Raw genomic sequence first — 230,686 nt, 5'->3', positions numbered from 1 at the left:
GCGCCAGCTCGACCGCGGCGCCGAGCCGCTTGGCGGCTTCGGTGAGCGACGCGCGATCGGGCACGGCGGCCTCGTCGGCCAGCACCACGTCCAGGGCGAGTTTAGGGGCGTGTCGTCCCAAAACCTCCAAATGACGCTGCGGGGAGAAGCCATCGGTTTCTCCGGGCTGCGGCGCGAGGTTCAGGGAGAGTACCCGGCGCGCCTTCGTCTCGGTGAGCGCGTCCAGCAGTTCCGGCACCAGCAGGTGCGGGATGACCGACGAGAACCAGGAGCCGGGACCGAGCACCACCCAGTCCGCGTCGAGCACGGCGGCGACCGCCTCGGGCACGGCCGGCGGGTCGTGCGGCACGACGTGCACGGACATCACCTCACCGGGCGTGAGCGCCACGGTCGCCTGCCCCCGCACGGTGTCGACATCGTCGGGCCGCGCCGGGTCGTGCCCCTTGACCAGTGCCTGGAGCTCCAGCGGTACGGCGGACATGGGCAGCACGCGCCCGTGCGCGCCGAGCAGCTTGCCGACCAGGTCGAGGGCCTGGACGTGGTCGCCGAGCTGCTCCCACAGGGCGACGATCAGCAGATTGCCGACCGCGTGCTCGTGCAGGTCGCCCTTGGACTGGAAGCGGTGCTGGATGACGCGGGCCCAGGTCTGGCCCCAGTCGTCGTCGCCGCACAGCGCGGCCAGCGCCTTGCGCAGGTCGCCCGGAGGCAGCACGCCCAGTTCGTCGCGCAGGCGTCCGCTGGAGCCGCCGTCGTCGGCCACGGTGACGACGGCGGTGAGATCGCCGGTGATCCGGCGCAGTGCGGTGAGCGAGGCGGACAGGCCCATGCCACCGCCGAGGGCAACCACCTTGGGCTGGGTGCCGCGCCGGCGCGGCTTGCCGCCGCGGGCCTCCACGGGCCTGGTCGTACGTCCCTCGGGTACCACTCGGCGCAGTCGGCCGAGCCGTGGGCTACGTCCCGTCATTCCCGTCCCATGTCCCGGTGTACGACCACCGTCTCGACGCCCTCGGCCACGAGCCGCGCGGCGAGCTTCTCCGCCGTGGCGACCGAGCGGTGCTTGCCGCCGGTGCAGCCGATCGCGATCGTCACGTACCGCTTGCCCTCACGGCGGTAGCCGGCCGCGATGAGGCGCAGCAGCTCGGCGTACCGGTCGAGGAACTCCTTGGCGCCGGGCTGGTTGAAGACGTACGCCGAGACCTCCTCGTTGAGGCCGTTGAAGGGGCGCAGTTCCGGGATCCAGTGCGGGTTGGGCAGGAAGCGCATGTCGGCGACGAGGTCGGCGTCGACCGGGAGGCCGTACTTGAAGCCGAACGACATGACGGTGGCCCGCAGTTCGGGCTCCTCCTCGCCGGCGAACTGGGCGTCCATCTTGGCGCGGAGTTCGTGGACGTTGAGGCTGGAGGTGTCGATGACGAGGTCGGCGTCCCCGCGCAGTTCGCGCAGGAGTTCCCGCTCGGCGTCGATGCCGTCGACGATGCGGCCGTCGCCCTGGAGGGGGTGCGGTCGGCGCACGGACTCGAAGCGGCGCACCAGGGCGTCGTCGGAGGACTCCAGGAAGACGATCCGCCGGGTGACGTTCTTGGACTCCAGGTCGGCGAGGGACTCGCGGAGGTTGTCGAAGAAGCGCCGTCCGCGTACGTCGACCACGACCGCGATCCGTGCCACGTTGCCCTGGGAGCGGGCGCCGAGCTCCACCATGGTGGGGATCAGGGCGGGCGGGAGGTTGTCGACGACGAACCAGCCGAGGTCCTCCAGACACTTGGCGGCGGTGGACCGCCCGGCCCCGGACATGCCGGAGATGATCACCAGCTCGGGGATGGCCGCCTCGGGCACCCCGCCGGCTGTCGTGCTGTCCGTACTCACTTCTGCTCCGTTGTCCTGGGTGCCTTCCGGTGGAGCCTGATCCTCGCCCGTCTCCTTGTGGGTCTGATCTCGGTCCGCTGTGGGCCGCTTCTCTTGCTCGCTCATGTCTCCTGCCCCCGTCGCTCGTCCGGGGCGCCCGCGGGTACGGGCTCCCCCGGGGCACCCGCCGTCGTCTCGGGTGTCCCGTCTTCCATGTCATCCATGATCTCTCCAGTCGCCGTGTTCACGGCGGGTGCGGCCGGGGCCGCCTGGGCGAGGGCCACCACGATGGTCTCGGCGGTCTTGCGACCTATGCCCGGAACCTCGCAGATCTGATCGATTGTCGCGGATCGCAGCTTCTTCACCGAACCGAAGTGCTTGATGAGCGCCTGCTTGCGGGTCTCGCCGAGTCCGGGCACGTCGTCCAGGGGGCTCGCCCGGAACCGCTTGGCGCGCTTGGCGCGCTGGTAGGTGATCGCGAAGCGGTGGGCCTCGTCGCGGACGCGCTGGAGGAGGTAGAGGCCCTCGCTGGTGCGGGGCAGGACCACCGGGTCGTCCTCGTCGGGCAGCCAGACCTCCTCCAGGCGCTTGGCGAGACCGCACACGGCGATGTCGTCGATTCCCAGTTCGTCGAGGGCCTTCTTGGCGGCGGCGACCTGCGGCTGCCCGCCGTCGACCACGACGAGCTGCGGCGGATAGGCGAACCGCTTGGGGCGGCCCTCGTCGTCCTTCAGGTCACTCAGCTCGTCGCCGTCCACCCACTCCCCCGTCTTCTCCTTCTCGGCGAGATAGCGCCGGAAGCGGCGGGTGATCACCTCGTGCATCGAGCGGACGTCGTCCTGGCCCTCGAAGCCCTTGATCTGGAAGCGGCGGTACTCGCTCTTGCGCGACAGCCCGTCCTCGAAGACGACCATGGACGCCACGACGTCGTCGCCCTGGAGGTGCGAGATGTCGTAGCACTCGATCCTCAGGGGGGCGCTGTCCAGGTCGAGGGCCTCGGAGATCTCCTCCAGGGCGCGTGAGCGGGTGGTGAGGTCGGAGGCGCGCTTGGTCTTGTGGAGGATCAGCGACTGCTGGGCGTTGCGCGCGACGGTCTCCATGAGGGACTTCTTGTCGCCGCGCTGCGGGATGCGCAGCGACACGTTCGACCCGCGGCGGTCCGTCAGCCACTGCTGGACCGGCTCCACCGGGTCGGGCAGGGCCGGGACGAGGACCTCCTTGGGGACGGAGTCCCCGGTCTCCTCGCCGTAGAGCTGCTGGAGTGCGTGCTCGACGAGGGCCGCGGTGGTGACGTCCTCGACCTTGTCGGTGACCCAGCCGCGCTGGCCGCGCACGCGTCCGCCGCGGACGTGGAAGATCTGGACGGCCGCCTCCAACTCGTCCTCGGCGACGGCGATCAGGTCGGCGTCGGTCGCGTCGGCGAGGACGACCGCGCTCTTCTCCATGGCCTTGCGCAGGGCCTCGATGTCGTCGCGCAGCCGGGCCGCCCGCTCGTACTCCATCTCCTCGGCGGCCTCCGTCATCCGCTGCTCCAGGCGGCGGATGTACGTGCCGGTGCGGCCGGCCATGAAGTCGCTGAACTCCTCGGCCAGTTCGCGGTGCTCCTCCTCGGAGACGCGGCCGACGCAGGGCGCGGAGCACTTGCCGATGTAGCCGAGCAGACAGGGGCGGCCGGTGCGCGCGGCGTTCTTGAAGACGCCGGCCGAGCAGGTGCGGACGGGGAACACGCGCAGCAGGAGGTCCACGGTGTCGCGGATCGCCCACGCGTGTCCGTACGGCCCGAAGTAGCGGACGCCCTTCTTCTTGTGACCGCGCATCACCTGGACGCGCGGGTACTCCTCGTTCATCGTCACCGCGAGGTACGGGTAGCTCTTGTCGTCGCGGTACTTGACGTTGAAGCGGGGGTCGTACTCCTTGATCCAGGAGTACTCCAGCTGAAGTGCCTCGACCTCCGTGGACACGACCGTCCACTCCACCGACGCGGCCGTGGTGACCATCGTGCGCGTGCGCGGGTGGAGTCCGGCCAGGTCCTGGAAGTAGTTCGCCAGGCGCTGGCGCAGGCTCTTCGCCTTTCCGACGTAGATCACCCGGCGGTGCTCGTCGCGGAACTTGTAGACCCCGGGCGAGTCCGGGATCTCTCCCGGCCTGGGGCGGTAGCTGGAGGGATCGGCCATGTTTCACACCCTACTGGCGCGGAGTGACAGCGCGGCGGGGCTGTGGACAACGCCGGGCATGCCCGGCGGAACTCCGAACGGAACTCCTACCGCGACTCCAGAAAGGTGAGAACCGCCAGGACACGGCGGTGGTCGTCGGCGGCCTCCGGAAGGCGGAGTTTGCCCAGGATGCTGCGGACGTGCTTCTCGACGGTGCCCTCGGTGACCCACAGCCTGCGGCCGATGCCGGCGTTGGAACGGCCCTCCGCCATGAGCGCCAGGACCTCGCGCTCGCGGTTGCTGAGGACGGACAGCGGGTCGTCACGGCGCTGCGCCGAGAACAGCTCGTGCACCAGGGAGGGGTCGACGACCGAGCCGCCCTTGTGGATGCGGTCGAGGGCCTCGATGAAGTCGTCGACGACCGTGACCCGGCTCTTGAGGAGATACCCGATCCGGTGCCCGCCGGCCAGCAGCTCCAGGGCCTCTTCGACCTCGACGTACGCCGAGAGGACGAGGATGCCGGTGCCGGGGTGGCGCTCCCGGATCGTACGGGCCGCCTTGAGGCCCTCGGTGGAGTGGTCCGGGGGCATCCTGATGTCGACGATCGCGAGGTCGGGCCGCTCGGTGTCGACCAGTTCCAGGAGCCGTTCGGCGTCACCGGCCTGGCCCGCCACCTCGTAGCCCAGGCGTTCGCACAGACTCGCCAGGCCCTCTCTGAGCAGGACGTCGTCGTCCGCGAGAACGACCCGTCCCCGCGCGGTCTGCTGCGATGCGTCCATCGTCTCGGCTCCCCTTGCCCGACCGGTGCCGTGCGCCACGCACAGCCTGCCGGACCCGGTCGGGTACGGCTAGCGGGTAAGGGAATTGGGGGGTGACCGTGACGACAAGGGGCCGGGTCCGGGCGATTCTCGAAGCAGTGCGGACGCGAGCGGACCGGCAGCCCGGGGTGAGGGGTGACGGGCCGCGGGTCGGAAGGGCTGCGGGAGATGCGGCGGACACGGGCGGAGAGACGACGGCCGTCGGTCCGTGTACGCCGATATGAGGACGACGTCCGGTCCCCGAAGGACTTCCTGGACCCCCGGGACCCGGACACAGTGCGCGCCGAGCAGCTGCGCGCGAGTCCCTCGCGGCAGCCCTGGAGCCGGACGGTCGCCTCTCCGTCCGAGAAGACCGCCCGAGGCGTACGCAACGTCACCGAGTCCACGCTCCCCCGGCCTGGACCCCAGCGCGTACGCCTCGGGCGGTCACCCCTCCGTCCGGGGCAGCGGCAGCCGTACGGTGAGTGTCGTGCCCTCTCCCGGTGGGCTGTCGACGCGCAGCTTGCCGCCGATCGCCTCCACCCGGTCGACGAGTCCGATGAGCCCGGAGCCGTGCCCGGGGTCGGCGCCGCCCACTCCGTCGTCGGCGATCGTCACCTCCAGGACGTCGTCCTCGGCCCGCGCGGTCACCTGCACGAAGCTCGCGCGCGCGTGCTTCGCGGCGTTGGTGAAGGACTCGGACGTCACGTAGTAGACGGCGACCTCCGTCTGTTCCGGGAGGCGGCCCGGGGGCAGCCGCAGGTCGAGTTCCACCGGGACGGCCGAGCGGCGGGCGAGCGCGCGCAGGGCGGGGCCCAGGCCGCCCTTGGAGAGGATCGCGGGGTGGATGCCGCGCGCGACCTGCAGCAGGTCGGTGAAGGCGTCGTCCAGGCCCTTGGCGATGTGGTCCAGTTGCTCGGCGAGTTCCTCCGGCTGTTCGTCCAGCATCGACTGGGCCGTTCTGAGGTCGAGTTGGAGCGAGACGATCCGCTGCTGGACTCCGTCGTGCAGATCGCGTTCGATACGGCGCCTGGAGGCGTCCCCGGCGGCCACCACGCGCGCGCGTGACGCCGTGAGCTGGTCGCGGCTGTCGGCGTTGGCGAGGGCGGTGGCGACGAGTTCGGTGAAGTCGGCGAGCCGGGACTCGGTGCCCGGGGGCAGCGGTTCGGGTCCGGCGGCGGTCGCGACGACGGCACCCCACAGCCGGTCGTCCACGACGATGGGGGCGCCCACCGAGCGGCCCACGCGCGCGGGGCGGGCGGTGCGGGCCACCTCCGCCGCAGCCGCCGTCGCGGCCGTGTCGGCCTCGGCGTCGGGTCCGTGGGCGGAACCGAGGACGGTGGCCGTTCCGTCGGCGCCGTAGCGCAGGACGGCGGCCGAGCCGCTGCTCAGGACCTTTCCCACCTGGTCGGCGACTTCGGAGAACACCTCGCGCGGTGGCACCCCGCGGGCGACGAGGGTCGCGACCCGGCGCAGGGCGGCCTGTTCGCGGGCGGCGCGGCGGCTCTCGGTGACATCGCGTGCGGCGGCGTAGATCAGGCCCTCTCCGGCGACCGGGCGGGCGCTCCACTGGAGCCAGCGTTCAGTGCCGTCGTCCCGGAGGAAGCGGTTCTCGAACTCGCCCAGTTCGACGCCGCCCGCCAGCCGGTCGAGGACGGCACGTGTGCGTGGCCGGTCCTCCGGGTGCACGAACTCCAGCCACGGTCTGCCGAGCAGGGCTTCGGCGGAGTGGCCGAGGGTCCGCTCGAAGGCGGGGTTCACCCGCTTGAAGTAGCCGTCGAGTCCCGCGATGCACAACAGGTCGAGGGAGAGGTGGAAGATGCTCGCCAGTTCCTGTTCGGCCTTGTCGCGTCGCCCGTGGGCGGCGGCGAAGGACGCCATGGTGCCGTTCATGCCGCCCAGCAGCTGTGCCCAGGTCCCCTCGAAGGCGACGACGTCCGCGCGGTGGCCGAGCCGGTTGTCGTCGATCGCCGCGCTCATGGTGTTGATCTCGGCGGCGAGCCGTCCGGTGGTGACCCGCAGTTCGCGGAACGTGTCGGCGACGGCGCCGAGTTCGTCCCGGCCCGCGTACCGGATGTCGTACGACAGGTCTCCCTCGGAGAGCGCCCGGGCGCCCGCGGAGACCTCGCTGAGCGGACGGGTGATCGACAGCCGCAGGGCCAGGGCGAGGACGGTGACGGCGGCCAGGACTGCCAGCGACACGGTGAGGTCGCGGGCCTCACGCGCGCGTGCGGCGTCCAGGTCGCGTGTGGCGTCACGGCCCAGTTCCGCGGCGGCCCGGTGCTGGATGACGCGCAGCGTCTCGATGCGCCGAGTGGAGGCGGTCAGCCAACCGGCGTACGTGGGCCAGGCGTTGCGCTGGGCGTGCGGGTCGGCGAGGGTCTCGCGGGTCTTGCGGACCACGAGGCCGGGGTGCTGGAGGAGGACGACGTACAGCCTGCCCTTGAGGCCGGCGGGCGCGGTCTGGTCGAAGTCGTCCAGGAGCGCCTTCTCCAGGGCGGACCAGCGGTCCGTGGCGGTGGGGTGCGCGGCGTCGGGGGCGGCGAACAGGACGGCCAGCTCGGTGCGTTCGCGTTCGGCGGCCTCGATGGCGTTCAGGAGCGCAATGTGGGCGTCGGCGGCCTGGCCCGACGCGCGGGTGGGGCGGCCGGACTCCAGGGTGGCGGCCAACTCCAGGAGGTCGTTCTCGATCGTGTCGTACTGGTCGGCGAGTTGGGGCGCGGTGAGGGAGCCGGTCCCGGTCTGGAGCCGCAGGGCGCGGAGTTGACGGCCGCGGGCGTCGAGGCGGCCCGGCACGTCGGGCGGTCCGGTCCAGCCGGCGGTGTCGAGGAGGGCCGCGTGCAGGGCCCCGTCGGTGGCGTGCTGGGCCCCGGTGCGTTCCTTCAGCGTGGCCGGTCCGGGGCGCAGCCGGGCCTTCACGGCGGCGATGCGTTCCCTAGCGAGCGCGTCGGTGAGCGCGGTGGTCCGGAACGACAGCTCGGTCGCCGTACGGAAGTCCCGGAGGGTCTGCGCGTCGTGCCACTGCGAGACGGCGCCGAACGCGGTGAACGCCATCATGCCGGTCACCGGGAGCAGCACCAGGAGCATCAGCTTGCGCCCGACGCGCAGCCGGGCGAGGAAGGGGATGCGGAGGGCGGCGGGGGGCCGGGGGCGGCGCATGGCGGGATCTCAGCAGCGGCCGGCGGGTGGGGAGTGCGGGTGGTGGTCGGTCACGTGCTCAGCCTGCCCCGAACCAGCCATGATCGTCAGGGTCTTGGAGAGGACGGGTACCACGAAGGCGGGCACACGCGCGTGGCGCTCGGGGCGGGCACGCACGCGTGGCGCCCGTTTTCACGATGGGTTCATCGGATACCCGTCGTGTGCCGCGAGGTCCTTGTCGATCGCCTTGGCGGCCTCGTCCAGGGTGGCCCGGACCGGCGCCCGATCGAAGATGATCTTCGCGAAGGCGCGGGAGAACGCGTCGGTGATCGCCGGGTAGGCCGGCGTCTGCGGCCGGGGGCGGGCCACACCGTCCCGGAGCTGCTCGATGAACAGGTGCTCGGGTCCGCCGGGGGCGTACTGCGGCGAGAGTTCGATCGCGCTCTCGGTGGCCGGGATCGCCCCGTTGGCCACGGTCATCCGGTGCACCTGGGCGGGCTGGAGCAGGAAGGACAGGAAGCGCCATACGGCGTCGCCGTCGGCGTCGCCCGCCGGAACCCCCCACTGGAAGGAGCCCATGCCGGTGACCGTGCCCTGGCCGAAGTCGGGCAGCGGGACGATCGTGACGTCCCCGGGGAAGGCCTTGTTGAATTCCGGATAGGTCCAGTGGCCGCACCAGGAGATCGCACTGCGGCCACTGACGAACGCCTTGTCGTCCTTGACCATGTCGATGAGCCCCGCCTTGGCCCAGTTCTGCAGGGTGGTGAGCGCCTCGACCGAGCCGGGGCCGTTCACATAGCCGTCGGCGGTGCGGTGGTTCGCGGGCTCGATGAGGTCGCCGCCCGCCGACCACACGGCGGGCGCGAAGCCGTAGGTGTTCCACTCCTGGCCCGGCTGCGAGTAGACGAGCCGCAGGTCGAGCGGCGCCTTGTAGCCCTGGGTGCGGAGCTTGCGGAGGATGCCGGTCAGTTCGGTGGCCGTCCAGGCGTCCTTGGGGCCGGTCGGGATACGTATTCCGGCCTTCTTCATGACGGACTTGCGCACATACAGGCCCATGCCCGAGTCGAAGGTGCCGATGCCCCACAACCTGCCCGCGTAGGTGCCCTGTTGACGGATCGTCGGCAGCAGGTCGGCGCGGACGCCCGCCGGCACGCAGGAGTCGATCGGCCGGAGCTTGCCCGACCAGGCGTAGCTGTAGAGGTTGGGCCCGTCGAAGTCGAGGAGGTCGGGCAGGTCCCCGCTGGCGGCGGCGGAGAGCACCAGGTCGTTGTAGACCCGGTCCTTCGGGAGGGTGACCAGCTCGACCCGCACCTGCTTCTGCCGCTTGTTGAACTCCTTCACCTGGCTCTGCAGCGTGGTGGACTCACCGCTCGGGCCCGCGTGGAACCACACGGTGATGTGCGCGGTGCCGTCGATCTTCCCGTCGCAGGTGGTGTCCTTCGGGGACGCGCTCGCCCCTTTGGCGTCGCTCCCGCCGCCGTCGCACGCGGCCAGCAGCAGGGCCGCGCACAGCGCCCAGGGCACCAGCGTGCCCCGTACCCGGCGAACCGCGGGCCACGCGCGCGTGGCGCTCGTACCGCTCATGGCACACCCCCACTCGACCGGACGACCAGGCCTCCCCAGGGCGCCGACATGCTACCGCCCGTCGTATCGCCATCGCCCTGTGTGCACGAGAACCTTCGTTCACGGCACGGGACTTCAGCACTTTCCGGCTAGCTGGAAAGCGCGACCGACCACTGGTTGGCAAGCTGTGGACATGTCGCTGCGCTGTCTCCTCGTCGATGACAGCGCCCGGTTCCTGGAGGCGGCCCGCGCCCTGCTGGAACGTGGCGGAGTCGAGGTCGTCGGCATCGCCTCGACGGGCGCGGACGCCGTCTCCCGGGCCCGGGAGACGGCCCCCGACGTCGTTCTGGTCGATCTCGACCTCGACGGCGAGAACGGCTTCGACGTCGCGCGCCGCCTGGTGGGTGACGTACCGGCCGTGATCCTCATCTCGACCCACTCCAGGGAGGACTTCCAGGAACTGATCGCCGCCAGCCCCGCGCACGGATTCCTGCACAAGTCGTCCCTGTCCGCGCGGGCGATCAGGGACGTCCTGAACGACGACGGGCCGACCGCACCGCCCTGAGCCCACCCACCACGACTCGGCCAGGTCACACCCGGCTGTTGGGCGACAGGTGTTGTCGGGACTTGGTCAACACGCTTCAATGCGGGGGAACTCGGGGCGTGAACGACGGCGTACGGATGTGAAGACCCTTCTCCGGCGCCGACGGGGGCCCCGAAGCAACCCGCGTGAACGGCCTGACCAGCCGTTGTGAACATTCACAGAAAGGGCCCCTGCATGCCGCACGCCACACAGCAGGCGGATGTCGCCACCGCGGAACTCGACTCTGCCCTGCGCGGCGGCCCCTTCCACGTCGCACTGCGCGCCGCCATCGCCGCCCGCGGACTGCCACTGCAGCGCGTCCAGCACCATCTGACGCGCTACGGGGTCAAGGTCGGCGTCACCAGCCTGAGTTACTGGCAGCAGGGCGCCCGCCGCCCGCAGCGCCCCGAGTCGCTGCGGGCCGTACGGGCGCTGGAGGAGATACTCCAGCTCCCGGAGGAGTCCCTGATCCGGCTGCTCGCCGAGGCCGAGGAACGCTCCGTCGCCGCCCGCCCCGCGGCCCGCTCCTACCGCTCCTTCGTCGAGGCCTCGGGCGTCCTGGAACAGCTGCTCGCCGAGCTGGAGTCCACGCCCGACAGCGGGCTGCACACCTTCGGGCACCACGAGCGGGTGCGCGTCGGCCCGCGCCGCGAGCTGGCGAGCCGCGAGTCGCACCACATCGTCCGCGCCCACCGGGACGGCATCGACCGCTTCATCGCCGTCCACTACGGCGACCCGGGCTGCACCCCGGAGCAGATGACCGTGCACGCCCTGGAGAACTGCCGCACGGGCCGCGTCCGCCGCCACCACGACACCGGCATGCTGGTCGCCGAGTTCCTCTTCGGCACCCGGTTGCGCTCGGGAGATACGTTCCTCTTCCGCTACGGCGTCGAGGACGGCACCGCCGGCGTCTCCCGCGAGTACGTCCGGGACTTCGGTTCCGCGGGCGGCCAGTACGCGCTTCAGGTGAGCTTCGACGAGAACGCGCTGCCGACGCGCTGCCACCGTTTCACCCAGCACTCGGCGGCGGCCCCGCGCAGCGGCCGTCAGGAGCTGCGCCTGACCGGACACCACTCGGTGCACCTCGTGGAGCCGCGGATGCGGTCGGGGATCGTGGGCATCGGCTGGGACTGGGAGTGAGCCGCCGCGGCCTCGGCTCCCCAGGGGTCGGGCGCCCGGCTCCGCGACGATCCTGCCGTTCTCGGCGCGGCTGACGACGTTGTGATCCCGGTGGAGCTCGGCACCGCCCTTGGTGACCTCGCCCTCCGCGCCGAGCTTCACGGGCCCGGTCGGCGTCACGGAGGCCCCTGAGCCGCCGCTCGAACAGGCGGCGAGCCCTGACCCGGCGACGATACCCACGGTGTTCCACCCGTTTCGCGATGGGCTCACCGGAGAGGCGCTCACGGTACGTAAACGTTTGCGCAAGCGTTTACGTCGAGCAGCGGATGGGATACGGTCCCGGCCGGAAGACCCGCCGCAATTCAGGGACTCGGGGAGGGGACCTGCGATGGCCACCATGGCCGATGTCGCCCGCAGCGCCGGTGTGTCCGTAGCGACCGTCTCGCACGTCCTGAACGACACCCGCCCGGTGCTGCCCGGCACCCGGCAGGCCGTGCTGAGCGCGATCGAGGAACTGGGCTACATCCCCAACACCCTGGCCCGCTCCCTGGTGACGTCCCGCACCCGCTCCATCGGCCTCGCGGTGTCGGCGATCAGCAACCCGTACTTCACGGAGATCCTCCAGGGTGTCGAGGCCGGCGCCCTGGAACACGGCTACAGCCTGCTCATCGCCGACCCGCACGACGACCCGGAGCACGAGCTCAAGGTCGTCCAACTCCTGCACGAGCGCCGGGTGGACGGCATGATCGTCGCGCCCTCGGCGAACCCCGACGCCCTCGTCGCCCACCTCGGGCGGCACTCCGTACCGACGGTGTTCCTGGACCGGCTGGTCGAGGCGCCCTCGGACGACCCGTACCCCTCCGGCCAGACGGGCGCCTCCGACCGAGCGGGCGCCTTCGACCAGGTGTGCGCCGAGAACATCGAACCGACGGCACAGCTGGTCACCCACCTCGCCGGACTCGGCCACCGCCGTATCGGCCTCGTCGCGGGCCTGCCCGGGCTCAGCACCACCGACGAGCGGATCGCCGGATACCGGTACGGCCTCGCCGCCGCCGGACTCCCTTACGACGAGCGGCTGTTGGCGCACGGCGACTCCGAGTCGGCCGCCGCCGAGCGGGCCACCGCGGCCCTGCTGTCCCTCGCCGCCCCGCCCACGGCCCTGGTCGCCGCCAACAACGCGATGACGATCGGCGCCCTGCGTGCCCTGCGCGAGCGCGGTCTGGCCGTCCCCGGCGACCTGGCGCTGTGCTGCTTCGACGACTTCGCCTGGGCCGACCTGTTCGAGCCCCGGCTCACCGCGATCGCCCAGCCCAGCAAGGAGATCGGCGCCGAGGCCGTACGGCTGCTGCTGGACCGGCTCGCCGCGCCGGACCGGCCCGCCCGTGTGCTGCGGCTCCCCTGCGCGTTCGTCCACCGCACCTCGTGCGGCTGCCCCGACCAGCCCGAGAAGTCCACGAAGGGAAACGTCTCGTGATCGTCGTCGCCGGTGAGGCCCTGATCGATCTGGTACCGCAGGGCCCGGGCGCCCTCGCGGTCCTCAAGCCGGCGCTCGGCGGCGGCCCCTACAACACCGCCGTCGCCCTCGGCCGCCTCGGCTCCGCCACCGCCTTCTGCTCGCGCGTCTCCCACGACGCGTTCGGCGAGGCCCTGCTCGCCGGGCTGCGACAGGCCGACGTGGACGTCCTGGACGTGCAGCGCGGCCCGGAGCCGACCACGCTCGCGGCGGCCACACTCGACGCGAACGGCTCGGCCACCTACTCCTTCTACGTCGACGGCACCGCCGACCGGCTCTTCGCGATGCCCTACACGCTCCCCGCCGAGACCGAGGCGGTGTCCTTCGGCACCTGTTCGCTCGTCCTGGAACCGGGCGCGAGCGCCTACGAGGAGCTGATGCGGACCACTGCCGCGCAGGGCGTGTTCACCGCGCTCGACCCGAACATCCGGACCGGTCTGATCCCCGACGCGGACGCCTACCGCGCACGCTTCAGAAGTTGGCTGCCGCACGTGTCGCTGCTGAAGCTCTCCGAGGAGGACGCGCTGTGGCTCGGGGGCAATCCCGTCGAGTGGCTGGCCGCCGGTCCCTCGGCCGTGGTGATCACCCAGGGCGGTGACGGTCTCACCGCGTTCACCCGGGACGGCAAGGTGTATCCGGTGCCGGGCGAGAAGGTCGACGTCGTGGACACGATCGGGGCCGGCGACACCGTCAACGCGGCGCTGCTGCACGGTCTGTCCGCCCGGGACGCGCTGTCCCCGGAGGGGCTGGCCGGCCTCGGCCACGACGGCTGGACCAAGTTGCTGCGGTACGCGGCACGGGCGGCGGCGATCACGTGCTCGCGGGCGGGGGCGGAACCGCCGTACGCTTCCGAACTGGGCGATCTGTAGCGGGCGTTGAGCGGATGCGGCGCCTCGCGGGGATTGCCCACGAGGCGCCGCATCGGTGCCCTTGCTCCGGTCAGGCCTTGCGGGCCCGCGTCGTCTTCTTCGCGGGCGTGGCCTTCTTGGCAGGTGCCGCGGTCTTCTTCGCGACCGCCGCCGTCTTCTTGGCAGCCACCTTGCGCGGGGCCTTCACAGGGGCTCCGTCGCTGATCCGGTCGGCATCGAGGATCTCGCGCAGGAACTTGCCGGTGTGGCTGGCCCCTACCGCGGCGACCTGCTCCGGTGTGCCCTCGGCGATGACGAGTCCGCCGCCCGCGCCGCCCTCGGGGCCCATGTCGACGACCCAGTCGGCCACCTTGATCACGTCGAGGTTGTGCTCGATGACGATGACCGTGTTGCCCTTGTCGACCAGTCCGCCGAGCACGGTGAGGAGCTTGCTGATGTCCTCGAAGTGCAGGCCGGTGGTGGGCTCGTCCAGGACGTAGACCGTACGGCCGGTGGAGCGGCGCTGGAGCTCGCTTGCGAGCTTGACGCGCTGAGCCTCACCGCCGGACAGGGTGGTCGCGGACTGGCCGAGCCGGACGTAGCCGAGGCCGACGTCCTTGAGGGTGTTGAGGTGGCGGGCGATCCCGGGGACCGCCTCGAAGAACTCCGTGGCCTCCTCGATCGGCATGTTCAGGACGTCGGCGATGGACTTGCCCTTGTAGTGGACGTCCAGCGTCTCCCGGTTGTAGCGGGCGCCGTGGCACACCTCGCACGGGACGTAGACGTCCGGCAGGAAGTTCATCTCGATCTTGATGGTGCCGTCGCCCGCGCAGTTCTCGCAGCGACCGCCCTTGACGTTGAAGGAGAAGCGGCCGGGCAGATAGCCCCGCACCTTCGCCTCGGTCGTCTCCGCGAACAGCTTGCGGACGTGGTCGAAGACTCCGGTGTACGTCGCCGGGTTGGACCGGGGGGTACGGCCGATCGGCGACTGGTCGACGTGCACGACCTTGTCGACGAGGTCGTCGCCGTCCACGCGCGTGTGCCGACCCGGCACGCTCCTCGCGCCGTTCAACTCACGGGCCAGGTGCGTGTACAGGATGTCGTTGACCAGGGTCGACTTGCCGGAGCCGGAGACGCCGGTGACCGCGGTGAACACACCCAGGGGGAACGAGACGTCGATGTCCTGGAGGTTGTTCTCCCGGGCGCCGTGCACCGTGAGCCGGCGCGAGGGGTCGAGCGGGCGCCGGATCTCGGGCAGCGGGATGGCCTTCTTGCCGGACAGGTACTGCCCGGTCATCGACTCCTCGTTGGCGAGCAGCTCCTTCAGGGAGCCGCTGTGCACGACCTTGCCGCCGTGCTCGCCCGCGCCGGGGCCGATGTCGACGATCCAGTCGGCGACCTTGATGGTGTCCTCGTCGTGCTCCACGACGATGAGCGTGTTGCCCATGTCGCGCAGCCGGACCAGGGTCTCGATCAGCCGGTGGTTGTCGCGCTGGTGCAGGCCGATGGACGGCTCGTCGAGGACGTACAGGACGCCGACGAGACCGGAGCCGATCTGGGTGGCCAGGCGGATGCGCTGGGCCTCGCCGCCGGAGAGGGTGCCGGCCGCGCGGTTCAGCGAGAGGTAGTCGAGGCCGACGTCGACCAGGAAGCGCAGCCTCTCGTTGCACTCCTTCAGCACGCGCTCGGCGATCTTCTTGTCGCGGGCGTCGAGCTTCATCCCGCCCAGGAACTCCGCGCAGTCGCTGATCGACATGCTGGAGATCTCGGCGATCGACTTGTCCATGATCGTGACCGCGAGGACGACGGGCTTCAGGCGGGTGCCGTGACAGGTGGGGCAGGGCACCTCGCGCATATAGCCCTCGAAGCGCTCCCTGCTGGCGTCGCTCTCCGCCTCGCCGTGCCGGCGCTTGACGAAGGGGACGGCGCCTTCGAAGGGCGTCGTGTAGACACGCTCACGGCCGTACCTGTTGCGGTACCGGACCTCGATCTGCGTCTTGTGGCCGTAGAGCAGGGCCTTCTTGGCGCGCTGCGGGAGGCCCGCGAAGGGGATGTCGGTCCGGAAGCCCAGCGCGTCCGCGAGGGCGCCGATGAGACGGCCGAAGTAGTCCTTGGTGTGGCCGTGCGACCACGGGTGGATGGCGCCCTCGTCCAGGGACTTGTCCTCGTCCGGGACGATCAGCTCGGCGTCGACCTCCATGCGTGTGCCGATGCCGGAGCACTCGGGGCAGGCGCCGAAGGGCGAGTTGAAGGAGAAGGAGCGGGGCTCCAGCTCCTCGAAGGACAGGTCGTCGTACGGGCAGTACAGGTGCTCCGAGAACATGCGCTCGCGCTCGGGGTCGTCCTCGGGGAGGTCGACGAAGTCGAGCACGACCATGCCGCCGGACAGGCCGAGGGCGGTCTCCACGGAGTCGGTGAGGCGGCGCTTGGCGGAGTCCTTCACCGTGAGGCGGTCGATGACCACCTCGATCGTGTGCTTCTCCTGCTTCTTCAGGACGGGCGGTTCGGAGAGCTGGATGGTCTCGCCGTCCACGCGCGCGCGGCTGTAGCCCTTGGTCTGGAGGTCCGCGAACAGGTCGACGAACTCGCCCTTGCGCTCGCGCACCAGCGGCGACAGGACCTGGAAGCGGCTCCCCTCCGGCAGCGCCAGGACCTTGTCGACGACGGCCTGCGGCGACTGGCGCGTGATCGGCCGGCCGCACTCCGGGCAGTGCGGCTTGCCGATGCGCGCGAAGAGCAGACGCAGATAGTCGTAGACCTCGGTGATGGTGCCGACCGTCGAGCGCGGGTTGCGCGAGGTCGACTTCTGGTCGATGGAGACCGCCGGGGAGAGACCTTCGATGAAGTCGACGTCCGGCTTGTCCATCTGGCCGAGGAACTGGCGGGCGTACGAGGAGAGCGACTCCACGTAGCGCCGCTGGCCCTCGGCGAAGATCGTGTCGAAGGCCAGGGAGGACTTGCCCGACCCGGACAGGCCCGTGAAAACGATGAGCGAGTCGCGTGGAAGGTCGAGCGAGACATTCTTCAGATTGTGCTCGCGCGCGCCACGGACGATGAGACGGTCGGCCACGCCGGTCCGCACCTTTCTTGAGAGAAGTGACAGGGGCGGGGCCCCCGTCGTTCTCAGACTAGGGGGAGCCACTGACAACGCCGGTCGGAATCCCGGCCGAGGCATAACAACCTCCGGCCTTCCAGCATGCCCGACGCCGCACCCGACGATATAGCACGCGCATTCGATTTATGGCACTGCTTCACCACCTTCACCCAAAGGTGTGGCGGGGCTAGGGTCAGCAGCATGATTGATCACGCTCATGACCTGGCGTCTGTACACGACGCGACCGAGCGGGTGCTCACCGCAGCCGCCGCACTGGACAACGCCTCGGCCGCCGAGCCGTCACGGCTCCCCGGCTGGAGCCGCAATCACGTCCTCGCCCACCTCGCCCGCAATGCGGACGCCCTCGTGAACGTCCTCGAAGGGCGCCCCATGTACGCGACGGCGAGCGTCCGTGACGCCGACATCGAGCGCGACGCCCCGCGCCCGCTCGACGTCCAGCTCGCCGATGTGCGCGAGAGCGCGGCCGGCTTCCAGGCGGTGGGCGCGGCTCCGGCGGACTGGTCGCGCCAGGTGGAACTGCGCAACGGGGTCGTCGACACCGCTTCCCGGATCCCGTTCCGGCGCTGGGTCGAGGTCGAGCTGCACCACGTGGACCTGGGGATCGGGTACGAACTGGAGGACCTGCCCGAGGAGTTCACCCGGCGGGAGATCGACTTCCTCGCCGAGCGGTTCACCGGACACCCCGAAGTGCCGTCGACACACCTTTCGGACGGCACGCACGCGTGGAGCACGGGCCGGCCCGCCGAGAAGCCCGAAGTCACCGTCACCGGCAGCCCGGCGGATCTGCTCGGCTGGCTCTGCGGGCGCCGCGACGGGTCCGGTCTGACGGTCGACGGCGGCTCCTTGCCGGCGCTTCCCCCGCTATAGGGTGACCGCCATGACGTACAGCGGAGAGGTGACGGTCGGCGGTCCGGCGGACGTGCATGAGCTCACGGACCTGATGATCACCAAGATCGCGGTCGGGCCCATGAACAACAACGCCTATCTGCTGCGCTGCCGAGCCACGGACGAGCAGTTGCTGATCGACGCGGCCAACGACGCGGAGACCCTGCTCGGCACGATCGGCGACGACGGCATCGCGTCCGTCGTCACCACCCACCAGCACGGCGACCACTGGCAGGCGCTCGCCGAGGTCGTGACGGCCACGCGCGCGCGTACCCACGCGGGCCGCGAGGACGCCGACGGCATCCCCGTGCCGACCGACGTCCTGATCGACGACGGCGACACGATCCGGGTGGGACAGGTGGAGCTCACCGCGCGTCACCTCGTGGGCCACACCCCGGGCTCGATCGCGCTCGTCTACAACGACCCGCACGGGCATCCCCATGTGTTCACCGGGGACTGCCTGTTCCCCGGGGGTGTGGGCAACACCTGGAAGAACCCCGAGGCGTTCGCCAGCCTGATCCACGACGTCGAGACGAAGATCTTCGACGCGCTCCCGGACGAGACGTGGGTCTACCCGGGACACGGCAACGACACGACGCTGGGCGCGGAGCGTCCGCATCTGCCGGAGTGGCACGCGCGCGGGTGGTGAACCACCGGGTGTGAAGCGGTTCACGCGCGCCCCGTGTGAATCCTTCGCACGCGCCGGTGCCGTACGCGCGCTCCCGGCGCACATGGTTGCGCGGTCAACTGGAAGCAGCCCCGCTCAGGACGACGGCTCCTGCGCGGATGGGCCGCCGGTCCATCGATCCCCGCCCTCGACCGGCGGCCCCGGCAAACGCGTCGCGGGCGGGATCGCACAGGAACTGTTCACAAGAACGCAACGCCCGTTCCCAATATGCGGACATTCAGCGCTGTGACCTCGACAAACAGGACGTTTGGCTGTCACTCTCCCGCCATGCACCTTGCCCCTCGCGTACCGAGTCGCGCGATAGCCGCCGTCACCATAGCCCTCCTCGCCACCGCCGTCGGCTGTGCTCCGCAACCGGAGGACAAGGCCTCGGACCAGGCGTCCACGTCGACCGGGACCACCTGCGCCAAGGGCAAGCTGGCCACCCAGACCTCCGGCAAGCTGACGATCGCGACGGACGAACCGGCGTACGAGCCCTGGTTCGAGGACGACAAGCCGGCCAACGGCAAGGGCTTCGAGTCGGCGGTCGCCTACGCCGTGGCGAAGCAGCTCGGCTACGACAAGAGCGCCGTCGTCTGGCAGAGCGTCCCCTTCAACAAGGCCTTCGCGCCCGGTGTGAAGACCTTCGACTTCGACATCAACCAGGTGTCGATCAGCGCCGAGCGCAAGAAGGCCGTCGACTTCTCGTCCGGCTACTACGACGTGCGCCAGGCCGTCATCGCGCTCAAGAGCAGCAAGGCCGCCAAGGCGACGAGCATCGCGGGCCTCAAGGGCCTCAAGCTGGGCGCCCAGGTGGGCACCACGAGCCTGAACTACATCAGCGACGTGGTGAAGCCGACGCAGCAGGAGGCCGCGTTCTCCAAGAACGACCAGGCCGTCTCCGCGCTCAAGAACGGCCAGGTCGACGCGATCGTCGTCGACCTGCCGACCGCCTTCTACATCACTTCGGCCGAGGTGACCAACGCCAAGATCGTCGGCCAGTTCGAGAACCAGGGCGGTACTCCGGAGCAGTTCGGGCTCGTCCTCGACAAGGGCAGCGACCTCACGTCGTGCGTGACGTCGGCCGTGGACGCCCTGCGCAAGGACGGCACCCTGGCGGCGCTGGAGAAGCAGTGGCTGTCCGACGCCGTCGACGCCCCGGTCCTCAAGTGACCGTGGTGAAGGACGAGTCGGGCCAGGAGGGCTCGGACGACAAGGGTGACATGCCCGGCGGGGGCGACGCGTACGTCCCCTCGCAGCGCCGTCTGGACCGCGAGCGGCACAAACGCGCGCGTGCCCGTCGCGCGACCGCGATCGCCGCGGTGTCGACCCTTGTCACCGCCGTCGTCCTCTACGTGGTCGTGGTCAGCGCGCCGGGCTGGGAACGCACCAAGGAGACCTTCTTCGACGGGCACTACGCGCGCGAGGCGTTCCCCAAGGTCCTCGAAGGGCTGTGGCTGAACATCCGGCTGTTGCTGATCTGCGGTGTCCTGGTGCTCGTCCTGGGGATGCTGATCGCCGTCGCGCGCACCCTGCGCGGTCCGGTGTTCTTCCCCCTGCGGGTGCTGGCGGCGGCGTACACGGACTTCTTCCGCGGGCTGCCGCTCATCATCAACCTGATGATCGTGGTCTTCGGAGTGCCCGCGCTGCGCCTCCAGGGCGTGACGGTCGACCCCGTGTGGCTGGGCGGTGCGGCGCTGACGCTGACGTACTCGGCGTATGTCGCCGAGGTGTTCCGCGCGGGCATCGAGTCCATCCACCCCTCGCAGCGCGCCGCGGCCCGCTCGCTGGGCCTGACCAACCGGCAGGCGCTGCGGCACGTGGTGCTCCCCCAGGCCGTACGCCGACAGGTACCGCCCTTGTTGAACGATCTGGTGTCCCTCCAGAAGGACACCGGGCTCGTGTCGATCGGCGGCGCGATCGACGCCGTACGGGCGTCCGACATCATTGCGCAGCGCGCCCTGAACTACACGCCGTACATCGTCGCGGGGCTCGTGTTCGTGGCGCTGACCATCCCGATGACCCGCTTCACGGACTGGGTGACGGCCAGGATGGATCGGCAGCGCGCCCAGGGAGGCACGACATGAGCACCGACGACCACTCCGCCGCCTCCCCCGTGCTGCGCATGGAGTCCGTCCGCAAGACCTTCGGTACGTCCGTCGTCCTGCGGGACGTCGACCTGGAGGTCCCGCAGCACACCGTGACCGCGCTGATCGGCGCCTCCGGCTCCGGCAAGTCCACGCTGCTGCGGTGCGCGAACCTCCTGGAGGACATCGACGACGGCGCGATCTGGCTGGACGGCGAGGAGATCACCGATCCGCGCGTCGACCAGGACGCGATACGGCGCCGTATCGGCGTGGTGTTCCAGGCGTACAACCTGTTCCCGCACATGACGGTCCTGGAGAACATCACCCTCGCCCCGCGCCGGGTGCACGGCGCGTCCCGCGCGGAGGCCGAGGCACACGCGCGTGAGCTGCTGGAGCGGCTCGGACTCGGGGACAAGGCGGGCGCCTACCCGGACCGGCTGAGCGGCGGTCAGCAGCAGCGGGTCGCGATCGTGCGCGCCCTGGCCGTACGGCCCCGGCTGCTGCTCTTCGACGAGATCACCGCCGCGCTCGACCCCGAGCTGGTGGGTGAAGTGCTCGCCGTGGTCCGGGACTTGAAGGACGAGGGCATGACCATGGTGCTGGCCACGCACGAGATGGGCTTCGCCCGGGACGTCGCCGACCAGGTGTGCTTCCTGGACGGAGGCGTCGTCCTGGAGCGCGGCACCGCCCAGCAGATCTTCGGCGACCCGCAGCAGGAGCGCACCCGGCGCTTCCTGCGACGGATCGTGGAGGCGGGCCGACTGTAAGAGGCGTGCGCCAGGAGGCCGGTCCTTACGCGTCGGCCCTCCCCGCCCCCGCCAGCGCGGCGACCCGCTCCACACCGAACACGTACCCCTGCACACCGCACCCGGCGATGACGCCGTCGGCGCGCAGCGAGACGTAGGAGTGGTGCCGGAACGACTCGCGCTGGTGGATGTTGGAGATGTGGACCTCCAACACCGGTAGCCCGTCACAGGTGTTGAGGGCATCCAGGATCGCGATGGAGGTGTGCGAGTACGCCCCCGGGTTGATCACGATGCCGCAGTGGTTGAGCCGCGCCTCGTGGATCCAGTCGACCAGCTCGCCCTCGTGGTTGGACTGCCGGAAGTCCACCGTGCCGCCGTGCCCGGCCGCCGCCTTGACGCACAGCGCCTCGACGTCGGCGAGCGTGTCGGAGCCGTAGATCTCCGGCTGGCGCTGGCCGAGGAGGTTCAGGTTGGGGCCGTTGAGGATCATGATCGGGGCGTTGGCCAGGGTGCGGGGCACGGTTCCTCCGGTCCGTTCGGACATGTCGTTCGAGGTGGGCCGCCGATTGACGGCCACTGCTCGGACCCGGTCTATCACGCCGCCTCCGCACCACCGTGCGCCCCCGTAACCGTTGTTCACTGCGGGTAGTTGACGCGGCATGCACGACGTACGCACCGTGAGGTCCCCTTCCATGCTGCGGCTCGCCGCCGCCTCGCTCGCCGGCACCGCGATCGAGTTCTACGACTTCTTCGTCTACGGCACGGCGGCGGCCCTGGTCCTCGGACCGCTGTTCTTCCCGACGTTCTCGCCCGTGGCGGGGACGCTGGCCGCCTTCGGGACGTTCGGTGTGGGCTTTGTGGCGCGACCGCTGGGCTCGATCCTGTTCGGGCATTTCGGGGACCGGCGCGGGCGGCGGCCGGTGCTCGTCGCCTCGCTGCTGCTGACCGGCGCCTCGACGGTCGCGGTCGGCTGCGTACCGTCGTACGGCTCGATCGGCGTGGCCGCTCCCGTGCTCCTTCTGGTGCTGCGTTTTCTGCAGGGCCTGGGGCTGGGCGGGGAGTGGGGCGGGGCTGTGCTGCTGACCGCCGAGCACGCGCCCGCCGGGCGGCGCGGGCTGTGGTCGAGTTTTCCGCAGGCCGGGCCCGCGGTGGGATTCCTGCTCGCCAACGGTGTGATGCTGGCACTGTCGGCGACCCTGACCGACGCTCAGTTCGCGCAGTGGGGCTGGCGGGGGCCGTTCTGGTTCGCCGGAGTGCTGGCACTGGCGGGGCTGTGGCTGCGTTCATCGCTTGCCGAGAGCCCCCGGTTCCTCGAAATCGACGACCACGCGCGCGTGCCGCTCGTCGAAGTCGTGCGCGAACACTGGCGGTTGGTGCTGCTGACCGCCGGGGCACTGTCCGTGGGCTACGCCATCTTCTACGCGGTGACGACCTGGTCCCTCGCCTACGGCACCGAGCGGCTCGGGGTCGGCCGTACCGAGATGCTGGCCTGCATCATGGCCGCCGTGGTGGTGAAGGGCTCGCTCACCCCGGTGATGGCGCTGCTGAGCGACCGCTACGGGCGGCGGACGCTGTGTCTGCTGGGGTGCACGGCCGCCGCGCTGTGGATGTTCCCGATGGTCGCGCTGCTCGCCACGGGGGCGCCGCTGCTGATGTTCCTCGGATTCCTCGGGGCGCTGCTCGCGTTCGTGGCGATGTTCGCCGTGCTCGGCGCGTATCTGCCGGAGCTGTACGAGCCGCGGGTGCGCTGCACGGGCGCCGCCGTGGGCTACAACCTCGGCGGGGTTCTCGGCGGTGCGCTCACCCCGATCGTGGCGACGGCGCTCGCCGAGCACAGCGGGCGCGTTCCCTGGAGTGTGGGCGCCTATCTGACGGGGGTCGCGCTGTTCAGCCTGGGCTGCTTCGCGCTGCTGCCGGAGACGCGGCCGGTGCGGGTGGCGGTCCCCGAGCCGGCCACCGGGTGACACGGCTACGGGTTGATCGCCAGCTCCAAGTACGCCGCGAACAGCACCAGATGGACCCCGCCCTGGAGCGGTGTCGCCCGTCCCGGCACCACTGTCAGGGAGCTGACCACCACGGTCAGGGCGAGCAGCACCATGTGGGTCGAGCCGAGGCCGAGGACGAGCGGTCCGGAGAGCCAGATGGACGCCAGGGCGACGGCGGGGATGGTGAGGCCGATGCTGGCCATCGCCGAGCCGAGCGCGAGGTTGAGGCTGGTCTGTACGCGGTCGCGGCGGGCGGAGCGCAGTGCGGCGATGGTCTCGGGGAGCAGTACGAGCAGCGCGATGATCACGCCGACGACGGCGTGGTGCAGCCCGGCGGCCTCGACTCCGGACTCGATGGTCGGCGAGACGCCCTTGGCCAGTCCTACGACACCAATCAGGGCGAGGCCCAGCAGGCCCAGGCTGATCAGGGCGGTGCGGGCGGTCGGCGCGTCCGCGTGGTGGTCCTTGGTGATCACCTCGCCCTGCCGGGAGATCGGCAGGAAGTAGTCGCGGTGCCGCACGGTCTGCGTGGCCACGAAGAGGCCGTACAGGGCGAGTGAGGACAGTGCGGCGAAGGTGAGCTGGGCGCCGGAGAACTCCGGGCCCGGCTTGCTGGTGGTGAAGGTCGGCAGAACCAGGCTGAGCGTGGCCAGGGTCGCCACGGTGGCGAGGGCGGCGCCGGTGCCCTCCGGGTTGAAGACGGCCGTGCCGTGGCGCAGGGAGGCGACGATGAGGACCAGGCCGACGATGCCGTTGCAGGTGATCATGACGGCCGCGAAGACGGTGTCTCTGGCGAGGGTCGAGCTCTTGTCGCCGCCGTCGGCCATCAGGGTGACGATCAGGGCGACCTCGATGATCGTGACGGCGACGGCCAGGACCAGGGAGCCGAAGGGTTCGCCGACGCGGTGGGCGATGACCTCGGCGTGATGCACCGCGGCCAGGACGGCCCCGGCGAGGACCAGGGTGACCAGGGCGACGACCACACCGGGCAGGTCCTTGCGTCCCCAGGTGAAGACCAGCAGGACGACTGCGAGCACCGGTACGAGGGTCGTCCACCGGGTGGTGAGCGACCTGAGCCGAGTGATCATGCAGCGATCCTCGCAGAGGCGTACGGGCCCCGCATTCCGGCGTCGCGGGGCCCGCCGCGCGCTACTTGAACTCGGTCATGTCCAGTACGTCGCAGTCGGTGAAGGACGGCGGCCTGGTACACAACGCGGCCATCTGCTGGGCCATTTTGCCGGTCTCGGGGTCCTGGCTGTTGCGCATGGCGTCCTCGTACGAGTCGAACTCGACCACGACGAGGACATGGCCGGGATTGCTCCGGTCCCGCAGGACGAGGCGGTGCGTCGGTCCGCCGGCCCGGCCCGCGAAGCGCTTGTCCGCCTCCTCCGCCACCGCCCGCATCTCGTCGAAGCGGTCGGTCTCGAAGTCGACGATCTGCACGAATTTCATCGCTGCGTCCATGGATGCCTCCACCCGGCCGTGACACCCCCGGGCCGGGGGCGCTCGGTATCCAACGAAGCACCGGGAGCGGTGGTCGGCAATTCATCGTGCGGTGCTCCCGGTGCTTGTTGTTCCTACGTCGGGCGTGGTCAGGCGTCGATGCTGTCCTTCGGGGCGCCTTCGGTCCCCGACTGCGCCGCCTCGGCCGCCGCCGTCTTCTTGTTGGCCATCAGGCTGGTGATCGTGGTGACGATCAGGACCCCGCAGATCACGCCCAGCGAGACCGGGATGGAGATCTCCGGGACATGGACCCCGGACTCGTGCAGCGCGTGCAGCACCAGCTTGACGCCGATGAAGCCGAGGATGACGGACAGGCCGTAGCTGAGGTGGACCAGCTTCCTGAGCAGGCCGCCGATGAGGAAGTACAGCTGCCTCAGGCCCATCAGGGCGAACGCGTTGGCCGTGAAGACGATGTACGGGTCCTGCGTCAGGCCGAAGATCGCGGGGATGGAGTCGAGGGCGAACAGCACGTCGGTCGTACCGATGGCGAGCATCACGACCAGCATCGGGGTCATGACCCGCTTGCCGTTCTCCCGGATCCACAGCTTGGTGCCGTGGTACCGGTCGGCCACGCCGAAGCGGCGCTCGGCGGCCTTGAGCAGCTTGTTCTCCTCGAACTCCTCGTCCTCCTCGTCGGCCCGGGCCTCCTGGATGAGCTTCCAGGCGGTCCAGATGAGGAAGGCGCCGAAGATGTAGAAGACCCACGCGAAGTTGGCGAGGACGGCCGCGCCCGCCGCGATGAAGATGGCCCGCAGGACCAGGGCTATGAGGACGCCGACGAGCAGCACCCGCTGCTGGTACTGCGAGGGCACGGCGAACTTCGCCATGATCAGGACGAAGACGAAGAGGTTGTCGACGCTCAGCGACTTCTCGGTGATGAAGCCGGCGAAGAACTCGCCGCCGGCCTGGCCGCCTCCGAAGAGGAGCAGGCCGAGTCCGAAGAGTCCGGCGAGGGCGATCCAGACGACGGTCCAGATTCCGGCTTCCTTGATCGACACGTCATGCGGCTTGCGGCCGATGAAGAAATCGACGGCGATGAGGGCGGCCAGCCCCACGATGGTCAGGACCCACAGGGTCACGGAAACATCCACTACTGCTCCTCCGGCGGTATTAACGGCAAATGGTCAGCGTCGTCGCTACCGGAGGTCTCTTCCACCTTGGACGGGCGTCCAGGGCCGACGCCCCGGGATCTGGCCTGATCCGTATTGACGGGTACGCCGCAGCAGATAGGGAGTACTCCCCTCCGTACGGAAGAGCTTACCCCAATCACCAAGGAAAGGTAAAGGGATGGGCAAAAGAAAGACAAAATAGCAGGTGAGAGCCCTTTACCTGTACTTGGTACGCGCTGTCGCGACCTCGGTCAGCACCCGCTGGAGCACCTGACTGCCGGGCGGCACGGACGAGGGCTCGTACGTCCAGGCATGACCGACCCACGGGTCGGCGAGATGGTCGTCGGGCAGCGGGGTGAGTCGCATCAGCGAACGCCAGAGCGGGTCGAGCAACGGGCCGTAGGCCGCCGCGTCCTCACGGTCCGCGACCATCATCAGATGGACGCCGACGGCCGGGCCCTCGTCCGCGAGATAGCGCAGCTGGGTCACGGCACGGTCGTCGAAGCCGTGCGGGAAGTCGTTGACGATCAGCAGCTGTTCGGCCGTGTCGAGGCCGGGCGGCAGCGAGTCGGCGGCTCCGCCGCGCACCGCCATCTGCACCAGATCGACCCGCTGGGTGAGCCTGGCCAGCACGTCCGCGACCCCGGCGGCCCCCACGGCGGGCGGCGCCGCGAGCACACCGGTGTGCACCAGGGGAACCAGCGCCTGCGCCGCCGAACCGGCCGGGTCGATGACGTGCACGGCGAACTCGCCCACCGGATAGACGGCCAGCAGCCGCGCCGCGTGCGCCACGGCCGTGTCGAGCGCGAGGCGCCGGAGTTCGTGGGAGTCGGCGAACGAGCCGTCCAGGGACTCCCCGCCACCGCTGTCGATCCACAGACCGCGCTCCAACGGCAGCCGCACCAGCATCGGGATGCGCAGGTCGGGGCTCTCCGGGAGATGGAGGTCGCCCAGGCGCAGCGCCATGGGGATCTCCATCGGAACGCGGTAGCCGTGCCAGACGGGGTTGTCCCAGCCGGCGAAGGCCAGCGGGAGCGCGGGTTCGACCACCTCGGACTCGGCGGCCAGCTGGGCGAGATCCCGGTCGAGGGCCGCCCGCGCCTGGTCGACGAGTTGGGCGTGCTTGGCCTGGGCCGCCTCGCGGGCCGCGTCGCCCTGGCCGCCGATCCGGCTGCGCGGGTCGGACAAAGCCTGGTCGAGCTCCTTCTCCATGCGCGAGTCGGCGAAGTCGACCGCGCTGCGGTACGCGGCCATGGTGCGGGCCAGGTCCTCGAACATGCCCCACACCTGGTTGTAGAGCCGCTCCTCCATCGACCACCCCGTCGCGTCACCGGCGACGGGCTGCGCGGCCTGTCCGGGCGGAGCCGGGGGCGCGGTCGGCGCGGGCGAAGGAGGCGCCCCCGTCTGCCGACGCGGGTGGCTGTAGTCGATCGGCCCACCGGCGGCGGTCCCGGCGGCCTGGGCGGCGGGATCCGCGGGCGCGGCGGCACCGGGATATCCGGACTGCGGCGCCACGGCACCCGGGGTGCCCTGCGGACCGTACGGAGACGTGGGTTGCGGCGCTACGGCGCTGGGGGTGCCCTGCGCGTCGTACGGCGACGTCGGTTGCGGTGCGACAGCGCCGGGTGCGCCCTGCGTCGTGGCGCCGCTCCCCTCGGGGCCGATTCCCGGTGTGGCCGTCTGTCGGGTGCGGTCGCCGTCCGCGGTGCGCGGCGGGGGTGCGGCCACGGAGCGGGCGAGTCCCCGGGCCACCGCTTCGTTGATGCTGCCCGCGAGGTGGGCTGCCTGGGGCAGGCCCTGGTCGGTGAGGAGTTCGGCCAGGCCGCCCGCGTAGCCCTGGCCGACGGCGCGCACTTTCCAGGCGCCCTGTCTGCGGTACAACTCCAGGGCCACGACGGCCGATTCGGCGTCCAGGCCGGTGATCGTGTAGCTGGCGACCTCGGTGCCGTCGAGGCCGGTGACCGCGACGAAGGGTGCGGCGACGGCCCCGAAGCGGGTGGGGCCCTCGGCGCCGAGGGGCAGCGCGAGCAGCACGCTGACGCGGTGCACGGCCTCCGGCACGGCGCCGAGATCCACCGCGAGGCGGTGGTCGGCGGCGGCCTGCTTGGAGACCTCAAGGCCGGGCAGGGTGGGTGTGCCCGGGTGGGCCACCCACTCCACGCCGTGGATCCTGCCGTGCTCGTCGCCGAGCGTGGCGGCGGCCACGACCGGCTTGCCGGCCGCGACCCGGATCTCCAGACGCATCTGGGAGAGCGGGTGGTTCTGCCCTCGCACCAGCTCGGCCGCCATCGCGCTCGTCCCCCTGCTCAGCCGTGTCGTCTTGTGTGCGCCGGACCGCCCTAGAGATGCGGCAGGATCGCCGGCATCAGGTCCTGGAAGGTGCGGCCGTTGGTCGGTGTGCCGAGGGCCGTCAGTGTCCAGCCGGAGCCGGAGCGGTGCACCTTCGCCATGATCTGGGCCGTGTACTGGCCGCCGCCCGCGAGTGTGTAACGGGCCAGCTCCTGGCCGTTGGTCTCGTCGACCAGGCGGCAGAACGCGTTCTGCACTTCCTGGAAGGTCTGGCCCGTGAAGGAGTTCACGGTGAAGACGATCTGGTCGATGTGAACCGGCACGCGCGCGAGGTCGACGAGGATGGCCTCGTCGTCCCCGCCCTGGCCGACACCGCCGACGAGGTTGTCGCCGGTGTGACGGACGGATCCGTCGTCACTCACCAGGTGGCGGAAGAACACCACGTCGACCGGCTGCTTGTCGGCGAACAGCACGGCGGACGCGTCGAGGTCGATCTCCCGGGTGCGCGAGCCGAACAGGCCGCGCCGGGGAGCCGCCTGCCAGCCGAGACCCATGCGCACCGCGGTCAGGCCGGATCCGTCGTTCTTCTGCAGACTGATGGCCTGACCCTTGGTCATATTGACCGTCACGGCTGTTCCCCTCTCGAACTGTCCCCTGTTGTCGCGGAATCCGCGGCTGCCCAGAACCCTACGCAGCGGCACTGACAGTGCCGAACCCCGGTTCCTTCTTTGTGTCGGTCTTGCAACACAGAGCGCATACCCCGAGGTCCGGCAGTCCCCCCCGCCGATCAGGCCAGGCCGCCCTCCTTCATCTGCCGCAGCTCCTTCTTCATCTCGTGGACCTCGTCGCGCAGCCGGGCCGCGACCTCGAACTGCAGGTCCGCGGCGGCGGCACGCATGCGTGCCGTCATCTCCTCGATCTGCTCGGCGAGTTCGGCCGCGGGGCGGTCGGTCGGCACGCCGTCCTTGGCCTTCCCCTGGGCGGACTTGGACGCCCTCGCGGCCTTGCCGCCGAGTGAGGGCACCGGGGCCTTGGCGCCCTTGCCGTCCTTGGCCTTGCGGTAGCCCGAGCCGAGCAGTTGCTCCGTGTCGACGTCCTCGCGGGCGATCTGCGCGACGATGTCGTTGATCTTCTTGCGGAGCGGCTGGGGGTCGATGCCGCGCTCCGTGTTGTACGCGACCTGCTTCTCCCGGCGGCGGTTGGTCTCCTCGATGGCCTTCTCCATCGCCGGGGTGATCCTGTCGGCGTACATGTGGACCTGACCGGAGACGTTGCGCGCCGCGCGGCCGATGGTCTGGATCAGGGAGGTGCCGGAGCGCAGGAAGCCCTCCTTGTCGGCGTCCAGGATGGCCACCAGAGACACCTCGGGCAGGTCGAGGCCCTCTCGAAGCAGGTTGATGCCGACCAGGACGTCGAACTCGCCGGAGCGCAGCTCGCGCAGCAGCTCGATGCGGCGCAGGGTGTCGACGTCGCTGTGCAAGTAGCGGACCTGGATGCCGAGTTCGAGGAAGTAGTCGGTGAGGTCCTCGGCCATCTTCTTGGTGAGGGTGGTGACCAGGACCCGCTCGTCCTTCTCGGTGCGCTTGCGGATCTCGTGCACCAGGTCGTCGATCTGGCCCTCGGTGGGCTTCACGACCACCTCGGGGTCGATGAGGCCGGTGGGACGGATGATCTGCTCCACGGCGCCGTCGGCGCGCGAGAGTTCGTACTTGCCGGGGGTCGCCGACAGGTAGACAGTCTGTCCGATGCGCTTCTGGAACTCCTCCCACTTCAGGGGGCGGTTGTCCAGGGCGGAGGGCAGTCGGAAGCCGTGGTCGACGAGGGTGCGCTTGCGCGAGGCGTCGCCCTCGTACATCGCGCCGATCTGCGGGACCGTGTTGTGCGACTCGTCGATGACGAGCAGGAAGTCCTCGGGGAAGTAGTCGATCAGGGTGTTCGGCGCGGAGCCGGGCTCGCGGCCGTCGAAGTGCATCGAGTAGTTCTCGACGCCGGAGCAGGAGCCGATCTGGCGGAGCATCTCCAGGTCGTACGTGGTGCGCATCCGCAGGCGCTGGGCCTCCAGGAGCTTGCCCTGCTTCTCCATCTCGGCCAGCCGCTCGCCGAGTTCCTTCTCGATGTCGTTGACGGCCCGCTCCATGCGCTCGGGGCCCGCGATGTAGTGGGAGGCCGGGAAGACGTAGAGGTGCTCGTCCTCGCTGATGATCTCGCCGGTCAGCGGGTGGAGGGTGGAGAGGGCCTCGATCTCGTCGCCGAACATCTCGATGCGGACGGCCAGTTCCTCGTAGACCGGGAAGATCTCGATGGTGTCGCCGCGGACGCGGAAGGTGCCCCGGCTGAAGGCCACGTCGTTGCGCGTGTACTGGATGTCCACGAAGCGGCGCAGCAGCTGGTCGCGGTCGATCTCGTCGCCGACCTTGAGGGGGACCATGCGGTCCACGTACTCCTGCGGAGTACCGAGGCCGTAGATGCAGGAGACCGAGGCGACCACGATGACGTCGCGGCGGGTGAGCAGCGAGTTGGTCGCGGAGTGGCGCAGGCGCTCGACCTCCTCGTTGACCGAGGAGTCCTTCTCGATGTAGGTGTCCGACTGCGGGACGTAGGCCTCGGGCTGGTAGTAGTCGTAGTACGAGACGAAGTACTCGACCGCGTTGTTCGGCAGGAGTTCGCGGAACTCGTTGGCCAGCTGGGCGGCCAGGGTCTTGTTCGGCGCCATCACGAGGGTGGGGCGCTGGAGCTTCTCGATCATCCACGCGGTGGTGGCGGACTTGCCGGTGCCGGTCGCGCCGAGCAGCACGACGTCCTTCTCACCTGCCTCGACGCGCCGGGCCAGCTCGGCGATGGCCGCCGGCTGGTCGCCGCTGGGCTGGTAGGAACTGACGACCTCGAAAGGCGCCACCGTGCGTTCGATGTGGGAAACGGGCCGCATGGAACCAACCGTACGACCCGCCACTGACAACGGGGTCGGATCAGCGGTTCTGCGGGGTGCGGGAGCCGCGGTGTCCGAGGTCGCGATCGGCGCGGACCGGGGTGCGCCGGGGGTGCGGGACGACGGCGCCGGCCGGGACGCCGGGCTTGTGCTCGACGGGGAGCCGGGCGGGCTTCCCCATGACCATCAGCGGGTCGAACATCACGACGACGCCGGCCAGGAGGAGGAAGGCGAGGGGGCCGATCATCATGGGCGCGAGCAGTGACGCGGCGGAGACTCCGTCGGTGGTCGCGGCCGTGCCGTGGACGTGGACGGTGAGGGCGGCCATGCCGGTGTAGTGCATGCCGGTGACGGCGAGCCCCATGACGAGGCTCGCGCCCACGCTCCACAGGAACCCGCGGACCTGTCCGGCCGCCCACAGGGCGCTGATCGCGGCGACGACCGCTATGACGACGGAGGCGGCGACGGTGAAGGTGTTGTATTCGAGCTTTCCGTTGAGGCGCATGCCGGCCATGCCCAGGTAGTGCATCGAGGCGATGCCCAGGCCGGTGAGGGTGCCGCCGGTGAACAGGGCCGTCCCCCTGGCTCCCCGGTAGCCGACGATGAAGATCCCGACGCCCACCATGACGATGGCGACGGCGAGGCTCGCGAAGGTCATCGGTTTGTCGTAGTGGACCGGTGTCTGGCGGACCGAGAAACCCATCATCGCGATGAAGTGCATCGTCCATATGCCGGAACCGATCGCCGCCGATCCGAGGGCGAGCCAGCCGGGGCGCCAGGACTGGGCCACGAGCATCGATCTGGTGGTGCAGCGCAGGCCGAGCGCACCGCCGAGGCAGGCCATGAGATAGGCCACCAGCGGTGTGACGAGTCCGTAGCTGAATCCGTCGACCGTGCCCCGCATGCGCAGTAACCCTTCCGCCCTGTTCCGTCCCGGAATCCCTGAAACCCGCCCAGCCCCAGGACCGCAGGAACGGTCAGGGTCGACGCAGAGAGTATGACCCCCACCGGAATGGTCGAACGATTTTCCGGCAAAGAAACACGGCCCTGCCCCACATGTGCGGCACCGGTGAGCGGACTTGGGCAACTCCATTCATTCTGTGTCCATCCCGTACCCGGCGGGTAGTGACGTTCCGCTGTCATCCTTGAGCTGTATGTGATCGCTCGACGCGAGGAGTACGCATGCACCTGCGCGCAGTTGCCGCCTCGACCACCGCGCTCCTGGGGGCCGCCGCCCTCCTGCTCCCCTCCCCCCAGGCCAGGGCCGGTGACGACGCCGAGTGGCCCACCGTGGTCGCCCATCGCGGCGCGTCCGCCTACGCCCCCGAGAACACCCTGGCCTCCATCGACAAGGCGGCCCGGCTCGGTTTCCAGTGGGTGGAGAACGACGTCCAGCGCACCAAGGACGGCGAACTCGTCGTCATCCACGACGACAGCCTGAAGCGCACCACCGACGTCGCGAAGGTGTTCCCGGACCGGGCCCCCTGGAAGGTGAAGGACTTCACCGCCGCCGAGATCGCCCGCCTCGACGCGGGCAGCTGGTTCGGCCCCGCGTACACCGGCACGCGCGTGCCCACGCTCACGCAGTACATGCGCGAGGTGGAACACAACCACCAGAGCCTGCTCCTGGAGATCAAGAACCCGGAGCTGTACCCCGGCATCGAGCAGCAGACCCTCAAGGTCCTGGGCAACGAAGGATGGCTGGACCCCTCCCACGTCGACGGCCGGCTGATCGTGCAGAGCTTCAGCGCGGCCAGCATCCGGATCGTGCACGACCTCGCCCCGGGCATCAGGACCGGCTTCCTCGGCACACCTTCCGTGTCCGCCCTGCACGAGTACGCCGTCTTCACCGACCTGATCAACCCGTCGTACGGCTCGATCTCCACGAGCTACGTCTCCGCCGTGCACGGGTTCACCGGCCCGCACGGCACTCCGATGGAGGTGTACGCCTGGACCGTCGACGACGCGCCCACGGCGTGGAAGGTCGCCGGGTACGGCGTGGACGGCCTCATCACCAACAGACCGGACGTGGTGCGGTCCGCGCTGAACGGGTTCTGAGACCGCTCGCGGGGCGTTGTCAGTGCCGGGTCGTACGGTGGGCGCATGGACAGCCATGGGCAGAACGAGCAGCGGGTCGTGTGGACCGTCGTCGGCACCGACATCGGTCCGCTGCTGCTTGCCGCGACACCGGACGGCCTGGTCAACGTCGTGTTCCACGCCACGGACGCGGTGCGCGAGAGGACACTCGACCGGCTGGCGTCCCGGCTGGGCACCGAACCGGTCGAGGCGCCCGACTCCCCCTTGCTGGCCGAGGCGATACGTCAGTTCGAGGCCTACTTCGCCGGAACGCGGCGCGACTTCGACCTGCCCCTCGACTGGTCCCTGATCTCCGGCTTCAACCGACAGGTACTGCGCGAGCTGGCGTCCGGCGTCCCGTACGGCTCGGTCGTCGGCTACGGCGACCTGGCCGGGCGGGTCGGCCAGCCGCGCGCGGCCCAGGCGGTGGGGGTGGCGATGGGTTCCAACCCGCTGCCGGTCGTCGTGCCCTGCCATCGGGTCGTCGAGAGCGACGGCGGCATCGGCGGGTTCGGGGGCGGCCTGGAGACGAAGAGAAAGCTGCTGGCACTGGAGGGGGTGCTGCCCGAGCCGTTGTTCTGAGCGCTCGGGCAGGTGGCTGGGCCGGGCGATGGCCGGCCGGGTGGTCGCGGAGGCGAGCTACGGCTGGCTGAATCTGATCGCCGCCTGCCTGCTGATCCCCCTGGCCGCACCGGCGCTGTTCGCCCACTCCCGGAGAACCACGGTTTCCAATGGCCCGCGAAGGGTGGCCGGGAGGCCGAGCCGGTAGCAGACTCCGCCATGCGCGCGCACAGCCACTGGCATCCGGGGGATCGGAGCCGAAGGGACGGCGATCACGCATGAGTGGAAGCGGAAACAGGGCAGTCGCGTATCTCAAGCCGGGAGCGGTGGAAGTCAGGACCATCGACTACCCGACGCTTGAACTGCAGGACGGGCCGGGAGTCGCCCCCGCCAACGTCGGCCGCAAGGTCCGGCACGGGGTCATCCTGAAGGTGCTCGCCAGCAACATCTGTGGCAGCGACCAGCACATGGTGCGCGGTCGGACGACCGCGCCCGAGGGACTGGTCCTCGGACACGAGATCACCGGAGAGGTCGTCGAACGGGGTCCGGACGTCGAGTTCATCGACGTGGGCGACATCGTCTCCGTACCGTTCAACATCGCCTGCGGGCGGTGCCGCAACTGCAAGGAACGCAAGACCGGCATCTGCCTGAACGTCAACCCGGCCCGTCCGGGGGCGGCCTACGGCTATGTCGACATGGGCGGCTGGGTCGGCGGTCAGGCCGAGTACGCCCTGGTCCCGTACGCGGACTTCAACCTGCTGAGGTTCCCCGACCGGGACGAGGCACGCGAGAAGCTGCTCGATCTCACCATGCTCTCCGACATCTTCCCGACCGGTTTCCACGGCGCCGTCACCGCGGGCGCCGGGGTCGGGTCCACGGTGTACGTAGCCGGGGCGGGTCCGGTCGGTCTCGCGGCGGCGGCGTCGGCGCAGCTCCTGGGCGCCGCGGTGGTCATCGTCGGCGACCTGAACCCCGAACGCCTGGGCCAGGCAAGGAGTTTCGGCTGCGAGACCGTCGATGTCTCGCGCGGCGACATCGGGGAGCAGATCGCCGAGATCGTCGGTGAGCCGGAGGTGGACGCGGCGGTCGACGCGGTCGGCTTCGAGGCACGGGCGCACGGCCCGAACGCCCCGGAGGCGCCGGCGACCGTCCTCAACTCGCTGATGGGCGTCACGCGCGCGGGCGGTGCCCTGGGCATCCCCGGGCTGTATGTCACCGCCGACCCCGGTGGGGTCGACGAGGACGCGAAGAGCGGCACCCTGAAGGTGCGGCTCGGCCTCGGCTGGGCCAAGAGCCACCGGTTCACGACCGGTCAGTGCCCGGTGATGACGTACCACCGGAGTCTGATGATGGCGATCCTGCACGGGCGTGTGCACATCGCGAAGGCGGTCAACGCGACCCCGATCTCGCTGGAGGACGCACCGCGCGGCTACGCCGAGTTCGACCAGGGCGCCAGCCGCAAGTACGTGCTCGATCCGCACGGGACGCTGGCGGGCGTGAGCCCGGTCTGACGCACGGGAACGCGGGGGCCACGCACGCGTGGCCCCCGTTTTCCGTGTCCTTCCGTGTCCTTCCGTGTCCTTCCATGTCGGATGCTGGTGGTGTCCCCCACAGCCCGCGAGGGTTTGACCGGGCACTGAGCCCGCCAGGGATGAGGAAAGACCGAACGACAGGAGGCGCGTGGTGCTGGTGGTGTCCGAGGAAGTACGCGAGGCGATCGACGCGCGTCGACCCGTGGTGGCCCTGGAGTCGACGATCATCGCGCACGGGTTGCCGCGCCCGCGCAATCTGCAGGTGGCGCTGGAACTGGAGGCGGCGGTACGGCAGGAGGGGGCCGTCCCTGCGACGATCGCCGTGCTGGACGGGCGGCCCCATGTCGGCCTGGACAAGGACCAGTTGGAGCGGGTCGCCAACGAGGACGGAATCCGCAAGCTGGGCCACCGCGACCTGCCACTCGCGGTGGCGGCGGGAGCGAGCGGGGCTACCACGGTGTCGGCGACGGCGCTGCTGGCGGCGCGGGCCGGCATCCGGGTGTTCGCGACCGGAGGGCTCGGCGGGGTGCACCGGGAGTGGACGGTGACGCAGGACGAGTCCGCCGACCTGGGGCTGCTGGCGTCCACCCGGATCACGGTGGTGTGCGCGGGCGTGAAGTCGATCCTGGACGTGCCGGCGACCTTGCAGCGACTGGAGACGCTGGGCGTGGCGGTCGCCGGGTACGGCACGGACCGTTTCCCCGGCTTCTACCTCTCCGACTCCGGGTACCCGGTGGAGTGGACGCTGGAGACCCCGGAGCAGGTGGCGGCCGTGATGCGGGCGCAGGACGCGCTCGACGCCCCGGAGTCGACGCTGATCGTCGCCAACCCCGTGCCCGAGGACGAGCAGTTGGATCCCGAGCTGCATGCCCGCGTGCTCGCCGACGCGCTGCACGCGTGCGAGGCGGAGGGCGTCACCGGGCAGGCGGTCACCCCGTTCCTCCTCGGCTACCTCGTGGAGCACACCGACGGTGCCTCGCTGAGCGCCAACCTGGCGGCCGTGCGCGGCAACGTACGACTGGCGGGGCGGATCGCGGCGGCCTGGGCCGAGGAGGCGTGACGACCGGGCCGAAGGGCGCGCTCCTGGTCGTCGGGGACGTCGTCACGGACGTCGTCGCCCGGCACCGGGGACCGCTCGCGCCGGGCACCGACACCGCCGCCGTGATCCGGACCGTGCCGGGCGGCGCGGGCGCCAACGTGGCGTGCTGGGCGGCCCATTGGGGCTGCGCGGACGTACGGCTGCTCGGTCGCGTGGGTGCGGACGCGGCGGCATGGCACGAACGGGAGCTGGTCGCCTCCGGGGTGCGGCCCCGGCTCGTGGTCGATCCGGAGGCGGCGACCGGGACGGTGATCTGTCTGGTCGACACGGGGGCTTCTGCCGAGCGGACGTTTCTCACCGACAGTGGCGCGGCCCTTCGGCTCGGTCCCGAGGACTGGTCGGACTCGCTGCTGGACGGTGTCGTACGGCTGCATCTGTCGGGCTATCTGCTGTTCGCCGAGCCGAGCCGGGCGTTGGTGGCAGCGGCGATGGAGTCGGCACGCGCGCGTGGGGTGCCGGTGAGTCTGGATCCGGCGTCTGCGGGGTTCCTGGTGGAGCTGGGCGTGGACCGTTTCCTAGGGCTCGTGGAGGGGGTGGACGTGCTGCTGCCCAGCCGTGACGAGGCGTGTCTGCTCACCGGGTTGCCCGATCCGGCGGACGCGGCGGCCAAGTTGAGCCGCCATGTCCCCCTGGTGGTCACCAAGCAGGGCGCCGAGGGGGCCTTGGTGGCCCGCTCCGGCACGGTCCACGCACGCGTACCGGCCGAGCCCGCCACGCCCCGGGACACCACGGGCGCGGGCGACGCGTTCACGGGGGCGTTCCTCGCGACGCTTCTGACGGGCGCCGATCCGGAGGAGGCGGCACGGGAGGGGTGCCGGGCGGGGGCGCGAGCGGTGGAACGGGTGGGAGGGCGACCGCCCGGGCGGGGGTGACGGCGATCGACCCCTGCGGCGAGGGCGTTCCCACGACGTCCCGGCGTCGAAGGCACCGCCGGCCGGGCCAACACCCCTGAAGCCCCCCTCCCCCACCCAACCGGCGCCAACTCCCGCCCCCGCCTACGCCTTCCGCCCCCAGGCCGAGATCATCGGTGCCGTCGCCAGGTCCATCGTGCCGGAGGCGACGTTGGCCAGATGGCGGTCGATGTCCTCGTCCGTGGCGAGGCCCGCGGTGACGAGCTGGTCGCGGATCTGGCGGACCGTGGCGGATTCCAGGGCGGCGCAGGCCGGTGAGGTGACCGGGAAGTACGCGTCGGCCTCCACCCGGCGCAGACCGGCCTCGCGGAGCAGTCGCGGGAGTTTGCGGCCGTAGGAGAGGTCGGCTCCGCGGTCGGCGAGGAGGGCGCGGAAGCCGTTGCGGAGACGGTTCGCCAGTTGCTGCTCGGGGCCGTGTTCGTCGGGGCAGAGCAAGGGCTGCAGGGCGGGGTCGGCGTCCTCGATCAGGAGGCGTCCGCCGGGGCGCAGGGACTTGATCATCGAGCGCAACGCCCGTTCCCGGTCCGGGACATGGACCAGGACGAGCCGCGCGTGCACGAGGTCGAAGCCCTCCCCCGGCGGCTCCTCGGCGCCCACGTCATGGACGCGCACCTCGATCGGCGGGCGGGCCACCGAGGCGACCTGGGAGGTGTCGATGTCGGTCGCGACGACCTTCCCGGTCGGGCCGACCTTCTTGGCCAGCCAGGACACCACCGAGGTGCCGCCGACACCGACCTCCCAGACCCGCCAGCCGGGTCCGACGCCGAACCCCTCCAGATGCCGGAACGTCGTGGGGTCGAAGAGCGTGGCGAAGGCGTCGAAGCGCTGCCCCGCCTCGGACTGCCGGTTGTCGAGGAGATACCCGTCGGATCGCGTCATGCCGCGATCATCCCAGTTGCCCCGCTTGTCGGGAGGGGTCGACGCTCCGGTTCGGAACGCCCTTGCCACGGCCGTGCGCCCGCTCCCGCACGGTTGCGTCCACAGCGGGGAACAAGGCGTACGCACGGCTTCGTCCACAGGCGGGAACAAAGCGGAGGATTCCGTTCCCACGGGCTTACCCACCGCTCACGTCGGCCTGGCAAACTGGCACGCCAGGCGCAGAAATGCGATGCGAGGGGATCCACGCAAGGAGATCCGGATGTCCATGGCAGGGAATCTTCGGAAGGTCACGGGCCTGGGCAGGGTCGGCGGCCTCCGCAAGGTGGCGCGGCTGGCGCGACGGCGCCCGCGCGTCGACCTGAGCCACCACGCCCGGTCACCCCTGGGCTCCTCGGTGGTGAAGTGCGTCACGTATCAGGACGGTGTCCGGGTCCCGGTCGGCGGCGATCTGGTGGACGCCGTCGAGCGGGTGCGCAAGAAGGACGACGGGTTCGTCTGGCTCGGTCTGCACGAGCCGACGAACGAGGAGTTCGCGGGCATCGCCGAGCTGTTCAACCTGCACCCGCTGGCGGTCGAGGACGCGATCGAGGCCCATCAGCGCCCGAAGGTGGAGCGCTACGGCGAGACGCTTTTCGCGGTGTTCAAGACGGTCTGCTACGTCGAGCACGAGAAGCTGACGGCGACGAGCGAGGTCGTGGACACCGGCGAGATCATGGTGTTCGTCGGCGCCGAGTTCGTCATCACCGTGCGGCACGGACGGCACGGATCGCTGGGGCCGCTGCGCGAGGAGTTGGAGTCGAACCCCCGGCAGCTCGCCAAGGGACCGGCCGCGGTGCTGCACGCGATAGCGGACCACGTGGTCGACGACTACCTGAGCGTCACGGACTCGGTGCAGGCGGACATCGACCAGGTGGAGACGGACGTGTTCGCGCAGAACGGCGCGCGGGCGGACCCGGGCCGTATCTACCAACTCAAGCGAGAACTGCTGGAGTTGAAGCGGGCGGTGGTCCCCCTCAGCGGCCCGCTGGAGGCGTTGTCCACCCGGCCGATGCGGGTGGTCGGACCGGAGATACAGGCCTACTTCCGCGATGTCTCCGACCACCTGCTGCGGGCGAAGGAACAGATCGCGTCCTTCGACGAACTGCTCAACTCGATTCTGCAGGCACACCTCGCCCAGGTGACGGTCGCGCAGAACGAGGACATGCGGAAGATCACGGCCTGGGCAGCGGTGATCGCCGTACCGACGATGGTGTGCGGTGTGTACGGCATGAACTTCGACAACATGCCGGAACTGCACTGGCGGTACGGCTATCCCCTGATCCTCGGCGTGATATCCGTGGCCTGCCTGGCGCTGTACCGGGGCTTCCGGCGCAACGGCTGGCTCTGAACCACCCGGCGACCCAGAGCACAAGCACCCTGAGGCTCAGAGCACAACCGTCCAACGGCCCAGGCACGACCGGTCGGAGCTTCAGCGCATGGCGCTTCGGGCGTAGACGTTCTCGACCCAGGTGGCGAGCTGGTCCTCCGTCAGATGCTGGGCGAGGTCAGCCTCGCTGATCATGCCGACTAGGCGTTTGTTCTCGATCACGGGAAGCCGGCGGATCTGGTGTCCCTGCATCTCCTGGAGCACCTCGCCGACATCGGCACCGGCGTCGATCCAGCGGGGCGTGCCCTGGGCCATCTCGCCCGCGGTGACCTTCGCCGGATCGTGGCCCATGGCCACACAGCCGACGACGATGTCCCGGTCGGTGAGGATGCCGCAGAGCCGTTCGTTCTCGTCGCTGATGGGCAGGGCTCCGACGCCCAGTTCGCGCATCAGCTGGGCGGCGCGGTCCAGGGTTTCATGGGCGGGGATCCACTGGGCGCCCCGGTGCATGATGTCTCCGGCGGTGGTCATGAAGTACCTCCCGGTGCCGGACGGCCGGCGCGGTACAGAACGTTCCGCTAGTCCCGGCGCCCTACATTCTCGCCGCGCGGCGGGACGAACGCACCCGGACGGTCGGGACTTCCGGTGCGCCGACCGGAATCCGGGACGGCACTCGGACGGCGGTCAGACCTGGAAGCCCACGATCTTCTGCGGCACGACGCGGACGATGACCCGCACCTGGTCGTCCCGCTCGGCGGGCGGGTCGATGCCGAGGTACTTGTGCGAGAGCTCGTGCGGGAGCCGCTTGTCGGGGTCGGGGAGGATCTCGGCGGTGCCGCGGATCTCGACCGAGACATAGGGGTTGGCGAGGTCGAACACCGACAGGCTGACGCGGGGGTCGTGACGGAGGTTGCGCACCTTCTGCCGGTCCTGGAGGGGGGAGAAGAGGACGGTGTCGTCCTCGCGTTTGATCCAGACCACGGAGGTCTGCGGGGCGCCGTCGGGGCGGACGGTGGCGACGGCGGCGAAGTTCTTGCCGTCGAGGAGAGCACGGACGGAGTCGTCGAAGATCGGCATGGCGACACCCTAACTAAATGCACACGCATACAAAAGCCCTTGGGTCGGGTTTCTCAGCCATTGGGCAGCCCGCCCCAGGCCGGGTGCCGTGGATCGTCGGCGCGCACCAGGACGTCCGCTGTGCCGGCCGGGTCGGTCTCGTCCTCGTAGCGTCCGAAGACGGGCAGGGTCCAGTGCTCGGTCTCGGGGGTACGGCGGCGCAGGGCGCCCGGTGAGAGGAGGACGTGGAGGGTCAGGTCGAAGGGGAACCAGTGCCGCAGGAGGAGGGGGCCGTGCAGCAACAGGAGGGCACCGGGCGGGAGTTGAACGTAGGGGCTGCGGGTGGCGCGGTCGGCGGCCGGGTCCCACAGGTCGGGCAGGACGCGGCCGTCGCCGTTCGGTTCGAGCGGGCCGAACACCTCGCGCCACAGGGCCCGGGTGTCGAACCAGCCGTCGTAGTAGGCGTCGGCGTCCTGGTGCCCGTACTCCAGGCGCAGCGAGGCGGGGCGCAGGAAGCCCTCCGTGCCGACGACGAGCGAGGAACGGCCGCGGACGCGCAGCGCCTCCGCGACCCGCTCGGCGAGGTCGCCCGGGCGGGCCGCCGGGGCTCCGTCGAAGGCGATGCGCGGCCAGGGGCTGCCGTCGGCCGGCTTCAGGTCGAGCAGATGCTCGGCGAGGAGGTCGCCGAGCCGGTCCCAGGTGATCGCTTCCAGTCGCACAGGGCCATGATGCGTCAGGCCTCGGTCAGGGGTCGGCAGAGGAGACAGGAGAGAGGTGCGCGATGGCAGGGAATGGATCTCGTATGGCATCGCTCTCGACTCCCCCGATCCGCAACGGACTTGTGGCCGTCGGCGGACTCGTGGTCGTCCAGCCGCTCAGGAAACGGCACTGTGCGGGGTGTCGGCGTGGGCCGTTGGCGCTGCTGGTCGTCGAGGGCGGGGTGCCGCGCTGTCTCGACTGTGCCGACCTCGGGCATCTGGTGTTCCTGCCGCGCGGCGACACGGCGCTGACGCGCAGGGCGCGGGAGGAGAGCGCGCTGTCGGCGGTGGTGGTGCGGTTCAACCGGCGCCGGAGCCGGTACGAGCGACAGGGTGTCCTCGTCGAGGAGGCGGGGCTCGCCCAGGCCGAGGAACGGTGCCTCGCGGACGCTGAGGCACGGCGGCGGCGCCGGGTGCGGGACGCGGGGCGGCGGGCCGTGGAGGACGTGCGGTTCGCGGAGGCGTTCGCGGCGGAGATACGACGGCTGTTCCCCGGCTGCCCCAAGGAGCGGGCCCGGACGATCGCCGCGCACGCCTCGCTGCGGGGCAGCGGGCGGGTGGGGCGGAGTGCGGCGGGACGGGCGTTGTCCGAGGGCGCGGTGGTCTCGGCGGTGGCGGCGTCCGTACGGCACGGGGACACGCCGTACGACCAGTTGCTGATGAGCGGGGTACCGAGGCACGAGGCACGACGGCGGATCACGGCGGAGGTGGAACGGGTGCTGCGGGACTGGCGGGACGTCCCGGCATGACGTCCGTCAGCATCGGCGAGCGGTGCCGTGGACGCTCGCGTATGGTCCGGCGATTCTCGGCCATGGTTGCGCGGGCGGGGATGGGTTCGACTTGTCGTGATGGTTGGTGGTGGGCAGGATCTCGGCTCTACGGGCGGGAGTTGGTATCGGCATGATCGGTGAACCGTATTTCGCGCTGACGGTTCTGGGGGTGCTCGTGACCGGGGTGATGGCCGGTGTGTTCTGCGCCTTCTCCGTGCTGGTCATGCGGGGGCTGGCCGAGCTGCCGCCCGCGCAGGGTGTCGCCGCGATGAACGCGATCAACAGGGCGGCGATGACTCCCGCGTTCATGCTGCTGTTCGCCGGTTCGGCGTTGGTGTGCGCGGTGATCGCGGTGGTGACGTTCGTGCTGTGGCCGGATCAGGGGACCGCGGAGTTGCTGTTGGGCAGCGCGCTGTATTTGTTCGGGGCGTTCGGGCTGACCCTCGTCGCGAACGTGCCCCGCAACGACGCCCTGCTGAAGCTGGACCCGGGGACCCCGGAGGCCGCCGCGTACTGGCCGTCGTACGTGCGCGAGTGGACGATGTGGAATCACGTGCGCGCGATGGCCTCGGCCGCCGCCGCGCTGGTCTACATACTTGCCCTCGCCTGAGCGAAGTCCCAAGATCAACTGGGCGCGGGCTGAGAAGCCACCGGGCAGGGGCGGCACAAGCCTGCGGAAACCCCCTTGAGAAAGAGGTCTCGCCCACTCTGCGCGCTCGGCCGGAGGGCCTTATCGTGGCTGAAAGAGTGCCGCTCGATGACGCACGGCCTGTCGCATGCGGACGCGAGGAAGACCGCCATGGCCGATCCCAAGGGTTTTATGACCACTCCGCGCGAGGAGTGGCCCCGCAGGCCCGTCGACGAGCGGGTACGGGACTGGGACGAGGTGTATGTCCCGGGCGCGCTGCTGCCGATCGTGAGCAGACAGGCCGACCGGTGCATGGACTGCGGCGTCCCGTTCTGCCACGACGCCTGTCCGCTCGGCAACCTGATCCCCGAGTGGAACGATCTGGTCAGCCGGGACGGCTGGCGGGCGGCGGCCGACCGGCTGCACGCCACCAACAACTTCCCCGAATTCACCGGGCGGTTGTGTCCGGCGCCGTGCGAAGCGGGCTGCGTGCTCGCCATCAACCAGCCCGCGGTCACCATCAAGAACGTCGAGGTGGCCATCGCCGACCGCGCGTGGGCCGACGGTTTCACGCCACCGAGGCCGCCGGACCGGTTGTCCGGGCGGACCGTCGCGGTGGTCGGCTCCGGGCCCACCGGCCTTGCCGCGGCACAGCAGTTGACGCGCGCCGGGCACACGGTCGCCGTGTACGAGCGGGACGACCGGCTCGGCGGGCTGATGCGGTACGGCATCCCCGAGTTCAAGATGGAGAAGCGGCATCTGGAACGGCGGCTGGAGCAGATGCGGGCCGAGGGCACCAAGTTCCGTACGTCCACGACGGTCGGGCGGGATGTCGGAGCGGCCGAACTGCGGGCGCGCTACGACGCGGTGGTGATCGCCACGGGAGCGACGGCGTGGCGTGAACTCACCGTACCGGGGCGGGAGTTGACCGGCATCCAGCAGGCGATGGAGTATCTGCCGCTGGCCAACCGGGTGTGCGAGGGGGACCTGGCCGAGTCCCCGATGTCCGCCGCCGGGAAGCATGTCGTCATCGTCGGCGGCGGCGACACGGGGGCCGACTGTCTCGGCACGGCGGTACGTGAAGGGGCCGCGTCCGTCACGCAGTTGGACATCTACGCCCAGCCGGACGCCGAGCGCGACGAGGACGCGGAGCCCTGGCCGACGTATCCGAAGATCTATCGGCTGTCGGCCGCGCACGAGGAGGCGCGGGACCTGGAGACGGCGCCCGCGGCGGACGCGGACGCCCGGCTGTTCGCGGCGTCCACGCTCCGCTTCGAGGGGGACACAGACGGACGGGTGCGGTCCTTGCACCTGGTCGAAGTGGACGCGGAGCGGCGCCCGTTGGACGGTTCCGGGCGCAGCCTGCCCGCCGATCTGGTGCTGCTCGCCCTCGGGTTCTCCGGGCCCGACCGCGAGGACGGGCTCATCGACCAGCTGAGGCTGGCGATGGCGCCGCGCGGCACGATCACCCGGGACGCGGACTTCGCGACGAGCGCGCGGGGCGTGTTCGTCGCGGGGGACGCGGCGCGGGGCCAGTCGCTGATCGTGTGGGCTATCGCGGAGGGGCGGGCGGTGGCGGCGGCCGTCGACCGCTATCTGACGGGGAGTTCGCAGTTGCCGGCGCCGATCGGGCCGTACGACCGGCCGATGACGGTGTGACGGCCCGCGTCAGCGTCGCTGGTCCGTGCCCGCCACCTTCGCGGTCGACAGGGCCACCCGGTTCCAGGTGTTGATCGTGAGGATCAGGGACAGGACGTGGGCCAGTTCCTCCTCGTCGAACTGGTCGGCCGCCTGCGCGTAGACCTCGTCCGGGACACCGCCGTCGGCCACCAGGGTCACCGACTCCGTGAGGGCGAGGGCCGCCTGCTCGCGCTCGGTGAAGAAGTGCCGGGCCTCGCGCCAGACGGCGACCATGTGCAGCCGGTCCTCGCTCTCGCCGGCCTTGCGGGCGTCGTTCGTGTGCATGTGGAGGCAGTAGGCGCAGCGGTTGAGGTGCGAGGCACGGATCTGGATCAGCTCGACCAGCGCCGGGTCGAGGCCCTCGCGGGCGGCGGCGTCGAAGCCGATGAGAGCGCGGAAGACCTTCGGGGCGGAGCGGGCGAGGTCGAGGCGGGTCGCCGGGACGGTGACCTGGGCGTTCGTGTCCGTGTTCGCGTTCGTGTTCGCGTTCGTGTTCGCGTTCGTGTTCGTCGTCATGCGACAAATCTACGAGCCGGAAAGACCCCCTGTAGGGTGCATTTTCATGGCGAAAGCATGGGTCAATTCGGCGGAGCGGATCGGGGCCGATCTGCATCTGGAGCTGTCCGGAACCGGCGGCCGGCGGGCCGCCCTCATCGACGCGCTGCGCGAGGCTGTGCGCGGCGGGCGGCTCGCCCCCGGCACCCGGCTGCCGCCGTACCGCTCGCTCGCCGCGGACCTCGGGGTCGCCCGGAACACGGTCGCGGACGCTTACGCGGAACTCGTCGCGGAGGGCTGGCTGACCGCGCGCCAGGGCTCGGGCACCCGGGTCGCCGACAGAACCCGACCCCTACGGGCACAGCCGACGCGACACGCCGGGAACGGCCCGGTTACGGCACCTCCACGCGCGCGTGCGCCCCGGCACGACCTGCGGCAGGGCACGCCCGACGCGTCGGCGTTCCCGCGCACGGCCTGGCTCGCGTCGTACCGGCGGGCGCTCCAGCAGGCGCCGGACGAGGTGTTCGGGCCCGGTGACCCGGCCGGCCGGGTCGAGCTGCGGGAGGCGCTCACCGAATACCTGGCACGCGCGCGTGGCGTACGCACCGCACCCGACCGGATCGTGATCTGCTCCGGCTTCGCGCACGGACTGCGGCTGCTGTTCGGCCAGGGCGGCGGCGGGGTGCTGCGCGGACCGCTGGCCGTGGAGGCGTACGGACTCGGCTTCCACCGGGAGCTGCTGCGCGCGGCCGGCGTGCGGACCGTACCGCTGCCGGTCGACGAACACGGCGCGCGCGTCGAGGAGTTGGCGAAGGAGCGGGCCGTACTGCTCACGCCCGCGCACCAGTTCCCCACCGGCGGCCCGCTGCACGCCGAGCGCAGGGCCGCCGTGATCGACTGGGCACGCGCGCGTGGCGGGGTGGTCCTGGAGGACGACTACGACGGCGAGTTCCGCTACGACCGCAAGCCAGTCGGCGCCGTCCAGGGCCTCGACCCCGAGCAGGTGATCCTCCTCGGCTCGGTCAGCAAGAGCCTGTCCCCCGCGTTGCGCCTGGGCTGGATGGCCCTGCCGGAGCGGTACGTCGAGGGCGTACTCGCGGCCAAGGGCGAACGTGAGGCCTGGGCGAGCGTCCTCGACCAACTGAGCCTGGCCGACTTCATCACCTCGGGGTCCTACGACCGTCATGTGCGGCGGATGCGGCAGCGGTACCGGAGCCGCCGTGACCGCCTCGTCGCGGCGCTCGCCGCGCGGGCCCCGCACATCGAGGTCACCGGAGTCGCCGCCGGCCTGCACGCGGTGCTGCGGCTGCCGCCCGGCACGGAGCGCTCCGCGCTGAAGGCCGCCGCGTGGCAGGGCGTCGCGCTGGACGGACTGGCCGCGTTCCGGCATCCGGAGGCGGCGACCACGGGGCCGGCGGCGGGAGTTCAGGACGGTCTCGTCGTGGGGTACGCGACGCCCTCGGAAGCCGCGTTCGGTGCCGCGCTGGCGGCGCTGTGCGAGGTGCTCCCGCCCGGCGGGCCGACGGGTCCCTCCGCTGCCCCGGCTCACGAAATCCACCGGCGGTGGGCCGCGGGGTGATGTTCGGCGCCGACCCGGTGGAGGGACGCGCCGACCGGATGCTGGTGGCCCGGCTCGCCGAACCGCGCGGAGCTGGGCCGACCGTCGTACGACTGCCCATTCGTGACGGGCGGACGCCGACGAGGGCGGCCCGGCGGAATATCGCCGTCGGACCGCCCTCGATCGAGCAGATCTATTACGCGCTGAGCCTCGGCCCCGGCCGGCCGGAGCAGCCGCCGTTGCCGGTGTGGCTCTGAGATGCGGCATCCCGGGATGCCGGTGCGATCAAGTCAGTACCAAAATGAGCAGGTTCATTAAGGAAAAAGCATTCAGCACAGCTGGGTCACAAGCCGGGTCATGAGAGCAGGAAATCCGCCTCGCCCGCTTTCGCCCCCTCGATGAAGGCCGTCATCTCGTCGGTGGTGTAGATCAGTGCCGGCCCGTCCGGGTCGGTGGACTGGCGGACGGCGATCCGGCCGTCGGCGAGCTTCATCGCCTCCAGGCAGTTGCCGCCGTTGCCGCCGCTCCACGGCTTGTGCCAGCCTTCGCTTCCCAAGTCCCGCGCGGGCATACCGTTGTAGACGCTCATACGCGGCTTGATGCGATCCATTCACAGCTCCTTGCGGAGATCCTTGAGGATCTCCTTCGTGCGATGTGCCGTAGCGGCCTGCGCCGCCATGCGGTCCATGACCTCAAGGTGGGTCGCCACCTCTTCGCGCGCGTCCAGATAGACGGCGCCGGTCAGGTACTCGCTGTAGACCATGTCCGGCAGTTCCGGCATGGCAAATCGGAACAGCACGAAGGGCCCGTACGTGCCCGGGTGCGGCCCCGAGGAGAACGGGGCGACCTGCAGGGTCACGTTGGGCAGCTTCGTGGCGTCGAGCAGTTTGTCGATCTGGGCACGCATCACCTCCGGGCCGCCGACCGGGCGGCGCAGGACGGTCTCGTCCATGACGGCCCAGAAGCGGGGCGCGCCGGAACGTGTCAGCAGGTCCTGGCGCTGCATGCGCAGCGCGACATGGCGCTCGATCTCGTCGGGCTCGGTCTGGCCGATGGCACCCGACAGCAGCACACCGCGCGCGTACTCCTCGGTCTGCAGCAGCCCGGGCACGAAGTGCGGTTCGTACGACCGGATGAGCGCGGCGGCACCCTCCAGGCTGACGTACATCGAGAACCAGCCGGGCAGGATGTCGTGGAAACGCTGCCACCAGCCGGGTCTGTTGGCCTCCTCGGCCAGCTGCACGAAGGCGGCGGCCTCCTCGGCGGAGACGCCGTAGGACTTCAGGAGGAGCTGGAGGTACGGGATCTTGAGGGAGACCTCGGCCATCTCCATACGGCGGACCGTGGCGGGCGCGACACGCAGGACCTTGGCGGCCTCCTCGCGCTTGAGCCCCGCACGTTCCCGCAGGTCCAGCAGGCGCCGGCCGAGGACGACCTGGCCGACCGTCGGTGCGGACCGCGGCTCGCTCACGCTCCACCTCCCCCAATGAGTCCTGTACGGCGAATGAGCCCTGGCGGCCCGGCGAAGGAGCCCCTGACAGCCCGGCGGTCGATTCCTGACAGCCCTGCGGCGCCATTCGAAGACTCATTCGAAGATCGGGACAGACCTCCGGAGATTCCAACTGGCGCCGCGCGACGTTCTGTTGCGAGCAGTGTGCCACGACCGTCCAGAGCGTCATACGGCACTCTGCATTTTTCATAGTGACACTTGCCAAGTGTTCACGGCGGGGCGATAGTGGCAAGCGTGATTCCGTCCGCGCCCTTAGGAACAGACGCCGCCGCAGGCCGCCTCGGTCTCGGTGCCGCCACGGAAGCCGTCCCAGGTGGGATCGCTGCCGAGCGCCGGTTCCGGTTCGAGCTGGCCGCCCATCCGGGTTCCCCTGCCCAGGCGAGACGCCTGACGCGGGCCCGGCTGTCCGGCTGGTCCGTGTGCGAGGACACCTGCGACACGGCGGTTCTGGTCGTCTCCGAGCTGGTCACCAACGCCATCGTGCACACCGCGAGCAGCCACATAGTCTGCGAGCTGCACGACGGCGACGACCTGGTGCGGATAGCCGTCCGTGACGAGGGCTGTGCTCCTGGCGAGCCGCATCCGTCCCCGCAGCGGCCCGATGAGGAGCACGGGAGGGGATTGCTTCTCATCGACGCGCTGTGCCGGGCCTGGGGTGCACAGGAACACGGCCCCGGTCTGCTCGTCTGGGCCGACCTGCCCCGGCAGGCGGACCCGACCCACGGCCACCACCCGGCCCCCGGCCACGACAGTTCCGTACCGCGCAACGACCTGGGCTGGGGCGCACGACCCAAACCGGTGCCGTCGGGCGGTTCGGGCGACGAGGACGAGGCGACGGCACACTTCGGGGCCTTCGAGAATCTGGGCGTATTTCCGGGACGGGGGCATGGGGATGCCTCCCGCGGGCATGGGGGTGCCGGCGAGTTCGGAGGCCTGGATCTCGGCGGCTTCGGGGGCCGGGAACACGGAAACGGGATCGGTTCCGGCAACGGGACCGGCACCGTTCACCGGAGCCGGGAGGCCGCCGGACACTTCGGGGAGCCGGGCCAGGAGGACACAGGAACCTCCAGAGGCCGGGGCCACCTGGACGCCGGCGACCTCCCGGACTCCGCGGACACGGCGGGTACCGGGGATTCCGGCGGATTCGGAGACTTCGGGTCGGGGGTCGAATGGGTCTGAGCGGCGCTTCCGGTCCCGGCCAGGTACTCAGTCTCGACACACTGGTCCGTCTGGGGCGCGCGCTGCACGGACCGGGCACGCCCCGGCGACTGCCCGTCCCCGAGGGCATGACGGCTCCGCTCGGCTGTGACGCGGTGGCGGTGCCCGCCCGTTTCGGACCGCTGGTCCTGCCCCGTCTACCGCGCGTCGGCTGTGTCTACGCCGACGAGACGCACTGGTGGTGGATCGTGCCGTCCGACTCCGACTACGCGCTGGACTGGCCGGCGCCGGCGCGGTACACCACCGGCGCGCTGGTGCCGGACGCGCCACGCGCACCCGGCCTCATTCACCGGCCTGACGGCAAGCTGCCGTATACGCCACCGATTCCGCTGTATCTGGCTGTGTGCCGGGTGACGGGTGCTACGCCTTCTTGGTCTCGGCCCATCAGCGCGTAGCGCTCCGCGGGGTGGGCGGTATTTGGCTGCGGGCCGGTGGGGGCTGGTCGCGCAGTTCCCCGCGCCCCTTTCGGGCGCATCCCTCGCCGCCGGTCGAAACGTACGGCGCGCCCCTCCCGGCGTACGCCCGCGCGCCCGCAACCCCTTTCCCACGCGCTCTCCCCCACACCGCCCCACCCCGCGATAGTGGCCGTTCGTCCGCTATCGGGGGAGGTCGACGGTGGGAAGCAAGGGTGACTCGGGACAGGTGGGGCCGTCCGCGTCGGAGCAGCTGCTCTTCGGTGGGCCCTTGCGCTACGACATGGGGTGGAACCAGCACACCGACGCGTTCCTGGAGCTGAGTTTCCGGGCCATGGTGACGCGGTTGCCGGCGATGCTGGGGTCGAGTTTCCGGCTGGCCTGGCAGGCCGATCGTCGGGCCGCGCGGATCGTGCTGGCCGCCGAGGCGGGCCGGGGCGCCACCCAGGCGGTGAGTCTGCTCGCGGTCAACAGCGTGCTGGGGCGGCTGATCACCGGCGGCGCGATCGCGGACCGGCTGCACGGCGCCGTACCGGCCCTGGTCACGATGGCCGCCGTACTGCTGGTGGGCGCGCTGCTGCGGGCCGCGTCGACGTATGCGACCGGCCGGCTGGAGCCGAAGGTGGAGCGGGTCGCCACCGAGCTGTATCTGCAGCGGGCGGCGGCCGTGGAGCTGGCCGCGATCGAGGACCACGCGTTCCACAAGCTGCTGGACACCGCGCAGTACGGTGCCTCCTCGGCCCGCCGCATGATCTCGCTGGCGACGCGGGTGATGAACGCGGTGATCTCGCTGATCGCGGCGGCGGGTGTGCTGACCGTGCTGCATCCGGCGCTGCTCCCGCTGCTGGTGACGATGACGCTGCCGAGCGCGTGGGGCGCCCTGACGAACGCGCGCCGCCGCTACGAGTCGTTCCACATCTGGGTGCAGCACGCCCGCGCCGGCCATCTCATCAGCGGTCTCCTCACCGAACCGGAGGCGGCCCCGGAGATCCGCGTCCACGGGGTCGGCCCGTTCCTGCTGCGCCACTTCCACGCGATGTCGGAGAGCGCGGAGGCGGAGCAGGCCCGGCTGGCCCGGCTCGCGGCCCGCACCGGTCTGATCGCGGCGACCTGGACGGGCCTCGCGACGGCGGCGACGTACGCGACGCTGGGCGGGCTGCTCCTGTCCGGTGCGATGGCGCTGTCGGTGGCGGGTACGGCGGTGATCGCGATCCGCACCGGTTCCGGGAGCCTCGACACGCTCGTGCTGGCGGTGAACCAGCTGCACGAGGAAGCCCTCTTCGTGGGCGATCTGCAGAAGCTGTACACGGAGGCGGCCGAGCGGGCGATCCCGGTCGGCGGGGCGGCTCTGCCCGAGGAGCCTCGGGAGATCCGCTTCGAGAACGTCACGTTCAGTTATCCGGGCGAGTCCACCCACCCCGCGCTCGACGATGTCACGCTCAGGCTGCCGCTCGGCCGGATCATCGCGCTGGTCGGCGAGAACGGCTCCGGCAAGACGACCCTGGTCAAGCTGCTGGCCGGACTGTACCGGCCGGACCGGGGCCGGATCCTGTGGGACGGCGTCGACGCGGCGACGGCGGACCGGCACCAACTGGCCGACCGCATCGCGATGGTGGCGCAGAACTTCAAGCGCTGGCCGTTCACGGCCCGGGTCAACGTGGCCATCGGGCGGTCCGCCGCGCCACTCACCGAGGAGCGGGTGGCGGGCGCGCTCGCCGAGGCAGGCGCCGAGGACGTGGTCGCGGATCTGCCGCGCGGCCTGGACACGCTGCTGGCCCGCAACTTCAGCGGCGGGCACGAGCTGTCGGGCGGCCAGTGGCAGCGGCTCGGTATCGCCCGGGCCGCCTACCGCAAGGGCCGCATCCTGATCGTGGACGAGCCGACCGCGGCCCTCGACGCCCGTGCCGAGCTGGAGGTCTTCGAGAAGATCCGCGCGCTGGCCGGCACCGGCCAGACGGTGGTCCTGATCACCCACCGGCTGGCGTCCGTACGCCACGCGGATCTGGTGCACGTCCTGGACCAGGGGCGGCTGGTGGAGTCCGGGACGCCCGACGAACTCCTGCTCAGCGGCGGTGTCTACGCGGAGCTGTACGCGCTCCAGGCGGACCAGTTCACGGCGAAGGTGCCCGCCCCGAAGGCGGGCTGACGGGTCAGGCGGCCACGTCCACGATGTCGGCGCTGCGCACGATCACCAGGAACATGTCGGTCGCGATGTCCATGACGACCTCGGCGGGCAGCCCTTCCAGACGGCGTGCCTGCGCGAACTCCTCCGCCGGCCACGAACCACGCGGCCCGCCGGCGGGAAAGCGCTGAAGCACCATTCGCCCGTTCACCCTGTACCTCCCTGTCGTGCTGAACTCGGAGAGCTTCGTGAAGCCTCGTAGAGTTAAACGCCGACAGTACGGTGAACGGCTCGCGAAGTGACGGTACTGAGACATAGTCGACACCTGGCCACACATCTTCCGCACAGGTTCCCGTATCGGTCCGCGTCTCAGTCCTCGTACTCGTCGTGATAGCGGATGCGCTCGCTGCCCGCGGGCGCCCCGAGCGCCGACGCGCGCCCCTTCGGCTCCTCCCACTCCTCCTGCCGCCCCAGCGCGGTCAGGTCCAGGAAGGAGGTGGTCGAACCGAGCCCGTCGAGCCCGCGCTCGTAGGTCGAGTAGGTGTGGAACACCCGGTCGCGGTCCCGCAGGAAGCAGCTGACCCCGGGCCGCTCGACCGGCTCCCCGTCCCCGACGAGCGTCACGTCGAAGTCCCAGTTGAACTCCCCGCCGAAGGACGAGTACCAGGGCACCGTCCACCCCATCCGCGCCTTGAACGGCAGGATCTTGGTGTACGGCGCCCTCGACACGGCGGCGAACGTGGTGCCGCGCGCCTGCAGATGGGCGAGATGCCCGATCTGGTCGAGGAACGCCGAGCAGCTGCGGCAGCCCGCCTCCCAGTCGGGCGCGAACATGAAGTGGTAGACGACGAGTTGGCCGCGCCCCTCGAAGAGGTCGAGCAGGGTGGCCTTCCCGTCGCCGCCCTCGAAGAGGTACTCCTTGTCGATCTCCACCATGGGCAGCCCGCGCCGCTCGGCGTTGAGCGCGTCCCGCGCGCGCGTGGCCGCCTTCTCCCTGACCAGCAGTTCCTCGCGCGCCGCGCGCCACTGCGCACGCGAGACGATCTCCGGAAGCGACATGGGCCCTCCTGTGACAACGGTCCGTTGAGGGGTGGACCGGAGCGGGAACCGGAACTCATCGCTGCCCCGAAAGAAACTTCAGCCAGAACCGGCCGAAGTCCTCCCGTACGACACCGGGAGCGTGAGCAGCCCCCGCGCGCGCAGCGAGGGCCGCCACCGCACCTCGCCCTTCCCCGACTCCAGCCGGGGGAAGCGTTCCAGCAGGGCGGCGAGCGCGATCTCGGTCTCGGCGCGGGCGAGCGGTGCGCCCAGGCAGTAGTGGATGCCGTGGCCGAGCGCGAGATGCCCGGTGGTGTCGCGGGCGAGGTCGAGCCGGTCCGGGTCGGGGAAGCGGTCCGGATCGCGGTTGGCGGCGGACGCGGACACCCAGACCGTCTCACCGGCGGGGACGGTGACCCCGCCCATGGTGATCTCCTCGACGGGGAAGCGCCGGATGGCGAGCAGCGCGGGCCCCTCGAAGCGCAGGAACTCCTCGACGGCGGCGGGGAGTTGACCGGGGCCCTTGCGCAACGCGGCCAGCTGCTCGGGGTGTTGCAGCAGCGCGAGCACGGCATTGCCGATGAGCTGGACGGTGTTCTCGTACCCGGCGAAGAGGATGAGGAAGGCCAGCGACATCAGCTCGTCCTCGCTGAGCCGGTCGCCCTCGTCGCGTACGGCGATCAGGTCGGAGAGCAGGTCGTCGCCGGGCTCCTCCCTTTTCTCGGCGAGGAGTTGGGTGAAGAAGCCGAGCATCGCGACGACCGCGTGCTTGCCGGCCTCGGGCGGTGTCCCGGGGGCGGGCGCGACAAGGGTGTCGGTCCACACCCGGAAGTCCCGCCGGTGCCGGTCGGGCACGCCGAGCAGGTCGCAGATGACGGTGATGGGGAGCGGTGCCGCGTAGGAGGCGATGAGGTCGGTGTCGCCCTCCGTGCCGAGCGCGTCGAGGAGTTGATCGGCGGTGCGCCGAATCGGCGTACGGAGCTGCTCGGTTCGGCGCGGGGTGAAGGCCCGGCCGACCAGGCGGCGGATGCGGGTGTGGTCGGGCGGGTCCATGTTGAGGAGGTTCGCGTCGAGCGCGGGCGGCAGCGCGAACCCCTTGTAGGTCCCGGCCGTGGCATGCCTCTTGTCCAGCGAGAGCCGCGGGTCGGCCAGCGCCGCCCGGACGTCCTCGTACCGGGTGACGAGCCAGGCGGGGGTGCCGTCGGGGCCGGCGATGCGGTGCACGGGGGCGCTGTCGCGCAGGCGCCGGTACACGTCGTACGGGTGGTCGAGAAGGCCGTCCGCGAGATCCATGGAGGACAGCCTAGAGGCGACCGGGGCACGGCTCAGGTGTCGTATTCCTGAATGCGCCGCCCGTGACTCCGGTCGACGAGGGCGGGCAGTCGGTCCCCCAACTCCCTTACGACGGCGGGCACATCGAGGGTCAGCAGCTCGCGGTCGCGCATCAGGACGCGGCCGTCGACGATCGTGGTGCGGACGTCCGCGGAGCGGGCGCTGTGCACGAGGGTGGCGGCGAGGTCGTGGACGGGCTGGGTGTGCGGCCCGGTGAGATCGACGAGGACGATGTCGGCCCGCCGGCCCGGCGCGATGGACCCGATCGAGTCACCGAGTCCGACCGCCCGCGCACTCTGGAGGGTGGCGTGGTGCAGCGCCTGACGGGACGTCAGCCAACGCGGGTCTCCCTCGGTCGACTTCTGCACCAAGGACGTGAGGGCCATCGACTCCCACACGTCGAGGGAGTTGTTGGACGCGGCGCCGTCCGTGGCGAGTCCGACCGGGATGCCGATGGCGCGCAGGGCGCGGATCGGAGTGGTGTCGGGCCAGCCGAACTTGAGGTAGCCGCGGGGTGCGGTGGCTACCGCGACGCGACCGCTCGCGCGCTCCAGGACGGGCAGGTCGCGGTCGATGATGCCGGTGCCGTGGGCGATGAGCAGGTCGGTGGCCAACAGGCCGGTGCGGTCGAGGACTTCGATCGGGGTGAGGCCGTGGCGGGCGAGGCTGGTGTCGGTCTGGTCGCGGTTCTCGGCGGCGTGGAGGTGGACGGGGAGGCCGTGTTCCAGGGCGAGTTCGGCGGTGGCGGCGAGGTCGGCGTCGGTCACGGTGTACGGGGCGTGCGGGGCGAGGGCGGTGGTGATGCGACCGCCGGCCGCGTCCCGGTGCCGTAGCGCGAACTCCACCGATTTCTCCCGGCCTTGAGGTCCCTGGGAGGAGAAGTAGGCCTCGCCGAGGTGGGCGCGGATCCCGCACTCGGCGACCACGGCGGCGACCGTGTCCATCGAGAAGTAGTGGTCGGCGAAGCAGGTGACCCCGGCGCGGATCATCTCGGCGCAGGCGAGTCGCGCCCCCAACTCCACGTCTTTTTCGGTGAGGTTGGACTCGACGGGCCAGACGACGTCGTTGAACCACTCCTCGGTGGGCAGGTCCTCGGCGAGCCCGCGCAGCGCGACCATCGGCGCGTGGGTGTGGCAGTTGATGAGCCCCGGCAGGGCGACCTGGCCGCGCGCGTCGATGCGTTCGACGGCCGCGAGGCCGGCCGCGTCCGCCGCGCGCGTCACCGACTCGACGAGCCCGCCTCGTACGACGATCGCAGCATCCTGCTCGAAGCCGATGTGCTCCTCCTCGTCGTGCACGAGGACGGCGCAGCCGGTGATCAGCAGATCTGCGGGAGAGTCACTCACTCTCTCAACGTACGACGCCGTCCTCGCCCCGTGTGAGCCGAACCGCGCATCCCGGCGTGCCGCTGTCGCGAGCCGTCCCGGACCAGCACGCTTGCCTCATAAGACTTCTGGACCAAGGCTTCTGGAAGGAGCCCCGCATGCTCCTCGGCACCTGGAATCTGGAGAACCTGTACCGCCCCGGCGGCCCGTTCGGCCCCAAGGACAAGGCCGCCTACGAGGCGAAGCTCGCCTCCCTCGCCGCCGTGATCACGGAGCTGGACCCGACCCTGCTGGGCGTACAGGAGGTGGGCGAACCCGAGGCACTGCAGGATCTGGCCGGGATGCTCGCCGGTGAGTGGCACATCGCCCTGTCCGCGCATCCGGACGTCCGGGGCATCCGGGTCGGGTTCCTCAGCCGTACCGAACCGCGTGTCGTCGCCGACACGAACGCGTTCCCCGCTCACCTGCGCCCGGTGCAGTCCGACGACTCGGGCGCCGAGGAGCCGACCACGGGCCGTGGCCTGCTGGCGGTGGAGATCACGACGGCGACCGGGCCGCTGACGGCGGCGGTCGCCCATCTGAAGTCCAAGCTGCTGACCTACCCGGGGGACCGTTTCTTCCCCCACGACGAGGGCGAACGGGCCCGGTACGGCGCCTACGCCCTCTACCGGCGGGCCGCCGAGGCGGCGACCCTGCGGGCACTGGCCGACGACCTGCTGGCCGGTGACGGCCGTACCCGGGACGTGGCCGTGCTCGGCGACATGAACGACGAGGTGCAGGCGGCCACCACACAGATCCTGCTCGGTCCGCCCGGCTCGGAGATCGGCACACCCGGCTACGACCGCCCGGACCAGGGCGACGCGGCCCGGCTGTGGGACGTGGCCCCGCTCATCCCCGCCGACCAGCGCTACTCCCGGATCAACTCCGGGCGCCGCGAGCTGATCGACCACATTCTGGCCAGCCATCATCTGGTGCATCGGGTGACGGCGGCGGGGACGGGACTGCCCGGTGCGGAAGCGCCCCAACTGCCGTCCGTGGGCCCGGATCCGGCGGCGCGGCGCGAGGCACCGGGGTCGGACCACGCACCGGTGTGGGTACGGGTGGAGTGACCGGGTCGGCCCAAGGGCCTATACGGCGACCGGCAGTTCGATGGCACGCAGCCCCACGCGCCCCCGCCCCCGCTCGAACTCCTCCAACAACTCGGTGAGTTGCTGGATGTGCCGGGGCGTGAGCCGTCCCGTGTCGTCGAGGTGGACGGCGCAGGCGGTGGTGGTGTCGACGAGCCGTTCGAGGACCGCGGCGACCTCGTCCGTGCCCTCCGTGTGCCGGGCGAGAGCGGGGAGCTCGGCGGCGGAGACGGCGATGGCGCCACGGGCCTCGGCGAGCGTGCGGTAGGCCTCGCGGCGCAGGGTCCAGCGCTCGGCGCGGTCCCCGGACTCGCTCAGCACGTGGACGAGGTAGGCGTGCGCCGCATCGCCCGCCGCTGCGAGCCGGGCGCGCACTCCCCCACCCCGCTTCCCCGGCATCGGCAGATGTCCGACGATCAGCACGATCGCGCAGGCCAGCAGCGTCTCCCCGATCCGGCCGGCGGAGGCCTGCGGTTCGCCGCCGACCATCACGAGCGAGAGCACGAGGACGGTGACGACGGCGGTCTGCGCGGCGAAGTGCCGGGTGGCGACGGGAATGAGCGCCCCGCTGAGCGCCACGAGCGCGATCAGCCCCTCGGGCCGGGGCAGCACGGCGGCGAACCCGGCGAAGAGGAGCGCCCCCAGCACGGTCCCCGCCGCCCGGCTCAGCGCCCGCGAGGCGAGCGGCCCGAGGTCGGGCTTGACGAGGAAGACGGCGGTGGCGGGCAGCCAGTACCAGTGCTCGTGCTGCCCGTACCAGCGGGCCTGGTGCAGGGCCTGCGCGACAGCGACACTGGCCCCGAAGCAGAGGGCGACCCGGAACCCGTACTCACGCCCCCCTGCCCCAAATGCCTTACGGAACAGATCGGTTGCCGTCCGCCGCCGCGTGTGCAGGTCACTCCCCTCCGCCTGGTCGAAGGCGTCGGCGGCGTGCAGCAGGGCGTCGTCGAGGGCGCGCAGCGCGGGCGCGGAACGGTTGGGCGCGGGCAACGGCCCGGTGTGCGCGTTGTCGCGCACGGCGGCGGCGAGCCGACGCGGCCCTTCACCCACCCGGGCGGACACGGCCTCCCCACCCCACGCGAGCGCGGTCGCGGCCTCGGCGAGCGGCAGTGCGGCGGCGTACTGCCCGTGCAGCCGCCGCTCGGCCGCGGAACTGGCGTACCGCCGCAGCCGGGGCCCCGCAAGGGCGTCCTGCGCGTGATCGAGGGCTGCGGTGAGCGCGGCGCGCCGCGCCGTCGCCTCCGACCCACCGGTGGCGTCGAGCAGCGCGGCGATCGCGTCGTACACGGCGGCTACGGCGTCCCGCTCGCCGTCGAAGCGGTAGTCACCGGCGATGGCGCCGGGCGTGGGCAGCGCCAGCCGCAGCCCGACCAGCCAGGCGGCCCCGGCGAGAAACGCGAGGGCCCGCTGCCAGCCCGGTTCGGGCAGGGGCATCCCGGCGCCGATGGCGGAGGCGACGAGCAGTTGCGTACCGGCACCGGACGCGACCGGCCCGACGGCGCTGAAACTGCCGGCGACCAGCCCGATCCCGGTGAGGAGAAGCGTCAGCACGGCAGCCCCGACATGCTGCCCGGCGTACGTCCCGACCAACAGCCCGACACCACCGGCCAACGCGGGCCCGCCGAGCCGCTTGACGGAGGCGCGCCGGCTGCCGGGCCGGTCGTTGATCCCGGCGAGCATGGCCCCGAGCGCGGCCAGCACCCCGAGGGACGTACGCCCGACGAGCACGGCGGCGAGGAGCAGCGGCCCGGCGGACAGCGCCCCTCGCGTGACCGCGCTCCAGGGCACCGGCCCCCGCTGGGCCCGCAGCGTGTGGGCGAGCCAGGGCGGAAGCGAGAACGCGACGGTACGACGGGACACAGGGCTCCTGTCCTACGAGGGCGGGGTGTGCCTTCGGGCGACGGTGGCCGGGGCGGAGACTGAGGCTGTGTGTCCACGGTAGTTCGCGCACTTGTGCGGAACGGGCCGGTCGTATTTCGAGGGTGTGAAGGTTGGCCGCGGGGGCGCTTTCTTTATGAACGCAACGCCCGGAACACAGCTTCCGCGTCGGAAACCGCGTGCGTGAGCGCATCCGGTTCCGGGCGCAGCCCCGCCACGATGTCGTCGACGCGCCGCAGCCCGGCCCGCTCCAGCAGCCGCTTCTCGTTCGTCACCCACTCCCCACGCCCCGCGAGCACACCGTGCCCGGCCTGTACGGCGGCCACGGCGAGCGCGCCGGCGACCTCGGTGAGGTTGCCCTTCGGCGCGTGGTTGGCCCGCGCGTGGGCGAGGGTGGCGCGGGCGGTGCCGTGCCAGCGTTCGGCGGCGGAGCGCCGCAGCTTCTCGGGATAGGTGTCGGGGCAAGGCAGTTCGCCTCGCAGCACACGGTTGACCGCGAGTTCGGCGACCACCAAGTAGCTGGGAATTCCGGCGAGATGGAACATCAACGGTTCCACCCGGAAGCGCCCCGCCTCCGCCTCCGCCAACTCCCGCTCCACCACGGTCAGATCGCGATAGTGCACATCGACCCGCCGCCCGTCGACGGTCAGCCACGCACCCCCGTTGAAGACCCCACCGCCCCACCCGCCGACCTCGGAGACCTCGCCGTCCCAGCCGATCGCACGGAGATCGGCCGGCTCGAAGGGGCCGCGGTAGTAGACCGCCAAGTCCCAGTCGCTGTCGGGTCGGTGGGTGCCCTGGGCACGGGAACCGCCGAGGGCGACGGCCCGGACGGTGGGGAGGGCGGCGAGACGGTCGGCGGTGGTGTCGAGGAACTCCGCGTCGTCGTCGGGCGTGGACACGGCTGCGGCTCCAACTGGTCGGCCGGGGACGGGAAGAGAGGGGCAGGGCATCACCGGAACCGAACCGTACGCAGGCGGCGCGCGCGGCGCCACGCGATATCGCCGGGCCCCTCAGCCCGTCGCCGCCACCCCGAAGTCCGCCCCCGAGATTCTCCCGAGCGCCTCCGTGATCCGCAGCAACGGCTCGCGCAGTGCGGTCAGTTCGGTGCGCATCGTCTCGGCCTGCGGCCAGGCGGCCTCGTGGTCGAGGGGGGCGGTGCCGGCGGGGCAGCGGGCCTCGTAGGCGGCGAGGCGGGGGTGCCAGGTGCTGGTGAAGGGGCGGATGGTGTCGTTGACGAGGACGTAGGCGAGGCTCTGGACGGTCGGTGCGCCGGAGCCGCGTTCCAGACCGACGCTGTACGTGTGCAACGTCCCGCGCGTGAAGTCGATCAGAGCCTTCAGGGACGCCAGCGCCTCCCGCAGACTGCCGGTGCCCGGCGCCAGTTCCTGCACCCCGATCCGGGTGACCAGCTCTACCTGCAGGTCGAAAGCGGCCATCCGCTCCGACTCACTGGGTGCCGCCATGGGTGCCTCCCTCCGGCCTCCGGGGAAGGCCAGCGTAGCCGGGCCGCGGTGACCGCACAGGCTGCGCAGCGCGGCGTGCCGCAGTGACTCGGTGCGGGCGGGGGCCGGGTCGTGGTGGTGCCAGGCGTGCAGGGTGACGGGGTGGAGCCGCCAGCCGCCGTCGGCCGCGGGTGCCAGCAGGCTGCGTACGCGCAGTTCGGCGACGCCGTTCGCGGCCCGCCGGGCGGCGACGGCCCTGGGCACCACGTCGGCGGCGGCGAGCACCCGCTCCGCGTCCTCCGCGGTCAACGGCAGTGGATGCAGTACGGCGGCGCAGCGCAGCACATCGGCGGCGTCCGCCGTGTCCACGTCCCGCACGAGAGCACCGGTCACGTCCCCCTCCGCGAGGGTGTCGAGGAGGGAGCCCCCGCGCGCGTGCAGCCTGCCGTACAACTCGCGCGGCTGATGACCGGCCCGGATCGCGCGGGCCAGCAGGCCGAGGGCGAGGGGATGTCCGTCCAGCGCCTCGGCCAGGGTCTCGTCCCCGCCGACGAGCACGCGCGCGTGCGGGGCGTCGAGCGGCCCCAGGTCCACGGGGGTGCCGATTCCGTCGTAGGCACGGCTGCGCAGGGTGAAGACGGTGTGGCCGAGCGGGTGGGGCGCGGCCATCGCGGCGATGTCGCGGGCGGTGAGCCGGTCGGCGGGGACGGAGTCGACGATCCACAGGAACGGTTCGGCGGTATCGAAGGAGGTGGCGCCGGAATCGGAAAGCGCGCGCACGGAGTCGTCGTACGCCTGCCCGCTCACCCAGAAGACACCGCCGGGGTAGGCCGCCTCGAAGCGGAGGGCGTACTCCTGGGCGAGGGCGGACTTGCCGATGCCGGCCATACCGCGGATCTGCACGGCACGCGGGGCGGCGCGGCCGGTGACCAGGGGCGCGGAGTGGGCGTGCAGGGCGGAGTGCACCTGCCAGAGTTCGGAGAGGCGGCCCAGGAAGTCGGGGCGCGGTTCCGGCGAGCCCAACAGCCATCGCCGTTGGGCGCGTTCCTGGATCGCCATCGGACCGTCGAGGCGGGCGACATGCTCGCGTACGTCGGCCACCAGGGCGGTGAGGTCGTCCGCCGGGGCGTGCCGGGCGTCGCGGAGTTCGACGGGGTGGATGTGGTCGGTGGTCGCCTCGGGATTGACCACCATGACGCGACCGCGCGGATCGCCCTCCCGCAGGCCCGCCAGATAGGCCGTCGTCAACTCCCACTGGCAGGCCTCGCGTTCGGGGTAGCCGACGGAGTAGTAGGCGAGCAGCGCCTTGGAGCGGGCCAGTTCACGCCGGATGGTGTCGCTGATGCCGGCGAAGGACGCGACCCCGGTCTCGTCGGTGAACACGTCGAGCCCGCCGTCGCGCAGGATCCGCGCGAGCGGTCGCACCCGCTCCACGTCGCTGCGGCTGTAGCTGAGAAAGACGTCCCACACGGCGACTTACCCTACTGTGGGTACCGGGGAGGGCGATCATGAGACACAGGCAGCGCAGACGGCGGGGTCCGGGCGGTCCGTCGCAGATCACGGCCAGGCTGACGATCCCGTTCGTCGGCGAGATCTCGGGAACCTGGGAACCGGCCGACGTGGAACGCAGCGCGGCCTGGGAGTTGTACCTGGAACTGGTCACCCGGGTCTCGGTCGAGGAACTCGCCGCCGACGAGGGGTTCCTGCGTGAGGCCCTGTCCTCCCTGTACACCTTCTTCGGCACGACCCGGGACATACTCCGCCGCTACGGCCCCGACATCGCCCCGCCGCTGGCCCCCGGCCACATCAGCTTCGCCGTCCTGGCGGTCACCGTCCTCAACCGCGTCCTGCGTCCCCTGCTCGCGTCCTGGCATCCCCGCCTCGCGGCCTACGAGTCGCAGCGGCCCGAGGGCCGGGACCCGGTGGCGTGGGAGCGGGAGTGGGAGCACGAGGACGCGCTGCGCCGGGCGATCGCCGAGGTGCGGAGTTCGCTGCTGTCACTGGCCCGGACCTTGCAGGAGGTGGCGGGAGTCAGCGACCTCATCGACCTGCCCGCACCACGAGGCCCCGAGAACACGCCGACAGGGGCGGTTCGGGACACCCCCCCCCGGACCCTCAGAGGGGTCCTGACACCTCCGATTCCCCTTCGGATCCCGATCCTGATCCCGTCGGCTGAGGTCGCTCTCGCGGCCTGAGAGCGGGCCCTCGGGCCGATTGTCAGTGGTGCGCGCTTCAATGGAGTGGTCACTGAGAGTCACCACGGGGGAGCGGTCGATGACAGCGCACGAGACCAATGAGGGCGGGCAGGGGCAAGCCGAGGGTGGCGGCGACTCGCGGGCCGCACGTACGCATCTCTCGGCGGCCGGGTTGCGCGCGCGGGGATGGACGGTCGGCATGGTGCGTCAACTGCTCGGCGAACCCGACCTGTTGCGGGCCAACCCGCATGTCAGGTCGTCCCCGCCGACCCGCCTGTACTGCGTCGAGCGGGTCGAGGCCGCCGAGCGGAACGACACGTTCCGGACCGTCGCGGCGGCTGCCGCGCGGCGGTCCGCCGCGGCCCGGGTCATCGCTCAGCGCAGGCGGCGGGAGGTACTGGCGCGCATCACGGCCGAGTCGATCGACGTACCGCGCCTGGCCCCGGACAAACTGGCGGCGCTGGCGGTCGAGCACCACAACCGCGGGGACAAGGAGCGGAGCCACGAGCGCTCGGGACCGAAGCCGCAGCCGTCGCCTCCCGCGACGGTCGAGAGCGCCGACCCTCTCGCGCTCGACCGGTGGAAGGTCGACTATCTGCGCCATCGCCTGACTCGCTACGACGAACTCCTGAACGGGCTGTACGGCAGCACCGGCCGCGCCACCGCGGAGGAACTGCTCCGACGCCGGCTCTACGCGGCCATCGCCGAGGCGTACCCACTCCTCGCACAGGAGTGCGCACGCCGACTGGCCGCAGTCCGCCGGTAATTCGGATGCGGGTGCCGCCGTCCACGTGATCCGCTGACGTCCCGCAGGGCGAAGTCCGCCGCCAACCCCCGTCTCTGGGAGCCCCCGTGCTCGAACGCGTCACCGCCCACACCCTCTTCCCGCCACCCACGTACTCGCACGCCACCGTCGTCGAAGCCGGTACGAGGCTTGCCTTTCTCGCCGGAGCGGTGCCTCTCGACACCGGTGGCAAGGTGGTCGGCGAGGGGGACGCGGTACGGCAGGCCGAGCAGGTACTCGTGAATCTGGGTGAGCAACTGCGGGCGGTCGGCAGCGACTTGGGTCATGTCGTGGCGACGGACGTGTACGTCGTGAGCAGTGAGCCCTCGGTGCTGTCCGCCGTGTGGGAGGTGGTCGAGGCGTCCGGGCTGAGTGTGGGGCCGCACTCGTCCACGCTGGTCGGCGTGGCCTGCCTCGGGTACACCGGGCAACTCGTGGAGATCACGGCCACAGCCGTCGTACCGCCCGCACCGTCCGCACCGTCCGCACCGGAAGAGGTGGCGCAGCCGTGAATCCCGTCTCCGAGACCGTCGTCACCCTCCGTCGGGCGACCGCCCCGGACGCGCGCCCCGCCGCCGACGTGTGGCTGCGGTCCTTCGCCGCCGCGCTGCCGACCGTCGTCAGCCCGCGGTCCGCCGACGACGTGCGCGACTACTTCCGGGACGTCGTCGTCCCGCTGCGCGAGGTCTGGGTGGCCGACGCGGGTGACAGTGGCGGAATCGTGGGGCTGATGGTGCTCAACGGCGATCTGCTGTCGCAGCTCTACCTCGACCCGGACTGGCGCGGACGCGGTCTCGGGGACCGGTTCGTCGGGCTCGCGAAGGAGCGGAGTCCGCAGGGGCTGCACCTGTGGACCTTCCAGGTCAACAAGCCCGCCCACCGGTTCTACGAGCGCCACGGCTTCGTCGCCGTCGAGTTCACGGACGGCAGCACCAACGAGGAGCGGGAGCCTGACGTGCGGTATGTGTGGGAGCCCAAGTCGTAGGTCAGGGGCCTGCGTTGCGGGCCAGTTCCAGAGCGTACGTCGGCCACCACCGGCCCGCCGCCGGGCCGCCCCGGCAGGTGCCGTCGGACTCGCCGGGGCGTTTGATCCACAAGTAGGCGTCGAGAAGGGGGTTGTCCGTGCGGGTCGTCGGCGGGGTGCCCAGTGCGCGGCCGGGCGGATTGCACCACGCGTCGGTACCGGTGTAGGGGCCGTTGCCGTTGCGGCTGGTGTCGATGACGTAGTGCGTGCCGGCGAGGTCCTTGGAGAGTTGGTCGCCGTACGCTGAACTCGCCTTGTTCGTCTGGAAGTTGGAGACGTTCAGGGCGACCCCGTCGGCACGGGCGACGCCGGACGCCTTCAGCGCGTCGACCAGTCGCCAGGCCTCGGGGATCCAGCCGGAGTTGCCGGCGTCGAGGTAGACGTGGGTGTGCGGCCGGCGTTCGAGGCGCTCTACGGCGTAGGCGAGCAGGGCGTAGCGGTCCTTCGCCACGACCCGGGTGCAGCCGGCGACCACCTGAGCGACGGCGTCCGGTTCGACGATGACGTAGGCGCCCCGGTCGCCGAGGGCGGTCGCGAACTCGTCGATCCAGGTGCGGTAGACAGTCCCGGTGGGGGCGCCGCCCAGCGAGTACTGGCCGCAGTCGCGGTTCGGGATGTAGTACGCCACGAGTACGGCGGTCTGTCCGGCGCGGGCGGCGGCGGTGGTGCGGGCGCGGACGACTGGGCCGGGGTCGGGTCCGTTGAGCCACTCGGCCTCGGGTCTGGCGGCGATGCGGTCCATCAGCGTGGCGTCGGCCGTTCGGCCGTCCTCGCGCCAGGTGGCCGCCTGTCGCGCGGCTCGCGAGTCGGGGGTGGTCCAGAAGGGTTCCGGTACGTCGCGCGTCGCCCCGGCGCAGAGTCCGGCGAGGAGCGTGACGAGGAGGGCTCGTGGTACCGGCTGCCTGGTCAAAGGTGACTCCGTTCCTGCCGGTGGGGACTTGTCCTTCCGGGAGTCTGTGGGGCGCAGGCGCCGGCCTCGGCGCGTGACCTGGCAGCTCGGGGCAAGATCACCCCTACGGATGCGCTACCGAGAGTGCCTCGGCGGGTTGTTCGGCGGCTGCTGCGCCGTCGTGGCTGGTCGCGCAGTTCCCCGCGCCCCTGAAGGGGCGCTGCCCCACGCCCTCCTTTTGGGAACCGGGCTCGCATAGCTCCCCGCCCTGCTCGTCTTCAGGCCCAACCCCACCAGCGACTCCGCGAGCTTCACCGCCGCGCCGACTCCGTCGACCACCGGCAGCCCCAGCTTCTCCCCCACCGCCCGCTGCAGTCCCGTCATCCCCGCGCAGCCCAGCACCAGCACCTCGGCCCCGGCCGCGCACACCCGTTCCGCCGCCGCGAGGAACGCCGCCTCCGTGCGGTCCTCGTCGCCGAGGTCGAGGACGCTCAGCCCCGTCCCCACCACCGCCGCACAGTTCCGGCCCACCCCGGCCAACTCCAGGCTGTCCTCGATCTGGCCGCACGAGCGTTCCAGCGTGGTGACGACGCCGTACCGGCGGCCCAGCAGACAGGCCAGATGAGCAGCCGCCTCGGTGATGTCGACGACCGGTACGTCCACCAACTCCCGGACGCCTTCCCGTCCGTGCTCCCCGAAACCGGCCATGACGACGGCGTCGTAGCGCGGGCCGTCGTATGTCCGCAGCAGGTCCATGACGGCCGCGGCCGAGAGGTAACTGTCGAGCCAGCCCTCCGCGGACTCGGGGCCCCACGCGGGGGTCAGTCCGGTCACGGTGGTGCCCGGGCCTGCGGCGGCCCGGGCACCTCGTACGATCTCCTCGGTCATCTCCTGCGTGGTGTTGCAGTTGGTGACGACGATGCGCACTCCGCTCAGACCTCCACCGGCTTGAGGACGGGCTCGGCGGCGGCTCGGTCGGTGCGGCAGATCAGCAGGTACAGGCCGGCGCCCAGTGCCGTACCGATGAACCAGGAGTACGGGGCGACGTCGCTGAACGTCTTCACCAGTGCGAGTACGGCCGCGACGCCCGCCGAGGGCAGGAACGCCCACAGGGCCTTGGGGTTGACGCCCTTGCGGTAGTAGTAGCGGGAGCCGGGGGTCGCGTCGAAGAGCTCCTGTACGTCGACCCGGCCGCGCTTGACCCAGTAGTAGTCGACCATGATCACACCGAACAGCGGGCCCAGGAAGGCGCCGAGGCCGCCGAGGAAGTAGTTGACGACGGTCGGGTTGGAGAAGAGGTTCCACGGAGTGACAACCAGTGCCGCGACCGTGCTGATCATGCCGCCGATCCTGAAGGTGATCTTCTGCGGCCAGACGTTGGCCAGGTCGTACGCCGGGGAGACGAAGTTGGCGACGATGTTGACGCCCATCGTGGCGACGGCGAACGTGAACGCGCCCAGGACCATCACCCAGGTGTTGCCGACCTTGGCGACCAACTCGGCCGGATCCGTGATGGCTTGGCCCCAGACCTCCAGCGAGCCGGCCGTGACGATCACCGAAACGACCACGAACGCGGTGGAGTTGATGGGCAGGCCCCAGAAGTTGCCGCGGCGGACGGTCTTGTAGTCGGGCGCGAAGCGGGAGAAGTCGCAGAAGTTGAGCATCAGGGTGCCGTAGGTGGCGAGGATCAGGCCGATCGCGCCGAACCACTGGCGCCACTGCTCGCCGAACGAGACCGGGTGCGGGGTGGAGGTCAGCGAGATCGACCAACCGGCCTTCGCCAGCACCCAGATGGCCAGCGCGATCATCACCAGCCAGATCGCCGGGCCGCAGAAGTCCTGGAACTTCCGCACCGACTCCATGCCTTGACTGATGATCACCGCCTGGATCAGCCACAGCGACACGAAGGAGACCCAGCCGAGGGCGTCAAGTCCCAGGAAGGAGTGGTGAGTCCAGGATTCCAGGCCGGGCCAGGCGGCCAGCAGCATCACGTTGACGGCGACGGAGGCCAGATAGGTCTGGATGCCGTACCACATGATGGCGATCACGGCCCGGATGAGGGCCGGGATGTTGGCGCCCCAGACCCCGAAGCTGATGCGGCTGACGACCGGGAACGGGACGCCGTGCGCCTGCCCGATCTTCCCCATCCAGTTCATGCCGACGTAGATGAGCACGAAGCCGACGAGCAGGGAGGTGAAGACCTGCCAGACGTTCATGCCGAGGACCAACAAGCCTGCGGCGAACGTGTAGTTGCCGAGGTTGTGGACGTCCGACATCCACATGGCGAAGAGGTCGAAGACCTTCCAGTTGCGCTTGTCGGCGGGGGCGAGGTCTTCGTTGGTGAGCCGGGGGTCGGGGACGAACGCTGGTGCGCCGGTGACTTCGGCGCGGTCGGCGAGGGACACGGGGCCTCCAGGGCAAGGGGACGGAGGTGCGAGGAGGGGTGGGGGGGGTGGAGTGGGAGAAGGGAGAGCAGGACGGCTACCGATGTCGTTTGGTATACCAAACTGCCGTCATGGTCCTCCCGTCAACGGTTCCGACCGATGTCACCACTGTTAACGCTCCGTAAAAGACCCCCGGAGTCGGCGAAGATGGCCCCATGAGCTCCATGACAGCGAAGATCGAACCCCTCGGGGCGGTGCGCGAACGCGTCCTGGCGACCCTGCGGCAGGACATCATCGCCGGTCGCCTCCGCCCCGGAGACCGGCTGGTGGAACGCGAGCTGGCCGAACGCTTCGGGGTCTCGCGGGTGCCGGTCCGGGAAGCGATCCGGGCCCTGGTCGCGGAGGGCTTCGTCCTGTTCGAGTCGGCCCGCCGTACGGTCGTACGACGGCTGACCCCGACCGACGTCAAGGAACTGTTCGAGCTGCGCGAGGCGCTGGAGGTGTACGCGGCCGGGCTCGCCGCGACCCGCGCCACCCCTCAGGCACTCGCCGAACTACGGGAGTTGCTGGACAGCGCGGCGGAGGCCACCCGGTCCGACGACGCCGAGGCGATCACCGACGTCAACACCCGCTTCCACGACCGCATTCTGGCCCTGGCCGGCAACAGCCTGCTGATCTCGGTCATGGAACCGGTCGACGGCCGACTGCGCTGGCTCACCCGGCAGAACGAGGAGTGGCCCCAACTCCTCACCGAGCACGAGGAGTTGTACGAGGCAATCGCCTCCGGCGACCCGGACCGCGCCCGCGCCCACGCCCTCAGCCACGTCCAGGCGAACTACCGCTCCACAGTGCGCCACCTCTTCGGTGACCAACTGGGCTAGCCGACCAACTGGGCTAACGGCGGGCGTATTTGTCCGTCGCCGCCACCAGCGCCTCCGCGACACCCGGCGCGCTCGCGTTGTGCCCGGCCTCGTCCACGATCACCAACTCGCTGCCGGGCCAGGCATGGTGCAGGCGCCAGGCGCAACCGACAAGGTTGCCGAGGTCGAGGCTGCCTTGGACGAGGGTGCCGGGGATGTCCTTGAGGAGGTGCGCGTCCCGGAGCACGATGCCCTCGTCGTTGCCCTCGCCGAGAAAGTGGTCGTTGCCGAAGTAGTGCGTGACGGTGCGGGCGAAGCACATACGGAACTTCGGGTCCTCGTACCGCTTTTCGGAGCGCGGTGGGGCGGGGATGATCGCCGTCTCCCAGTCGGTCCACGCACGTGCGGCACGCTCCCGCACCGCCCGGTCGGGGGACTCGATGAGCCGGTTGTAGGCGGCGGCGAGGTTCCCGTCGCGTTCCCCCACGGGCAGTTCACCGATGAACCGCTCGAACGCCTCGGGGAAGATCTTCCCCAGTCCCCTGGTCAGCAAGGCCACTTCCGGATTGGAACCGGTGGCCACACAGGTCAGCACCAGCTCCGACACCGACCGGGGATGTGTCTGCGCGTACCGCAGTCCGAGCACCGAGCCCCACGACGCGCCCCACACCAGCCACCGTTCGATCCCCAAGTGCCGCCGCAGCAGCTCCAGATCGGCGATCAGCTGAGCCGTCGTGTTCACGCTCATGTCGGTGTCGTAGACGCTGGCGTGCGGGGTGGAACGTCCGCACCCGCGCTGGTCGAGCAGCACGATCCGGTAGACGGCGGGATCGAAGTAGCGTCGGGGGTAGGGGGAACAGCCCGATCCCGGGCCGCCGTGCAGCACGACCGCCGGCTTGCCGTGCGGGTTTCCGCAGGTCTCCCAGTGGACGAGGTTGCCGTCTCCGACGTCGAGCATGCCGTGGTCGTACGGTTCGATCTCCGGATACAGGCCCATCCGGGGACCCTAACGTCCGCCGCGAATCCCCTGCCACAGGTTATGGCGCGGTCGGCAGTCCCGCCGCCCCGGCCGCCGTGCGCAGCACGTCCCGCAGCATCGCGGGGGTGAGCTTCCCGGTGAAGGTGTTGCGCTGGCTGACGTGGAAGCAGCCGAAGAGGTCGAGGCCGTCGAGCGGCACCCGCACCCCGTGCCCGAACACCGGACGCGGCCTCGGTACAGCCCACCCCGCCGCCGCGAACGCCGGCAACGCGGCCTGCCAGCCGAAGCCGCCGAGCACGATCGCGGCCTTCAACGTCGGCCGCAACACCGCCAGTTCGTCGACGAGCCAGGAACGGCAGGTGTCGCGCTCCTCGGGGGTGGGCTTGTTGGCGGGCGGTGCGCAGCGCACCGGCGAGGTGATGCGCACGCCGTACAGCTCCAGGCCGTCGTCGGCACTCACGGCGGTCGGCTGCGAGGCGAGCCCCACGTCGTACAGGGCCTCGTACAGGACGTCCCCGGAGCGATCACCTGTGAACATGCGGCCGGTCCGGTTCGCACCGTGCGCGGCCGGGGCGAGGCCGATGATCAGCAGGGGTGCGTCGGCGGGACCGAAGCCGGGTACCGGGCGGCCCCAGTAGGTCCAGTCGGCGAAGGCCGCGCGTTTGGTGCGGGCGACCTCCTCACGCCAGGCGACCAGCCGGGGGCAGGCCCGGCAGCCGGTGATCCTGCGATCGAGGTCGGACAGGTTCATCCCCTCACCGTACGGGCTCCGGTGCGGACCGCGACGGGCACCTCGGCATCGGCCGTGCCTGCTGCCACCCGGGGACTAAAATCGGCGCATGGCTTCCGATGGCGTGCACGAGAGCGACGTGAGCGACGAGACCGACGACCATCGCGCCGCACCCGAACCGCAGGGCGACGCCGTGGCCGCCGCCGAGGCCGCCGGCCCCTCGAACAGCGAGAGCGTCCGCATCGACAGCTGGATCTGGTCCGTCCGCCTGGTCAAGACCCGCTCCATGGGCGCCGCCGCCTGCAAGGGCGGCCACGTCCGCGTCAACGGCGAGCGGGTGAAGGCCGCCCACTCCGTCCGCGTCGGCGACGAGGTACGCCTGCGCCACGAGGGCCGGGAACGGATCGTCGTCGTGAAGCGCGTCATCCGCAAGCGGGTCGGCGCCCCTGTCGCCGCCGAGTGCTATGTGGACAACTCCCCGCCGCCCCCGCCCCGCGAGACCGTGGCCCCGGCCGGTGTCCGCGACCGAGGTACCGGCCGCCCCACCAAGCGCGACCGCCGCGAACTGGAACGCCTGCGCGATCTTCCTGCCGCCGGCTCCCCCGACGATGCTCCCGACCCGCACCGCGGAGCACAGGGCACTGCCCGCCGCACCACCCGCCGGGGCACGCAACGATGACGTCCGGCCCGAGCCCCTGGCCCCACCGGACGCCACCGTCGTCTCGCGCTCAGATCATGACGCCCGCCCTCGCAGCAGCCTCAGCAGCTCCGCGTTCTGCCCCCGCCGTGCCCAGGCGATCAGGGCGAGCGGGATGATCAGGATCAGCGGTGTCGCCGCGTTCTGACCGTGGAACACGGTCATCTGCACGATGAAGGCGCCCACCATCAGCGCGCTGAGCGCCGTCGCCGCCACCGACTGCAGCAGCGGGACCAACAGCGCGACGGCCCCGGACAGTTCGAGCGCGCCGATGGTGTACATGGCCCCGCTCCCCCAGCCGATCCGGTCGAAGGACTCCACGGCCGACGGGTGCGCGATCAGCTTGGGCAGCGCACTCGCGATGCCGTAGAACAGGGCCAGCAGCACCTGCAGAGCGCGCAGCGCGATCCGGGCACGGCGTCCGCGGGCGCTCGCGGACGCGACGGGAGCAGCGGAGGCAGCGGTCTGTGACATGGGGTTCTCCTGAGGGAAGCGGTCCGTGTTGCTGTCGCAGAGGTAGACCGGACCCCGCCGGGGAACTCATCGCCGCCGTACGGGATTTCCGCGTGCGTCCGTGAGTCGTCCGTCAGTCCTTCAGGCCGTCAGCCCATCGGCACCGCCCGCACCCACACCCGGTCCGGTGTCAGATAGCTGTCCACCTTCAGTCCCGCCTCCGCGAGCGCCTCCTCGAACTGGTCCTTCGTCAACGGCCGGGACAGGAACGTCTGGGTCCAGACCGCGTCCGGGAACACATACTCCGCGCGGACGGAGTCGACCCCGTCGCCGACCGGCTCCGCCGACACCATCCGCACGGTGAACCCGCTGGGGTCGACTCGCTCGCGCGGCACGTTCGAGTGGTAGTCCTCGCCCTCCCGCTGGATCAGCACACAGCCGCCCGCCGCGACATGCCGTACACAGGTCCGCAGCAGCCCGCGCCGCACCTCCTCGTCTCCCGCGTGCACCAGGAACGACGCCAGCATCACGACGTCGAAGGTCTCGCCCAGGTCGAGGTTCTCGATCGGACTGCATATCGTGCGTGCGCCCCGCACCCGCTCCAGCATCTCGGCGGACTCGTCGACCGCCGTGACCGTGAACCCGCGCTCCAGGAGGGGGTGGGTCACCCGTCCCACCCCGCTGCCCAGCTCCAGGATGCGCGCGCCCGCCGGCACGGCCGCCGTGATGATGTCCGGCTCCGCTCCCACGGCCAGCCGTGAGTACAGCTCCACCGCGCAGCCGTCCGGGGTGATCGCCCCGGGTCCTGTCCCCTCGTACCCCTCACGCATTTCAAGTCGCATGCCCGTCCAACGGCTCGCGACCGCACGCCCGTTCCCGACTCGCACTGGTTCACCCGTACGAGTCAATTCCCTTCAGAGAGGCAACTGTTGGAGCGGGAACCACCCGTGCCCGAGGTACCAGTGGCCGCCCGCCCGCAGATGATCCCCGACGGCCCGCTCCACGGAGGTACGCCGTGGCAGGCTCTCCGCCGCCTGGTCGGGACGGCCGAAGACGAACTGGACGGGCTCGGTGTCGGCAGGCTCCGTGTCCTCGCGGATCGCCCGGAACCGTTCCTGGAAGCGGACGATGTTGGAGTCGGCGGGCAGGTAGCGCTTCAGCTGCGGGTCGAGCAGCCAGGAGTGGCAGGTGGCGACCCCGTGGCGTTCCTCGGGGAAGTACCGGGCGAAGAACGCGCGGGCCAGGTCCAGCGAGCGGTCGCACGCGGCCGGGGTGAGCGGCCCGGAGAAGTCGGGGATGTGCAGGTTCAGGCAGGGCGTCCCCGGCTCCGCGTCCAGCCCGGCCGCCGTGAGCGCCTGCGCGGTGCGCTCGCCGAGCCGCGCCCGCTCGAACTGCAGTCGCCCCAGCTGGTACAGCTCGCCGCGGAAGTGCGGGACGAGCCACTGCGGGAACGGCAGGCCCCCCCCGCCGTACCGTTTGTGGTGCACCGCGATGTTGCGTCCCAGGTCGGCGAGGGTGTGCCGGGAGACGTCGGCGGGGATGCCGCGTTCGCGGTGGTACGCGCGCGTGGCGGGCAGCGCGGCGACGAACACGTACACCGAGAAGTAGGGGCCGATCTCCGGCGGGGCCTCGGGCAGCCGGGCGAGGAGCAGCTCGGTGAGCCGGGTCCAGTGGCCGTGCTCCCCGATGTCCTTCACCAGTTCCCCGACGCACTCCTCCAGGAGCCGTACCGCATCGGGGTCGCGCGCCAGCACCCGGCGCAGTCGGACCAGCTCGTTGATGTCCTCGTGGGGTACGGCGAGGTCGAGCAGGACCTCGGGCAGTTCGTCGGCGTCCGGCAGCACAGTGCGCTTCCCCTCCCTGTGGAGAACGTCCGACCCGAAGAGTACGTTGCAAGGAGGAGTAGTGATCCGGATATGCGTACGGGCAGTGAGCCGACGACAGCGCGCAGTCCGCTGCGGGCGCGGTTCTGGCTGAGCGTGTGGGGGCTGGTCTGGACGATCTTCGGCACGGCGGCGTTCGCCCTTGCCGGGCGCCCCGGCTGGGCGGCGGCCTGCGGAGTGCTGTGGCTGATCGTCACGGTCGACATGGCGATGATCCTCAGACATATGCGCCAGGGCCCGCACTACCAGCCGGGCCGCGACATCCCGCCGTACCGACCGCCGGAGCACCGCCACCCCTGACCGACCCGGCGGGGAGTGTCTGCCTGCCCCGCGCGGGATGCGCCTACCCGTCGAAGCCGGCCGCTTTCAGGTACTGGGGCTGGGGATCGAGCGCGGCGGCCAGCCGGAAGTGGCGTTTGGCCTGGTCGGCGCGTCCCTGCCGCTCGTAGGTGCGGGCGAGCGCGAAGTGCGCGAAGGCGTTGTCCGGCTCGCGCTCCAGGACGATGGTGAACTCCAGCTCGGCGGGGCGCAGTTGCGCGGCGGCGAAGAAGGCACGCGCGCGCAGCAGGCGGGCGGCGGTGTTCTCGGGGTGCGCGTCGATGACGTTGTCGAGCAGCTTCACCGCGCCCCGCGGGTCCCGCGCGGCGAGCAGCTGCTCTGCGGCGCGGAAGTCGATGACATGCGTCTCCGGAGTACGTCCGGTCGTTCCGCTGTTCTCGGGCACGGCGAATTCCTTCCCTCGCTCGGACGTTTCAACGCCCGGCAGAAGCCCCGCTATTCCTGGGGTGGCTGCTGGGGCGCGTGCGCCCTGCGCACGAGTTCCGCCCATACGTCCCGTACGCGCCGCTCCAGCGCCTCCAGGGGTACGTCGTTGTCGATGACGATGTCCGCGATGGCGAGCCGCTTCTCGCGCGTCGCCTGGGCGGCCATACGCGCGCGTGCGTCCTCCTCGGTCATGCCGCGCAGCCGCACCAGCCGGTCGAGCTGTGTCTCGGGGCTCGCGTCGACGACGATCACGAGGTCGTACAGCGCGGCGAGGGCGTTCTCGGCGAGGAGGGGTACGTCGTGGATCACCACGGCGTCGTCGGGCGCCGCGGTTTCGAGCTCGCGAGAGCGCCGGCCCACCAGGGGGTGGACGATCGAGTTGAGTACGGCCAGCTTCTCCGGGTCGGCGAAGACGATGGTGCCCAGCTTCGCCCGGTCGAGAGCGCCGTCCGCACCGAGTACGCCCTCGCCGAAGGCCTCGACGACCGCCGCGAGCCCGGGAGTTCCGGGCGCGACGACCTCGCGCGCGATGCGGTCGGCGTCGATCAGTACGCCGCCGTACCCGACGAGCAGCCGCGACACTTCACTCTTACCGGCACCGATGCCCCCGGTGAGGCCGACCTTCAGCATGGACAGAAGCCTACGGCCTGTCACTGACAGGCCACCCGGCAACCGTCAACCGCTGACTGTCGGCCGGCTTCGGCTAGTTGTCGCCCTCGCGCTCCGCCAGGAAGCGCTCGAACTCCTGGCCGATCTCGTCCGCCGACGGGATCTCGACCGGCTCGGCGAGCATGTTGCCGCGGCTCTCGGCGCCCGCGGCGGCGTCGTACTGGTGCTCAAGGCCCTGGACGAGCGCCACCAGTTCCTCGTCGCCCTCCTGGATCTGGCGGTCGATCTCGGTCTGCGTGCGGTGGGCCTCGGTGCGCAGGGAGTGCGCGATGCCCGGGAGGACCAGTCCGGTGCCTGCCGTGATGCCCTCCAGGACGGTCAGGGCCGCGTCCGGGTACGGGGAGCGGGCGATGTAGTGCGGGACGTGCGCGGCAACGCCCAGGACGTCGTGGCCGGCCTCCATGAGGCGGTACTCGACGAGCGCCTCTGCGCTGCCGGGGACCTGCGCCTCGTCGAAGGGGCTGCGGTGGCCCGGGACGAGGTCGGTGCGGTTGCCGTGCGGGGTCAGGCCGACCGGGCGGGTGTGCGGGACGCCCATGGGGATGCCGTGGAAGTTCACGGACAGGCGGACGCCGAGGCGCTCCACGATCTGCTGGACGGCCAGGGCGAAGCGCTCCCACTCCACGTCCGGCTCGGGGCCGGAAAGCAGCAGGAAGGGCGCTCCGGTGGCGTCCTGGACCAGCCGTACGTCGAGCGTGGGCTCCTCGTAGTCGGTCCACCGGTCGCGCTTGAAGGTGAGCAGCGGACGGCGGGCGCGGTAGTCCACGAGCCGGTCGTGGTCGAATCTGGCCACGACCTGGTGCGGCAGCGAGTCGAGCAGTCGTTCGACGATCTGGTCGCCCGTCTCGCCCGCGTCGATGTACCCGTCGAAGTGGTAGAGCATGACAAGACCGGCCGACTCCTGTGCGAGCGCCATGTCGACGACGGCCAGGCCCTTCGGCTCCCATGCGTACAAACCCTGCGGATCAAGCACTGTGACCGCTCCTCCTCGTGTTCGTACTGCACAACACCCTCCAGGGCATGGGCATTCCCGCCCATGCCCCTGATCAGGCGCCTCTTACTGGCTTTTCATGCGCCGCTCCACCGCGTCACCAGGAGAGCGCCCACGTCACGAGGACAGCACGCGCGCGTGGAGCGCGGTCACAGCCTTGCGGGCGGAGGAGAACGCGCCGTGCTGCCAGGCGTCGGTGTAGCTGAGCCAGTCGCCGGCGAAGTAGACGCGTCCCGTGGGTTCGTTGAGCGGCTTGTAGCGGACGTCGTCGGGGCCGCCGGGGGTGTCGTGCCACGCGGCCTCCAGGTGGGGCGTCTGACGCCAGTGGTGGGAGAAGGACGATGCCAGTTCGCTGCGGTACTTCTCCCCGTAGATCTTCACGCCCGCGGCCACCGCCCGCTCTTCGCGCCCCTTCGGGGTGAGCTTCGCGTACGAGTCCGCGTTGTCGTCGTAGTTGTAGTACCCGATGAGGACGCCCCTCTCACCGTGGAAGCCGTACGAAGGGTGCCAGATGTGGGTGACGTCCTGGTCGGTCTCGGTGATACCGCCGTAGATCCGGTGATCGAGTTCCCACCAACGGGACTTGTACTCCAGGCCGATCTTGGCGGCGGACGACGGGGTGATCGCCTCAAGGGCGGTCTGGACGCCGGTGCCGAGGTTGTGCGGGATCTTGGCGAGGATGTTGGGCGGCAGGGCGCCGACGCAGTAGTCGGCCTCGACGACCCTCGTACGGCCTCCCTGGGTGTAGGTGACCGAAACGCCACTCCCCTTGTCGGTGATTTTCGAGACGACCGCTCCGGTACGGATGCGATGGGCGCCAATCGCCCGGGTCAGCGCCTTCGGGATCTGGTCCATGCCGCCGACCGGCTGGAACATCAACATGGCCTGGTCGAAGCCGAATTCGAAGGAGAAGTAGCGGCCGACACCGCTGGCGAGCACCTCGGAGGCGGTGGGGACGTCGCCGAGCAGCACACCAGGGGTGCCCGCGGCGGCCGGAACGGTCGTGTACCCGCGCCGCTCACCGCCCGTGTAGGTCAGCGTGTCGCCCAGCTCGCCCCAGTCCTTGAGGAACTCGACGAGCCGCTCCTGGTCGGTGGCGGTCAACTCCTTGTCCAGGGCGCCCTTGTCGGTGGCCTTGGCGAGCAACTCCGAGACATAGCCGTAGACATCGGCCTTGGCGGTGCGGTAGCGCTCGGGCTTGGTCATGCCGGCGGACTCGTTGTAGATGTAGGCGTCCGCGTTGACGTTGGTGAACACCTGGATGGGGACGCCGAGTTCGCGGCAGTAGTCGAGGGTGATCATCCACTGCGGGATCCGCGCGGGGCCGCAGTTCATGTAGTGCCCGTCGGCGAAGCGGGCGGTCTGCCGGTTGCCGTAGAGGTCGGTCGTCGTGTCGCCGCCGCGGACGGTGAAGTTGCGGCCGCCGGTACGGTCCCTGGCCTCCAGGATCGTACAGTCGTAGCCGGCCTTGCCCAGTTCGTACGCCGTGGCCAGTCCGGCGATGCCGCCGCCGACGATGACGACCTTGGCGGCACCGCGTCCGGTGAGATGGAAGTCGCCGGCGCTCAACGCGCGGAAGGGCTGTTCCCGCTGGGCCGCCTGGGCGGTGGGGGCGAGCCCGAGGGCCCCCATGGTGGCGAACATGGTGCCCGCGCCACCGGTGAGGCCCACGTTCCGCAGAAAAGCACGTCGGCTCTGGTTGCTTGCCATGGTCCGGCTCCCCTCTCCGATCATGAATGACCGGGGAAGCGTGCCAACGGCCGGTTACGGCACGGCAGTTACTGATGTATCCCACGAGTTTCTGCAACGCCGAGGAAACGGCTGAGGGGCCGTACCTCGAAAGGTACGGCCCCTCAGTTCAAGAGCTATTGCTCAGTGGGCGTTCAGCTCTGCCCACCGGCCAGCTTCTCGCGCAGCGCGGCAAGCGCCTCGTCCGAAGCCAGCGCACCGGAGGTGTCCGCACCCTCGGAGGAGTACGAACCGCCGCCGCCACCGGCCGCGGCCGGAGCCGCACCCGGGGTGTCGACACCCTCGGCCGCCGCCTGGGCGTCGGCCTCGCGGGACTTGATGACCTGCGCCTGGTGCTGCTCGAAGCGCTGCTGCGCCTCGGCGTACTGGTGCTCCCACGCCTCCCGCTGGGTCTCGTAGCCCTCGAGCCAGTCGTTGGTCTCGGGGTCGAAGCCCTCGGGGTAGATGTAGTTGCCCTGGTCGTCGTACGACGCGGCCATGCCGTAGAGCGTCGGGTCGAACTCGACCGAGGCCGGGTCGGCACCGAAGGACTCGTTGGCCTGCTTCAGGGACAGCGAGATCCGGCGACGCTCAAGGTCGATGTCGATGACCTTGACGAAGATCTCGTCGTTGACCTGGACGACCTGCTCCGGGATCTCCACGTGGCGCTCGGCCAGCTCGGAGATGTGCACCAGACCCTCGATGCCCTCGTCCACGCGGACGAACGCACCGAACGGAACCAGCTTCGTGACCTTGCCGGGCACGACCTGGCCGATCTGGTGGGTCCGGGCGAACTGCTGCCACGGGTCTTCCTGGGTCGCCTTCAGCGACAGGGAGACGCGCTCGCGGTCCATGTCGACGTCGAGGACCTCGACGGTGACTTCCTGGCCGACCTCGACAACCTCGGAGGGGTGGTCGATGTGCTTCCAGGACAGCTCGGAGACGTGGACCAGACCGTCGACGCCACCCAGGTCCACGAAGGCACCGAAGTTGACGATCGAGGAGACCACGCCGGAGCGGACCTGACCCTTCTGGAGGGTCGTGAGGAAGGTCTGGCGGACCTCGGACTGGGTCTGCTCCAGCCAGGCACGGCGGGACAGGACCACGTTGTTGCGGTTCTTGTCCAGCTCGATGATCTTGGCCTCGAGCTCCTTGCCCACGTAGGGCTGGAGGTCGCGGACACGGCGCATCTCGACGAGAGAAGCCGGCAGGAAGCCACGGAGGCCGATGTCGAGGATGAGTCCACCCTTGACGACCTCGATGACGGTACCGGTGACGATGCCGTCCTCTTCCTTGATCTTCTCGATGGTGCCCCAGGCGCGCTCGTACTGGGCGCGCTTCTTCGAGAGGATCAGGCGGCCTTCCTTGTCCTCCTTCTGGAGAACAAGGGCTTCGATCTCGTCGCCGACCTTGACGACCTCGTTCGGGTCGACGTCGTGCTTGATCGAGAGCTCGCGGCTCGGGATGACACCTTCGGTCTTGTAACCGATGTCGAGCAGGACCTCGTCCCGGTCGACCTTCACGATGACGCCGTCGACGATGTCGCCGTCGTTGAAGTACTTGATCGTCTCGTCGATCGCGGCGAGGAAAGCTTCCTCGTTACCGATGTCGTTGACCGCTACCTGCGGGGTGGTGGCGGTGGTCTCGGTGCTGCTCGTCATGTGGGAAAGGGCTCCGGTACGGACATTGAAGTCGTAGGTACTGCTCACGCCGAGAGCCTTTTTCGCTTCGCTCTGCAGAAGGCCGGACAGCCAAGGAAGCGCCAGTCCAGAACACCAGGGTGTCCGGTTGGCGCCTCGAAAACCGAGGGGACATACATACAGATGCGAGCGCAACCTGCTACGTCTGAGGTGCGCAGGCCCGCAGCGCAACTTGTAGCATACGGGGGCAGCCGGACAGGGTCAATGCGCGAAGGCGCACACCCGGGGCGGATCGCCGCATACCCGGCACAAAACGTGTCCCGCGAGGCCACGCAGGCCTGACACACCCCTTCAGTGACGCCACCGGGACAGCCGCACCGTAGAGGTGACGGAAGAGTACGACGAGGGAGCCGATCATCCAAGAGCCCGATACGTTCGAACCGGAAGCCACCCGACGTGACGCCGACGTCACCGAGAGTTCCCGCGCCAACCGCGGCTGGTGGGACCGGAACGCGGACGACTACCAGGTCGAACACGGCACGTTCCTCGGCGACGACCGCTTCGTGTGGGGACCCGAGGGCCTCGACGAGGTGGAGGCCGAACTCCTCGGCCCGCCCGAGGAACTGAAGGGCAAGGACGTCCTGGAGATCGGCGCCGGCGCGGCCCAGTGCTCGCGCTGGCTGGCCGTCCAGGGTGCCCGTCCGGTGGCCCTTGACCTCTCGCACCGCCAGCTCCAGCACGCGCTGCGCATTGGCGGATCGTTCCCTCTGGTGTGCGCCGACGCGGGTGCGCTGCCCTTCGCGGACGCCTCCTTCGACCTGGCGTGCTCGGCCTACGGGGCGTTGCCGTTCGTCGCCGACCCGGCCCTGGTGCTGCGCGAGGTGCACCGGGTGCTGCGGCCCGGCGGCCGGTTCGTCTTCTCGGCCACGCACCCGATCCGCTGGGCGTTCCCCGACGAGCCGGGCCCCGAGGGACTCATGGTCTCGGCCTCCTACTTCGACCGCACTCCGTACGTCGAGCAGGACGACGACGGCCGCGCGGTCTACGTCGAGCACCACCGCACCCTCGGCGACCGCATCCGCGACATCGTCGCGTCGGGTCTGCGCCTGGTGGACCTCGTCGAGCCGGAGTGGCCGTCCTGGAACACCGCCGAGTGGGGCGGCTGGTCGCCCCTGCGCGGCAACCTGATCCCGGGAACGGCGATCTACGTCTGCGAACGCGACTGCGGACGGGACTGACGGAACACGGGCACGCGCGCGTAGAGGCCGTTTCGGAAGCCGTACGACACTGGGGGCGTGATCCGCTACGACGCCCTCGACGCGCTGCCCGTCCGCAGCGCCCTGCCCGGCCTCGACGCAGCCCTGGAGGCTGGCGGTGCCGCGGTGCTCGTCGCGCCGCCCGGCACCGGCAAGACGACGCTGGTGCCGCTCGCGCTGGCCGGGCTGCTCGGCAAGGGGAACGAGGGGCCCGCGCGGCGGGTGGTGGTCGCCGAGCCGCGGCGGATCGCGGCGCGGGCGGCGGCCCGGCGGATGGCGTGGCTGCTGGGCGAGAAGGTCGGCGAGAGCGTCGGCTACACCGTGCGCGGGGAGCGGGTCGTGGGACGGCACGCACGCGTGGAGGTCGTCACGACCGGAGTACTGCTCCAACGCCTGCAGCGGGACCAGGAGTTGACGGGCGTCGACGCCGTGGTCCTGGACGAGTGCCACGAACGGCACCTGGACGCGGACACCGTGGCGGCCTTCCTGGTCGACGTACGGGAGGCGCTGCGGCCCGAGTTGCGTCTGCTCGCGGCGTCCGCGACCACCGACGCGCAGGGCTGGGCCCGGCTGTTGGGCGGGGCACCGGTGATCGAGGCGGAGGGTGTCGCGTACCCGGTGGAGGTCGTGTGGACGCCGCCGGCACGACCGGTACGGCCACCGCACGGGATGCGCGTGGATCCGGCGCTGCTCACGCACGTGGCGTCGGTGGTGCGGCGGGCACTGGCCGAGCGGGACGGGGACGTGCTGTGTTTCCTCCCAGGGGTGGGTGAGATCACCCGTGTCGCCGGGCAGTTGGGGAACCTCGGTGACGTCGAGGTGCTCCAGGTGCACGGGCGGGCACCGGCCGCCGTACAGGACGCGGTGCTGTCCCCGGGGACACGGCGGCGGGTGGTGCTGGCGACGTCCGTGGCGGAGTCCTCGCTGACGGTTCCAGGTGTCCGCGTGGTCGTCGACTCCGGGTTGGCGCGGGAGCCGCGGGTCGATCACGCGCGCGGGCTGAGCGCGCTCGCGACGGTGCGTGCCTCGCAGGCGGCCGGACGGCAGCGGGCGGGGCGGGCCGGGCGGGAGGCGCCGGGGGCGGTGTACCGGTGCTGGGCGGAGGCCGAGGACGCACGTCTGCCGCGTTTTCCGGCGCCGGAGATCAAGGTGGCCGACTTGACGGCGTTCGCCCTTCAGGCGGCGTGCTGGGGGGATCCCGGGGCGTCCGGGCTGGCGTTGCTCGACGCGCCTCCCTCCGGGGCGATGGCGGCGGCGCGGGGTGTTCTGGCGGCGGTGGGCGCGGTCGACTCCGATGGGCGGGCCACGGCTCGCGGTGTGCGGTTGGCTCGGCTGGGGTTGCATCCCCGGTTGGGACGGGCGCTGTTGGACACGGGGGCGGCGGGTGCGGAGGTTGTCGCGCTGCTCAGCGAGGAGGCTCCGCGGGAGTACGGCGATGATCTCGCCGGGGCTCTGCGGCTTGCCCGGCGCGGCGGTGACGCCTATGCCGGACGGTGGCGTGCGGAGGTTCGGCGACTGCGGGCCGTGGGGGCGGAGATCTCCCGACCGGCCACCCGTGACTCCCCTCTTGCAAAGGTGAACGTCAACAGCGACGACGCCCTCGTAGGCCTCGTCGCCGCCCTCGCCTTCCCCGAGCGCATCGCCAAGGCCGACGGTGGTTCCTATCTCCTCGTGTCCGGCACCCGTGCCGAACTCCGTGACGACAGCCCCCTCCGCGGCGCCCCTTGGATCGCCATCGCCGCGGCGGACCGGCCCATCGGCAAAGGGCACGCGCGCGTGCAGTTCGGGGCCGTCGTCGACGAGGACGTCGCCCGGTTCGCCGCCGGGGCGCTGCTCAGCGAGGTGGACGAGGTGCACTGGGCCGGCGGTGACGTCGTGGCCCGGCGGGTCGAGCGGCTGGGGGCCGTCGAGTTGGCGGTGCGGCCGCTGCGGGACGCCGACCCCGTTGCCGTACGGGATGCGCTTGTTGACGGGCTGCGGGAGGAAGGGCTCGGGTTGTTGCGGTGGTCGGCGGATGCCCAAGTGCTGCGGCAGCGGCTCGCGTTCCTGCGTCTGAACGTCGGGGCGCCGTGGCCGGACGTGTCCGACGAGGCGCTCCACGCGCGCGTGGACGAGTGGTTGGAGCCGGAGTTGGGGCGGGCCCGGCGGCGGAGTGATCTGGGGCGGATCGAGGCGGGGCAGGCGCTGCGGCGGTTGTTGCCGTGGGCCTCGGGGGACGCGGGGCGGTTGGACGAGTTGGCTCCGGAGCGGTTTGCCGTGCCGAGTGGGTCCAGGGTCCGGATCGACTACGGGAATGCCGAACAGCCCGTCCTCGCCGTGAAGTTGCAGGAGATGTTCGGGCTCCAGGAGTCACCGCGGGTCGCGGGGGTGCCGGTGCTCGTGCATCTGTTGTCCCCGGCCGGGCGGCCCGCCGCCGTGACCGCCGATCTCGCGTCCTTCTGGAAGGACGGGTACCGGGGCGTGCGGGCCGAGTTGCGGGGGCGGTATCCGAAGCATCCGTGGCCCGAGGACCCGGCGACCGCCGAGGCCACGCGGTTCACCAACGCGCGGCTCAGGCGGTGACCGGTTCCGGTTCCTGGACCTCGGTGGGGGCGGGGTCGCCGGGGCGCCTGCTGCGGGCCTCCAGGTAGAGGGAGAGCGCCAGCAGGAGGAGGCCGAGGGTCAGGAAGCCCCAGGGGAGGTAGGAGACCATCAGGAGGACGAGGGTGCGGTTGGACTTCACCAGGGCGACGGTGTGCTCGATGTAGTCCTCGCGCATCTTCACGTCGCCGGCGAACGCCGTCACCTTGGCACGGCCGCCCAGGAGGGTGCCGCCGCGCAGTTCCTCCTTGTGGATCTCCTCGCCGTAGACGGGTGCTCCGGTGACGGGTTCGACCCAGAACTTGCGGACCGTGGTGTACCAGCGGGTGGTGCCGGTCTTGGCGACGTCCTCCGGGGTGATGCCCTTGACGGGCATCGTCCTGGGCAAGGGGACCTTGGTCCACGGGATGGTCTGCTCGAAGTAGTAGACCTTGACGCCGCGGAAGTTCTGGGTGCCCTTGTAGTGGATCGGGTTGGTGGTGCGGGTCTGCGCGTCGAAGTACTCGTAGTCCCGTTTCTGGGTCAGGAACGGCCACTTGAACTCGATGCCGTCCCGCTTCACCGGGTCGCCGTCGACCATCTCTCCGGTGGCGTGGACGGGCTCCTGGGAGTGCGCGTCGAAGATGTAGCGCTCGGGGATCGAGGAGACCATCTTGCCGTCGGGGCCCTGGACGTAGGACAGGCCGTCCCAGACGACGACGTCCCGCCCCGTCGCCTTGTCGATCTTCTTGGCGGCCTCCACGTTGCCCTTGAGGGTCTGCACGATGGTGACCTTGGGGACCGTCTTGGCCTTCAGGCCGTCGTAGTCGAGGAGGGTGGCGTTCTTCGCCTCCAGGACCATGTCCTGGTACTGGTTCGCCGGGATCTTGGCCAAACGCGGGAATGCGTACCAGCGCAGCAGCGGGGACAGCGCCGTGAAGAACACGGCGAGGGCGAGCAGGATCAGGCTGGCCTTGCGGCGCATCTCGGCCTCCCCCTCAAGGAGTCAAACGCTTGCGCAAACGTTTACGGATGCGCGGGCACCGTCGTCAGCAGCGGTTTCGGCGAGGTCTTCCCCATCGGTGAGCCCATCGCGGTGATGGTCAGGATCAGCGCGAACGCGAGCACGAGTCCGGTCGCGGCGGCGATCAGGGCACGCATGACGGGCCTCCCGACGGACAGGAACTGATAGGTCGTCAGGTCGGGCACCGTAGCAACGCGCGGGCGAGATGAGAACACGTTGCACACGTACGACGGGTCGACACGACGAGGGCGCCCGTCCGCCGAAGCGGAGAGGCGCCCTCGTTGTGCGGTCGTGCCGTGGGACTACGCGCTCGGCGAGGCCGACGGGCTCGGGTCGGCCGAGGCGCTCGGGCTGGGCGAGGAGGTGTCGGTGGCCGCGGCCACGGTGAGTTCGACCGTGAGGGTCGCGCCGCCCGTGGTGGTGATGCGGAGCAGGAAGGTGCCGGTGGTGTCGTCCGCGTACAGCTTCGGCAGCTTCAGGAGGCCGTCGGCGTCCGTGGCCAGGCCGGTGAGGGTGCGGACGGTCTTGCCGTCGGCGTCCTTGAAGTAGGGGCCCTTGTCGTTCTCGGTGGCGTCGTCGGTCGCCTTGATGAGGGTCGCGGTGGCCGCTACCTTGTCGGCGACCGCACCGCCGTAGGTGGCCTTCACCTCGACCTGGTCGGCGAACTCGCCGCCCGGGGTGCAGGTCAGCGCGGTGGTGCCGGTGCGGGCCAGAGTGTCGGCTACCCGGGGCGTGACGCTCGCCGTGTAGTCGAGGGCGGCGATCACACGGCCGAGGAGCGTGGCGCGGACGGTGAAGTCACCGGTGGTCTCGCCGGCCTGCAGGGCCGGGGCGACGGCCACACCGGAGGCGTTGGTGACGGCCAGGGCGACCTTCTCACCGCCGGCGAACGTGGCGTCCGTGGTCCCGACGATGGTGAACCGGATCCTGACCTTGGCGACGCCCTTGCCGGCCGCGTTCTGGGCGCGGGTGCTGATCTTCTTGGTGAACGCGTCGCCCGCCGTCGCGGTGAGCTTCGCCGTGTCCGCGTCCGCCAGCTTGGCCACCGTGTCGGTGGGCGTTGGCGCCGGACTGGTCGGCGCCGAAGGGCTCGGACTGGCCGGTGCGGACGGGCTCGGGCCGGTGGTGTCGCCCGGCGTGCTCGGACTCGGGCTCGGCGTCGAGGTGGCCGGAGTCGAGGGCGAGGAGCCGGCCCCGGAGCCGTCGTCGCTGCGGCCGGAGGGCAGGGAGCCCGTGCCGTCCGGGACCGAGTGGGTGCCCTTGCGGTAGTACTCCAGCCACGACAGGACCGTGTTGAGGTAGTCCGTCGAGTTGTTGTAGCTGAGGATCGCGCTGCGCAGGCCCGCGTCGGTCGACAGGTTCCAGCTGTTGCGGCACAGGTAGTGGCCGGCGGCGAGCGCTGCGTCGTAGACGTTGTTGGGGTCCTTGACCCCGTCGCCGTTGCCGTCACGGCCCGCCCAGGCCCAGGTGGACGGGATGAACTGCATGGGCCCGACGGCCTGGTCGTACTCGCTGTTGCCGTCGTACTTGCCGTTGTCGGTGTCCCTGATGAGCGCGAAGCCGTTGCCGTCGAGCGCGGGACCCAGGATCTTGGAGGTCGTGGTGCCGTTCGCGTCGACCTGGCCGCCGCGCGCCTGGCCCGACTCCACCTTGCCGATGGCGGCGAGGAGTTGCCAGGGCAGGTTGCAGCCGGGCTTGGACCCGGCGAGTTCGGCCTCGGCCTTCTTGTAGGCGTCGAGGACGGTCGCGGGGATGCCCGCCTCGGCCTCACCCACCGAGACGGGGGTCCCTATGGAGGGCGACTGGCTGGGGCTAGTGCTGGGGTTCGGGCTGCTCAGCGGCGGGAGGTCCGTGTAGTACGGCGAGTCTCCAGTGGCACTGCCACCAGTGCTTCCGTCACTCCCGTCGGGCACGGTCCGACCGGCGGCGAGCGTTCTGTGACCGCCGGTCGCCGCCGGAGCCTGGGACGCGGACAGTGCCGCGACCGCTGCCGCGGCCACCGCCGTCGTCGCCGCACCCTTGCGCAGCCGCCTGCCGAAATGCGCCGTCATGGAGTGAACCCCTCCCAGGGACGCCCGAGCGCCCACCTTTTCTGTTGCCTCTGCGCCTGTTGTGACGGTCGAACCACGCAGTGGGTTGCCCTCGTGATGCTTTTCGGGTGTTCTGTACGCTTGTTCTGCACTTCCGTTCGACCCCGCTCCCCGGCGCAGCGCCCCGGGCGACCCTACGACAACTTGCTTTGCACGGGCACCCGTTGGTGACCCTTATTCACCACCTGGCCATATGCGATACCTCCACGGGGAGACCTGTTGCCGTTCACTTTGAGTCATGCCGCCGCCGTGCTGCCCGCCGTGCGCGGCGACGGCGGCGGGCGCGGCCGACTGGTACCGGCGGTGCTGGTGGCGGGTTCCTTCGCCCCCGACATGACCTACTACGCGGCGAGCGCGGTCCCCGGGGCGATGGAGTTCGGGAACGTCACGCACTCCTTCCCGGGCGTCTTCACGGTCGACGTCCTCATCACCTGGACGACGGTCGCCCTGTGGCTGCTGCTGCGTGAACCCCTGGTGGCCCTGCTGCCACGCGCCCGGCAGCCACGGACGGCGACTCTCCTGCGCTGCGGCACGCCACGCGCGCGTGCCACCCCGTCACTGGCCGCGTGGTGGTACGTCTCCGCGGTCCTCGGCGGCCTGACCCATGTCGTGTGGGACGCGTTCACGCACCACGACCGGTGGGGCGTACGGCTGTTCCCCGTCCTCGACCGCACACTGGGCGGCAGACCGCTGTTCTCGGCTCTCCAGTACGGCAGTTCGGCGGTCGGCGCGCTGCTGATCGCCGCGTTCGTGCTGCGTGCGCTACGACGGGTTCCGGCCACCGGGCCGGTGGGGGTGCCCGTGCTGTCGGTACGGGACCGCTGGGCGGCCGGTGCCGTCCTCGGTGGCTGCGCGCTGGTGGCGGCGGTGGAACGGGCCTCGCACTGGTGGGCGTACTGGGGCTCGACGGCAAGCCTCTGGGACCTGATCCCGACCCTGTGCTTCGGGGCGGGGGCCGGGCTGGTGCTGGGGGTGCTGCTGTACGCCTTGGGCGTCCGTGTGTGGCATCCGGCGGCCTCCGGGGCACCCGTCGAGGTCAGCGCTGAGCGGAGCCGTCCGGCGGGGTCGCGATGAACACCGTCATGGTGTGCACGGAGCGTGACCTCGGGAGCCGGGTGAGCACGAGGTCCAGGTAACTCCGGCCCAGCTCGGCCCACAGCCGCCACACGGGGGTGCCCGTGGGGGTGGTGGCCGGCCCCTGCGGGTGTCTGGCCTGTTCTCGCGGGTCCACGGCCATGTCGTCCCGGCACGTGAGGCGGCACCGGAGGCCTGCGGCCGTGTGCCGGACAGCCATGGCGAGGTCGGCGGGGATGCGGGCGGTGCTTGCGCCGGCGGCGAGGGCCGGGACCGGCGGGCGGGGCGTGACCGGTGCGGCAGCGGCGCCCGCTGCCTGCACCTGCGTCCCTGCCCGGCCCGACCGGCGATGGAGCATGCGTATACCCATGCCCGCATCCTTACGGTCCCCTGGGTCGGGGGGCGCCTCCGCGAGGGCCACGCGGGTGACGGGTCCTCCGGGGATTGGGCGGGGGTAGTGCGGGGAGTTTCCGTTGCCGGGGAGGGGCGAAAGTGGGTTCGGCACCGCCGGAATGCGCCACGGTTCGTACTCGCCGCTGCGGCGGAGAATCGGGGCAAGCCGAGTTGAAAAGCTCGCTCGGATCGACCCTCCGCCGCACCGCCGCAGGCTAGTGCGCTGCCGACTCCCAGTCCGGGCCCACTCCCACCGAGACGTCGAGCGGCGCCCGGAGATGTACCGCGCCCGCCATCTCGTGCCGGACCAGTTCTTCCGTGGCCGCTCGTTCGCCGGGAGCAATCTCCAGGACGATTTCGTCGTGGACCTGGAGGAGCATGCGGGACTTGAGGTCGGCCTCGCGCAGGGCGGTGTCCACCTTGAGCATGGCCATCTTGACGATGTCGGCCGCGGTGCCCTGGATCGGCGCGTTCAACGCCATCCGCTCGGCGGCCTCGCGGCGTTGGCGGTTGTCGCTGTTGAGGTCGGGGAGGTAGCGGCGGCGCCCGAAGAGCGTCGCCGTGTAGCCGGTGGCCCGTGCCTCGTCGACCGCGCGGCGCAGATAGTCCCGTACGCCGCCGAAGCGCTCGAAGTAGGTGTCCATCAGGACCCGTGCCTCGCCCGCGTCGATGTTCAGCTGCTGGGAGAGGCCGAACGCGGACAGGCCGTAGGCGAGGCCGTAGGACATCGCCTTGATCTTGCGGCGCATCTCCGCGTCCACCGCGGGGCCCTCGACGGAGAACACCTGGGAGGCGACCGTGGTGTGCAGGTCCTCGCCCGAGGTGAACGCCTCCAACAGGCCCTCGTCCTCGGAGAGATGGGCCATCACGCGCAGCTCGATCTGGCTGTAGTCCGCGGTCATGAGCGATTCGAAGCCTTCGCCCACCACGAAGCCACGGCGGATCGCCCTGCCCTCGTCCGTGCGGACCGGGATGTTCTGCAGGTTCGGGTCCGTCGAGGAGAGGCGGCCGGTCGCGGCGACCGTCTGGTTGAACGTGGTGTGGATACGGCCGTCCGTCGCGATCGTCTTGATCAGGCCCTCGACGGTCACGCGCAGCTTCGCCTGTTCGCGGTGGCGGAGCATGACGACCGGCAGTTCGTTCTCGGTCTGGTTGGCGAGCCAGGCCAGGGCGTCCGCGTCGGTCGTGTAGCCCGTCTTGGTCTTCTTGGTCTTGGGCAGGCCGAGTTCACCGAAGAGGACTTCCTGGAGCTGCTTGGGCGAGCCGAGGTTGAACTCGTGTCCGGCCGCCGCGTGCGCCTCCTTCACCGCCTGCTGGACGGCGCCGGCGAACATCTGCTCCATGGCTTCGAGGTGGGTCTTGTCGGCCGCGATGCCGTACCGCTCCAGACGGGCGAGCAGGATCGAGGTGGGCAGTTCCATGTCCCGGAGGAGGTCTGCCGCGCCGACCTCCTGGAGGCGCTCCCCGAAGGCGTCTCCCAGGTCGAGGATCGCGCGGGCCTGCACCATCAGGGCGTCCGCCTCGGCACCGTCGTCCGCGCCGAAGGCCAACTGCCCGTCGGCCGTGGCGGCGGGGGCCAGCTCGCGGCCGAGGTACTCCAGGGACAGCGCGTCCAGGTCGAAGGAGCGACGGCCGGGCTTGACCAGGTACGCGGCGAGCGCGGTGTCCATGGAGATGCCGTTGATCGTCCAGCCGTGCTCGGCGAAGACCCGCATCGCGCCCTTGGCGTTGTGGAACACCTTGGGCCGGTCGGCGTCGGCCAGCCAGGCCGCGAACGCGTTCTCGTCGCTCTCGTCCAGCTCGGCGGGGTCGAACCAGGCGGCCGGTCCCCCGGCGGTGGCGAGCGCGACCTCGGTCACCGAACCCGAGCCGAGCGTCCAGGTGTCGACGGTGGCGACGCCGAGGGGCTCGGTGCCGTAGTCGGCCAGCCAGCCGGGCAGTTCACCGGTGCCGAGGACCGAGCCGTCGACCGCCACTCCGCTCTCCGCAGGCGGGGTCGGGTCGGCCTCCTCGCTGCCCGGGTCGACGGCCAGCAGCCGTTCGCGCAGCGAGGGGTTGCGGATCTCCAGGGTGTCGAGAACCATCGCGACGGCCGTGCGGTCGTACGGAGCGCGCTCCAGGTCGATCACCGTCTTGGGCAGCTCGACGTCCTTGACCATCTCGGTCAGGCGGCGGTTGAGCTTGACCGCGTCCAGGTGGTCGCGGAGGTTCTGCCCGGCCTTCCCCTTGACCTCGTCGACGCGGTCGACCAACTCCGTGAACGAACCGAACTGGTTGATCCACTTCGCGGCGGTCTTCTCGCCGACGCCGGGGATGCCCGGGAGGTTGTCGGACGGGTCGCCGCGCAGCGCCGCGAAGTCCGGGTACTGGGCGGGCGTCAACCCGTACTTCTCGACGACCTTCTCCGGAGTGAACCGGGTCAGCTCGGAGACACCCTTCGTCGGGTAGAGCACCGTGGTGTGATCGGACACCAGTTGGAAGGAGTCGCGGTCGCCGGTGACGATCAGCACGTCGAAACCCTCGGCCTCGGCCTGGGTGGCGAGCGTGGCGATGACGTCGTCGGCCTCGAAGCCGTCGACCGCGAACCGGGACACGTGCATCGCGTCGAGCAGCTCGCCGATCAGCTCGACCTGGCCCTTGAACTCGTCCGGGGTCTTGGAGCGGTTCGCCTTGTACTCGGTGAACTCCTCGGAGCGCCAGGTCTTGCGGGACACGTCGAAGGCCACCGCGAAGTGCGTGGGTGCCTCGTCGCGCAAGGTGTTGGCCAGCATCGACGCGAAGCCGTAGATCGCGTTCGTCGGCTGGCCCGTCGCGGTCGTGAAGTTCTCCGCGGGCAGCGCGAAGAACGCGCGGTAGGCCAGCGAGTGCCCGTCCATCAGCATCAGCCGTGGACGGTCTCCGCCGGAGGTCTTGTCGGTCTTCTTCGATGCTGTCTCTGCCACGACCCCGATCCTGCCACGCCCCACTGACAGTCGGGGTCACGGTCGCCGCGACGGACGGCGTGGCCGGGATGAACGGGGGTCGCGGGAGAGGTGGCCGGAGTCCCCGCCGCGATGGCGGGAGCCGCCCCCGCGACGGCGGGAGCGGCCGACTCGGCGCGACCCGCAGAACCGCTTCCCGCAACCGCGCGGTGGACCACGCTCGCGCGAGAGGCCGCCGTCGCTGCGGCGGACGCGGTCGAACGCGCCCCGGCCCGCCGCGGCGAGGAGCCGGACAAGCCCACCCCGCCCCCCCTACACCTCACGCACAGGCCGAAACCATTGAGCCCACGAACCGACCTCGGCGTTGTCGGTACCGCGTGCGAGGATCGGAGATGTAGTGCACACGTGCCAGTGAAGGAGGGCCCGCGATGGCCACGAAGCCGCCCCAGGGCGATCCGGTCCAGGACGCGCCGCAGGTCACCGAGCCGAAACATGCCGCGGCCGGCCTCTCGGCGATCGGGCACACGCTGCGCATCGCCCAGCAGCAGATGGGTGTGAAGCGCACCGCGCTGACGCTGCTGCGGGTCAACCAGAAGAACGGCTTCGACTGCCCGGGCTGCGCCTGGCCGGAGCCGGACCACCGGCACGCGGCGGAGTTCTGCGAGAACGGCGCGAAGGCGGTCGCCGAGGAGGCCACCCTGCGCCGGGTGACCCCCGAGTTCTTCGCCGCCCATCCGGTGGCCGATCTCGCGACCCGCAGCGGCTACTGGCTGGGCCAGCAGGGCCGTCTCACCCACCCCATGTATCTCCCCGAAGGGGCCGAGCGCTACGAACCGGTCACCTGGGAGCGGGCGTTCGACATCGTCGCCGAGGAGATCGCCGCCCTCGGCTCGCCCGACGAGGCCCTGTTCTACACCTCGGGCCGCACCAGCAACGAGGCCGCGTTCCTGTACCAGTTGTTCGCGCGGGAGCTCGGCACCAACAACCTGCCGGACTGCTCGAACATGTGCCACGAGTCGTCGGGTTCCGCGCTGAACGAGACGATCGGCATCGGCAAGGGCAGTGTCCTGCTGGAGGACCTCTACCAGGCCGACCTGATCGTCGTCGCCGGCCAGAACCCGGGCACCAACCACCCGCGCATGCTCTCCGCCCTGGAGAAGGCCAAGGCCAACGGCGCGAAGATCATCAGCGTCAACCCGCTGCCCGAGGCGGGCCTGGAGAAGTTCAAGAACCCGCAGACCCCGCAGGGCATGCTCAAGGGCGCCGCCCTCACCGACCTGTTCCTGCAGATCCGCATCGGCGGCGACCAGGCCCTCTTCCGCCTCCTGAACAAGCTCGTCCTGGAGACGGAGGGCGCCGTCGACCAGGCCTTCGTCGACGAACACACGCACGGCTACGCGGAGTTCGCCGCCGCCGCGCGGGACGCCGACTGGGACGAGACGCTGCTCGCGACCGGGCTGACCCGCCCGGAGATCGAGAAGGCCCTGGAGATGGTCCTCGCCTCCGAACGCACCATCGTGTGCTGGGCGATGGGCCTCACCCAGCACAAGCACGCCGTGCCGACCATCCGCGAGGTCGTCAACTTCCTTCTGCTGCGCGGCAACATCGGCCGCCCGGGCGCGGGCGTGTGCCCGGTGCGGGGCCACAGCAACGTGCAGGGCGACCGCACCATGGGCATCTTCGAGCGCCCCGCACCAGCCTTCCTGGACGCCCTGGAGAAGGAGTTCGGCTTCGCCCCGCCGCGCGAGCACGGCTACGACGTGGTCGCCGCGATCCGCGCCCTGCGCGACGGCGACGCGAAGGTGTTCTTCGCGATGGGCGGCAACTTCGTGTCCGCCTCCCCCGACACCGAGGTCACCGAGGCGGCCATGCGGCGCGCCAGCCTCACCGTGCACGTCTCGACGAAGCTGAACCGCTCGCACGCCGTCACGGGCGCGCGTGCCCTCATCCTGCCCACCCTGGGCCGGACCGAGCGCGATCTCCAGGGCGGCGGCGAGCAGTTCGTGACCGTCGAGGACTCGATGGGCATGGTGCACGCCTCGCGCGGCCGGCTGGAGCCCGCGAGCGCCCATCTGTTGTCCGAGCCGGCCATCGTGTGCCGCCTCGCCCGCCGCGTCCTCGGTGCCGAGTCCCGCACGCCCTGGGAGGAGTTCGAGAAGGACTACGCGACGATCCGCGACCGCATCGCGCGCGTGATCCCCGGATTCCAGGACTTCAACAAGCGGGTCTCGCACCCCGGCGGCTTCGCCCTCCCGCACGCCCCGCGCGACGAACGCCGTTTCCCGACGGCCACCGGAAAGGCCAACTTCACCGCCGCGCCCGTCGAATACCCCGAACTGCCCGAAGGGCGCCTGCTGTTGCAGACGCTGCGCTCCCACGACCAGTACAACACCACGATCTACGGCCTCGACGACCGCTACCGGGGCATCAAGAACGGCCGCCGGGTGGTGCTCGTCCACCCCGAGGACGCGCACAGACTCGGCGTCGCGGACGGGTCGTACGTCGATCTGGTCGGCGAGTGGAAGGACGGCGTGGAGCGGCGGGCGCCCGGCTTCCGGGTGGTGCACTACCCGACCGCGCGGGGCTGCGCCGCCGCCTACTACCCCGAGACCAACGTCCTCGTCCCCCTCGACGCCACCGCCGACACCAGCAACACCCCGGCCAGCAAGTCCGTCGTCGTACGTCTGGAACAATCAGCGACCGACTGAGCGTTTGCTCAGCAGCCGCAACAGCGATCACGACGAACGGAGTCGGGCCCCATGGGCGAGCAGCAGCAGGTGCAGTTCCCGCAAGAGGTCGTCGACGAGTACGCCGCGCTCGGCGTCGATCTGCCCGCGCTCTTCTCCGCCGGATACCTGGGCTCGCGCATGGGCCTGGAGATCCAGGAGGCGTCCGCCGAGCGCGTCGTCGGGACGCTGCCGGTCGAAGGGAACACCCAGCCGTACGGGCTGCTGCACGGCGGCGCCTCCGCCGTGCTCGCCGAAACCCTCGGCTCCATCGGATCGATGCTGCACGGCGGCAGCACGAAGATCGCCGTCGGCGTCGACCTGAACTGCACCCACCACCGCGGCGCCCGCTCCGGCCTGGTCACCGGCGTGGCCACACCCCTGCACCGGGGCCGCTCGACGGCGACGTACGAGATCGTGATCAGTGACGAGGAGGGGCGACGGGTGTGCAGCGCGCGGCTGACCTGTCTGCTGCGGGACGTGAACCCGGGGGACGGGATCCCCGCGCGCGCCGCGATCTGACCCCGCCGGTCCATCGGCCCATCGGGGGCGGTGGACCGGACTCCGTCTTCCGCACCCCCGTCCACTCCCCTACCGTTTCCCCATGAGGCTGCCGGCATGAGCGGTATCGGGCCCGTCGAATCCGTCGACTCGCCGGAGGCGAACGGGAGTTACGAAGTCATCGGCGGCGACCCGCCCCATCTGACGGACCGTTGGCACACCCTGTCGCCGCGCGCCCGCAGAGCCGCGCTCGCGGCGGGCGCGGTCGCCGTCACGAGCGTCGGAGCCGTCCTCCTGGCGCCCGCCCACACCATCCGGCAGAGCGACCCGCAGCCACCCACGCCCTGGCCCGCGAACATCACCGAGTGGCGCTACGTCGGACTCGCCCAGACCACCGACTCCCCCACCACGACCGGTTTCTTCCGCTTCGCGGTCACCGTGGACAGCGGACCCGCCGTCACCCTGCGGGTCACCGGCGCCGCCTTCGACGGACTCATCGCCCAGGCCGTCCCGGAACCGTCCTTCACCGTGCACACCGGAGCGACCCGCCGCGTCACCGTGGAGATATCCGTTTCCGACTGTTCGGGACTGCCCCTGAATGCGGACCTCGCCTTTCTGGACGTAACGCTGCGTAACACGCGCGCAATACAACGCCATAGTTTCATCTTCGGCGCCTCGTACTCCAAGGACCTTTCCCAGCTCCTCCACAGGGCCTGCGGCACGACAAACGCCAGGCCAGGCCCACGGCCAAGCGGAAGTGCAGGTTCTCAAAATGTGGACCGTGGCTGAATTCCGCCAAACCGGCTGAGACCCACCCTCCGCGAAGCCCGCCAACCGGCACGTCATAACAAGAAAGTCACAAGCCAGCGCACGACGATGCCCATGCCTACAGACCGGGCTTAGAGTCACGGCCAGTCACCGCTCCATCGGGAGTTCGGTACCAGCGCAGCACCCTCCGCCCCTACCCGGGCGACTGTGCCTGCGGAAAGGACAGATTGTGCGACAGCGTTCTCTGGTGATTCTTACCTCCGTACTCACCACCGGAGCTCTGACCCTCACCGCCTGCGGCTCCCGGGACAGCGGCAGCAAGAGTGACAGTGGGTCCACCACCCTGACCATCGGCGTCGACGCTCCCCTGTCCGGTGAGAACTCCACCACCGGCCTCGGTATCCAGTACGGCGTCCAGATCGCCGTCGACGACGCCAACAAGAACAACTGGGTCCCCGGCGTCAAGTTCAAGATCAAGGCCCTGGACGACAAGGCGCAGCCCGCCACCGGCCAGTCCAACGCCACCGCCTTCACCGGCCAGAGCGACGTCGTCGGCGCCGTCGGCCCGCTGAACTCCGGCGTCGCCCAGTCGATGCAGCAGGTGTTCGCCTCGGCCAACATGGTCGAGATCTCCCCCTCGAACACCAACCCCGCCCTGACCCAGGGCAAGGACTGGGCGACCACCAAGACGCGGCCGTACAAGACGTACTTCCGCACCGCCACCACCGACGCCCTCCAGGGTGCCTTCGCCGCCGACTACGCGTACAACGGCCTCAAGAAGAAGAAGGCCTTCGTCGTCGACGACAAGCAGACCTACGGCGCCGGCCTGGCCGGGATCTTCAACGGCGCCTTCAAGAAGCTCGGTGGCACCATCGCCGGAACCGACCACGTCAACACCGGCGACACCGACTTCAGCTCCCTCGTCACCAAGATCAAGAACTCCGGCGCCGACCTGCTCTACTACGGCGGCCAGTACGACGAGTCGGAGAAGATCACCAAGCAGCTCAAGGGCGCCGGCGTCAAGATCCCGCTGTTCGGCGGTGACGGCATGTTCGCCACCACCTACATCCAGACCGCCGGCAAGGCGGCCGAGGGCGACCTCGCCACCTCCGTCGGTGTCCCCGCCGACACCCTGCCCGCCGCCAAGGCCTTCATCGCCACCTACAAGGCCAAGGGCTACAAGGGTGACTACGGCGCCTACGGTGCCTACGCCTACGACGCCGCCACCGCCATCATCAAGGCAGTGAAGGCCGTCAAGGACGCCAACGGCGACAAGCTGCCCGACAGCAAGGACCTCCGCTCCAAGGTCGTCGACGCCGTCCAGAAGTCCGACTTCGAAGGCATCTCCGGCAAGGTCGCCTTCGACGAGTACGGCGACACCACGAACAAGCAGCTCACCGTCTACCAGGTCACCAACGGCGCCTGGAAGGCCGTGAAGACCGGCACCTTCAACGGCAGCTGACCTCAGCTCCAGCACCACCGCACCACGGGCCGCGCGGAAGGAGGATCCCGACCGCGCGGCCCGTTGTCACACCCCCCCACCCCCAGGCACGCGATCTGTGCACACGACCACCAGCGACAATGGAGGCCACGCGGTGAACACCCTGCCGCAGCAGCTGGCCAACGGGCTGCTCCTAGGCTCGATGTACGGGCTGATCGCCATCGGCTACACGATGGTGTACGGCATCGTCCAGCTCATCAACTTCGCGCACGGCGAAATCTTCATGACCGGGGCCTTCGGCGCCCTCACGGTCTACGCGTACATCCTGCCCGACGGCACCGCGATGGTGGTCGCCGTACCGCTCATGCTGATCGGCGGCGGAATCGTCTCCGTCCTCGTCGCGGTAGGGGCCGAACGATTCGCCTACCGCCCCCTGCGGCAAGCACCACGGCTGGCGCCCCTGATCACCGCCATCGGCCTCTCCCTGACACTCCAGGAACTCGTCCGGAACTTCTATCCCGGCGCCGACAAGGACCGCTCCTTCCCGAGCCTCGACGGCACCCACGACCTGGGCTCCGTCACCATCACCGACGCCGACATCTTCCTCGTGCTGGCTGCCATCGTCTGCATGTCGGGCCTCGCCTGGTTCGTCCGCAAGAGCCGCACCGGCCGCGCCATGCAGGCCACCGCCCAGGACCCGGACACCGCCCAGCTCATGGGCATCGACACCAACCGCATCATCGTCATCGCGTTCGCCATCGGCGGCTTCTTCGCCGCCGTAGCAGCCGTCTCCTACGGCCTCAAGTACGGCAACATCGGCTACCGCATGGGCTTCCTGATGGGCCTCAAGGCCTTCACCGCGGCCGTCATGGGCGGCATCGGCAACATCTACGGCGCCATGCTCGGCGGAATCGTCCTCGGCGTCGCCGAAACCCTCGCCTCCGCCTACATCAACCACATCCCCGGCATGCAGCAGCTCGGCGGATCCGGCTGGGCCAACGTCTGGGCCTTCTGTCTCCTCATCCTCGTACTGCTGTTCAGGCCACAGGGCCTGCTCGGCGAACGCGTCGCGGACAGGGCGTGATCACATGACCGAGACGACCAAGACTCCGGCCACCCCGCCCTCCGACGCCCCCGCCACCGCGCACCAGGGCCTCATCCCACTGCCGGCCGCGGCGGCCCGCGCCCTCACCCTCGGCGGCGGCATCGCCACCGTCGTCTCCGCGTTCCTCGCCTGGACGTGGACCTCCGACTTCCCCGGCGACCTCACGGTCTACGGCTACCCCGGTGGCCTCCAGTGGCTCACCGTCGTGGGCGGCATCCTCGTAGCCCTCTTCGCCCTCGCCGGATACGGCATCCGCGGCCTCGGCTGGCTCACCCCCGCCGGCGCCACCGGACCCACCCTCCTCGCCGCACTCGGCGTCTTCGCCACCACCTGGTACACGGTCATCGCGATCGCCGTGAAACTCGGCGGAGTCGTCAACCTCGAACCCGGCGCGTACATCGCGGCCGTCGCCTCCCTCGCCACGGTCATCGGCGCCTTCGCCCTGCCCGCCGGCGAAGACTCGACCCGCAAGGCGAAGAAAGCCTCCAGCGACTACCTCGCCGCCCACGGCCGCTCCCGGTGGCGACTCGTCCTCGCCGGCGTCAGGTTCCTCAACGCCTACATCGGCAAGCCCGACTCCATCCCCGCCGCCGCGCCCACCGCCCCCTGGGTCCAGCGACTGATCATCACGATCGTCGCCGCCCTCGGCCTCACCGTCTTCGCCTATGGCATCGACGCCGAGGACCAACTCTTCGTCGGCTTCCTCATCGTCGTCGTCTTCACCTCCTGGGCCCTGCACAGCGCCGGCCTCTTCGACCGGTTCAGCCACCTCACCGCCACCAACCGCAGCTTCGCCCTCGCCATGGGCTTCGTCGCCGCGATCGGCTTCCCCTTCACCCAGACCAACGACCACTACGCCAACCTCGGCGTCAACATCCTCATCTTCGGCACCGTCGCCCTCGGCCTCAACATCGTCGTCGGCCTCGCCGGACTCCTCGACCTCGGCTACGTCGCCTTCCTCGGCGTCGGCGCCTACACCGCCGCCCTGGTCTCCGGCTCCGAGTTCTCCAAGTTCTCGAACATCCAGTTCCCCTTCTGGGCCGCCGCCCTCACCGGCGCCGCCGCCAGCCTGATCTTCGGCGTCCTCATCGGCGCCCCCACCCTGCGGTTGCGCGGCGACTACCTCGCCATCGTCACCCTCGGCTTCGGAGAGATCTTCCGCATCGCCGTCAACAACATGGACGGCGTCTCCGGCCCCGACATCACCAACGGCCCCAACGGCATCCCGGCCATCCCCGACCTGTCGTTCTTCGGCTTCAACTTCGGGGACACCCACGACATCGCCGGATTCACCATCGGCCGGTTCGCCAACTACTACCTGCTGATGGTCCTGATCATGGCCCTCGTGATCACGATCTACCGCCGCGCCTCCGACTCCCGCATCGGCCGCTCCTGGATCGCCATCCGCGAGGACGAGACCGCCGCCACCGCCATGGGCATCAACGGCTTCCGCGTCAAACTCATCGCCTTCGCCCTCGGCGCCACCCTCGCCGGCCTCGCCGGCACCGTCAGCGCCCACGTCACCTACAGCGTCGTGCCCACCCCGTACCAGTTCGCCGGAGCGGCCCCGCCCAACTCCGCGTTCCTCCTCGCCGCCGTCGTCCTCGGCGGCATGGGCACCGTCTCCGGACCCTTCCTCGGCGCCGCCCTGCTCTACCTGCTCCCGGAGAAGCTCGTCGCCCTCCAGGACAAGTCACTCCTCGCCTTCGGCATCGCGCTCATCCTCCTGATGCGCTTCCGCCCCGAAGGAATCATCCCCAACCGCCGACGCCAGCTCGAATTCCACGAGACCGGCCAGCTCGACGTACCGGACACCACGACCCTGACCGACGAACCGGCCATCACCAAGGCAGGGGCGTAGAGAGCCATGACGACACCAGTACTCGAAGCCCGTGACGTCACCATGCGCTTCGGCGGCCTCACCGCCGTCCGCTCCGTCGACTTCACCGTCAACGCCGGCGAGATCGTAGGCCTCATCGGCCCCAACGGCGCCGGCAAGACCACCTTCTTCAACTGCCTCACCGGCCTCTACGTCCCCACCGAGGGCACGGTCTCCTACCAGGGCACGGTGCTTCCCCCGAAGCCCCACCTGGTCACCAAGGCCGGCATCGCCCGCACCTTCCAGAACATCCGCCTGTTCGCCAACATGACGGTCCTGGAAAACGTCCTCGTCGGCCGCCACACCCGCACCAAGGAAGGCCTCTGGTCCGCCCTCCTGCGCGGCCCCGGCTTCAAGAAGGCCGAAAAGGCCAGCGAAGAACGCGCCATGGAACTCCTGGAGTTCATCGGCCTCGCCCACAAGCGCGACCACCTGGCACGCAACCTCCCCTACGGCGAACAGCGCAAGCTGGAGATCGCCCGCGCTCTCGCGTCCGAGCCGGGCCTGCTCCTCCTGGACGAGCCGACGGCCGGCATGAACCCCCAAGAGACGCGCGCCACCGAAGAGTTGGTCTTCGCGATCCGCGACAAGGGCATCGCCGTCCTCGTCATCGAGCACGACATGCGCTTCATCTTCAACCTCTGCGACCGCGTCGCCGTCCTCGTCCAGGGCGAAAAACTCGTCGAAGGCACCTCCGACGTCGTCCAGGCCGACGAACGCGTCGTCGCCGCCTACCTCGGCGAACCGTTCGAAGGCACACCCGAGGACACCACCCCGCCCGCGACGGAACCGGAGAGCACCACCAGCACCAAGGGAGAAGCCCAGTGACCGCACTACTGGAGGTCGAGGACCTCAGGGTCTCCTACGGCAAGATCGAAGCCGTCAAGGGCATCTCCTTCAGCGTCGAGGCCGGCCAGGTCGTCACCCTCATCGGCACCAACGGCGCCGGCAAGACCACGACCCTGCGCACCCTCTCGGGCCTGCTCCAGCCCTCCGGCGGCAAGATCACCTTCGACGGCAAGCCGCTCAACAGCGTCCCCGCCCACAAGATCGTCGCCCTCGGCCTGGCCCACTCCCCCGAAGGCCGGCACATCTTCCCCCGCCTCACCATCGCGGAGAACCTCCAGCTCGGCGCCTTCCTCCGCAAGGACAACGCAGGCATCGAGAAGGACATCCAGCGCGCCTACGACCTCTTCCCGATCCTCGGCGAACGTCAGAAGCAGGCCGCGGGAACCCTCTCCGGCGGCGAGCAGCAGATGCTGGCCATGGGCCGCGCGCTCATGTCCCAGCCGAAACTGCTCATGCTGGACGAGCCGTCCATGGGCCTCTCCCCGATCATGATGCAGAAGATCATGGCGACGATCGTGGAGCTCAAGGCGTCCGGCACGACGATCCTCCTGGTCGAACAGAACGCCCAGGCAGCCTTGTCGCTCGCCGACCAGGGCCACGTCATGGAGGTCGGCAACATCGTCCTCTCCGGCACGGGCGAGGACCTGCTGCACGACGAGTCGGTACGGAAGGCGTACCTCGGCGAGGACTGAGTCCCCGTCTTCCGGTCGGTCCGCTACGACGAGGCCCGCGCCCCCGGCTTCGGGGGCGGCGGGCCTCGTCGTACGTACCGTCGCGGGTGTCAGCCCTTCGAGGACTTCTTCTCGTCCGCGTCCTGGATGACCGCCTCGGCGACCTGCTGCATCGACATCCGGCGGTCCATCGACGTCTTCTGGATCCACCGGAACGCGGCCGGCTCGGACAGTCCGTACTCGGTCTGCAGGATCGACTTCGCACGGTCGACCAGCTTGCGGGTCTCCAGCCGCAGCGTGAGGTCGGCGACCTCCTGCTCCAGCTGCTTCAGCTCGGTGAAACGCGATACGGCCATCTCGATCGCGGGCACGACATCGCTCTTGCTGAACGGCTTCACCAGGTACGCCATCGCACCGGCGTCCCGGGCCCGCTCGACGAGGTCGCGCTGCGAGAAGGCGGTGAGCATCAGCACCGGCGCGATGCCCTCCTCGGCGATCTTCTCGGCCGCGGAGATACCGTCCAGCTTGGGCATCTTCACGTCGAGGATCACGAGGTCGGGCTTGTGCTCACGGGCCAGCTCGACGGCCTGCTCACCGTCACCGGCCTCACCGACGACGGTGTACCCCTCTTCTTCGAGCATCTCTTTGAGATCGAGCCGAATCAGGGCCTCGTCCTCGGCGATGACGACACGGGTCGTCAGCGGAGGCACGTGCGACTTGTCGTCGTCGGGCGCGTCTACGGGCTGGGGCGACTCGGGGGCGGTCACGGGGGCTCCTCGTTCAGGGCACGGGGGTAGTGCTGAGCAAGAGCCTACCTAGCTGCGATAAGGTAGGGGCACAGCGGGAGACTGCTGACCTTCGTTTCAAAGGGGCCCCGGTAGCCCAGCGGTAGAGGCAATGGATTCAAAACCCATCAAGCGTCGGTTCGAATCCGACTCGGGGTACTTTTCCTTCAAATCGAAGGCTGACATTTAAGCGGAGGTTCACGTTCGCGTGAACCTCCGCTTTCTGCTGCGTGTCATCGCGATCACTCTCACAGAGTATGCACATGTACGACATCAGCACACGCAAGCGAGCCCTCGCGCTGCTCGAACAGGGGCGCAGCCTCAACTCCGTGAGTCGCGAGACCGGTATCTCACGCGCCGCGATCCGCTCCTGGCGGGACCGCCTCGAACCCCTGCCCGGCATCACGGCTCCGGCACCCGGGCCACCTGCCGACAATCACGCCTACGCCTATCTCCTGGGCCTGTACCTCGGCGACGGCTGCATCAGCCCCCACCCTCGTGGCACCGGCCACTACCTTAGGATCGCGTGCGCCGACGCATGGCCAGGGCTCCTGCAACTGTGCCGCGAGGCCATCACGAAGGTGCGCCCGGGCATCGGCGTCCACGCACTCCAGAAGGAGGGCTACGCGATGGTCACCAGCTACTTCCGGCACTGGCCCGACCTGTTTCCCCAGCACGCCCCCGGCAAGAAGCACGAGCGCCGTATCGCCCTCGAACCCTGGCAGCAGGAAATCGTCGACGCTCACCCCTGGGAATTCATCCGGGGTCTCATCCACTCCGACGGCTGCCGTATCACCAACTGGACGACCCGCACAATCGCGGGTGCGTGCAAGCGCTACGAATACCCCCGGTACTTCTTCACCAACCTCTCGACGGATATCAGGCAGCTCTACACCGACACCCTCGACAAAGTCGGCGTCAGCTGGAAACAGGCGAACGCCCAGAACATCTCCGTCGCCCGCAAAGCCTCAGTAGCCCTCATGGACACGCATGTAGGCCCCAAACACTGACCCCCCGCCGCTACTTGGGACTGTCGTCCTCGCCGACATGGTGCACGCGGACGAGGTTAGTCGAGCCGGCCACTCCGGGCGGTGAACCCGCCGTGATGACGACGATGTCGCCCTTCTGGCAGCGGCCGTACTTGAGGAGGAGGTCGTCGACCTGGTCGACCATCGCGTCGGTGGAGTCGACATGGGGGCCGAGGATGGTCTCCACGCCCCAGGTGAGGGTGAGTTGGGCGCGGGTGGCCGGGTCGGGGGTGAAGGCCATCACGGGGATGGGGGACCTGTAGCGCGACAACCGCCGTACCGTGTCGCCGGATTGGGTGAAGGCCACCAGGTACTTCGCGCCGAGGAAGTCGCCCATCTCGGCGGCGGCCCGGGCCACCGCGCCGCCCTGGGTGCGGGGCTTGTTGCGTTCGGTCAGTGGGGGCAGGCCCTTGGCGAGGATGTCTTCCTCCGCCGCTTCGACGATGCGGGCCATGGTGGTGACGGTCGCGATGGGGTAGTTGCCGACGCTGGTCTCGCCGGAGAGCATCACCGCGTCCGTGCCGTCGATGACGGCGTTCGCCACATCGGAGGCTTCCGCCCTGGTGGGGCGGGAGTTCTCGATCATCGAGTCGAGCATCTGGGTGGCGACGATGACCGGCTTGGCGTTGCGCTTGGCCAGTTTGATCGCGCGCTTCTGGACGATCGGGACCTGTTCGAGGGGCATTTCGACGCCGAGGTCGCCGCGGGCGACCATGATGCCGTCGAAGGCGGCGACGATGTCGTCGATGGCCTCGACCGCCTGGGGCTTCTCCACCTTGGCGATGACGGGGAGGCGGTGGCCTTCCTCGTCCATGATGCGGTGGACGTCGTCGATGTCCTTGCCGCTGCGGACGAAGGAGAGGGCGATGACGTCGAAGCCGGAGCGCAGCGCCCAGCGGAGGTCGTCCTCGTCCTTGTCGGAGAGGGCGGGGACGGAGACGGAGACGCCGGGGAGGTTGAGGCCCTTGTGGTCGGAGACCATGCCGCCTTCGACGACCTTGGTGTGGACGCGGGGGCCGTCGACGGAGGTGACTTCGAGGCAGACCTTGCCGTCGTCGACGAGGACGCGTTCGCCGGGGGTGACGTCGGTGGCGAGGCCGGCGTAGGTGGTGCCGCAGGACTGGCGGTCGCCTTTGGCGCCTGCTTCGACGGTGATGGTGAAGGTGTCTCCGCGTTCAAGGAGTACGGGGCCTTCGGTGAATCGGCCGAGTCGGATCTTCGGGCCTTGAAGGTCGGCGAGCATTCCGATGCTGCGGCCGGTCTCTTCGGAGGCCTTTCGGACGCGCTGGAAGCGCTCCTCGTGTTCGGCGTGGGTGCCGTGGCTGAGGTTGAAGCGGGCTACGTCCATTCCGGCTTCGACCAGGGCTTTGATCTGGTCGTACGAGTCGGTGGCGGGGCCCAATGTACAGACGATTTTTGCTCGGCGCATGGTTTGAGCGTAGGCCTTACCGGTGGGTAGGGAATTGGCCGTGCATGACTACTCAACAACCTTTGGGTGAAGGGTTATTGACAAGGCTTGAATGTGCGGTGGGGTGCTCCAATGAGCGTTTCGAATCGGTGAATTGGGATCTCCGGTTACAGGCTCGGGGGTGCCATGGTGAAGCGGGCGTTGACCTGGGCGTAGACGTGTTGCCGTTGGGGTTCGAGGTCGAGGGGTGCGGCGGTGGTGTCCTCGGCGGCTGCGCCGGCGAGGGACATGGAGCGCATACGGCGCTGGGGTGCCGCGTAGGTTTCGGCGTTCTCGGCGCCGATGTCGGCGAGTTCCACGAGGGCGGCGAGGGTGGTGCCGAGTGCTTCGGCGTATTCGCGGGCGCGTTGGACGGCTTCGCGTACGGCTTGCTGGCGGGCCTGGCGGTGGACGGGTGAGTCGGGTCGGAGGGCCCACCAGGGGCCGTCGACGCGGGTGAGTTCGAGGTCGGCGAGGCGGGTGGTGAGTTCGCCGAGGGTGGTGAAGTCGGTGAGTTCGGCGGTGATGTGGACTCTGCCGTGGTAGCGGTGGACGCGTTCGCCTCGGCCGTGTTTGGTGAGTTCGGGGGTGATGGAGAAGCCGCCGGTTTCGAGGCGTTCGACGGCTTCGCCGTAGCTTTTGACGAGGTCGAGGACGGTGGCGTTGCGGCGGGTGAGGTCGTCGAGGGCGGTGCGGCGGTCGGTGCCGCGGGCGGCGACGGTGATGCCGATGCGGGCGATCTCGGGGTCGACTTCGAGGCGGGCTTCGCCGCGGACGGCGATGCGGGGGGCGTCGGGGGTGCCGTAGGGGACGGCGGGTTGGGGGTCGTCCTGGGTGGGGGTGGTCATACGTCCCACTCTGTCAGTTGTGGCGTCTTCTGGTCATCAGATCGAAACCTGCGGAGCCTGTCGCTTCCGGTAAGAAGCGAGTAAGAATCTACGCGCGTTGTTGACCGTTTCCCGAGGAGATCCAGACATGCCCTTGAACCGCCGGAAGTTCCTGAAGAAGTCCGCCGTGACGGGTGCGGGGGTGGCGCTGGCCGGTGCGGCGGCGGCTCCGGCGGCGCAGGCCGCGGAGAAGAAGAAGCCGGGCAAGCACCCGAAGCGGTACTCGCTGACCGTCATGGGCACCACGGACCTGCACGGGCATGTCTTCAACTGGGACTACTTCAAGGACGCGGAGTACGCGGACGCCAAGGGCAACGCGATGGGTCTGGCGCGGGTGTCGACGCTGGTGAACCAGATCCGGCAGGAGAAGGGGCGGCGGAACACGCTGCTGCTGGACGCGGGCGACACGATCCAGGGCACTCCGCTGACGTACTACTTCGCGAAGGTGGATCCGATCACCGCGAAGGGTGGTCCGGTGCATCCGATGGCGCAGGCGATGAACGCGATCGGGTACGACGCGGCGGCGCTGGGCAACCACGAGTTCAACTACGGCATCGAGACGCTGCGGAAGTTCGAGGACCAGTGCCGTTTCCCGCTGCTCGGGGCGAACGCGCTGGACGCGAAGACGCTGAAGCCGGCGTTCCCGCCGTACTTCATCAAGAAGTTCCAGGTGCCGGGTGCGCCGCCGGTGAAGGTGGCGGTGCTGGGGTTGACGAACCCGGGGATCGCGATCTGGGACAAGGCGTACGTGCAGGGGAAGTTGACGTTCCCGGGTCTTGAGGAGCAGGCGGCGAAGTGGGTGCCGAAGCTGCGGTCGATGGGGGCGGATGTCGTCGTGGTGTCGGCGCATTCGGGGTCGTCGGGGACGTCGTCGTACGGTGATCAGCTGCCGTACGTGGAGAACTCGGCGGCGCTGGTCGCGCAGCAGGTGCCCGGGATCGACGCGATCCTCGTCGGTCACGCGCATGTGGAGATCCCGGAGTTGAAGGTCACGAACACGGCGACGGGGAAGACGGTCGTGCTGTCCGAACCGCTGTGCTACGCCGAGCGGTTGAGCGTGTTCGACTTCGAGTTGGTCTTCGAGAAGGGGCGTTGGGCGGTCGAGTCGGTGGCGGCCTCGCTGCGGGACGCGAAGACGGTCGCGGACGATCCGAAGATCACGCGCTTGCTGAAGGACGAGCACGCGCTGGTCGTGGAGTACGTCAACCAGGTGGTCGGTACGGCGACGGCGACGCTGACGACGGTGGACGCGCGGTACAAGGACGCGCCGATCATCGACCTGATCACCAAGGTCCAGGAGGACGTGGTGAAGGCGGCGTTGGCGGGGACGTCGTATGCGTCGCTGCCGGTGATCGCGCAGGCGTCGCCGTTCTCGCGGACGTCTGAGATCCCGGCGGGCAACGTGACGATCCGGGATCTGTCGGGGCTGTACGTGTACGACAACACGCTCGTCGCGAAGCTGCTGACGGGTGCTCAGGTGCGGGCGTATCTGGAGTACTCGGCGGAGTACTTCGTGCAGACGGCCGCCGACGCGGCTGTGGACACGGAGAAGTTGACGAACGCGAACGGCCGTCCGGACTACAACTACGACTACGTGTCCGGGTTCTCGTACGACATCGACATCGCGCAGGCGGCGGGGTCGCGGATCAAGAACCTCACCTACAACGGTGCCGCGCTGGACGACGCGCAGCAGTTCGTGCTGGCGGTGAACAACTACCGGGCGAACGGCGGCGGTGCGTTCCCGCATGTGGCGTCGGCGACCGAGGTGTGGTCGGAGTCGACGGAGATCCGGACGCGGATCGCGGAGTGGGTGACCGCGAAGGGTGTGCTGGATCCGGCCGAATTCGCGTCGGTGGACTGGAAGTTGACGCGGAACGGGACGCCGGTGTTCTAGAGCGTGAGCAGGGTCGTGTCGACGGCGTCGGCGATGGCTTTCGCGCCGGCGTCGTTGACGTGGAGGCCGTCGCCGGCGTTGAACTCGGCGCGGATCCGGGTGGGTCGGGCCGGGTCGGCGACGGCGGCGGCGATGTCCACGACGGCGTCGAAGGGCTGGTCCGCGCCGAGCAGCCAGTCGTTGACGCGGCGGCGGGTGGCCTGGCCCTGCGGGGTGTCGACGCCGTCGTAGATGGTGCCTTCGTACGGTCCGAGGGTGCCCCCGATGGCGATGAGTCCGGCGGCGTGGAGGCGGTCGGCGAGGGCGGTGAAGCCCGCGATGAGGTCCTCGGCGGTCGGGGCGCCGGTCGGGGGTTCGGGGAAGGACTGGGCGCCGGGCAGGCCGATGTCGTTGAGGCCGGCGTGGATCAGGACGTGGCTGACGCCGGGCACGTCCAGGACGTCGTGTTCGAGTCGGGCCAGGAGGTGTTCGCCGGCCTCGTCGGTGAGGAGCCGGTTGCCGGAGATGCCCTGGTTGACGATCCAGCCGCGGGTGAGGCGGCGGCTGAGCTGTGCGGGGAAGCTGTTGTCGGCGCCGGGGGTGGTGGACGCGCCCTCGACCCATGAGTCCCCGAAGGCGACGGCGATGCGGGTGCCGGCGGGCGCGAGGACGTCGACGCCGGCGAGGAGGTGACTTGTCGTCAGCTCTTCGGCGTCGTCGAGGACTTCGGCGGAGAGCTGGTTGCCGGGGACGACGTGTCCGGTGTCGTGGGCGACGGCGGAGTAGGTGGTCGGTCCGGTGTCGCCCGGCAGATAGAGGCTGAGGACGAGCTCCTCGCCCGCGTGCGCGGGCCGTTCGACGGGGTCGCTGAGGAGCTCTTCGCCGACGGGGATCACGGCGGTCGGGGCGCCTGAGAAGGTCAGCGGGGTGTCGGTGACGGGGTCGATGCCGCCGCCCCGGGTGCGGGTGGCGAGGTGGGCGCCGCCGATGTCCAGGGGCTCCTTGCCGTAGCGGTTGCTGAGCCTGACCCGGAGGGCGTCGCCCCCTCCGGCCAGGCGCAGGTACTGCCGTACGGTCTGGTCGGTGAAGGTGCGGGGTTCGAAGAGGTGGAAGTCCTCGTGGGGGCTGAGGACGGCGGAGCGGTGGGCTGCGATCCACGTCGTTGTCATGGCGGGCCCAACGCCGCTGTCGTCGGACGTCTTCCTCCCCTTGCGCTATTTTTACTCTCCGTTTTTCACCTGCCTTCGACGAGCGGGGTGAGGGTCCGGGCCTGCCGGGCCGGGGGGATCTGCGGCTGAGGGTCGAGCCCGAAGGTCGTGAAGGCGGTTCGGCCCGGCAGGGGGTAAGGCTCTTTGCCGGTGAGGGAGTTGAGGATGGTGGCGCTGCGCCAGGCGGCGAGGCCGAGGTCGGGGGCGCCGACGCCGTGGGTGTGGAGTTCGGCGTTCTGGACGTAGACGTGGCAGCCGGCGCCGGTGACGGAGGGGTCGAGGACGAGCCTGAACTGTTCGTCGACGCGCGGGCGTTCGGCGCTGTCGCGGCGGAGGTAGGGGTCGAGTCCGGCGAGGATGCGGCCGAGGGGGCGTTCGCGGTAGCCGGTGGCGAGGACGACGGCGTCGGTGGTGAGGCGGGAGCGGGTGTTCTGCTGGACGTGTTCCAGGTGGAGTTCGACCTTGGTGGTCGCGATCCTGCCCGCCGTGCGGACGCGGACGCCGGGGGTGAGGACGGCGTCGGGCCAACCGCCGTGCATCGTACGGCGGTAGAGCTCGTCGTGGATGGTGGCGATGGTGTCGGCGTCGATGCCCTTGTGGAGCTGCCACTGTGAGCTGACCAGGCGGTCGCGGACGGGTTCGGCGAGGGCGTGGAAGTAGCGGGTGTAGTCGGGGGTGAAGTGCTCCAGGCCGAGTTTGGAGTACTCCATGGGGGCGAAGGCCTCGCTGCGGCCGATCCAGTGGAGTTTCTCGTGTCCTGCGGGGCGGTTGCGGAGCAGGTCGAGGAAGACCTCGGCGCCGGTCTGTCCGGAGCCGATGACGGTGATGTGCTCGGCGGCGAGAAACGTTTCGCGGTGGGCGAGGTAGTCGGCGGCGTGGATGACGGGGACGCCGGGGGCCTCGACGAGGGGTTTGAGCGGGTCGGGGACGTAGGGGGCGGTGCCGACGCCGAGGACGATGTTCTTGGTGTACGTCCGGCCCAGCGCCTCGGCCTCTCCGTCGCTGTCGAGCTGGGTGAAGTCGACCTCGAAGACGTCGCGTTCGGGGTTGAAGCGGACGGCGTCGACCTGGTGGCCGAAGTGGAGTCCGGGGAGGCTGTCGGCGACCCAGCGGCAGTAGGCGTCGTACTCGGCGCGCTGGATGTGGAAGCGCTCGGCGAAGTAGAAGGGGAAGAGCCGGTCGCGGGCCCGCAGGTAGTTGAGGAAGGACCAGGGGCTGGCGGGGTCGGCGAGGGTCACCAGGTCGGCCAGGAACGGGACCTGGACGGTCGCGCCGTCGATGAGCAGACCCGGGTGCCAGTCGAAGCCGGGGCGCTGTTCGTAGAAGACGGTGTCGAGTTCGGTGAGCGGGTGGGCGAGCGCGGCCAGCGAGAGGTTGAAGGGGCCGATGCCGATGCCGACCAGGTCGCGGGGTGGATCGGGTTCGTGGCGTGGGGGGTTGGGGGTCTGGGGGTGACCCGTCGGGGGGTGGCTCATCGGGGGGTGTGTCCTTCCACCAGTTTCAGGAGGGCGGCCAGGTCGTCGGGCCGGGTGTGGGGGTTGAGGAGGGTGGCCTTGAGCCAGAGCCTGCCGTCGAGCGCGGCCCGGCCGAGGACGGCCCGTCCGTCGTGGAGGAGTTGCCTGCGTACGGCGGCCACGGCTTCGTCGGTGGCTTCGGCGGGCCGGAACAGGACGGTGCTGATGACGGGTGGGTCGTAGAGCTCGAAGCCGGGGTGGTTGTGGACCATGGCGGCGAACTCCCGTGCGCGGGCGCAGACTTGGTCGACGAGGGTGCCGAGTCCGGTGCGGCCGAGGGTTTTCAGGGTGACGGCGAGTTTGAGGACGTCGGGGCGTCGGGTGGTGCGCAGGGAGCGGCCGAGGAGGTCGGGGAGGCCTGCTTCGGTGTCGTCGTCGGCGTTGAGGTAGTCGGCGCGCTGGGTGAGGGCGGCGAGGTCGCGGGGGTGGCGTACGGCGAGGAGGCCGGCGGCGACGGGTTGCCAGCCGAGTTTGTGCAGGTCGAGGGTGACGGTGTGGGCGCGGTCGAGGCCGGCGAGTTTGTCGCGGTGGCGGTCGCTGAAGGCGAGGCCTCCGCCGTAGGCGGCGTCGATGTGGAGGCGGGCGCCGTGGGCGGCGCAGAGGCCGGCGATCTCGGGGAGCGGGTCGATGAGGCCGGCGTCGGTGGTGCCGGCGGTGGCGGCGACGAGGACGGAGCCGCGGGGGCCGGGCAGTGCGGTGAGGGCTTCGTCGAGGGCGGCGGGGTCGAGGGTGCCGGCGGGTGCGGGGACGACGACGGGGTCGGGCAGGCCGAGGAGCCAGGCGGCGCGGGGCAGGGAGTGGTGGGCGTTGCTTCCGCAGACCAACTGCACGGTGCCGCTGTGGGCTTCGCGGGCGAGCAGCAGGGCGAGTTGGTTGGCTTCGGTGCCGCCGCTGGTGACGAGGGCGTCGGCGAGGCCGATCTCGTGGGCGAGGGTGCGGGTGACGAGGGCTTCGAGGGCGGAGGCGGCGGGGGCCTGGTCCCAGGAGTCGAGGGAGGGGTTGAGCGCGCTGACGGCGAGGTCGGCGGCGGTGGCGACGGCGAGCGGCGGGCAGTGCAGGTGTGCCGCGCACAACGGGTCGGCGGGGTCGGCGGCGCCCTCGGCGAGGGCGTGCACGAGGGTGCGCAGGGCGGTCGGGTCGCCGTCTTCGGGGAGTACGTCCCCCACGGCGTCCCGGAGGCGGGCGGCGACCGCGTCGGGGCCGCCCGCGGGGAACGGTCCGCCTCGTGCGCGGCGTCCGGTGCCCAGCGCGTCGAGGACGGTGTCGAGCAACGGCCGTAGGGCGTCGGGGCCTTCGGCGCCTGAGGCGAGGGGCGCGTTGCTCATGGGCTGTCCTCCGGGGCGCGGGGCAGGGAGAGTTCCAGCTTGTACCTGGATGAGTCGACGCGCCCGGGAAGAACAACGATCAGAACCCGAAAGTGTTGTGTGAACGATGTGGGAGGGTCACCGGAAGTCGTCCGCGTGGTCCTTCGCCCAGGTGGTGAACGGGCGGGCCGGTACGCCGGTGATCTCCTCCACTGTGGTGGTGATCTCCGGGGTCGCGCCGACGCTCCCGCCGAAGGCCTTGAGGAGGCCGGGGAGCATCTCCGGGGGTACGTGGGGGAAGAGTTCGGGGCCGACCTCGTCCACGGGGATCTCGGTGAAGCGCAGGTCGTGGCCGATGGCGTGGCCGATCGCGGTGATCTGCTGGGCCGTGGTGACCGGTTCGGGGCCGGTGAGGCGGTGGGCCGCTCCTTCGTGGCCGGGGTCGAGGAGGGCGCGTTCGGCGACGGCGGCGATGTCGTCCTCGTGGATCGGTGCCGAGACGCCGTCGGCGAAGGGGCCGCGTACGGTGTCGCCGGCGCGGATCTGCGGGGCCCACTGGAGGGCGTTGGCCGCGAAGGCGTGGGGCCGCAGGATGGTCGCCGCGAGGCCGCTGTCGCGTACCTGTTGTTCGGCCTTGGCGTGCCAGATGTGGATGGGGTGGCTGGTGTCGGCGCCCTCGCGGATGATGCCGGAGGAGAGCATGACGACGTGCCGGACGCCGGCCGCGCGGGCCGCGTCGAGGAGTACCGGGGTCGTGTCGCCGGTGGCCTGGAGGTTCAGGAAGAGCTGGGTCGCGCCGGTGAACAGGGCGGCGGGGTCGTCGAGTTGGTGGCGGACGACCTCGGCCTGCTGCGGTAATCCGGCCCGTTGGGGGTCGCGTGTCAGCGCCCGCACGGGCCGGCCGGCGGCGGTGAGGCGTTCCACCAGTGCGCGGCCGACGTTGCCGGTGGCGCCTGTTACTACGATCACGGGTTCCTCCTGGGGCTGATCGTCCTTGGCGGCATCGAGCCTAGGAAGGACGATCAGCCCGCCGCATCGTCGGCAGGGACGAGGCGTGCCCGTGACGGCGTAGGGCCCGGGTCCTACGCCTCTCGGACTCGCAACGCCCGTGCCAGGTCGTCGAGTTGGTCGACGAGCTTGCGGCGCAGGGCGGGGATGAGGTCGGCGTCGTGCAGGCATTCCTCGCCGAGGCGGAGGGTTTCGGGGTCGACGGCGTGGGTGGGGAAGGCCCAGCGGCCGGCGGCTTCGGCCATGGCGGGGCCCCGGCGGGCGGCGAGGGTGACCGCGTCCTCGTAGAAGCGGGGCACGTACTCCCGTACGAGATCGGCCTGTTCGGGTTGCCAGAAGCCCTGGGCGGTGGCGGTGAAGAGGTAGTTGGAGAGGTCGTCGGTGCTGAACATCGCGTCCCAGGCCGTGCGTTTGGCCTCGGGGTCGGGCAGGGCGGCGCGGCAGCGGGCGGCGCCTTCCTGGCCGGTGGCGGACGGGTCCCGCGCCAACTCGGCGGCGATCGCGGTCTCTTCGACGGCGCCCAGGACGGCGAGTCGGGCCAGGACGCGCCAGCGCAGCTCGGGGTCGAGCTCGGGGCCGCCGGGCACGGTGCCCTCGGTGAGCCAGGCGGCGATGGTGTCGGGGTGGGCGGCGACGTCGATGAAGTGGCGTACGGCGATGAGGCGCAGGCCGGGGTCGGAGCCGTCCTCGGTGCGGCGGATGAGGTCGCGGCACAGGGCGGTGAGGGTGGCGAGGGCGGCCGGGCGGGCCTCGGGGGTGAGGTAGCGGTCGGTGACCTGGGCGGAGGCGAAGGCCAGGACGCCCTGGACGAGGGCGAGGTCCGTCTCGTGCGGGAGGTGGGCGCGGGCGGCGTCCAGGTAGGCGGAGGCGGGGAGTTCGCCGTCGCGGACCGCGTCGCGCAGGGCGTTCCAGACGACCGCGCGGGTGAGGGGTTCGGGGAGGCCGGAGAGGCTGGTGCGGACGGTTTCGAGGGATTCGGCGTCGAAGCGGATCTTGGCGTAGGTGAGGTCGCCGTCGTTGAGGAGGACGAGGGCGGGGCGGGGGCCGGTGGAGCTGATGCCGATGTTGCCGGTGGCGGGAAGGTCCGCCTCCACTCGGTCGCGTCGGATGAGGCGGCTCGCGTCGTGGAGGTCGTGGTCGTAGAGGCCGATGGCGATGCGGTGCGGGCGGGTGGCGGGGGGTGATGCGAGGGTGGTGAGGTGAGTGAGTCCCTTGTGGTCCTTGGCCGGGTCGGGTTTGGACCAGACTCCGGGGCTGCCTTCGTGCCGGAGGTCGAGGTGCCAGTTCCCGTCCTCGGTCCGGACCTTGGGCGTGAGGGTGTCGACGCCCGTGGTGCGCAGCCATACGTCCGCCCAGGCGTGGACGTCGCGTTCGGTGCCGGAGGCGAGGGAGTCGATGAAGTCGGCGAGGGTGGCGTTGGCGAACTTGTGGCGGGCGAAGTGGGTGTTGATACCGGCGAGGAAGTCCTTCTCGCCGAGCCAGGCCACCAACTGCCGTAGTGCGGAGGCGCCCTTGGCGTAGGAGATGCCGTCGAAGTTGAGGAGGGCGGAGGCGGTGTCGTCGACGTTCTCGGGGGCGACGGGGTGGGTGGAGGGGCGCTGGTCGGCGTCGTAGCCCCAGGCCTTGCGGACGACGCCGAAGTCGGTCCAGGTGTCGGTGAAGCGGGTGGCTTCGGTGAGGGTCTGGTAGCCCATGTACTCGGCGAAGGACTCGTTGAGCCAGATGTCGTCCCACCACTGGAGGGTGACGAGGTCGCCGAACCACATGTGGGCCATCTCGTGGGCGATGACCATGCCGCGGGTCTGGCGCTCGGTGTCGGTGACGGCGGAGCGGTAGATGAACTCGTCGCGGAAGGTGACCAGGCCGGGGTTCTCCATGGCGCCGGCGTTGAACTCGGGGACGAAGGCCTGGTCGTAGGAGTCGAAGGGGTAGGGCTCCTCGAACTTCTCGTGGTAGCGGTCGTAGCACTGGCGGGTGATGTCGAGGATCTCCTCGGCGTCCGCGTCGAGGTGGGGGGCCAGGGAGCGGCGGCAGTGGATGCCGAAGGGCAGTCCGCGGTGTTCGGTGCGCACGGAGTGCCAGGGGCCGGCGGCGACGGCGACGAGGTAGGTGGAGATGAGGGGGGTGGTGGCGGCCTGCCAGCGGCCTTCGCCGAGGTGTTCGGTGATGCCGTTGGCGAGGACGGTCCAGCCTTCGGGGGCCGTGACCGTGAGGTCGAAGACGGCCTTGAGGTCGGGCTGGTCGAAGGCGGCGAAGACGCGCTGGACGTCGTTCATGAACAGTTGGGTGTAGAGGTAGGTCTCGCCGTCGGTGGGGTCCGTGAAGCGGTGCATGCCCTCGCCGGTGCGGGAGTAGTGCATGCTCGCGTCGACGCGCAGTTCGTGCTCGCCGGCGGTGAGGGCGGGCAGCGGGAGCCGGTTCTCGACGAGTTGTTCCGGGTCGAGGGGGTGTCCGTCGAGGGTGACGGAGCGCAGCTCGGCGGGCTTGAGCTCGACGAAGGTGTCGGTGCCTTCTTGATCCCCGCGAACGGTGAACGCGATGACGGTGCGGGAGTCGAAGGTGTCTTCGCCCGTCGTCAGATCGAGTTCGATCGTGTAGCGGTGGACGTCGAGGAGCCTGGCACGGGTCTGCGCTTCGTCGCGCGTCAGTACGGACATGGTGGACATGCTGCCTGATGGCACTGACATGGCACAGGGCAGGTCCGGTACGCGGCCTATGTCCGGTCGGGGGCGGGAGTGGGAGTGGGGCCGGCGGCGGAGGCGGCGTTCTGGGCGTCGCGCTGGTAGGGCACGCGCGCGTCCGGGTGCGGCGGGGGGGGGTGGGGCATCGCCGGGCCCGGGTGGGGCGGGTCCTTGAGGAGGGCGCGCAGGTCGCGGATTTCCTGTTCCAGGGCCAGGTGGCGCTGGTGGGCGTCGTAGAGGTAGCGGATCTTGGTGCGCAGGGTCCAGGGGTCGACGGGTTTGGTGATGAGGTCGGCGACGCCGAGGCCGAAGGCGGTGGCGGTCAGTTCGGGGTCGAGGCCGAAGCCGGTGAGGAGGACCACGGGGATGTGCTGGGTCTGTTCGAGGCGGCGCAGGTAGCGGACCACGTCGAGGCCGCTGACGCCGGGCATCCGTACGTCGAGCAGGAGCAGGCCGACCTGGCCGCGGAGCACCTGCTTGAGCGCTTCGTCGCCGCTGGTGGCGCGGGCGAGCCGGTAGCCCAGCGGGGCGAGGGCGCTCTCCAGCGCGTACAGCGTGTCCTCATGGTCGTCGACGATGAGGATCCTGGCATCCGACGGCATGACCCGAAGTCCCTCCCGCGTGGGACAACCAGCTTATGGCGCAGGCGATGACGGGGTGTGCCCGTCGGCTGACGAGGAGTGCACATGCAGGTGCACAGCGCAGCATCGCCCCGAACGCACCCCGCTGTCACGCCCCTTACGGGTCCGGCGGGTTCAGTTCGCCGTGGGTGAACCGCCGTTGACGGCGTCCTCCGCGATGCGCTCGTGGTGCCGGATCACCTCGGCGATGATGAAGTTGAGGAACTTCTCGGCGAACGCCGGGTCCAGTTTGGCGTTTTCGGCCAGGGTGCGCAGGCGCTCGATCTGGCGGGCCTCGCGGGCCGGGTCGGCGGGCGGCAGCCGGTGGGTGGCCTTGAGGAAACCGACCTGCTGGGTGGCCTTGAAGCGTTCGGCGAGCATGTGGACGACGGCCGCGTCGATGTTGTCGATGCTGTCGCGCAGCCTGGCCAGTTCCTCGCGCACGGCGGGGTCGACGTCACCGGTTCCGTTGTTGCTGGTGGTCATGGGCGACCACCCTACGGGGAGTGCGCCCACCCGATCATCGGCGGATCGGCGGGATCGGGCACCTGGTCGCTCCAGCCGCCGGGGACGGTACGGCCCTGCTGGGCGCGGAAGCGGACGGGGGGCATGCCGACACGGCGGGTGAACAGGCGGGAGAAGTAGGCGGGGTCGTCGTAGCCGACGCGGCGGGCGACGGCGGCGACGGGCAGTTCGGTGGCGGCGAGGAGTTCTTTGGCGCGCCCCAGGCGGATGCCGAGGAGGTAGTCCTTGGGGCTGCAGCCGGCGCCCTGGCGGACGGCGGCGCGCAGTGCGGCGGGGGTCATGCCGTGCCGGGCCGCGTGGTCGGCGACGGTGAGCGGAAGGCAGGCGTCGCGGGCGAGGGCCTGGAGGACCGGGTCGCCGTCCGGGGCGAGGTCGGCGCGGGCCCGGCGCAGGGCGACCAGGAGCTCGTGGACTGCGGCCCCGGTCTCCACCTCCAGGAGGGGGTTTCCGCGCCGCGCCGCGCGGGCCATGCGCCCGATGACCGCACGGGGTCCGCTCGCGTCCGAGAGGGCCACCACGGGCCGCTCCGGCTCGATGTAGCCGAGTTCGGTGTACGTCGCCGTCGCGGGCCCGGTGAAGTCGACGAACCCCTCGTCCCAGCCGGCGCCGGGGTCGGGCGCGTAGTGGTGCGGCACTCCGGGGGTGAGCCACAGCAGGGCGGGCGCGGTGACGGTGGTACGGCGGCCGTCCGGGGTCAGGTACCAGCCGCCGCCCGCGCTGATCACGACGGCCACGTGGTGGTCGAGGGTGCGGGGGCCGACGGTGGGCAGCTCGCCGTACTGGAGGCCGACGCCGAGGCAGGCGAGGCCGAGGCGGTGGTGGGCGGGTGCGGGCGTGAAGAAACGCATCCAGGTGTGGTACATCCGCGCCCCCTCACCCATTGCCCGGTTCGCACAATGCTCGGTCCAAGTAGTGGCGATCTTTGTCCATGGACGTGATCGCCGCCAAGGGGAGAGAGTCGAGGCATGAGCGAGTTCACCGTGGGCGACAGGGACTTTCTGCTGGACGGGCGGCCGGTGCGGCTGCTGTCCGGGGCGCTGCACTACTTCCGGGTGCACGAGGCGCACTGGGGACACCGGCTGGCGATGCTGCGGGCGATGGGCCTCAACTGTGTGGAGACGTACGTCCCGTGGAACCTGCACGAGCCGGCGCCGGGCGACTTCCGGGACGTGGAGGCGCTGGGCAGGTTCCTGGACGCGGCCCGGGAGGCGGGCCTGTGGGCGATCGTGCGCCCTGGGCCGTACATCTGCGCGGAGTGGGAGAACGGCGGGCTCCCGCACTGGCTGACGGGCGAACTGGGGCCACGCGCGCGTACCCGTGACGCGCGCTTCCTGGGCCACCTGGAGCGCTGGTTTCGCCGGCTGCTGGCCGAGGTCGTGCCCCGCCAGCTGGACCGCGGCGGCCCGGTGATCATGGTGCAGGTCGAGAACGAGTACGGCAGCTACGGCTCCGACGCGGCCTATCTGCGGGCAGTGGAGGCGCTGTTGCGGGACCAGGGGGTCGCGGTTCCGCTGTGCACCTCGGACGGCCCCGAGGACCACATGCTGGGCGGCGGCTCCCTCCCCGGTGTCCTGGCGACGGTGAACTTCGGGTCCCACGCGCGCGTGGCCTTCGAGACGCTGCGCGCCTTCCGCTCCGAGGGACCGTTGATGTGCATGGAGTTCTGGTGCGGCTGGTTCGACCACTGGGGCGGCGAGCATGTCGTCCGTGATGCCGAGGACGCGGCGTCCGCCCTGCGGGAGATCCTGGAGTGCGGTGCGTCGGTCAACGTCTACATGGCGCACGGCGGCACCAACTTCGCCGGCTGGGCGGGCGCCAACCGGGGCGGCGGCGCCCTGCACGAGGGCCCGTTGGAGCCCGATGTGACGTCCTACGACTACGACGCCCCGATCGACGAGTACGGGCGCCCCACGGAGAAGTTCTGGCGCATGCGCGAGGTGTTCGCCGAGTACGCCGACGCCCCGCCGCCCGAACCCCCGCCCGCGCCGCCGCTGTTGGAGCACCGGGCCGAGGCACGCCTGACCGGCTGGGCACCCCTGGCCGACGTACTGGAGGCACGCGGTGGACCGGAGTCCGCGGGCCCGGTCCCGCCCACCTTCGAGGAACTGGACGTCGACCGCGGTCTCGTCCGCTACGAGGTGACCGTGCCGGGACCGCGCGCACCGTATCCGCTCACCGCGCGCGGGCTGCGGGACCTGGCGGTGGTGTACGTCGACGGGGAGCGGGCCGGGATCCTCACGGAGGGCGACGAGCAGCTCAAGGAACCCGTCGCCGGGCACGCGCGCGTGGAGCTGTGGGTGGAGTCCCTGGGGAGGGCCAACTACGGGCCCCGGCTCGGGGAGCCGAAGGGGATCACCGGGGGCCTGCTGCACGAGCGGCAGTACCTGCACGACGTACGCGCGCGTGGGCTGCGCCTTGACGCGCTGGACGACATCGAGGGCATTCCGCTGGGGGCGCTGCCCCCGGGCGACTCCCCCGGCCTGTACCGGGGCACCGTCGAGGTGCGGGGCGCCGGGGACGCCGTACTCGAACTGCCGGGCTGGACCCGGGGGTTCGTGTGGGTCAACGGCTTCGACCTGGGCCGGTACTGGTCGGCGGGCCCGCAACGGGAGCTGTTCGTCCCCGGGCCCGTGCTGCGGGAGGGGGTGAACGACGTGTGGGTGCTGGAGCTGCAGGAGGCGCCGTTCGCCGGGAAGTCCGTCTCCTTGCGTGCTCACCGGGAGACGGGGGCGGACCCGATCTCGACCACGCGGGCCCAGTCGGGCGGTGTGTCCGGCACGTAGTCGGGGTCGTCCTCGCCGTAGGACCTGTTCACGTACGGTCGCGGGAACAGGCCCACCACGGTCCGGCACGGCGGTCGCCGCTCCGGCCAGGGGGTCTGGCCGTCGGTGAGGACCACGACGGCGTCGGGCGGGGGCTGGGCGCGGAGGGCCTTGGCGAAGCCGGTGCGCAGATCCGTACCGCCGCCGCCCAGCAGCTCGATGCCCTCCGCGCGGCACAGTGGTTGTGCGAACTCGGCCGCCGCGTCGCACGGCACCACGGTGACCAGGTCGCGGCGGCCACCGACCGCCCTTGAGATCGCGGCCACTTCGAGGAGCGCGCTGCCCAGCTCGGCGTCGCTGACCGACCCGGAGGTGTCGATGACCACGCAGACCCGGGGCGGCCTGCGGCGCAGGCTCGGCAGCACCACACCGGGTAGTCCGGCCGAGCGGCGCGAGGGCCTGCCGTAGCTGTAGTCCTCGCCCGCGCCGGGAGCGGAGACCGCCGAGCGGACCGCCGCTCCCAGCAACTCCCGCCAGGGCTGCGGCGGATGGAACGCCTCCTCGGCCCACCGCCGCCATCCGCTCGGGGCGCTGCCCGGGCGGCCGGTGATGCCCTGTGCCACCCGGAAGCGGACCGCGTCGCGCTGCTGCTTGCTGAGCCCGTGCGCGCCGTCCGGGCCCAGCTCCCAGCCCCGGTCGAGCCCGTCGGCGCCGCTGCCGCAGTCCAGCCACGCCAACGCCTGGGTGCGCGGCCCCAGTTGGAACCAGCGCAGGTAGTCCTCCATCAGGTTCCCGGCGGGTAGTCCCAACGACCCCGGCTGGACCGCGCCTTCGGGGGTGACCAGACCCTCGCCGTACGCGTCGTCGTTGATCTCCATGTCGGCGGCGATGTTCATCCGCAGCCGCTCCCCCGGGCCGGTCAGTCCGCGTTCACGGGCGAGGCGGTCGCTGCGTCCGTGGTGGTCGCGCAGCAGGTGGGAGACCTCGTGGACCCAGACTCCGGCCAGGTCCTCGACCGACATCCGGTCCACGAACCCCGGCGAGACATAGCAGCGCCAGTGCCGGTCGACGGCCATCGTCGGCACCTGCCGTGACGCGACGGTGTGCAGGGCGAACAACGCGGTGGCCAGATAGGGGCGGACGCGGGCCGCGTAGAGGCGGGCGGCGAAGAGTTTGTCGAGGTCGAGGTCCGTGGCCGGGTCCGGGTTCATCGGCCGCCCTTCACGGTCGCGGCGGCGCGGTCCGCCCGTTGCGACAGGGCGACCACGCCGGCGAGTTGCTCGATGGACGCGGGTACGTCCCAGTCCTCCCGGCGCAGTGAGGCGAGGGTGGTCGCGGGGACGACGACGAGGTCCGGGGCACCGGTCTCCAACGCCCGGACCAGGAGCGCCCAGGCGGCGTCCCAGCGCGCCCGGTCGGGACGGTTGCGGACCGCGGCCACCACCCCGTCGAGCACGGCCTGGCGCAGATCCCCGCGCTCGGGCAGCTCGCCGGCCGTCGGATCGGCGAGGAACGTCTCGGGGTCGGGGAGGTCCATCCGGTCCACGGCGGCCAGCAGTTCCAGCCCTGGACCGTCCCCGACCGTGCCCCTGGCCAGCAGGGACAGCACCTCCCGGGAGGAGCCGGCCGCGGTCGCGAACGCGATCAGGCTCAGGGCCATCTCCCAGCTCCGGGGCGAGGGCCAGGCTCCGCCCCGCCGGGTCTCGCTGCTGGGCAGTTGGTGGACCAACTTGGGGCGGCCGGTGAGCAGTCCGCACACCGCGCGGCGCGCGAAGTCCACGGCTCCGGGCAGCTTCTCCGGGTCGAGCCGCGGCAGGGTCGCCACGGGCCAGGTGCCGCCGAGGCCGCGTACGACGACCTCGTGGTCGTGGGTCCACTGGAGGTGCACGAACCGGTTGGCCAGCGGCGGGCTCAGCTCCCAGCCGTCGGCCGCCGAGGACCGGGGGTTGGCGGCGGCCACGATCCGCACCCCGGGCGGCAGCCGCAGCGCGCCGATCCGCCGCTCCAGCACCAGCCGCAGCAGCGCGGCCTGCACGGCGGGCGGCGCGGTGGACAACTCGTCAAGGAACAGCAGCCCCCGGCCCGCCCGCACGAGCCGTACGGCCCAGTCCGGCGGGGCCATCGGGACGCCCTGCTCCGCGGGATCGTCGCCCACGACGGGCAGCCCGGAGAAGTCGGACGGCTCGTGGACACTGGCGATCACCGTGGTCAACGGCAGGTCCAGGGCAGCGGCGAGCTGGGTCAGGGCCGCCGTCTTGCCGATGCCCGGCTCGCCCCACAGCAGCACGGGGAGGTCGGCGGCGACGGCCAGGGTCAGGGCCTCCAGCTGGTTGTCGGGGCGCGGTTCGGTGGTGGTGTCGCGCAGGAGGGTCAACAGGTCGCCGGCGACGTCGAGTCGGGTGGGGTGGGCTGGGGTGTCGGTGGCGGCGTACAGGGTGCGTGTGGGCATATGTGGTCACCTTTGGGTTGTGGCGGGGCGTGCGCGGGTGAGGGGTGGAGCGCGCGCGAGGACGGGGTTGAAGTCCCGTGCGGTCAACGGCTGTTGGTGCGGCGGTGGCGAAGTTCCGTGCGGTCAGAGGCCGTTGGCGAGGCGGAGGCGTTCCTTCCGGGGGAGCGGAAGTCCCGGGAAGAAGTGGCCGGATCGCGGTCCGGGGCCGGTCAGGCCCGCCCTGAACAGCCCGTACGTGAGCCGCCGTTGCGCCGCCGCCCGGAGTTCGTCCCGCAGCGCGCCACCGCGCAGCACCGCGTCGGGACCGAGCAGTCCCTCCACGACGGCCAGCGCGCCGGCGGTGTCGCCGTGGATGAGGCGTTCGCGGACGCCGGTGAGGCAGTCCGGGTGGCGGTGGGCGTCGTCGACGGCCTGGAGGCAGGGCAGCGGAGTACCGGTCAGCGCGACCAGCAGTTCCTCGCGCCGGATCTCGGCCGGATCGTGGTCGAGGGGTGCCAGGACGCCGTCGACCAGCCCGATCCGGTGCAGCGCGCCCCGGCATTCGACCAGGTGCGGCTGTCCTGCCCGGTGCGGGATCCGCGGGGAACCGTCCGGCCGGGGACGATCCGGTACGAGTGCGGCGGCGACCAGCGGATGGAGTCGGCCGGCCTCGATCGCGCCGGTGCGGAGGAGTTCCAGGTCCGGCAGGCCCCAGGTCGCCGCGTCGGGCAGCACCGGCAGCGCGGTGGTGCTGCCGTCCATCGGTGCCGGTGCGATCCGCAGGGTGTCCGCGACCGGATCCAGCGCCAGTACGAACCGGTGCCGGGACCCGAACCGCACGCCGACGGGACCGGCCGTCCGCCCCTCCGCGTGGAGCAGGATCGCCGCCTCGTCCGCCCAGCGGTCGACGGCGCAGTTCCACGCTTCGGGCATCGTGTCCAGAGGAGCCGGGACCGGTGGGGGTCCGTCGCCGGGTGGCCGGTCGGCCCCGGCGCGGACCCGCAGCTCACCGCTCCTTCCCGCGTCCCACAGGTGTCGGTGCAGGTCGAGCCGGAAGCGTCGGTTCGGCCGGGGATGCGGATGCCGACGGGCTACGGCCTCGCGGTGGGTGCCGTCCCACAGCGCGAGGCCGATCCGCTGGCCGCCGTCGGCCCAGGCCGGCGGGGTCCGGACCACCAGGTGGAGCGGGTGCACGGCATCGTGCCCGTAGCGGGCCAGGGTGAGGGTCAGTCCCGGGCGCAGCAGCCCGTCGGGCGCGATCCTCGGCAGATGCCAACGGAGCAGGTCAGGGGCGAGTCGGCGGAGATCGGCGCGCACCCGGGCGGCCTGTTCCCGGCCATGGGTGCGCGCGACGGACCGTAGGTCGAGATCGATGTCGACACCGGCGGCGGCGCAGGCGCCCGCCCAGTCCCCGGCATCGCGGCGGACCGTGGCGGTCTCGATCATGGAGGGCGGCACGGCGAACTCACGCACGCGCGGCCAGAAGGAAAGCCGGGAATTCCCGTTCGCGGTATGAGGGAGCATCAGCACTCACCTTGCGCGGACGGGACCCCCGTTCTGTGAACAGAGTGAGTCGTCATCGCGGGGAGCATAGCCTTCTCGGCCGCGATCCGTCAGGGAATTATTGGGGGCGTGCATCCTCGCCCCTCGGCATAGAGTGGATGCGGGTTCAGGGCGTCTCTGGGGGTTGTGGACGTGGCGGACGACGGACCGGTCGAGCACGGCTACCCGCATCTGGACACGGTGCGGGACTCCATCACCGCGCTCTACAAGCGGTTGTCGTACGACACCGTCCAGACGTTCGCGACCAGTGTGGCCCCCGTCGACGTGGCGTTCTGCGACACGGACGACCTGCATATGGGGGCGCAGCGGGTGGCCCGGGAGATGGTCCGGCACTACCGGCTCCCGGATGCCCGGCTGATCGTCAGCTTCCGTGAGATGACGCATGCGGCGAACGTCGAACTCACGGCCGGGCCCGAGTACTTCGTGGAGTTGAACGACCGGTTCCGCACCCATCGCCGGGACATCGGCGCGGCTCTCGCGCACGAGGTCATGCATGTCTATCTGCACCGCCTGGACCTGTCGTTCCCCGGCACCCGGGAGAACGAGATCCTCACGGACACGGCGGCGGCGTATCTGGGCGCGGGATGGCTGCTGCTGGACGCGTACCGGGAGGACTCGGCGTCCTCGCAGAAGCTCGGCTATCTCACGCCGGAGGAGTTCGGGTACGTCCTCGCCAAGCGGGCGCTGGTCTTCGGCGAGGATCCCTCGGTGTGGTTCACGAGTCCGCAGGCCTACACGGCGTACGTCAAGGGCATGGAGCAGGCCCGGCGTGACGAGCAGCAGCCTCCTCTTACGGCGGCGGGGTGGGCCGGGCGGCGGCGCTACGCGCACGACCGGCGGCACGGGCCGGGAGTGCAGAAAGGGGTGCCGTACTCCTTCTCCCCCGACGGGCGGGGCAGCTTGCGGGTGTCGTTCCCCTGCCCCACGTGTCATCAGCGGATCAGGGTGCCGGTGCGGGGGAGGGTACGGGCGCGGTGTTCCCTGTGCCGGACGGTGCTGGAGTGCGACACGTAGGTGTCGGCGGTACAGGGGGTGTGCCGCGAGCGGCTAACTCCCGTACACCGCCCCCGGAACCTCCGCCTCCGCCAGCAGTTTCAGCACCGCCTCGCCCGCCTCCCCCGCACCCCACCGCGCCCCCTTGTCCGCGCTCGGGCCGGCCCGCCACCCCTCCATCACGGTGATGCGCCCGCCCTCCGTCTCGAAGACCCGGCCGGTGACCCCCGCGCTCGCGGCGGAGCCCAGCCATACCACCAGGGGTGAGACGTTCTCCGGGGCCATCGTGTCGAAGCCGGAGTCGGGTGCCGTCATCGTCTCCGCGAAGGTGTGTTCCGTCATGCGGGTGCGCGCCGCGGGGGCGATCGCGTTGACCTGGACGCCGTAGCGGGACAGTTCGGCGGCCGCGACGAGGGTGAGGCCGACGATGCCGGCCTTGGCCGCGCTGTAGTTGCCCTGTCCCACCGAGCCCAACAGGCCTGCTCCGCTGCTGGTGTTGATGATCCGGGCGGTCGGGGTGCGGCCCGCCTTGGACTCCGCACGCCAGTGCGCGGCGGCGTGTTTCAGGGGCAGGAAGTGGCCCTTCAGGTGGACGCGCAGCACCGCGTCCCAGTCGTCCTCGTCGAGGTTGACGAGCATGCGGTCGCGCAGGTAACCCGCGTTGTTGACAAGGGTGTCGAGGCGGCCGTAGGCCTCCAGGGCTGTCGTCACCAGGGACGCGGCACCGGCGCCGGTGGCGATGTCGCCGCCGTGGGCGACCGCCTCGCCGCCCGCCGCGCGGATCTCCGCGACGACCTGTGCGGCGGGGCTGTCGGGGTCCGGGGTGCCGTCGAGACCGACGCCCAGGTCGTTGACGACGACCCGGGCGCCCTCGGCGGCGAAGGCGAGGGCATGGGCGCGGCCCAGGCCACGGCCCGCACCGGTGACCACGACGACCCTGCCGTCGCAGAGAGCACTCGTCCCCATCACTTCTCAACTCCTGTTCCCTTGTTGGCGGTTGCGGCATCCAGGAACGCGGGCCGCTCCCCGCCCCCGTGGACGAGGAGGCTCGCGCCGCTGATGTACGCGGCGGCGGGGGAAGCGAGGAAGACCGCCGCCGCGCCCACGTCGATGGGGTCGGCGAGGCGGCCGAGCGGGACGGTGCGGGAGACGGCCGCGATGGCGTCCTCGCCGCCGTAGTGCAGGTGGGACGACTCGGTGCGGACCATGCCGACGACGAGGGTGTTGACGCGGATGTCCGGCGCCCACTCCACCGCCATCGAGCGGGCCAGGTTCTCCAGTCCGGCCTTGGCCGCCCCGTACGCCGCCGAGCCGGGCGAGGGGCGGCTGCCGCTGACGCTGCCGATCATCACGACCGAGCCCCTGGCCCGCCTGAGGTGTTCGTACGCGGCGAGGGAGGCGGTGAGCGGGGCGAGGAGGTTCAACTCGATGATCCGCGCGTGGCGTTCGGCCTCCGCGTCGACCAGTGGGCGGTACGGCGCGCCGCCCGCGTTGTTGACGAGGACGTCGAGCCGGGGCAGCGCGGCGAAGAACTCCCGTACGGCGTCCGGGTCGCGCAGGTCGAGGGCGCTGAACTCGGTTCCCCGGACGGGGTCTTCGGGCGGTTTGCGCGCGCAGGTCAGCACATGGGCGCCGGCCTCGACGAAGGCACGCGCGATACCGGCGCCGACGCCTCGGGTGCCGCCGGTGACGAGGACGGTCCGGCCGTTCAACGGGCGGTCGGGCGAGTTGTCCACAGGGTCTCCCGCTCGGATTCTGCGGCTGCTAGCTTCGAAGCCTCACACCTAACAAATGTTTGGTGGAAAGGTAGCTGATGTGTCCATGGGTGTCTCCACCTCGTTCCCGGAAACCCCGGAAAGCCCGTCCCCCGACAAGGGAATCGCCGTCGTCACGGTCGACTTCCCGCCGGTGAACGCGCTGCCGGTGGACGGCTGGTTCGCGCTGGCCGACGCCGTGCGCGCGGCCGGCCGCGATCCCGGCGTGCGCTGTGTGGTGCTGGCGGCCGAGGGGCGGGGCTTCAACGCGGGCGTGGACATCAAGGAGATACAGGCGCGCGGACAGTCGGCCCTGGTCGGGGTGAACCGGGGCTGTTTCGAGGCGTTCGCCGCGGTGTACGAGTGCGAGGTGCCCGTGGTGGCGGCCGTGCAGGGCTTCTGTCTCGGCGGGGGCATCGGTCTGGTGGGGAACGCGGACGTGATCGTGGCGAGCGAGGACGCCACCTTCGGGCTGCCCGAGCTGGACCGGGGCGCGCTGGGCGCCGCCACGCATCTGGCCCGGCTGGTCCCCCAGCACCTGATGCGCGCCCTGTACTACACCTCGCGCACGGCGACCGCGGACGAGCTGCACGCGCACGGCTCGGTGTGGCGGGTCGTACCGCGCGATGAACTGCTGTCCGCCGCGCTGGAGTTGGCGGCCGAGATAGCCGCCAAGGACGGCGAGCTGATCCGGCTCGCCAAGTCCGCGATCAACGGCATCGACCCCGTCGACGTCCGCCGCAGCTACCGCTTCGAGCAGGGCTTCACCTTCGAGGCGAGCGTCAGCGGGGTGGCCGACCGGGTCCGTGACACCTTCGGGAAGGAGGGTGCCGAAAGTGGCTGACAAGACGATGACCGCCGACGAGGTCGTGTCCCGGCTGGCGAGCGGCATGACCCTGGGCATCGGCGGCTGGGGTTCCCGGCGCAAGCCGCTGTCGCTGGTCAGAGCGCTGCTCCGCAGCGACATCGGCGATCTCACCCTGGTCTCGTACGGCGGCCCGGACGTCGGGATGCTGGTGGCGGCCGGCCGGGTCCGCAAGCTGGTGGCACCCTTCGTCACCCTCGATTCCGTCCCGCTCGAACCGCACTACCGGGCGGGCCGCGAGCGCGGGGAGTTCGAGCTGACGGAGGTCGACGAGGGCATGTTCATGTGGGGCCTGCGCGCGGCGGCGAACCGGCTGCCGTTCCTGCCGGTGCGCGCGGGGATCGGCTCGGACGTCATGCGGGTCAACCCCGGCCTGCGGACGGTCACTTCGCCGTACGACGACGGGGAGACGTTCGTGGCGATGCCCGCGCTGCGCCTGGACGCGGCGCTGGTGCACGTCAACCGGGCCGACCGGCTGGGCAACGGGCAGTATCTGGGCCCGGACCCGTACTTCGACGACCTGTTCTGCGAGGCGGCGGACGCGGCCTATGTCTCCTGCGAACGGATCGTGGACACGGCCGAGTTGACGAAGGAGGCGCCACCGCAGTCCCTGCTGGTCAAGCGGCTGCACGTGACCGGGGTCGTCGAGGCGCCCGGTGGCGCCCACTTCACGTCGTGCGCCCCCGACCACGGCAGGGACGAGGACTTCCAGCGACTGTACGCGACGACACCCTGGGCGGAGTTCTCCGAGCGTTTCCTGGCCGGTGACGAGGCGGACTACCGGTCGGCGGTGCGCAACTGGCAGGAGCAGGAAGGGGAAGGGGAGCGGCGATGACGGACGTAGAGCTCACAGAGGTACTGCGCTCCGAGTACTGCGTGATCGCCTGTGCCGAGGCGTGGCAGGACGCCGGGGAGATCCTGGCCAGTCCGATGGGGCTGATCCCCTCGGTCGGGGCCCGGCTCGCCCGGCTCACCTTCGCCCCGGACCTGCTGCTCACCGACGGCGAGGCCCTGCTGGTGCGCCCGGACGGCACCCCGGAGGGCTGGCTGCCCTACCGGCAGCATCTGGCCCTGGTGTCCGGCGGACGCCGGCACGTGATGATGGGCGCGAGCCAGATCGACCGGTACGGCAACCAGAACATCTCGTGCATCGGTGACTGGACGCGCCCGAAGCGGCAGTTGCTCGGGGTGCGCGGGGCGCCGATCAACACGCTGAACAATCCGACGAGTTACTGGATACCGCGGCACTCACCGCGGGTGTTCGTGGAGAGGGTCGACATGGTGTGCGGGGTGGGGTACGACCGGGTCGCCGAGCACCCGGGGACAGCCCGCTTCCACCGGATCCCCCGGGTCGTCTCCGACCTCGGCGTGTTCGACTTCGCGACCCCCGACCGCTCGATGCGGCTGGCCTCGCTGCATCCGGGGGTCACGGTGGAGCAGGTCAGGGAGGCGACCGGCTTCGAGCTGACGGTCCCGGACGAGGTGGAGCAGACCCGTGAACCCACCCCGGAGGAGCTGCGGTTGATCCGTGAGGTCATCGACCCCGCCGACACCCGTCGCAGGGAGGTGGCGGTCTGATGGAGACCGCGCTGACCAGGCTGGTCGGGGTGCGGCATCCGATCGTGCAGACGGGGATGGGCTGGGTGGCGGGCCCACGCCTGGTGTCGGCCACGGCGAACGCGGGCGCGCTGGGCATCCTGGCCTCCGCGACCATGGGCACCGACCGGCTCCGGGACGCGATCCGGGAGGTCAAGTCCCGTACGGGGGCGCCGTTCGGGGTGAATCTGCGGGCGGACGCGGCGGACGCGGGCGACCGGGTGCGGATCATGATCGAGGAGGGCGTACGGGTCGCGTCCTTCGCGCTCGCGCCGTCCGCCGAGCTGATCGCCGAGCTGAAGGAGGCGGGTGTGGTCGTGATCCCGTCGATCGGGGCGCGGCGCCACGCGGAGAAGGTCGCGGCGTGGGGTGCGGACGCGGTGATCGTGCAGGGCGGGGAGGGCGGCGGCCACACCGGGGAGGTGGCGACGACGGTGCTGCTGCCGCAGGTGGTCGACGCGGTGGACATACCGGTGGTGGCGGCGGGCGGCTTCTTCGACGGGCGGGGGCTGGTCGCGGCGCTGGCGTACGGGGCGGCGGGCGTCGCCATGGGCACCCGCTTCCTCCTCACCTCGGACTCGACGGTCCCGGACGCGGTGAAGGCGGCGTATCTGGCGGCGACGGTCAGGGACGTCACGGTCACGAGAGCGGTGGACGGCCTCCCCCACCGCATGCTCCGTACGGAACTGGTCGACGCCATGGAGCACTCCGGCCGTACGAGAACCCTGCTCCAGGCCGTACGCCGGGCGGCGGGCTTCCGCCGGCTGTCCGGTCTGACCTGGCCGCGCATGATCCGCGACGGCCTCGCGATGAAACACGGCAAGGACCTGACCTGGAGCCAGGTCCTGCTCGCCGCGAACACACCGATGCTGCTCAGGGCGTCGATGGTGGACGGTCGTACGGATCTAGGGGTGATGGCGTCCGGGCAGGTCGCCGGGGTGATCGACGACCTGCCGTCGTGCGCCGAGCTGGTGGCCCGGGTGATGAAGGAGGCCGACGAGGTGCTGTGGACGCTGGTCCGGGCCGACTCCTGAACCGCCCTTCAACTGCTCTGCCCTCTCACAGCCGTTCGATGATCGTCACGTTGGCCTGGCCGCCGCCCTCGCACATGGTCTGGAGGCCGAACCGGCCGCCGGTGCGCTCCAGTTCGTGGAGGAGGGTGGTCATGAGCTTGACGCCGGTCGCGCCGAGCGGGTGGCCCAGGGCGATCGCGCCGCCGTTGACGTTGACCCTGTCGGGGTCCGCGCCCGTCTCCTTCAGCCAGGCGAGGACGACGGGCGCGAAGGCCTCGTTGATCTCGACGAGGTCGATGGCGTCGATGGTCAGGCCGGTCTTCTTCAGGGCGTGGGCGGTGGCCGGGATGGGCGCCGAGAGCATACGGATCGGGTCCTCGCCCCGGACGGAGAGATGGTGGACGCGGGCGCGGGGCGTCAACCCGTGTTCCCGTACAGCCCGTTCCGAGGCGAGGAGCATGGCCGCCGCGCCGTCGGAGACCTGGGAGGAGCAGGCGGCGGTGATGGTGCCGCCGTCGACGACCGGTTTCAGGCCGGCCATCTTCTCCAGGGACGTGTCCCGGCGCGGGCCCTCGTCGACCGTGACCGCTCCGTAGGCCACGGTCTCCCGTTCGAAGTGGCCCTCGTCGATGGCGCGCAGGGCCCGCCGGTGCGAGCGGAGGGCGAACTCCTCCTGGTCCTGCCTGGTGATCCCCCACTTCGCGGCGATCATCTCGGCCCCGGCGAACTGGTTCACCGGCTGCGTTCCGTACCGGGCGCGCCAGCCCTCGCTGCCCGCGAAGGGGCCGTCCGTGAGGCCGAGCGGTTCGGCGGCCTGCCGGGACGCGAACGCGATGGGGATCAGCGACATGTTCTGGACGCCACCGGCGACGACCAGGTCCTGGGTGCCGGACAGCACGCCCTGTGCCGCGAAGTGCACGGCCTGCTGCGAGGACCCGCACTGCCGGTCCACCGTCACACCCGGCACCTCCTCGGGCAGCCCGGCCGCCAGCCAGGCGGTCCGCGCGATGTCCCCGGCCTGCGGCCCCACCGCGTCCAGACACCCGAAGACGACGTCCTCGACGGCTGCGGGATCGATCCCGGAGCGCGCGACCAGTTCCTTGAGCACATGAGCCCCGAGGTCGGCGGGATGCACCCCGCTCAGCCCTCCCCCGCGCCGCCCGACGGGCGTCCGGACCGCTTCGACGATGTAGGCCTCGGCCATGTCAACTCCCCATACTTGCCCGTGAGTTACGTGCGTACGGCGATCCCGTCCAGCACCATCGACAGGTACTGCCGGGCGATCTCCTCGGCGCTGTGCTGTCCGCCGGGCCGGTACCAGGACGCGGCGACCCACACCGTGTCCCGCACGAACCGGTAGGTGAGCCGGACGTCGAGGTCGGCGCGGAAGACCTTGGCGGCGACCCCGCGCTCCAGCGTGGACAGCCACGCCTTCTCGAACTTGCGCTGCGACTCGGCGAGGAACGCGAACCGCTCCTGCGCGACCAGTTGCTTGCTCTCCTTCTGGTAGATCGCGACGGCGGCGCGGTGCCGGTCGATCTCCCGGAACGACTCGGTGACCAGGGCCTCCAGCGTCTCGCGCGGCCCGAACTCGGCGTCCAGGACGGTGTCGTAGCCGCCCCAGAGCTCGTCGAGGAAGGTCCGCAGGATCTCCTCCAGCATCGATTCCTTGGAGTCGAAGTGGTAGTAGAGGCTGCCCGCGAGCATGCCCGCGTGGTCCGCGATCTTCCGTACGGTGGTGGCGTTGTAGCCCTGCTCGGCGAAGACCTCGGCCGCCGTGTCGAGGAGTTCACGGCGGCGGGCCGGAGCGGCGGTCACCGGGGGTTTCTTCTTGGTCGGCACGGACCCATTGTCCTGCCGCGGCACTGGCCCTTCGTCCCGCTACGCATGCTGGCTGCTCACGGAGACGACCTCGCCGGTCATGTACGAGGAGTAGTCCGAGGCCAGGAAGACGATCACATTAGCCACCTCCCAGGGCTCGGCGTACCGCCCGAAGGCCTCTCGGGCGGTGAGGTCCGCGAGCAGTTCGGGGGTCGTGACCTTCACGAGGTGCGGGTGCATGGCGAGGCTGGGCGAGACCGCGTTGACCCGCACGCCGTACGCGGCGGCCTCGATCGCCGCGCACCGGGTCAGCGCCATCACGCCCGCCTTGGCCGCCGCGTAGTGCGCCTGCCCGGCCTGGGCGCGCCAGCCCACGACGGAAGCGTTGTTGACGATCACCCCGCCGGTCGCGCGCATCGCGCGCAGGGCGGCCCGGGTGCAGCGGAAGGTGCCGTTCAACGTCACGTCCAGCACCTTCGACCACTGTTCGTCGGTCATGTCGACGAGGTCCGAAGTGCCGCCCAGACCCGCGTTGTTGACGACGACGTCCAGCCGCCCGTGTGCCGCGACGGCCGCGTCGAACAGGGCCTGCACCTGCGTCTCGTCGGTGACGTCGCACGCCAGCGCAGCCACCGCCTCGGCCCCGAACTCCCCGGCCAGCTCGGCCTCGTACTCCTTCAGCCGCCGCGTGTGCGCGTCGCTGATCAGCACGCGGGCGCCCTCCTGGAGGAAGCGGCGCGCGGTGGCCCCGCCGATCCCCGCGCCGGCGGCGGCGGTGACGACGGCGGTGCGCCCCTTCAGCAGCCCGTGCCCGGGGACGTATGCCGGACTCTCGACGCCTGTCATACGGCCACGCTAACCTACCAAACACTTGTTAGGGAAGGATGGTTGTCGATGGACCTCGACTTCGCTCCCGCCGAGGAGGCGTTCCGCGCCGAGGCCCGCGCCTGGCTGCGCGCGCAGGTGCCCGCCACGCCGCTCCCCTCCCTGGAGACGAAGGAGGGCTTCGCCGCACACCGCGCGTGGGAGGCCCAACTCGCCGCGGACCGTTGGTCGGTGGTGTCCTGGCCCGAGGAGTACGGCGGCCGGGGCGCGGACATCGTGCGGTGGCTGCTGTTCGAGGAGGAGTACTACGCGGCGGGCGCGCCGGGCCGGGTCGGCCAGAACGGCATCAGCCTGCTCGCCCCGACCCTCTTCGACCACGGCACGCGGGAGCAACGCGCGCGTGTGCTGCCGTCGATGGCGACCGGTGAGGTGGTGTGGGCGCAGGCGTGGTCGGAGCCGGAGGCGGGTTCGGACCTGGCCTCGCTCACCTCGCGGGCGGTGCGCACGGGCGGGGGCTGGCTGCTGAGCGGGCAGAAGACCTGGTCGTCGCGGGCGGCCTTCGCGGACCGCGCGTTCGGCCTGTTCCGCAGCGAGCCGGACACCCCGAAGCCCCATCAGGGCCTGACCTACCTGATGTTCGACCTGCGCGCGCCCGGCGTCACGGTCCGCCCGATCGGCCGTCTGGACGGCAGACCGGCCTTCGCGGAACTGTTCCTGGACGAGGTGTTCGTGCCCGACGAGGACGTGATCGGCGAGCCGGGCCAGGGCTGGCGGGTCGCCATGTCGACCGCCGGAAACGAACGCGGTCTCACCCTCCGCTCCCCCGGCCGCTTCCTCGCCTCCGCCGACCGCCTCCTCGACCTCTGGCGGGCGCAAGGCAGTTCAGCCACCGCAAGGGACCGGGTGGCGGACGCGCTGATCGGCGCCCGCGCCTATCAGCTCTTCACCTACGCCAACGCCTCCCGTTTCCTGGACGGCGAGTCCATCGGCCCGGAGTCCAGCCTGAACAAGGTGTTCTGGTCCGAGTACGACATCGCCCTGCACGAGACGGCCCTCGAACTGCTGGGCGCGGAGGGAGAGTTGGCGGACACCGACTGGGCCGAGGGGTATGTGTTCTCCCTCGCGGGCCCCATCTACGCCGGTACGAACGAGATCCAGCGCGACATCATCGCCGAGCGCCTGCTCGGCCTGCCGAAGGGCCGCCGCTGATGCGCTTCCTCCTCGACCCCGAACAGCGGGCGTTCGCCGACTCGTTGAACGCGATGCTGACGGCCGCGGACACCCCGTCGGTCGTACGGTCCTGGAGTCGCGGTGAGCCGGCGAGCGGGTGGTCGCTGTGGCGCCGTGTCGCGGGGGCCGGGGTGTTCGCGCTGGCGGTGCCCGAGGCGTACGAGGGGCTCGGTCCCCGGCCGGTCGAACTCGCGGTGGCGTTCGTGGAGTTGGGGCGGCACGCGGTTCCGGGGCCGCTGGCGGAGACGGTCATGGCGGCGGCGTTGCTGACCGAACCCGCCCTTGCCAAGCGTCTGTTGCCCGCGCTGGCGGCGGGCGGGGCGATGGCCACGGCGGCGCCGGCGGGGTCGTACGCGCTGGACGGTGACGTGGCGACGATCAGGCTGAGCTGGGACGCCGACGGTCTGCGGCTGGCGCCCCGGCACGACGGACCGGTACACGCGTCCCTCGACCCCGCACGCCGTCTCACCCGCCTGCTCCCGGGCGGTGAACTCCTCACCCCGGAGCCGCCTTTGGCCCAGGCCCTCACCTGGGCCCGGCTGGCCACCGCGGCCCAGGCGCTCGGCGTCGGTCTCGCCCTGCTCGACCGGACCGTCGCCTACGTCAGGCAGCGCACCCAATTCGGGGTCCCCATCGGCTCGTTCCAGGCCGTGAAGCATCAACTGGCCGATGCGAAGATCGCGTTGGAGTTCGCGCGCCCGCTGCTCTTCGGTGCCGCGCTCACCATGACGGAGTCCGACGTGGCCGCCGCGAAGGTCGCCGCGTGCGAGGCGGCGTACGCGACGGCCCGTACGGCGCTTCAGCTGCACGGTGCGATCGGCTACACGGCGGAGTACGACCTGTCGCTGTGGCTGACCAAGGCCCGTGCCCTGCGGGCGAGTTGGGGCGACCCGGGCGAGTGCCGGGCCACCGTGCTCGAAGGCTTCAGTGGTGATGGTCGCCGCTCGTGAGTTCCTTGTACTCCTCCACCGTCGGCTTCGGGATACGGGTCTCGGGGCCGAACATCGCCTTGGCGAGCCGGGCCCGCACCCGCTGCCCGCCCTTGACCTGCCGTTCCACGCCGTTCGCGTCGACGAGCGGGCCGATGGCGTACGGCGGTTCCTGTTCGTGCTGGGTGAGTCTGAACAGCTCGTCCTGCGCGAGGGGTTCGTGTACCTCGACGTACTCGCCGTGCGGCAGCATCTTGATGAGGCCGGACTCACGGCCGTGCAACACCTTGTCCCGGTCCCGGCGTTGGAGTCCCATGCAGACGCGTTTGGTGACCAGGAAGGCGGCCACCGGCATCACGAAGAACGACACCCGTACGAACCAGGTGATCGCGTTGATCGAGAGGTTGAGATGGGTGGCGACCACGTCGTTGCCGCCGCCGATCAGCAGCACGCCGTACAGGCTCAGCCAGGCCACGCCGAGTCCGGTGCGCACGGGCATGTTGCGCGGCCGGTCCAGGATGTGGTGTTCGCGTTTGTCGCCGGTGATCCACGCCTCGATGAACGGGTAGGCGCCGATGGCGGCGAGGATCAACGGGAAGAGCGTGAAGGGGATGAAGACGCCCAACTCCAGTGTGTGGCCCCAGGCGTTGATCTCCCATCCCGGCATCACGCGGATGAGTCCCTCGGAGAAGCCGAGATACCAGTCGGGCTGGGCGCCGGTCGTCACCAGGTCGGGGCGGTACGGTCCGAAGGCCCACACGGGGTTGATGCTGGCGATGCCGCCCATGATGGCGAGCACCCCGAAGACGAGGAAGAAGAAGCCGCCCGCCTTGGCCATGTAGACGGGCAGGAAGGGCATGCCGACCACGCTCTTCTGGTCCCGTCCGGGTCCGGGGTACTGCGTGTGCTTGTGGTAGAAGACCAGGATCAGATGCGCGACCACCAGGCCCAGCATGATCCCCGGCAGCACCAGGACATGGATCGGGAAGAGCCGCGAGATGATGTCGTGCCCCGGGAACTCCCCGCCGAACAGGAACATCGACATGTACGTGCCGACGATCGGCACGGACAGGATCGCGCCGTCCGCGAAGCGGATGCCGGTGCCGGACAGCAGGTCGTCGGGGAGCGAGTAGCCGGTCAGCCCGGTGATGATGCCGAGGAACAACAGGGTCCAGCCGAACACCCAGTTGAGCTCGCGCGGCTTGCGGTAGGCGCCGGTGAAGAACACCCGCATCATGTGGATGAGCATGCCCGCGATGAAGACGACGGCCGCCCAGTGGTGGATCTGCCGGATCAGCAGTCCGCCGCGCACGTCGAAGCTGATGTCGAGCGTGGACTCGAACGCCCGGGTCATCGGGATGCCGTTCAACGGCGTGTACGAGCCGTGGTAGATGACCTCGACGCCGCTCGGCTCGAAGAACAGGGTGAGATAGACGCCGGTGAGGATCAGGATGATGAAGCTGTAGAGGCAGATCTCGCCCAGCATGAAGGACCAGTGGTCCGGGAAGACCTTGCGCATATTGGCCTTGGCCAGCGCGTACAGCCCGAGCCGTCCGTCCGCCCAGTCGGCGAGCTTCTCCCCCTTGCCCGCCTCGCTCGGCCGCCCGCCGCCCGCTGTGCCGTTCACCGATCGTGCGCCGTCCATACGTTCGCCGCCTCCCCGTCCGGATCACCCCACAGGGTGTCACGAGGTCCCGGCTAAGCCAACGGTGCGTCAGCAGGCAATGACAGCCCGATCACGGCGGTACGACCCCGCGCCTGCAGCACCGCCTCCTCATCGCCCAACTGCACGGCGTCGTACGGCCCGAGGGTCAGCCCGGCCACCTCGGCGGTGCCGTCGAGCGCCACCACCAGGGCGCCCGCGCACACCCGCAGCCGCCCCCGGACGACGGCGACCGTGGGGGCCGTAGCAGCCGCGTCCCGGCGCCACATGACGTTAAGGTTGACGACCGGGCCGTCCAGCAGTCGGCAGTCGGTCGGTAGGTCGCCCCTGAAGTCCCTTGGTGCGTAACGGGTGTTGACGAGTTGCCGGTCGCCGTCGACGGTGAGGTCCATGCCGGCGCCCTCGACGACGGTGAGGGTGCGGTCGATGTCGGGGAAGGCGGAGAACGGCCCGTCCGCACCGACCTCGGCGAGGCTCACCCGCCACGTGAAGTCGTCCATGCCCGAGCCCTCGGGCCAGGCGGCGATCTCCCGGGTCACACCGCCACCGTTCTTCCAGGGCACGGCAGTTCGCGCCGAGGCGGGCAGGAGGCGGGTCACTGGACGATCCCCCGCTCACGCGCCGTCGACAGCCACTGCGGGAACTCGCCCACCAGTCGGTCGTAGAGCTCCGCGTCGGACATCCCCAGCGGATCCGAACCGGCGTGGAAGAAGCCCGCGTTGTCCACCGCACGCTTCTGCGGCACCGCCAACTCGTCGAGTCTGCGCAGGAATTCGAACTGCTTGCTCTTCGCATCGCCGAACCCGACGAACTGCCAGAACATCGGCAGCTTGGCGGCCTTGCACACATAGCGTTCCGCGGCGAGCTTGTTGATCGGGCCGCCGTCCGTCTGGAAGACGACGAGGGCGGGCTCCTTGGAGCCGCTGTCCAGATAGTGGTCGATGACGGCGTCCATGGCCAGGTGGTAGCTCGTCTTGCCCATGTGCCCGAGCCCGGCCACGATGCGGTCGATCCGCCCCTGATGGCTGTCGAGGGCGATGTCCGTGACGGCGTCGACGTCGGTCGAGAAGAAGACAACGGGCACGGTCCCGTCGTCGTCCAGGTGCGCGGACAGGCCCAACACCCGGTCGGCGAGCGCCTGCACGCTGCCGTCCTTGTAGTACGGCTTCATGGAGCCCGAGTAGTCGACCACCAGATAGACGGCCGCGCGCTGCCCGTCCAGCCCGTGCTTGCGGAGCGAGACCCCGGCGCTCTTGTACAGGCTGACCAGCGCGGGCGCGGTCTCCTCGACCTTGCTGAGCGAGATCGCGGCCACAGGGGCTCCCTTCGGATCACGGCGAAAGCATCGAGATTACGCCACGGAGGTCCGGCAGTCCCAATGTCCCCCCAACCCCCGGAATAAGGGACGTAACCGCCCCTACTCTGGCCCCATGAAACGCGCCGGCGTCCTGATCCTCGCCGCCGTACCCGTCGTCCTCCTCGCGGCGACGGCCTACGGCTCCTCATCCACCGCCCACGACGACCCGCGGCCCGCGCACCCCTCCGCCGCGGCGCAACGCAGAGCGCCCGAGAGTCTGGCCGCGCCGGCCATGAAGAACCTCGCGCAGGAACTGGTGGCCAGCGCCGAGAACTCGACGCTCGACTGGCACAGCGCGTACGGATATGTGCAGGACATCGGCGACGGCCAGGGCTACACGGCGGGCATCATCGGCTTCTGCACCGGCACCCACGACCTGCTCGTCCTGGTCGAGCGCTACACCTCCGCCCACCCCGACAACGGCCTCGCCCGCTACCTCCCCGCCCTGCGCCAGGTCGACGGCACGGACTCCCACCAGGGCCTGGACCCCGGTTTCCCGGCCGCCTGGCGCGCCGAGGCGAAGGTCCCCGCGTTCCAGGCGGCCCAGGACGCGGAGCGCGACCGCATCTACTTCGACCCGGCGGTCAGCGCCGCCAGACGCGACGGCCTGGGCCCGCTGGGGCAGTTCATCTACTACGACGCGATGGTCTTCCACGGCCCGGGCACGGACGGTTTCTACGGCATCCGCACGCGCGCGATGCAGCGGGCCGAGCCCCCTGCCCAAGGCGGCGACGAGAAGGCCTACTTGAGCGCCTTCCTCGACGTCCGCCGCGCCACGATGCGGGCCAAGCACCCCGGCATCGACACCTCCCGCGTCGACACGGCCCAGCGGAAGTTCCTGGAGGAGGGGAACCTGGGGCTGCGGACGCCGTTGGTGTGGAAGGTGTACGGGGAGACGTACCGGGTGCCGTAGCAGGCACTCACCGGGCCCACCTGTCGCGCAGCACCGTCTCCGCCGGTTTGCCGTGCGGGGTGTACGCCAGCTTCACCGGCGTCTCCCCGCTGTCCGGCCAGTCGTCCCACATCCACCAGCACACGCCGGCCCACCATGTGCGCCCCTCGAAGGAGTCCAGCAACGCCCGGTAGGCGGCGGCCTGTTCGGCCCCGCCGGCGGTGCGGCTCACGGTCCAGGAGTACGGCGCCGTGGTGCTGCCGCGCTGGCTGACGTAACCGGCTTCGGTGAACAGGATCCGGCGGCCCTGGCGTTCGGCGTACGCGGCGAGCTTCTTGCGGATCGGCACCCAGTCGCGACGCAGCCTGCCCGGGTCCGTGGCGGGTTCGGCGGACAGCGGCCAGTAGGCGTCGATGCCGATGAGGTCGAGGGCCTGCCAGAAGTGGATCCGCTGGTACTCGTCGTAGTTGGCGGCGTACGTCAACGGCCCGTCGTAGTGGTCGCGGACCGCCTCGACGACCTTCGTCCAGGCCGCGGTGTCGCCGGAGACCCCGGCGAGTTCGGTACCGACCGCGAACTGCTCGGCGCCGGTGTGCGCCGCGAGGTCCGCGTAGTGGGTGATGAAACGGCGGTACGCGGCGAACCAGGCGGTACGGTCGCGTGGGCGGATCTCCGCGCGGTCGACGTCGCCGGGCAGGTCGATGTGCGGCTTGATCATCACCTTGAGACCGGCCTTGTGGGCACGCGCCACGATGTGCCGCAGGCTCACGTCGCTCGCCGTCTCCTCCGTCGTGTGCGGGGCGGAGTCGGTGACGCGGGTCTGGTACCAGGTCGGGGTGAAGGTGACCCAGCGCGCCCCGGTCGCACGGATGTCCCGCAGATAGCGGGGGGCGGCCGGGCTGTCGTAGTCGGTGCGGTTCCAGGACGGCAGCGCGAAACCGCGCATCGTCGGGAGCGGGGCGGTGCCGCCGGACGTACAGCCGCTCACGGCGAGGAGGACCGCCGCCGCCATGGCGACGGTCCCCCTCTTCAGGCGTGCCCTCACAGGCCGGCCGGGCTGACGAAGGTGTAGCCCAGTGCCTTGATTCCGTCGATCGTGTCCTTCAACGGCTGGAGCGGGAAGTACGGGTGGTAGAAGAAGCTGGCGAAGCCGTCCCGTACGGCGAGATTGTCCTTGGCCGCGGCGACGAGGTCGGCCGGCAGTCGTGCCGGATGGTTGTTGAAGGCCTCCGGCTCGTAGTTGCCGATGTTCTCGGGAATGACTTTGGTTCCGTACACGTCACGCACCACGTAGGGGAAGAACTGCCCGATGAAGGTGTTGGAACCCGCCGACTTCCCGCTGAGCGTCCCCGAGAAATACAGCGAACGTTCCAGTCTCGCCGAGAAGTTCGAACTGAATACCTTGTAGTCGGCGGCCGAACCCGCGTAGTGCGGAGTCGTCCACAGTGTCGGCCTCGGCAGGCCCGCGGCCGTGAAAGCCGCCAGCGCGCCGGTGACCCGGGTCTGCGCCCACAGCGCGGAGTCCTCCGCGACCGGACCGTCGTAGACCACGTTGTTCGCGGAATCGATGTGCGACCGATAGAACTCGAAGTCGTCACCGGTCACGCCGTTGTAGGGATTGGCCACATTGCTGTACTGGTGCGTATAGCCGTGGTCCATCAGAACCGCTCCCCGGGCAAGCATGTACTTCAGCGCGCTCACCACCATCGGCTTCTGTGCCAGCGTGAACGTCTGCGCGACCCCGTTGTTGTATGTGCCCTTGGGATCCGTATAGACGGGAATCACGTTGATGCCGTAGGGAATGTGCTGCGAGTAGAGATAGTCGGCCATGGCCCGCAGCTCGGTGGGATCCGAGTTGGGGCTGATGTCCTCCAGGCGCACCATGGCGCGGTGCTGCTCGGGGGTGGCCGGTGCGAGCGCGTCGAAGAGGAGGTCCTCGAAGGCGATGACCCGGTCGGTCTCGGAGACGTAGGCGAAGGGGATCTCCCCGATGTAGGTGAGGTTGGACGAGCGGACCGCCCACCCGAAGGTGTGTCCGTTCGAGCTGTCCAGCCCCTCCGCGAGCCGGGTGACCGCGGGATAGCCGGCTCCCGTCAGGACGTTGGGGCGCAACACGCCGCCGTCCTGCCCGGCCGGGATGTTCCGGGTGAGCGTCTGGCCCTTGTACGACACCTGTGTCACGGTGCCGACCGAGCCGCCGTCCTCGTAGTACGAGGTGGTCGGGTCCCAGCCGTACTTCTGGCTGAACCGGTCCACTCCGTCGGCGTTCGCCATGCCCCAGATGTTGGCGCCGATCCAGGTCACGGGCTTGGTGGTGGACATCGCGTCCTGGTAGAACGCCGCCGGAACGGCGTCCGGGACGTCACCGCCGTAGTAGGTCGAACCGATGTAGACCACGGCCGTGTACGAGTTGATCATCCCGGCGGTGTACTGCTGCACGGGTTTGGCCGTCACGGCGCCGAAGTGGCCGGCGAGGTTGGCCGCGGCCATCGCGTACAGCTCGCCCAACTGCCCGTAGGGGCCTGCCGTGTCGTAGAGGACGAGGGCGGTGGGGCTGGTCGCGGCGGCGGGGACCGACGTCCGCAGACCCGCCTGCCTGATCACCGTGGAGGGGGCGGCGAGCGGAAGCCTGGTCGTGCTCGCCAGGTCGGCAGCCCCCTTGTGCGGCCGGTGGTGGCGTGCCGTGTCGGCCGTGAGCTGGGTCTTCGCCCAGCCCTTGAGGTCGATACGGCTCAGCCCCGACACGGGACCGCGCGGCGCACCCGGATGATGGTCCCCCTTGGACGACGGCTGGGCGCCGACCGCCATGAAACCGCCACCCACCAGGGAGGCGACGACGAACAACGGCATGGAAATCCTGAAGATCTTCCGTCGCGTGGACGGGATCACTGCTCTCACGATCGTTCCCCCCACTTTGCCATTCACTGGCAAAGGGTTTTGCTGACAAGAAGGGCCAGATTCTTCTGGTCGTTCCGGAAGAGTGTCAATAGGACCAGTAGCCGAATTCCCGGCTTTCCGGATAGTGTCCCGAATCGCCCGGAGGTTCTGCTACGTTCGCCTTCCACGCGTTGGGGACGCGTGTTGAAACTGGGGGGACAATGTATGGACGACCCGCTCTGGGTACACTGCTGCCTTTGGCCGGGGCGATCGCCGGGCCCGAGGCGATTCCAGGGCTTCCTTTGGCCAGAACACTACAGGCCGCTGCGGGAGCCGGATTCCTGCTCTACTGCCTGACCGCCGTCCTGATACTGCTGGCCCGGGCCCGCCTGCGCCGCCATGCGCGCACTGGGGTTCACCACCAGGAGCAGTTGTGATCACTGAATTGCTGCTCTGGTCGAGCATCGCCCTGATCGTGCTCGCCGGCTGCTACAACACAAGCCTGTTCTTTGTCTCACGACGCCGAATACGCAGGTCGCGTGCTCCGCACGGAGAACGCCTCTATGTATTCCTGCTGGCCTGCCTCAACGAAGAGACAGTGCTGTCGGAAAGCCTGGCGCGCATTGCCTCACTGCCCGCCGGAAATTTCTTCGCACTGGTTATCGATGACGGTTCGGACGACCGTACCGCCGAGGTCGCGCTCGCCGCCGATCCGCACCGGGTCAGGCTGTACCGGCGCACTCTGCCGAACGCGCGCCGGGGCAAGGGCGCCGCACTCAACGACGGGGTGCGGCACCTCAGGGAGTCCGGTCTCCTCGCCTCCCACGATCCGGCCGAGGTGATCCTCGTCGTCGTCGACGCGGACGGACGCCTCGATCCCCACATCGTGCAGTCGGTCGACCCCTACTTCGACGACCCGCGTACGGGGGCGGTTCAGGTCTGCGTCCGTATGTACAACCGGCACCTGGGGCTGCTCGCCCGTATGCAGGACATGGAGTTCGTCGTCTACGGCGACGTGTTCCAGAGCGCACGCCGCTTCATCGGCAGCGTGGGCATGGGCGGCAACGGGCAGTTCATGCGGCTGTCGGCGCTCAACACCCTTGACGGGGAAGGCCCATGGAGCGACAGCCTGACCGAGGACCTCGACCTCGGGGTCCGGCTGATCGCCAAGGGCTGGACCAACCAGCACTGCACCACCGCCGCGGTCTCCCAGCAGGCCGTGCTCAGTCTGCGGCGCCTGGTCCGCCAGCGATCCCGCTGGTTCCAGGGCCACTTGCAGTCGGCCGGTCTCGTCCCGCTCATCCTGCGGGACGTGCCCACCCGGCCCGCGCTGGATCTGCTCTACCACCTGTCCAGCCCGGTGCTCATCCTGCTCACCTCGCTGCTGCCCGTCTCGTTCCTCGTCGCGCTGGGAGCCACCACCGTGGCCTCCGTCGAGGCGGGACACCCGCTCGTCTCACCGATGTGGCTGCTCGGCCCGTACGTGCTCTCGTTCACGACCGCCTACGCGTACGGCTACGTGTACGCCAAGCGGGAGCGGGACCTCGGCCTTGTGCGCTCGGTGCTGCTCGCCCATGTCTTCGTCTTCTACGGCTACATCTGGTTCGCCGCCGGCTGGTGGGGCTTCTGGCGGATGCTCACCGGCCAGCGGGGCTGGCTGAAGACCGCTCGCACCTGAGGACGTTCAGGCCGCGCCGAGTCCGTGCGCGGGTCCTCTTCTCCCCACTCGCACCATCTGTCATCACCCTCACGCGGTCGCCGTGTCGATCGCGCATGCCCAAGGGGGCACACCCATGTCCACACAACCGTCAGCCCTGCCCGTGCGCGCCATGCTGGTGCTCGGGACCAGGCCGGAAGCGATCAAACTGGCGCCGGTGGCGCGGGCGATGGCCGTCGGCGAACAGTTCGAACCGATCGTCGTCACCACCGGTCAGCACCGCGAGATGCTCCACCAGATGCTCGGTCTGCTCTGCGTCGACGTGCGCATCGCACTCGACGTGATGCGCAGCCGCCAGCAGCTGTCCGAGCTGACCGCCCGGCTGGTCGGTGAGCTCGGCGAGGTCATGCGGGACCAGCGACCGGATCTGGTCGTGGTGCAGGGCGACACCACCACCGCGCTGGCCGGCGCCCTCGCCGCCTTCTACGAGAAGATCCCGGTCGCCCATGTCGAGGCCGGGCTGCGTACCGGCGTCATGGACAACCCCTTCCCGGAGGAGCTCAACCGCTGTCTGATCGGCCGGATCGCCCGCTGGCACTTCGCGCCGACGAAGCGCGCGGCCCGGCATCTGACCGCCGAGGGCGTGTCCCCGGAACAGGTGTTCACCACCGGCAACACGGTGATCGACAACCTGCTGTGGGTGCTGGCCGAGGGCACCGGCGCCTCCGCGTTCCGCACCGATGCCCGGCGGGTCCTGGTCACCCTGCACCGCAGGGAGAACCAGGGCGAGCGGATGCGGGGCATGGGCCGGGCACTGAGCCGACTGGCCGCGCGCGGGGACGTGGAGATCGTGCTGCCGCTGCACAGGAGCCCGGCCGTACGGGAGGTGCTGCTGCCCGAACTGGAGGGACGGCAGGGCGTTTCGCTGGTCGAGCCGCTCGGCTATCTGGACTTCGCGGCGACGCTCGCCGAGTGCGACCTCGTCCTCACCGACTCCGGCGGCATCCAGGAGGAGGCGCCGAGCCTCGGCAAACCGGCGCTGGTGCTGCGTACCACCACCGAGCGTCCGGAGGCGGTCGACGTCGGTGCCGCCCGGCTCGTCGGCACCGACCCGGAAGTGATCGTGAGCGCCGCGGAGGAACTGCTCGACGACCCGGTGGCGTACCGGCGGATGGCGACCGCGGGCAACCCGTTCGGCGACGGGCAGGCCGCGGCACGTGTACTCGCCCAACTCGCCGAGGACTTCGCCGCCGATGTACCGGTGGGCCTCACCGCGTCCGGACCATACTCGACCGCATGAAGCCGTCACTCCTGCGCCCCCGTCGGATCCCGCTGGTTCCGGCGGGGCGCAGGGGCCGGACCGCCCTGGCCCTTGCTCTCGCGCTCGCCGCCGTGCTGGCGATCACCTTGAGCCAGTGCCAGGCGGACGACTCACCGCCGCCCGCGCCCTGGGTCGACGGTACGACACACGGCCGTTGGGTCTCGGTCTTCAACGGCCACGGCACCAACCTCGGGGACGACAACTCCCTGTCCCTGTCGCCGAAGGCGGCCGAGGACCCCGGGACCACGCACGCCGGGCTGGTCGTGAGCACGGCCTCGTACGGCGACGTGCGGTACGAGGCACGGATGCGGACCATCAGGCAACTGCGCGATCCCGACCCGAACCCCTGGGAAGTGCCGTGGCTGGTCTGGGCGTACACCGACCCCGAGCACTTCTACTACATCACTCTCAAGCCCAACGGCTGGGAGCTGGGTAAACGCGACCCCGCCTATCCGGGCGGCCAGCGCTTCCTGGCGACGGGCCGGACGGAGTATCCGGTAGGCGAGTGGTACGAGGTGCGGGTGCAACAGGACGCCGCGGTCCTCGCGATCACGGTGGGCGGAAAGCCGCTGGTGACCTTCACCGACGCCGAACGTCCCTATCTGCAGGGCAGGGTGGGGGCGTACACGGAGGACGCCTCGGTGAAGTTCGAACACCTGAAGGCGAGTTCCGGCCCGTAGACGTGCGGCGGCGCCTGCCGGGTCCGGTCGGGGACAGGGCAAGCGCCGTCGGGGGGTCTGGGGGTCTCCCCCCAGATGACCCGCCCGTACGCCTTTGTACGGGACGTCTTTTGATGAACCGTCAGACCATCAGCGAGCGGTCCGTCGGGCGGATCGGGGCCGGGAGTTCGCTGGCGCCGGTGAGGAAGCGGTCGACGCCACGGGCGGCCGAGCGGCCCTCCGCGATCGCCCACACGATGAGGGACTGGCCGCGGCCCGCGTCACCGGCGACGAAGACGCCGGGGACGTTGGTCTGGAAGTCGGCGTCGCGGGCGATGTTGCCGCGCTCGTCGAGGCCCAGGGCGAACTGGTCGACGAGACCGTTCTCGCGGTCGGTGCCGGTGAACCCCATGGCCAGCGTGACCAGTTGGGCGGGGATCTTGCGCTCCGTGCCCGGCTTCCGGGTCAGCTTGCCCTCGACGAACTCGACCTCGACGAGGTGCAGCCACTGGACGTTGCCGTCCTCGTCGCCCTCGAAGTGGGTGGTGTTGACGGAGTAGACCCGCTCACCGCCCTCCTCGTGCGCGGACGTCACCTTGTAGAGCATCGGGAAGGTCGGCCAGGGCTGGGAGACCGGGTTCCGCTCGTCGCCCGGGCGGGGCATGATCTCCAACTGCGTGACGGAGGCGGCCCCTTGGCGGTGCGCCGTACCCACGCAGTCCGCGCCGGTGTCGCCGCCGCCGATCACGACGACGTGCTTGCCCGCGGCCGAGACCGGGGCGGTGACGTAGTCGCCCTCCTGCACCTTGTTCGACAGGGGCAGGTACTCCATCGCCTGGTAGACACCGGTCAACTCCCGCCCGGGGACGGGGAGATCACGCGCGGTGGTGGCGCCGGCGGCGATGACGACGGCGTCGTAGCGCTTGCGCAGGTCGGTGGCCTTGAGGTCGCGGCCGATCTCGACGCCCGTACGGAAGCGGGTGCCCTCCGCGCGCATCTGCTCGATACGGCGGTTGATGTGCCGCTTCTCCATCTTGAACTCGGGGATGCCGTACCGGAGAAGGCCCCCGATGCGGTCCGCGCGCTCGTAGACGGCGACGGTGTGGCCGGCCCGCGTGAGCTGCTGGGCGGCGGCGAGGCCCGCCGGGCCCGAGCCGACGACCGCGACGGTCTTGCCGGAGAGGCGCTCCGGGGCCTGGGGGGCGACGTCGCCCGTCTCCCAGGCCTTGTCGATGATGGAGACCTCGACGTTCTTGATGGTGACCGGCGGCTGGTTGATGCCGAGCACGCACGCCGACTCGCAGGGAGCCGGGCACAACCGCCCGGTGAACTCGGGGAAGTTGTTGGTGGCGTGGAGGCGCTCGGAGGCGGCCGTCCAGTCCCCGCGGTAGGCGTAGTCGTTCCACTCGGGGATCAGGTTCCCCAGCGGACAGCCGTTGTGGCAGAACGGGATACCGCAGTCCATGCACCGGCCGGCCTGCTTGCCGATGATCGGCAGCAGCGAACCGGGGACGTAGACCTCGTTCCAGTCCTTCAGACGGACGTCCACGGGGCGGGACTTGGCGACCTCGCGCCCGTGGTTCAGAAAGCCCTTCGGGTCAGCCATTGATCGCCGCCTCCATCATCTTCTCGGTGATCTCGGTCTCGGAGAGACCCGCTTGCTCAGCGGCGTCCTTGGCGGCGAGCACTGCCTTGTATGCGCTGGGGATGATCTTGCTGAAGCGCTCCACGGACACGGTCCACTCGGCGAGCAGCTTCTCGGCGACCGTGGAAGCGGTCTCCTCGGCGTGCCGGCGCACCACGTCGTGCAGCCACTGCTTGTCGTCCTCGTCCAACTCATGGACGGCGCCCGCGTTTCCGACGTTCACGTTGTCGGGGTTCAGGTCGATGACGTAGGCGATGCCGCCGGACATGCCTGCCGCGAAGTTGCGGCCGGTCTCGCCGAGCACGACCGCCCGGCCGCCGGTCATGTACTCGCAGCCGTGGTCGCCCACGCCCTCGGAGACCACGGTGGCACCGGAGTTGCGGACACAGAACCGCTCACCGGTACGGCCGCGCAGGAACAGCTCGCCGCCGGTCGCGCCGTAGGCGATGGTGTTGCCCGCGATGGTGGAGAACTCGGCGAGGTGGTCGGCGCCCCGGTCGGGACGGACGATGACCCGGCCGCCCGAAAGGCCCTTGCCGACATAGTCGTTGGCGTCGCCCTCCAGGCGCAGCGTGACACCGCGCGGGAGGAAGGCGCCGAAGGACTGGCCGGCGCTGCCGGTGAAGGTGATGTCGATGGTGTCGTCGGGCAGGCCCGCACCGCCGAACTTCTTCGTCACCTCGTGGCCGAGCATCGTGCCGACCGTGCGGTTGATGTTGCGGATCGCGACCTGGGCGCGGACCGGCTGGGCGTCGGTGGCGCTGGACGCGGCGAGGGCGTCGGCGGCGAGCTTGATCAGCTCGTTGTCGAGCGCCTTCTCCAGGCCGTGGTCCTGCTCGATGACCTGGTGGAGGGCGGCGCCCTCGGGGAGTTCGGGCACGTAGAACAGCGGGGCCAGGTCCAGGCCCTGTGCCTTCCAGTGGTGGACGGCACGCTCGACGTCGAGCGTGCCGGCCTTGCCGACGGCTTCCTCGATGGTGCGGAAGCCCAGCTCGGCGAGGATCTCGCGGACCTCTTCGGCGATGAACTGGAAGAAGTTCACGACGTATTCGGCCTTGCCGGCGAACCGGTCGCGCAGCACCGGGTTCTGCGTGGCGATGCCGACCGGGCAGGTGTCGAGGTGGCAGACGCGCATCATGACGCAGCCGGAGACGACGAGCGGCGCGGTCGCGAAACCGAACTCCTCGGCGCCGAGCAGCGCGGCGATGACCACGTCACGGCCGGTCTTGAGCTGGCCGTCCGTCTGGACGACGATCCGGTCGCGAAGTCCGTTGAGCAGCAAGGTCTGTTGGGTCTCGGCGAGGCCCAACTCCCAAGGTCCACCAGCGTGCTTGAGCGAGGTCAGCGGGGACGCGCCCGTACCGCCGTCGTGGCCGGAGATGAGGACGACGTCCGCGTGCGCCTTCGACACACCCGCGGCGACCGTGCCGACACCGACCTCCGACACCAGCTTGACGTGAATCCGCGCCTGCGGGTTCGCGTTCTTCAGGTCGTGGATCAGCTGGGCGAGGTCCTCGATGGAGTAGATGTCGTGGTGCGGCGGCGGCGAGATGAGACCGACACCGGGGGTGCTGTGGCGGGTCTTGGCGACCCACGGGTAGACCTTGTGGCCGGGCAGCTGGCCGCCCTCGCCGGGCTTGGCGCCCTGGGCCATCTTGATCTGGATGTCGTCCGCGTTGACCAGGTACTCGGAGGTGACGCCGAAGCGGCCGGAGGCGACCTGCTTGATGGCGCTGCGCCGGGCCGGGTCGTAGAGCCGGTCCGCGTCCTCGCCGCCCTCACCGGTGTTGGACTTGCCGCCCAGCTGGTTCATGGCGATGGCGAGGGTCTCGTGCGCCTCCAGGGAGATGGAGCCGTACGACATGGCGCCGGTGGAGAAGCGCTTGACGATCTCGGAGACGGGCTCGACCTCGTCGATGGAGATCGACGGGCGGTCCGACTTGAAGCCGAAGAGGCCGCGCAGCGTCATCAGCCGCTCGGACTGCTCGTTCACGCGGTCCGTGTACTTCTTGAAGATGTCGTAGCGGTTGGTGCGCGTCGAGTGCTGGAGGCGGAAGACCGTCTCCGGGTCGAACAGGTGCGGCTCGCCCTCGCGGCGCCACTGGTACTCGCCGCCTATGTCGAGGGCGCGGTGCGCGGGCGCGATGCCGCTCGCGGGGTACGCCTTCGCGTGGCGGGCGGCGACCTCCTTGGCGATGACGTCGATGCCGACGCCGCCGATCTTGGTGGCCGTACCGCTGAAGTAGGCGTTGACGAACTGCTCGTCGAGGCCGACCGCCTCGAAGACCTGGGCGCCCCGGTAGGAGGCGACCGTCGAGATGCCCATCTTCGACATGACCTTGAGGACGCCCTTGCCGAGCGCGTAGATCAGGTTGCGGATGGCCTGCTCGGCCTCGATGTCGGTGAGGAACGTGCCCGCGCGGACGAGGTCCTCGACGGACTCCATCGCCAGGTACGGGTTCACGGCCGCGGCGCCGAAGCCGATGAGCAGGGCGACGTGGTGGACCTCGCGGACGTCACCGGCCTCTACCAGCAGGCCCACCTGGGTGCGCTGCTTGGTGCGGATGAGGTGGTGGTGGACGGCGGCGGTGAGCAGCAGCGAGGGGATCGGCGCGTGCTCGGCGTCGGAGTGACGGTCCGAGAGGACGATCAGGCGGGCGCCGTTCTCGATGGCCGCGTCGGCCTCGGTGCAGATCTCGGCGAGGCGGGCGGCGAGGGCGTCGCCGCCGCCGGAGACCCGGTACAGGCCGGACAGGGTCGCGGCCTTCATGCCGGGCATGTCGCCGTCGGCGTTGATGTGGATGAGCTTGGCCAACTCGTCGTTGTCGATCACCGGGAAGGGCAGGGTGACGCTACGACAGGAAGCGGCCGTCGGCTCCAGGAGGTTGCTCGCGGGCCCGAGGGACGAGCGCAGGGAGGTCACGAGCTCTTCCCTGATCGCGTCCAGCGGCGGGGTGGTGACCTGTGCGAACAGCTGGGTGAAGTAGTCGAAGAGCAGGCGCGGGCGGGCGGAGAGCGCGGCGATCGGCGAGTCGGTGCCCATCGAACCGATCGGCTCGGCACCGGCCTTGGCCATCGGCGCGAGGATGACGCGCAGCTCCTCCTCGGTGTAGCCGAAGGTCTGCTGGCGGCGGGTGACCGAGGCGTGGGTGTGCACGATGTGCTCACGCTCGGGCAGGTCGGACAGCTCTATCTCGCCGGCTTCGAGCCAGTCGGCGTACGGCTTCTCGGCGGCGAGGCCGGCCTTGATCTCGTCGTCCTCGATGATGCGGTGCTCGGCGGTGTCCACGAGGAACATGCGGCCGGGCTGCAGGCGGCCCTTGCGGACGACCTTCGCGGGGTCGATGTCGAGGACGCCGACCTCGGAGCCGAGGACGACGAGGCCCTCGTCGGTGACCCAGTAGCGGCCGGGGCGCAGGCCGTTGCGGTCGAGGACCGCGCCGACCTGGGTACCGTCGGTGAAGGTGACACAGGCCGGGCCGTCCCAGGGTTCCATCATCGTGGCGTGGAACTGGTAGAAGGCGCGGCGGGCCGGGTCCATGGAGTCGTGGTTCTCCCACGCCTCCGGGATCATCATCAGCACGGAGTGCGGCAGCGACCGGCCACCGAGGTGGAGCAGTTCCAGCACCTCGTCGAAGGACGCGGAGTCGGAGGCCTCGGGCGTACAGATGGGGAAGACGCGGTCGAGCTTGTCCTGGTCGCCGAAGAGGTCGGAGACGAGCTGGGACTCGCGGGCCGCCATCCAGTTGCGGTTGCCCTTGACCGTGTTGATCTCGCCGTTGTGCGCGACGAAGCGGTACGGGTGGGCGAGCGGCCACGACGGGAACGTGTTGGTGGAGAACCGGGAGTGCACGAGCGAGATCGCGGAGGCGAAGCGCCGGTCGGACAGGTCCGGGAAGAAGGGCTCCAGCTGGCCGGTGGTCAGCATGCCCTTGTAGACGATGGTCCGCGCGGAGAGCGACGGGAAGTAGACGCCGGCCTCACGCTCGGCGCGCTTGCGCAGCGCGAAGGCCTTGCGGTCGAGGTCGATGCCCTGTGTCTCGCCGTCGCTCACGAAGACCTGCCGGAAGAGCGGCATGGTGGAGCGGGCGGTGGCACCGAGGAGTTCGGGCGCGGTCGGAACCTCGCGCCAGCCGAGGACGGTGAGCCCCTCTTCAGCGGCGACCGTCTCGATCTGTGAGACGGCGGCATCCGCGCCGTCCGGGGGCAGGAAGGCGATGCCGACCGCGTATCCACCGGCGGCGGGCAGATCGAATCCGGCCACCTCGCGGAAGAAGGCGTCGGGGACCTGGGACAGGATGCCCGCGCCGTCGCCGGAGTCGGGCTCGGCACCCGTCGCACCGCGGTGCTCCAGGTTGCGCAGCACCGTGAGCGCCTGCTCGACCAGCGCGTGGCTCGCCTCGCCGGTGAGGGTGGCCACGAAGCCGACGCCACAGGCGTCGTGCTCGTTGCGGGGGTCGTACATACCCTGGGCGGCAGGGCGAGCATCCATGAAGGACCAGTTCTGGCCATTCGTGGGCTGCTGGGACGGCTGGCGCGGCGTACGCATCGGCTCTCCCGTTGTCGTCGTGGCATATGCATGGGCATAGGGACGACGTTGGCCCTCTGCGGGTAAGCGCAAAATTTCGTGCAGGTTACATGATGGAACGGTTCTCGGGAACCGGATACTCCGTTCCAACATGCGGACGCCGCGGGGTGGCGGCGGTGCACCGCGTCAGCGGTGGAGATGAAGGGGACCAAAGCGGACAGATCGATGTCCGCCGGACCAGGGCAGAGGGAGCGTCGTCGCCCATCCCGCGGGTGCACCCCAGGCGTCGTTGCCCGCAGCGCTTACGGCTCATGCCCAGTGGTTAAGCGTTCGAAACCAGCGGGTAACGGCTACTTATGCGGACCACCGCATAAGTGCGCGTCGAGCTATCCTACGACCGTTCCGAACAAGGTGCCCAGGGCGTACGTCACACCGGCCGCCGCACCGCCCAGCGCGAGCTGCCGCAGCCCGCTGAACCACCAGGTCCGCGCGGTCACGCGGGCCACCACCGCACCGCAGCCGAACAGCCCGACGAACGCGAGCAGCAGCGCCGGCCACAGCGCGGCCACCCCGAGCAGGAACGGCAGTACGGGGAGCAGCGCGCCCAGCGCGAACGAGCCGAAGGACGACACGGCGGCGACGAGCGGCGACGGCAGGTCGGTCGGGTCGATCCCCAACTCCTCGCGGGCGTGTATCTCCAGGGCCTGCTCGAAATCGCGCGAGAGCTGCCGGGCGACTTCCCGGGCCAGCCCGGCCTCGACCCCACGACTCTCGTAGAGGGAGGCGAGCTCCCCTTCCTCGTCCTCCGGGTGCTTGCGCAACTCCCGCCGCTCGACATCGAGTTCGGCCTCGACCAGCTCGCGCTGGGAGGCGACGGAGGTGTACTCGCCGGCCGCCATGGAGAAGGCGCCGGCGGCGAGCCCGGCCAGCCCGGTGATGACGACGGTCTGATGACTGACGGCACCGCCGACGACACCGGTCATCAGAGCGAGGTTGGAGACGAGACCGTCCATGGCACCGAACACCGCGGGGCGCAGCCAGCCGCCGTTCACATCACGGTGGGTGTGGTTGTCGCGGTGCGCCTCGTGGAGCGTCGCCTCGGTCTCGATGATGGCCATGCGGTGATCCCCCAAAGGGCTAAGGTAAGGCTAAGTTTAGACAGATTCTATTCTTCGATAACGCCGAACATACGCCTTTCATTTCCCTCCCACCAGCAAGGAAAGGCTGGGCTAACCAGCACGTTTACCCTCGAACGCTCATCCGAGCCAGCTATCCATCAAATGTCGACCGGGTGATGCTGCGCTCCGTCAGGCTCTGCCGAAGACCTCCCGTGGGAGACATCCGCAAAGGGTTCCGCGCCCTGAGGCGCTCTGAGGGAACCCCGTAGGGAGAGGCCGCGTATGGCATCGATCGCCTGCATTCCCCCGGTCCCGGCGCTCAAGAACGCCACCGAACTCCGCGAACGGGCACGCGGCGCGCTGCTCGGCCTGGCGGTCGGGGACGCCCTCGGCGCACCGGCGGAGAACATGAAGCCCTCGGAGATCCGCGCCCGCTGGGGCCGTATCGAGGGATACGTGGCGGAGAACCCGGCGGGCACGGACGACACCGAGTACGCGATCTTCTCCGGCCTCCTCCTGGCCCGCCACGGCTCGGCCCTCACCCCCTCCCATGTGGAGGCGGCCTGGCACGAGTGGATCGCGGACCGGGACGAGGGCCCGTTCCGGGGCGCGGGCTTCAGCGAACGCGGCACCCTGGAGAACCTCCGCCGCGGCCTGGCCGCCCCCATCTCCGCCCAGCACCGCCACGCCTGGAGCGACGGCCTGGCCATGCGCGCGGCCCCCTTCGGCGTCTTCGCGGCGGGCCGCCCCGCCGAGGCGGCCCGACTGGTCGCGATCGACGGTTCGGTGAGCCACGACGGCGAGGGCATCTACGGCGGCCAGGCGGTCGCGGCGGGTGTGGCGGCGGCGATGGCGGGCGCCCCGACGATCGCGGTGGTGGCATCAGCCCTTGCAGTGGTCCCCGACGACTCCTGGACGGCCCGCTCCCTGCGCCGGGCGGTGGCAGTGGCCCACCGGGGCGAACGCGCGGTCCGCTCCGCGGTGGTCATCGGCGGCTACCCCTGGACCGACCTGGCCCCCGAGGCGGTCGCCCTCGCCTTCGGCGCGTACGCGGCGGCGGACGGCGACTTCGTGGACTCCGTCCTCACGGCGGTCAACATGGGCCGCGACGCGGACACGACGGCGGCGGTGGCGGGCGCGTTGGCGGGAGCGACGCGGGGCGCTTCGTCGATCCCCGCCGACTGGGCGTCGGCGATCGGCCCGGCACGGGGCAGCTGCCTGCCGGCGATGGCGGGCCACCACGTCCTGGACATCGCGGAGTTGCTGGTGCCCGGGGAGGACTGCAAGTGGGGCGCGGGCACGGTGCGACGGGATCAGGGGGCGTACGTACTGGTGGCGGACGAGGACGAGGTACAGCCATGAGAACGACCAACGGCGAACAGCCGGCCGCGGACGACGCGAACACTCCGCAGTACCCGCTGGAACCCGCGGCGGCCGACGGCGATTGCGCCCCGCCGGGGCCACCCGCACCCGACCCCACGCCTCACGAACCCGCAGCCGCCGACGGCGAATCCGCACCGCAGGGGCCACCCGCACTCGACGACGACAGTTGTACGAGCGGTGCGGGTGGGAAGACGAAAGCCGATGGCGGAGCCGAGGCGCGTCGCATCGAGGGGCTGCTGCTCGGGCTCGCCGCAGGGGATGCCGCCGGTTGGCCCGCCGCAAGGCACCGGGCCGCGCGCATGCCTGAGTGGACCCGCCGCCTCACCCGTGAGCTGGACACCTTCGCCGAACAGAACGCGACCACGACACTCCCCGTTCCCATCGCCCTCAACCAACCCCCCGAGCCGCTCCGCCTGGGCCCCTCCGACGACGCCGAATGGGCGGCGTTCGCCGCGGAGGCCGTACTACGAGCCGGCGACGACACCGTCCTGGGCGACCTCAGCCGAGAACGCCGTACCCGCGCCTCGATCGACCTCAGCTGGAACGCCGTGGCCAGCGAAGTGGCCGCCGCAGCGGACCGTGCCCCCGAGGTCGAGTCCGCCGTACTCCCCCTCCGCGCCCGCATCTCCGTACGAGCGGGCCTCGGCAACCTCGCCGCCGGCCTCCGCCCACCCGCGACCGGCCACGACAACCCCCACTACTTCGACGACGCGGCCTGCATCAGGGCCTGCGTACTGGCGGTGGCCCACCCCGGCGATCCCCAACGCGCCGCCGCCCTCGCCGAGTTCGACGCCCGCTACACCCAGGACGGCGACGGGGTCCACGGCGCCCGAGCCATGGCGGCGGCCCTCGCACTCGCCCTGGTCGGCGCGGAGGTGGACCAATGCGTGGCAGCCGCCCTCGCCGAACTCCCCGAAGCCACCGAGATCGGCCGCAACGCCCGCCACGCCCTGAAGTTGGCCCGGGACAGCGACAACGCGTTCGCCCTGATCCCCCTCCTGGAACACCAGATCGTCGACCACGTCTACAGCTACGGCATCGCCGCCGCCGAAACCGTCCCGGTCGCCCTCGCTCTCGCCACCGCGGCCCGCGGCCGTATCGCCGAAGCGGTGCCCGCCGCGGCCTGCCTCTCCCGCGTCGCCGACTCCGCACCCGCCCTCGCAGGCGCCCTCACCGGCGCGTTGAGCGGTGGCCGAGCGATCCCGTCCACCTGGCGGGACGCCTGCCGCACCCTCTCCGGCTGCGCCCTCCCCCGCCTCACCGGCACCGACCTCGTGGAACTCGCCGAACTCCTGGAAGCCACACAACCACCCCCACCAGGAGGATGATTCGGGGCATGACGCCCAAAGAATCCAAAGGACCTAAAGAGCCGGATAGCAGTCTTGAGGAGAAGATCACCGGAGCCCTCGTCGGTGCCGCGGTCGGCGACGCCCTCGGCGGTCCCGTCGAGGGCTACTCCCCCGACCAGATCCTCGAACGCCACGGTGGTCGCGTGCACGGCATCGTCGGCCCCTGGAACGGCGACGCATGGCGCACCGCCCGCCCCATCGCGCCGTACCACAAGGGCGACGGCCACGTCACCGACGACACCTTGATGACCCACGCGCTGGTACGGGTGTACGCGACCGTCCGCGACCACCTCGACGCGTACGCGATCGCCGACCACCTCGTCCCGGACCTGATGCAAAACCCGCGCTGGATCCCGGAGTTGGAGGCGGAGGCCATCCCGCTCCAGCGGATCTTCCTCGCCGAGAAGTGGCTCGCGACCCGTCTCCACTACGGCCATGTCGACCCCCGCGAGGCCGGCGTCGGCAACATCGTCAACTGCGGTGCCGCGATGTACATGGCGCCGGTCGGCCTGGTCAACGCGGCCAATCCGGCGGGCGCTTACGCCGAGGCCATCGACATCGCGGGCGCACATCAGTCGTCGTACGGCCGTGAGGCGGCCGGTGTCTTCGCGGCGGCCGTCGCCGCGGGCTGCGTACCGGGCGCGACCCCGGACTCGGTGGTCACCGCCTGCCTCGCCCTGGCGAAGGACGGCACCCGCACGGCCATCGAGAAGGTCTGCGAAGTGGCCGCCCGTTACTCGGACTTCGAGTCGGCGCTGGTTCCGCTGCGGGAGGCGGTCGCACCGTACGACACGGTGGGCCCCGACTACCGTTCCCCCTCCCTGGACGCCCGCCGCCCCTCCCGCACCCGTGCGATCGAGGAACTGCCGGTCGCGCTCGGCATGTTGGTGGTCTCCGGCGGCGACTACCGGCACGCGGTGCTGGGTTCGGTGAACTACGGCCGGGACTGCGACTCGATCGCGACAATGGCGGGCGCGGTGGCCGGTGCGCTCGGTTCGCCGGTTCCGCAGGACTGGTCGAAGACGGTCGCCGAGGCCAGCCGCCTCGACCTCTGGGAACCGGCGACGACCCTCACCGCAGTCACCCGCGAGATCTTCGCCCGCGATGTCCGCCGACGCCGGGCCCACGAGGCTGCGTTCACCGGGATCGGAGGGGAGCGGTGCTCCGACTGACCTGGGTCCAGCCGGAGGACCTGCTCGGCCACGAACTGCGCCAGGCCGTCCAGGACGGACGCGAACCGTCGGCGATCGCCGCGCGCTGGCGGGCGGCGGGCGGTGCGGAGGCACCGGCACGGGCGGGCGCATCGGGCCAACCCGCCTCCCGCTACCTCCGGTTGCTCGCGGAAGACCTGCTCGACGAACTGGCCGACCTGCCCAGCCGGTTGGCGGACCAGGAGCCGACGGACCTGGCGAGGATCAAGGCCCTGTGCCCCAACTGGCCCGCCCCACACGCCACTTCTCCACCGCGCCCGGCCACCCTCCAGGCCGCCTGGCTGGGCCGGGCCGTCGGCTGCCTCCTCGGCAAACCCGTCGAGAAGCTCCCCCTCGACGGCATCCGCCAACTCGCCCGGTCCACCGGCAACTGGCCCCTCGACTTCTACTTCACCGCCCGGGGCGTCCCCGCCGAACTCCTCGCCGCCCACCCCTGGAACCGCCGCTCCGCCCCCACCTCGCTCGCCGAGAACATCGACGGCATGCCCGAGGACGACGACCTCAACTACCCCCTGTTGAACCTCCTGTTGCTGCAGCGCCACGGCAAGGACTTCACCACCGCCGACGTGGCGAAGCTCTGGCTCGACGAACTCCCCGCGGGCCGCACCTTCACCGCCGAACGCATCGCCTACCGCAATCTGCTCTCCGGCCTGGAACCCCCGCGAACGGCCCGCCACCGCAACCCGTTCCGCGAATGGATCGGCGCCCTGATCCGCGCCGACGTCCACGGCTGGACCAACCCCGGCAACCCGGGCGCGGCAGCCGAACAGGCCCACCGCGACGCGGCCCTCACCCACACCGCGAACGGCGTCTACGCGGCGATGTTCACGGCGGCCGTCATCGCCACCGCGGCCACCGGCACCCATGACGTCCACACCTGCCTGCGCACCGGACTGACCGTCGTCCCGCCCGCCTCCCGCCTCGCCAAGGCACTCCACCACGCCCTCCAACTGGCCCGGAAACACCGGGACTTCGACGCAGTGGTGGACGAACTCCACGCCACCCACGCGCGCACCCACCACTGGGTCCACGCGATCCCCAACACCGCCCTGATCGCCGCCGCCCTCACCCACGCGGACGGCGACTTCACCGGCTCCATCTGCCGTGCGGTGTCCGGCGGTTGGGACACCGACTCCAACGGCGCCACGGTCGGCTCCGTCTCCGCCCTCCTCGCGGGCACCCCCGCCGCGCTCCCCGACCGCTGGACGACCCCGCTCAAGAACCGACTCGCCACCTCCGTAGGCGACTTCAACGGCATCGGCTTCGACACCCTCGCCCGGCTCACCCACCAGGAGACCGCCCGCCCATGACCCTCATCGCCGTGCTCGGCAGCACGAACATGGACCTCGTCGCCTACGTCACGAAGGCTCCGCGGCGCGGAGAGACCGTGACGGGACGGGAGTTCCGTACGATCCCCGGCGGCAAGGGCGCCAACCAGGCGATCGCCGCGGCCCACGCGGGCGCCGACGTCACCATCATCGGCGCGGTCGGCGACGACGCCTACGGCGCCCAACTCCGTTCCACGTTCGAGCACTCCGGTGTCGACACCGATCATCTGCGCACCGTCGAGGGCGCGTCCGGCACCGCGCACATCGTCGTGGACGACGAGGGCGGCAACGCGATCGTGGTGATCCCCGCCGCCAACGGCACCGTCGACCACCTCGCCCCCGGCGACGAGGCCCTCATCGCCACGGCCGACGCCCTGCTCCTCCAGCTGGAGATCCCCCTCGCGGCAGTCGTCGCGGGCGCGGAGGCGGCCCGCCGCCACGGCGTCCGCACGATCCTCACCCCCGCCCCCGCGCAACCCCTCCCGCCCGAACTCCTCGCCGCCACCGACCTGTTGGTCCCCAACGAACACGAGGCCACCGCCCTCACCGGACACACCGATCCGCGCAAGGCAGCGGCGGCTCTGCTCGACCAAGTACCCGAGGTGATCGTCACGCTGGGTGCTGCGGGAAGTCTGTACGCGGCCCGGGGCGCCGAGCCGTTCACCGTCCCCGCGCCCCAGGTGACCGCCGTGGACTCGACGGGCGCGGGTGACACCTTCGTCGGCTCGCTGGCGGTGGCCCTCGCCGAGGGCCGCCCGACGCGGGAGGCGCTGGGCTGGGCGGCAGCGGCGGCTGCGCTGTCCGTGCAGCGGCCGGGTGCGACGGCGTCGATGCCGTACCGCGCGGAGATCGACAAGCAGTACGCCTCATGACCGAGACGACCACAACTCCCCTGTCAGGGCTGCGCGTTCTGGACCTCGCGACGCTCTTCGCCGGTCCGCTCGCCGCCACCATGCTCGGCGACTTCGGTGCCGAGGTCATCAAGGTCGAGCACCCGACGAAGCCCGATCCGTCCCGGGGCCACGGCCCTTCGAGGGACGGCGTCGGCCTGTGGTGGAAGCTGCTCGGCCGCAACAAGCGTACGATCACCCTCGACCTGTCGAAGCCGGGCGGGCGCGCCACTCTGCTCCGCCTCGCCGCCACCGCCGACGTGATCATCGAGAACTTCCGCCCCGGCACCCTGGAGAAATGGGACCTCGGCTGGGCCGAACTCTCCGCCGCCAACCCGAAGTTGGTGCTCGCCCGGGTCACCGCCTTCGGCCAGTTCGGGCCCTACGCGCATCGCCCCGGCTTCGGCACCCTCGCCGAGGCGATGAGCGGCTTCGCCGCGATCACCGGCGAACCGGACGCGCCCCCGACCCTCCCGCCGTTCGGCCTCGCCGACTCGATCGCCGGGCTGGCGACGGCGTACGCGGTGATGACGGCCCTCGCGGCCCGCGACCGCACCGGCGAAGGCCAGGTGGTGGACATGGCGATCATCGAACCGATCCTGACCGCGCTGGGCCCCCAGCCCCTCTGGTACGACCAGCTCGGCCACGTCCAGCCGCGCACCGGCAACCGCTCCCAGAACAACGCCCCGCGCAACACCTACCGTACGGCGGACGGGAGTTGGGTCGCCGTCTCGACCTCCGCGCAGTCGATCGCCGAGCGCGTGATGCGCCTGGTCGGCCGCCCGGAACTGATCGACGAACCGTGGTTCGCGACCGGCGCGGACCGGGCCCGGCACGCCGACGTCCTCGACGCGGCGGTCGGCGACTGGATCGCGCAGCGCTCGCGCACGGAGGTCCTGGCCGCCTTCGAGAAGGCGGAGGCGGCCGTGGCCCCCATCCAGGACGTACGGGACGTGATGGCGGACCCGCAGTACCAGGCCCTCGACACGATCACCACCGTCGACGACCCCGAACTCGGCCCGCTCCGCATGCAGAACGTCCTCTTCCGCCTCTCCGCCACCCCGGGCTCCATCCGCTGGTCCGGCCGTCCGCACGGCGCCGACACGGACCCGGTCCTGACCGAACTGGGCCTGACCGAGGCCGAGTTGGCCACTCTCCGGCAGGAGGGCGCCCTGTGACCCCGTACCCGCTGACCTGGCTCTACGTCCCCGGCGACCGCCCCCCGGTCGTCGCGAAGGCCCTCGCCGCCGGCGCCGACGTGGTCGTGATCGACCTGGAGGACGCGGTCGCCCCGGACCGCAAGGAGTACGCCCGCGCGGCGACGGCGGAACTCCTTGCGGAGCCCCAACTCAACGTCCACGTCCGGGTGAACGCCCTGGACGGTCCGTGGGCGAGCGACGACCTCCGCGCGCTCGCTCCGCTCCCGGGGGTGTCCGGGCTACGGCTCCCGAAGGTGACGTCCGCCGAGGGTGTCGTGGCCGTGGCGGAAAATACGGGCGGCCTCCCCCTGTACGCCCTTCTGGAGACAGCCCTCGGCATCGAGCGGGCCTTCTCGATCGCCACCGCCCATCCCTCCCTGCACGGCATCGCGCTCGGCGAGGCGGATCTACGGGCCGACCTGGGCGTACGCGACGACGCGGGGCTCGACTGGGCCCGGTCCCGGGTGATCGTGGCCGCCCGGGCGGCAGATCTGGCTCCGCCGCCTCAGTCCGTCCACCCGGACATCCGCGACCTGGAAGGCCTGGCGGCCTCCTGTGCCCACGGCCGCACCCTCGGCTTCCTCGGGCGTGCGGCGATCCATCCCCGTCAACTCCCGGTGATCGAGAGCGCGTTCCTCCCGACCGACCGCGAACTCGAAGAGGCCGAGACGATCGTCAAGGCGGCCGTGCGGGAGGAGGGCGCTCAGGCGCTGCCGAGCGGGCAGTTCATCGACGCGGCGGTGGTGGCGGCAGCGCAGCGAACGCTGGCGTTGGCGCGCCGGACCTGACATGCGACGAGGGCGCCCCGTTGTCGAACACGGGGCGCCCTCGTCGTCGTAGAACCGGCTGTCAGCTCTTCTTGGCCGACTCCGGCTCGTCCTTCTTCATGTCCACGGCCGTCTCTTCGGTTTCCGGGGTGTCTTCCTCGGTCGCCGGGGCATCGGCCTTGTCGGTCTTCGGGTCTTCCGCCGAGACCTCGTCGCCGCCGCCGTCGGTCGTGTCCTCGGCGGCTTCCGGCTCCACCACCTCTTCGCGGCCCGGGCGCTTCTTCGCCGAGATCACGAAGTAGGTCACCGCGAGGACGAAGACGATCATCGCGGTCCAGTCGTTCAACCGCAGGCCCAGGAAGTGGTGGGCGTCGTCGACGCGCATGTACTCGATCCAGCCGCGGCCCACGCAGTACGCGGCGACGTACACCGCGAACGCCCGGCCGTGACCCAGCTTGAAGCGGCGGTCGGCCCAGATGACGAGGAAGCCGACGCCGACGCACCACAGGGACTCGTACAGGAAGGTCGGGTGGTAGTAGCCCGGTACGCGGCCGTCCGTCGAGGACGTGATGTGCAGCGCCCAGGGGAGGTGGGTCTCGCGGCCGTAGAGCTCCTGGTTGAACCAGTTGCCCCAGCGGCCGATGGCCTGGGCGAAGGCGATGCCGGGGGCCAGCGCGTCGGCCCAGGCGGGCAGCGGGATGCCACGGCGGCGGCAGCCGATCCACGCCCCCACCGCGCCGAGCGCGATCGCGCCCCAGATGCCGAGGCCGCCCTGCCACACCTTGAAGGCGTCCACCCAGTCGCGGCCCTCGCTGAAGTACAGCTCGTAGTCCGTGATCACGTGGTAGAGGCGACCGCCGACGAGGCCGAACGGCACGGCCCAGACAGCGATGTCGGCCACCGTCCCGACCTTGCCGCCGCGGGCGACCCAGCGTTTGTTGCCGAGCCAGACAGCGACGAAGACGCCGATGATGATGCAGAACGCGTAGCCGCGCAGCGGAATGGGGCCGAGGTGGATGACCCCGCGCGACGGGCTGGGAATGTAGGCAATGGTTTCCATGGCAGGGTCGACGCTACCGTGCCGGACCGCGACGGCGGCAAGCGGCCCGGCTACGGCTCCATAACGGGCCGGTGTGAAAACCGGCCCACCGGCTTACCCCTTGTTGGCTGCCTGGACCAGCTGCTTCAGCTTCGCCGGGGTCATCGTCTGGTCCGCGTAGATGTTCTTGCCGTCGAAGAGGACGGTCGGGGTGCCGGTGAATCCACCGGCCTGGAAGGCCGCGGCGGACTTCAGGACCCAGCTGTCGTGCGTACCGCTGTTGACGCACTTCTGGAAGGCGGGCGTGTCGAGGCCGGTCACCTTGCCCGCCAGCTCGATCAGCTTGGCGTTGTCGGCGAAGGCGTCGTCCGTCTCCTTGGGCTGGTTCTCGTACAGCACGTCGTGGAAGTCGCGGAACTTTCCGGCGTCCTGGGCGCAGGCCGCCGCGTTGGCCGCGCGCTTGGAGCCGGTGCCGCCGAGGTTGCCGTCGATGATCGTGACCAGGTGGTACTGCACCTTGAGCTGCCCGGAGTCGGTCAGTTCGTGGAGCGTCGAACGGTACGCCGTCTCGAAGGCCTGGCAGGCCGGGCAGCGGAAGTCCTCCCACACCGTGAGCGTCGGCTTGGCGCTGTCCTTGCCGACCTGGATCGCCAGGCTGTCCTTGCCGGTCGCCCCGGAGGGCGCCACGACCGGGCCCGCGCTCTTGCTGCCGCTGTCGTCCTTGCCGTGGTTCGCGGCGAGGACGCCGATCACCGACGCCAGTCCCAGCACGCAGACGACGCTCGCGGCCACGATCAGTGTGCGCCGCCGCCTCTCCGCGGACTTCTGCTTCTCACGCTCGACCGCCAGCCGCTCGCGGGCGGTGCGCTTCCCATCACGGTTCTTCTCGCTCACACCCCGCAGAACGAACCGGGGAGGCGCAGCGCGCCTCCCCGGTCCCAGGTCCACCCATACGGGGGACCAGTCGTTCTGTTTTCTGTTACGCCTGTCCGCGCACGCCCTTGGCCAGTTCACCGGCAAGCGTGCGGACCGCCTCGACGCCGGCCGCGTCGTCCGGCGCGTCCAGCATCCGCTTGACGAAGGCCGAGCCGACGATCACGCCGTCCGCGAAGCGGGCCACCTCTGCGGCCTGCCGGGCGTCGGACACCCCGAGGCCGACACACACGGGCGTGTCGGTGGTGGCCCGGGTGCGTTCGACGAGGTCCTGCGCCTGCGCGCCCACGGACTCACGGGTGCCGGTGACGCCCATCAGCGAGGCGGCGTAGACGAAGCCGGTGCCGACCTTGGTGATCTCGGCGAGGCGGGCGTCCTTGCTGCTGGGCGCGACGACGAAGACCGTGGCGAGCCCGTGCTTCTCCGCGTGCTCCCTCCACAGCCCGGCCTCCTGGACGGGCAGGTCGGGCAGGATGCAGCCGGCGCCGCCCGCCTCTGCCAGCTCGGCGGTGAAGCGCTCGACGCCGTAGCGGTCGATCGGGTTCCAGTACGTCATGACGAGTACCGGCTTGCCGGTCGCCGCGTGGGTCTCGCGGACCGTGCGCATGACGTCCGCGATCTTGACTCCGCCGCGCAGGGCGATGTCGTCGGCGGTCTGGATGACGGGGCCGTCGAGGACGGGGTCGCTGTGCGGCAGGCCCACCTCGACGATGTCGGCGCCGCCGTCGAACGCGGCCTTGACCGCCTCGATGCCGCCGTCCACGGTCGGGAAACCGGCCGGGAGGTAGGCGATGAGCGCGGCGCGTCCCTCGGCCTTGGCGGCGGCGAGGGTGTCGCTCAACAGCTGGATGTTGCCGCTCACTTGGCGTCCCCCTCGATCTCGGCGGTGTCGGCCGCGTTGGCGGCGACGGTGGCGTCCGCTTCGGTTTCGTACAGGCCGAAGTAGCGTGCGGCGGTGTCCATGTCCTTGTCGCCGCGCCCGGACAGGTTGACGACGATCAGGCCGTCCTTGCCCAGCTCCCTGCCGACATCCAGCGCGCCCGCGAGCGCGTGGGCGCTCTCGATCGCCGGGATGATGCCCTCCGTGCGCGACAGCAGGCGCAGGGCCTGCATGGCCGCGTCGTCGGTGACCGCGCGGTACTCGCCGCGGCCGCTGTCCTTGAGGTAGGAGTGCTCGGGGCCGATGCCCGGGTAGTCCAGACCGGCCGAGATCGAGTACGGCTCGGTGATCTGGCCCTCCTCGTCCTGGAGGACGTAGGACCGCGAACCGTGCAGGATGCCGGGCTCGCCCGCGGTGAGGGTCGCCGCGTGCTCGCCGGTCTCCACGCCGTGGCCGGCCGGCTCGCAGCCGATGAGGCGTACGCCGGCGTCCGGGATGAAGGCGTGGAACAGGCCGATGGCGTTCGAGCCGCCGCCGACACAGGCGATGGCCGCGTCGGGCAGGCGTCCGGCGCGCTCCAGGATCTGGCGGCGGGCCTCGACGCCGATCACGCGGTGGAAGTCGCGGACCATGGCCGGGAAGGGGTGCGGGCCCGCGACCGTACCGAAGAGGTAGTGGGTGCGGTCGACGTTGGCGACCCAGTCGCGGAACGCTTCGTTGATCGCGTCCTTGAGGGTGCGGCTGCCGGACTTCACGGCGATGACCTCGGCGCCGAGCATGCGCATGCGGGCCACGTTGAGCGCCTGGCGCTGGGTGTCGATCTCGCCCATGTAGATGGTGCATTCGAGGCCGAAGAGCGCGCAGGCGGTGGCCGTCGCCACGCCGTGCTGGCCGGCGCCGGTCTCCGCGATGACCCTCGTCTTGCCCATGCGCTTGGTGAGCAGGGCCTGGCCGAGGACGTTGTTGATCTTGTGGGAGCCGGTGTGGTTCAGGTCCTCGCGCTTGAGGAAGATCCGGGCGCCGCCCGCTTCCGCGGCGAAACGGGGGACCTCTGTGAACGCGCTCGGCCTGCCGGTGTAGTTGACCAGGAGGTCGTCCAACTCGCGGGCGAACTCCGGGTCGTGCTTGGCCTTGTCGTACTCGACGGCCACCTCATCCACGGCGGCCACGAGGGCCTCCGGGATGAACTTGCCGCCGAAGGCGCCGAAGTAGCCCTCGGGGCTGGGGATTTGACCGTCGGGGTCGGGGATGAAGAACTCGCTGGGCATGCGGAAACCTCACGGTGAGTTTGTGGGAAAACACCAATCGCCGTGGGGCGGGGGGTTGTTAGTCGGCTGCGGGCCCGTTGGGGCTGGTCGCGCAGTTCCCCGCGCCCCTGAAGGCCTGCTGCCATCGCATGCCGTTCACTTGCCCCGGCTCATCTCCGATGACGTACCGGACTCTGCGGCCGTGCACCCGGCGTGCGGGCGCACGGCAACCACGAGGGCGGCAGCCGCGCGCCAGGCGGGCGTACCGGTCCGTGGGAGAGGTCGTCGGAGTCATCGCGGGAAACTCTACCGGCTGATCAGCTGCGGCCGTGGCGCAGTGCGGGGTGCTCCCCCGCCGCCACCAGGTCCGAGACCGCGGACTTGGGGTCGCGGCCGGTGACCAGGGACTCGCCGACCAGGACCGCGTCGGCGCCCGCGTTGGCGTAGGCGATGAGGTCGTGGGGGCCGCGGACTCCGGACTCGGCGATCTTGACGATGTGGGCCGGGATCTCGGGGGCCACTCGCTCGAAGGTGGCGCGGTCGACCTCAAGGGTCTTGAGGTTGCGGGCGTTGACGCCGATGATCTTCGCGCCGGCGTCGACCGCGCGGTCGACCTCGTCCTCGTCGTGGACCTCGACGATCGGCGTGAGGCCGATCGACTCGGCGCGCTCGATGAGGGACTCCAGGGCGGGCTGGTCCAGGGCCGCGACGATCAGCAGGGCGAGGTCGGCGCCGTAGGCCCGGGCCTCCCAGAGCTGGTACGACGTGACGATGAAGTCCTTGCGGAGGACCGGGATGTCCACGCGGGCGCGGACGGCCTCCAGGTCGGCCAGGGAGCCGCCGAAACGGCGCTGTTCGGTGAGGACGGAGATGACGGCGGCGCCGCCCGCCTCGTAGTCCGCCGCGAGGCCCGCCGGGTCGGCGATCGCGGCCAGCGCGCCCTTGGAGGGGCTGGAGCGCTTGACCTCGCAGATGACCTTGACGCCGTCGCCGCGCAGGGCCGCGACACCGTCCTTGGCAGCGGGAGCCTTCGCCGCGCGCTCCTTGAGCTCGTCGAGGCTGACGCGCGCCTGCCGTTCCGCCAGGTCGGCACGGACTCCGTCGATGATCTCGTCGAGCACACTCACGCGAGCGGCCCCCTTCCGGACGGTGGAAAAGCAATGGTCACATCTGACCTCGATGGTATCCGGAGGAAGGCGTAGGCCTCGCATCCGGTTGACGCCGGTCCCAGTACCTGGACATCGGTCGGTTGATCAAGGGTGTAGCCAGCCACCGAACGGCAGGTTCCGGACAACCGTGAAGACCAGCACCGATGCGCCCAGAGTCCAGAGCGGGACCCTGCCGAGATCGATCCGCACCGGCCGACCGCGCGCCGCGCGGACCACCCAGACGGTCCATACGACCGTGAAGGCCAGATAGCCCACCACGGCGATCGCGTTGTCCTGGAGAGCGGCGAGGAAGTCGCCGTGGATGAACTCGTGCGCGCTGCGCAGTCCGCCGCAGCCGGGGCAGTACAGGCCGGTGAAGCGGTACAGGGGGCAGACGGGGTAGTGGCCCGGCTGGTTCGGGTCGACCGTGCCGACGTACGCGAAGGCTCCGGCGACGGCCGCGAGGACTCCGGCGGGCACGGCTACGCGGTTCAGCACGGAGGCGGAACCGGGGGTGCGCGTCTTCGGCATGCTCCGGCTGTCGGCGTTCACGTCTCGCATTGTGCCCCCTGGCCCCTTCGTGCGGCACGCGCGCGTGAGGGGCGGTCCCCGGTGTGCCCGGGACCGCCCCTCCACGAAGTGGTGGCTGACAACAGCTACGGCTCAGCTGTCGGCGTGCGCCGTCTTGCCGAGCAGCTCGGTCAGGTCCTGGGGACGGTCCTTGGGCATGCCCATTCCCATCGCGCTCATGACCCAGCCGACGATGCCGCCGACGACCGTGATCGCCATACCGGCCCAGAAGCCGATCGGCTGCGCCATGACCATGAAGGCACCCGCGACCAAGAAACCGATGAAGATGATGGTGGTACCGGTCCAGGCGGCCAAAGTGTGACCGTGGCTGTTGCCCGCCATGACGTGCTCCTCGTTGCCGTGTGCGTGTGTGAGCAGACGCTCAGGGTTCATTGTTCCGCACGCGTGCGTGTGCGGTGCTTCGGGGTGGGGCACTCGCGCGTCGGCGGATCTCCCAGAAGAGGGCTACGCCCCCGTGGGGTCCTCGCCCCGGTCGAGAGCCTTCCAGATGTCCTCGGGACGGTCGGGGTCCACCACGGGAGTCCGCCGGGGGCGAGGCGTGCCGTTGCGTTCGTAGCGGCCGGACATGGCGGGCCAGCGGCGGCCGTAGAGCAGGGCGAGCAGGCCGGCCAGCAGGATCAGGCCGCCGCCGACCGCGGCGACGTAGGGCCAGGCCGTGTGGGCGAAGGCGTGTACGGCGGACGAGGTGCCGCCGGAGGCCTGGGTGGCCTTGTCGTCGAGCGCGGAGCTGTCGGAGGCGCCGAGGAGGGCGGCGGCGACGATTCCGGCGCCGGAGAGCGCGAGGAGGGCGGAGACCGCGAAGCGGCCCGTCCTGCGGACGGCGAAGACGGCGACGAGCGCGGCGAGGCCCACTATGGCGAGCGCCGCGGGCACACCCGTGACGTCGCTGCCCTTGGCGGACAGCGGGAACGGGTCGCCCGCCACCGTCGCGATCCCCTCCGACCAGCGCTGACGGGTGGCCAGCAGCGCCACGGCCGCGCCGAGCGCACCGCTCATCAGCGCTACGGCGAGGCTGCGGCGGCCGGCGCGCGCGGGGCCTTCGCCTTCGGAACGGGGGTGAGGAACAGCTGCAGTCACGTAGTCCACTATCGCTCGAACCCCGGGCGAACCGTCACCCGGGGTTCATATGACCCTCGTCCTATTGCCCGAGCCGGTTCGCCGTGTGCACGGCGCGGAGGACCGCCGCCGCCTTGTTGCGGCACTCCTGGTCCTCCAGTTCCGGGTCCGAGTCGGCGACGATGCCGGCGCCCGCCTGGACGTAGGCCGTGCCGTCGCGGAGGAGGGCCGTACGGATGGCGATGGCGGTGTCGGAGTCGCCCGCGAAGTCGAGGTAGCCGACGCAGCCGCCGTACAACCCCCTTCTGGAGGGCTCCAGTTCGTCGATGATCTGCATCGCGCGGGGCTTGGGTGCGCCGGAGAGGGTGCCGGCCGGGAAGCAGGCGGTGAGGACGTCGAAGGCGGTGCGGCCGGGGGCCACTCGGCCGGTGACCGTGGAGACGATGTGCATCACGTGGGAGTAGCGCTCCACCGACATGAAGTCGACGACCTCGACCGAGCCGGGCTCGCAGACGCGTCCCAAATCGTTACGACCGAGGTCGACCAGCATGAGGTGTTCGGCGCGCTCCTTGGGGTCGGCGAGGAGTTCGTCGGCGAGGGCCTGGTCCTCCTGCGGGGTGGCGCCGCGATGCCGGGTGCCGGCGATGGGGTGGACCATCGCACGGCCGTCCTCGACCTTGACGAGGGCCTCGGGGGACGAGCCGACCACATCGAAGCCGTCGAAGCGGAACAGGTACATGTACGGGGACGGGTTGGTCGCGCGCAGCACCCGGTACACGTCCAACGCGCTTGCCGTGCACGGGGTTTCGAAGCGCTGGGAGGGGACGACCTGGAATGCCTCGCCCGCGCGGATGCGCTCCTTGATGTCCTCGACGGCCTCCTTGAAGTCGGGGCCGCCCCACAGCGCGGTGTACTCCGGAAGCTCGGAGGGCGGGAGCTGGGCGGGCGGCTGGGCCACCGCGCGGGAGAGGTCCGCCTCCATGGCGTCGAGGCGGGCCACGGCGTCCGCGTAGGCCTCGTCGACGCCGGTGTCGAGGTCGTTGTGGTTGATCGCGTTGGCGATCAGCAGGACCGAGCCCTCCCAGTGGTCCATCACGGCGAGGTCGCTGGTGAGGAGCATGGTCAGCTCGGGGAGCTTGAGGTCGTCCCGCTCGCCGGGGCCGATCTTCTCCAGGCGGCGGACGATGTCGTAGCCGAGATAGCCGACCATGCCGCCGGTGAAGGGCGGCAGGCCCTCCTGGTGGGGGGTGTGCAGGGTGTCGATGGTGGCGCGCAGGGCGGCGAGGGGGTCACCGTCGACCGGGACGCCGACGGGCGGGGTGCCGAGCCAGTGGGCCTGGCCGTCGTGGGCGGTGAGGGTGGCGGCGCTGCGGACGCCGACGAAGGAGTACCGGGACCAGGAGCGGCCGTTCTCCGCGGACTCCAGGAGGAAGGTGCCGGGGCGCTCCGCGGCGAGCTTGCGGTAGAGCGCGACCGGGGTGTCGCCGTCGGCGAGGAGCTTGCGGGTGACCGGGATGACGCGACGGTCGGTGGCCAGCTTGCGGAACGTGTCAAGGTCCATGGCGGCTGACCCTACTGATCCGAGACGGCGGTGCTGGAATCAGCGCCTTCTTTAAGAAGGCTCGCGTCAACTGGCTCTTCCTTGAGCAGCACGTCCGCGTCGAAGCAGGTGCGGGCGCCGGTGTGGCAGGCGGCGCCGATCTGGTCGACCTTCACCAGGACCGTGTCGGCGTCGCAGTCCAGGGCGACGGACTTGACGTGCTGGAAGTGGCCGGAGGTGTCGCCCTTCACCCAGTACTCCCGGCGGCTGCGGGACCAGTAGGTGCAGCGGCCGGTCGTCAGGGTGCGGTGCAGCGCCTCGTCGTCCATCCAGCCGAGCATCAGCACCTCACCGGTGTCGTACTGCTGGGCGATGGCGGGGACGAGCCCGTCGGCGCTCCGCTTGAGGCGGGCGGCGATCTCGGGATCGAGGCGACTGGACTGGGGCGCGCTGGTCATGGGGCCATTGTGCCGCGCGGCACCGACAACCCAGGTCGACGTCCACTGTGCGGACCCGGTGGGCGGTCGTAGGCTGACGGTATGTCGACCTTCGCCAAGCGTGAACGACTTCTTCTCGCCGACCTCCTGGAGACGACGGGCCCGGATGCCCCGACCCTCTGCGAGGGCTGGCGGACCCGTGATCTGGCCGCGCACGTGGTGGTGCGGGAGGGCCGCGCGGACGCCGCCGGCGGCATCATGATCAAGCAGCTCGCACCGCGTCTGGACCGGGTGATGGCGGAGTTCGCGGCGAAGCCGTACGAGGAGCTGATCCAGCTGATCCGTACCGGCCCGCCGCGCTTCTCGCCGTTCCAGCTCAAGCAGCTCGACGAGGCGTCCAACACGGTCGAGTTCTACGTCCACACCGAGGACGTACGGCGGGCACAGGACGAGTGGACGCCGCGCGAGCTGGACCCGGTGTTCCAGGACGCCCTGTGGTCGCGGCTGGAGCGCATGGCCCGGCTGGTGGGCCGGAGCGCGCCGACCGGGCTGGTGCTGCGCCGCCCGGACGGGCAGACGGCGGTCGCCCACAAGGGGGCGCCGGTCGTCACGGTGACCGGTGAGCCCTCGGAGCTGCTGCTGTTCGCGCACGGCCGGCAGAGCGTGGCCAAGGTGGAGCTGGACGGCGACGAGAACGCGATCGCCAAGCTCCAGGAGGCCAAGCAGCTGGGGATCTGAGAGGTCAGTGGGGCAGCTCGGCCCGCCGCGGGCCGGGTTCAGCCGCGAAAGGGACCCGCAAGTAAGCCCCGACCACCAGGCGGCCGGGGCTTACAACACCTCCGAAGACATCACCTGACGGGATGCCCCGCCTCCCGCAGCGCCTGCTTGACCTCGCCGATCCGCAGATCGCCGAAGTGGAAGACGGAGGCCGCCAGCACCGCGTCCGCGCCCGCGGCCACCGCGGGCGGGAAGTCGGCCAGCTTGCCGGCGCCGCCGGAGGCGATGACCGGCACGGTCACGTGCTTGCGGACGGCCGCGATCATCTCCAGGTCGTAGCCGTCCTTGGTGCCGTCCGCGTCCATCGAGTTGAGCAGGATCTCCCCGGCGCCCAACTCGGCGGCCCGGTGCGCCCATTCGACGGCGTCGATGCCGGTGCCCTTGCGACCGCCGTGGGTGGTCACTTCGAAGGACCCGCTGTCAGTCCTCCGCGCGTCCACCGACAGGACCAGGACCTGCCGTCCGAACCGCTCCGCGATCTCCTTGATCAGCTCCGGCCGGTTGATCGCCGCCGTGTTGACGCCGACCTTGTCCGCGCCCGCCCGCAGCAGCTTGTCCACGTCCTCGGCCGTGCGGACGCCGCCGCCGACCGTGAGCGGGATGAAGACCTGCTCGGCGGTGCGGCGGACCACGTCGTACGTCGTCTCGCGGTTGCCGGAGGAAGCGGTGATGTCCAGGAAGGTCAGCTCGTCGGCGCCCTCGGCGTCGTAGACCTTGGCCATCTCGACGGGGTCGCCCGCGTCGCGCAGGTTCTGGAAGTTGACGCCCTTGACGACCCGGCCGTTGTCGACGTCCAGGCAGGGGATCACGCGTACGGCGAGGGTCATGACGAGCCCTCTCCGCGCGGCGCGGCCGGGTCCCGGTAGGCCTCCACCTCGACCTCGACGACCAGGCTGGGGTCGACGAAGCCGGACACGATGATCATGGACGCGGCAGGCCGGATCGCGTCGAACAGCTCCTTGTGTGCGCGGCCCACGTCCTCCACATCCCGGGCGTGGGTGATGTACATACGGGTGCGCACCACATCGGCGGGACCGAGACCCACTTGTTCCAGCGCCGCGAACGCGACGTTGAACGCGTTGACCGTCTGCTCGTAGGGACCGCCCCCGGCGATCTCGCCGTCCACTATCGACGTGCACCCGGAGATGAGCACCAGGCCGTTCGGCAGCTCCACCGCGCGGGAGTAGCCGAAGGCGTCCTCCCAGGGCGCGCCGGTCATGACGCGTCGTAGCTCGGTCACCGGGCCACCGCCTCCAAGGCCTCTTCCAGAGTGAACGCCTTCGCGTAGAGGGCCTTCCCGACGATGGAGCCCTCCACACCCAGGGGTACCAGCTCGGAGATGGCACGGAGGTCGTCGAGCGACGACACGCCTCCGGAGGCGACCACCGGGCGGTCGGTCGCCGCGCAGACGTTGCGCAGCAGCTCCAGGTTGGGGCCCTGGAGGGTGCCGTCCTTGGCGATGTCGGTGACCACGTACCGGGCGCAGCCCTCGGAGTTGAGGCGGTCCAGGGTCTCGTAGAGGTCGCCGCCGTCGCGGGTCCAGCCGCGTCCGCGCAGGGTCGTTCCACGTACGTCGAGGCCGACCGCGATCTTGTCGCCGTGCTCGGCGATGACCTTGGCGACCCACTCCGGGGTCTCCAGCGCGGCGGTGCCGAGGTTCACCCGGGTGCAGCCGGTGGCGAGGGCGGCGGCGAGGGTGTCGTCGTCGCGGATGCCGCCGGACAGCTCGACCTTGATGTCCATGGCGCCGGCGACCTCGGCGATGAGCTTGCGGTTGTCGCCGGTGCCGAACGCGGCGTCCAGGTCGACGAGGTGCAGCCACTCGGCGCCGGAGCGCTGCCAGGCGAGGGCGGCCTCCAGGGGGGAGCCGTAGGAGGTCTCGGTCCCGGACTCGCCGTGGACGAGGCGGACGGCCTGGCCGTCGCGGACGTCGACGGCGGGGAGGAGTTCGAGCTTGGCCATGGTCTACAGGGTTCCGATCCAGTTGGTGAGCAGCTGCGCTCCGGCGTCGCCGGACTTCTCGGGGTGGAACTGGGTGGCCCACAGGGCGCCGTTCTCCACGGCGGCCACGAAGGGCTTGCCGTGCGTCGACCAGGTCACCAGGGGGGCGCGCATCGCCGGGTTCACGACTTCGAGGGACCAGTCGTGGACGGCGTAGGAGTGCACGAAGTAGAAGCGCGCGTCGGCGTCCAGGCCGGCGAAGAGCTGGGAGCCCGCCGGGGTGTCGACGGTGTTCCAGCCCATGTGGGGCACGATCTCGGCCTGCAGGGGCTCGACCGAGCCGGGCCACTCGTCCAGGCCCTCGGTCTCGACGCCGTGCTCGATGCCGCGCGCGAACAGGATCTGCATGCCCACGCAGATGCCCATCACCGGGCGCCCGCCGGCCAGTCGGCGGCCGACGATCCAGTCGCCGCGCGCTTCCTTGAGCCCCTGCATACAGGCGGCGAAAGCCCCGACGCCGGGCACCAGCAGCCCGTCCGCGTTCATGGCCTTGTCGTAGTCACGCGTTATCTCGACCTCGGCACCCGTGCGCGCGAGGGCGCGCTCGGCGGAACGGACGTTTCCGAAGCCGTAGTCGAAAACAACTACCTTCTTCGCTGCGCTCAATTCCACACCTCCAGCCTCATGACCCCGGCCACCAGACACATCGCGGCGGCGATGGAGATCAGCACGATGAGCTGGCGCGGCATCTTCTGTTTGACGAAGGAGTAGACCCCGCCGAGGAGGAAGAGCCCGACGACGATGAGGAGGCTCGACAGGCTGGTCACAGCGCGCCCTTCGTGGAGGGGAGGATGCCGGCCGCGCGCGGGTCGCGCTCGGAGGCGTACCGCAGGGCGCGGGCCAGCGCCTTGAACTGGCACTCCACGATGTGGTGCGCGTTGCGCCCGTACGGCACGTGCACGTGCAGCGCGATCTGGGCCTGGGCGACGAAGGACTCCAGGATGTGCCGGGTCATCGTGGTGTCGTACTCGCCGATCATCGGCGCCATGTTCTCGGGCTCGGTGTGCACGAGGTACGGGCGGCCGGAGAGGTCCACCGTCACCTGGGCGAGGGACTCGTCCAGCGGGACCGTGCAGTTGCCGAACCGATAGATGCCGACCTTGTCGCCGAGCGCCTGCTTGAAGGCGGCGCCGAGGGCGAGGGCGGTGTCCTCGATGGTGTGGTGCGAGTCGATGTGCAGATCGCCCTCGGTCTTCACGGTGAGGTCGAACAGACCGTGCCGGCCGAGTTGGTCGAGCATGTGGTCGTAGAAGCCGACTCCTGTCGACACGTCGACCTTGCCGTGGCCGTCGAGATCGATCTCGACGAGGACCGACGTCTCCTTGGTCGTCCGCTCCACACGTCCTACGCGGTTCATGTGCTCTGCTCCTTCATCAACTCACGGACCGCGTCGAGGAACGCGTCGTTCTCTTCGGGGGTTCCGGCGGAGACCCGCAGCCACCCCGGGATGCCGTTGTCCCGGACCAGGACGCCCCGGTCGAGGATCGCCTGCCATGCGGTGTGGGAGTCCGCGAACCGGCCGAACTGCACGAAGTTGGCGTCGGACTCGACGACTTCGCAGCCGAGGGCCCGCAACTCGCCCACCAGCCGGTCCCGTTCGGACTTCAGCTGCTCGACGTACCCCAGCAGTGTGTCGGTGTGCTCCAGGGCGGCCAGCGCGGTCGCCTGGGTGACGGCCGACAAGTGGTAGGGCAGCCGTACGAGTTGGACGGCGTCAACGACCGCCGGGTGCGCGGCGAGATAGCCGAGGCGCAGCCCGGCCGCCCCGAACGCCTTCGACATCGTCCGCGAGACGACGAGATTCGGCCGACCTTCGAGCAGCGGCAGCAGCGACTCGCCGTGACTGAACTCGATGTACGCCTCGTCGACGATCACCATGGACGGCTTGGCGGCCTGCGCCGCTTCGTACAGCGCGAGGACCGTCCCGGGCGGGACGGCGTTGCCCGTGGGGTTGTTGGGGGTCGTGATGAACACGACGTCCGGCTTGTTCTCCGCGATCCACCGCTCGGCGGCGGGGAGATCGATGGTGAAGTCCTCGTTGCGCGGGCCGGAGATCCAGCCCGTCCCCGTGCCGCGCGCGATGAGCGAGTGCATCGAGTAGGACGGCTCGAAGCCGATGGCCGTACGGCCGGGGCCACCGAAGGTCTGCAGCAGTTGCTGGATGACCTCGTTGGAGCCGTTGGCCGCCCACACGTTCTCGACGCCGACCCGGTGATTGCCGGTCTTCGTCAGGTAGTCGGCCAGCCCGGTGCGCAGCTCGACCGCGTCCCGGTCGGGGTAGCGGTTGAGGTCGCGGGCGGCCTCGCGGACGCGCTCGGTGATCCGCTCGACCAGCGCCTCGGGGAGCGGGTAGGGGTTCTCGTTGGTGTTCAGCCGTACGGGGACGTCCAACTGGGGCGCGCCATAAGGGGACTTGCCGCGCAGTTCGTCCCGTACGGGAAGATCGTCGATTCCGAAGCTCACTTGCCGGGCACCTTCCAACCGAACCTTGCCTTGACCGCCGCGCCGTGCGCGGGCAGGTCCTCCGCCTCCGCCAGCGTCACCACGTGATGCGCCACGTCGGCGAGGGCGTCGCGGGTGTAGTCGACGATGTGGATGCCCCGGAGGAAGGACTGCACGGAGAGTCCCGAGGAGTGGCAGGCGCAACCGCCGGTCGGCAGCACGTGGTTGGAGCCGGCCGCGTAGTCGCCGAGGGAGACGGGCGCCCAGGGTCCGACGAAGATCGCGCCCGCGTTCCGCACCCGGTCGGCCACGGCAGCCGCGTCCGCCGTCTGGATCTCCAGGTGCTCGGCGCCGTACGCGTTCACGACCCGCAGCCCCTCCTCGACGCCGTCGACGAGGACGATCGCGGACTGCCGTCCGGCCAGTGCCGGGGCGATCCGGTCCTCGATGTGCTTGGTGGCCGCGACCTGCGGTTCGAGTTCCTTCTCGACCGCGTCCGCGAGCGTGACGGAGTCGGTGACCAGGACGGCGGCGGCCAGCGGGTCGTGCTCGGCCTGGCTGATCAGGTCGGCGGCGACGTGCACCGGGTCGGCGGTCTCGTCCGCGAGGACGGCGATCTCGGTGGGACCGGCCTCCGTATCGATGCCGATCCTGCCCGCGAAGTAGCGCTTGGCGGCGGCGACCCAGATGTTGCCGGGCCCGGTGACCATGTTGGCGGGGGCGCAGGACTCGGTGCCGTGGGCGAACATCGCGACGGCCTGGGCGCCGCCGACGGCGTAGACCTCGTCGACGCCGAGCAGTGCGCAGGCGGCGAGGATCGCCGGGTGCGGCAGACCGCCGAAGTCCGCCTGCGGCGGCGAGGCGAGCGCGACGGAGCCGACGCCCGCTTCCTGGGCCGGGACCACGTTCATGATCACGGAGGACGGGTAGACCGACCGTCCGCCGGGCGCGTAGAGCCCCACCCGGTCGACCGGCACCCACTTCTCGGTGACCGAACCGCCGGGCACGACCTGCGTGGTGCGGGTCGTACGGCGCTGCTCGCGGTGGACGAGCCGGGCGCGCCGGATGGACTCCTCCAGGGCCGCGCGCACCGCCGGGTCGAGCTGCTCCAGCGCGTCGCTGAGGGCCTGGGCCGGGACCCGCACCGACTCCAGCCGCACGCCGTCGAACTTCTCGGCGAAGTCGATCAGCGCCGCGTCGCCCCGATGATGCACGGCCTCGCAGATCGGACGCACCTTCTCCAGGGCGGCCGAGACGTCGAAGTCGGCTCGGGGCAGCAGGTCGCGCAGGGCGGGCCCGTCGGGGAGGGCGTCGCCGCGCAGATCGATTCGGGAGATCACGAACCAATTCTCTCAGACGGCGATCGGGCGTCGTCCGCGCGTATCAATGGCTGATACAGAACGTGGCCGGAACCCGGAAGATCCCCCTCACGTCTAGTGTTCCGGGCGTTACGCAGCGGGCATGAACAGCTGTGCGAAACCCGTGAGCAGTCGAGAGGGATGACAGAGCAGTGACCGAGGGTGTCGGCGTCCGCGCGGGGGATGTGCCGGACGATGCGACCGCCGCCGAGGCCGGTATGTGGCAGGCCTTCCGCAACGGCAGTGTGTACGACCTGAGCAGCGGCGACACCGTCGTCGACGATCCGCACGGCGGGCATCCGTGGGGGCCGGAGCGGACCGTGCGGGCACGGTTCGTGTGCTGGCTGCTCCTGGACGGGCCACCCGCGCTGTCGGGCCGGGTGGCCTCGCTGAAACTCACCGGAGTGCAGATCAGCGGCACCCTGGACCTGGCGGGCGGCACGATCACCCCGTTCGTCGAGCTGAAGGGCTGCCGCTTCGAGCACGAGGTCCTGCTGCCGGAGGCCCGCTTCCAGACCCTACGGCTGGTGGACTGCTCGGTGCCGCGGCTGGAGGCGGCGCGGGTGCACACGGAGGGTGACCTGCATCTGCCGCGCTGCCGCTTCCACAACGGGGTACGGCTGACCGACGCGCACATCGGCACCGATCTGCTGCTCAACCAGGCGATCGTCTACCGGGACCGCACGGGCCGTTCGATCGCCGCCGACGGCATGACCGTGGGCCAGGACCTCCAGGCCGAACTCCTGGAATCACACGGCGAGTTGAGCCTGCGCAGCGCCAAGGTCGGCGTCTCGCTGAGCCTGCGCGGCGCCCGGCTGGCCAACCCGTACTCCCGACTCGCCCTGAACGCGCCCCAGTTGACCGTCGGCCGCACCCTTTACCTCACCCCGGCGGGCGTCGGCGGCCCCTGGCTGAGCGGCACCACGCCCGCGCGCGGGACCCGCATCCAGCGCTTCACGTGCCAGGGCGGGGTGCGCCTGGACGACGGGCGGTTCGGGGACGCGGTGGATCTGGAGCGGGCCCGGTTCACCTTCACGGACGACCAGGAGCTGTCGCTGTTGCGCATCCAGGCGCCCGAACTGCGCTTCCTCGGGGAGAGACCGCAGCGCGGCAAGGTGGTGCTGTCGGGGGCGCGGGTCGTCAACCTCATTGACGGGAAGGACAGTTGGCCGGGTCCGGGCAACCTCCACATGGGCGGCTTCGTGTACGAGAACCTCGTACCGCAGGGCCCGTTCCCGCTGGACGCGCGCCTCGACTGGGTGGCCGCCGCGACCGCCGAGTACAACCCGGAGCCGTACGAGCGGCTCGCCACCGTGCTGCGCAACGCCGGTGAGGACGAGGACGCGCGCGAGGTGCTGCTCGCCAAGCAGCGGCGGCGCCGGGAGAGCCTGCCCGTCGCGGCCAAGCTGTGGGGGTTCGCGCAGGACTGGACGGTCGCCTACGGGTACCGGCCGGGCCGGGCCGCCGTATGGATGGCGGTGCTGTGGGCGGCCGGTTCGCTGGCCTTCACGCACGCGGACCATGTGCCGGTGAACAGCAGTGGGCATCCGCCGTGGAGCCCCGCCCTGTTCGCGCTGGATCTGCTGCTGCCGGTGATCGACCTGGGGCAGGTGGGGCAGTGGCAGTTGCACGGGGGCTGGCAGTGGCTGTCCGTGGCGCTGATCCTGCTGGGCTGGATCCTGGCGACGACGGTGGCTGCGGGGGCGACCCGACTGCTCAGACGCGGGTAGCGACCCGCCCCGCACAGCACTCGAACAGGTGAGCAAAAGTCACCTTTTACCTGGGCTTGACCGAGACGCGTACAACTTTCCACGGGGTGGTCAAACGGTCTGGCGCACTCCGGATCCCGGTCATTCAATGGTCGGCACCATGGCTCTGCTGCCCGCGTTCATCCGCACCGCCCGGATGGCAAAGAGCACCTCGCGGCCCGCCGCCGGACTGCCGGCCGACGACGAGGTCCTCCTCGACGCGCCCGACGACCGGCTCGGCCCCGCGCTGGTCGCGGCCGGACGCGGCGAGTACGGGCCGGCCGCCGATCTGCTGGCCACCACCCGCGCGTCCGCCGAGTGGGAGGACCGCGACCGTTACACGCGTCGGCTCGCGGCCTTCGCCCGCTGTCGTCCCGAGTGGCTGGCCGACTGGCGCGCCGCCGCCCCGCACGACCCCGACGCGCTGCTGGTCGGCGCTCAACTGGCCGTGGACCGCTGCTGGGAGTCACCGGCCCGCGCCGAACTGCTCGGCGAACTCGGCCCGTTGATCACGGCGGCGGCCGAGGCCGAACCACGCGACCCCGTGCCCTGGAGGATCGCCCTGGACCACGCGCGGGGCACACACGCCGGACACGCCGGGTTCGAACGACTGTGGGGCGAGGCGGTCCGCCGCTCCCCGCACCACTACGGCTGCCATGTGGCCGCCCTCCAGTACCTCTCGGCCGCCTGCTGCGCCCAGTGGGGCGACACGCCCCACACCGTGCGGCACTCCCACCGCGAGTGCTTCGACTTCGCCGAACGGGCCGCGCAGGACGCCCTGCCCGGCTCGCTCGTCCAGGCGCTGCCGGTGCGGGCCGCCTTCGCCTGTCTGACCGACGGCTGCGGCGCGACGGTGCCGCGCGCCCGGCTGGACACGGCGGCCGACCTCGCCATCGCCCTCTCGGCGGGCTACGCGGCGGCCGACCCCTGGCCCGCGGGGGTCCGCAACCTGCTGGCCTACGTCCTCGTCCGCCTCGAACGCTGGCCCGACGCCCTCGACCAGCTGCGCCTGATCGGCCCGTACGCCACGTCCTTCCCCTGGGACCGGATCTCGGACGACCCGCTCGGACAGTTCCTGGAAGTGCGTGACGGGGTGCGGACCGCGGTCGCGGCACAACTGCCGCTGGGCGGGCCGGTTCCGCCCTGTCTCACGGCGATTCCGGGGCAGCCGTGGGGCTTCGAGGACGCGCCGTCGTATCCACGGAGTGAGCACGACGGTCGCGCCCGCTCCGGCGACCACTAGGCTTTTGCGCCGTGACCACCGTCCGGCTGCCGCTCTTCCCCCTGAACTCGGTTCTGTTCCCGGGGCTCGTGCTTCCTCTGAACATTTTCGAGGAGCGCTATCGCGCCATGATGCGCGAACTGCTCAAGACCCCCGAGGAGGAACCGCGCCGATTCGCCGTCGTCGCCATCCGTGACGGCCACGAGGTGGCCCAGACCGCCCAGGGCATGCCGGACCAGACGGCCGTGCCCGAACGCGGGCCCACGGCCGGCTTCGGCCCCGACCCGCTCAAGGCCTTCCACTCGGTGGGCTGTGTCGCCGACGCGGCGACCATCCGGGAGCGCGCCGACGGCACCTTCGAGGTGCTGGCGACGGGCACGACCCGGATGCGGCTGCTCTCCGTGGACGCCTCGGGCCCGTTCCTGACGGCCGAGCTGGAGGAGCTGCCCGAGGAGAAGGGCGACGAGGCGGGCGCGCTGGCCGAGGGGGTGCTACGCGCGTTCCGCCAGTACCAGAAGCGCCTCGCCGGCGCCCGCGAGCGCTCTCTCTCGACCGGCGAAGCGGAACTCCCCGACGAGCCGGCGGTCGTCTCCTACCTGGTGGCCGCCGCGATGATGCTCGACACGGCAACCAAGCAGCGCCTGCTCCAGGCCCCCGACACCGCCTCCCGGCTGCGCGACGAGCTGAAGCTCCTGCGCTCCGAGACGGCCATCATCCGCAACCTGCCGTCCCTGCCCGCGTCGGACCTGACGCGCAACCCGACGAGCCTGAACTGAGACCCCGATGGCGAAGAAGTCCAGGAAACAGCAGCCCCAGTCCGGCGGCACCCCGGCGACCGTGGCCCTGACGGCCGCCGGAGTGCCCTACGAGGTGCACGCCTACGACCACGACCCCGCCCACCCGTCCTACGGCGAGGAGGCGGCCGAGGCGATGGGTGTCTCCCCCGACCGCGTCTTCAAAACACTCGTCGCGGACGTGGACGGCGCTCTGACGGTGGCCGTGGTCCCGGTAGCGGGCCAACTGGACCTGAAGGCCCTGGCGGCGGCCGTGGGCGGCAAACGGGCGGCGATGGCCGACCCGACGCTCGCCGAGCGCACCACGGGCTATGTCCGGGGCGGCATCTCCCCCCTCGGCCAGCGCAAGAAGCTCCGCACGGTCCTGGACGACTCGGCCTCGGCCCACGCCACGATCTGCGTCTCGGCGGGCCGCCGGGGCCTGGAGGTCGAACTCTCCCCCGAGGACCTGACGACCCTCACGGCAGCGGTACTGGCCCCCATCGGACGTGCGTGACCCCTCGACTCCGGCCCCGTCCTCGGTTAAGCACAAGGGGCATGTCGAAGAAAACCAGGAAACGAAAGTGGCGCATCAAGAAGCGCCGCTCGAACCATGGACACCGGCCGGCGTAGGTTCTTCGGTCACTTCGCGACGCACGGTTCTTTCCAGCCCGTCCGGCGTTTGAGGACGAGGCCGTTCAGGCCGAAGCGGGGGTCGGGGGGCGGCAGCCCCCCGGGACGGGACGGGTAGGGGCGGCGGGGGCGAAGAAAACCCCCGCCGCAACCACAACGCGCCCGAGGCCTACGACAGCGGCGCCCCGTAACCGTCGGTCGACACAGCCCCCTGCTGCAGATACGGCGGCTCCGGATCCCGCGGCCCGAACAACGCGGTCAGCCCCAGATGGACAACCAGCGCCGCAATGGACCAGGCCAGCAACGCCCCCTTGGCCCCCAGCTTCAGCGGCGCGGAGAACGTGACCCCCTTGCCCACCGACTTGGCGTGCGCGAGCACGTCCTTCGTCGGGCCCAGCCACATCCCCAGCCGCCACGCGAGCAGCGAGGCGAGCAGCCCGCCCACGGTCAGCGCGACCACCAGCGGCACTCCCCCGCGCCGCCGCAGCAGGAACGCGGCAACAGCGCTCAGCACGCCGAAACCGACCGCGAGCAGAGTGAACGATCCGTCCACCCCCACCGCCTGCTCGCCCTCGGAGTCCTTGAGATAGACGGCCCAGCTCTTGTCGACCACGTCCCCGACCAGCGGCACATGCGGGGCCAGCCACCACCACAGCAGCCCGAGCAGCACCCCGCCGAGCGCCACGACGACCGTGCCGACCACGGCCTCGATCAGTTCGGTCTTCAGTCCGGGCCCGTCCGCGCCGTAGGACGCGTCCTGCGGGGCGTGCACGGGATACCCGGCGCTCGGGGCACCGGGGTCACCCTGGGGGCCCTGGTCGCCCGGCGGCTGCCACGGGTCGTGCGGGGACTGGTCACGCGGTGGCGGAGGCGGAGTCAGCGGTGCGGTCACAACGCCATCGTGCCAGGCCCCGCTGTGCGGCGCGTCACCGGACGGCGGCCCGACGGTAGGCCCAGGCGGCGACGGCCAGCGAAACGACGCCGACCGCGGCGCATACGGCGAGGTCACCGAGGACCAGTGCCCAGTCGGGGTGCGCCGCGAAGGTCTGCGCGAAGGCCTCCACGCCGTAGGTGGACGGCACCAGGTCCCGCAGGAACCGCACCGCTTCCGGCATCCGGTCGGCCGGCAGCACCCCGAGCAGCAGTGCCGCCGACATGCCCAACTGACCGAGCAGCGTGGCGAGTTCGGGGCGCGGTGCGAGCAGCCCGAGGGCGGCGCCGAGCCCGGCGAGGGCGGCTCCGGCGAGCGGGATCACCGCCGCCAGGATCCAGATGTTGCCCATCGGCAGCCCGAACAGCACGCACCCGAAGACGGCGGTGAGCGCGGTCCCCGGCACGGTGAAGGAGGCGTACGCGCCCGCAGCGCCGAGCACCACGGCGGCGGGCGGCACCGGCAGGGTGGCGTAGTGGTCGAGGCCGCCGCTGCCGCGCAGCTGGCCGAAGTACTGCGCGAGCAGGTTCAGCCCGACGTAGGCGACGACCAGCACGGACGAGCCCGCGACGACGAACCTGGCGTCATGGCTCCCGCCGTCGACGACCCCGCGCATCATGATCAGGATGCCGACCGACTGGAAGGTCGCCACGAACATCAGCGGGATCCGCGCGACCCGCGCCCGGGACAGCTGCGCCCGGTACACGGCGGCCAGCGAGGGCCACAGCCGGGCGCGCGGCCCGAGCTCGGCCGCGCCGCTGTCGGCGGCCTCCGGCACGGCCAGCGGCCCGCTCGGCAGAACATCGGCGGATACGACACTCACGTCCCGCTGCTCCTCTCGACGCCGGCAGTCGCCCTGTCCCATACGGATACGACGGCCCGTGTACTCATGCCTTCACCAGCCCCTGCCCGTTTCCGCCCAGCGTCAGATACACGTCCTCCAGGCTGGGCGTGGCCAGGTTGAAGTCGTCCAGGGCGGCGAAGGCGGCCCCGCCGGTCACCGTGGCGACGGCCACCCGGGCCTCCTCGGGGGCGAGCCTGAGCGTCCAGCGGCGGCCGGACTCGACGGCCCGGTCCCGCAGCGCGGCGACCTCCGGGACGTCCAGCGGCGGTTTGTCCCGCCACACCAGCTCGACCCGCACCTCTCCGGCGACCTGTTCCTTGAGCCCGGCGGGGCTGTCGCAGGCGATGACCCGGCCCTGGTCGAGGACGGCGACCCGGTCGAGGACGGTCTCGGCCTCGATGACGTTGTGGGTGACGAGCAGCACGGTGGACCCCTGCTCGGCCCGGCGCCGGTCGACGGCGGACCACACGGCCCGACGCGCCACCGGATCCATCCCGGTGGTCGGCTCGTCGAGCACCAGCAGCGGACGTTCCCCGACCAGCGCGGCGGCCACACACGCCAGCCGCCGCTGCCCGCCGGACAGCTTCTTGAGCGGCCGTCCGGCAATGGCCGTAAGCCCCAACTCGTCGAGTACGGCGTCCCGTTCGGCCCGTGCCTCGCGCAGGTCCAGGCCGCGCAGCCGGGCGGTGGTCTCGGCGGCGAGGGACACGGTCAGCTCGTCGAGCGCGGTGGACTCCTGGCCGAGGTAGGCGAGGATGCGCGCGGCCCGCTCCGGGTGGCGCACGATGTCGTGGCCGAGGATCTCGACGCTGCCCGCGTCGGGCCGCATGAGCCCGGTGAGCTGGCGTACGAGGGTGGACTTGCCGGCGCCGTTCGGTCCGAGCAGTCCGAAGATCTCGCCCCGGCGGATGTCGAGGGTCACCGCGTCGGTGGCCCGCACCTCGGGGGTGCCCGGCGCACCGCGTCGGCCGCGCACCGCCGGATAGGTCTTGCTGAGTCCGCGCACCGCGCACACGACATCCCCACCGTGTCGAAGTGCCTGTCCCGCGCGCGTACTCACAAGGGACGAGACTACGGGGTCCGCGGCCCCCGCCCGTTCGCGGGTAGGTCGAGAACCGCAAATACCCCGGTAAAGAGCGTCAATCCCCCGCAGGGGCGTGCTCGGCCGCCGTCCGTACGTCGATCTCCCGCCAGAACCCGGCCCGGATCGCGTACCGGTCGTGCTCGTCGATCTGGTCGTCCTTGTGGGCGAGGAGTCCGAAGCGGGCCGCGTAGCGGAGCAGTTCCCCGTCGATGCGGTGCGGGACGCGGGGATACATTCCGGAGAGTTTCTGCAGATGGGCGCCCTGGTCGCCGAGGCGGCCCATCCACCGGCGGGCGAACACCTGGCCCACTTCGAAGGGGTCGCCGCCGACCGTGGTGATGTCCTCCTCGCGGTCGGCCCAGCGCTGCTCGGCGGTGGTCAGCTGCGCCAGCGTCGGCATCGAGGCGACCTCGGGCGGTTCGGTGGCGCCGCCCGGCCGGTCGACCCACCCTTTGTCGGAGGACCAGCGCAGGGTGGCGCTCGCGGGCTGCTGCGCGGGCGCGGCGGCCCCCGGTGCCTTCAGGCTCGCCAGGTCCTTCGGGGTGGGCACGCCCTTGGGCGCGGGCACCCGCTCCTGCGTGCCGTTCTCCGAACCGGCCTCGGCGGCGGCGTGCTCGCCGTCCTCGACGGGCCGCTCACGTGTCGCCGGCGCGGACTCGGGCAACGGCGCGGACAGGATCGCCGCGATCTCCGGCCTGGGCACCGGCTGCGGCGCGCACACCCCGCCGAGATCCTTCGCCCGTACGGCCTTGGTGATCCACGTCCGGTCGAGCACCCGCCGCTCGTCGGCCTCGGCGACCAGGTCCTCGGACTGGTTGTAGTCCCCGTCGGCGGCCTGCACGGCCCACAGGTGTACGGCGACGCCGTGCTCCTTGGCGGCCATCATGCCCGGCAGCAGGTCGCCGTCGCCGGTGACGAGGACGACGTCGGAGCAGGCGCGGTTGCGGGCCAGCTCGGTCAGTTCGGCGTGCATGGCCGCGTCGACGCCCTTCTGCGCCCAGCGTCCGTCGCTGCGGGTCAGTGCGCCGAGGCGGACGGTGACCCGGGGCATCACGCGCAGTCTGCGGTGCTCGGGCTGCGGGACGCGGTCGGGGGCGCCGTCGAACCAGTAGATGCGGAGCAGGGGCCGTTCCGTGTCGGACTCGGCTCGCTCGCGCAAACCCTGGATGAGGGCGGCGTGATCGACGGTGATACGGGAACGCGAGGGCTCTCCGGCGAGGAGACTGGCCGCCGCCCCCAGCAGATACCCGGCGTCCACCAGGACGATGCAGCGGTCCACGCGACTCACCCTCTTCCCGGTCGGTTTTGCTTCGGGCTCGCTTCGAGTCTGCCCGACCGCACTGGGGTTAACGGCCCGAAACTCGATCTTCGGCGTGGCGTTTCGGGGCTTCCGTCTCGCACCAACCATGTCACACACGGTAATTATCCGAAATGCGTTCTTCGTCAGCCTATGTGAATCTGGTCGCGGTCCCGGCCCCTAGATCCCCCTCAGGAGGCAGATCATCATGGCCAAGAACAAGCATCGTGACCGTAAGCAGCCCCAGTCCGAGCGCGCCCAGGAGCAGGCCACGTCGTCCTCGATGGAGGCACAGGCCGAGCAGCGCATATCCCAGGCGACGCCGAGCGACATGGCCCGCAAGGGCAAGCAGAAGCGCTTCGGCCACAACTGAGGCCTGTGTCAAGGGTTGTTGAATGACTGAGGGGCGCATCCGTTGGCGGATGCGCCCCTCAGTCACTTCTGCCAGTCCGTCGCTCAGCCCGCCAGGCAGGCCGGGCCGAGCAGCACCTTCAGGTCGCCGAACAGGGCCGGGTCGGGCTTCACCCGGTGCCGGTCCAGACGCAGCACGGTGGTCTTGGTCGGGCCCTGGAGCCTGATGCGGACCTCGCTGTCGCCCCGGTGGTGGCTGAGGATCTCACCGAGCCTGCTCACCATCGGCGGGGTCACCCTGGTCGCCGGGATGGTGAGGATCACGGGCGCGTTGGTGCCCACGTTCGACACGTCCGGGACCTGCATCTCCATCGCGACCAGGCGGGGCACGTCCTCGCGCTTGTCGAGGCGGCCCTTGACGAACACGATGGTGTCCTCGACGAGTTGGGTCGAGATGAGCTGGTAGGTCGCCGGGAAGAACATGCACTCGATGGAGCCCGCGAGGTCCTCGACGGTGGCGATCGCCCAGGCGTTGCCCTGCTTGGTCATCTTGCGCTGGAGGCCAGAGATGATGCCGCCGATGGTGACGACCGCGCCGTCCGCGTGCTCACCTCCGGTGAGCTGGGCGATGCCCGCGTCGGCCTTGTCGGACAGCACGTGCTCCAGGCCGAACAGCGGGTGGTCGGAGACGTACAGACCGAGCATCTCCCGCTCCTGGGCGAGGAGATAGGTCTTCTCCCACTCGTCGGTGGTGAACTCCACGTCGAGTCCGAAGCCGGGCTCGCTGGTGTCCTCGTCGCCCATGCCGCCGAAGAGGTCGAACTGCCCCTCGGCCTCCTTGCGCTTGACCGCCACCACGTTGTCGATCATCGGCTCGAAGTGCGCGGTGAGGCCCTTGCGGGTGTGCCCGAGCGTGTCGAACGCCCCTGCCTTGATGAGGGATTCGGTGGTGCGCTTGTTGCAGGCGGCGGCCTCGACCTTGTCCAGGTAGTCGGGGAAGGAGGCGTACTTCCCCTTCGCCTTGCGGGACCTGATGATCGAGTCGACCACGTTCGTGCCGACGTTGCGCACGGCCTCCAGGCCGAAGAGGATCACGTCGTCGCCCTGGGCGGCGAAGTTGTGCACCGACTCGTTGACGTTCGGCGGCAGCACCTTGATCTTCATGCGCCGGCACTCGTTCAGGTAGATCGCGGACTTGTCCTTGTCGTCCTTGACCGAGGTGAGCAGCGCCGCCATGTACTCGGCCGGGTAGTTGGCCTTGAGGTAGGCGGTCCAGTACGAGACCAGGCCGTACGCGGCGGAGTGCGCCTTGTTGAACGCGTAGCCGGCGAAGGGGACCAGGACGTCCCACAGGGCCTGGATCGCCTCGTCGCTGTAGCCGTTCTTCCGGGCGCCCGCCTGGTAGATGGTGAAGTTCTTCGCCAGTTCCTCGGGCTTCTTCTTGCCCATCACGCGGCGCAGGATGTCGGCCTCGCCGAGCGAGTACCCGGCGACGATCTGGGCGGCCTTCTGCACCTGCTCCTGGTACACGATCAGGCCGTAGGTCACCGCGAGAACCTCTTCGAGAGGCTCCTCCAGCTCCTTGTGGATCGGGGTGATCTCCTGGCGCTTGTTCTTGCGCTCGGCGTAGTTGATGTGCGAGTTCATGCCCATCGGGCCGGGGCGGTACAGGGCCGAGACGGCGGAGATGTCCTCGAAGTTGTCGGGCTGCATCTGGCGCAGCAGCGAACGCATCGGGCCGCCGTCGAACTGGAACACGCCCAACGTGTCGCCGCGGCAGAGCAGTTCGTACGTCTTGGGGTCGTCCAGCGGGAGGGCGAGCATCTCCAGGTCGATGCCCTTGTTGGACTTCACCATCTTCACGGCGTCGTCCATGATCGTGAGGTTGCGCAGCCCCAGGAAGTCCATCTTGATCAGGCCGAGCGACTCGCACTGCGGGTAGTCCCACTGTGTGATGGTCACGCCGTCCGTGTGCCGCACCCAGATCGGGGCGTGGTCGACGATGGGCTCGCTGGACATGATGACGCCGGCCGCGTGCACACCCATCTGCCGGACCAGGCCCTCGACTCCCCTGGCGGTGTCGATGACCTTCTTGACGTCCGCCTCGTTCTCGTACATCCCGCGGATCTCGCCCGCCTCGCCGTAGCGGGGGTGCGAGGGGTTGGTGATGCCGTCGAGGTCGATGCCCTTGCCGAGGACGTCGGCGGGCATCGCCTTGGTGAGGCGGTCGCCCATCGCGTACGGGTAGCCCAGCACGCGCGCGGAGTCCTTGATGGCGTTCTTGGCCTTGATCTTGCCGTAGGTGCCGATCATGGCGACCTTGTCGGCGCCGTACTTCTCGGTCACGTACCGGATCACCTCGACGCGCCGACGCTCGTCGAAGTCGATGTCGACATCGGGCATGGAGACGCGCTCGGGGTTGAGGAACCGCTCGAAGATCAGGCCGTGCGGGATCGGGTCGAGGTCGGTGATGCCCATGGCGTACGCGACGATCGAGCCGGCCGCGGAACCACGCCCCGGACCCACCGCGATGCCGTTGTTCTTCGCCCACATGATGAAGTCGGCGACCACGAGGAAGTAGCCTGGGAAGCCCATCTGGATGATGACGTCCAGCTCGTAGTCGACCTGCTTCTGGCGGTCGTCGGGGACGCCGCCCGGGAAGCGGCGCTCCATGCCGAGGCGCACCTCCTCCTTGAACCAGGTGACCTCGGTGTAGCCCTCCGGGATGTCGAACTTCGGCATGAGGTTCTTGGCCTCGAACATGCCGGTGGTGTCGATCTGTTCGGCGACCAGGAGGGTGTTGCGGCAGCCCTCCTGCCAGGCGTCCGAGGAGTCCACGGCGTACATCTCGTCCGTCGACTTCAGGTAGTAGCCGGTGCCGTCGAAGCGGAAGCGGTCCGGGTCGGAGAGATTCTTGCCGGTCTGGATGCACAGCAGGGCGTCGTGGGCGGTCGCCTCGTGCGCGTACGTGTAGTGCGAGTCGTTGGTCACCAGGGGCGGGATGCCGAGCTTGCGGCCGATGTCCAACAGGCCGTCACGGACCCGGCGTTCGATCTCGATGCCGTGGTCCATCAGCTCCAGGAAGTAGCGGTCCTTGCCGAAGATGTCCTGGTACTCGGCCGCCGCCTTCAGGGCCTCTTCCTCCTGGCCCAGGCGCAGCCGGGTCTGCAGCTCGCCCGAAGGGCAGCCGGTGGAGGCGATGAGCCCCTCGGACCACTGGGAGATGGTCTCCTTGTCCATGCGCGGCCACTTCTGGAGCCAGCCCTCGGCGTAGGCGTCCGAGGACAGCTTGAAGAGGTTGTGCAGGCCCGTCTTGTTCGCCGCCCAGATCGTCTTGTGGGTGTAACCACCGGAACCGGACACGTCGTCGCGCTTCTGGTGCGGCTGGCCCCACTGGATCTTGCGCTTGTTGCGCCGGGACTCGGGAGCGACGTACGCCTCGATGCCGATGATCGGCGTGACCCCGGCTTTCTTCGCCGTATGGAAGAAGTCGTAGGCACCGTGGAGGTTGCCGTGGTCGGACATCGCGATATGGGTCATGCCCATCTCGTTGCACGCGTTGAACATGTCCTTCAGCCGCGCGGCACCGTCCAGCAGCGAGTACTGGGTGTGGACATGCAGGTGCGTGAACGGCGGCTTTGACACGGCTTGGCCTCCAGGGATAACAGGGGAAACGATCGACGAAGAGCAGCGGACGGTCTGGGGGGACGAGACCGAATCCTATGCCTCGCCACTGACACAAGGCGGGCACTCCCGCGTACCTTCAAGCGTTGGAAAGTGACGACAGACCCGTCACATGTCACGTACCACCCGTACCAGGAGGCACAGAGCGATGTCGGTTCCGCAGCTCAACGACGAGCACCGCGGCGAGGAGATCCTCGCTGTCTTCGACACCGCCTTCGGCGAGCTCCTGGCCGCCGACCCGGCCGCGTTCCGCGTGAAGTTCCGGAAGATGGCGGCCTCCGCCTTCGCCTTCTACCGGGGCACGGCGGCCCTCTTCTACCACGACCTCGACGCCGAGAAGCGCGGCGGCCCGTACCTGGACGACCGCACCTCGCGCGTGTGGATCCACGGCGACCTGCACGCCGAGAACTTCGGCACGTACATGGACTCCAACGGCCGCCTGGTCTTCAACGTCAACGACTTCGACGAGGCCTACGTCGGCCCGTTCACCTGGGACCTGAAGCGCTTCGCCGGCTCCATCGCGCTCCTCGGGTACGCGAAGGCGCTCAGTGACGAGCAGATCACCGAGCTGGTGAAGATCTACGCGGGCGCGTACCGCGAGCGGGTGCACGCGCTGGCGACCGGCGCGAAGAGCGACGAGGTGCCACCGTTCACCCTGGACACCGCCGACGGCCCGCTCCTGGGCGCGCTGCGCACGGCCCGCTCGCTGACCCGGTTCGAGCTGCTGGACTCGATGACGGAGATCCGCGACTTCGAGCGCCGGTTCGCGTCGGGCGGCGGCTCCATCGAGCTGGACGCGGCCACCCGCTACAAGGTCCTCGCGGCCTTCGACGGCTACCTGGAGACGCTCCCGGAGTCCTCCCTGGACCGCCCCGACTCGTACCGCGTGAAGGATGTCGTCGGCCGCCGCGGCATCGGCATCGGCTCGGCGGGGCTGCCGTCGTACAACATCCTTCTGGAGGGCAACAGCGACGCCCTGGAGAACGATGTGGTGATCTACATCAAGCAGGCCCAGACGCCGGCCGTCTCCCGGCACATCACGGACGCGGCGATCCGGGACTACTTCCAGCACGAGGGCCACCGCACGGTGATCTCCCAGCGCGCCCTCCAGGCGCACGCCGACCCGTGGCTGGGCTGGACCGAGCTGGACGGCTCGGGGCAGCTGGTCGCCGAGGTGTCGCCGTACGCGGTGGACCTGGACTGGAGCGACATCGACGACCCGGAGGAGATCGCCGCCGTCGTCGCCGACCTCGGGCGGGCCACGGCCACCATGCACGCGGCGGCCGACGACCAGTCCGGCGAGTCCCTGGTGCCGTTCTCCACCGAGCGGGCCATCGACGCGGCGATCGCGGCCGACGAGGACGGCTTCGCGGGCGTCCTGGTCGACTTCGCGCACGACTACGGCACACGCGCGCGTGCCGACCACCAGATCTTCGTCGACCTGTTCCGCAACGGCCGGATTCCGGGTCTGTAACCATCCGTACGCTCACAGGAACCCTTTAGGGGTCCCCTACCGGAGCACATGACAGACTCACCTCCGCTATGGACATATCCGGGATCCAGCTCAGGGCCGTACGCGCGGCGCTGTTCACGGCACTGGTCGTGACGCTCAGCACCGCGTCGCACGTGCTGCTGTCCCGGGTCCCCCTTCCGTTCGGCACGGTGGCCGCCATCGCGGCCACCGTGTTCGTCCTCGCGTACGCGCTGGCGGGCCGCGAGCGCGGCTTCGGCAGGATCGCCGCACTCCTGATCCCGCTGGAACTGGCCGCCGACACGGTGTTCACCACCGGCCAGCACGCCTGCTACGGCAGGGCGGGCGGCCCGGTCGCCGGACCGCTGCGCGCGGTCGGCCTGGACGTGCTGTGCAGCGGCGGCAGCGTGGGCACCCCGCTGGCCCGGATGACCGACGATCCCCAGCAGGCGGCGGCGCTGCTCGCGCACACCGACGCCACCGCCGCCTGGCTGCTGCTCGGCGCGCACATCGGCGTGGGGCTGCTGGCCGCCGCGTATCTGCGCCGCGGCGAGCGCGCGCTGACCGAACTGCTGCGCGCGGCGACGGCGGTCGGCTTCCGGCCGCTGCTGCTCGCCGTCACCGCGATGACGGGCCGCCGCACTCCCGCGGTCAGCCGGCTGCCGCGCACCACGCACCGTACGGCCACCGCCCGTGAGCGGCTGCTGGTGCACTCCCTGGGACGGCGTGGACCGCCGTGCTCGGCATCGGGTCTCCTCGCGGCCTGAACACGTCCGCGCACCGGCACCCGAGCACCACGAGCACCCCTGTGTAGTCCCCCCATACGTATTCCGCGCACACCATGTGCGCGTCCCTGATGGAGATCACCACCATGAGCAAGCGGAACAGCGCGGCGGCCAAGACGCAGGCCCGTGAGCGGCTGCGCGCCGAGCGCGAGCGCCAGGCCAAGCGCGCCAAGGTCAAGCGGCAACTCATAGTCGCCGGTTCGGTCGTCGGCGTCCTCGCGATAGCCGGCGGCATCGGCTACGCGGTCGTGCAGGGCAACAAGCCCGGCTACTGGGAGGCGGCGAAGGACGACAAGCTCGTCAAGCCGGCCAACACCACCGGCACCAACGGCACGACCGTCGTCCTCGGCAAGAGCACCGCCAAGAAGACCCTCGTCATGTACGAGGACCCGCGCTGCCCGATCTGCGCCCAGTTCGAGCAGACCGTCGGCACGACCGTGAAGAGCGACTGGGACGCCGGCAAGTTCAAGATCCAGTACGTCGGCGCCACGTTCATCGACAACAAGGACAACGGCGAGGGCTCCAAGAACGCGCTGAGCGCCATGGGTGCCGCGCTGAACGTCAGCCCCGAGGCGTTCCTGGAGTACAAGACCGCGCTCTACTCCACGAAGTACCACCCGGACGAGACGACCGACAAGTTCAAGGACGACTCGTACCTGATCAAGGTCGCGAACACGGTCCCCGCCCTGAAGAACAACGCGGCCTTCCAGAAGGCCGTGAAGGACGGGACCTACGACAAGTGGGCGCTGGACATGTCCGCCACCTTCGACAAGAGCGGGGTCACCGGCACCCCGACCCTGAAGATGGACGGCAAGACGCTGACCGGCTCGGACGGCACGAACGCGCCGATGACGGTGGCCGACTTCACCACGGCGATCACGGCGGCCCTCAAGGCCTGAGCCGTCCGGCCACCTCGTTGCGAGACACGCAGTACAACAGCGGGCGAACTTTTACGAGTTCGCCCGCTGTTGTTAATACCGGTCAGTAACCTGTTCGCTCGTGACCAGTCGATACAGAGCAACCGAGAGCGTCAACTCGCCCTCCCCGCGCCGCCGTACGGTCGTCAAGGCCGCGGCCGCCACCGCGGTCCTGGCCGGCCCGCTGATCGCCGCGCTGCCCGCCGGGGCCGCGACCGAGACCCCCGCCTTCCTGCACGGGGTCGCCTCCGGGGACCCGCTCCCGGACGGCGTCCTGCTGTGGACCCGGGTGACACCCGTCGCCGAGGCGGTCCCCGGTTCGGGGCTCGGCCCGGACACCGAGGTGAGCTGGACCGTCGCCACCGACAAGGCGTTCGCCAACATCGTCTCCAGGGGCTCGCTCACCGCGACCGCCGCCTCCGACCACACCGTCAAGGCCGACATCCGCGGCCTGGCCCCGGCCACCGACTACTGGTTCCGCTTCTCGGCCGGCGGTACCGACTCCCCGGCGGCGCGCACCCGCACCGCGCCGGCGGCGGACGCCACCGTCTCCGGTCTCCGCTTCGGCGTCGTCACCTGCGCCAACTGGGAGGCGGGCTACTTCTCCTCGTACCGCCATCTCGCGGCGCGCGGTGACCTGGACGCCTGGCTGCACCTGGGCGACTACATCTACGAGTACAAGTCCGGCGAGTACGCGGCGCGCGGCACGGTCGTACGGCCGCACGCGCCGCTGAACGAGATCATCACGCTCGCCGACTACCGCACCCGGCACGGCAAGTACAAGACCGACCCCGACCTCCAGGCGCTGCATCTGAAGGCGCCGGTCATCGCCATCTGGGACGACCACGAGTTCGCCGACAACGCCTGGTCGGGCGGCGCGGTCAACCACACCGAGGGCGCCGAGGGCACCTGGACAGCCCGTCAAGCCGCCGCGAAACAGGCGTACTTCGAGTGGATGCCGGTCCGCCCGGCCATCGCGGGCACCACCTACCGCCGCCTGCGCTTCGGCAAGCTGGCGGACCTCTCCCTCCTCGACCTGCGCTCCTTCCGTTCGCAGCAGGCGAGTTCGGGCAGCGGCGCGGTCGACGACCCGGACCGTACGATCACGGGCCGCGCCCAACTCGACTGGCTGAAGGCCGGGTTGAAGGCCTCGGACACCAAGTGGCGGCTGGTCGGCAACTCGGTGATGATCGCGCCGTTCGTCATCGGCTCGCTCACCGCCGACCTGCTCAAACCGCTCGCCAAGCTGCTGGACCTGCCGCAGGACGGCATCGGCGTCAACACCGACCAGTGGGACGGCTACACCGACGACCGGCGTGAACTCCTCGCCCATCTGCGCTCGAACGCGATCGGCAACACGGTGTTCCTCACCGGCGACATCCACATGTCCTGGGCCAACGACGTACCGGTGGACGCCGGCACGTACCCGCTGTCGGCGTCCGCGGCGACGGAGTTCGTGATCACCTCGGTGACCTCCGACAACCTCGACGACATAGTCAAGGTGCCCGAGGGCACGGTCTCCGCGCTCGCCGCCCCGCTCATCCAGCTCGCCAACCGGCACGTCCACTGGGTCGACACGGACCGCCACGGCTACGGCGTCCTGGACATCACGGCCGACCGGGCGCAGATGGACTACTACGTCCTGTCCGACCGCACCTCGCCCACCGCGACCTCGTCCTGGGAGCGGTCGTACCGCACGCGCAGCGGCACGCAGAAGGTGGAGCGGACGTACGACCCGGTGTAGTTACAGCGTTTCGAGGAAGCCGAGGGCCACCCGCCAGGTGGCCTCGGCGGCCTCCTCGTCGTAGTCCGGGAGGCCGGGGTCGGTGTACAGGTGGCCGGCTCCGGCGTACCGGTAGATCTCCACGTCGGCACCAGCCCTGCCCATCTGCAGATACCAGGAGCTGAGCCAGTCGTCGGTCTCGAACTGGTCCGGCTCGGCGACGTGCAGCTGCACCGGGAGGTCGTCGACGGAGGCGGTGGCCGCGATGTCCGAGGTGCCGTGCAGGAGCAGCAGCCCGCGGGCCTTCTCGTCGCCGAGGGCGAGGGTCTGCGCGACGGAGGCGCCGAGCGAGAACCCGGCGTAGACCAGCCCGCGCTCGGAGTAGGGGGCGGCGGCCAGTACGGCCCGCTTCAGCAGCTCGTCCTTGCCGATCTTCTCGTTCAGGGCCCTGCCGTCCTCGACCGTGTCGAACGTATGCCCCTCGAAGAGGTCCGGCGTCCACACCTCGTGGCCCGCGGCGCGCAGCCGGTCGGCGGCCTCGCGCACCGCCGGCCGGAGTCCGTACGTCGAGTGGAAGAGCATGATGTTCATGAAGCCATCGTGCCAGTACGGTCGGACACATGGAGAACGTACTGCGCCCGCTGATCGTCATCGGCGGCTCCGTCGTCCTCACGCTGCTCATCGGCTGGGTCACCGACCTGCTGCTGCGCAAGGCGGACGCCCGGCACGACGACACCACGCTGTGGGGCCTGCTGCGCCGCGGCCGAGTGCCCTACCAACTCGTGCTCTGCGCGGCCTTCCTCAGAGGCTCCTACGACCAGGCACAACTGCTGGAGGAGCACCGGGTCGGCATCGGCCAGACCCTGACCCTGGTGCTGATCGGCGCCACCGCCTGGCTGATGATCCGGGTCGCGGCGGCGATCGTGGAGTCGTCGTACGCGCGCTACGCCCGCGCCTCCCGCGACGCGGCCCGGGTCCGCCGGGTCCGCACCCAGGTGACGCTGATCACGCGGGTGGTGGCCGCGATCGTCGGGGTGGTGGCGGTCGCCGCGATGCTGCTCACATTCCCCGCGATGCGCGCGGCCGGTGCCTCGCTGCTGGCCTCGGCGGGTGTCCTCGGCATCGTCGCCGGTGTGGCGGCGCAGTCCACGCTCGCCAACCTCTTCGCGGGACTGCAGATCGCCTTCGGTGACATGGTCCGCATCGGCGACACCGTGGTGGTGGACGGCGAGTGGGGCACGATCGAGGAGATCACGCTGACCTTCCTGACGGTACGGACCTGGGACGAGCGCCGGATCACCATGCCTGTGTCGTACTTCACGTCCAAGCCGTTCGAGAACTGGTCGCGCGGCACCCCGCAGATGACCGGCATCGTCTACTTCCAGGTCGACCACTCGGCCCCCGTCGACGCGATGCGCGAACAGCTCCGCGAGATCCTCCGCGCCTGCCCCGCCTGGGACGGCCGCAGCTACGGCCTGGTCGTCACCGACACCACCCCGAACACCATGGAGGTACGGGCACTGGTCACGGCGAAGGACGCGGACGACATCTGGACGGTACGGGTCACGGTCCGCGAACAGATGATCCGCTGGCTGTACGTGGAGCATCCGTACGCCCTCCCCCGCGTCAACACGGCGGACGCGGCCCCGGTACCGGGCGAGAACGACTCTCCGGCCGGCGGACGCGCCCGCCCGGCCCACGAACCACCGAGTCCGAACGGCGAGAGCAGCCGCCCCGCCCACGAACCCCCCAGCCCGAACCGCGGCTGACCGGCTCCGGGCGCGGTCGTCTCAATGCCCGCGCTCAGCACCGCCGTTGACCTGAATCACCTGCGAGGTGACGTGCCCGGCAGCCGGTGAGGCGAGCCAGTGCAGGGTCCCGGCGACATCCCCGGGGGTCCCGGCCCGACCGGTCGAGGTGTCGCGGATCATCCGCTCACGCCGAGCCTCCGCTATCTGCGGCCCGAAGAACTCGGTGTCCTCGATGTACCCGGGCGCGACCACGTTCACGGTGATGCCGCGCGGCCCGAGATCCCGGGCCAGATCATGGGCGTACGGGTGCAGGGCGGCCTTGGCCGCGCCGTACGCCCCGCTCCCCGACCCCCGGTACGCGGCGATGGAACTGACGAACAGCACCCGCCCGCCCGGCTCCGCGAGCCGCGCCTTCAGCGCCTCGGTGAGGAGCGCGGCGCTCAGGGTGTTGCCGCGGAAGTTGACGGTCCAGTCGTGCGCGACAGCGTCCAGCGCGTCGCCGCTGCCGCTCGCGGGCTCCAGGGTGCCGTTGCCACCCGCGCTGTGCACCAGCACGTCCACCGTGCCGAACTCCTCGGCGACGAACCGCGCGACACCGCGCACGACTTCGGGCTCACTGAGATCCCCGGCATACGTCAGCGCCCCCGGTACCCCGGCTTTCTCCAGCACCTCACGCCGCCGCCCCAGCAGCAGCACCTGATCCCCGCCGGCCGCGAAGGCATGCGCCGCGGCGAGCCCAATTCCCGTACCCCCACCACTGATTACGACATTGCGAGCCATGGGGCGAGCCTACAAAGGAGACCGGGAAGACCTCTATCGCGTTTACACGACTGCCATGCGCGTAAGAGCGACTCACCTCAAACTACGCACGTCCAGATGCCGAAGCACCCGGTCCACGATCTCCGGATCCGCCCCGGGTTCACTCCGCGCCGCCAGCACCTCGTGCCGCGCCGCGCTCATCATCTCCCCCTGGATCCGGCGCATCCGCTTGACCCGTTTCACCCGCTTCTCGTACGCCTCCCGCCGCTCCCCGTCCCCCACCTCGGGCGAGATCCGTACCCCGATGTCGAACGCCCGCCGCAGCAACTGCTCGGACACCTCCTCGGGCAGTTCCTCCACGTCCTCGATCTCCCGCAGCCGCCGCTTCGCGGCCTTCGCCGCCCGCACCGCGAGTTCCTTCTCGAACGCCTTCTCGCTGTCGGTGTCGGCCCGCACCCCGAGCCGCTTCACCAGCCACGGCAGCGTGAGCCCCTGGAGCACGAGCGTCGCCATGATCACGCCGAACGCGATGAACACGATCTCGTCCCGGTCCGGGAACGCCGACCCGTCGTCCATGGTCAGCGGAATCGCCAGCGCCAACGCGACGGACGCCACGCCCCGCATCCCCGCCCACCACATGATCACGGTCTCCCGCCAGGACGTCGGGATCTCCTCGTCGTAGTCCCGCTTGGCGTGCAGCCGTTTGGTCAGCCAGGTCGCCGGCAGCAGCCACGCCAGCCGTACGACCACCACGACCCCGACGATCGCGGCGGCCCAGCCGAGCATCTCGCCCCACCGCCCGGACGCCGTACGGATCGCGTTGTGCAGCTCCAGCCCGATGAGCCCGAACGCGACCCCGGTGACCAACGTGTCCACCACGTCCCACACGGTCGCCCCGGCGAGCCGGGTCAGCACGTCGTCGGCGCCGAGCGCGTACTCGGCGAGGAACAGCGCGGTGGTGAGCACGGCGAGCACACCGGAGCCGTGCAGTTCGTCGGCCAGGACGTACGAGGCGTACGGCACCAGCAGCGTCAGGCCGATCTGCAGGGTGGCGTCGTCGAGCAGTGACATCAGCTTGTTCGCGGCCCACCCCAGGGCCAGTCCCACGGCTACGGCGACCACGGCGGACAGCACGAAGTCGAGCCCGGCACGCCAGAAGTCGAAGCTCCCGCTGACGGCGGCGGCGATCGCCACGTGGTACAGCACGATGGCCGTCACGTCGTTGAAGAGGCCCTCGCCCTCCAGGATCGACACCAGCCGCCGTGGCAGCCCGAGTTGACCCGCGACGGCGGTCGCGGCGACCGGATCGGGCGGCGCCACCAGCGCGCCGAGCGCCACTGCGGCGGCGATCGGCAGCCCCGGCACGATCGCGCTCGCGACGGCGGCCACAGCGAGGGTGGTGACGAACACCAGCGCCACGGCGAGCAGGAAGATGGGCCGGATGTTGGCGGTGAACTGCCGCCAGGAGGTGCGCCGTACGGCCGCGTACAGCAGCGGTGGCAGCAGCAGGGGCAGGATCAGCTCGGGTGGGACGTTCACGTTCGGCACGAAGTCGGCCACCGCGAGGACTATCCCGAGGAGCGTCATGAGCACCGGCGCCGGCAGACCGAACCGGTCCCCCAGCGGGACGCTCACCACGGCCCCGAGCAACAGGACGAAAAGCAGGGCCAATTGATCCACGGTCAGGGCTCCGGCGGGATCTCGACGTTCACACAGCGGACGCCCCAGCCTGCCACGCCGCCCGGCTCACCAGCTCTTTCGACGCCTACCGGCTACAGTGCGCGCCGCATCGCCCGGTGCGGGATGCCGGCGTCCGGGAACTCCGGGCCGTACGCCTCATAACCGAGCCGCTCGTAGAACCCCAGCGCGTGCGTCTGGGCGTGCAGGTCCACCGCGGTCAGCCCACGCGCGCGTGCCGCGTCCTCGATGGCCCGCACCAGCGCGACCCCGACCCCGAGCCCCCGCGCCTCCTTGGCGACGGCCAACCGCCCCAGGGCGCCTACGGTGAGATCTCCGTCGGTCTTGGCAGCGGCGGCCTCGCCGTGCAGCAAACGCCCGGTGCCCAGCGGCAACCCGTCCTCCCGCACGGCGAGCACATGCGTCGCTACGGTGTCGTACTCGTCGTACTCGATCTCCTGGGGCACGCCCTGCTCGACGACGAAGACCTCCTTGCGCACCGCGAAGCAGGCCTCACGGTCGGCAGGGTCCTCGGCGACGCGCACCACGTACGACGTCGGACTCATGCGTACGTCTCCTCGCGCACCAGGTCCAGGGCCTGCTGGAGGTCGTCGGGGTACGTGCTCTCGAACTCGACCCACTGGCCGTCGGCGGGGTGCTCGAAGCCGAGCCGGACGGCGTGCAGCCACTGGCGGGTCAGGCGCAGCCGCTTGGCGAGCGTCGGGTCGGCGCCGTACGTCAGGTCGCCGACGCACGGGTGGCGGTGGGCGGCCATGTGGACGCGGATCTGGTGGGTGCGGCCGGTCTCCAGCTTCACATCGAGCAGGGAGGCCGCGCGGAACGCCTCGATGAGGTCGTAGTGCGTGACGGACGGCTTGCCCTCGGCGGTGACCGCCCACTTGTAGTCGTGGTTCGGGTGGCGGCCGATGGGGGCGTCGATGGTGCCGCTGGTCGGGTCGGGGTGGCCCTGGACCAGCGTGTGGTAGCGCTTGTCGACCGTGCGCTCCTTGAACTGGCGCTTCAGGGAGGTGTACGCCCGCTCCGACTTCGCGACCACCATCAGGCCGGAGGTGCCGACGTCCAGGCGGTGCACGATGCCCTGGCGCTCGGCGGCACCGGAGGTGGAGATGCGGTACCCGGCGGCGGCCAGGCCGCCGATGACGGTCGTGCCGGTCCAGCCGGGGCTGGGGTGGGCGGCGACGCCGACCGGCTTCACGATCACGATCACATCGTCGTCGTCGTAGACGATCTCCATGCCTTCGACCGGCTCGGCGACGACCTGCACGGGCGCGGGCGCCTGCGGCATCTCGACCTCCAGCCAGGCCCCGCCGTGCACGCGCTCGGACTTCCCGACCACCGAGCCGTCGACCGTGACCTTCCCCGCCGAGGCCAGCTCGGCGGCCTTCGTGCGGGAGAAGCCGAACATGCGGGAGATGGCGGCGTCGACACGCTCGCCCTCCAGGCCGTCGGGCACGGGCAGGTTTCGGATCTCGGGAACTGTGCTCACCCGGTCGAGTATGCCGGACGGGTCCGACACCGCCTTACCGGAGCCCGTGCCCGCAGGCCTCGGTGACCCGTGTTCAGGCCTTGGTGACCTGCGCTCAGTCCTTGTGGACCGTGCCGTCCGGGTCGAGGCCGCGGAAGGAGAGCAGCACGATCAGGATGCCGCCGCAGACGATCGCCGAGTCGGCGAGGTTGAAGACGGCGAAGCCCTTGGGCGCGATGAAGTCGACGACCTCGCCCTGGAAGATGCCGGGCGAACGGAAGATCCGGTCGGTGAGGTTGCCGAGCGCACCGCCGAGCAGCAGCCCGAGCGCGATCGCCCACGGCAGGCTGTAGAGCTTGCGGGCCAGCCGCGCGATCACCACGATCACGGCGGCGGCGATCATCGTGAAGATGACCGTGAAGGCCGCGCCGAACCCGAAGGCCGCGCCGGGGTTGCGGATCGCGTGGAACTCCAGCCAGTCCCCGAAGACCTCGATCGGCGCGTGGTGCTCCAGCTTGGCGACCACCAGCAGCTTGCTGACCAGGTCGAGGGTGTACGCGAACGCGGCCACCGCGAACAGCACCGCGATCCGGCGCTTGCCCCTGGGGCGCACGGTCTCGCCCCGCTCCGGCTCGGCCCCCGCCGCCTCTGGGGTATCCGGCGTACCGATGATGCGCTCCGCCTCTGCCACGTGAGTCCCTCGAACCTAGGTACCTGACTGAGGAAGAGGGTACGGCACACCTCTCGGCGCCCTCTGTACCGGCGTTCAGTACCGGCGTTCCTGCTTCTGCTTGCACTCGACGCACAGGGTGGCCCTCGGGAAGGCCTGCATGCGCGCCTTGCCGATGGGGTTGCCGCAGTTCTCGCACAGGCCGTAGGTGCCCGCGTCCAGCTTCCCGAGGGCGCGCTCGGTCTGGATCAGCATCTCGCGCGCGTTGGCGGCGAGCGCCATCTCGCTCTCCCGCGTGATGTTCTTGGTGCCGGTGTCGGCCTGGTCGTCGCCGGCGCCGTCCCCGGAGTCCCGCATCAGACCGGCGAGGGCCCGCTCGGTGGACGTGATCTCCTCGCTCAGCCGCTCGGCGTCGGCCTGCAGCTCGGTGCGGGCCTCCTCGACCTCCTGAGGCGTCCAAGGGGCCTCGCCCGGGCGGACCGCCAGTTCGCCCGGCCCGGCCGCCGCGGCGAGCCGCGCCTTGGGAACGGGTGTCTTCGCCGCCGTGGCCGTACCAGAAGTCTTCTTCGCAACCACCGTCGTGGCTCCCGTCTGCTCCGCGGCCCGCGCCGCGCCCGCCGTTGCCTTCTTGGCCGCACTCTTCGTGCGCTTCGCGCTGTTCGTCGTCCTGCCGGTCGCCGTCGACTCGGCCGTCGACTTCGAGGCCGACTTCTTGGCGGTCGACTTCGTGGTCGTCCTGGTAGCGGTGCCCTTCGGGGACTCGCTCAGGGCGACGGCCGCCTTCGGGGCTGCCGTCTTCTTCACAGCCGCCTTCTTGGGAGCCGTCTTCTTCGGTGCCGTCTTCTTCGCATCCGCAGCCGTCGCCTTCGCGGCCGTTCCCTTCACGGTCGTCTTCTTCGAACCGGTCGCCTTCTCCGAAGAAGCCGCCTTCGTAGCGACCGCCTTCTTCGCCGCGGTCTTCTTCGTTGCGGTCTTCTTCGCCACCATGGCCGCGGCCCCTTCACATTTTGTGATCACGCACGCGAATCGTGCTGGGACGATAAATCGACTTGAGTCCCGCGGCAACGGGGCACGCCGCCCGATTCGTCCACCCCTCCGGCCCCGCGCGGCGAGCCTTCATGCGTTGTGCCCAGCTCCCCGCCGGGTAATCCGCCGGGCTCGGCACCCAGGATCTCGAACGCGCGTTCAGCGCCATTCGAGTCATACGGCAGGCCGGGAAGCCTCCGCGCGAAGCACCCGCCGAGCCCCCCGCAAAACCGGTCGGCCGCTGTCGGCGCGGGCCCGTACACTGGGCGGAGCGAGAAGCGTGGATGGGGACGAGTAGCGGCGTACGCAGCCCAGAGCGACCCGGGGACGGTGGAAGCCCGGGGGCGAGCGCGACGTGAAGATCACCCCGGAGCCGCCGGAAGAAAGCCGCAGCCGACCGGCCGTGGCCAGTAGACCCGGTATCGCGACCCCAATGAGGGGGCTCACTGGTGCGCAGGGTGCACCGGGGAGCCAAGGAGGGTGGTACCGCGGGAGCGCGCCGCACACGGCGTACGGAAAGTCGTAGCTCTCGTCCCTCCGGACGGAAGGCAGAAAGTCCGCCGGAGGAAGCTCGCTGATGACAACGCCGACGTACCGCCAGGTGCCCGCCCAGGTCGACCTGCCCGCGCTGGAGCACGCCGTGCTCGACTTCTGGCGCGATCAGAAGATCTTCGCCAAGACCCTGGACCAGTCCGAGGGGCGCCCCGAGTGGGTGTTCTACGAGGGCCCGCCCACGGCCAACGGCATGCCGGGCGCCCACCACATCGAGGCGCGCGTCTTCAAGGACGTCTTCCCCCGCTTCCGGACCATGCGCGGCTACCACGTGGGCCGCAAGGCCGGCTGGGACTGCCACGGTCTCCCGGTGGAGCTCGCGGTCGAGAAGGAGCTGGGCTTCACCGACAAGCAGGACATCGAGGCGTACGGCATCGCCGAGTTCAACGCCATGTGCCGCGAGTCCGTGACCCGGCACACCGACGCCTTCGAGGCCCTGACGACCCGCATGGGGTACTGGACCGACCTCGAAGACGCGTACCGCACGATGGACCCCGAGTACATCGAGTCGGTCTGGTGGTCGCTCAAGGAGATCTTCAACAAGGGCCTGCTGGTCCAGGACTACCGCGTCGCCCCCTGGTGCCCGCGCGACCAGACGGGCCTCTCGGACCACGAGCTGGCGCAGGGCTACGAGACCGTCGTCGACCCCTCCGTGTACGTCCGTTTCCCGCTCACCTCCGGTCCGCTGGCCGGCCGCGCCGCACTCCTGGTGTGGACGACGACGCCCTGGACGCTGGTGTCCAACACCGCCGTCGCCGCCCACCCCGAGGTCACCTACGTCGTCGCGACGAACGGCGAGGAGCAGCTCGTCGTAGCCGAGCCGCTGCTCGCCAAGGCCCTCGGCGAGGGCTGGGAGACCACCGGTGAGACCTTCACCGGCACCGAGATGGAGCGCTGGACGTATCAACGTCCGTTCGCGCTCGTGGAGTTCCCGGAGCCGGCGCATTACGTGGTGAACGCGGAGTACGTGACGACCGAGGACGGTACGGGGCTGGTCCACCAGTCCCCCGCCTTCGGTGAGGAGGACCTCAAGGTCTGCCGCGCGTACGGCCTGCCGGTCGTGAACCCGGTCCGCCCGAACGGCACCTTCGCCGAGGACGTCCCGCTCGTGGGCGGTGTCTTCTTCAAGAAGGCCGACGAAAAGCTCACCGAGGACCTCAAGGACCGCGGTCTGCTCTTCAAGCACGTGCCGTACGAGCACAGTTACCCGCACTGCTGGCGCTGCCACACCGCGCTCCTGTACTACGCGCAGCCCTCCTGGTACATCCGCACCACGGCCGTCAAGGACCGCCTCCTCCAGGAGAACGAGAACACCAACTGGTTCCCGGACACCGTCAAGCACGGCCGGTACGGCGACTGGCTGAACAACAACATCGACTGGGCGCTGTCCCGCAGCCGTTACTGGGGCACCCCGCTCCCGATCTGGCGCTGCGAGGACAACCACCTCACGGTCGTCGGCTCCCGCGCGGAGCTGACCGAGCTGACCGGCACCGACCAGTCGGCCCTGGACCCGCACCGCCCGTTCATCGACGCGGTCACCTTCGCCTGCCCCCAGTGCGGCGAGACGGCGACGCGCGTGCCCGAGGTCATCGACGCCTGGTACGACTCGGGTTCGATGCCGTTCGCGCAGTGGGGCTACCCGCACAAGAACAAGGAACTCTTCGAGTCCCGCTACCCGGCGCAGTTCATCAGCGAGGCCATCGACCAGACCCGCGGCTGGTTCTACACGCTGATGGCCGTCGGCACCCTGGTCTTCGACAAGTCGTCGTACGAGAACGTGGTCTGTCTCGGCCACATCCTCGCCGAGGACGGCCGCAAGATGTCCAAGCACCTGGGCAACACCCTGGACCCGATCCCGCTGATGGACCGCCATGGGGCGGACGCTGTGCGGTGGTTCATGGCGGCGGGCGGCTCCCCGTGGGCAGCCCGCCGGGTGGGCCACGGCACGATCCAGGAGGTCGTCCGCAAGACCCTCCTGACGTACTGGAACACGGTCGCCTTCCAGGCCCTGTACGCGCGCACGTCCGACTGGGCGCCGAGCGAGGCGGACCCGGCCCCGGCCGACCGCCCGGTCCTGGACCGCTGGCTGCTGTCCGAACTCCACGCGCTCACCGACCAGGTGACACAGGCTCTGGAGTCCTACGACACCCAGCGCGCGGGCAAGCTCCTCTCCGCGTTCGTCGACGACCTCTCCAACTGGTACGTCCGCCGCTCGCGTCGCCGCTTCTGGCAGGGCGACAAGGCCGCGCTGCGCACCCTGCACGAGGTCGTCGAGACGGTCACGCAACTGATGGCCCCGCTGACCCCGTTCATCACCGAGCGGGTCTGGCAGGACCTCGTCGTCCCGGTGACCCCGGGCGCCCCGGAGTCCGTCCACCTGTCCTCGTGGCCGGAGGCGGACCTGTCCGTCATCGACCCCGAGCTGTCGAAGCAGATGGTCCTCGTACGGCGTCTGGTGGAGCTGGGCCGGGCCACGCGCGCGGAGTCGGGCGTCAAGACGCGCCAGCCGCTGTCCCGCGCGCTGATCGCGGCTACGGGCTTCGCCGCCCTGGACCGCGAACTGCACGCGCAGATCACGGAGGAGCTGAACGTCGAGGGGCTCGCCTCGCTGAGCGAGGTCGGCGGTTCGCTGGTCGACACCACGGCGAAGGCCAACTTCCGCGCCCTGGGCAAGCGGTTCGGCAAGCGCGTCCAGGATGTCGCGAAGGCCGTCGCGAACGCCGACGCGGCTGCCCTGTCCCTCGCCCTGCGCGAGGGCACGGCGACCGTCGAGGTGGACGGCGAGACCATCACGCTGGCTCCGGATGAGGTGATCATCACAGAGACCCCGCGCGAGGGCTGGTCCGTGGCGTCCGACTCGGGGGCGACGGTCGCCCTCGACCTGGAGATCACGGAGGAGCTGCGGCAGGCGGGCCTGGCCCGTGACGCGATCCGGCTGATCCAGGAGGCCCGCAAGAACAGCGGCCTGGACGTGGCCGACCGGATCGCGTTGCGCTGGACGTCGACCGACCCTGAGGTCATCTCCGCGCTGGCCGAGCACGCTCAGCTGATCGCCGACGAGGTGTTGGCCCTGGACTTCACCCAGGGCGAGGCGGACGACGCGTACGGCGTGCCGTTCACGGACGAGGGGTTGTCGCTGGTGTTCCGCCTGCGTAAGGCGTAGACACCACTGGTGTGAGAAAGGGCCCGGTCTCCGTGGAGGAGGCTGGGCCCTTGCTCATTGGCTCGGGTGGGACCTGGAAACGTGCGCCCACGCGGCGGAGCCGCAAATCGATACAGCCCCGCGCCCCTGAAGGAACCGCACGCAAAAGGGCGGGGCCCCCGGAAGATTCCGGGGGCCCCGCCCTTTGAACGCTGCCGACGCCCAAGGCGTACTAGAGGCCGGTCAGTTGTCGTCCTCGTCGATCAGGAAGCCGCGCATGGGCGAGGGAGCCTGGCCCATCGGGGAGGGGCCCTGCGGCCGTACCGGAGCCATCGGCTGAGTCATCGCCGGGGACATCTGCTGCTGGCCGCCGTAGGACGGACCGGCCGGAGCCGGGCCACCTCCCATGCCGCCCATGCCACCCATACCCTGCGGGCCGCCGTACGACGGGGCGCTCGCGCCGGCCGGGGCCATCGAGGGCGCCGGGGACGGCGGAAGCGACGCGGCGGCCGGAGCACGCGGCGGAGCCAGCGAGTCGTCGGCCTGGGTCTCCAACTGGCGCAGCTGGGACTCCAGGTAGGACTTCAGACGCGTGCGGTACTCGCGCTCGAAGCCGCGCAGGTCCTCGACCTTGCGCTCCAGCGTGGCGCGGGCGGACTCCAGGGAGCCCATCGCGACGCGGTGCTTCTCCTGCGCGTCCCGCTCCAGGGCGTCGGCCTTGGCACGGGCGTCACGCTCAAGACCCTCGGCGCGCGAACGGGCCTCGCCGACGATCTTGTTGGCCTCGGAACGGGCCTCGGCGATCGCCTGGTCGGCGGTCTGCTGGGCCAGCGAGAGGACACGGGCGGCGCTGTCGCCACCGGGGCCCTGCTGCGGCATGCCGCCGCCCATGGGTCCGCCCATGCCCATCTGCTGCTGCATGGGGGGCTGGCCCATCTGACCCTGCATCGGGCCCTGGCCCATCTGCTGCATCTGGCCCTGCATCGGGCCCTGACCCATCTGGCCCTGGCCCATCTGGCCCTGCATCGGACCCTGGCCCATGGGGCCCTGCCCCATCGGACCCTGGCCCTGCGGGCCACCCTGGCCGGGGCCGGGCGGCAGCTGCGGGGCACCGCTCGGCAGCTGGGGCGGGCCGCCCATGGGGCCGCCCATCTGCTGCTGCGGCGGGCCCGATATGCCGGCGGGCACCGGGGCGCCCGGACCGCGCATGCCCTGCTGCGGCATGCCTTGCGGGGGCATGCCCTGCTGGGGCATCCCCTGTTGCTGCATGCCGCCCTGCTGCTGGTCCTGATCCGGGGGCTTGCGCATGTTCTGCTGGTTCTGGGCAGCGGCACGCGTGGCCGCGGCCAGTTTGGCGCGCAGGTCCTCGTTCTCGCGGAGCAAGCGCGTCAGTTCGGCTTCGACCTCGTCGAGGAAGGCATCAACCTCGTCCTCGTCATAGCCTTCTCGGAGGCGGACGGTCGTGAACTGCTTGTTCCGCACGTCCTCGGGGGTCAACGGCATCTCTTCACCTCAACGTAGTCATCGGCAGTCGGCAAGACCGTATCGTCCACTGTCACCCCGCGAGATTGCCCACGATAGAGATCAAGATGTAGACGATGATCATCAGGACGAAGAAGGACAGGTCGAGCGCCACGCCCCCGAGACGCAACGGCGGAATGAACCGCCGTAGAAGCTTCAACGGTGGATCGGTGACAGTGTAGGCGGCCTCCAGAACGACCACCATCGCCTTGCCGGGTTGCCATGAGCGGGCGAACTGGAAGACGTAGTCCATGACCAACCGGAAGATGAGCACGATGAGGAACACCATCAGCGCGATGTAGATCACCTGCGCGAACACGCTCATGGTCTGTGTTTCCCTCTCCCCTGTTCCGTGCTTCCTAGCGGCTGTCTGTCTCAGCTCTGATTGAAGAACCCGCCCTCTGCGATGCGGGCCTTGTCCTCCGCCGTGACATCGACGTTAGCAGGCGACAACAGGAACACCTTCTGCGTCACCCGCTCGATGCTGCCGTGAAGACCAAACACCAAACCGGCCGCAAAGTCGACAAGTCGCTTGGCGTCTGTGTCATCCATCTCAGTCAGATTCATGATCACCGGGGTGCCTTCACGGAAGTGTTCCCCGATGGTACGGGCCTCGTTGTAGGTCCGGGGGTGAAGTGTGGTGATCCGGTAAGGCTCTCGTTCCGACACGACCTTGGGCATGATCACCGGTGCGTTCTTCTCCAGGGACTGGCGTTCTTGTGTGATGGATGCCACGGGCGCGATGCGCGCCGGACGCCCTGATTCCGCACCCAGTGAAGCGGAATGGGACACCGGGTCGCGAGGGGCCGGAGGCTGTACCACTCGTACCGGTTCGTCCCTTTGGGACTGATGTGAACTGTGCGCCTGGTGCGACGGCTCGTGCCGTCGACGGTCCCGCTCGGGCTCCGGGTCCAGTTCGGGTTCGAAGTCGTCATCGGGGTCGAAACCCCGGCCGTCGTACCCATCGTCCTCCACGAGGCCGAGGTAGACCGCCATCTTGCGCATCGCGCCGGCCATTCTCTGAGTCCTCCGCTCTGTGGTGGATCGGCTGACGACTGCCAAGTGCCCGCGATCCACGAGGTCGTTAAGCCCGCCTGCGGCGGCAATGACCATATTTTCTGCTGTGGTCCGACTTCCTGGCGACGTTACCCGAGCCTGGGGCGGACGCCGAGTACCGCAGTGCCGACGCGTACATGTGTCGCTCCGGCTGCCACGGCCTGTTCGAGGTCCGCACTCATCCCTGCCGACACCATGTTCGCAGCCGGATGGGCTCGGCGCAGGTCAGTCGACAAATCCATCAACCGCCCGAACGCCTCCTGTTGGCGTCCCGCGTACTCCCCGGTGAGCGGAGCGACGGTCATCAGACCGTCGAGCCGCAGCCCCGGGGAGTCGGCCACCAGGTCGGCCAACTCCCCGATGCCGCCCGGTCCGACGCCACCGCGCTCGCCCCGCCCGCTGACTCCCGCGTCCAGCGCGACCTGGATGAGACAGCCCAGTTCGCGCCCGGAGCGCTCGGCCTCCTTCGACAGCGCGGTCACGAGCCGGGCCCGGTCGACCGACTGCACGACATCGGCGTAACCGGCCACGGATCGCACCTTGTTGGTCTGCAACTGGCCGACGAAGTGCCAACTCAGCGGCAGATCCGCGCATTCGGCCGCCTTCGGGGCGGCGTCCTGGTCCCGGTTCTCTGCGACATGACGCACACCGAGTTCGGCCAACGTTCGTACGTCGCTCGCCGGATAGGTCTTGGTGACCACGATCAGGGTCACCTCTTCGCGCTTCCGCCCGGCCGCGGCACAGGCGGCGGCGATGCGCTCCTCGACTTTCGCCAGATTTACGGCGAGTTCGTCCCTACGGTCCGTCATGCACCATCAGTCCAGCCACACATAGCTCGCGAGCCGCCCGGTCGTGCGGTCGCGGCGGTACGAGAAGTGGTCGCCCGATTCACGGGTGCACACCGGCGACTGCTCCCGGTCGCGCACCCCGAGCCGGTCGAGCTGCGCGTGCGCTCCGGCGGTCACGTCGACCGCGGGAGTGCCCCAACTCGTCTCGGCGTACGCCGCGGGTTCCACGTCGGCGACATCGGCGCGCATGTCCGCGGGCACTTCGTAGCACCGGCCGCAGACGGCGGGTCCTGTGCGGGCGACGATCCGGACGGGATCGGCGCCGAGTTCCACCATGGCCCGTACGACGGCGGGTACGACCCCTGCCACCATGCCCGGGCGTCCGGCGTGGGCCGCGCCCGCGATCCCGGCGACCGGGTCGGCAAGCAGGACCGGGGTGCAGTCGGCGGTCAGGACCGCGAGGGCGAGTCCGCGCCGGGCGGTGACGAGCGCGTCCACGGAGGGGATGTCGGCGGCGCCCCAGGGCCCGTCGACGACCGCCACGTCCGCACCGTGCACCTGGTTCATCCAGACCACCAGCGCCGGGTCCAACCCCAGTGACTTGGCGGCCAGTTCGCGATTGGTACGTACCGCGTCGGGGTCGTCGCCGACCGCGCCGCCGAGGTTGAGCTCCTCGTACGGAACGGCGCTCACCCCGCCCCACCTGTCGGTGAAGGCGAAATGCGCGCCGCTCACGGTGTCGAGCTGTCCTATCACTTCAGGAAGTCCGGCACGTCCAGCTCCTCGGCGGCGCTGTCCGAGTAGGTCCGCGACGGCGGGACCGGCGGGGCGATCGGGAGGTCGGCGACCGGCTCCTGGGCGGGCTCCGGCTCCTCCTTCGGCTTGACGCTGCCGAGCGAGCCGAAGGACGGACGGCTCTCGGCCTGCCGTACCGGGGTCGGCTCGTCGCGGCGGGCCGAGGACGAGCCCATGGTCGACTCGCGGCGGGTCGGCGGCTGGCCGCCGTCGAAGCCGGCCGCGATGACCGTGACCCGGACCTCGTCGCCCAGGGCGTCGTCGATGACCGCGCCGAAGATGATGTTGGCCTCGGGGTGGGCGGCCTCGCTGACCAGTTGGGCCGCTTCGTTGATCTCGAACAGGCCGAGGTCGGAGCCGCCGGAGATGGACAGCAGGACGCCGCGGGCGCCGTCGATGGAGGCTTCGAGGAGCGGCGAGGAGATCGCCATCTCGGCCGCCGCCACCGCGCGGTCGTCGCCGCGGGCCGAGCCGATGCCCATGAGGGCCGAACCGGCCTCGGACATCACGGACTTGACGTCGGCGAAGTCGAGGTTGATCAGGCCGGGCGTGGTGATGAGGTCGGTGATGCCCTGGACGCCGGAGAGCAGGACCTGGTCCGCCGACTTGAAGGCGTCGAGGACGGAGACCTGGCGGTCCGAGATGGACAGCAGCCGGTCGTTCGGGATGACGATGAGGGTGTCGACCTCTTCGCGGAGTTCGGCGATGCCGTCCTCCGCCTGGTTGGCCCGGCGCCGTCCTTCGAAGGTGAAGGGTCGGGTGACCACGCCGATCGTGAGGGCGCCCAGGGAGCGCGCGATGTTGGCCACGACGGGGGCGCCGCCGGTGCCGGTGCCGCCGCCTTCGCCTGCCGTCACGAAGACCATGTCGGCCCCCTTGAGGACCTCCTCGATCTCCTCGCGGTGATCCTCGGCGGCCTTGCGGCCGACGGCCGGGTTGGCGCCGGCGCCGAGTCCGCGGGTGAGTTCGCGGCCGACGTCGAGTTTGACGTCGGCGTCGCTCATCAACAGCGCCTGCGCGTCGGTGTTGATGGCGATGAACTCGACGCCCTTGAGACCGACCTCGATCATCCGGTTGATGGCATTGACACCACCGCCGCCGACACCGATGACTTTGATGACTGCGAGGTAGTTCTGCGGTGCTGCCACGTCGAAGGCCTCTCGCCTCGAGTTACGTGTCGTCGATCGCGGTGTTCCGCGACCCGACGACGGATGCCGAATGGGACGGTCCGTAGCGCCGACCCGAACCCTAACGTTGAAGTTTAGGGTTACCAGTGTGTCCGTTCCTTGAAGTCTTCTGAACAGGACACTAAGTCGACAAGTGGCGCACGTTCAACGAACACGCCGAACCTCCCGTTTTTCTTTTCACCCTATGTGATCAGCCGTAGCGCTGCCCAACCAGGGTGCTGGCCTGCGCGAATGTGCGTCAACTCCCGGCTGACGCAGGGGCGGTGGGAACACTTACGTCGAAGTGCCGGGCTCCGGAAGCTGCTTTCATGAGAGCGGTGAGCGTACGCGCCTTCGCCGCGCCCTTGTCGCCACTTCCCCAGGAGACGGTCCGGCCGCCGCTCAACTCCAGTGAGATGTCGTCGTAGGAACGGACCTTGACGACTTGGGTGTCGCGCGCGACGGCGGCCGGAATGTCGCCTGCGACGCGCACCGCCTCGCGGACGAGTCGGTCCTCGCCGAAGCGGCGCAGGCCGGCGGCGGAGGAAGCCGTGGGAGAGAGCGTCAATTCGAGGGTGGGGATGGACTTCGGTGGCGTGGAAACGGTGGCGAATCGCACGCCCTCGTCGTCCACTTCGACAAAGTTTCCGCCCTTTTTCACCACCAGAACCGGGCTGCGTTCGGTCACTTTCAGCCCGATTCCATGAGGCCAGGAACGGACCACGTCAACGGTGTCAATTCGGGGCAATTTCCTGCGGAGTCGGGCTTCGATCGCATCGGTGTCGACGGAAATGAGCGGTCCGCCGACCGGTACACCGGCGGCTTCGCGCACCTGCTCCGGCGTCAGAACCTTGGTCCCGGAGACCGAGACCTTCTCCACCCGCAGCCACTGCGAACCGTAGAGCAGCCAGACCGCGGCGGTGCCCAACAGGACTGCGGCGAGGGCGAGTACGACAATCAGACGAAGGCGTCGCGGCCCCAGGCGCCGGACAAGGGGCGGGCCGGACGACTCCTGTTGGCGTTCACCGCGTTCGGCGGTGCTCGGTCCGGCCACGCTCCCCTGCCTCTCTCACATATGACTAACGGTGCCGCGAGGCGATCGCCTCGTACACCATGCCGACGAGCAGGTCGTCGGCGTCCCGGCGGCCGAACTCGCTTGCCGCGCGCGACATCTCGTACAGCCGGTGCGGGTCGGCGAGCACGGGCAGGACGTTGCCCTGGACCCACTCGGGCGTCAGTTCCGCGTCGTCGACCAGGAGTCCGCCGCCGGCCTTGACCACCGGCTGGGCGTTCAGCCGCTGTTCGCCGTTGCCGATGGGCAGCGGGACGTAGGCGGCCGGGAGTCCGACGGCGGAGAGTTCGGCGACGGTCATCGCGCCCGCGCGGCAGAGCATCATGTCGGCCGCGGCGTACGCGAGGTCCATCCGGTCCACGTACGGTACCGGGATATAGGGGGGCATCCCCGGCATCTGGTGCACCTGCGGCAGTTCGTTCTTCGGGCCGACCGCGTGCAGGATCTGGATTCCGGCCTGCTGGAGGTACGGCGCGACCCGCTCGACCACCTCGTTGAGGTGCCGGGCGCCCTGCGAGCCGCCGGAGACCAGCAGCGTCGGCAGGTTCGGGTCGAGCCCGAACGCGGCCCGGGCCTGGGGCCGTACGGCCGCGCGGTCCAGGAGGGCGATGGAGCGGCGCAGCGGGATGCCGATGTAACGGGCGCCCCGCAGCTTGCTGTCCGGGGTGGAGACGGCGACCTGGGCCGCGTAGCGCGAGCCGATCTTGTTGGCCAACCCGGGCCTGGCGTTGGCCTCGTGGATCACGATCGGCACGCCGAGGCGTTTGGCGGCGAGATAGCCGGGCAGTGCCACATAGCCGCCGAAGCCGACGACCGCGTCCGCCTTGGTGCGCTCCAGGATCTGCTCGGCGGCCTTGATCGTGCCGCGCAGCCGGCCCGGCACGGTGATCAGTTCCGGGGTGGGCTTGCGGGGCAGCGGTACGGCGGGGATCAGCGCGAGTTCGTAGCCCCGCTCGGGTACGAGGCGGGTCTCAAGGCCGCGTTCCGTGCCCAGGGCCGTGATCCCCACAGTGGGGTCCTGCCTGCGCAGGGCGTCCGCGAGGGCGAGCGCGGGCTCGATGTGGCCGGCGGTCCCCCCACCGGCGAGTACGACATGCACCGAAATTCACCGCTCTCCGGACGAACGCGCCGCCGAGGCACGCCGTCGCATCGTGTTCCATCTGCGGGGACTCCGGCCGGAACCGGGTCCCCTGGCCCCCCGTTTTCTACCAAAGCGGGGTTGCCGCATCGCAAGCGCCGCCCGCGCAGCGGGGTCGTCGCGCGCGAAGGCGATCAGCAACCCGATGGCGAACATGGTCGGCAGCAGGGCGGAACCCCCGTAGGAGAACAGCGGGAGCGGGACGCCGGCGATCGGCAGCAGGCCGAGCACCGCACCGATGTTGATCACCGCCTGAGCGGTGATCCAGGTGGTCACGCCTCCCGCGGCATACCTCACGAAGGGGTCCTCCGTGCGTCCGGCCACGCGGATACCCGCATAGCCTAGAGCCGCGAAGAGGGCGAGGACCGACAGCGTCCCTGCCAGGCCCAGTTCCTCCCCGGTGACGGCGAAGATGAAGTCGGTGTGGGCCTCGGGGAGTTGACCCCATTTCTCCACACTCGCACCGAGCCCGGAGCCGAAGATCCCGCCGGATGCGAGCGCGTAGATCCCGTGCACGGCCTGCCAGCAGTCGGCGACCCCGGTCTTGGGCTCGGTGGCGCCGATGCAGGCGAGCCGGGCCATCCGGTTGGGGCTGGTCTTGATGAGGATCACACCGATCACGGCCGCGATCGACAGCACTCCGGCGAAGAGCCGGGTCGGCGCACCGGCCAGCCAGAGCAGGCCGAACAGGATCGCGGTGAGGATGATCGCCGTACCCATGTCGCCGCCGAGCATGATCAGTCCGAGCAGCATGAACGCGACCGGCACCAGCGGCACCAGCATGTGCTTCCACTGGGACAGCATCGCCTTGTCCTGCTTGCGGGCGAGCAGATCGGCGCCCCACAGGACGAGGGCGAGCTTGCCGAACTCACTTGGCTGGATCTGGAAGGAGCCGCCGAGGGAGATCCAGTTCCGGTTGCCGTTGACCGACATCCCTATCCCCGGCAGCTGCACCAGCGCCATCATGAAGACGGCGCCCGCGAGGATCGGATAGGCCAGCGCCCGGTGCAGTTTGACCGGCATCCGCGAGGCGGCGAGCGCCATCACCCCGCCGATACAGGCGGCGAGAAACTGTTTGCGGAAGAAATACGAGCCGGGCAGCGACAGTTGGAGCGCCGTGATCTGGGAGGCCGAGTAGACCATCACCAGACCCAGCACGGTGATCAGCACGCTGCCGCCGGCGATCAGGTAGTAGGCGGTCAGCGGCCGGTCCCAGGCCCGGCGGGCGTTGGCGTACAGCCGTCGTACGGGGTTGTCGCGTACGGTCCGTGCGGCGGCGGGACGTCTGGGGGTCCGTTGCTGCACGGGCGGCCGGCCGGTACGGCTACTGGGCATCAGCGCCTCCGCTCACGTCGGTCAGACGCCGAGTTCGCGAACCGCCTGGGCGAACGCGTCACCGCGCTTGTTGTAGTTGGCGAACATGTCCATGGAGGCGCAGGCCGGGGCGAGCAGCACCGTGTCGCCGGCGGCGGCGAGCCGCTGTGCCTCCTGGACAGCCGCGAGCATCGCCCCAGTGTCGGTCCGGGCGAGGTCGACGACGGGTACTTCCGGGGCGTGTCGCGCGAGGGCTTCCCGGATGAGCGCACGATCGGCGCCGATCAGCACCACGCCCCGAAGTCGCTTTGCCGACTTGGCGACGAGTTCGTCGAAGGTGGCACCCTTCGCAAGTCCGCCCGCGATCCACACGATCGACTCGTAGGCCGCCAACGAGGCTTCCGCCGCATGGGTGTTGGTGGCCTTGGAGTCGTCGATGTACGCGACACCGTCCACATCGGCCACGTGCGCGATGCGGTGCGCGTCGGGCGTGAAGGCCCGCAGCCCGTCCCGTACGGCCTTGGCGGGCACCCCGAAGGCGCGCGCGAGGGCAGCGGCGGCAAGAGCGTTGGCGATGTTGTGCGGGGCGGGCGGATTGACGTCCGCGACCTCGGCGAGTTCCTGCGCGTTGCGCTGGCGGTCCTCGACGAAGGCTCGGTCGACCAGGATGCCGTCCACGACGCCGAGTTGGGAGGGCCCGGGGCTGCCCAGCGTGAACCCGACGGCCCGGCACCCCTCCTCGACATCGGCCTCGCGGACCAGGTCCTCGGTGGCCTTGTCGGCGAGGTTGTAGACGCAGGCGACCCGATTGCCTTCGTAGATACGGCCCTTGTCGGCGGCGTACGCCTCCATGGAGCCGTGCCAGTCGAGGTGATCGGGCGCCAGGTTCAGGACGGCGGCGGAGTGGGCGCGCAGCGAGGGCGCCCAGTGGAGCTGATAGCTCGACAGTTCGACGGCGAGGACGTCGTACTGCTCGTCCCCGAGTACGGCGTCGAGGACCGAGACGCCGATGTTGCCGACGGCGGCCGTGCGCAGGCCGCCCGCCTTCAGGATCGAGGCGAGCATCTGGACGGTGGTGGTCTTGCCGTTGGTGCCGGTGACGGCCAGCCAGGGGGCTGGTTTTTTACCGTCCCGGCCGCGCAGGCGCCATGCCAGCTCCACGTCGCCCCACACCTCGACGCCCGCCTCACGGGCCGCCGTGAACAGCGGCTTGTCGGGCTGCCAGCCAGGGGCGGTGACGATCAGTTCGGTGCCGTCGGGCAGGGTCGCTCCGTCGCCGAGGCGCACGGTGATGCCGAGCGCCTCCAACTCCGCGGCCTGGGCCCGGGAGCGCTCGTCGTCGCCGTCGTTGACGACCGTGACGAGCGCGCCTAGGCCGTGCAGGACCTTGGCCGCCGGGATCCCGGAGACGCCGAGTCCGGCGACGGTGACGTGCTTGCCCTCCCAGGAGAGCCCCTGCCCATCGGTCACTTTTCCGCTGCCCATCCCGCGTAGAAGAGGCCCAGGCCGACGATCACGCAGATGCCCTGGATGATCCAGAAGCGGACCACCACGAGCACTTCGGACCAGCCCTTGAGTTCGAAGTGGTGCTGGAGCGGGGCCATTCGGAAGACCCGCTTGCCGGTGAGCTTGAAGGAGCCGACCTGGATGACCACCGACATGGTGATGAGGACGAAGAGGCCACCCATGATGGCGACCAGCAGCTCGGTGCGGGAGAGGATCGCCAGACCGGTGAGGACACCGCCGAGGGCCAGCGAACCGGTGTCCCCCATGAAGATCTTGGCCGGCGAGGTGTTCCACCACAGGAAGCCCAGGCAGGCCCCCATCAGCGCGGAGGCGATGACCGCGAGGTCGAGCGGATCGCGCACTTCGTAGCAGGCGTTCGGGTTGGTCAGGGTCGTCGCGTTGGCGCAGGACTCCTGGAACTGCCAGACACCGATGAAGGTGTAGGCACCGAAGACCAGGACCGAGGCGCCGGTGGCCAGGCCGTCCAGACCGTCCGTCAGGTTCACGCCGTTCGACATCGCGAGGATCATGAACAGCGCCCAGATCACGAACAGGATCGGGCCGATCTTCCAGCCGAAGTCCGTGATGAACGACAGCTTCGTGGAGGCCGGGGTGTTGCCGCGGGCGTCCTGGAACTGCAGGGCGAGCACCGCGAAGCTGATGCCGACGATCAGCTGGCCGGCCATCTTCGCCTTGGCCCGCAGGCCCAGCGAACGGCGCTTGACGATCTTGATGTAGTCGTCGAGGAAGCCGACCAGGCCCATGCCGACCATCAGACCGAGCACAAGCAGACCCGAATAGGTCGGCGTGTAGCCGGTGATGACCTTGGACAGGAAGTACGCGGCGACCGTCGCGAAGATGAAGGCGATACCGCCCATCGTCGGCGTACCGCGCTTGCTGGCGTGCTCACGCGGGCCGTCGTCACGGATGTACTGGCCGTAGCCCTTGCGGGCCAGCAGCTTGATCAGCAGCGGGGTGCCCACCAGGGTCAGGAACAGGCCGATGACTCCTGAGAACAGGATCTGCTTCATCATCGGACGGCAACCTCACCCTCGGTACCGGCCTCGACGAGCGCCTGCGCCACGCTCTCCAGACCGACCGAACGGGACGCCTTCACGAGAACGACGTCTCCCGGGCGCAACTCGCTGCGCAACAGGTCGACCGCCGCCTGTGCGTCGGACACGTGCACCGACTCCTCACCCCACGAACCCTCGTTATATGCGCCCAGTTGCAGCCAGGACGCTTCCCTGCCCCCGACCGCGACGAGCTTGCCGACATTGAGCCGGACGGCCAGCCGTCCGACCGCGTCGTGCTCGGCGAGCGCCTCGTCCCCGAGCTCGGCCATCTTGCCGAGCACCGCCCAGGTCCGGCCCCCCTTTGCCTGTGAGGCTTTGCCCATTGCAGCGAGCGCGCGCAAGGCGGCTCGCATGGACTCGGGGTTCGCGTTGTAGGCGTCGTTGACGATGGTCACGCCGTCCGAACGCTCGGTGACCTCCATCCGCCAGCGGGAGAGGGAGCCCGCCTCGGAGAGCGCGGTGGCGATCTCGTCTGCGGACATGCCCAGCTCATGGGCGACGGCGGCCGCGGCGAGCGCGTTCGACACGTGGTGCTCACCGTACAGGCGCATGGTCACTTCGCTGCACCCGGAGGGTGTGTGAAGGCTGAAGGCGGGCTGTCCGCTGTCCGTGAGTCTGACGTTCTCGGCCCGTACGTCCGCTTCGCCGGACTCTCCGAAAAGGATCACCTTCGCCTTCGTACGGGATGCCATGGCCCGTACGAGCGGATCGTCGGCGTTGAGGACCGCGACACCGCCCTCTTCAACTGAAGGGAGCGCTTCTACGAGTTCACCCTTTGCCTGCGCGATCTGCTCCCGGCCGCCGAACTCCCCGATGTGGGCTGTGCCGACGTTGAGGACGAGGCCGATCTGCGGGGGCGTCAGATCCGTGAGGTAGCGGATGTGACCGATTCCGCGGGCGCCCATCTCCAGGACGAGGAACCTCGTCTCGTCGGTGGCGCTCAGCGCGGTCAGCGGCAGCCCGATCTCATTGTTCAACGATCCCGGCGTGAACACTGTGGGCGCCTTGCGCGCGAGCACCTGGGCGATGAGGTCCTTGGTGCTGGTCTTGCCCGCCGAGCCGGTGAGGGCCACGAGGGTCGCGCCGAGCCGTCGTACGACATGCCGGGCGAGGGCGCCCAGGGCGCTCTGGACGTCGTCCACGACGATCGCGGGCACGCCGACCGGGCGGGACGCCAGGAGGGCCACCGCGCCCGCCTCGACGACCGCGTTCGCGAAGTCGTGGCCGTCGACGTGCTCGCCGACGAAGGCGACGAAGAGGCTGCCGGGTTCCACTTCCCGGGAGTCGCGGACCACCGGGCCGGTGACCTGGACGGACGGATCCGGTATGTCGTGCGTCTGCCCGCCGACGACTTCTGCGATCTCGGCGAGGGAGAGGGCGATCACAAGTTCATCCCTGGGTCTTCTGGATAGCTTCGCGAAGCACCTGGCGGTCGTCGAAGGGACGGACCACTCCGGCGATGTCCTGGCCCTGCTCGTGGCCCTTGCCCGCGACCAGCACGGTGTCGCCCGGCTGTGCGCGGGCGACGGCGGCGGCGATCGCGGCGGCCCGGTCCTCGAAGACCTGGACCTCGCCGCGCTCGTGCGCCGGCACGGATGCCGCCCCCTGGAGCATGGTCGCGAGGATCGCGAGGGGGTCCTCGGAGCGGGGGTTGTCCGACGTCAGTACGGCGGTGTCGGCGAGCCGCGCCACGGCGGCGCCCATCGGCTCGCGTTTCGTCTTGTCCCGGTCCCCGCCACAGCCGAGCACGACGTGCACCTTGCCCTCGGTGACCTTGCGCAGCGCGCGCAGGACCGATTCGACGGCGTCCGTCTTGTGGGCGTAGTCGACGACCGCGAGATACGGCTGCCCGGCGTCCACGCGCTCCAGGCGCCCCGGCACGCCCGGCACGGCGGCGATGCCGTCGGCGGCGAGCTGCGGGTCGAGGCCCGCGGTGGCGAGGGCGGCGATCGCGGCGAGGGTGTTGGCCACGTTGAAGGAGCCGGCCAGCGGCGATCTCGCGGTGATCAGCTCCCCCTTGGGGCCGACCGCGGTGAACGTCGAGTCCATCGGGCCGACTTGGACGTCCTCGGCGCGCCAGTCGGCGTCCGGGTTGCCCTCCGCGGAATACGTGGTCACGGGGACCGTGGCCTCGCGCGCGAGCCTGCGGCCGTACTCGTCGTCGAGATTCACCACTCCCTGCCGGCTGCGCAGCGGCGTGAACAGCTGCGCCTTGGCCTGGAAGTAGTCCTCCATGCCCGAGTGGAACTCCATGTGTTCCGGGCTGAGGTTGGTGAAGACCGCGATGTCGAAGATGCAGGCGTCGACCCGGCCGAGGACCAGTGCGTGGCTGGAGATCTCCATGGCGACCGCGTCGACCCCGCGCTCGCGCATGACCGCGAACAGGGCCTGGAGATCGGTGGCTTCGGGGGTCGTGCGCTCCGACTTCATGCGCTCGTCGCCGATGCGCGTCTCGACCGTCCCGATCAGACCGGTGGACCGGACCGTTTTCAGCCCACCCTCTACGAGGTACGCGGTGGTCGTCTTCCCGGAGGTGCCGGTGATGCCGATCTGGAGCAGATCGCGGCCAGGGTGGCCGTAGATGGTGGCCGCCAGCTCGCCCATCTGCCCGCGCGGATCGGCTACGACCAGGACCGGCAGGCCTGTTGCCGCCGCGCGGTCGGCGCCCGCCGGGTCCGTGAGGACGGCGACGGCGCCGAGGCCGGCCGCCTGGGTCACGAAGTCGGCGCCGTGCAGGCGGGCACCGGGCAGCGCGGCGTACAGGTCGCCGGGGCGGACGGCGCGCGAGTCATGGGTGATGCCCGTGACCTCTGCGGTCGTGGTCGGCGGCTCGGCGGCGCCCAGTTGGCCGGCGAGTTCCGCGAGGGGTGTGGCGGAGAGCTGCGCCGGCCTGGGCGGCCCCGGGTATGTCACGGATGCGCCCTTCTGGGGTGGTTGGGACTGATCGGCGGATGGCACGGCGGTGAGCGTACCGGGCGCACCTGCCTCCGAGCGAAGCGAGGGGCGGGGCTCGCCCTGGTTCCCGGAATGGGAAGTGATCATGGTCACGGATCGGTTCCTGGCTGTTGCGCTGATCAGGGAGTGAAGGTCACGGGCAGGTTCGCGGCCTTCGCCCCGGTGGGCGGGACCTGGAGGGTCTTGAGGGCGAACTCCATCACCTGCTTGTAGATCGGTCCGCAGATCTGACCGCCGAAGTAGCTTCCGCTGGTGGCGTTCTGGATCGCGCAGTAGACGGTGATGCGGGGGTTGTCGGCGGGCGCGAACCCGGCGAACGACGAGGTGTAGCCCTTGTACTTGCCGGTGGCCGGATCGACACGGTTGGCGGTACCGGTCTTCCCTGCGACCCGGTACCCCGGAATGGCGGCCTTACCGCCGGTGCCCTGCTCGTCGTCCACCACGGACTCCAGCATCTGGGCGAGGGTCTTCGCCGTCTTCGCACTGATGACCCGGGTCTTCTTGGGCGTGGCGGCGGGTGTGAAGCGGCCGTCGGGCCCCTTCGTACCGCGCACCAGGGTGGGTTCGACGCGGACTCCGCCGTTGGCGACCGTCGAGTAGACGGAGGCCGCCTGGAGCGCGTTGAGGGACATGCCCTGGCCGAAAGGAATCGTGTACTGCTGCGAGGTCGACCACTTGGAGGCGGGCGCGAGGATGCCCTTGGTCTCGCCGGGGAAGTCGAGCCCGCTGTAGCTGCCGATGCCGAACTTGCGCAGATACGAGTACAGGACCTCGTTGGCCTCGGGCTGCGTCTTGCCGAGCTGGCCGGCCGCCTCGATGGTGCCGATGTTGCTGGACTTGGCGAGGACGCCGTTGAGCGTGAGGTTCCAGGTCGCGTGGTCGACGTCGTCCTGGAAGAGGCGGTCACCGCGGTGCAGCCGGTTCGGCACGACGACGTGCGTCAGCGGGGTGGCCACGTTCTCCTGGAGTACGGCGGCCATCGTCATGACCTTGGCGGTGGAACCGGGCTCGTAGGCGTCCTGGAGGGCCGCGTTGCCCAGGGAGGCCGCGTTGGCCTGGGCGAGGTCGTTCGGGTCGAAGCCGGGCGCGTTGGCCATGGCGAGGATCTCTCCGGTGCGGGTGTCCTGGACTATCACGTACCCGCGGTCCGCCTTGGACTTCTTCACCTGCTCCGTGATGGCGTTCTGCGCGGCCCACTGGATGTCGCGGTCGATCGTCAGCTCGACGTCGGAACCGGGCACTGCCGGCGTCTCCGTGGAGCCCGCGGTGGGCACCTGGAGGCCGCCGGACTGGGCGTAGCGGACCTTGCCGTCCTTGCCGGTCAAATCCTTGTTGAGCTGCTGCTCGACCCCGCCGCCGCCCTTGCCGTCCGCATTGACCCAGCCCAGTATCCCGGCGGCGAGATCGCCGTTCGGGTACACGCGCCTGGTGGTGGGGACGGCGAGGACACCGGCAAGGACGTTGACGGTGGTCGGGTCGGTTCCGGACTTGGTGGTGAGCGCGCTCTTCAGGTCCTTGATCTGCTTCCAGACCTGCGGGGTCTGCCGGTTGGCGAGCACTACGTAGCGCAGGTTCTTGTTCGCCGGCCTGAGCTTCTTGACGATCGAGGCCTGGTCCACGCCGAGGATCGGGGCGAGGAGGGCCGCCGCCTGTTCGGGCCCGTCGTCGATCTTGAGCTGCTTGCGGGTGAACAGCGTCGGGTCGGCGGTGATCGTGTACGCGTCCACGCTGGTCGCGAGGGCCACTCCGGAACGGTCGGTGATCTCACCGCGCTCGGCGGCCAGGACGTAGTCGACGTACCGGTTCTGCGCGGCCTTGGCGGCGTACGCGCTCGCGTCGACGGCCTGCACCTGGAGCAGTCGTACGACGAACGCGATCAGGACGAGCGTCAGCGCGAGGCTGATCATGCGCAGCCGGGGGCGGGGGCTGCCGAGCCGGAGGGAGCGCGGGCCCGCCGGACGGGCCGCGGGAGGGGCCGATGCCGGGCGGCGGGCCGGGCGGGCGCCGGGCCCGGGGCGGCGCCGGGCATCGGGCCGTTCGGGCCTGGCCGGTCCGGGCACTCGGCGGCGCGGCGGTTCCCTGTCGGACACTTCCGTCACCTGCCGGGTGTAGTCGGGGTGGAGGACTGAACTGTCGTGGACTGCGCGGGCTTTACGGGCTGTACGGACCGGGCCGGAGTGGGCGTGGGGGTGGCCACGGGTGCCGCCGCGCCGGCCGCGGGGGTCGGGCTCGGGCTCGGCCTGCTGATGAGCGCCTCGGGGGCGAGCACCGCCGGGGTGCTCACGGTCTTCTCCGCGGTGGCCTGCTCCGGGACACCCTTCACGGTGCCGTTCGGGTCGAGGAAGGCGGGGTCTCCCCCGGGCACCATGCCCAGTTCGTGTGCGCGGCGCTGGAGGGCGTCGGGGGCGGAATAGGCATCCACGTCCCGCTGGAGGGCCTGCTCCTCGTCGGTGAGGCTCTTCGTCTGCTTCTGGAGGTCGTCCAGCTTGAACTGCCCTTCGCTGAGCGCGGAGTTCAGCACGAGCAGCGCGATCAGACCGCCGCCGAGGAGAAGCACGACAAGGAGGACGAACGGGGTCCGGGCCGCCTGGATCCCGCCCGACTGCGCGGGCCCGGTCGGAAAGAGCCGCGCGAGCCGGGCTGCCCTGCCCCTCAGTTCGGGTTTCCTACTCACCCACGCACCCCGCACTCACTTGGTACGTACTCACCCGATGTCCTCCCTGATGCGCTCGGCCCCCCGCAGCCGCGCGGGTGCCGCCCGCCGGTTCTCGGCGACCTCTTCCTCGGTGGGAAGTTCGGCACCGCGCGTCAGGAGCTTGAGCCGGGGCTGGTACTGCTCGGGCACCACCGGCAGCCCAGGAGGCGCGGTATTGGCCGCGCCGGCCGCGAACACCTGCTTCACCAGGCGGTCTTCGAGCGAGTGGTACGACAGGACGGCGATCCGGCCGCCCACGGCAAGGGACTTCACGGCGGCGGGAATCGCCCTCTCCAGGACGGACAGTTCACCGTTGACCTCGATGCGCAGCGCCTGGAAGGTCCGCTTGGCCGGGTTGCCGCCGGTGCGCTTGGCGGCCTGGGGCAGCGAGTCGCGGATCAGCTCGACGAGCCGCGCGCTGTTGCCGAACGGCTCCTTGTCGCGCTCGCGGACGACCGCCGACACGATCCGCTTGGCCTGCTTCTCCTCGCCGTACGCCCGCAGGATGCGGACGAGTTCACCGGGTGCGTAGGTGTTGAGGACCTCGGCGGCGCTGATGCCGGTCGTCTGGTCCATGCGCATGTCGAGGGGCGCGTCCTGGGCGTAGGCGAAGCCGCGGTCGGCCTCGTCCAGCTGCATGGAGGAGACGCCGAGGTCGAACAGAACGCCCTCCACGCGCGCGAGGCCGAGCCGCTCCAGTACCTCGGGCAGCTCGTCGTAGACGGCGTGCACAAGGGTGGCGCGCTCCCCGAAGGGGGCGAGGCGTTCGCCGGAGAGGCGCAGGGCCTCCTTGTCGCGGTCCAGGGCGACGAGGCGGGCCTCCGGGAAGCGGGTGAGCAGCGCCTCGCTGTGGCCGCCGAGGCCGAGCGTGCAGTCGACGACCACCGCTCCCGGCCGCTCCAGGGCGGGTGCCAACAGGTCCAGGCACCGCTGGAGCATCACCGGGACGTGTCGACTGTTGCTCAAGGGGCCCTCTCAGGTCCGGCGGGCCCGTACGCACCGCCGGGTCCCCGCCCGCTCAGGAAGGGGAAGGCCTGCCGGCGCCGGAAGCGTCAGCCGACCGGGAGCGGGAGGAGGCCGAGCCGTACGTACGCGCCGCGCACGTGGGGAGAATCCGGAAAGTCGCCGGGGTCTCCGGGAAAAGTCCAGCAGGGAGAACCTCGCCTCCCGCTTCGCGCAACTTTAGTCCACGCTGTCTCACGGTCAATCAACCGGCCTGCGCGTCGCGGGCCGGGGTGCGTGCGAAGCCTCAAAACGGGAAGAATCACCCACGCGGGTGCACCCCCGCCACCCGTGTGGGTTACCTCACAAGAGGACGCAATGACGCTCTTTTTCCCTTCCCGTACCAAGACCGCACCGGCAGTGACCAGTACCGTCATAGGTATGACGACCTCCGCATCCGTACCCACAGAGTCCGAAGGCGCCATAGCCCACGGCGGGACCGTGACGGACCGCCTCGTCGAGGCCAACGCGCAGTACGCCGCCGCGTTCACCGATCCCGGGATGGACGCCCACCCCGTCCTCCAGGTGGCCGTCGTGGCCTGCATGGACGCCCGCCTGGACCTGCACTCCGCGCTCGGCCTCCAACTCGGCGACTGTCACACCATCCGCAACGCGGGCGGTGTCGTCACCGACGACGTCATCCGCTCCCTCACCATCAGCCAGCGGGCGCTCGGCACCCGCAGCATCGTGCTCATCCACCACACCGGCTGCGGCCTGGAGTCCCTCACCGAGGAGTTCCGGCACGACCTGGAGATGGAGGTCGGCCAGCGCCCCGCCTGGGCGGTGGAGGCCTTCCGGGACGTGGAGCAGGACGTACGGCAGTCCATGCAGCGTGTGCGCACCTCGCCGTTCCTGCTGCACACTGATGATGTGCGCGGCTTCGTGTTCGACGTGAAGTCGGGTCTGCTGCGCGAGATCGACCCCGCCTGACGCGCCCGCCCGCCCCGAAAATTTCGAAAAGCTCGCCGCTCGGACCGCCCAAAAGGTCGTAAGACCCGACAAAGCGAAGGCAGTTGTCCACAGGCGAGTGACACGAACCGGTAACGGCAACAAGAATGCGGGTGTGGCGTCACGCGGAACTTTTCCCGCGTGCCGTCCGTGTTTCGGGGTGGGCCGATCCGCAGTGCGCGCGTCGGCCCATGGAAAGAACGGGCCGAGGAGGGCCGGGTGACGACCTATGACGATCGAGCGAGCCTTACAGATCTGACCGCCACTGTGGAGCGAGTCCGCAGTTCGGTGGAAGGAGTGATCGAGGGCAAGCCCGAGGTCGTACGGCTTTCGCTGACCGTGCTGCTCGCCGAGGGACATCTTCTGATCGAGGACGTTCCGGGCGTGGGCAAGACAATGCTGGCCAAGGCGCTGGCACGGTCGATCGACTGTTCGGTGCGGCGAATCCAGTTCACGCCGGACCTGCTGCCCTCGGACATCACCGGTGTGTCCATCTGGGACCAGCAGCGGCAGGACTTCGAGTTCAAACCGGGCGCCATCTTCGCGCAGATCGTGATCGGCGACGAGATCAACCGCGCCTCGCCGAAGACGCAGTCCGCGCTCCTGGAGTCGATGGAGGAGCGGCAGGTCACCAGCGACGGCCAGACCTACGAGCTGCCCAGCCCCTTCATGGTGGTCGCCACGCAGAACCCGGTCGAGATGGAGGGCACCTATCCGCTGCCCGAGGCCCAGCGCGACCGTTTCATGGCCCGGGTCTCCATCGGCTATCCCAGCGCGGAGGCCGAGCTGCAGATGCTGGACATCCACGGCGGGGTGAGCCCGCTTGACGACCTGCAGCCGGTGGCCCACGCGCACGACATCGTCAAGCTGGTCGAGGCGGTCCGCGGCGTCCATGTCGCCGACCCGGTGCGCAGGTACGCGGTGGACCTGGTCTCCGCCACCCGCACCCACCCCGACCTCAGACTCGGCGCCTCACCGCGCGCGACGCTGCATCTGCTGCGCGCGGCGAAGGCGTCCGCCGCCCTGAGCGGCCGTGAGTACGCGCTGCCGGACGACATCCAGGCGCTCGCGGTCGCGGTCCTGGCCCACCGCCTGCTGCCCACCGCCCAGGCCCAGCTGAACCGCCGTACGGCGGAGCAGGTCGTCCAGGAGATCCTGCAGCGCACCCCCGTGCCCGCGGCGCCGCCGCAGCAGAGCAGCTTCGGCATGGGCCGCGGCACGGCGTCCTACGGCGAGCAGCCGCCCCGGAGGCTGTGATGGCCGTCGGGGTGCCGGGGGTCCCGGAGCCCGAGCGGGACGAGAAGGGTGGTGTCCGTACGGCCCTGGCGGGGCTGACCACCCGCGGTCGCTCGTTCCTGGCCGCCGGTATCGCGGCGGCCGTCTGCGCGTATGTCCTGGGGCAGGGCGATCTGCTCCGGGTCGGGCTGCTGCTGGCCGTGCTGCCCCTGGTCTGCGCGACCGTGCTGTACCGCACCCGGTACCGGGTCGCCGGCAGCCGCCGGCTCTCCCCCGCGCGCGTGCCCGCCGGCAGCGAGGCCCGCGTCCATCTGCGGATGGACAACGTCTCGCGGCTGCCCACGGGCCTGCTGATGCTCCAGGACCGGGTGCCGTACGTGCTCGGCCCGCGCCCCCGGTTCGTCCTGGACCGGGTCGAGGCGGGCGGCCGGCGCGAGGTGTCCTACCGGGTCCGCTCCGACCTGCGTGGCCGCTACCCCCTGGGCCCGCTGCAGCTGCGCCTGACGGACCCGTTCGGGATGTGCGAACTGACCCGCTCCTTCTCGACGTTCGACACCCTGACCGTGATCCCGCGCGTGGAGGCCCTGCCCCCGGTCCGTCTCAGCGGCGAGGCCAAGGGGTACGGCGACGGGCGCAACCGCTCGCTGGCCCTGGCCGGCGAGGACGACGTGATCCCGCGCGGCTACCGCTACGGCGACGACCTGCGCCGCGTGCACTGGCGCTCCACCGCGCGCTACGGCGAGCTGATGGTGCGCCGCGAGGAGCAGCCGCAGCGCGCCCGCTGCACGGTGCTCCTCGACACCCGGGGCATCGCCTTCGCGGGCCAGGGCCCGGACTCGGCCTTCGAGTGGGCCGTGTCGGGCGCGGCCTCTGTCCTGGTGCACATGCTGGAACGGGGCTTCTCCGTAAGGCTGTTGACCGACACCGGCAACTCGGTGCCCGGTGAGGGCGCCGACGGGTTCGCGGGCGCGAGCCAGGAGTCGGCGGACGCGGCCGGACTGATGATGGACACCCTCGCGGTGATCGACCACTCGGACGGCGAGGGCCTGTCCCGGGCCTACGACCTGCTGCGCGGCGGAAACGAAGGGTTGCTGGTGGCCTTCTTCGGCGACCTCGACGAGGAACAGGCGGCGATCGTCGCCCGGATGCGGCAGCGCAGCGGGGGCGCCCTCGCCTTCGTGCTGGACAGCGGCGGCTGGGTGCGCGAGCCGACCGACGTACCCGGCCCGGAGAACGAGCAGGAGGAGCGGCTGCGGATGTTGCGCGACGCGGGCTGGACCGCCGTGGGCGTGCCGCGCGGCGCGTCCCTGACCGAGCTGTGGCAGCGGGCCGACCAGGAGCGCAACGGCATCACCGCGGCCGGTCTCGGGGAGGGATGGGGATGAGCGGGCGGGCACGGCTGGCGCTCTGCGCCTGGGGGGCGACGCTGCTGGCGTCCACCGCCCTGATTCCCCTGGTCGCCCCGGCGATCTGGATCTTCCAGGCGGCCTTCATGCTGGCGATCCAGGCCGGGGTGGGCGCGGCGACCCGGCGGGTCCCGCTGGCCCGGCCGCTGACCGTCGCGGCGCAGGCCCTGGTCACGCTGCTGATGCTGACCCTGGCCTTCGCCCGTGAGCAGGCCTTCGCCGGGCTCGTCCCGGGCCCCCGGGCCTTCCAGCACTTCGCCGACCTGCTGCAGCAGGGCTCCGACGACGTCTCCCGGTACGCGATCCCGGCCCCGCTGCACGACGGCATCCGGCTGATGATCATCGGCGGTGTGCTGGTGGTCGGCCTCGCGGTGGACACGCTCGCGGTCACCTTCCGCAGCGCGGCCCCGGCCGGCCTGCCGCTGCTCGCCCTGTACTCGGTGGCCGCCGGGCTGTCGAACAGCGGCAACGACTGGCTGTGGTTCCTGCTCGCGGCGGCGGGCTACCTGATGCTGCTGCTGTCCGAGGGCCGGGACCGGCTCGCCCAGTGGGGCCGGGTCTTCGGCGGGGCGCCACGCACCACCCCGGGTTCGGACTCCTCCGGACCACTCGCCCCGGTCCGCACCGGGCGACGGATCGGCGCGGTCGCGCTGGCCATCGCCCTGCTGCCGCTGCCCACGATCTCCGGCGGTCTGCTGGACGCCGCCGGGACCGGTGTGGGCGCGGGCACCGGAGGCGGCGGCACTATCTCCGCGGTCAACCCGCTGGTCTCGCTGCGCGACAGCCTGAACGTGGACGAGAACCGCCAGGTCCTGTCCCTGCGCACCAACACGAACGACATCTCGGACATGTATCTGCGGATCGTGTCCCTGGACGACTTCGACGGCATCACCTGGAAGCCGTCGCAGCGGCACATCGAAAGCGTGCCCGACACGTTCCCGACCCCGACCGGTCTCGGCGCCGACGTCAAGCGCGCGGAGATCAAGACCCGGATCTCGGCCGCGGACTGGTACGCCCAGGACTGGCTGCCGATGCCGTACCCGCCCAGCCGCGTGAACATCGACGGCAGCTGGCGCTACGAGCCCGTGGGTATGACGGTCGTGGGGGACCACGGCCAGAACACGCGTGGGGTGACCTACACGGTCACCAGCCTGGACGTGGAGCCGACCGCGGAGCAGCTGGCCACCGCGCCGGCACCGTCGAAGGCCCTGGAGACCCAGTACACCAAGGTGCCGAAATCGCTGCCGGCGGTGGTGGCCCAGACCGCCCGCCGGGTCACCGCGGGCTCGGCAAACGCCTATGAGCAGGCGGTCAAGCTCCAGGACTACTTCGCGGTGACCGGCGGCTTCCAGTACGACACCCAGGTGGACGTCGGTACCGGCCGCAACGCGATAGCGAAGTTCCTCAAGGACAAGCAGGGTTTCTGCGTCCACTTCTCCTTCGCGATGGCGGCGATGGCCCGCACCCTGGGCATTCCGGCCCGGGTCGCGGTGGGCTTCGCACCCGGCACCCCGGAGGCGGACCAGTCGGTGTCGGTGGGCCTGAAGGACGCGCACGCCTGGCCCGAGCTGTACTTCGAGGGCATCGGCTGGACCCGCTTCGAGCCGACCCCCAACCGGGGCTCGGTGCCGTCGTACACCCAGTCGACCACCCCCGGCAGCAACATCCCGGACCCGGCCAGGCCCTCGACCTCGACGAGCGCGGCGGCCTCGGCCGCCCCCTCGGCGAGCGAGAGCTGCACGGCCCAGTTGCGGAAGCTGGACGGCTGCACGAGCCAGGCCCCGGCGATCGCGGCGGGCGACGACGGCAGGGGCCCGTGGTGGTACCTGCGGATGTCGCTGCTGGGCCTGGGCGCGCTGCTGCTGCTGACGATCCCGTTCTCGCCGATGCTGTGGCGGGCCCGTGCGCGCTCGGTACGGCTGGGCGCCCACGGTCGTACGGCGGCGGACGCGGCCGTCCACACGCTGGCGGTCTGGGAGGAACTGACCGATACGGCCTGGGACTTCGGGATCTCGCCCGACGATTCACTGACCCCGCGCAAGGCCGCCGCCCGGATCGTGCGACTCGGGCATCTCGATCCGCCCACCGCCGCCTCGGTGCACCGGGTGGCGGACGCCGTGGAGCAGGTCCTCTACGCCCCCAGGCCGCAGCCGACGGCGGGGCTCACGCAGGACGTGCGCCGGGTGATCGTCGGTTTCCAGGACACGGCCGACCGCTCCACACGGCTGCGCGCACTGGTCGCCCCGCGCTCGACCGTCCGGGTGGTGTGGGCGCTGTCGGCCTGGTGGGCGTCCGTGACGACGCGGGTGGCGGCGATCCGGCCGGCCCTGCGCAAGCCGTCGGGACAGCAGGGCTGATGCCCTGGCCCCTCCTCCGCGGAAGCGGCTGAGGGGCCAGGGCATACGGGAGGGGATGACCACCGGTTCGGTGGTCATCCCCTCACTCGTGTTCTGGGGCGCCTCGCTTCGTGCGGAGCCGGGCCGCCGTTACTGACCCTGCTGCTCGTCGCGGCGGCGCTGCCACCGCTGCTCGATACGATCCATGACCGAGCGCCGCTGCCGTCCCTGGCGGCGGGCGTGCGGAGCGCCCGCGGCGGGCTGTTCGCCAGGCTTCGGAGCCTTGCGCCAGCCGGTCACGGCGAGTACCGCACAGCCCAGCATGACGAGGAATCCCACCACGCTGACCCAAATCTGCTTTGCGACCATTCCTGCCATGAGGAGCGCAATACCTACGAGGAAGCCGGCCACCGCCTGGTAGACCCGTCGCCGGGTGTACGTGCGCAGCCCGCTTCCCTCAAGCGCTGTCGCGAACTTGGGATCTTCGGCGTACAGCGCTCGCTCCATCTGCTCGAGCATTCGCTGCTCGTGCTCCGAGAGCGGCACGGAGTCCTCCTCATCGTGCAGTCGCCGGGGCGACCCGGGGGGTCCCTTCAGGATAGGCAGGGAATCGCCCCCGTGAAACCCGCCCCTCTACGCCAATTGACCAACCGGAATCCGTCATGGCCGTTCCGACTCGCTGAAGCTTCCATTCCCCAGCAGCCGTCCCGTCATGCCGAGCGGTCTCCCTCGATCATACGGCGCCGGGCCCGCGATCGGGGGGCCTGTGGCGTACTCCATGTGCGGCCGAGCCCCTGATCAGGGCTCCGTCACAGGAGGCCACTCACACCTCGCCGACACCCCGCGTCTCGCCGAGCACATGAAGCTGCGTGGCCACGGAGTGGTACGCCGGGAGCTCGGCCGCCGCGGCCTCCAGCTTCAACAGCGCGTCCAGGGCACCCGGCTCGGTGTCCACGAGTACTCCAGGAACCAGATCGGCGAAGACCCGCACCCCGTGCACGGCGCCGACGGCGAGGCCCGCGCCCTGGACGAACGCGGTGAGCTGCTCGGCGGTGAAGCGGTGCGGGACGGGGTCCGCGGCGCCCCAGCGGCCGTTCGGGTCGGTGAGGGCCTGGCGGGCCTCCGTGAAGTGGCCGGCGAGGGCGCGCGCGAGGACGGCACCGCCGAGTCCGGCGGCGAGCAGGCTGAGGACGCCTTCCGGGCGCAGCGCGGCCACCACGGTACGGACGCCCTCGGCGGGGTCGTCGACGTACTCCAGGACGCCGTGGCACAGCACCGCGTCGTAGCCGCCGCGCTCGACCACGTCGAAGAGGCCGTGCGCGTCGCCCTGGACGCCCCGCACACGGTCGGCGACACCGGCCTCGGCGGCGCGGCGCTCCAGCGCGAACAGCGCGTTCGGGCTGGGGTCGACGACGGTGACGCGGTGGCCGAGGCGGGCGACGGGCACCGCGAAGTTGCCGCTGCCACCCCCGGTGTCGAGGACGTCCAGCGCGTCCCGACCCGTGGCCTTGACCCGGCGGTCGAGGGCGTCCTGAAGGACGTCCCAGACCACGGCGGTACGGAGGGAGGCGCGGGGGCGGCTCGGGTCCGACACGGCAGTTGACTCCTCGGCGCGGCACCGCCTGTGCACGGCGGAGCGAACGGGCTGCCTCCCCGGCCCGGAGGCGGGCGGAGGGAGGGCTTCAGGCGCCCTCCACCCTATTGCCTCCGGTGCCGTACCCGGTGATGTGTCTCGCGCGGCGGAACGCCGCCTGAGCGCTCCGCCGGTGAAGCGGTGATGAACCTGCGGGCCGGTGGGGGGCTGGTCGCGCGCACGCGGCGGAGCCGCATATCGATACAGCCTCGCGCCCCTTTGGGGCGCTGCACCTCACCGGAGTTCACCCGGCGCGGTCCCCCGGCCGCTCCGGGTCCTGGCGTGGCTGGGGCAGGACCGGCTGGAGGACGAGCATCCGCTCCACCAGGCGCAGGAACATCGCCACGTCGCGTATGAGGTCGTCGGCGTCCCGGCGGGTCGCCGCGCCCTGGATGCCCGCCTCGGCGCGGGCGCGGCGCCGGGCACCGGAGGCGAACAGGGCGCTCCACTCGGTGAGTTCGGGGACTATCTCGGGGAGTACTTCCCAGGCGCTGCGGATGCGGGCCCGGCGCCGGGCCGTGGGCTCCGGCTGGGCGCGCGCGGCGAGTACCGCGGCGGCGGTGCGCAGGGCGGCGAGGTGCGCCGTCGCGTAACGCTCGTTCGGCGTTTCGAGGACGGCTGCCTCGTCCAGTCCGGCGCGGGCCTGGGCGAGCAGGTTGAGGGCTGCGGGCGGGGCTGTGGCCCGGCGGAGCACGGGGTGTACGTCGCTCGCCGGGCCGGTCAGTGAGGGGGCAGGGCCGGGAGCGCGGCGCCGACGGGCGGCGGCTGCGGACGAGTTGGCCATGACGAACCTCCTGTCGTCGTGTGACGGCACGCCCTGTCAGGTAGTGCCGTATGTGCCCATCGTGAGGTATGGCACTGACAATCCGTTCTGACCTGCGCTTTTGCTTCGATCGAAGGTTCGCGTTAGTTTTTGCACTGACCAGTCAGTTCAAAAGAATCCGGCAACGGGGGATGGGGAACCGTGGGTGGGGTCGGTGTCACGGCCGAGGACTTCGGGGTCAAGGGGCCGCGCGGCTGGGCGTTCCGGGGGATCTCCCTGGACGCCGGGCCCGGCTCGCTGATCGCCGTCGAAGGGCCTTCCGGGTCCGGGCGTACGAGCCTGCTGCTCGCGCTCACCGGGCGGATGAAGGCGTCCGAAGGGACCGCCCGCGTGGGCGAGTTCACGCTGCCGAAGCAGTCGGCGGCCGTACGGCGGGTCGGCGCGCTGGCCAATGTCGCCGGGGTCACCGACCTCGATCCGGCACTGACCGTCGGCGAGCATCTGCGTGAACGGGCCGCGCTGCAACGGCGGTTCGGGGACTCCGTACGCGCACTGCTGCGGCCCCGGTCCGAGCGGGTGGCCGAGGCGGGGCTGCGGATCGAGCGGGCGCTGACCGCCGCCGGTCTCGACCTCGACGCCCTGCCCAAGGGCTCCCAGACCGCCGTACGGGATCTGGAACGGCCGCATGAGTTGCGGCTGTCCATCGCGCTGGCGCTCGTCGGGCGACCGGCCCTGCTCGGTGTGGACGATGTCGATCTCAAGCTCTCGGATGCCGAACGGGCGGAGATCTGGGACCTGTTGAGATCCCTCGCGGATTCCGGAACGACCGTCGTGGCGGTGTCCGCCGAAGGAGCCGAAGGAACGGAGAAGGCCGATGCACGCGCCACGACTGGCCGCGCTTGAGCTCAGGCGCTTCGGCAGGGGCAAGCTGCCGCGCGCCGCGCTCGTCGCCCTCCTGCTGCTGCCCCTGCTGTACGGCGCCCTGTACCTGTGGTCCTTCTGGGACCCGTACGGCCGCCTGGACCGCATCCCCGTGGCGCTCGTCAACGACGACCGGGGGACGACGGCCGACGGGAAGAAGCTCACGGCGGGCGACGACATCACCCGAGGGCTGCGCGACAGCAAGACCTTCGAGTGGCACGAGGTGAGTGCGGCCACCGCGCGGAAGGGCGTCGAGGACGGCACGTACTACTTGTCGTTGACCATGCCGGCCGACTTCAGCTCGCGCATAGCCTCCAGTGCGGGCGACTCCCCGGAGACGGGCGCGCTCCAGGTGCGGACGAACGACGCGAACAACTACATCGTCGGGCAGATCTCCCGGACGGTGTTCAGCGAGGTGCGGTCGGCCGCGTCCACCAAGGCCTCGCGGACCTTCCTGGACCGGATCTTCGTGTCGTTCTCCGACATCCACGGCCAGACCGTGAAGGCGGCCGACGGCGCCGATCGGCTCAAGGGCGGCATCGGTACCGCCGAGGCGGGCTCCAAGGATCTCGCCGACGGTCTCAAGGATGCCAAGAAGGGCAGCGGCAAGCTCTCCAAGGGCCTGAAGAAGCTCGACACGGGCGCGGGCGACCTGGAGGACGGTTCGAAGCAGGTGGCGGCCGGGACGCAGACCCTCGCCGACACGGTCAACGGGGTCGCCGACAAGGTGGGGCCCTTCCTTGAGGACAACGAGAAGACCATCGGGGACACGGCTCAGTTGGTAGCCGACTCGGCGAAGACGATCCGCGCCGACCTGGGCACCCTGGTCAAGGCGGCCCCGGTCGCCGCCAAGGGAGCGCACGCGGCCTCGGACACCCTGGACGAGGTCTACAGGGCGCGCTGCGAAACCGCCGTCCTGGCCGACGCCGCCTGTCCCGACCTGAAGAAGGCCGCCCGGGCCGCCTCGGACGTGGCCGAGGTCGCCGACGACGTCGACAACCTGGTGGCCGACCAGAACGGCGACCTGAAGAAGCTCGACACGAACCTGCGGACCCTCCAGACACAGGCCCAGGCGCTCGCCGACCGCGCACCGCACCTCTCCGAGGACCTCGACGACGCGGTGGCCAGGATCAACAAACTGAACGACGGCGCCGGGAAGGTCGCCGCGGGCGCCAGGACGCTCCACGCAGGGCTCGGCACGGCCAAGACCGGCGCGACCGCCCTGGACACCGGTGTCGGCAGGCTGAGGACGGGCGCCGTGGACCTCAGCGGCGGCCTGTACAAGCTCGTCGACGGCTCCGGGAAGCT

At 70.6% G+C, this 230,686-nt stretch carries 205 protein-coding genes, 1 tRNA gene and 1 pseudogene (2 of these 207 running past the window's edge); 83 read left to right on the top strand and 124 right to left on the bottom strand.

Translation table 11 applies throughout. From position 1 onward, the window contains the following. The 6 genes from yvcK to OC490_RS24045 form a co-directional block, all read right to left on the bottom strand. Positions 1-964 carry the 5' portion of a uridine diphosphate-N-acetylglucosamine-binding protein YvcK gene (yvcK, locus tag OC490_RS24070; RefSeq protein WP_262060055.1) on the bottom strand. Its footprint begins 104 nt before the window's first position, so 964 of the gene's 1,068 nt are visible here — the first part of the coding sequence; its start codon is at positions 962-964; its stop codon lies beyond the left edge, outside the window. After that, positions 961-1,968 (bottom strand): RNase adapter RapZ, encoded by a 1,008-nt coding sequence (gene rapZ, locus OC490_RS24065; protein ID WP_262060054.1) that lies wholly within the window; start codon positions 1,966-1,968, stop codon positions 961-963. Before rapZ ends, yvcK begins: the two co-directional genes overlap by 4 nt. Further along, a complete protein-coding gene (uvrC, locus tag OC490_RS24060; RefSeq protein ID WP_262060053.1) occupies positions 1,965-4,016 on the bottom strand; it encodes an excinuclease ABC subunit UvrC in 2,052 nt (683 codons plus the stop codon). Before uvrC ends, rapZ begins: the two co-directional genes overlap by 4 nt. 86 nt (positions 4,017-4,102) lie before the next feature. Next, positions 4,103-4,774 (bottom strand): response regulator transcription factor, encoded by a 672-nt coding sequence (locus OC490_RS24055; protein ID WP_200712142.1) that lies wholly within the window; start codon positions 4,772-4,774, stop codon positions 4,103-4,105. A 465-nt stretch (positions 4,775-5,239) separates the two neighbouring features. Further along, positions 5,240-7,951, bottom strand: coding sequence for a PAS domain S-box protein (locus OC490_RS24050; protein ID WP_262060052.1), 2,712 nt, complete (start codon positions 7,949-7,951; stop codon positions 5,240-5,242). Positions 7,952-8,122: 171 nt separating this feature from the next. Continuing rightward, on the bottom strand, positions 8,123-9,514 hold the full coding sequence (locus OC490_RS24045) for an extracellular solute-binding protein (protein ID WP_262060051.1): 1,392 nt from the start codon (positions 9,512-9,514) through the stop codon (positions 8,123-8,125). 172 nt (positions 9,515-9,686) lie between these two features. Between OC490_RS24045 and OC490_RS24040 the strand changes: the two genes are divergently transcribed. The 4 genes from OC490_RS24040 (at position 9,687) to OC490_RS24020 (ending at position 13,577) form a co-directional block, all read left to right on the top strand. Next, positions 9,687-10,058 carry a response regulator gene (locus OC490_RS24040; protein ID WP_262060050.1) on the top strand — a complete coding sequence of 124 codons (372 nt, stop codon included), beginning with the start codon at positions 9,687-9,689 and terminating at the stop codon, positions 10,056-10,058. Between the two features lie 213 nt (positions 10,059-10,271). Then, positions 10,272-11,216, top strand: coding sequence for a hypothetical protein (locus OC490_RS24035; protein WP_262060049.1), 945 nt, complete (start codon positions 10,272-10,274; stop codon positions 11,214-11,216). 367 nt (positions 11,217-11,583) lie between these two features. Then, a complete protein-coding gene (locus OC490_RS24025) occupies positions 11,584-12,669 on the top strand; it encodes a LacI family DNA-binding transcriptional regulator (protein ID WP_262060048.1) in 1,086 nt (361 codons plus the stop codon). Further along, complete coding sequence (locus tag OC490_RS24020; protein WP_262060047.1) at positions 12,666-13,577, top strand: carbohydrate kinase family protein; 912 nt, start codon at positions 12,666-12,668, stop codon at positions 13,575-13,577. Before OC490_RS24025 ends, OC490_RS24020 begins: the two co-directional genes overlap by 4 nt. 70 nt (positions 13,578-13,647) lie before the next feature. On the opposite strand, the gene uvrA is transcribed toward OC490_RS24020, so the two are convergent. Then, positions 13,648-16,626, bottom strand: coding sequence for an excinuclease ABC subunit UvrA (uvrA, locus tag OC490_RS24015; protein WP_262060046.1), 2,979 nt, complete (start codon positions 16,624-16,626; stop codon positions 13,648-13,650). 225 nt (positions 16,627-16,851) lie between these two features. Between uvrA and OC490_RS24010 the strand changes: the two genes are divergently transcribed. The 5 genes from OC490_RS24010 to OC490_RS23990 all read left to right on the top strand — a co-directional run bounded on the left by OC490_RS24010 (position 16,852) and on the right by OC490_RS23990 (position 21,077). Further along, positions 16,852-17,538, top strand: coding sequence for a maleylpyruvate isomerase family mycothiol-dependent enzyme (locus OC490_RS24010; protein ID WP_262060045.1), 687 nt, complete (start codon positions 16,852-16,854; stop codon positions 17,536-17,538). A 10-nt stretch (positions 17,539-17,548) separates the two neighbouring features. Further along, on the top strand, positions 17,549-18,205 hold the full coding sequence (locus tag OC490_RS24005) for an MBL fold metallo-hydrolase (RefSeq protein WP_262060044.1): 657 nt from the start codon (positions 17,549-17,551) through the stop codon (positions 18,203-18,205). 306 nt (positions 18,206-18,511) lie between these two features. Then, a complete protein-coding gene (locus OC490_RS24000) occupies positions 18,512-19,396 on the top strand; it encodes an ABC transporter substrate-binding protein (protein WP_200710501.1) in 885 nt (294 codons plus the stop codon). After that, positions 19,393-20,310 (top strand): amino acid ABC transporter permease, encoded by a 918-nt coding sequence (locus OC490_RS23995; protein WP_262060043.1) that lies wholly within the window; start codon positions 19,393-19,395, stop codon positions 20,308-20,310. Before OC490_RS24000 ends, OC490_RS23995 begins: the two co-directional genes overlap by 4 nt. Continuing rightward, positions 20,307-21,077: an amino acid ABC transporter ATP-binding protein gene (locus OC490_RS23990; protein ID WP_262060042.1), complete on the top strand. Its 771-nt coding sequence runs from the start codon at positions 20,307-20,309 to the stop codon at positions 21,075-21,077. The genes OC490_RS23995 and OC490_RS23990 overlap by 4 nt, the downstream gene beginning before the upstream one ends. A gap of 25 nt (positions 21,078-21,102) precedes the next feature. Here OC490_RS23990 and aroQ read toward each other — a convergent pair whose 3' ends face one another. Next, entirely contained in the window at positions 21,103-21,576 is a 474-nt protein-coding gene (aroQ, locus tag OC490_RS23985; protein WP_262060041.1) for a type II 3-dehydroquinate dehydratase, read from the bottom strand. Positions 21,577-21,748: 172 nt separating this feature from the next. Between aroQ and OC490_RS23980 the strand changes: the two genes are divergently transcribed. After that, a complete protein-coding gene (locus OC490_RS23980) occupies positions 21,749-23,020 on the top strand; it encodes an MFS transporter (protein ID WP_262060070.1) in 1,272 nt (423 codons plus the stop codon). Positions 23,021-23,025: 5 nt separating this feature from the next. On the opposite strand, the gene OC490_RS23975 is transcribed toward OC490_RS23980, so the two are convergent. From OC490_RS23975 to OC490_RS23945, 7 genes are all read right to left on the bottom strand, one after another. Beyond that, on the bottom strand, positions 23,026-24,129 hold the full coding sequence (locus OC490_RS23975) for a calcium:proton antiporter (protein ID WP_262060040.1): 1,104 nt from the start codon (positions 24,127-24,129) through the stop codon (positions 23,026-23,028). A 61-nt stretch (positions 24,130-24,190) separates the two neighbouring features. Then, the gene (locus tag OC490_RS23970) at positions 24,191-24,505 is read right to left on the bottom strand and encodes a hypothetical protein (RefSeq protein ID WP_262060039.1); all 315 of its coding nucleotides are present in this window, start codon (positions 24,503-24,505) and stop codon (positions 24,191-24,193) included. A gap of 128 nt (positions 24,506-24,633) precedes the next feature. Next, the gene (locus tag OC490_RS23965; RefSeq protein WP_262060038.1) at positions 24,634-25,635 is read right to left on the bottom strand and encodes a TerC family protein; all 1,002 of its coding nucleotides are present in this window, start codon (positions 25,633-25,635) and stop codon (positions 24,634-24,636) included. Between the two features lie 234 nt (positions 25,636-25,869). Beyond that, a complete protein-coding gene (locus OC490_RS23960; RefSeq protein ID WP_262060037.1) occupies positions 25,870-27,942 on the bottom strand; it encodes a TerD family protein in 2,073 nt (690 codons plus the stop codon). Between the two features lie 50 nt (positions 27,943-27,992). Continuing rightward, positions 27,993-28,571, bottom strand: coding sequence for a TerD family protein (locus tag OC490_RS23955; protein ID WP_262060036.1), 579 nt, complete (start codon positions 28,569-28,571; stop codon positions 27,993-27,995). A gap of 158 nt (positions 28,572-28,729) precedes the next feature. Beyond that, positions 28,730-30,868 (bottom strand): excinuclease ABC subunit UvrB, encoded by a 2,139-nt coding sequence (uvrB, locus tag OC490_RS23950; protein WP_262060035.1) that lies wholly within the window; start codon positions 30,866-30,868, stop codon positions 28,730-28,732. A 40-nt stretch (positions 30,869-30,908) separates the two neighbouring features. Beyond that, positions 30,909-31,772 (bottom strand): MHYT domain-containing protein, encoded by an 864-nt coding sequence (locus OC490_RS23945; protein WP_262060034.1) that lies wholly within the window; start codon positions 31,770-31,772, stop codon positions 30,909-30,911. Positions 31,773-32,050: 278 nt separating this feature from the next. Between OC490_RS23945 and OC490_RS23940 the strand changes: the two genes are divergently transcribed. From OC490_RS23940 to OC490_RS23920, 5 genes are all read left to right on the top strand, one after another. Then, positions 32,051-32,926 (top strand): glycerophosphodiester phosphodiesterase, encoded by an 876-nt coding sequence (locus tag OC490_RS23940; protein ID WP_262060033.1) that lies wholly within the window; start codon positions 32,051-32,053, stop codon positions 32,924-32,926. Between the two features lie 45 nt (positions 32,927-32,971). Further along, entirely contained in the window at positions 32,972-33,526 is a 555-nt protein-coding gene (locus OC490_RS23935) for a methylated-DNA--[protein]-cysteine S-methyltransferase (RefSeq protein ID WP_262060032.1), read from the top strand. A 257-nt stretch (positions 33,527-33,783) separates the two neighbouring features. After that, positions 33,784-35,016, top strand: a complete 1,233-nt coding sequence (gene fdhA / locus OC490_RS23930; protein WP_262060031.1) for a formaldehyde dehydrogenase, glutathione-independent — start codon at positions 33,784-33,786, stop codon at positions 35,014-35,016. A gap of 172 nt (positions 35,017-35,188) precedes the next feature. Further along, entirely contained in the window at positions 35,189-36,097 is a 909-nt protein-coding gene (locus OC490_RS23925) for a pseudouridine-5'-phosphate glycosidase (RefSeq protein WP_262060069.1), read from the top strand. Beyond that, positions 36,094-37,008, top strand: coding sequence for a carbohydrate kinase family protein (locus OC490_RS23920; RefSeq protein ID WP_262060030.1), 915 nt, complete (start codon positions 36,094-36,096; stop codon positions 37,006-37,008). The genes OC490_RS23925 and OC490_RS23920 overlap by 4 nt, the downstream gene beginning before the upstream one ends. A gap of 123 nt (positions 37,009-37,131) precedes the next feature. Here OC490_RS23920 and OC490_RS23915 read toward each other — a convergent pair whose 3' ends face one another. Beyond that, entirely contained in the window at positions 37,132-37,926 is a 795-nt protein-coding gene (locus OC490_RS23915) for a methyltransferase domain-containing protein (RefSeq protein ID WP_262060029.1), read from the bottom strand. 259 nt (positions 37,927-38,185) lie between these two features. On the opposite strand from OC490_RS23915, the gene corA reads away from it, so the two are divergent. After that, a complete protein-coding gene (gene corA, locus OC490_RS23910) occupies positions 38,186-39,313 on the top strand; it encodes a magnesium/cobalt transporter CorA (protein WP_262060028.1) in 1,128 nt (375 codons plus the stop codon). Positions 39,314-39,394: 81 nt separating this feature from the next. Here corA and OC490_RS23905 read toward each other — a convergent pair whose 3' ends face one another. The 3 genes from OC490_RS23905 to OC490_RS23895 form a co-directional block, all read right to left on the bottom strand. Continuing rightward, positions 39,395-39,823: a CBS domain-containing protein gene (locus OC490_RS23905; protein ID WP_262060027.1), complete on the bottom strand. Its 429-nt coding sequence runs from the start codon at positions 39,821-39,823 to the stop codon at positions 39,395-39,397. Positions 39,824-39,976: 153 nt separating this feature from the next. Then, positions 39,977-40,369, bottom strand: a complete 393-nt coding sequence (locus tag OC490_RS23900; protein WP_262060026.1) for a PPOX class F420-dependent oxidoreductase — start codon at positions 40,367-40,369, stop codon at positions 39,977-39,979. Between the two features lie 53 nt (positions 40,370-40,422). Further along, positions 40,423-41,067 (bottom strand): uridine kinase, encoded by a 645-nt coding sequence (locus tag OC490_RS23895; protein ID WP_262060025.1) that lies wholly within the window; start codon positions 41,065-41,067, stop codon positions 40,423-40,425. Positions 41,068-41,150: 83 nt separating this feature from the next. Here OC490_RS23895 and OC490_RS23890 point away from each other — a divergent pair, with 83 nt between their 5' ends. The 3 genes from OC490_RS23890 to OC490_RS23880 all read left to right on the top strand — a co-directional run bounded on the left by OC490_RS23890 (position 41,151) and on the right by OC490_RS23880 (position 44,163). Further along, on the top strand, positions 41,151-41,855 hold the full coding sequence (locus OC490_RS23890; protein ID WP_262060024.1) for a DUF2293 domain-containing protein: 705 nt from the start codon (positions 41,151-41,153) through the stop codon (positions 41,853-41,855). A 151-nt stretch (positions 41,856-42,006) separates the two neighbouring features. Continuing rightward, positions 42,007-42,486, top strand: coding sequence for a DUF1772 domain-containing protein (locus OC490_RS23885; RefSeq protein ID WP_262060023.1), 480 nt, complete (start codon positions 42,007-42,009; stop codon positions 42,484-42,486). 189 nt (positions 42,487-42,675) lie between these two features. Beyond that, on the top strand, positions 42,676-44,163 hold the full coding sequence (locus OC490_RS23880) for a glutamate synthase subunit beta (protein ID WP_262060022.1): 1,488 nt from the start codon (positions 42,676-42,678) through the stop codon (positions 44,161-44,163). A gap of 9 nt (positions 44,164-44,172) precedes the next feature. Here OC490_RS23880 and OC490_RS23875 read toward each other — a convergent pair whose 3' ends face one another. Beyond that, positions 44,173-44,700, bottom strand: a complete 528-nt coding sequence (locus OC490_RS23875; protein WP_262060021.1) for a carboxymuconolactone decarboxylase family protein — start codon at positions 44,698-44,700, stop codon at positions 44,173-44,175. 46 nt (positions 44,701-44,746) lie between these two features. On the opposite strand from OC490_RS23875, the gene OC490_RS23870 reads away from it, so the two are divergent. Then, a complete protein-coding gene (locus OC490_RS23870; RefSeq protein ID WP_262060020.1) occupies positions 44,747-46,258 on the top strand; it encodes a PLP-dependent aminotransferase family protein in 1,512 nt (503 codons plus the stop codon). After that, on the top strand, positions 46,243-46,494 hold the full coding sequence (locus OC490_RS23865; RefSeq protein WP_262060019.1) for a hypothetical protein: 252 nt from the start codon (positions 46,243-46,245) through the stop codon (positions 46,492-46,494). Before OC490_RS23870 ends, OC490_RS23865 begins: the two co-directional genes overlap by 16 nt. A 98-nt stretch (positions 46,495-46,592) precedes the next feature. Here the strand turns inward: OC490_RS23865 and OC490_RS23860 are convergent, their stop codons facing one another. Both OC490_RS23860 and OC490_RS23855 read right to left on the bottom strand, forming a co-directional pair. Then, the gene (locus OC490_RS23860; RefSeq protein ID WP_019060458.1) at positions 46,593-46,847 is read right to left on the bottom strand and encodes a DUF397 domain-containing protein; all 255 of its coding nucleotides are present in this window, start codon (positions 46,845-46,847) and stop codon (positions 46,593-46,595) included. Beyond that, positions 46,848-47,708 (bottom strand): helix-turn-helix domain-containing protein, encoded by an 861-nt coding sequence (locus tag OC490_RS23855; protein WP_262060018.1) that lies wholly within the window; start codon positions 47,706-47,708, stop codon positions 46,848-46,850. A 264-nt stretch (positions 47,709-47,972) separates the two neighbouring features. Between OC490_RS23855 and OC490_RS49355 the strand changes: the two are divergent. The 3 genes and pseudogenes from OC490_RS49355 to OC490_RS23840 all read left to right on the top strand — a co-directional run. Next, positions 47,973-48,581, top strand: a pseudogene (locus OC490_RS49355) (ATP-binding protein); the annotation flags it as partial. 335 nt (positions 48,582-48,916) lie between these two features. After that, complete coding sequence (locus OC490_RS23845) at positions 48,917-49,360, top strand: hypothetical protein (RefSeq protein WP_262060016.1); 444 nt, start codon at positions 48,917-48,919, stop codon at positions 49,358-49,360. Positions 49,361-49,580: 220 nt separating this feature from the next. Beyond that, positions 49,581-51,524 (top strand): ABC transporter ATP-binding protein, encoded by a 1,944-nt coding sequence (locus OC490_RS23840; protein ID WP_262060015.1) that lies wholly within the window; start codon positions 49,581-49,583, stop codon positions 51,522-51,524. Positions 51,525-51,528: 4 nt separating this feature from the next. Here the strand turns inward: OC490_RS23840 and OC490_RS23835 are convergent, their stop codons facing one another. The 4 genes from OC490_RS23835 to OC490_RS23820 all read right to left on the bottom strand — a co-directional run bounded on the left by OC490_RS23835 (position 51,529) and on the right by OC490_RS23820 (position 55,216). Next, positions 51,529-51,711, bottom strand: coding sequence for a hypothetical protein (locus tag OC490_RS23835; protein ID WP_262060014.1), 183 nt, complete (start codon positions 51,709-51,711; stop codon positions 51,529-51,531). 158 nt (positions 51,712-51,869) lie between these two features. Further along, on the bottom strand, positions 51,870-52,559 hold the full coding sequence (locus tag OC490_RS23830) for a DUF899 domain-containing protein (protein ID WP_262060013.1): 690 nt from the start codon (positions 52,557-52,559) through the stop codon (positions 51,870-51,872). Between the two features lie 78 nt (positions 52,560-52,637). Next, the gene (locus tag OC490_RS23825; RefSeq protein ID WP_262060012.1) at positions 52,638-53,831 is read right to left on the bottom strand and encodes a cytochrome P450 family protein; all 1,194 of its coding nucleotides are present in this window, start codon (positions 53,829-53,831) and stop codon (positions 52,638-52,640) included. A gap of 32 nt (positions 53,832-53,863) precedes the next feature. After that, positions 53,864-55,216 (bottom strand): amidohydrolase, encoded by a 1,353-nt coding sequence (locus OC490_RS23820; RefSeq protein WP_262060011.1) that lies wholly within the window; start codon positions 55,214-55,216, stop codon positions 53,864-53,866. 137 nt (positions 55,217-55,353) lie between these two features. Between OC490_RS23820 and OC490_RS23815 the strand changes: the two genes are divergently transcribed. Then, a complete protein-coding gene (locus tag OC490_RS23815) occupies positions 55,354-56,304 on the top strand; it encodes an endonuclease/exonuclease/phosphatase family protein (protein ID WP_262060010.1) in 951 nt (316 codons plus the stop codon). A gap of 18 nt (positions 56,305-56,322) precedes the next feature. On the opposite strand, the gene OC490_RS23810 is transcribed toward OC490_RS23815, so the two are convergent. The 3 genes from OC490_RS23810 to OC490_RS23800 form a co-directional block, all read right to left on the bottom strand. Next, positions 56,323-58,182 (bottom strand): FUSC family protein, encoded by a 1,860-nt coding sequence (locus OC490_RS23810; RefSeq protein WP_262060009.1) that lies wholly within the window; start codon positions 58,180-58,182, stop codon positions 56,323-56,325. A gap of 152 nt (positions 58,183-58,334) precedes the next feature. Beyond that, positions 58,335-59,102 carry a nucleotidyltransferase domain-containing protein gene (locus OC490_RS23805; RefSeq protein WP_262060008.1) on the bottom strand — a complete coding sequence of 256 codons (768 nt, stop codon included), beginning with the start codon at positions 59,100-59,102 and terminating at the stop codon, positions 58,335-58,337. Positions 59,103-59,213: 111 nt separating this feature from the next. Beyond that, on the bottom strand, positions 59,214-61,115 hold the full coding sequence (locus tag OC490_RS23800; protein WP_262060007.1) for a toll/interleukin-1 receptor domain-containing protein: 1,902 nt from the start codon (positions 61,113-61,115) through the stop codon (positions 59,214-59,216). A 38-nt stretch (positions 61,116-61,153) separates the two neighbouring features. On the opposite strand from OC490_RS23800, the gene OC490_RS23795 reads away from it, so the two are divergent. From OC490_RS23795 to OC490_RS23780, 4 genes are all read left to right on the top strand, one after another. Then, positions 61,154-61,840: a hypothetical protein gene (locus OC490_RS23795; RefSeq protein WP_262060006.1), complete on the top strand. Its 687-nt coding sequence runs from the start codon at positions 61,154-61,156 to the stop codon at positions 61,838-61,840. Positions 61,841-61,919: 79 nt separating this feature from the next. Beyond that, a complete protein-coding gene (locus OC490_RS23790) occupies positions 61,920-62,606 on the top strand; it encodes a hypothetical protein (RefSeq protein WP_262060005.1) in 687 nt (228 codons plus the stop codon). An 86-nt stretch (positions 62,607-62,692) separates the two neighbouring features. Next, positions 62,693-63,136 carry a RidA family protein gene (locus OC490_RS23785; RefSeq protein WP_262060004.1) on the top strand — a complete coding sequence of 148 codons (444 nt, stop codon included), beginning with the start codon at positions 62,693-62,695 and terminating at the stop codon, positions 63,134-63,136. Further along, complete coding sequence (locus tag OC490_RS23780; protein WP_262060003.1) at positions 63,133-63,609, top strand: GNAT family N-acetyltransferase; 477 nt, start codon at positions 63,133-63,135, stop codon at positions 63,607-63,609. The genes OC490_RS23785 and OC490_RS23780 overlap by 4 nt, the downstream gene beginning before the upstream one ends. 1 nt (position 63,610) lies before the next feature. Here OC490_RS23780 and OC490_RS23775 read toward each other — a convergent pair whose 3' ends face one another. From OC490_RS23775 to OC490_RS23765, 3 genes are all read right to left on the bottom strand, one after another. After that, positions 63,611-64,558 (bottom strand): glycoside hydrolase family 6 protein, encoded by a 948-nt coding sequence (locus tag OC490_RS23775; RefSeq protein WP_262060002.1) that lies wholly within the window; start codon positions 64,556-64,558, stop codon positions 63,611-63,613. A 114-nt stretch (positions 64,559-64,672) separates the two neighbouring features. Then, positions 64,673-65,464 (bottom strand): aspartate/glutamate racemase family protein, encoded by a 792-nt coding sequence (locus OC490_RS23770; RefSeq protein ID WP_262060001.1) that lies wholly within the window; start codon positions 65,462-65,464, stop codon positions 64,673-64,675. 5 nt (positions 65,465-65,469) lie between these two features. Further along, a complete protein-coding gene (locus tag OC490_RS23765; RefSeq protein WP_262060000.1) occupies positions 65,470-66,942 on the bottom strand; it encodes an NCS1 family nucleobase:cation symporter-1 in 1,473 nt (490 codons plus the stop codon). 194 nt (positions 66,943-67,136) lie between these two features. Between OC490_RS23765 and OC490_RS23760 the strand changes: the two genes are divergently transcribed. Continuing rightward, positions 67,137-67,802 (top strand): GntR family transcriptional regulator, encoded by a 666-nt coding sequence (locus OC490_RS23760; protein WP_262059999.1) that lies wholly within the window; start codon positions 67,137-67,139, stop codon positions 67,800-67,802. 13 nt (positions 67,803-67,815) lie between these two features. Here the strand turns inward: OC490_RS23760 and pip are convergent, their stop codons facing one another. Then, positions 67,816-68,778, bottom strand: a complete 963-nt coding sequence (pip, locus tag OC490_RS23755; protein ID WP_262059998.1) for a prolyl aminopeptidase — start codon at positions 68,776-68,778, stop codon at positions 67,816-67,818. A gap of 40 nt (positions 68,779-68,818) precedes the next feature. Continuing rightward, positions 68,819-69,511 (bottom strand): uracil-DNA glycosylase, encoded by a 693-nt coding sequence (locus OC490_RS23750; RefSeq protein ID WP_262059997.1) that lies wholly within the window; start codon positions 69,509-69,511, stop codon positions 68,819-68,821. Between the two features lie 88 nt (positions 69,512-69,599). Between OC490_RS23750 and OC490_RS23745 the strand changes: the two genes are divergently transcribed. Further along, positions 69,600-70,169: an RNA-binding S4 domain-containing protein gene (locus OC490_RS23745; protein WP_262059996.1), complete on the top strand. Its 570-nt coding sequence runs from the start codon at positions 69,600-69,602 to the stop codon at positions 70,167-70,169. 54 nt (positions 70,170-70,223) lie between these two features. On the opposite strand, the gene OC490_RS23740 is transcribed toward OC490_RS23745, so the two are convergent. From OC490_RS23740 to OC490_RS23730, 3 genes are all read right to left on the bottom strand, one after another. Then, complete coding sequence (locus tag OC490_RS23740; RefSeq protein ID WP_262059995.1) at positions 70,224-70,661, bottom strand: DoxX family protein; 438 nt, start codon at positions 70,659-70,661, stop codon at positions 70,224-70,226. 128 nt (positions 70,662-70,789) lie between these two features. Further along, entirely contained in the window at positions 70,790-71,482 is a 693-nt protein-coding gene (locus OC490_RS23735) for a class I SAM-dependent methyltransferase (protein WP_262059994.1), read from the bottom strand. 72 nt (positions 71,483-71,554) lie between these two features. Further along, positions 71,555-72,484, bottom strand: coding sequence for an acyltransferase domain-containing protein (locus OC490_RS23730; protein WP_262059993.1), 930 nt, complete (start codon positions 72,482-72,484; stop codon positions 71,555-71,557). Between the two features lie 72 nt (positions 72,485-72,556). Here OC490_RS23730 and OC490_RS23725 point away from each other — a divergent pair, with 72 nt between their 5' ends. Next, complete coding sequence (locus OC490_RS23725; protein WP_262059992.1) at positions 72,557-72,823, top strand: DUF6343 family protein; 267 nt, start codon at positions 72,557-72,559, stop codon at positions 72,821-72,823. Between the two features lie 43 nt (positions 72,824-72,866). Here OC490_RS23725 and OC490_RS23720 read toward each other — a convergent pair whose 3' ends face one another. The 5 genes from OC490_RS23720 to rpsA all read right to left on the bottom strand — a co-directional run bounded on the left by OC490_RS23720 (position 72,867) and on the right by rpsA (position 78,337). Continuing rightward, positions 72,867-73,247 carry a tetratricopeptide repeat protein gene (locus tag OC490_RS23720; protein WP_262059991.1) on the bottom strand — a complete coding sequence of 127 codons (381 nt, stop codon included), beginning with the start codon at positions 73,245-73,247 and terminating at the stop codon, positions 72,867-72,869. 50 nt (positions 73,248-73,297) lie between these two features. Continuing rightward, entirely contained in the window at positions 73,298-73,918 is a 621-nt protein-coding gene (coaE, locus tag OC490_RS23715) for a dephospho-CoA kinase (protein WP_262059990.1), read from the bottom strand. 73 nt (positions 73,919-73,991) lie between these two features. Next, positions 73,992-74,930 carry a PAC2 family protein gene (locus OC490_RS23710; protein WP_262059989.1) on the bottom strand — a complete coding sequence of 313 codons (939 nt, stop codon included), beginning with the start codon at positions 74,928-74,930 and terminating at the stop codon, positions 73,992-73,994. 135 nt (positions 74,931-75,065) lie between these two features. Further along, complete coding sequence (locus OC490_RS23705) at positions 75,066-76,592, bottom strand: flavin monoamine oxidase family protein (protein WP_262060068.1); 1,527 nt, start codon at positions 76,590-76,592, stop codon at positions 75,066-75,068. Positions 76,593-76,831: 239 nt separating this feature from the next. Then, positions 76,832-78,337, bottom strand: coding sequence for a 30S ribosomal protein S1 (gene rpsA / locus OC490_RS23700; RefSeq protein WP_200690747.1), 1,506 nt, complete (start codon positions 78,335-78,337; stop codon positions 76,832-76,834). A gap of 395 nt (positions 78,338-78,732) precedes the next feature. Here rpsA and OC490_RS23695 point away from each other — a divergent pair, with 395 nt between their 5' ends. Together OC490_RS23695 and hrpB are read left to right on the top strand one after the other, a co-directional pair. After that, positions 78,733-79,554: a class I SAM-dependent methyltransferase gene (locus tag OC490_RS23695; protein ID WP_262060067.1), complete on the top strand. Its 822-nt coding sequence runs from the start codon at positions 78,733-78,735 to the stop codon at positions 79,552-79,554. Positions 79,555-79,611: 57 nt separating this feature from the next. Further along, positions 79,612-82,134, top strand: a complete 2,523-nt coding sequence (hrpB, locus tag OC490_RS23690; protein WP_262059988.1) for an ATP-dependent helicase HrpB — start codon at positions 79,612-79,614, stop codon at positions 82,132-82,134. Here hrpB and OC490_RS23685 read toward each other — a convergent pair. From OC490_RS23685 to OC490_RS23675, 3 genes are all read right to left on the bottom strand, one after another. Then, the gene (locus tag OC490_RS23685; protein WP_262059987.1) at positions 82,124-83,116 is read right to left on the bottom strand and encodes a DUF3068 domain-containing protein; all 993 of its coding nucleotides are present in this window, start codon (positions 83,114-83,116) and stop codon (positions 82,124-82,126) included. The genes hrpB and OC490_RS23685 overlap by 11 nt on opposite strands. Before the next feature lie 41 nt (positions 83,117-83,157). Then, positions 83,158-83,292 (bottom strand): SPW_0924 family protein, encoded by a 135-nt coding sequence (locus tag OC490_RS23680; RefSeq protein ID WP_106417094.1) that lies wholly within the window; start codon positions 83,290-83,292, stop codon positions 83,158-83,160. A gap of 165 nt (positions 83,293-83,457) precedes the next feature. Continuing rightward, positions 83,458-85,206, bottom strand: a complete 1,749-nt coding sequence (locus OC490_RS23675; RefSeq protein ID WP_262059986.1) for a lytic transglycosylase domain-containing protein — start codon at positions 85,204-85,206, stop codon at positions 83,458-83,460. A gap of 258 nt (positions 85,207-85,464) precedes the next feature. Between OC490_RS23675 and OC490_RS23670 the strand changes: the two genes are divergently transcribed. Then, positions 85,465-86,319: a DUF4184 family protein gene (locus tag OC490_RS23670; RefSeq protein ID WP_262059985.1), complete on the top strand. Its 855-nt coding sequence runs from the start codon at positions 85,465-85,467 to the stop codon at positions 86,317-86,319. Here the strand turns inward: OC490_RS23670 and OC490_RS23665 are convergent. Then, positions 86,282-86,689 (bottom strand): hypothetical protein, encoded by a 408-nt coding sequence (locus OC490_RS23665; protein WP_262059984.1) that lies wholly within the window; start codon positions 86,687-86,689, stop codon positions 86,282-86,284. The genes OC490_RS23670 and OC490_RS23665 overlap by 38 nt on opposite strands. 238 nt (positions 86,690-86,927) lie before the next feature. Further along, a complete protein-coding gene (polA, locus tag OC490_RS23660) occupies positions 86,928-89,654 on the bottom strand; it encodes a DNA polymerase I (RefSeq protein ID WP_262059983.1) in 2,727 nt (908 codons plus the stop codon). A gap of 407 nt (positions 89,655-90,061) precedes the next feature. Here polA and OC490_RS23655 point away from each other — a divergent pair, with 407 nt between their 5' ends. The 8 genes from OC490_RS23655 to OC490_RS23620 all read left to right on the top strand — a co-directional run bounded on the left by OC490_RS23655 (position 90,062) and on the right by OC490_RS23620 (position 99,594). Next, positions 90,062-92,341 carry an FdhF/YdeP family oxidoreductase gene (locus OC490_RS23655; RefSeq protein WP_262059982.1) on the top strand — a complete coding sequence of 760 codons (2,280 nt, stop codon included), beginning with the start codon at positions 90,062-90,064 and terminating at the stop codon, positions 92,339-92,341. Positions 92,342-92,392: 51 nt separating this feature from the next. Further along, positions 92,393-92,881, top strand: a complete 489-nt coding sequence (locus OC490_RS23650) for a PaaI family thioesterase (RefSeq protein WP_262059981.1) — start codon at positions 92,393-92,395, stop codon at positions 92,879-92,881. Between the two features lie 96 nt (positions 92,882-92,977). Then, positions 92,978-93,649, top strand: a complete 672-nt coding sequence (locus OC490_RS23645; RefSeq protein ID WP_262059980.1) for a hypothetical protein — start codon at positions 92,978-92,980, stop codon at positions 93,647-93,649. Between the two features lie 223 nt (positions 93,650-93,872). Then, positions 93,873-95,090, top strand: coding sequence for a branched-chain amino acid ABC transporter substrate-binding protein (locus OC490_RS23640; protein ID WP_262060066.1), 1,218 nt, complete (start codon positions 93,873-93,875; stop codon positions 95,088-95,090). A 133-nt stretch (positions 95,091-95,223) separates the two neighbouring features. Continuing rightward, complete coding sequence (locus OC490_RS23635) at positions 95,224-96,153, top strand: branched-chain amino acid ABC transporter permease (protein ID WP_262059979.1); 930 nt, start codon at positions 95,224-95,226, stop codon at positions 96,151-96,153. 4 nt (positions 96,154-96,157) lie between these two features. Further along, entirely contained in the window at positions 96,158-98,035 is a 1,878-nt protein-coding gene (locus OC490_RS23630; protein ID WP_262059978.1) for a branched-chain amino acid ABC transporter permease, read from the top strand. 6 nt (positions 98,036-98,041) lie between these two features. Beyond that, positions 98,042-98,881 carry an ABC transporter ATP-binding protein gene (locus tag OC490_RS23625; protein ID WP_262059977.1) on the top strand — a complete coding sequence of 280 codons (840 nt, stop codon included), beginning with the start codon at positions 98,042-98,044 and terminating at the stop codon, positions 98,879-98,881. After that, positions 98,878-99,594 carry an ABC transporter ATP-binding protein gene (locus OC490_RS23620; protein ID WP_262059976.1) on the top strand — a complete coding sequence of 239 codons (717 nt, stop codon included), beginning with the start codon at positions 98,878-98,880 and terminating at the stop codon, positions 99,592-99,594. The genes OC490_RS23625 and OC490_RS23620 overlap by 4 nt, the downstream gene beginning before the upstream one ends. An 89-nt stretch (positions 99,595-99,683) precedes the next feature. Here OC490_RS23620 and OC490_RS23615 read toward each other — a convergent pair whose 3' ends face one another. Further along, positions 99,684-100,340, bottom strand: coding sequence for an ANTAR domain-containing response regulator (locus OC490_RS23615; RefSeq protein ID WP_019062225.1), 657 nt, complete (start codon positions 100,338-100,340; stop codon positions 99,684-99,686). A gap of 104 nt (positions 100,341-100,444) precedes the next feature. Between OC490_RS23615 and OC490_RS23610 the strand changes: the two genes are divergently transcribed. Further along, positions 100,445-100,517: transfer RNA gene (locus tag OC490_RS23610), tRNA-Leu, on the top strand. A 104-nt stretch (positions 100,518-100,621) separates the two neighbouring features. Further along, the gene (locus OC490_RS23605) at positions 100,622-101,368 is read left to right on the top strand and encodes a helix-turn-helix domain-containing protein (RefSeq protein ID WP_262059975.1); all 747 of its coding nucleotides are present in this window, start codon (positions 100,622-100,624) and stop codon (positions 101,366-101,368) included. A gap of 10 nt (positions 101,369-101,378) precedes the next feature. On the opposite strand, the gene pyk is transcribed toward OC490_RS23605, so the two are convergent. Together pyk and OC490_RS23595 are read right to left on the bottom strand one after the other, a co-directional pair. Continuing rightward, the gene (gene pyk, locus OC490_RS23600; RefSeq protein ID WP_262059974.1) at positions 101,379-102,815 is read right to left on the bottom strand and encodes a pyruvate kinase; all 1,437 of its coding nucleotides are present in this window, start codon (positions 102,813-102,815) and stop codon (positions 101,379-101,381) included. A 146-nt stretch (positions 102,816-102,961) separates the two neighbouring features. After that, complete coding sequence (locus OC490_RS23595) at positions 102,962-103,681, bottom strand: SIMPL domain-containing protein (protein ID WP_262059973.1); 720 nt, start codon at positions 103,679-103,681, stop codon at positions 102,962-102,964. A 127-nt stretch (positions 103,682-103,808) separates the two neighbouring features. On the opposite strand from OC490_RS23595, the gene OC490_RS23590 reads away from it, so the two are divergent. After that, positions 103,809-105,614 carry a bifunctional metallophosphatase/5'-nucleotidase gene (locus OC490_RS23590; protein WP_262059972.1) on the top strand — a complete coding sequence of 602 codons (1,806 nt, stop codon included), beginning with the start codon at positions 103,809-103,811 and terminating at the stop codon, positions 105,612-105,614. Here OC490_RS23590 and OC490_RS23585 read toward each other — a convergent pair. The 8 genes from OC490_RS23585 to OC490_RS23550 all read right to left on the bottom strand — a co-directional run bounded on the left by OC490_RS23585 (position 105,611) and on the right by OC490_RS23550 (position 115,316). Continuing rightward, the gene (locus OC490_RS23585; RefSeq protein ID WP_262059971.1) at positions 105,611-106,762 is read right to left on the bottom strand and encodes a GDSL-type esterase/lipase family protein; all 1,152 of its coding nucleotides are present in this window, start codon (positions 106,760-106,762) and stop codon (positions 105,611-105,613) included. The genes OC490_RS23590 and OC490_RS23585 overlap by 4 nt on opposite strands. Positions 106,763-106,827: 65 nt before the next feature. Continuing rightward, a complete protein-coding gene (locus tag OC490_RS23580; RefSeq protein WP_262059970.1) occupies positions 106,828-108,276 on the bottom strand; it encodes a lysine N(6)-hydroxylase/L-ornithine N(5)-oxygenase family protein in 1,449 nt (482 codons plus the stop codon). Next, a complete protein-coding gene (locus tag OC490_RS23575; protein WP_262059969.1) occupies positions 108,273-109,640 on the bottom strand; it encodes a pyridoxal phosphate-dependent decarboxylase family protein in 1,368 nt (455 codons plus the stop codon). Before OC490_RS23575 ends, OC490_RS23580 begins: the two co-directional genes overlap by 4 nt. 117 nt (positions 109,641-109,757) lie before the next feature. Next, positions 109,758-110,588, bottom strand: coding sequence for an NAD(P)H-binding protein (locus tag OC490_RS23570; protein WP_262059968.1), 831 nt, complete (start codon positions 110,586-110,588; stop codon positions 109,758-109,760). Between the two features lie 113 nt (positions 110,589-110,701). After that, entirely contained in the window at positions 110,702-113,293 is a 2,592-nt protein-coding gene (gene pepN / locus OC490_RS23565; RefSeq protein ID WP_262059967.1) for an aminopeptidase N, read from the bottom strand. A 47-nt stretch (positions 113,294-113,340) separates the two neighbouring features. Beyond that, positions 113,341-113,910: a two-component system response regulator gene (locus OC490_RS23560; protein WP_262059966.1), complete on the bottom strand. Its 570-nt coding sequence runs from the start codon at positions 113,908-113,910 to the stop codon at positions 113,341-113,343. A 153-nt stretch (positions 113,911-114,063) separates the two neighbouring features. Next, positions 114,064-114,414: a chorismate mutase gene (locus tag OC490_RS23555; protein WP_093625585.1), complete on the bottom strand. Its 351-nt coding sequence runs from the start codon at positions 114,412-114,414 to the stop codon at positions 114,064-114,066. Positions 114,415-114,425: 11 nt separating this feature from the next. Beyond that, complete coding sequence (locus tag OC490_RS23550; RefSeq protein ID WP_262059965.1) at positions 114,426-115,316, bottom strand: helix-turn-helix domain-containing protein; 891 nt, start codon at positions 115,314-115,316, stop codon at positions 114,426-114,428. Positions 115,317-115,418: 102 nt separating this feature from the next. Here OC490_RS23550 and OC490_RS23545 point away from each other — a divergent pair, with 102 nt between their 5' ends. Next, positions 115,419-117,236 carry a glycoside hydrolase family 35 protein gene (locus tag OC490_RS23545; protein ID WP_262059964.1) on the top strand — a complete coding sequence of 606 codons (1,818 nt, stop codon included), beginning with the start codon at positions 115,419-115,421 and terminating at the stop codon, positions 117,234-117,236. Here OC490_RS23545 and OC490_RS23540 read toward each other — a convergent pair. From OC490_RS23540 to OC490_RS23530, 3 genes are all read right to left on the bottom strand, one after another. Further along, positions 117,167-118,426 (bottom strand): DUF2201 family putative metallopeptidase, encoded by a 1,260-nt coding sequence (locus OC490_RS23540; protein WP_262059963.1) that lies wholly within the window; start codon positions 118,424-118,426, stop codon positions 117,167-117,169. The two genes, OC490_RS23545 and OC490_RS23540, sit on opposite strands and share 70 nt — an antisense overlap. Further along, positions 118,423-119,664 carry an AAA family ATPase gene (locus tag OC490_RS23535; RefSeq protein WP_262059962.1) on the bottom strand — a complete coding sequence of 414 codons (1,242 nt, stop codon included), beginning with the start codon at positions 119,662-119,664 and terminating at the stop codon, positions 118,423-118,425. The genes OC490_RS23540 and OC490_RS23535 overlap by 4 nt, the downstream gene beginning before the upstream one ends. A gap of 123 nt (positions 119,665-119,787) precedes the next feature. Next, on the bottom strand, positions 119,788-121,167 hold the full coding sequence (locus tag OC490_RS23530; RefSeq protein WP_262059961.1) for a hypothetical protein: 1,380 nt from the start codon (positions 121,165-121,167) through the stop codon (positions 119,788-119,790). A 171-nt stretch (positions 121,168-121,338) separates the two neighbouring features. Between OC490_RS23530 and OC490_RS23525 the strand changes: the two genes are divergently transcribed. Then, positions 121,339-122,220 carry a hypothetical protein gene (locus tag OC490_RS23525; protein ID WP_262059960.1) on the top strand — a complete coding sequence of 294 codons (882 nt, stop codon included), beginning with the start codon at positions 121,339-121,341 and terminating at the stop codon, positions 122,218-122,220. Between the two features lie 33 nt (positions 122,221-122,253). Here OC490_RS23525 and OC490_RS23520 read toward each other — a convergent pair whose 3' ends face one another. Further along, positions 122,254-123,165: an SDR family oxidoreductase gene (locus OC490_RS23520; protein WP_262059959.1), complete on the bottom strand. Its 912-nt coding sequence runs from the start codon at positions 123,163-123,165 to the stop codon at positions 122,254-122,256. Beyond that, a complete protein-coding gene (locus OC490_RS23515) occupies positions 123,165-123,935 on the bottom strand; it encodes an SDR family oxidoreductase (protein ID WP_262059958.1) in 771 nt (256 codons plus the stop codon). Before OC490_RS23515 ends, OC490_RS23520 begins: the two co-directional genes overlap by 1 nt. Before the next feature lie 85 nt (positions 123,936-124,020). On the opposite strand from OC490_RS23515, the gene OC490_RS23510 reads away from it, so the two are divergent. Genes OC490_RS23510 through OC490_RS23495 form a run of 4 tightly spaced genes read left to right on the top strand, consistent with a single transcriptional unit; the run spans position 124,021 to position 127,448 of the window. After that, positions 124,021-124,797, top strand: a complete 777-nt coding sequence (locus OC490_RS23510) for an enoyl-CoA hydratase family protein (RefSeq protein ID WP_262059957.1) — start codon at positions 124,021-124,023, stop codon at positions 124,795-124,797. Beyond that, the gene (locus tag OC490_RS23505; protein ID WP_262059956.1) at positions 124,790-125,653 is read left to right on the top strand and encodes a CoA transferase subunit A; all 864 of its coding nucleotides are present in this window, start codon (positions 124,790-124,792) and stop codon (positions 125,651-125,653) included. The genes OC490_RS23510 and OC490_RS23505 overlap by 8 nt, the downstream gene beginning before the upstream one ends. Continuing rightward, positions 125,650-126,396: a CoA-transferase subunit beta gene (locus OC490_RS23500; protein ID WP_262059955.1), complete on the top strand. Its 747-nt coding sequence runs from the start codon at positions 125,650-125,652 to the stop codon at positions 126,394-126,396. Before OC490_RS23505 ends, OC490_RS23500 begins: the two co-directional genes overlap by 4 nt. Beyond that, on the top strand, positions 126,396-127,448 hold the full coding sequence (locus OC490_RS23495; protein WP_262059954.1) for an NAD(P)H-dependent flavin oxidoreductase: 1,053 nt from the start codon (positions 126,396-126,398) through the stop codon (positions 127,446-127,448). Before OC490_RS23500 ends, OC490_RS23495 begins: the two co-directional genes overlap by 1 nt. A 25-nt stretch (positions 127,449-127,473) precedes the next feature. Here OC490_RS23495 and OC490_RS23490 read toward each other — a convergent pair whose 3' ends face one another. The 3 genes from OC490_RS23490 to OC490_RS23480 are packed head-to-tail and all read right to left on the bottom strand — an operon-like array spanning position 127,474 to position 130,094. After that, positions 127,474-128,631, bottom strand: a complete 1,158-nt coding sequence (locus OC490_RS23490) for an acetyl-CoA C-acetyltransferase (RefSeq protein ID WP_262059953.1) — start codon at positions 128,629-128,631, stop codon at positions 127,474-127,476. A gap of 26 nt (positions 128,632-128,657) precedes the next feature. Then, complete coding sequence (locus OC490_RS23485; RefSeq protein ID WP_019067685.1) at positions 128,658-129,269, bottom strand: TetR/AcrR family transcriptional regulator; 612 nt, start codon at positions 129,267-129,269, stop codon at positions 128,658-128,660. Positions 129,270-129,308: 39 nt separating this feature from the next. Continuing rightward, a complete protein-coding gene (locus OC490_RS23480) occupies positions 129,309-130,094 on the bottom strand; it encodes an SDR family oxidoreductase (protein WP_262059952.1) in 786 nt (261 codons plus the stop codon). Between the two features lie 48 nt (positions 130,095-130,142). Here OC490_RS23480 and OC490_RS23475 point away from each other — a divergent pair, with 48 nt between their 5' ends. Further along, complete coding sequence (locus OC490_RS23475; RefSeq protein WP_262059951.1) at positions 130,143-131,282, top strand: acyl-CoA dehydrogenase family protein; 1,140 nt, start codon at positions 130,143-130,145, stop codon at positions 131,280-131,282. Beyond that, positions 131,282-132,253 carry an acyl-CoA dehydrogenase gene (locus tag OC490_RS23470; protein WP_262059950.1) on the top strand — a complete coding sequence of 324 codons (972 nt, stop codon included), beginning with the start codon at positions 131,282-131,284 and terminating at the stop codon, positions 132,251-132,253. The genes OC490_RS23475 and OC490_RS23470 overlap by 1 nt, the downstream gene beginning before the upstream one ends. Here the strand turns inward: OC490_RS23470 and OC490_RS23465 are convergent. From OC490_RS23465 to OC490_RS23455, 3 genes are read right to left on the bottom strand one after another with little or no spacing between them, the layout of a single operon-like run. Continuing rightward, a complete protein-coding gene (locus tag OC490_RS23465; protein WP_262059949.1) occupies positions 132,228-133,877 on the bottom strand; it encodes a cytochrome b in 1,650 nt (549 codons plus the stop codon). The genes OC490_RS23470 and OC490_RS23465 overlap by 26 nt on opposite strands. 53 nt (positions 133,878-133,930) lie before the next feature. Continuing rightward, positions 133,931-134,494, bottom strand: a complete 564-nt coding sequence (locus OC490_RS23460; protein ID WP_262059948.1) for a HutD family protein — start codon at positions 134,492-134,494, stop codon at positions 133,931-133,933. Then, positions 134,491-135,210 carry a vWA domain-containing protein gene (locus OC490_RS23455; protein WP_262059947.1) on the bottom strand — a complete coding sequence of 240 codons (720 nt, stop codon included), beginning with the start codon at positions 135,208-135,210 and terminating at the stop codon, positions 134,491-134,493. The genes OC490_RS23460 and OC490_RS23455 overlap by 4 nt, the downstream gene beginning before the upstream one ends. A 115-nt stretch (positions 135,211-135,325) precedes the next feature. On the opposite strand from OC490_RS23455, the gene OC490_RS23450 reads away from it, so the two are divergent. Further along, positions 135,326-136,165: a chitosanase gene (locus OC490_RS23450; protein WP_262059946.1), complete on the top strand. Its 840-nt coding sequence runs from the start codon at positions 135,326-135,328 to the stop codon at positions 136,163-136,165. A 7-nt stretch (positions 136,166-136,172) separates the two neighbouring features. On the opposite strand, the gene OC490_RS23445 is transcribed toward OC490_RS23450, so the two are convergent. Together OC490_RS23445 and OC490_RS23440 are read right to left on the bottom strand one after the other, a co-directional pair. Further along, positions 136,173-137,156, bottom strand: coding sequence for a glycoside hydrolase family 113 (locus tag OC490_RS23445; protein ID WP_262059945.1), 984 nt, complete (start codon positions 137,154-137,156; stop codon positions 136,173-136,175). A gap of 29 nt (positions 137,157-137,185) precedes the next feature. Further along, positions 137,186-139,042 carry a polysaccharide deacetylase family protein gene (locus tag OC490_RS23440; protein ID WP_262059944.1) on the bottom strand — a complete coding sequence of 619 codons (1,857 nt, stop codon included), beginning with the start codon at positions 139,040-139,042 and terminating at the stop codon, positions 137,186-137,188. A gap of 412 nt (positions 139,043-139,454) precedes the next feature. Here OC490_RS23440 and OC490_RS23435 point away from each other — a divergent pair, with 412 nt between their 5' ends. From OC490_RS23435 to OC490_RS23425, 3 genes are all read left to right on the top strand, one after another. Next, positions 139,455-140,699 (top strand): glycosyltransferase family 2 protein, encoded by a 1,245-nt coding sequence (locus tag OC490_RS23435; RefSeq protein ID WP_262059943.1) that lies wholly within the window; start codon positions 139,455-139,457, stop codon positions 140,697-140,699. A 115-nt stretch (positions 140,700-140,814) separates the two neighbouring features. Next, a complete protein-coding gene (gene wecB, locus OC490_RS23430; RefSeq protein WP_262059942.1) occupies positions 140,815-141,978 on the top strand; it encodes a non-hydrolyzing UDP-N-acetylglucosamine 2-epimerase in 1,164 nt (387 codons plus the stop codon). Further along, positions 141,975-142,679, top strand: a complete 705-nt coding sequence (locus OC490_RS23425) for a DUF1080 domain-containing protein (protein WP_262059941.1) — start codon at positions 141,975-141,977, stop codon at positions 142,677-142,679. The genes wecB and OC490_RS23425 overlap by 4 nt, the downstream gene beginning before the upstream one ends. 121 nt (positions 142,680-142,800) lie before the next feature. Here the strand turns inward: OC490_RS23425 and OC490_RS23420 are convergent, their stop codons facing one another. From OC490_RS23420 to OC490_RS23410, 3 genes are all read right to left on the bottom strand, one after another. Then, entirely contained in the window at positions 142,801-144,264 is a 1,464-nt protein-coding gene (locus OC490_RS23420) for a glutamate synthase subunit beta (protein WP_262059940.1), read from the bottom strand. Next, complete coding sequence (gene gltB, locus OC490_RS23415) at positions 144,257-148,852, bottom strand: glutamate synthase large subunit (protein WP_262059939.1); 4,596 nt, start codon at positions 148,850-148,852, stop codon at positions 144,257-144,259. The genes OC490_RS23420 and gltB overlap by 8 nt, the downstream gene beginning before the upstream one ends. A 365-nt stretch (positions 148,853-149,217) precedes the next feature. Further along, positions 149,218-149,949, bottom strand: a complete 732-nt coding sequence (locus OC490_RS23410; RefSeq protein WP_262059938.1) for a VIT1/CCC1 transporter family protein — start codon at positions 149,947-149,949, stop codon at positions 149,218-149,220. Between the two features lie 282 nt (positions 149,950-150,231). Here OC490_RS23410 and OC490_RS23405 point away from each other — a divergent pair, with 282 nt between their 5' ends. From OC490_RS23405 to OC490_RS23375, 7 genes are read left to right on the top strand one after another with little or no spacing between them, the layout of a single operon-like run. Beyond that, positions 150,232-151,311: an ADP-ribosylglycohydrolase family protein gene (locus tag OC490_RS23405; RefSeq protein ID WP_262059937.1), complete on the top strand. Its 1,080-nt coding sequence runs from the start codon at positions 150,232-150,234 to the stop codon at positions 151,309-151,311. Beyond that, positions 151,308-152,660 carry an ADP-ribosylglycohydrolase family protein gene (locus tag OC490_RS23400; protein ID WP_262059936.1) on the top strand — a complete coding sequence of 451 codons (1,353 nt, stop codon included), beginning with the start codon at positions 151,308-151,310 and terminating at the stop codon, positions 152,658-152,660. Before OC490_RS23405 ends, OC490_RS23400 begins: the two co-directional genes overlap by 4 nt. An 8-nt stretch (positions 152,661-152,668) precedes the next feature. Beyond that, positions 152,669-153,853: an ADP-ribosylglycohydrolase family protein gene (locus tag OC490_RS23395; protein WP_262059935.1), complete on the top strand. Its 1,185-nt coding sequence runs from the start codon at positions 152,669-152,671 to the stop codon at positions 153,851-153,853. Then, a complete protein-coding gene (locus OC490_RS23390) occupies positions 153,841-155,202 on the top strand; it encodes an ADP-ribosylglycohydrolase family protein (protein WP_262059934.1) in 1,362 nt (453 codons plus the stop codon). Before OC490_RS23395 ends, OC490_RS23390 begins: the two co-directional genes overlap by 13 nt. Beyond that, complete coding sequence (gene rbsK, locus OC490_RS23385) at positions 155,199-156,092, top strand: ribokinase (protein ID WP_262059933.1); 894 nt, start codon at positions 155,199-155,201, stop codon at positions 156,090-156,092. Before OC490_RS23390 ends, rbsK begins: the two co-directional genes overlap by 4 nt. Next, complete coding sequence (locus tag OC490_RS23380; protein ID WP_262059932.1) at positions 156,089-157,288, top strand: CaiB/BaiF CoA transferase family protein; 1,200 nt, start codon at positions 156,089-156,091, stop codon at positions 157,286-157,288. The genes rbsK and OC490_RS23380 overlap by 4 nt, the downstream gene beginning before the upstream one ends. Beyond that, the gene (locus OC490_RS23375) at positions 157,285-158,097 is read left to right on the top strand and encodes an HpcH/HpaI aldolase/citrate lyase family protein (RefSeq protein ID WP_262059931.1); all 813 of its coding nucleotides are present in this window, start codon (positions 157,285-157,287) and stop codon (positions 158,095-158,097) included. Before OC490_RS23380 ends, OC490_RS23375 begins: the two co-directional genes overlap by 4 nt. Positions 158,098-158,158: 61 nt before the next feature. Here the strand turns inward: OC490_RS23375 and lgt are convergent, their stop codons facing one another. The 11 genes from lgt to hisI form a co-directional block, all read right to left on the bottom strand. Continuing rightward, a complete protein-coding gene (gene lgt, locus OC490_RS23370) occupies positions 158,159-159,136 on the bottom strand; it encodes a prolipoprotein diacylglyceryl transferase (protein WP_262059930.1) in 978 nt (325 codons plus the stop codon). A 93-nt stretch (positions 159,137-159,229) separates the two neighbouring features. Further along, positions 159,230-160,009 (bottom strand): DsbA family protein, encoded by a 780-nt coding sequence (locus OC490_RS23365; protein WP_262059929.1) that lies wholly within the window; start codon positions 160,007-160,009, stop codon positions 159,230-159,232. An 85-nt stretch (positions 160,010-160,094) separates the two neighbouring features. Then, the gene (gene trpA, locus OC490_RS23360; protein ID WP_262059928.1) at positions 160,095-160,910 is read right to left on the bottom strand and encodes a tryptophan synthase subunit alpha; all 816 of its coding nucleotides are present in this window, start codon (positions 160,908-160,910) and stop codon (positions 160,095-160,097) included. Further along, positions 160,907-162,196 (bottom strand): tryptophan synthase subunit beta, encoded by a 1,290-nt coding sequence (gene trpB / locus OC490_RS23355; RefSeq protein ID WP_262059927.1) that lies wholly within the window; start codon positions 162,194-162,196, stop codon positions 160,907-160,909. The genes trpA and trpB overlap by 4 nt, the downstream gene beginning before the upstream one ends. A 58-nt stretch (positions 162,197-162,254) precedes the next feature. Then, entirely contained in the window at positions 162,255-162,470 is a 216-nt protein-coding gene (trpM, locus tag OC490_RS49580; RefSeq protein WP_410098871.1) for a tryptophan biosynthesis modulator TrpM, read from the bottom strand. A gap of 22 nt (positions 162,471-162,492) precedes the next feature. Continuing rightward, the gene (gene trpC / locus OC490_RS23350) at positions 162,493-163,302 is read right to left on the bottom strand and encodes an indole-3-glycerol phosphate synthase TrpC (protein WP_262059926.1); all 810 of its coding nucleotides are present in this window, start codon (positions 163,300-163,302) and stop codon (positions 162,493-162,495) included. Between the two features lie 126 nt (positions 163,303-163,428). Beyond that, complete coding sequence (locus OC490_RS23345) at positions 163,429-163,884, bottom strand: DUF2752 domain-containing protein (protein ID WP_262059925.1); 456 nt, start codon at positions 163,882-163,884, stop codon at positions 163,429-163,431. A 102-nt stretch (positions 163,885-163,986) separates the two neighbouring features. After that, a complete protein-coding gene (locus tag OC490_RS23340) occupies positions 163,987-164,235 on the bottom strand; it encodes an HGxxPAAW family protein (protein ID WP_200686555.1) in 249 nt (82 codons plus the stop codon). Between the two features lie 123 nt (positions 164,236-164,358). Next, positions 164,359-165,000, bottom strand: coding sequence for a TIGR02234 family membrane protein (locus OC490_RS23335; RefSeq protein ID WP_262059924.1), 642 nt, complete (start codon positions 164,998-165,000; stop codon positions 164,359-164,361). A 52-nt stretch (positions 165,001-165,052) separates the two neighbouring features. Continuing rightward, positions 165,053-166,531 carry an anthranilate synthase component I gene (locus OC490_RS23330; RefSeq protein WP_262059923.1) on the bottom strand — a complete coding sequence of 493 codons (1,479 nt, stop codon included), beginning with the start codon at positions 166,529-166,531 and terminating at the stop codon, positions 165,053-165,055. A gap of 11 nt (positions 166,532-166,542) precedes the next feature. Further along, positions 166,543-166,968, bottom strand: coding sequence for a phosphoribosyl-AMP cyclohydrolase (gene hisI / locus OC490_RS23325; protein WP_262059922.1), 426 nt, complete (start codon positions 166,966-166,968; stop codon positions 166,543-166,545). Between the two features lie 81 nt (positions 166,969-167,049). Here hisI and OC490_RS23320 point away from each other — a divergent pair, with 81 nt between their 5' ends. Further along, positions 167,050-167,685: a TIGR03085 family metal-binding protein gene (locus OC490_RS23320; protein WP_262059921.1), complete on the top strand. Its 636-nt coding sequence runs from the start codon at positions 167,050-167,052 to the stop codon at positions 167,683-167,685. A 110-nt stretch (positions 167,686-167,795) separates the two neighbouring features. Here OC490_RS23320 and hisF read toward each other — a convergent pair whose 3' ends face one another. From hisF to hisD, 8 genes are read right to left on the bottom strand one after another with little or no spacing between them, the layout of a single operon-like run. Further along, positions 167,796-168,551, bottom strand: coding sequence for an imidazole glycerol phosphate synthase subunit HisF (gene hisF / locus OC490_RS23315; protein WP_262059920.1), 756 nt, complete (start codon positions 168,549-168,551; stop codon positions 167,796-167,798). After that, entirely contained in the window at positions 168,548-168,964 is a 417-nt protein-coding gene (locus OC490_RS23310) for a RidA family protein (RefSeq protein WP_262059919.1), read from the bottom strand. The genes hisF and OC490_RS23310 overlap by 4 nt, the downstream gene beginning before the upstream one ends. After that, complete coding sequence (gene priA / locus OC490_RS23305; RefSeq protein ID WP_262059918.1) at positions 168,961-169,686, bottom strand: bifunctional 1-(5-phosphoribosyl)-5-((5-phosphoribosylamino)methylideneamino)imidazole-4-carboxamide isomerase/phosphoribosylanthranilate isomerase PriA; 726 nt, start codon at positions 169,684-169,686, stop codon at positions 168,961-168,963. Before priA ends, OC490_RS23310 begins: the two co-directional genes overlap by 4 nt. Before the next feature lie 3 nt (positions 169,687-169,689). Beyond that, complete coding sequence (gene hisH, locus OC490_RS23300; protein ID WP_262059917.1) at positions 169,690-170,337, bottom strand: imidazole glycerol phosphate synthase subunit HisH; 648 nt, start codon at positions 170,335-170,337, stop codon at positions 169,690-169,692. Beyond that, positions 170,328-170,492 carry a hypothetical protein gene (locus tag OC490_RS23295; protein ID WP_200811998.1) on the bottom strand — a complete coding sequence of 55 codons (165 nt, stop codon included), beginning with the start codon at positions 170,490-170,492 and terminating at the stop codon, positions 170,328-170,330. Before OC490_RS23295 ends, hisH begins: the two co-directional genes overlap by 10 nt. Further along, positions 170,489-171,082 carry an imidazoleglycerol-phosphate dehydratase HisB gene (gene hisB / locus OC490_RS23290; protein ID WP_043675308.1) on the bottom strand — a complete coding sequence of 198 codons (594 nt, stop codon included), beginning with the start codon at positions 171,080-171,082 and terminating at the stop codon, positions 170,489-170,491. Before hisB ends, OC490_RS23295 begins: the two co-directional genes overlap by 4 nt. Then, positions 171,079-172,188: a histidinol-phosphate transaminase gene (locus tag OC490_RS23285; RefSeq protein WP_262059916.1), complete on the bottom strand. Its 1,110-nt coding sequence runs from the start codon at positions 172,186-172,188 to the stop codon at positions 171,079-171,081. Before OC490_RS23285 ends, hisB begins: the two co-directional genes overlap by 4 nt. Then, entirely contained in the window at positions 172,185-173,507 is a 1,323-nt protein-coding gene (gene hisD / locus OC490_RS23280) for a histidinol dehydrogenase (RefSeq protein ID WP_262059915.1), read from the bottom strand. Before hisD ends, OC490_RS23285 begins: the two co-directional genes overlap by 4 nt. A 170-nt stretch (positions 173,508-173,677) precedes the next feature. Here hisD and OC490_RS23275 point away from each other — a divergent pair, with 170 nt between their 5' ends. The 4 genes from OC490_RS23275 to ybaK all read left to right on the top strand — a co-directional run bounded on the left by OC490_RS23275 (position 173,678) and on the right by ybaK (position 177,785). Further along, positions 173,678-175,255 (top strand): oxidoreductase, encoded by a 1,578-nt coding sequence (locus tag OC490_RS23275; RefSeq protein ID WP_262059914.1) that lies wholly within the window; start codon positions 173,678-173,680, stop codon positions 175,253-175,255. A gap of 127 nt (positions 175,256-175,382) precedes the next feature. After that, on the top strand, positions 175,383-176,516 hold the full coding sequence (locus tag OC490_RS23270; RefSeq protein ID WP_410098866.1) for a hypothetical protein: 1,134 nt from the start codon (positions 175,383-175,385) through the stop codon (positions 176,514-176,516). An 11-nt stretch (positions 176,517-176,527) separates the two neighbouring features. Beyond that, positions 176,528-177,271, top strand: coding sequence for an LON peptidase substrate-binding domain-containing protein (locus OC490_RS23265; protein ID WP_262059912.1), 744 nt, complete (start codon positions 176,528-176,530; stop codon positions 177,269-177,271). A gap of 7 nt (positions 177,272-177,278) precedes the next feature. Then, positions 177,279-177,785 (top strand): Cys-tRNA(Pro) deacylase, encoded by a 507-nt coding sequence (ybaK, locus tag OC490_RS23260; protein WP_262059911.1) that lies wholly within the window; start codon positions 177,279-177,281, stop codon positions 177,783-177,785. 285 nt (positions 177,786-178,070) lie between these two features. Here ybaK and OC490_RS23255 read toward each other — a convergent pair whose 3' ends face one another. The 4 genes from OC490_RS23255 to OC490_RS23240 all read right to left on the bottom strand — a co-directional run bounded on the left by OC490_RS23255 (position 178,071) and on the right by OC490_RS23240 (position 182,039). Then, on the bottom strand, positions 178,071-178,793 hold the full coding sequence (locus OC490_RS23255) for a DUF2567 domain-containing protein (protein WP_262059910.1): 723 nt from the start codon (positions 178,791-178,793) through the stop codon (positions 178,071-178,073). Between the two features lie 34 nt (positions 178,794-178,827). Beyond that, complete coding sequence (locus OC490_RS23250) at positions 178,828-179,655, bottom strand: ABC transporter permease (RefSeq protein WP_262059909.1); 828 nt, start codon at positions 179,653-179,655, stop codon at positions 178,828-178,830. A gap of 64 nt (positions 179,656-179,719) precedes the next feature. After that, a complete protein-coding gene (locus OC490_RS23245; protein WP_262060065.1) occupies positions 179,720-180,691 on the bottom strand; it encodes an ABC transporter ATP-binding protein in 972 nt (323 codons plus the stop codon). 124 nt (positions 180,692-180,815) lie between these two features. After that, positions 180,816-182,039 carry an NYN domain-containing protein gene (locus tag OC490_RS23240; protein ID WP_262059908.1) on the bottom strand — a complete coding sequence of 408 codons (1,224 nt, stop codon included), beginning with the start codon at positions 182,037-182,039 and terminating at the stop codon, positions 180,816-180,818. Between the two features lie 226 nt (positions 182,040-182,265). Between OC490_RS23240 and OC490_RS23235 the strand changes: the two genes are divergently transcribed. After that, complete coding sequence (locus tag OC490_RS23235; RefSeq protein ID WP_019067731.1) at positions 182,266-182,430, top strand: hypothetical protein; 165 nt, start codon at positions 182,266-182,268, stop codon at positions 182,428-182,430. Between the two features lie 83 nt (positions 182,431-182,513). Here OC490_RS23235 and dnaE read toward each other — a convergent pair whose 3' ends face one another. Continuing rightward, positions 182,514-186,053 carry a DNA polymerase III subunit alpha gene (dnaE, locus tag OC490_RS23230; protein ID WP_262059907.1) on the bottom strand — a complete coding sequence of 1,180 codons (3,540 nt, stop codon included), beginning with the start codon at positions 186,051-186,053 and terminating at the stop codon, positions 182,514-182,516. 187 nt (positions 186,054-186,240) lie between these two features. On the opposite strand from dnaE, the gene OC490_RS23225 reads away from it, so the two are divergent. The 4 genes from OC490_RS23225 to OC490_RS23210 all read left to right on the top strand — a co-directional run bounded on the left by OC490_RS23225 (position 186,241) and on the right by OC490_RS23210 (position 191,009). Beyond that, positions 186,241-187,566, top strand: coding sequence for a DUF2252 domain-containing protein (locus OC490_RS23225; protein ID WP_262059906.1), 1,326 nt, complete (start codon positions 186,241-186,243; stop codon positions 187,564-187,566). 68 nt (positions 187,567-187,634) lie between these two features. Further along, positions 187,635-188,330, top strand: a complete 696-nt coding sequence (locus tag OC490_RS23220; protein ID WP_262059905.1) for a hypothetical protein — start codon at positions 187,635-187,637, stop codon at positions 188,328-188,330. 104 nt (positions 188,331-188,434) lie between these two features. Continuing rightward, on the top strand, positions 188,435-189,247 hold the full coding sequence (locus OC490_RS23215; RefSeq protein ID WP_262059904.1) for a DsbA family protein: 813 nt from the start codon (positions 188,435-188,437) through the stop codon (positions 189,245-189,247). A 100-nt stretch (positions 189,248-189,347) separates the two neighbouring features. After that, a complete protein-coding gene (locus tag OC490_RS23210; protein ID WP_262059903.1) occupies positions 189,348-191,009 on the top strand; it encodes an alkaline phosphatase D family protein in 1,662 nt (553 codons plus the stop codon). On the opposite strand, the gene OC490_RS23205 is transcribed toward OC490_RS23210, so the two are convergent. Next, a complete protein-coding gene (locus tag OC490_RS23205; protein WP_262059902.1) occupies positions 191,010-191,579 on the bottom strand; it encodes a dienelactone hydrolase family protein in 570 nt (189 codons plus the stop codon). Positions 191,580-191,608: 29 nt separating this feature from the next. On the opposite strand from OC490_RS23205, the gene OC490_RS23200 reads away from it, so the two are divergent. Then, positions 191,609-192,757 carry a mechanosensitive ion channel family protein gene (locus tag OC490_RS23200; protein WP_262059901.1) on the top strand — a complete coding sequence of 383 codons (1,149 nt, stop codon included), beginning with the start codon at positions 191,609-191,611 and terminating at the stop codon, positions 192,755-192,757. Between the two features lie 21 nt (positions 192,758-192,778). Here the strand turns inward: OC490_RS23200 and OC490_RS23195 are convergent, their stop codons facing one another. The 6 genes from OC490_RS23195 to OC490_RS23170 form a co-directional block, all read right to left on the bottom strand. After that, a complete protein-coding gene (locus tag OC490_RS23195) occupies positions 192,779-193,519 on the bottom strand; it encodes an SDR family NAD(P)-dependent oxidoreductase (protein ID WP_262059900.1) in 741 nt (246 codons plus the stop codon). Positions 193,520-193,591: 72 nt separating this feature from the next. After that, positions 193,592-195,178, bottom strand: coding sequence for a Na+/H+ antiporter (locus tag OC490_RS23190; RefSeq protein WP_262059899.1), 1,587 nt, complete (start codon positions 195,176-195,178; stop codon positions 193,592-193,594). Between the two features lie 92 nt (positions 195,179-195,270). Further along, the gene (locus OC490_RS23185; RefSeq protein WP_262059898.1) at positions 195,271-195,741 is read right to left on the bottom strand and encodes a GNAT family N-acetyltransferase; all 471 of its coding nucleotides are present in this window, start codon (positions 195,739-195,741) and stop codon (positions 195,271-195,273) included. Continuing rightward, positions 195,738-196,682, bottom strand: a complete 945-nt coding sequence (locus OC490_RS23180) for an RluA family pseudouridine synthase (RefSeq protein ID WP_262059897.1) — start codon at positions 196,680-196,682, stop codon at positions 195,738-195,740. Before OC490_RS23180 ends, OC490_RS23185 begins: the two co-directional genes overlap by 4 nt. Positions 196,683-196,776: 94 nt before the next feature. After that, on the bottom strand, positions 196,777-197,352 hold the full coding sequence (lspA, locus tag OC490_RS23175) for a signal peptidase II (RefSeq protein WP_200712998.1): 576 nt from the start codon (positions 197,350-197,352) through the stop codon (positions 196,777-196,779). A 75-nt stretch (positions 197,353-197,427) separates the two neighbouring features. Further along, on the bottom strand, positions 197,428-198,318 hold the full coding sequence (locus OC490_RS23170; RefSeq protein ID WP_262059896.1) for a TraR/DksA family transcriptional regulator: 891 nt from the start codon (positions 198,316-198,318) through the stop codon (positions 197,428-197,430). Between the two features lie 616 nt (positions 198,319-198,934). Here OC490_RS23170 and ileS point away from each other — a divergent pair. Further along, positions 198,935-202,072, top strand: a complete 3,138-nt coding sequence (gene ileS, locus OC490_RS23165; RefSeq protein WP_262059895.1) for an isoleucine--tRNA ligase — start codon at positions 198,935-198,937, stop codon at positions 202,070-202,072. A gap of 222 nt (positions 202,073-202,294) precedes the next feature. Here ileS and OC490_RS23160 read toward each other — a convergent pair whose 3' ends face one another. From OC490_RS23160 to rsmH, 16 genes are all read right to left on the bottom strand, one after another. Continuing rightward, on the bottom strand, positions 202,295-203,554 hold the full coding sequence (locus OC490_RS23160) for a DivIVA domain-containing protein (protein WP_200712995.1): 1,260 nt from the start codon (positions 203,552-203,554) through the stop codon (positions 202,295-202,297). A gap of 52 nt (positions 203,555-203,606) precedes the next feature. Further along, positions 203,607-203,897: a YggT family protein gene (locus tag OC490_RS23155; protein WP_019067748.1), complete on the bottom strand. Its 291-nt coding sequence runs from the start codon at positions 203,895-203,897 to the stop codon at positions 203,607-203,609. Positions 203,898-203,947: 50 nt separating this feature from the next. Beyond that, positions 203,948-204,589, bottom strand: a complete 642-nt coding sequence (locus tag OC490_RS23150; RefSeq protein WP_026178397.1) for a cell division protein SepF — start codon at positions 204,587-204,589, stop codon at positions 203,948-203,950. Between the two features lie 128 nt (positions 204,590-204,717). After that, a complete protein-coding gene (locus OC490_RS23145) occupies positions 204,718-205,437 on the bottom strand; it encodes a YggS family pyridoxal phosphate-dependent enzyme (RefSeq protein ID WP_262059894.1) in 720 nt (239 codons plus the stop codon). Between the two features lie 6 nt (positions 205,438-205,443). Beyond that, on the bottom strand, positions 205,444-206,172 hold the full coding sequence (gene pgeF / locus OC490_RS23140) for a peptidoglycan editing factor PgeF (RefSeq protein ID WP_262059893.1): 729 nt from the start codon (positions 206,170-206,172) through the stop codon (positions 205,444-205,446). Next, positions 206,169-207,359 carry a cell division protein FtsZ gene (ftsZ, locus tag OC490_RS23135; RefSeq protein ID WP_262059892.1) on the bottom strand — a complete coding sequence of 397 codons (1,191 nt, stop codon included), beginning with the start codon at positions 207,357-207,359 and terminating at the stop codon, positions 206,169-206,171. Before ftsZ ends, pgeF begins: the two co-directional genes overlap by 4 nt. Positions 207,360-207,636: 277 nt before the next feature. Next, a complete protein-coding gene (locus OC490_RS23130) occupies positions 207,637-208,431 on the bottom strand; it encodes a cell division protein FtsQ/DivIB (RefSeq protein ID WP_262059891.1) in 795 nt (264 codons plus the stop codon). Positions 208,432-208,456: 25 nt separating this feature from the next. After that, the gene (gene murG / locus OC490_RS23125) at positions 208,457-209,548 is read right to left on the bottom strand and encodes an undecaprenyldiphospho-muramoylpentapeptide beta-N-acetylglucosaminyltransferase (RefSeq protein WP_019067754.1); all 1,092 of its coding nucleotides are present in this window, start codon (positions 209,546-209,548) and stop codon (positions 208,457-208,459) included. Positions 209,549-209,554: 6 nt separating this feature from the next. Continuing rightward, on the bottom strand, positions 209,555-210,922 hold the full coding sequence (ftsW, locus tag OC490_RS23120) for a putative lipid II flippase FtsW (RefSeq protein WP_262059890.1): 1,368 nt from the start codon (positions 210,920-210,922) through the stop codon (positions 209,555-209,557). Positions 210,923-210,943: 21 nt separating this feature from the next. Further along, entirely contained in the window at positions 210,944-212,386 is a 1,443-nt protein-coding gene (gene murD / locus OC490_RS23115) for a UDP-N-acetylmuramoyl-L-alanine--D-glutamate ligase (protein WP_262059889.1), read from the bottom strand. Continuing rightward, on the bottom strand, positions 212,368-213,441 hold the full coding sequence (gene mraY / locus OC490_RS23110; RefSeq protein WP_262059888.1) for a phospho-N-acetylmuramoyl-pentapeptide-transferase: 1,074 nt from the start codon (positions 213,439-213,441) through the stop codon (positions 212,368-212,370). Before mraY ends, murD begins: the two co-directional genes overlap by 19 nt. After that, positions 213,438-214,868 (bottom strand): UDP-N-acetylmuramoyl-tripeptide--D-alanyl-D-alanine ligase, encoded by a 1,431-nt coding sequence (gene murF, locus OC490_RS23105; protein ID WP_262059887.1) that lies wholly within the window; start codon positions 214,866-214,868, stop codon positions 213,438-213,440. The genes mraY and murF overlap by 4 nt, the downstream gene beginning before the upstream one ends. Before the next feature lie 4 nt (positions 214,869-214,872). Next, complete coding sequence (locus tag OC490_RS23100) at positions 214,873-216,396, bottom strand: UDP-N-acetylmuramoyl-L-alanyl-D-glutamate--2,6-diaminopimelate ligase (protein WP_262060064.1); 1,524 nt, start codon at positions 216,394-216,396, stop codon at positions 214,873-214,875. 161 nt (positions 216,397-216,557) lie between these two features. Beyond that, entirely contained in the window at positions 216,558-218,528 is a 1,971-nt protein-coding gene (locus OC490_RS23095; protein ID WP_315986694.1) for a penicillin-binding protein 2, read from the bottom strand. A gap of 5 nt (positions 218,529-218,533) precedes the next feature. Beyond that, entirely contained in the window at positions 218,534-219,112 is a 579-nt protein-coding gene (locus tag OC490_RS23090) for a septum formation initiator family protein (protein ID WP_262059885.1), read from the bottom strand. Positions 219,113-219,142: 30 nt separating this feature from the next. Then, positions 219,143-220,099 carry a 16S rRNA (cytosine(1402)-N(4))-methyltransferase RsmH gene (rsmH, locus tag OC490_RS23085; protein WP_262059884.1) on the bottom strand — a complete coding sequence of 319 codons (957 nt, stop codon included), beginning with the start codon at positions 220,097-220,099 and terminating at the stop codon, positions 219,143-219,145. Positions 220,100-220,516: 417 nt separating this feature from the next. Between rsmH and OC490_RS23080 the strand changes: the two genes are divergently transcribed. The 4 genes from OC490_RS23080 to OC490_RS23065 all read left to right on the top strand — a co-directional run bounded on the left by OC490_RS23080 (position 220,517) and on the right by OC490_RS23065 (position 226,082). After that, on the top strand, positions 220,517-221,065 hold the full coding sequence (locus OC490_RS23080; RefSeq protein ID WP_262059883.1) for a beta-class carbonic anhydrase: 549 nt from the start codon (positions 220,517-220,519) through the stop codon (positions 221,063-221,065). Between the two features lie 237 nt (positions 221,066-221,302). Further along, a complete protein-coding gene (locus tag OC490_RS23075; RefSeq protein ID WP_262059882.1) occupies positions 221,303-222,340 on the top strand; it encodes an AAA family ATPase in 1,038 nt (345 codons plus the stop codon). Next, positions 222,340-223,704: a DUF58 domain-containing protein gene (locus OC490_RS23070; RefSeq protein ID WP_262059881.1), complete on the top strand. Its 1,365-nt coding sequence runs from the start codon at positions 222,340-222,342 to the stop codon at positions 223,702-223,704. Before OC490_RS23075 ends, OC490_RS23070 begins: the two co-directional genes overlap by 1 nt. Beyond that, positions 223,701-226,082, top strand: a complete 2,382-nt coding sequence (locus OC490_RS23065) for a DUF3488 and DUF4129 domain-containing transglutaminase family protein (RefSeq protein WP_262059880.1) — start codon at positions 223,701-223,703, stop codon at positions 226,080-226,082. Before OC490_RS23070 ends, OC490_RS23065 begins: the two co-directional genes overlap by 4 nt. 129 nt (positions 226,083-226,211) lie before the next feature. On the opposite strand, the gene OC490_RS23060 is transcribed toward OC490_RS23065, so the two are convergent. The 3 genes from OC490_RS23060 to OC490_RS23050 form a co-directional block, all read right to left on the bottom strand. After that, the gene (locus OC490_RS23060; RefSeq protein ID WP_019067767.1) at positions 226,212-226,607 is read right to left on the bottom strand and encodes a DUF3040 domain-containing protein; all 396 of its coding nucleotides are present in this window, start codon (positions 226,605-226,607) and stop codon (positions 226,212-226,214) included. A gap of 277 nt (positions 226,608-226,884) precedes the next feature. Beyond that, positions 226,885-227,655, bottom strand: a complete 771-nt coding sequence (locus tag OC490_RS23055) for a methyltransferase (RefSeq protein ID WP_262059879.1) — start codon at positions 227,653-227,655, stop codon at positions 226,885-226,887. Positions 227,656-227,938: 283 nt separating this feature from the next. After that, entirely contained in the window at positions 227,939-228,478 is a 540-nt protein-coding gene (locus OC490_RS23050; protein ID WP_262059878.1) for an SAV_6107 family HEPN domain-containing protein, read from the bottom strand. A gap of 180 nt (positions 228,479-228,658) precedes the next feature. Here OC490_RS23050 and OC490_RS23045 point away from each other — a divergent pair, with 180 nt between their 5' ends. Beyond that, the gene (locus OC490_RS23045; protein WP_262059877.1) at positions 228,659-229,360 is read left to right on the top strand and encodes an ATP-binding cassette domain-containing protein; all 702 of its coding nucleotides are present in this window, start codon (positions 228,659-228,661) and stop codon (positions 229,358-229,360) included. Beyond that, positions 229,332-230,686 carry the 5' portion of a YhgE/Pip domain-containing protein gene (locus tag OC490_RS23040; protein WP_262059876.1) on the top strand. Its footprint extends 730 nt past the window's final position, so the window shows 1,355 of its 2,085 coding nt (coding positions 1-1,355); the start codon lies at positions 229,332-229,334; the stop codon falls past the right edge of the window. The genes OC490_RS23045 and OC490_RS23040 overlap by 29 nt, the downstream gene beginning before the upstream one ends.

Source organism: Streptomyces sp. STR69 (genome assembly GCF_024519455.1).
Classification (GTDB): domain Bacteria; phylum Actinomycetota; class Actinomycetes; order Streptomycetales; family Streptomycetaceae; genus Streptomyces.
Note: the sequence above shows the minus strand (reverse complement) of the source record. Positions and strands in the feature narration are given on the sequence as shown.

Excerpts from the sequence above, each read along its gene's own strand:
- corA (WP_262060028.1), top strand. The coding sequence starts at position 38,186 with ATGTCCATGGCAGGGAATCTTCGGAAGGTCACGGGCCTGGGCAGGGTC.
- hisF (WP_262059920.1), bottom strand. The coding sequence starts at position 168,551 with ATGACCCTCGCCGTACGCGTGATCCCCTGCCTGGACGTCGACAACGGC.
- OC490_RS24035 (WP_262060049.1), top strand. The coding sequence starts at position 10,272 with ATGCCGCACGCCACACAGCAGGCGGATGTCGCCACCGCGGAACTCGAC.
- OC490_RS23400 (WP_262059936.1), top strand. The coding sequence starts at position 151,308 with ATGAGAACGACCAACGGCGAACAGCCGGCCGCGGACGACGCGAACACT.
- wecB (WP_262059942.1), top strand. The coding sequence starts at position 140,815 with ATGTCCACACAACCGTCAGCCCTGCCCGTGCGCGCCATGCTGGTGCTC.
- OC490_RS23560 (WP_262059966.1), bottom strand. The coding sequence starts at position 113,910 with ATGCCGTCGGATGCCAGGATCCTCATCGTCGACGACCATGAGGACACG.
- OC490_RS23580 (WP_262059970.1), bottom strand. The coding sequence starts at position 108,276 with ATGAGCCACCCCCCGACGGGTCACCCCCAGACCCCCAACCCCCCACGC.
- OC490_RS23320 (WP_262059921.1), top strand. The coding sequence starts at position 167,050 with ATGTCGACCTTCGCCAAGCGTGAACGACTTCTTCTCGCCGACCTCCTG.
- hisI (WP_262059922.1), bottom strand. The coding sequence starts at position 166,968 with ATGACCAGCGCGCCCCAGTCCAGTCGCCTCGATCCCGAGATCGCCGCC.
- rbsK (WP_262059933.1), top strand. The coding sequence starts at position 155,199 with ATGACCCTCATCGCCGTGCTCGGCAGCACGAACATGGACCTCGTCGCC.
- OC490_RS23555 (WP_093625585.1), bottom strand. The coding sequence starts at position 114,414 with ATGACCACCAGCAACAACGGAACCGGTGACGTCGACCCCGCCGTGCGC.
- OC490_RS23270 (WP_410098866.1), top strand. The coding sequence starts at position 175,383 with ATGGTCGGCACCATGGCTCTGCTGCCCGCGTTCATCCGCACCGCCCGG.
- OC490_RS23145 (WP_262059894.1), bottom strand. The coding sequence starts at position 205,437 with ATGACGGACCGTAGGGACGAACTCGCCGTAAATCTGGCGAAAGTCGAG.
- trpB (WP_262059927.1), bottom strand. The coding sequence starts at position 162,196 with ATGCCCAGCGAGTTCTTCATCCCCGACCCCGACGGTCAAATCCCCAGC.
- uvrB (WP_262060035.1), bottom strand. The coding sequence starts at position 30,868 with ATGCGGCCCGTTTCCCACATCGAACGCACGGTGGCGCCTTTCGAGGTC.
- OC490_RS23900 (WP_262060026.1), bottom strand. The coding sequence starts at position 40,369 with ATGCCGATCTTCGACGACTCCGTCCGTGCTCTCCTCGACGGCAAGAAC.
- OC490_RS23830 (WP_262060013.1), bottom strand. The coding sequence starts at position 52,559 with ATGTCGCTTCCGGAGATCGTCTCGCGTGCGCAGTGGCGCGCGGCGCGC.
- OC490_RS23480 (WP_262059952.1), bottom strand. The coding sequence starts at position 130,094 with ATGACAGGCGTCGAGAGTCCGGCATACGTCCCCGGGCACGGGCTGCTG.
- OC490_RS23065 (WP_262059880.1), top strand. The coding sequence starts at position 223,701 with ATGAGCGGGCGGGCACGGCTGGCGCTCTGCGCCTGGGGGGCGACGCTG.
- OC490_RS23970 (WP_262060039.1), bottom strand. The coding sequence starts at position 24,505 with ATGGACGCAGCGATGAAATTCGTGCAGATCGTCGACTTCGAGACCGAC.
- OC490_RS23205 (WP_262059902.1), bottom strand. The coding sequence starts at position 191,579 with ATGAACATCATGCTCTTCCACTCGACGTACGGACTCCGGCCGGCGGTG.
- OC490_RS23725 (WP_262059992.1), top strand. The coding sequence starts at position 72,557 with ATGCGTACGGGCAGTGAGCCGACGACAGCGCGCAGTCCGCTGCGGGCG.
- OC490_RS23945 (WP_262060034.1), bottom strand. The coding sequence starts at position 31,772 with ATGCGGGGCACGGTCGACGGATTCAGCTACGGACTCGTCACACCGCTG.
- OC490_RS24055 (WP_200712142.1), bottom strand. The coding sequence starts at position 4,774 with ATGGACGCATCGCAGCAGACCGCGCGGGGACGGGTCGTTCTCGCGGAC.
- OC490_RS23940 (WP_262060033.1), top strand. The coding sequence starts at position 32,051 with ATGCACCTGCGCGCAGTTGCCGCCTCGACCACCGCGCTCCTGGGGGCC.
- OC490_RS23425 (WP_262059941.1), top strand. The coding sequence starts at position 141,975 with ATGAAGCCGTCACTCCTGCGCCCCCGTCGGATCCCGCTGGTTCCGGCG.
- OC490_RS23750 (WP_262059997.1), bottom strand. The coding sequence starts at position 69,511 with ATGAACCTGTCCGACCTCGATCGCAGGATCACCGGCTGCCGGGCCTGC.
- murD (WP_262059889.1), bottom strand. The coding sequence starts at position 212,386 with ATGGGCAGCGGAAAAGTGACCGATGGGCAGGGGCTCTCCTGGGAGGGC.
- uvrC (WP_262060053.1), bottom strand. The coding sequence starts at position 4,016 with ATGGCCGATCCCTCCAGCTACCGCCCCAGGCCGGGAGAGATCCCGGAC.
- OC490_RS23150 (WP_026178397.1), bottom strand. The coding sequence starts at position 204,589 with ATGGCCGGCGCGATGCGCAAGATGGCGGTCTACCTCGGCCTCGTGGAG.
- OC490_RS23340 (WP_200686555.1), bottom strand. The coding sequence starts at position 164,235 with ATGGCGGGCAACAGCCACGGTCACACTTTGGCCGCCTGGACCGGTACC.
- OC490_RS23735 (WP_262059994.1), bottom strand. The coding sequence starts at position 71,482 with ATGCGACTTGAAATGCGTGAGGGGTACGAGGGGACAGGACCCGGGGCG.
- fdhA (WP_262060031.1), top strand. The coding sequence starts at position 33,784 with ATGAGTGGAAGCGGAAACAGGGCAGTCGCGTATCTCAAGCCGGGAGCG.
- ftsW (WP_262059890.1), bottom strand. The coding sequence starts at position 210,922 with ATGCCCAGTAGCCGTACCGGCCGGCCGCCCGTGCAGCAACGGACCCCC.
- ileS (WP_262059895.1), top strand. The coding sequence starts at position 198,935 with ATGACAACGCCGACGTACCGCCAGGTGCCCGCCCAGGTCGACCTGCCC.
- OC490_RS23330 (WP_262059923.1), bottom strand. The coding sequence starts at position 166,531 with ATGGACCTTGACACGTTCCGCAAGCTGGCCACCGACCGTCGCGTCATC.
- coaE (WP_262059990.1), bottom strand. The coding sequence starts at position 73,918 with ATGCTGAAGGTCGGCCTCACCGGGGGCATCGGTGCCGGTAAGAGTGAA.
- OC490_RS23665 (WP_262059984.1), bottom strand. The coding sequence starts at position 86,689 with ATGGGTATACGCATGCTCCATCGCCGGTCGGGCCGGGCAGGGACGCAG.
- pepN (WP_262059967.1), bottom strand. The coding sequence starts at position 113,293 with ATGTCCACCATGTCCGTACTGACGCGCGACGAAGCGCAGACCCGTGCC.
- OC490_RS23185 (WP_262059898.1), bottom strand. The coding sequence starts at position 195,741 with ATGAGTCCGACGTCGTACGTGGTGCGCGTCGCCGAGGACCCTGCCGAC.
- OC490_RS23745 (WP_262059996.1), top strand. The coding sequence starts at position 69,600 with ATGGCTTCCGATGGCGTGCACGAGAGCGACGTGAGCGACGAGACCGAC.
- OC490_RS23980 (WP_262060070.1), top strand. The coding sequence starts at position 21,749 with ATGCTGCGGCTCGCCGCCGCCTCGCTCGCCGGCACCGCGATCGAGTTC.
- OC490_RS23445 (WP_262059945.1), bottom strand. The coding sequence starts at position 137,156 with ATGGCGGCGGCGGTCCTCCTCGCCGTGAGCGGCTGTACGTCCGGCGGC.
- priA (WP_262059918.1), bottom strand. The coding sequence starts at position 169,686 with ATGGCCAAGCTCGAACTCCTCCCCGCCGTCGACGTCCGCGACGGCCAG.
- OC490_RS23380 (WP_262059932.1), top strand. The coding sequence starts at position 156,089 with ATGACCGAGACGACCACAACTCCCCTGTCAGGGCTGCGCGTTCTGGAC.
- OC490_RS23410 (WP_262059938.1), bottom strand. The coding sequence starts at position 149,949 with ATGGCCATCATCGAGACCGAGGCGACGCTCCACGAGGCGCACCGCGAC.
- OC490_RS23475 (WP_262059951.1), top strand. The coding sequence starts at position 130,143 with ATGGACCTCGACTTCGCTCCCGCCGAGGAGGCGTTCCGCGCCGAGGCC.
- OC490_RS23790 (WP_262060005.1), top strand. The coding sequence starts at position 61,920 with ATGACAGCGCACGAGACCAATGAGGGCGGGCAGGGGCAAGCCGAGGGT.
- hisB (WP_043675308.1), bottom strand. The coding sequence starts at position 171,082 with ATGAACCGCGTAGGACGTGTGGAGCGGACGACCAAGGAGACGTCGGTC.
- OC490_RS23155 (WP_019067748.1), bottom strand. The coding sequence starts at position 203,897 with ATGAGCGTGTTCGCGCAGGTGATCTACATCGCGCTGATGGTGTTCCTC.
- OC490_RS23975 (WP_262060040.1), bottom strand. The coding sequence starts at position 24,129 with ATGATCACTCGGCTCAGGTCGCTCACCACCCGGTGGACGACCCTCGTA.
- OC490_RS23200 (WP_262059901.1), top strand. The coding sequence starts at position 191,609 with ATGGAGAACGTACTGCGCCCGCTGATCGTCATCGGCGGCTCCGTCGTC.
- OC490_RS23880 (WP_262060022.1), top strand. The coding sequence starts at position 42,676 with ATGGCCGATCCCAAGGGTTTTATGACCACTCCGCGCGAGGAGTGGCCC.
- OC490_RS23860 (WP_019060458.1), bottom strand. The coding sequence starts at position 46,847 with ATGGATCGCATCAAGCCGCGTATGAGCGTCTACAACGGTATGCCCGCG.
- trpM (WP_410098871.1), bottom strand. The coding sequence starts at position 162,470 with ATGACTCCGACGACCTCTCCCACGGACCGGTACGCCCGCCTGGCGCGC.
- OC490_RS23795 (WP_262060006.1), top strand. The coding sequence starts at position 61,154 with ATGAGACACAGGCAGCGCAGACGGCGGGGTCCGGGCGGTCCGTCGCAG.
- OC490_RS23870 (WP_262060020.1), top strand. The coding sequence starts at position 44,747 with ATGGCGAAAGCATGGGTCAATTCGGCGGAGCGGATCGGGGCCGATCTG.
- OC490_RS23545 (WP_262059964.1), top strand. The coding sequence starts at position 115,419 with ATGAGCGAGTTCACCGTGGGCGACAGGGACTTTCTGCTGGACGGGCGG.
- OC490_RS23630 (WP_262059978.1), top strand. The coding sequence starts at position 96,158 with ATGACCGAGACGACCAAGACTCCGGCCACCCCGCCCTCCGACGCCCCC.
- OC490_RS23655 (WP_262059982.1), top strand. The coding sequence starts at position 90,062 with ATGGCCACGAAGCCGCCCCAGGGCGATCCGGTCCAGGACGCGCCGCAG.
- OC490_RS23500 (WP_262059955.1), top strand. The coding sequence starts at position 125,650 with ATGACGGACGTAGAGCTCACAGAGGTACTGCGCTCCGAGTACTGCGTG.
- OC490_RS23740 (WP_262059995.1), bottom strand. The coding sequence starts at position 70,661 with ATGTCACAGACCGCTGCCTCCGCTGCTCCCGTCGCGTCCGCGAGCGCC.
- OC490_RS23815 (WP_262060010.1), top strand. The coding sequence starts at position 55,354 with ATGCTCCTCGGCACCTGGAATCTGGAGAACCTGTACCGCCCCGGCGGC.
- OC490_RS23220 (WP_262059905.1), top strand. The coding sequence starts at position 187,635 with ATGGACATATCCGGGATCCAGCTCAGGGCCGTACGCGCGGCGCTGTTC.
- mraY (WP_262059888.1), bottom strand. The coding sequence starts at position 213,441 with ATGATGAAGCAGATCCTGTTCTCAGGAGTCATCGGCCTGTTCCTGACC.
- OC490_RS23540 (WP_262059963.1), bottom strand. The coding sequence starts at position 118,426 with ATGAACCCGGACCCGGCCACGGACCTCGACCTCGACAAACTCTTCGCC.
- OC490_RS23645 (WP_262059980.1), top strand. The coding sequence starts at position 92,978 with ATGAGCGGTATCGGGCCCGTCGAATCCGTCGACTCGCCGGAGGCGAAC.
- pip (WP_262059998.1), bottom strand. The coding sequence starts at position 68,778 with ATGGGCCTGTATCCGGAGATCGAACCGTACGACCACGGCATGCTCGAC.
- OC490_RS23395 (WP_262059935.1), top strand. The coding sequence starts at position 152,669 with ATGACGCCCAAAGAATCCAAAGGACCTAAAGAGCCGGATAGCAGTCTT.
- OC490_RS23550 (WP_262059965.1), bottom strand. The coding sequence starts at position 115,316 with ATGTACCACACCTGGATGCGTTTCTTCACGCCCGCACCCGCCCACCAC.
- OC490_RS23160 (WP_200712995.1), bottom strand. The coding sequence starts at position 203,554 with ATGCCGTTGACCCCCGAGGACGTGCGGAACAAGCAGTTCACGACCGTC.
- OC490_RS23675 (WP_262059986.1), bottom strand. The coding sequence starts at position 85,206 with ATGACGGCGCATTTCGGCAGGCGGCTGCGCAAGGGTGCGGCGACGACG.
- OC490_RS23595 (WP_262059973.1), bottom strand. The coding sequence starts at position 103,681 with ATGACCACCCCCACCCAGGACGACCCCCAACCCGCCGTCCCCTACGGC.
- OC490_RS23495 (WP_262059954.1), top strand. The coding sequence starts at position 126,396 with ATGGAGACCGCGCTGACCAGGCTGGTCGGGGTGCGGCATCCGATCGTG.
- OC490_RS23405 (WP_262059937.1), top strand. The coding sequence starts at position 150,232 with ATGGCATCGATCGCCTGCATTCCCCCGGTCCCGGCGCTCAAGAACGCC.
- rpsA (WP_200690747.1), bottom strand. The coding sequence starts at position 78,337 with ATGACGAGCAGCACCGAGACCACCGCCACCACCCCGCAGGTAGCGGTC.
- OC490_RS23885 (WP_262060023.1), top strand. The coding sequence starts at position 42,007 with ATGATCGGTGAACCGTATTTCGCGCTGACGGTTCTGGGGGTGCTCGTG.
- gltB (WP_262059939.1), bottom strand. The coding sequence starts at position 148,852 with ATGCGTACGCCGCGCCAGCCGTCCCAGCAGCCCACGAATGGCCAGAAC.
- OC490_RS23960 (WP_262060037.1), bottom strand. The coding sequence starts at position 27,942 with ATGGCGGCCGAGCTGGTGCGAGGGCAGAACCACCCGCTCTCCCAGATG.
- OC490_RS23905 (WP_262060027.1), bottom strand. The coding sequence starts at position 39,823 with ATGACCACCGCCGGAGACATCATGCACCGGGGCGCCCAGTGGATCCCC.
- OC490_RS23915 (WP_262060029.1), bottom strand. The coding sequence starts at position 37,926 with ATGACGCGATCCGACGGGTATCTCCTCGACAACCGGCAGTCCGAGGCG.
- OC490_RS23345 (WP_262059925.1), bottom strand. The coding sequence starts at position 163,884 with ATGCGAGACGTGAACGCCGACAGCCGGAGCATGCCGAAGACGCGCACC.
- OC490_RS24045 (WP_262060051.1), bottom strand. The coding sequence starts at position 9,514 with ATGAGCGGTACGAGCGCCACGCGCGCGTGGCCCGCGGTTCGCCGGGTA.
- OC490_RS23050 (WP_262059878.1), bottom strand. The coding sequence starts at position 228,478 with ATGGCCAACTCGTCCGCAGCCGCCGCCCGTCGGCGCCGCGCTCCCGGC.
- OC490_RS23490 (WP_262059953.1), bottom strand. The coding sequence starts at position 128,631 with ATGGCCGAGGCCTACATCGTCGAAGCGGTCCGGACGCCCGTCGGGCGG.
- OC490_RS24005 (WP_262060044.1), top strand. The coding sequence starts at position 17,549 with ATGACGTACAGCGGAGAGGTGACGGTCGGCGGTCCGGCGGACGTGCAT.
- rapZ (WP_262060054.1), bottom strand. The coding sequence starts at position 1,968 with ATGAGCGAGCAAGAGAAGCGGCCCACAGCGGACCGAGATCAGACCCAC.
- OC490_RS23235 (WP_019067731.1), top strand. The coding sequence starts at position 182,266 with ATGGCCAAGAACAAGCATCGTGACCGTAAGCAGCCCCAGTCCGAGCGC.
- OC490_RS23875 (WP_262060021.1), bottom strand. The coding sequence starts at position 44,700 with ATGACGACGAACACGAACGCGAACACGAACGCGAACACGAACGCGAAC.
- OC490_RS23685 (WP_262059987.1), bottom strand. The coding sequence starts at position 83,116 with ATGCGCCGCAAGGCCAGCCTGATCCTGCTCGCCCTCGCCGTGTTCTTC.
- OC490_RS23215 (WP_262059904.1), top strand. The coding sequence starts at position 188,435 with ATGAGCAAGCGGAACAGCGCGGCGGCCAAGACGCAGGCCCGTGAGCGG.
- OC490_RS23625 (WP_262059977.1), top strand. The coding sequence starts at position 98,042 with ATGACGACACCAGTACTCGAAGCCCGTGACGTCACCATGCGCTTCGGC.
- OC490_RS23590 (WP_262059972.1), top strand. The coding sequence starts at position 103,809 with ATGCCCTTGAACCGCCGGAAGTTCCTGAAGAAGTCCGCCGTGACGGGT.
- OC490_RS23225 (WP_262059906.1), top strand. The coding sequence starts at position 186,241 with ATGTCGGTTCCGCAGCTCAACGACGAGCACCGCGGCGAGGAGATCCTC.
- OC490_RS23605 (WP_262059975.1), top strand. The coding sequence starts at position 100,622 with ATGTACGACATCAGCACACGCAAGCGAGCCCTCGCGCTGCTCGAACAG.
- OC490_RS24050 (WP_262060052.1), bottom strand. The coding sequence starts at position 7,951 with ATGCGCCGCCCCCGGCCCCCCGCCGCCCTCCGCATCCCCTTCCTCGCC.
- OC490_RS23080 (WP_262059883.1), top strand. The coding sequence starts at position 220,517 with ATGACGACCTCCGCATCCGTACCCACAGAGTCCGAAGGCGCCATAGCC.
- OC490_RS23575 (WP_262059969.1), bottom strand. The coding sequence starts at position 109,640 with ATGAGCAACGCGCCCCTCGCCTCAGGCGCCGAAGGCCCCGACGCCCTA.
- OC490_RS23935 (WP_262060032.1), top strand. The coding sequence starts at position 32,972 with ATGGACAGCCATGGGCAGAACGAGCAGCGGGTCGTGTGGACCGTCGTC.
- lgt (WP_262059930.1), bottom strand. The coding sequence starts at position 159,136 with ATGGAAACCATTGCCTACATTCCCAGCCCGTCGCGCGGGGTCATCCAC.
- OC490_RS23705 (WP_262060068.1), bottom strand. The coding sequence starts at position 76,592 with ATGTTCGCCACCATGGGGGCCCTCGGGCTCGCCCCCACCGCCCAGGCG.
- OC490_RS24010 (WP_262060045.1), top strand. The coding sequence starts at position 16,852 with ATGATTGATCACGCTCATGACCTGGCGTCTGTACACGACGCGACCGAG.
- OC490_RS23070 (WP_262059881.1), top strand. The coding sequence starts at position 222,340 with ATGGCCGTCGGGGTGCCGGGGGTCCCGGAGCCCGAGCGGGACGAGAAG.
- OC490_RS24000 (WP_200710501.1), top strand. The coding sequence starts at position 18,512 with ATGCACCTTGCCCCTCGCGTACCGAGTCGCGCGATAGCCGCCGTCACC.
- OC490_RS23845 (WP_262060016.1), top strand. The coding sequence starts at position 48,917 with ATGGGTCTGAGCGGCGCTTCCGGTCCCGGCCAGGTACTCAGTCTCGAC.
- OC490_RS23510 (WP_262059957.1), top strand. The coding sequence starts at position 124,021 with ATGGGTGTCTCCACCTCGTTCCCGGAAACCCCGGAAAGCCCGTCCCCC.
- OC490_RS23465 (WP_262059949.1), bottom strand. The coding sequence starts at position 133,877 with ATGGACGGCGCACGATCGGTGAACGGCACAGCGGGCGGCGGGCGGCCG.
- OC490_RS23450 (WP_262059946.1), top strand. The coding sequence starts at position 135,326 with ATGAAACGCGCCGGCGTCCTGATCCTCGCCGCCGTACCCGTCGTCCTC.
- OC490_RS23420 (WP_262059940.1), bottom strand. The coding sequence starts at position 144,264 with ATGGCTGACCCGAAGGGCTTTCTGAACCACGGGCGCGAGGTCGCCAAG.
- pyk (WP_262059974.1), bottom strand. The coding sequence starts at position 102,815 with ATGCGCCGAGCAAAAATCGTCTGTACATTGGGCCCCGCCACCGACTCG.
- ybaK (WP_262059911.1), top strand. The coding sequence starts at position 177,279 with ATGGCGAAGAAGTCCAGGAAACAGCAGCCCCAGTCCGGCGGCACCCCG.
- OC490_RS23585 (WP_262059971.1), bottom strand. The coding sequence starts at position 106,762 with ATGACAACGACGTGGATCGCAGCCCACCGCTCCGCCGTCCTCAGCCCC.
- OC490_RS23530 (WP_262059961.1), bottom strand. The coding sequence starts at position 121,167 with ATGCTCCCTCATACCGCGAACGGGAATTCCCGGCTTTCCTTCTGGCCG.
- OC490_RS23760 (WP_262059999.1), top strand. The coding sequence starts at position 67,137 with ATGAGCTCCATGACAGCGAAGATCGAACCCCTCGGGGCGGTGCGCGAA.
- OC490_RS23680 (WP_106417094.1), bottom strand. The coding sequence starts at position 83,292 with ATGCGTGCCCTGATCGCCGCCGCGACCGGACTCGTGCTCGCGTTCGCG.
- OC490_RS23170 (WP_262059896.1), bottom strand. The coding sequence starts at position 198,318 with ATGGTGGCGAAGAAGACCGCAACGAAGAAGACCGCGGCGAAGAAGGCG.
- OC490_RS23470 (WP_262059950.1), top strand. The coding sequence starts at position 131,282 with ATGCGCTTCCTCCTCGACCCCGAACAGCGGGCGTTCGCCGACTCGTTG.
- OC490_RS24025 (WP_262060048.1), top strand. The coding sequence starts at position 11,584 with ATGGCCACCATGGCCGATGTCGCCCGCAGCGCCGGTGTGTCCGTAGCG.
- OC490_RS23890 (WP_262060024.1), top strand. The coding sequence starts at position 41,151 with ATGGCATCGCTCTCGACTCCCCCGATCCGCAACGGACTTGTGGCCGTC.
- OC490_RS23535 (WP_262059962.1), bottom strand. The coding sequence starts at position 119,664 with ATGCCCACACGCACCCTGTACGCCGCCACCGACACCCCAGCCCACCCC.
- OC490_RS23990 (WP_262060042.1), top strand. The coding sequence starts at position 20,307 with ATGAGCACCGACGACCACTCCGCCGCCTCCCCCGTGCTGCGCATGGAG.
- OC490_RS23825 (WP_262060012.1), bottom strand. The coding sequence starts at position 53,831 with ATGGATCTCGCGGACGGCCTTCTCGACCACCCGTACGACGTGTACCGG.
- OC490_RS24040 (WP_262060050.1), top strand. The coding sequence starts at position 9,687 with ATGTCGCTGCGCTGTCTCCTCGTCGATGACAGCGCCCGGTTCCTGGAG.
- OC490_RS23195 (WP_262059900.1), bottom strand. The coding sequence starts at position 193,519 with ATGGCTCGCAATGTCGTAATCAGTGGTGGGGGTACGGGAATTGGGCTC.
- OC490_RS23520 (WP_262059959.1), bottom strand. The coding sequence starts at position 123,165 with ATGGGGACGAGTGCTCTCTGCGACGGCAGGGTCGTCGTGGTCACCGGT.
- OC490_RS23650 (WP_262059981.1), top strand. The coding sequence starts at position 92,393 with ATGGGCGAGCAGCAGCAGGTGCAGTTCCCGCAAGAGGTCGTCGACGAG.